The organism is Streptomyces sp. CNT372, from assembly GCF_000377145.1.
On the sequence record NZ_KB897786.1, the window covers coordinates 57672 to 250776 of the forward strand.

Here is a 193105-nt window from a genome sequence, read left to right on the forward strand (position 1 = left end):
GCACCATGAAGCCCTGCAAGTCGGCCGCGATCGCGGCGGTCAGCGTACTTGCGGTCACCCTCACCGCCACGTCGTGCAGCGGGGACTCCCAAACGGCCGGGAGCGAGCCGTCGAGCAGCACCGCCACCTTCGGCGACAAGCCCCGGCTGCCGACCTACAAGGTCGCCACGGACGTCTCGATCGACTCCCCCACGCTCACCCGCGCCAAGAAGGCGGGCAAGCTCGTGATCGGTGTCAAGAGCGACCAGCCCTTCCTCGGCTACCAGGACGAGACGGGCACGCGGTCCGGTTTCGACATCGAGGTGGCCAAGATGGTCGCGGCGGACCTCGGGTTCGCGGCGCGGTCCATCGAGTTCAAGACCTTCCCGACCAGCCGCCGCGAGTCCGCGATCGCGAGCGGTGACGTCGACCTGTACGTGGGCACGTACACGATCAACGAGGAGCGGAAGAAGAAGGTCGGCTTCGCCGGGCCGTACTACATGGCCGGCGCGGACCTCCTCGTCCGCAAGAACGACCGCACGATCAGCGGACCGTACTCGCTCCAGAACAAGACGGTCTGCTCGGTGACGGGCTCGACGGCGCTGCTGGAGATGCAGAAGAAGGAGTACCGGACGACCACGGTCGCCACCGAGAAGTACTCCGAGTGCGTCGCGAAGCTGCTCGCGGGCGAGGTCGACGCGGTCACCACCGACGACGCGATCCTCAAGGGCTACGCGGCCCAGACCCCGGACAAGCTGAAGGTCGTCGGGGCGCCGTTCACCGAGGAGCCCTACGGCATCGGTATGGACAAGGACGACAAGGCCCTGCGGGACGCGGTCAACGACGCGATCGAGGAGCACGACGCCAACGGCGACCAGGAGAAGGCGTACGACGCCACCCTGGGCCTGTCGGGCTCCCTCTACGAGGGCGCGCCGATCGTCGAGCGCTACTGAGGCGTCCGCCGGACCCCCGCGGTCCGGCCGAAGGGGCGGTCACCCGGACCACGGGTGACCGCCCCTCGCGCATGCGCCGGGGCCCGGACCGAGCGGTCCGGGCCCCGGCGGACGGGTCAGCGCAGGCTGTCGAGGGCCTGGTTCAGCGTCTTCGAGGGACGCATCACGGCCGACGCCTTCGCCGGGTCGGGCTGGTAGTAGCCACCGATCTCGGCCGGGGAGCCCTGCACGGCGACCAGCTCGGAGACGATGGTCTCCTCCTGCTCGGCGAGGGTCTTGGCGAGCGGCGCGAACGCCTCCGCGAGCTGCGCGTCGTCGGTCTGCCTGGCCAGCTCCTGCGCCCAGTACAGGGCCAGGTAGAAGTGGCTGCCGCGGTTGTCGATGCCGCCCAGCTTCCGGCTCGGCGACTTGTCCTCGTTGAGGAAGGTGCCGGTGGCGCGGTCGAGGGTGTCGGCGAGGACCTGGGCGCGCGCGTTGCCCGTGGTGGTGGCCAGGTGCTCGAAGCTGACGGCCAGGGCGAGGAACTCGCCGAGGCTGTCCCAGCGGAGGTAGTTCTCCTTGACGAGCTGCTGGACGTGCTTCGGGGCGGAGCCGCCGGCGCCGGTCTCGAAGAGGCCGCCGCCGTTCATCAGCGGGACGACCGACAGCATCTTGGCGCTGGTGCCCAGCTCCAGGATGGGGAAGAGGTCGGTCAGGTAGTCGCGCAGCACGTTGCCGGTGACGGAGATGGTGTTCTCGCCGCGGCGGATGCGCTCCACGGAGAGCCTGGTCGCCTCGACCGGGGCGAGGATGCGGATGTCCAGGCCCTCGGTGTCGTGCTCGGGCAGGTACGCCTTGACCTTCTCGATCAGCCGGGCGTCGTGGGCGCGGCCCTCGTCCAGCCAGAAGACGGCCGGGTCGCCGGTGGCGCGGGCGCGGGTGACGGCGAGCTTGACCCAGTCGCGGATCGGGGCGTCCTTGGTCTGGCACATGCGGAAGATGTCGCCCGCGCCGACCGTCTGCTCCAGCAGGGCGTTGCCGTCGGCGTCGACGACGCGCACGGTGCCGGTGGCCGGGATCTCGAAGGTCTTGTCGTGGCTGCCGTACTCCTCGGCCTTCTGCGCCATCAGGCCGACGTTGGGTACGGAGCCCATGGTGGCCGGGTCGTAGGCGCCGTTGGCGCGGCAGTCCTCGATGACGGCCTGGTAGACGCCCGCGTAGCTGCTGTCCGGGAGGACGGCGAGGGTGTCGGCCTCCTGGCCGTCGGGGCCCCACATGTGGCCGGAGGTGCGGATCATGGCCGGCATGGAGGCGTCCACGATGACGTCCGAGGGGACGTGCAGGTTGGTGATGCCGCGGTCGGAGTCGACCATGGCGAGGGCCGGGCCCTCGGCCAGCTCGGCGTCGAAGGCGGCCTTGATCTCGGCGCCCTCGGACAGGGACTCGATGCCCTTGAAGATGCCGCCGAGGCCGTCGTTCGGGGTGAGGCCGGCCTTGGCGAGGACGTCGCCGTACCGGGCGAAGGTCTTCGGGAAGGAGGCGCGGACGACGTGGCCGAAGACGATCGGGTCGGAGACCTTCATCATGGTGGCCTTGAGGTGCACGGAGAACAGCACGCCCTCCGCCTTCGCCCGGGCGACCTGCGCGGTCAGGAACTCGCGCAGGGCGGCGACGCGCATCACGGAGGCGTCGATCACCTCGCCGGCGAGGACGGGGACCGACTCGCGCAGCACGGTCGTGCTGCCGTCGTCGCCCTTGAGCTCGATGCGCAGGGCGCCGTCGGCGGCGACCACGGTGGACTTCTCGGTGGAGCGGAAGTCGTCGACGCCCATCGTGGCGACGTTGGTCCTGGAGTCGGCGCTCCAGGCGCCCATGCGGTGCGGGTGGGCCTTGGCGTAGTTCTTCACCGAGGCCGGGGCGCGGCGGTCGGAGTTGCCCTCGCGCAGGACCGGGTTGACGGCGCTGCCCTTGACCTTGTCGTAGCGGGCGCGGATCTCGCGCTCCTCGTCGGTCTTCGGGTCGTCCGGGTAGTCGGGGAGGGCGTAGCCCTGCTCCTTGAGCTCGGCGACCGCGGCCTTGAGCTGCGGGATGGAGGCCGAGATGTTCGGAAGTTTGATGATGTTCGCCGCGGGCGTCTTCGCCAGCTCGCCCAGCTCGGCGAGGGCGTCGTCGATGCGCCGGCTCTCGTCGAGGTACTCGGGGAACTGGGAGATGATCCGTCCCGCGAGCGAGATGTCACGGGTCTCCACGGTGACACCGGCCGTCGATGCGTACGCCTGGATCACAGGCAGGAACGAGTGCGTCGCCAGGGCGGGCGCCTCGTCGGTGTGCGTATAGATGATGGTCGAGTCAGTCACCTGGTGCTCCGCTCTCCACGTCTGCAACATTGCTCGACATCAAGATATCTCGTGACGGGCGCCCGTCCGAACGCGGCCCGCTCCCCCGTGGGCGGGCCGCGTCCGGCGCGGGCCGCAAGGCGCCCGGCTATTTGACCGAGCCCGCCATGACCCCCTGGACGAAGTGCCGCTGGAAGGCGAAGAACACCACCAGGGGCACGATCAGGGAGAGGAAGGCGCCCGGGGCGAGGACCCCGATGTTGCTGCCGAACTGCCGCATCTGGGACTGGAGGGCGACGGTGAGCGGCTGGGAGCCGCTGTCCGCGAAGAGCAGCGCCACCAGCATGTCGTTCCACACCCAGAGGAACTGGAAGATCGCCAGGCTGGCCAGCGCGGGCCGGCCCAGCGGCAGCACCAGCCGGGAGAAGATCCGCCATTCCCCGCCGCCGTCCATGCGCGCGGCCTCCAGCATCTCCCGGGGGATCTCGGCGAAGTAGTTCCGCAGCAGGAAGACGGCGAACGGCAGCCCGTAGGCGACGTGGAAGAGGACCACACCGGGCACGGTCCCGAACAGTCCGAGGGCGCCGAAGAGCTTGGCGACGGGCAGCAGCCCGATCTGGACGGGGACGACCAGCAGCCCGACGACCACCAGGAAGATCCAGTCCCGGCCGGGGAACTCCAGCCAGGCGAAGGCGTACCCGGCGAGGGCGGCGATGCCGACGACCAGGGCCGTGGTGGGCACGGAGATGAGCACGGTGTTCCAGAACGCGTCGGTGATACCGGAGTCCGCGAGGAGGGCCGTGTAGTTGTCCAGGGAGAGCTGGGCCGGGTCCGTCAGGGCGGTCCACCAGCCCCCGGCGGCGTTGTCCCGCTCCGAGCGGAGGGAGGACAGCAGCAGGCCGGCGAGCGGGGTGATCCACACCAGGGCGACGACGGCCAGCAGGGCCTGGACGGCGGCGCTGTTCAGCCACCGGGTGAGGCCGCGCCGGCGCCGGGAGGGGCCGGCGGGGCTCTGTGCCGGGGGCCGCGGGGGCGGGGCGGCGGTGGCGCGGGGGCGTTCGACGGTGCCGGGTCCGCTCATGATCCGTTCCTCCGGAAGCGTCGCACATTGAAGATCATCGCGGGGACGACCAGCAGCAGGAGCAGCACGCTCAGGGCACTGCCGAGGCCCTGGTCGTTGCCGCCGCCGAAGGAGACCAGCCACATCCGGGTGGCGATCACCCCGGCGTCCTCCTGGACCGGCCCGGGGGCGATGATCCAGACCAGGTCGAAGACCTTCATCACATTGATGACGAGGGTGACGAAGACGACGGTGAGGACGGGAGCCAGCAGCGGGACGGTGATCCTCCGGAAGATCTGGCCCTCGCTCGCGCCGTCCATCCGGGCGGCCTCCAGGGCGTCGCGCGGGATGGCGGCGAGCCCGGCGCCGATCAGCACCATGGCGAAGCCGGTCCACACCCAGAGGTAGGCGCCGATGACGGCGGGGGTGACCAGGGCCGGGCCCAGCCAGTTGACGCCCTGGTAGGGGGCGGCGAAGTCCGATGCGGGGAGCCGGAAGGCGTACGCGCCGTCCGCGAGGCCCTCGAAGCGGAACGTGCCGTCGGCGGCGGTCGTGGTGGTGGCGACCGTCTTCCCGTCCCGCACCGCCTCCACGGTGAGGCCGGGCAGGCCCTTCTCGGCGGGGTCGATCTCGCCCCGGGTGCCGCCGCCGGGCGCGAAGTCGAGCCAGGCCACTCCCCCGATACCGGACGCCTCGGGGCGGGCGGCGGGCAGCGCGTCGGCGGGCACGTCCTCGGGGGCCACGCCGACGAAGCCGAGGGCGGCCGGGTCCCCGGGCCCGTGGGCGCGGTCGGTGAGGTAGGGGCCGCCGGGCTTCCCGGTCAGGCCCTCGCCCTCGCGGGCCCGGGCGGTGGGGTAGGCGGCCGGGTCCGCGAAGGTGTCGTGGACCCCGGTGACGACGGCGTTGAGCACACCGCGTTCCGGGTCCTGCTCGTAGGCGAGCCGGAAGACGATGCCCGCGGCGAGGAAGGAGACCGCCATCGGCAGGAAGAGGACCAGCTTGAACGCCGTGGCCCAGCGGACCTTCTCGGTGAGCACGGCGAGGACCAGCCCGAGGCCGGTCAGCAGCAGCGGGGCGATCACCACCCAGATGGTGCTGTTGCGGACGGCCTTGAGGGTGGCCGGGTCCCGGAAGATCTCGGCGTAGTTGGCGCCGCCCACGAAGCGGTCGCCGCTCGCGTCGAAGAGGCTGCGGCCGACGGAGAAGACGACCGGGTAGACGACGAGGGCGCCGAGGAGCAGCAGGGCGGGGAGGACGAAGAGGACGGCGACGAGGCGCTTGCGGCGCTGGGCGCGCCGCCTGCGGTCGGCGGCGGCGCGCGGGCCGGGCGCGGGAGCGGGGCTCCCGCGCCCGGCCGCCGGGGCGGTGGGGGCCATGGGGTGCCTCAGTTCCCGTACGCCTTGGCGGCCGCGGCCTCGAGCTTCGCGGCGGTGCCCTTCGGGTCGGACGGGTCGCGCAGGAAGTCCTGGAGGAGCTTCCACTGCCCGGCTCCCCTGGTCCCGCCGAAGGCGGCCGGGGCCTGGTCGGACATGTCGAAGCGGACCGAGTCGCCCGCGTCCACCAGGGACTCGGCGGTCTGCCGGGTGACGTCGTCGGCGTACGCGTCGGCGGAGACGTTCTTGTTGGGCGAGAGGAAGCCGCCCGCGCCCGCCCAGACCTCGGCGGCCTCGGGGGTGGCGAGGTATTCCAGGAGCTTCATCCCGGCGTCGGGGTTCTTCCCCTTCTTCAGGACCACGGCCGCGTCGCCGCCGCTGACGACGGGGGCCTGGCCGCCGCCGACCGCGGGGAACGGGAAGAACTTGGCGTCCTCGCCGGGGGTGCGGCCGAACTCGTCGCGGGCGACACCGCCGACGAAGTCGCCCTCGTAGACCATCCCGGCCTTGGGTGCGGGGCCGAAGACCTGCTCGACGGAGCCGGGGAAGTCGGTGCGCAGGGCGCCCTGGGGGCCGCCGGCGACGAGCTGCCGGTCCTTGAAGACCTCGCCGAGGGTGGTCAGCGCCGTGACCACGCTGGCGTCGGTCCAGGAGAGCTCGTGCCGGGCGAGTCTGTCGTACTTCTCCGGTCCGGCCTGGGAGAGGTAGATGTTCTCGAACCAGTCGGTGAGGGTCCAGCCGTCCTCGCCGGCTATCGCGAACGCCGGGCGGCCGGAGTCGGCGAGGGTGCGGCCGGTCTCCAGCAGCTCCTCGTAGGTGGCGGGCTCCTCGACGCCGGCCTGCGTGAACGCCTCGGGGTCGTACCAGACGGTCGACTTGTGGGCGGCCTTGAAGTACAGGCCGTAGTAGGTGCCGTCGACCGAGCCGTACTCCTTCCAGACCGGGGCGAGGCCGTCCGTGGCGCTCTTCTCGGCCGTCTTGGACAGGGGCTGGAGCCAGCCCTCGGCGGCGAACTGCTTGAGCACGCCGACCTGCGGGACCATCACCACGTCGGGGGCGTTGCCGCCCTCGATCTTGCTGCCGACGAAGGTGGAGACGTTGTCGCCGGAGGGGACGAAGACGGTCCTGGCGCCGGTCTTCTCGGTGAAGGCGTCCAGCACCTTCTTGAAGTTCTTCTGCTCGCTGCCGGTCCACACACCGGCGACGGTGACGGTCTCGCCGCTGAGTTCACCGCCGCCGGCGGGGGTCGCGTTCCCGCCGCAGGCGGTCGCGGTGAGGGCGACGGCGGCGAGGGCGGCCGCGGCGGTGAGGGTGCGGTTGCGGCGGGCGTGGCCGGCGCGCTGGTCGGGTCGTGGCATGGTCCGGGTCCTTCCGGTAGGGGTGGGAGGGGGTCGGGGGCGGGGCTCAGGCGTGGTCGGCGGTCCACCAGGCGGCGGTGGCGCCGGGGAGCAGCCCGTCGGGGCAGGGGCCGCTGGCGAGCAGCGGGGTGGCGGCGAGGGGCGCGGGGACGGTCTCGGTGCCGAAGTTGACCGCGCAGATCAGGCCGTCGCCCCGGGCCATCGCGAGCACCTGGGGCGGGGCGTCGAGCCACCGGAGTGTGCCCTCGCCCAACTGGGGCAGGGAGCGGCGCAGTTGGAGGCCCTCGCGGTAGAGGTGCCAGAAGGAGCGGGTGTCGGCGAGGGCCCGGTCGGTGGCGTGGGCGGCGAACCAGTCGGGCTGCGGCAGCCACGGCCGGGCGCCGGCCTCGCCCTGGCTGAAGCCGAACGGGGAGGCGTGTCCGGACCAGGGCAGCGGGACGCGGCAGCCGTCCCGGATGCGCCGGCGGCTGCCGGTGCGGCGGAAGATGGGGTCGGTCAGCACCTCGTCGGGCAGGTCGAGGACCTCGGGGAGGCCGAGTTCCTCGCCCTGGTAGACGTAGGCGGCGCCGGGGAGTGCGAGCATCAGCATGGCGGCGGCCCGGGCGCGGGCGGCCCCCAGTCCGCTGCCCTCGACACCGGGTTCACCGGCGTAGCGGGTGACGGTGCGGACCTGGTCGTGGTTGTTGAGGACCCAGGTGACGGTGGAGCCGGTGCCGGCGATGTCCCGCATGGCCTCGTCGATGACGGCGCGGAAGGCGGTGGCGTCCCAGGGGGCGCTGAGCAGGTCGAAGAAGAACGCCTGGTGCAGCTCGTCGGGGCGCACGTACTGGGCGTGCTCGCGGGCGGTGGGGACGGAGACCTCGCCGACGAGGAGCCGGTCGCGGCCGTCCCGGGCCGCGTACTCGTCGGCGACGGCCCGCCAGCGGCGCCACACCCCGTGGACCTCGGGCTGGTTCCAGGCGAGCGGGTTGACGGAGTCGCGGCTGCGTTCGTCGGCCTCGGGGTCGTCGGAGTCGGGCAGGTCGGGGTGCTTGTAGAGGCCGGCCGCGACATCGATCCGGAAGCCGTCGACGCCCCGGTCGAGCCAGAAGCGGAGCACCTCCTCGAAGTCGTCCCCGACGCGCGGGTCACGCCAGTTGAGGTCGGGCTGCTCGGGCGTGAAGAGGTGGAGGTACCACTCGCCGGGCTCGCCGCCGGGGCCGGTGGTACGGCTCCAGGCGGGGCCGCCGAACATGGCCCGCCAGTTGTTGGGCGGCAGGTCGCCGCCGGGGCCGCGGCCGGGGGCGAAGTGGAAGCGGGCCCGTTCGGGGGAGCCGGGAGGGGCGCCGAGGGCGGCGCGGAACCAGGGGTGCTCGCTGGAGCAGTGGTTGGGGACGATGTCGAGGAGGAGCCGCAGGCCGAGGCGGTGGGCGTCGGCCACCAGGCGGTCGAACCCGGCGAGGTCGCCGTAGACCGGGTCGACGTCGCGGTAGTCGGCGACGTCGTAGCCGTGGTCGTGCTGCGGGGACGGGTAGAACGGGCTGAGCCAGATGCCGTCGACGCCGAGTTTGCGCAGGTAGGGCAGTCCGGCACGGACGCCGGCGAGATCGCCGATGCCGTCGCCGGTGCTGTCCAGGAAGCTGCGGACGTAGACCTGGTAGATCACCGCGTCCCGCCACCAGGCGTCGGCGCCGGGGGCGTTGCGGGAGGGATGGCCGGTACCGGCCGCAAGGGTGCTGGGCATCTCGCGTCGACCTGTTTCTGCTGGATGCGAGGGGCGCACTCGATCGGAGCGCCGCGTTATGCATGCATGTTAAGTAGCAGCGACGGAAGGGTGTCAACGATGTGTCGTGAAAACGCCGTAAACTGGAGCTGTTTACCCCGATTTGTTCATGATCCAAAGGCTGCAACACACCTCGACCCCTACCTAACACGTAAGTAGAGGGTCGAGGGCGGACGGAAAGAGGGCTCAGCCCCGGCGGGAGATGGCGGCCAGTTCGCGGGCCAGGCGGGCGACCGCCTCGCCGGGGGTCTGCCGCAGGGTCATCACGTCCTGCGCGACCGCCTGCACGGCCAGGCTCACCTGGTCGTAGCGGGGGCTCTTGGGGCGGGGCACGGCACTCAGCACGCTCTGCCGCAGCGTGGGCAGATACGGATACGCGCGCACCAGGGCCGGGTCCTCGTACAGATCCGCCCGCACCGGCGGCAGCGAGCCCTCGGTGAGCACCCGGCGCTGCACGGTCTCGCCGGTCAGGTGCGCGATCAGGTCGGCGGCCGAGGCGGGATGGCGGGCATGGCTGCTGACCGCGAGGTTCGACCCGCCGAGAACGCTGGTGCCCGGCCCGCCGGGCCCGGGCAGCGGCACCGCGCCGAACCGGCCGGCGACCGGGGAGCCCTCGGCCGCCGCGTCGGCGTACACATAGGGCCAGTTGCGCAGGAAGAGGAGCCGGCCCTGCTGGAACGCCCGGCGGGACTCCTCCTCCTTCCAGTGCAGCGCCTCGCGGGGAATCCAGCCCTGGCGGACCCCGTCGGCCAGGAAGCCGAAGGCGGCGCGAGCCGCCCGGGAGTCGACGCTGACCCGGTCCCCGTCGTCCCGGAGGATCGATCCGCCCGCTGAGTGCACCGCCTCGGTCGCGTTCACCGTGAGGCCCTCGTAGGGCAGGAACTGGCCGCCGTAGCCGTCGAGTCCGTGCCGGGGAGCGACCTCGCGCGCCTGGCGGGCCAGTTCCTCCCAGGTGCGCGGCGGATCCAGGCCCTCGCGCTCCAGGACGTCCTCGCGGTAGTAGAGCAGCCCCGCGTTGGTCACATACGGCACGGCGTAGAGGCGCCCGCCGAAGGTGGCGGTGTCCACCACCGGGCTCAGGAAGGCGTCGAGCTCGAAGCGGTCCCGCTCCAGCGGCGCTATCCACTTCGCGGCGGCGAACTCCGAGGTCCAGGCCACATCGATGTTCAGCACGTCGAACCGGTCACTGCCGGAGCGCAGTTCGCTGATCATCTGCGCCCGGGTCTCGTCCGCCGACTCGGGCAGCTCGACGAGGGTGACCCGCTCGTCGGGGTGCTCCTCGTTCCACTCCTCGATCAGCGGCGGGAGATAGCCGGTGAGGTCACCGGCCGTCACCAGCGTCATCGGGCCACGCGCCCCCGCATCCGCCGCGGCGCCTCCGGGCACCCCGGCGCCCGCGTGCGCTGCGAGCAGAACCGCCGCGACCAGGAGACCCCTACCCGCGGCACGCATCCACCGCATAGGTTTCCTCCCGGTACGCGATCCGGCTGCGCCGCCGAACGTCGTGGCCTATATATACCGGTTAGGCATGGGCGATACTAGGGGGTGTCCGTACCTCGCCCGAAGGCGCAGGCGGGCGGAGCGTGGCGTCGAACCGTACGGCCACCGGACGCCAACAGGAAACGCCAACAGGAAACTACGCAGCGGGAGAGAGGGGGAGCGCGTGCGGCTGCCGCTCCTGGCACTGCTCACCCGCGGTCCCGCGCACGGGTACGAGTTGAAACAGGACCTTGAGAAGCTCCTGGGCGCCGCGTACCCTCAGCCGAACGTCGGCCAGGTGTACGTCACCCTCGGCCGGCTGGAGAAGAGCGGTCTGATCGACGGCGAGGACGTCGAGCAGTCGGGCCGGCCCAACAAGCGCACCTACCGGCTGACCGAGGCCGGGCGCGAGGCGGTGCTGGCCTGGTTCGAGGAGACCACCGACGAGCCGCGGGTGCGCGACGAGTTCTTCATGAAGCTCGCCCTCGCCCCCGAGTCGGGTCTCGCCGATCCGGTCGCCCTGATCAACCGGCAGCGGCGGCAGTATCTCAACACCATGCGGAGCCTGTCGAAGCTCGCCGCCGCCGAGGACCGGGACAACACGGTCTCCCAGCTGCTGATCGAGGGCGCCATGCTGCATCTGCAGGCCGATCTGGACTGGCTGGAGCGCTGTCAGGAGGAGCTGGAGTGAGCAAGGCCCCGGCCGGGGGCGAGGCACCGCCCATCGTGCGGGCCGAGCAGCTGGTCAAGACCCACCACGGGGAGGGCACGCCGGTGCACGCGGTGCGCGGCGTGGACCTGACCGTGCGGCCGGGCGAGTTCGTCGCCGTCACCGGTCCCTCCGGAGCCGGCAAGTCCACCCTGCTGCACCTCGTCGGCGGCCTCCAGCGCCCCGACAGCGGAAAGCTCTGGCTCGACGGGGAGCGCGTCGACACCTACCGCGAGGCCCGCTGGGCCCAGCTGCGCCGCCGGCGGATCGGCATCGTCTTCCAGTTCTTCAACCTGGTCTCCAACCTCACCGTCGCGGACAACGTCGAACTCCCCGCCCTGCTGGCCGGGGCCTCCCCCGCCGCCGCCCGCGCCTCGCGCGCGGAACTGCTGGCCGAACTCGGTCTGGAAGGCCGCGAGCGGGCCGTGCCCGGAGAACTGTCCGGCGGCGAACAGCAGCGCGTCGCCCTGGCCCGGGCCCTGGTCAACCACCCGGCCCTGCTGCTGGCCGACGAACCGGCGGGCAGCCTGGACAGCAAGGGCACCCGCGAGGTCCTGCGGCTGCTCTCCCGCTTCCACGCCCGCGGCCAGACGGTCCTGATGGTGACCCACGACGCCCGGATGGCCAGCGCCGCCGACCGTGTGATCAGCTTCTTCGACGGGCGGACAGCCGACGACGCCGAGCTGGGCGGCGCCGGCGGCGCCACCCGGGGTGGCGTGTCCGGCGTGCTCGAACTGCGGGACTGAGCGTGCGGGCGACGCTGCGCTGGGCGCACGCCGACCTCCGCGCGCACCGCGGCGAGGCCCTGTTCGTGGTCCTCGCGAGCGCCGGGATCATCGCCTCCCTGCTGCTGGCGGGCGCCCTGTTCGGGTACGCGGCCAACCCCTGGCAGCGGGTCTTCAACCAGTCGCAGGGCGCCCACATCTGGCTGCACACCCGCGCCGGCGCGGACACCGCGGCCCTCTCCCGCCTCGACGGCGTCGAGGCGGTGTCCGGCCCCTTCCGCACCGCGACGGTGACCGCCACCGCCCGGGGCGCGCGCGCCGGGGTGGAGCTGCGCGCCACCGGGACCGAGCCGCCTCAGACCGCCCGGCCGCTGCTCACCGGCGGCTCCTGGCTCAGCGGGCGGACCGGCGCGGCGGAGGTCGTGCTGGAGCGGTCGGTCGCCGCCGCGCTGTGGGCCGCGCCCGGCGACACCGTACGGATACCCGGCCGCGACGGCTCCCCGCTCGCGCTGCGGGTCGCGGGGGTCGCCGAGGCGGCGGAGCCCCGGTACCGGCCGGGCGGTGACCCGGGGACCGGATGGGTGCTCCCGGGCGTTCTCGACCGGATCACCGCGGGCCCCGGGGCGGGCGGGGCGGCCGGGGAGCAGACGACCGGGCTGCGGCTCGCCGACCCCGCCGACACCGACTTCACCGTCCAGCGGGCCGTGACCCTGCTGGGCGCGGACCGGGTCGCCCAGGTCACCAAATGGCAGCAGGCCCGGGCGGAGGCGGGTGGTGACGACCGGCTCCTCGGGCAGCTCTTCGCCGTCTTCGGCCTGGGCGCGCTGCTCAGCGCCGCGCTCGCCGCCTCGGGCGCGGTCGCCGCGCGGGTGCGCGGGCAGCTGCGGGACATCGCCGTCCTCAAGGCCGTGGGCTTCACCCCGGGCCAGGTCGTGCGGGCGTTCCTGGTGCAGCATCTGGCCTTCGCGCTGCTCGGGGTGGCCCTGGGCACGGCGGCGACGGCCGTCCTCGGGCCCCGGATACCGGGCCGCATCGGGGACGCCGTGGCCGTCTGGCAGGACCTGCCGGGCCATACGGCGCTGATGACCGGGGTGCCGGCCGGGGCGGTGCTGCTGATCGCGGCCGCCACCTCGCTGGCCGCCTGGCGGGCGGGCAGGGTGCCGCCCGTCCCGGTGGCGCGCGCCGCGTTCCCGGCCGCCGCGCCGATGACCGCCCTCGGCCGGCGGGCCCTGGGGCTGCGGGTGCCGCCCGCCCTGGTGCTGGGCTGGCGGGCGGCCTTCCCGCTGCGGGTACGGACCCTGCTGCCGGTGCTGCGCCTCGCCCTGCCGCTGGTGCTGATCACGGCCGCGCTGGTCGCCTGGTCCACCCTGGACCAGTTCCGCGACCGTCCGGAGCGGATGGGCCTGCCCGCCGCCCTGACGGTCCGCGCCGAAGCGCCCGGTACGGCCTCGGACGCGGAGCTGGCCCGGCTGCTGACCCGGACGCCCGGCGTCGCGGCCGCCCACCCGGGTGCGGAGACGGCGGCGCTGGTGCCGGGCCAGACGGGCACCGTCACCCTGCGCGGCCTGGGCACCGCCGCGGCCCCGTACCCCTCCGCCGTCGCCGAGGGCCGCGCCCCGAGCGGCCCGGACGAGGCGGTGGCCGGTCAGGGACTGCTGGACCTGCTCGGGGCCGAGGTCGGGGACTGGGTGCGGATGACGGTCGGCGGGCGGCCCCAGCTGCTGCACATCGTCGGGCGCAGCATCGAGCCGGACGCGGCCGGGCGGGTCGCCGTCACCTCCATCGACACCCTGCGGGAGCGCGATCCGGAGCTGCGGACCGGCTTCCACGCGCTGGTCCTGCGGCCGGGCGCGGACCCCCGCGCGGTGGCCGGGGAGCTGTCCGGGGCGACCGGGGGCGCGCTGGAGATCCGGGAGACCTCCAACCCCGCGGACCGGCTGGAACCGGCGCGGGCGGTGATCACGGCCGTGGTCGGGGTGCTGGCCCTCATCGGCCTGATCGAACTGCTCACCCTGATCGGCACCGGGGTGCGGGACCGGGGGCGGGACCTGCTGGCGCTGAAGGCGATCGGGCTCACCCCGCGCCAGATCGGCGCGGTGATCGTGACGGCCGCGGCGCTCACCGCGCTGGCCGCGGCGGTCCTCGCGGTGGGCGCCGGCGTCGTGTCGGGCAGCTGGCTGGTGGACGCGCAGGCCCGCGCGAGCGGTATGGGCGCGGGTGTCGCCCGGGCGCCCTCGGGGGTGGTCCTGGCGGGGGTCGCGGCGGCGGCCGTCCTGGGCGCGGCCGCGGCGGCGGCGCTCCCGGCGACCCGCGCGGCGCGGCGTCGGCTGGCGGACTCGCTGAGCGAGACCCTCTGAGGCGGTCCGTCCCGGCCGCCGCCGGCGCCTGCCCGGCGCGCGCCCTCGCGTGATTCCGCACGGTGGCGGCCCGCCCCGGTCCCGTCCGGCCGTCACGCGCGTCCGGGGACCGGCCCGAGCCCGCGGCGGCGGCCGGGGCGGCACCTTTCGCTTCACCCGTTCGGGCGTATCCCGGTCGCCGCGCTCACCCGATCGGCCCACACTGGGACTCGGCAACGAGGAGGTGGCCCGGACGGGCCCCTCCCACGGGGCGACCGGCGTCCCGTGCGCCCGGAGGTTCCCATGTCCCAGCAGACGACTTCACGTGGCTCGGGTTCCGCCGGGCCCAACTCGTGGGCGGCCGGCGGCAGTGTCTTCGCCGGTGTGCTCCTCCTCGTCGACGGTCTGATCAACATCTTCAAGGGCATCGCCGGCATCGCCCAGGACGATGTCTACGCGCGGCTCGGGCAGTACGTCTTCAAGTTCGACGTCACGTCGTGGGGGTGGATCCTGCTGATCCTCGGCGTGGTCCTGCTCGCCACCGGCTGGGGCATCCTCAGCGAGGCGCCGTGGGCCCGGGGGCTCGGCGTGGGCCTCGCGTCCCTGAGCCTTGTGCTCAACTTCATGTGGCTGCCGTACGTGCCGGTGTGGGCGATCGTCTCCATCGCCATCGACGTCTTCATCATCTGGGCGCTGTGCACGGACCGGCCCTCGCGGTCGCACTGAGCGGTACAGCGGCACTCAGCGGTACCGAGCGGCAGCGGGCCCCGACGGGCGGCGGGCAGGCGGCGGGAACGCGCGTCAGCCGCCGCCCGTCAGGTGCTCCCGGGTGCCGGTGAGGTCCAGGAGCCGGTCCAGGTGCTCCGGGCGTCCGTCGAGCCACAGGGCCGCGCCCGCGTCCCCGGTCAGCCGGCGGATCATCAGCAGGGCCGACAGGCCCATCGAGTCGATCACGCCCAGGCCGGAGAGGTCCAGGCGCAGGGCGGCCGGGCCGGGGTGGCCGGCCAGCGCGCTGCGGACCAGGGCGAGGACGTCGGGACTCGTCTCGTGGTCCAGATCCCCGTCCACGGAGAGGACGAGGGTGCCGGGCGGGTCCTCCCGGAGTGCGAGCGCGAGCGGGAGGGGCTGGGGGTCATGCGGGTTCATTCCGGCTTCCGGGTACGCGGGCCGCCAGCGCGGTGCGGCCGTGGTCGAGCAGGGAGAGGGCCCGGGGGAAGTCCTTGAGCTGCCCGGTGAGCGAGTCCAGGGTGAGGACCAGCGAGCGGGCGGGGACGCCGCGGTGGGTGAGGATGTCGGCGGTCCACAGCAGGAAGCGGGTGAAGGCGCCCGGGTCGTCGACGTACAGGCCGATGGCGAGGAAGCCCACGATGTGGCCGATGTCGTCGGCGGTCTGTTCGCGCTGGAACTCCGTGTAGCCGCGCATCGCCGGAAAGCGGTGCTCCAGGTCGGCGAGGGTGTCCCCGACAAGCCGGTAGCGGCTGCGCGTGACCAGGGTGTACTCCTGGTCGGCGAGGTGCGGAAGGTCCTCGACGGGCTGGTGCACGTTCACCGGCGCGGGCCGGTCCACGCCCCGGGCGACGAGCGCGGCGGCGGCGCGGGCGTCGGGAGCCCAGGCGTCCGCGGCGAGCTGGTGCGCGTACCGTCCGTCCGGGCCGAACGCGGCCCCGCCGACGACCACCGGCACGCCCACGGCCTGGCAGGCGCTGATCGCCGTGTGCGCGGTGGGCAGGTGCAGGGGGATGGACGCGGACAGCAGGACGGCTGCCGGGTTGGTCCGGTGCAGATGGGCGATGAGGTGCGGGGTGGGCACCTGCGCGCCCAGGAAGTCGACGTGCCAGCCGCGCAGCCGCAGCACCTCGGCGAGCAGCCGCGCCGGGAGGGCGTGCCACTCGCCGTCGACGCAGGCCACGGTCAGCCGTCCGGCGGGCGCCCCGTCCCGGGTGCGCCCGAGTTCGCGGGAGAGGGCGCCGACGACGCGTTCGTTGATGGCGGTGGCGGCGTGCTCCTGGGCCACGGTCAGCCGGTTCGCCGCCCATTCCGCCCCGACCCGGGCCTGCACGGCGCCGACCACGTCCAGCAGGAGGTCCTCCGGGTCGGCGCCGTCCGCGAGGGCGCCGAGGAGGGTGTCGGCCGCGCCCGCCTCGTCGCCGTCGACGACGTGGGTCCACAGCCGGTCGGTGAGGGCGGCGGGGGTGCGGGGGTCGGAGGTCGTGACGGTCATGCGCCCCGCCTGCCCACTCCTGTGCCACCCACCGCGTCCCGTGGGCGGCCGCGCTGCGGCACGGCGGGGGCGGTGACGGCGAGGACGGCCATGTCGTCGTGCCGGCCGCCGCCGTTCCACTGGGTGGCGAGCATCTGGACGCGTTCGACGACGGCCTCGGCCGGCAGTCCCGCGCACTCGGCCAGCGCCCGGCGCAGCCGGGACTCGCCGAACAGGGCGTCACCGGTCGGCCCGCCGCGGGCCTCCGTGATGCCGTCGCTGTAGAGGAGGCACGTCTCCCCCGGCGCGAGGACGAACTCGGCCGTCTCGGCGGTGACTTCGGGCAGGGCGCCGACGAGGGTGCCCCGGGTCGGCACCGCCTCCACGGTGCCGTCCACGCGGACGACGAGGGGCGCGGGGTGCCCAGCGCTGGTGGCCCGGACCCGGACGCCGTCGTCGCGGCGGGTCACCGAGGCCAGCACCAGGGTGGCGAAGCGGGTGTGATGCGCCGTCAGCAGGGCGCTGTTGAGCAGTTCGAGGATGCGCCCGTGGTCGTCGGTGAGCGGCAGCAGGGCCTGGAGGACATGGCGGATCTTGCCGGTGAGGACCGCCGCGTCCAGGCCCTTGCCGCAGACGTCGCCGAGCACGGCGAGGGTCTCGTCGTCCGGGCCGGGGCCGGGGTGCACGTCGTAGAAGTCGCCGCCGACGCGCTCGCTGTCGAGACCGGCCCGGTAGCCGCCGGCGAACTCCACGCCGTGGACGTGGGTGAGGGTGGGCGGCAGCAGGTCGCGCATCAGGGTGCGGGTGATCCGCGACTGCTCGGCGTACATCCGGGCCGCGGACAGGGCGACCCCGGCGCGGGCGGCGAAGAGCCGGGCGAACGCCTCCTCCTCGTCGGTGAACGCGCCCCGGTCGCCCCGGCGCAGCAGCACGATCACGCCCGCCGGGACGCCGTGTCCGGGCAGCGGGGTGATCACCACCGAGCCGATCGGTCCGGCGAAGCCGTCCGGGACGGCCCAGGAGGGCACCAGGGAGGGGTCGATCCAGCGGGACGGCACCGGCGGGAACCCCTGGAGGGCCTCGCTGAGCCCCGGCAGGACCCGGGGGTCGACGGAGAGGACGGTGTGGGTGACCGGACCGCCCTGGTGGCAGTGGGCCACGGGGTAGCGGCGGCCGCGCGCGGGGGCGATCAGGAGCGCCGCGTCGGCGAGATGCGTGGCGGCCATCCGCACGGTGACGTCCATGCAGCGTTCCACGTTGAGCGAGGAGAGCAGCGCGTCGGAGATCTCCGCGAGCAGGGCGGTGCGGGCCCGTTCCTCGCGCAGGGCCTCCTCGGCGCTCTCCCGTTCGGTCTCGTCGGCCAGCCACCACACCGTCCGGCCGTCCCCGGTGCTCCCGCGGCGGGCCGCGTAGGCGCGGTCGCCGAGGCGGCCGCGCAGGACCTGGTCGACGGCGGCGGGCGAGGCCGGTCCGGCCTGCTCGGCGGGGCCGGGGACACGGGGCGGCACAGGCGCCTGGCGGGCCTCGCCCAGCCAGGCTGGGACGGCGTCGCGCAGCGGCCGGCCCGGCTCGGCGCCGGGCAGCACCTCACGGGCCGCCGGGTTGACGGCGACGAGGACTCCGTCGGGGTCGGTGATCAGTACGGGACAGGGTGCGGCTCCCCAGACCTCGTGCGCGTCCCAGGGACGCACCGCCGGAGGGGAGCCCTTGCTACCGGTCATCAGAAGGGGCCACGCACCGTGCGCACCCCACCACCTTCCGCCTGGAGGACATTGGTCATGACACCGTCCCGCAGGCGGGCGGCCGGTTGCAACCCGCCGCGTCTCCCGGGCCGCCGGGTCCACGCCCGCCGGGCACCCGGGCGCCGCGGGCCGGTTTGCTCACGCGACCACGGGCAACACGCATCAACGTACACGAGCCCGGCGGGGCGGAGTTGCCGCACCGTCCGCCCGCCGGGCCGCCCGACAGGCGGCTCCGCGCCGCTGTGTCCCGGGCCCGGGAGGGGCCCGGCCGCACCGCCGGCCGCACCGCGGACGCCCAGGAGCGTGTGAATCCCGTTCGCCTCAGCGACCGCTCGCCCGTGCGCCGCCGTGCGCGACGGGACCAGGGGCGAGGAGGAGGACGGGCCAGGACGGAGGAGGGCAGGATGACCACGGAACACTTCGCCACGGGCCACAGGCAGCAGCCCGCCACCGCAGCGGAGGCACGCGGGCAGGTGAGCGAGTTGCTCGTCTCGGCACTCGGGGCGGTGGGCACCGGCAGCGAGGCGGACGTGGCGGTCGCCGACGCCCTGCTCGTGACCTCCGAACTGGTCACCAACGCCCTGCGCCACGGCGGCGGCGTGGCGGCCTTCGCGACCAGGCTCACGGGGGACGCCGTGCACATCTGTGTGACCGACCGCTCCCCGGAGCTGCCGCAGGCCCCGGCCGCGCCCGGACTGCGGCCCGGCGGCTTCGGCTGGGCCCTGGTGCGCCGCCTGAGCCGGGACGTGACGGTCACACCCGTCGACGGCGGCAAGACGATCTGCGCGGAGATCGCACTCCTCTGAGCCCCCTCGGGAACCGCATCGGGAACCGCATCGCGCGTCCCGGAAGCCGGCCGTCCCACCCGCTGTCGGTGGTGGCGGCCGGCTTCCGGGACGCGCGGGACTCTCCTGTGGTCAGCGGACCTCACCCCCCGCCGCCTGCCCCGTCCCGCCCGCGCTCCGGGCGCCGGGGGCGAGGGGCAGCGGCGCAACCGGCGGCACTCCGCGCGGCGGGCGAGGGGCGCTGGTGGCCCGCATGTACTCCTCGTAGCGGTCCAGGAGCACGACCAGGCCGAGCAGGAGCGGGGGTATGAGAAGGGCGACGACTGTCACGGAGGACCTCCCGAGGACGCGATTGCTTGTCCGGTGTTCTCCGTGTTGCCGCCCCGGACGTCCGCAAGACCCGCCGGATGTGAATACCGTGTGACCGTTCTGGCGCACCGCGTCGCCCGGGGCTCACGTCAGGGGCAGCCGCACCCGGACCGTCTTGCCGCCCGGGGTCTCTGCGATCTCGACGGAGACCGCCAGGCTCAGCACCAGCGGCCAGCCGTAGCCGCCTATGCGCGGACGGATGTCCGGGTCCGCCACCACGGGCCTGGCCGGGCTGCGGTCGGTGACGGCGAGGACGAGCACGCCGCCGGCCACCTCGGCCGTGAAGCCGGTGGCCCCGCCGCCGTGGCGCACCGCGTTGGTGACGATCTCCGAGGTGACCAGCAGGGCGTCGCCGACCGCCCGGGGCACCGCCCCGGGCGCTCGGGCCGCCAGCAGCTCGCGGACCCGGCGGCGGGCCCCGGCGGCGGTCACCGTGGTGGTACGGAGTCCCGGGTCCGGTTCGCCCGGGGCCGGGAGGGTGTCAGTCACCGCGCGCCCCGGGGAGCTCGCCGAGCACGGCGTCGAGCCCCGCGACGATCTCGAAGAAGCCTGCCGTGCCCGTCACGTCCAGCAGCCGGGTCACGGTCTCGCCGAACGGCCCGGCGAGGACCATCCGGCGTCCGGCGGCCCGGTGGCCCCGCTGCGCGGTGAGCAGGACGTGCAGCATCGTGGAGTCGGCGAAGCCGGTCCCGGACAGGTCGACCACCGTGACCCGCCCGGGGACGCGCGCCGCCTCCACGAGCACGCGCTCCAGTTCCGGCGCGCTGTCCATGTCCACGTCGCCGCGGACGGCCACGACCCGGACCGTTTCGTCCGGTCCCGCTTCGGTGGCCACCACCGTCAGTGTGTTCTCCGCCATCCTTGTCACTGTTTCCCGTCGTCCCGGCCGCCGCTGTGCGCGCTGGTGCGCTTCCGGCATCCTGCGTGTGGTTCCGGCATCTTCTGCCCCGAGGACAGTCCGTGATCCCGGTCGAATGTAGCGGCACTGGCGTGCGTGGCGTCATCCGGGCGGGGATGCGGGCCCGGCGGCTCAGCCGTAGACGACGGTGACGGAGGTGAACCCCAGCGACCCCAGCAGCCCCTCCAGCATGGCGGTGGTGTTCTTCTCCGCGCGGCCGGTCAGATCGCTCTCCCGGGCCGCCTTGCCGATGTGGTCGGCGGCGAGCCGGTGCACCGCGCGTTCGTCGGCCGGGTTGCCGGAGAACAGGTCGCCGAGGCGGTCCAGCAGGCCGCGTTCCTTGGCAACCGTGTACGAGCGGTCCGGGTCCAGGGACGCCGAGCCGAGGCGGGCGTGCGGCAGCCGGATGGTGGCCTCGGTGCGGTCCTCGTTCACCTGGACGTTCTTCTCGCCCAGGGAGCCGAAGTCGACGTAGGCCGACACGCTTCCGGCGCCCACGAACAGGGTGCGGGTGCCGCGGATGGCGTCGGGCAGGAACCTGGTGTCCTTCTCCAGGTCCACGACGACCTGGAAGTCCCCCGCCGCGCCTTCGTAGCGGTCCAGGTCCCGTACGGATTTCAGCAGGGCGGGACCGGTCCGGTCCTCGGTGCGCTCGCCGAAGAGGTCACCGATCCCGCCGAACGGATTGAACGCGGCGACGAGCGCCACCAGCAGGACGAGGCACACGCCCGCCGCCACCACGGCCGCGACCGTACGCCTCGCACCACGCGTCACGGCGTTCCCCGTGCCGGGTTCGCCGTCCTTCCGCAGAAGTTTCGTCATACTGTCCGGTTGCCCACGGGGCGGCCGGATCAGACCGGCCGAACTCGCCCTGTGCCGCGCCGGGTTCGGCAGGCACCGGTGCGGGAGTACGGCGGTCAGCGGTCGCCGCGCTCCGCGAGCAGGCGCTCCACGCGGTCGAACCGCTCGTGCAGGGACCGGAGTTCGTCGCGGGCGGCCCGCTCCCCCTCGTCCGCCATCCGGTGCGCGGCCGCGCCCAGCGCCCGCGCGTCCCGGTGCGCCCGGCCGACGAACCAGGTGGCGATGGCCGCCGTGACCATCCCGAACGTGGTGATCCCGGCGAGCATCACCACCCCGGCGACCACCCGGCCCCAGAGTGTGACGGGGTAGAGGTCCCCGTATCCGACGGTGGTCGCCGTCTCCACGGACCACCACAGGGCCCGGGGGAAGGAGGTGATGCTGGCGCCGGGCGCGCCGCGTTCGGCGGTCACCACGAGGGCGGACCCGGCGACCAGCACCACGACCGTGAACAGCGACACCGACAGCGCCGCCCTGACATGGAAGGCACGCCACCACCGGCTCCCGAGGACCCGGCTGACGACGAGGGCGACGAACGGCTGCTGCACGGGCTGACCTTCGGGCCGTGTGCGGGCGTGAACGGCACGGACACTACCGCCCGCGCACGCCCCAAACGGGCCGACACACACGCCGGCCGCCCGTTCCCGGCCCCTCCCCCGCCTCCCCGGCGGGCCCTTCGCCGTGGGCTCTCAGCGGATGAAGCGCGGCAGCCACCTCGCCTGGTAGCCGGGGTGCCCGGCCCACTCCGCGGCGAGCTGGCGGACGGCGAAGCCGAGCCCCACGGCCCGGCCCGAGTCGAAGTCGGCCGACGGACGGTCCGTGTCCAGATGCGCGACCTCGACGTACTCGCCGATCAGCACCCGGCTGGTCTCGATGCGCGCCAGGGTGCGGGCGGGGTCCTGGAAGGCGATGTGCCGGTCGTAGCCCGCCCCGCGCACGGTGAAGGCGATACCGGAGGTGCGGTCGTGGACCTCGCCCGGCACATCGGCCGGGCAGCGCCAGCTCTCGCCCCCGGCGTCCCGCGCGATCTGCTCCTCCTCGGCCAGCCGCGCCTGGATGAAGGCCACCATGTCTGCGTTGCCGGCCATGTGGGGGTGCTCCCTGTCGCGTCGTGCGGTGTGCGCGGCCGTGCCGCGTGTGTGGTGGTGCGGGGTGTGTGGTGGTGCTGGTCTGTGCAGTGGTGCGGTGTGCGGGTGTGCGTTGTGTGTGCTCGCCCGCCGTGGCGGCGGGGCGGCCCGGGACCGCGGGAGACATTGTGGGGGACCCGGCGCCACGGGATCCAGCGCCCGCGTCCGCCGTCACCCCGGCGGGGTGGCGTGGGGATCTCGCACGGTGTGGTCTGATGGGCGGATGATCGACGAGGGGTTCCCTGCGGAGTGTTCGGAGCGGGTGGCCGCGGTCATCCGCGAGGTGGCCGCCGCCGAGATCCTGCCGCGCCTGCGCACGCTGACCGCCGACGAGGTGGCCCAGAAGAGCGGCCCGCACGACCTGGTGACCGTGGCCGACCGGCTCGCCGAGGAGCGGCTGACCGCCGCCCTCACCGGGCTGCTCCCCGGCAGCACGGTGGTCGGCGAGGAGGCGGTGGCGGACGACCCCTCCGTCTACGGCGCGCTGCGCGGTGACCGGCCGGTGTGGATCGTCGACCCGATCGACGGCACCCGGCCGTTCGTCCGCGGCGAGGCGGGGTTCTGCACCCTGGTAGCGCTGGCCCACCGGGGCGAGGTCCTCGCCTCCTGGACGTACGCCCCGGTGCCGGACACGATGGCCACCGCCGTGCGCGGCGGGGGCGCCCGGCTCGACGGGGCCGCGCTGCGGGCGGACGCGTCCCCGCGCGCAGGTGCGCTGACCGTGGCGATCTCCGATCCGGAGCGCTCGGATCCGGATCAGCGGCGGGCCCTGCTGCGGTTGCGCACCGAAGGGGTCGCGCCCCGGCCGTGCGCCGGTTCCGCCGGGCTGGAGTACCTGGCGGTGGCCCGCGGGACACTCGACGCCACGGCCTTCTGCTGGGAGCACGCCTGGGACCACGCGGCGGGCCTGCTCCTGGTGACGGAGGCGGGCGGCGCTCAGACCACCGCGGCGGGCGTACCGTTCCGCCTCGCGGGCGGCAACGCGCTCCCGTTCACGGTGGCGCGGGACGCGGAGACGGCGGCGGCTGTGCGGGAGCTGCTGACCGGGGCGTGACGTTCCGCCCCGAGGCACGGGCATCGGGCGTGACGTTCCGCCCGGGGGCGGGTGCGGGCCAGGGCTCGGGGGTGGCTCGGGTTGCCGGGCAGGCCCGGGCCACCCCCGAGGGTCCGGGGTGGTGCCCGGGCCAGGGGTCCGGCTGGGCTCAGGCCCTCAGAGGGCGGTCGGTGGGCGTGACGGGGGCGGGCAGCTCCGTCGCGCCGGTGAGATAGCGGTCGGCCGCCGATGCCGCGGACCGCCCCTCCGCGACGGCCCAGACGACGAGGGACTGGCCGCGACCGGCGTCCCCCGCTACGAAGACCCCGTCGGGCACCGGCGCCCCCTCCCCCGTCCCCGTTTCCCCCGTCCCCGGCGCACCGGGCGGGGCCGGGCGGGCGCTGAAGTCCGCGTTCCGGGCGTAGGCGCCCCGGTCGTCCCGGGTGAGGCCGAGTGCCCGGGTCAGGCCCGTCCCGTGCTCGGGCCCGTCGAAGCCCAGCGCGAGCAGGACCAGATCGGCGGGTAGCACGCGCTCGGTCCCGGCGAGCGGCCGGCGCGTCGACGGCTCGACCTCGGTCAGGCGCAGGCCGCGTACCCGTCCCGTGCCGTCGTCCTCGAAACGGAGGGTGGCCGTGGCGAAGGCGCGCGGGTCGGCGCCGTGGCGTCCTCGCGCCTCCTCGTGGGCGTGCGAGATCCGGTAGACGCGGGGGTGCACCGGCCATGGCTCGTCCCCCGGGCGCCGCCCGTCCGGTTCGGGGTTGATGTCCAGTTGGATCACGGTGGCCGCGCCCTGGCGCAGGGCGGTGCCGAGGCAGTCGGAGCCCGTGTCGCCGCCGCCGACGATCACGGTCCGCCGGCCCCGGGCGTCGAGCGGCGCGGGCACGGGGCCGTCGCCGGAGGGCGGTGTGTCCGGCGACCCGTCGCCGTCGCCCCCGGCGGCCCGGTTCGCCGCCGTCAGGTAGTCCATGGCCTGGTGGACGCCGCTCAACTCACGTCCCGGAACCGGAAGTTCACGCCGCACGGTCGCGCCGACGGCCACGATCACGGCGTCATGGACGCCGCACAGCTCCGCCGCGTCGAGATCCCGGCCCACCTCGGTGCCCGGGCGGAACTCCGTCCCCTCGTCCCGCATCTGGGCGAGCCGCCGGTCCAGGTGCCGCTTCTCCATCTTGAACGCGGGGATGCCGTACCGCAGCAGTCCCCCGACGCGGTCGGTGCGTTCGTAGACGGTCACCCGGTGGCCGGCCCGGGTGAGCTGCTGCGCGGCGGCCAGCCCGGCCGGGCCGGAGCCGACGACCGCGACGGTGCGGCCGCTGAGCCGCCCGGGACGCAGCGGGGCGACGAGCCCCCGCTCCCACGCCTGGTCGGCGACGGCCTGCTCCACGTTCTTGATGGTGACCGGATCCGCGTTGATCGCGAGGACGCACGCGTCCTCGCAGGGCGCGGGGCAGAGCCGGCCGGTGAACTCGGGGAAGTTGTTGGTGGCGTGCAGCCGCTCGGAGGCGGCCGCCCAGTCCCCGTGCGCGGCATAGGCGTTCCACTCGGGGATGAGGTTCCCGAGCGGGCACTGGCTGTGGCAGAACGGGATCCCGTAGTCCATGCAGCGCGCCGCCTGCCGGGAGACGAGGGGCAGCAGGGGCCGGTCCCCGTGCACCTCCCGCCAGTCCCCGATCCGCTCGGCGCAAGGGCGCGCGGGCACGGGGCTGCGGGGTGTCGTGAGAAAACCGAAGGGGTCGGTCATCGCGGCCTCTGCATGGCGTTTCAGAGGTTCGACAGGGCCGCTTCCAGCGTACGACGGAGCCCCCGGGCGCCGGGAACGGCGGCCGGGGGCCTGTCCGGGACATCCCGCCCGTGCTGCGTCGCGGGTGCCGCTCGCCGGCCGGCGGGGGGGTCAGTGACGCGGACCGTGCGCGCCGTAGTGGCCGCCGACCCGGTCGTGGTAGTCCCGGTCGCCGAGGTGCTTCTCCTTGTCGAATTCGGGCGCGCTCTTGATCTCGTCCTTGGTCCGCGCGACGTGGATGGTCTCGGCCTCGGTGTCGATGGAGGTGACCGTGCCGGCCGGCAGCAGGACCTCCTTGCCGAAGATCCACACCCCGGTGTCCACCACCAGGTACTGGGAGCCGACGTCGTTGGAGTGCTTGTCGACCTTGCCGATGTGGCCGTCGGTCGCCTCCACCCGGTAGCCGGTCAGGTCCACGTCCGCGGTGTGGCCGGCGGCGGGGCCGTAGTTCCAGATGGCGTCGTTCGTCATGATCGTCCTCCGAGTCGAACCGCTGGGTGGATGGGAGGCCGTCCGCGTCGCCGGGGCGTGCGGTGCGGCCTGGCACCCGGATGTCCGCGCCCGGCGGGGAGAAACATCCTCTTGGGGGTTTGCCGGACCGGATCGGGGGCTCCCCCGCACACCTGCGCGGGAATTCCGCGCCCGGGCGGATGGTGTGCGGTCAGGTGACCCGGTGGGCGGCCCGCCAGTCCGCCTCGCCACCGGGGCCGAGGACGCCCGCGGTCCGGTCGAGTTCGACGGGGTCGAGGCGGGCCAGGCGGGTGCGGGCGACACGCGCCACCAGGGGCGGGAAGAGGGGCCGCAGGGGCTGGACGAGCCGCAGCCAGGCCGGGCAGTGCACACTCGCCGCCCGCCGCTCGATGCCGTGCCGCAGCCGCCGCGCCACCTCTCCCGCCGCCTGCACCCGCCCGGCGAACCGCGGCTGGGCGGCGCGCAGGGCGAGCAGCACCGGATGCTCCCCGATGTCCCGGGTCATGTCGGTGCCGGTCCAGTGGAGGTACGCGATGCCCACGGCGACCCCCTCCGGGGCGATCTCCGCGCGGAGGGACTGCGCGAAGGACTCGGCGCCCGCCTTGGAGGCGCAGTAGGCGCTCATCATCGGCGCGGCCCCGAACGCGGCCGTGCTCGCGATCTGGAGGAAGTAGCCCCGAGTCCGCCGCAGGTGCGGGAGGAAGACGCGCGCGGTGGTGGCGCTGCCCAGCAGATTGACCTCCACGACCCGCTCCCACAGCCCGGGGTCACCGCTTCCGAACGGGCCGGTCGCCGCGATGCCCGCGTTCGCGACGACGACGGAGGCGGGCCCGAGCTCGTCGGCCACCCGGGACGCGACCCGGGCCATGGCCGCGCGGTCGGTGACGTCCACCTCGAAACAGCGGGCCTCTCCCGGGAGCCCGGCGGCCACCCGGGAGAGGGTGTCCATCTCCCGTCCGAGCAGGACCAGCCGCATGCCGTACGAGGACAGCTCCCGGGCGAGGGCGGCCCCGACGCCCCGGCCGGCGCCGGTGACCACCGCCACCCGCCCGTCCAGCACGCCGCCCCGGCCCCGGCTCTGGTCCGCGGCGCGGAGCCCGTGCGCGGCGCCGTCCTCGTGCGCGGCGGTTCCCTTCGGCGTCCGGTTCGTCACCTGTTCCTCACCCGTCCCCGTTCCCGTTCCGGCGGTCTGCACCTGTTTCTCCCGTTCTCTCCAGTCGGCCACGGGCCCGGGTCGAGCGCGACCCCGCCGCGAGCCCCGGCCTCGTCCTCCCTTCCGCGGGGGCGGGGCGGGCGGATGCGGGAACGAGGTCTGCCGGGCGGTCGGGCTCCACGCGTCGGCACCACGTGTGCGGACGTCCGGCGGCCCCCGGTCCGGCGTCCGCCGAGGCCGGGCCCGGGGACGCCGCCTCCGGCAGCAGGGGGCGGCACGCCAAGTGCCGATGGAGTCCGCCCGGCTCAGAGACGTCCTGCCGATCCCCTGGGCGGGCGCGAGACGCCGGAGGCGACGATGGGGGCATGACGCCCCAACGGACCGCTCCTGCCGACGAGATGCCTCCCGCGACCGAACCGAAGGTCCCCGCCCCGCCTCCTCGCCCCGCCACCGGCCACCGCACCCTGCCGGGGGCCGTCGTCGGGATCGTGGCGTCCGTGCTATCGGCGGACGGGCTGACGGCGCAGGACAGCTTCCTCGACCTCGGGGGCACCTCCCTGCACGCCCTGCGGATATGCGCGCGCATACGTGACGAGCTGGGCGTCCGGGTCGACCCGGCGGTCGTCTTCGACCAGGACACGCTGGGCGGGCTGTGCGCGGTCGTCACCGCCGCGCGGGACGGCGGCGGCGCGGCACCAGCTGTCCCGGCGGGGGACGCCGTCCTTGCGGGGGAGGCCGGTGGCCCCGGCCGCCGCGACAACGCCGGGCCCGGGCTGTCCGGGCGTCCGTCCGACGCCGGGGCGGCCGCCGCCCAGCCGCCCGGGCACGACGCGCGGGACGGGCAGGACGGGCGGGACGCGCGGGACGGGCGGGACGCTGCGCCCGCCCACCACCCCCGCGGCGAGGCCCCCGAACCGGGCGGCCGACCGGTCGGGGGGCCGGTCGGCGAAACGGTCGGCGCTCCCGCGGGCGGGCCGCTCGATGTGCGGCTCATCCATGAGGCCGTGACCCACCAGGCGCTGGTGCGGCCGGATGCCGTCGCCCTGGTCTGCGGCAGCGAGCGGATCGGCTACGGGCGGCTGGACGCCCTCGCCGACGCCTGCGCCGCCGGGCTGGCCGCCCGGGGCGTGGGGCCCGGCCACGTGGTGCCCGTCGTCCTGCCGCGCTCGTGGGAGCTGGTCGTGGTGCTGCTGGCGATCCTCAAGTGCGGTGCGGCGTACGCCGCTCTCGACCACCGCTGGCCCGCGGCCCGGATCGCCGGGATCACCGGCGCCCTGGACACCCCGGTCGTCGTCACCCGCACCCCCGGACCGCGCCACTGGGCCCCGGACCTCCGCCGCCCCGGCCCGGCGGCCGACGCACCCACGGAAGTCCGCCCCGGCCCTGCGGGCGACGCACGCACGGGAGACCGCCCCGGCCCGCCGGCCGAAGCGCGCACGGGAGACCGGCCCGTCCGTGCCCGACGGACCGCCGCCGTCCCGCCCACCGCCCCGGCGGCGGTGTTCTTCACCTCGGGCACCACGGGCGCGCCCAAGGGCGTGGTCTCGCCCCACCGGGCCACCACCCGGCTCTTCGCACCGGGGGACGGCGGCCTCCCCGGCTTCGGCCCGGGACGGGTGATGCCCCAGGCGGCGCCGCCGTCCTGGGACGCGTTCGGCCTGGAACTGTGGGGGATGCTCACCACCGGCGGGACCTCCGTGATCGTGCCGGGCGACTACCTCCTCCCGGGCGACCTGGTGGACCTCGTCAAGAACGAGGGCGTGGACACCCTGTGGCTCACCGCCGGGCTGTTCCACCTCTTCGTCGACGAGAACGTGGACTGCTTCAGCGGTGTGGCCCGGGTCCTCACCGGCGGTGAACGCCTCTCGGCCGCGCACGCCCGCGCCTTCCTCGCCGCCCACCCCGGGGTGACCCTCGTCAACGGCTACGGCCCGGTCGAGAGCTGTGTGTTCGTCACCGCGCACACCGTGACCGCCGCGGACTGCGAGCGGCCGGGCGGCATTCCCGTCGGGCGGCCCGTGCCGGGTACGAGCGTGCACCTCCTGGACGGGACCGTGCCCGTGGCGCCCGGCGCGGAGGGCGAGATCTGCGCGGCGGGAGCCGGTCTCGCGGACGGCTATCTGGACGACGAACGGGCCACGGCCGCCGCCTTCGTCACCGTCCCGCTCGACGGAAGACCCACCCGGCTCTACCGGACCGGCGACCGGGGTGTGCTGGACGCGGACGGCGTGCTGCACTTCCGGGGCCGCGCGGACCGGCAGGTGAAGATCGCCGGACACCGGGTCGAGCCCGCCGAGGTGGAAGCGGCGGCACGGCGGCTGCCGGCGGTACGGGACTGCGTCGTCGTCCCCGTGCCCGGGCCCGGCGACACCGATGGATACGACGGCCTCGCTCTCTTCTACACCACCGGCGGCCTGCCGGGGGGCCCGGCGGGTGAGGAGCACGGCGACGGCGGCCCCGACGCCGTGCGCGCGGGCCTGGCGGCCGTACTCCCCCGCTACCTCGTCCCGACCCGCGTCCACCGGCGGGCGTCGCTCCCCCGCACCTCGAACGGCAAGATCGACCGGGCCGCCCTGCCGGCCGGTCCCACCGCGACCGCCCGGCCCGCGGACGGGGTGCTCGCCGAGTACCCCATGTCGTACGAGCAGGAGTCCATCTGGCTCAACGACCAGGCACAGCAAGGCACTTCCCGCTATCTGGAGTCCTGGGTGAACCGGCTGCGCGGGCCGGTGGACGCCGATGCCGTGCGGAGCGCGCTGACCGGGATCGTGGAGCGCCACGAGACGCTGCGCAGCCGCCTGGTCCTGGTGGAGGGCAGACCGGTCCAGCAGGTCCTGCCCGCCGTGCCCGTCGGACTGACCGTCCGGGAGGTCACGGCGGGCGGCCTGGACGCGGCCCTGCGCGAGGCGGTGTCCGGGCCCGTGGCGCTCTCCCGGCCGCCGCTGCTGACCGCCACCCTGCTGCGCCTCGACGAGGACGACCACGTGCTCGCCGTCCGCGTGCACCACGCGGTGATCGACGGCTGGTGCTTCAGCATCCTCGACCAGGAGTTCGGCGCCCTCTACCGCGGGGCCCTGGACGGGAGCCGCCCGCCGCTGCCCGCCCTTCCCCCGCGGTTCGGCCCGTACGCGGCCGCCCGGCGGGCGGACGGCGAAGCGGCCCGCGCGGCGGCCCTCGCCCACTGGCGGCGGAGCCTCGCGGACGCCCCCGAGGAGTCGTCCTTCCCCGCCGACCGGCCCCGGCCGCAGGTGCTCGGCCCCGGCGGCGACCGGACCGAGTTCAGCATCGACGCCGAACTCGGCCGAGGTGTACGCCGGTTGGCCCGCCGTCTGCGGACCACCCCGTTCGCCGTCCTGGCCGCCGCGCTGGCCGTGCTGATCGGCCGGCACACCGGCCGGGAGGACGTGGTCATCGGCACCCCGGTCTCCCACCGGGACACCCCAGGGACCGCGGGCATGATCGCCTCGCTGACCGATGTGCTGCCGCTGCGGCAGCGCCCCGCCGCCGGGTCGTCCTTCGAGGAACTGGTGGGCGCGGCACGGGAGTCGGTCTGGTCGGCCGTGCGCCACCGCGCCCTGCCGTTCAGCCATCTGGTACGCGGGCTGGGGGTGGAGCGCACGCTGAGCCGGTTCCCGCTCTTCCAGGTGGTCTTCGCGCTCGACGACGCGCCCGCTCCGGCCCTCGATCTGCCGGGCGTGGCGGCGGAACGGCTGTACGTCCACTCCGGGACGGCCAAGTACGACACGTTCCTGCACCTGATCCCCGCCGGGGAGGGCTTCCGGGGCCTCTGGGAGTTCTCCACCGACCTGTACGACCCGGCCACCGTGCGCCGTCTCGCCGGGCGCCTGCTCACCCTGCTGGCGAGCGCGGTCGCGGAACCCGGCCGCCCCGTCGGGGATCTGGAGCTCCTGCCCCGGGAGGAACGGGAGTTGCTCGGCCGCTGGGCGGGGACCGCCCCGGCGGCCGAAACGTTCGTTCCCGCGCACGAAGCGTTCCGGCGGCGGGCGCACGAGCGGCCGGAGGCGGTGGCGGTGCGCCTGAGCGGGCAGGACCTGACCTACGGCGAACTGGACCGGCGGTCCGATGCCGTCGCCGCGTGCCTGGTCGCGCGGGGGCTGGCGCGCACCCCGGTCGGCGTCTGTGTGGAGCGCTCCTGGGACCTGCCGGTGGCCGTCCTGGGCGTCCTCAAGGCCGGCGGCGCGTATGTGCCCCTGGACCCGGCCCATCCGGCCGGCCGGCTCGCCCTCGTGGCCGAGGACGCCGGTGTGGGTGCGGTCCTCACCCGGCGGGCCCTGGCCGGGCGGGCCGGACTTCCGGCGGGCGTCGGGCGCTGCTTCCTCGACGAGGTCCCCGAGGCCCCGGACAGGGGCCACGCGGACCGGGTGCCCGTCACCGGGGACGACCTCGCCTACCTGATCCACACCTCCGGCTCGACCGGCCGCCCCAAGGCCGTCGCGATGCCGCACGGCCCGCTGTCCAACCTGCTGGACTGGCAGTCCCGCCGATCCGCCGCCGGCTGGGGCACCCGCACCCTCCAGTTCGCCTCCCTCGGCTTCGACGTCGCCTTCCAGGAGCTTTTCGCCACCTGGTCCACCGGCGGCACGCTGGTCCTGGTCGACGACGAGACCCGCAAGGACCCGGAGCGGCTGCTCGGCCTCATCGGGGCCGAGCACGTCCAGCGGCTGTTCCTGCCCTTCGTGGCACTGCAGCAACTGGCGGAGCACGCCTGCGCCACGGGCCGCCGGTTCCCCTCCCTCACCGAGGTGGTGACGGCGGGCGAGCAGTTGCAGACGACTCCGGCCGTGCGGCGGTTCTTCGCCGCGCTGTGCGAGGCGACCCTGGACAACCAGTACGGGCCGTCGGAGACCCATGTGGTCACCGCCGCGCTGCTGACCGGCGACCCGTATACCTGGCCCGAACTGCCGTCCATAGGGCGGCCGGTGGGCGGTGCGCGCGTCCGGCTGCTCGACCGGCGGCTGCGCCCGGTGCCGGTCGGCGCGGTGGGCGAACTCTGCGTGGGCGGGCCTGTGCTGGCCCGGGGCTACGCGGGCCGGCCGGAGCTGACCGCGGAGAAGTTCGTCCGCACCGACGAGGGCAGGCTCTACCGCACGGGGGACCTGGCCCGGTTCCTGCCGGACGGGCGTATCCAGTGCCTGGGGCGCGACGACGACCAAGTCAAGATCCGTGGCCACCGGGTGGAGACGGGCGAGGTGGAGGCGGTGCTGCGGGCCGTGCCCGGGGTCGCCGACGCCGTGGTGGTGGCGCACGACCCGGGGTCCGGGGCGGGAAAGCGCCTGATCGCCTACTACCTGGCAGGTTCCGGGGGCCCGGCGGCAGACGCGCTCGTGGCGGGGCTGCGCCGGGAGCTGCCCGGTCACCTGGTCCCGGCGCGGTGTATCGCGCTGGACGCCTTCCCGCTGACCGTCAGCGGGAAGGTCGACCGCAGGGCCCTGGCGGCACGGCGGCCCGCCCCCGGCGTGAGGTCCACGCGCACGCCCGGCGGCCCGCGCGGCGGCGGGGGCGGGGCGGCCGGCGGCGCTGCCTGGGCGGGCCCCTCGGACGCGCCCGGCACGCCCACCGAGGCGGCGATCGCCCGGATCTGGTCCGGGCTGCTCGGCCTCGAAGGCGCGGGAGGCAGCGGTCCCGGCGGTCCCGGTGGTATCGGCGGTGCCGGTGGTACCGGTGGTACCGGCGGTCCCGGTGGTATCGGCGTCCGGGACGACTTCTTCGCCCTCGGCGGCGACTCCCTGCTCGCGACCCGTCTGGTCCTGGCGCTCCGCACGGAACTGGGCGCCGCCGTCCCCCTCCAGGCGGTGTTCACCACCCCGACGATCGCCGGTCTCGCGCGCCTGGTCGACGGCACGGACGCCGTGGACGCAGCCGCCGCGACGCGGCCCGCCGCCCCCGCCGAGCCGGACCTGTCGGCGGAGGTGCGGCTCGCCGCCGACATCGTCCCGGCGCCCGAGGTCACCGCCGTGGCCGAGGACCCCCGCGACGTCCTGCTCACCGGAGCGACGGGATTCCTCGGCGCGTTCCTGCTGCGCGAACTGCTGCGCCGGACCCGGGCCACCGTCCACTGCCTGGTGCGCGGACGCGACCGGGCCCACGCCACCGGCAGGCTGCGCGCCGCGCTGGAGCGGTACGGCCTGGGGGACGAGGTGCCCCGGGAACGGATCAGCGTTCTGCGCGGCGATCTCGCCGCACCCCGACTGGGCCTCGCCGAGGCGGAGTTCGACCGCCTCGCCCGTACGGTGGACGTCGTCCACCACGCCGGGGCCTCGGTCAACCTGGTCTACTCCTACGTCCAGTTGCGCGATGCCAACGTCCGGGGCACGGAGGAGATCCTGCGGCTGGCGGCCCGGCACCGGACGGTTCCGGTCCACCATGTCTCCACCGTCGGCGTGTTCGCCCCCGGCGCGCCGGGGGCGGTGATCGGCCCCGGGCACCCGACCGGCCCGCCCGGTGCCCTGGAACACGGGTACACCCGGAGCAAGTGGGTGGCCGAGGGCCTGATCGCGCAGGCCCGTTCGCGGGGACTGCCGGTGTCCGTGTACCGGCCCACCCGGATCTTCGGGGACTCGGTGACGGGCGTGTGCCAGACCGGCGACTTCCTGTGGCTGATGCTCAAGGCGTGCGTCCAGGCGCAGGGTGCGCCGCGTGGTGTGGAGACCGCCTTCGACCTGGTGCCGGTGGACTACGTCAGCGGGGCCGTGGTCGCCCTCGCACGGGAGCCGGGTGCCGCCTCGGGCACCTTCCACCTGGCCGCCGGGCGGCTGACCCGTCTGGACACGCTGGTGGGCCGGCTGCGCCGGGCCGGTTACCGGCTCGACGGCCTCGCCCCCCGGGAGTGGCTGGACCGCGTCCGGGCGGACCCCGGCAACGCGGCCTTCCCGCTGCTGAGCACCCTGGCGGCGGAGACCGAGGGCGCGGGTTCCGAGGGCGGCCTCGTCTTCGACACGACGGCGACGCGGAGTGCCCTGGCGGGCACGGGTGTCGACTGCCCCGTGGTGGACGAGGAGGTGTTCGGCGTGTGCCTGGACTTCTTCGTCCGCTCCGGATTCCTGCCCGGTGCGGCGGACCGGGACGACCGCCGGCCATGATCATGTCGGCGCACGGATGTTTGTTCGGCGCGAAAGCGTGCAGTCGTTGTCCTGACACAGCCTTTACATGTTGAGGACGGAGAACACCATGGGCATCATCGCGTGGATCGTCATCGGACTGCTCGCCGGTGCCATCGCCAAGGCCATCATGCCGGGCAAGGACCCGGGCGGCATCATCATCACCATGCTGATCGGTATCGCGGGCGGTCTGCTCGGCGGCTGGCTCGGCAAGGTGATCTTCGGCGTCGACTCCGTCGACGGCTTCTTCGAGCTCTCCACCTGGATCGCGGCGATCGCGGGCTCGCTGATCCTGCTCGTCCTCTACCGTCTGATCACCGGTGGGCGCTCGCGCCGCGCCTGAACCGGCCCCGGACACGGCGGGCTCGCCCCGCGAACGGCTCCCACCCGTCACGGCATTTGCACGGGTGGGAGCCGTTCGTGCCGCCCCGGGAATCCGGACCCGGGGCGAGAAGGCGACACAGGGAGTGGCCGCCACCGAGCGTGGCGGATCGCGGGACCGGCACGGCACCTGTGCCATCCCCCCATGGTGGCCACGCGCACTCCGGCCCCCTGAACTATGGTGTCCCACCACATACGCCGGTGACCTGTGCGTTCCTACGGTGTGGCGACACACGAAACGTCCCCGCCAACCGCCAGGAAGTGGTGCCGATGTCCTCCCCCGCGACCGCTCCGCCAACGCCCGCCAGCCTCAAGCGCATCGTCGCCGCGAGCCTCATCGGCACCACCATCGAGTGGTACGACTTCTTCCTCTACGGCTCGGCCGCCGCCCTGGTCTTCAACAAACTGTTCTTCCCGGACTCGGACCCGCTCGTGGGCACCCTGCTGTCCTTCCTGACCTACGCGGTCGGCTTCGCGGCCCGCCCCCTGGGCGCGCTGGTCTTCGGTCACTACGGCGACCGGCTCGGGCGGAAGAAGCTCCTGGTGCTGAGCCTGCTGTTGATGGGCGGCGCCACCTTCGCGATCGGTCTGCTGCCGACGCACGCGACGATCGGCTCGGCCGCTCCCGTCCTGCTCACGGTGCTGCGGCTGATCCAGGGCTTCGCGCTCGGCGGCGAGTGGGGCGGCGCCGTCCTGCTGGTGTCCGAGCACGGCGACGCCAAGCGCCGCGGGTTCTGGGCCTCCTGGCCGCAGACGGGCGCGCCGGCCGGCCAGTTGCTGGCCACGGGTGTGCTGGCGCTGCTCACCGCCGTGCTCTCGGACGCGGCGTTCACGGCCTGGGGCTGGCGTATCCCCTTCCTGCTCTCCGGTGTGCTGGTGATCGTCGGCCTGTGGATTCGTCTCTCCGTCGACGAATCGCCGGTCTTCAAGGCCGCGCTGGCCCAGGCGGAGCAGCGCAAGGCGGCCGGCGGGACCGTGGAGAAGATGCCTCTCGTCGCCGTGCTGCGCCACCACTGGCGCGATGTGCTCATCGCGATGGGCGCGCGTATGGCGGAGAACATCAGCTACTACGTGATCACCGCGTTCATCCTCGTCTACGCCACGACCGCGGTGGAGTTGAGCAAGCAGACCGCGCTCAACGCGGTGCTGATCGGGTCGGCGGTGCACTTCGCGGTCATCCCGCTGTGGGGCGCCCTCTCCGACCGGATCGGCCGCCGGCCGGTGTACCTGATCGGTGCGGTGGGCGTGGGCGCGTGGATGTTCCCCTTCTTCGCGCTGATCGACCGGGCGTCCTTCCCGTCCCTGCTGCTGGCCGTCACCGTCGGCCTGGTCCTGCACGGTGCGATGTACGCGCCGCAGGCGGCGTTCTTCTCGGAGATGTTCGCGACGCGGATGCGGTACTCGGGGGCGTCGATCGGGGCGCAGTTCTCCTCCGTCGCCGCCGGCGCGCCCGCGCCGCTCATCGCGACGGCGCTCCTCGCGGACTTCGGGTCCTCGACACCGATCTCGCTGTACGTGATCGCCGCCGCGCTGCTGACGGTCGTCGCGATCGCCTGCGCGCAGGAGACCCGCGAGCGCGACCTGAACGACGTGGAACCGGCGGACCCGGACCCGGCGACCGGATCGCCGCTCTCCGGCCGGACCCCGGCCTCGACCGCCCCGGCGGACACCACGGGCACCCGCTGACGCGCCGCCACCGGCGCCGGACCCCGCGTCGCGCGGAGCCGCTTCGGCTCCGCGCGACGCGGTGTTGTGGGGCGGGGTCAGGGGCTCGGGCCCGGCCGGGAGCCCGGGCTTGGCCCGGGCCGGGCCCGTACGAGCGCGCTCCTGCGGTCACCGGGCCGGAGGCCGGGTGACGCGCGAAGCCTCCCCGGCGAACGCGGGCCCGGCGGCCTCCGGCGCCCGGGCGCGTCGGGCCGCTCGGGGGTCACGCGCGCCCGGGCCCCAGTGATCAGGGGCCGGCGGTCGACGTCGAGGACATGCCATGGAGGCGGAGCGCGAGCTGGATCTCCAGGGAGCGGGCCGGGGACTGCCAGTCGGGGCCGAGGAGGCGGGCGATGCGTTCCAGGCGCTGGGCCACGGTGTTGACGTGGACGTGCAGATCGTCCTTGGTGCGGGCCGGGCTCATGCCGCTCTCGAAGTAGGCCGCCATGGTGCCCACCAGGTCCGTCCCCCGGCGCCGGTCGTAGTCGACCACCTCGCCGATGGTGCGCCGCACGAACCCGTCGATGTCACCCGGGTCGGCCAGCAGCAGCCCGAGGAAGCCCAGGTCCTGCGCTGCCGCGCCCTGGCCCGTGCGGCCCAGCAGGCGCAGCGCGTCCAGACAGCGCCGGGCCTGGGCGTACGCGGTGGACACGGGCGCGGGATCGGCGGCCGGGGAGGCGACCGGGTTGGAGGCCCCGACGGTGACCGGCTCGCGCAGGGTGCCGCCGAGCTGGCGGGCGGTTCTGCGGGCGAGTTCGGCCGGGGTGTCGCCGGGAGCAAGGGGCAGCAGCAGCACCGTCCCGCCGTCCCGGGACGCCGCGAGCCCCGAGCCCGTCGCGGCGAGATGGGAGGCCGCCGACCACAGGCGCTGCCGGTCCGCGCTCTCCCGCGCGGCGGCCCGCGCCCCCGGGCGCGGCCCCGGCGCGGGGGCGGGTTCGTCCGTGCGGGCCGCGAGGACCACATGCGGCACGTCGAGGTCGGCCCGGAGCCGGGCCGCGCGCTCGCGCAGCAGCCTCGGGTCGCGGTCCGGCGAGTCCAGGAGGTCGTCGAGGAGTTCGCCGCGCACCCGCTGTTCGGCGTCGTGCGCCGAGCGCCTGGCGAGCAGCAGCAGCGACGTGACCATGGCCGCCCGCTCCAGGGTGCGCTGGTCGACGGGGTCCAGCGTGCGGTGCCCGCGCAGCACGAGCGCGCCGAACACCTCCCCGCCGGCGGACACCTCGGCGATCCAGCCGTGGCGGACCCGCACCACATGCCCGTCGGCCGTGGCGGTGCGGGGCACGTCCTCGGTGAACTCGACTGTCCCGCCGAGGACTTCGGAGAGCGCGGCGGCCACGTCGTCGACCCCGCCGCCACGCAGGACCAGTTCCGTGAGCCGGTCGTGGACCTCGGAGGCGCGTTCGATGACTCCGCTGCGGTCCTGGATGATCGCGTTCGCGCGTTCCAGTTCCGCGAGGGCGGACCGGGTCTCGGCCAGCAGGTTCGCCGTCTCGATGGCCACGGCCGCGTGCGCGGCGAAGGACCCGAGGAGGGCGACCTGTTCGCGTTCGAAGACCCTGGCCCGGCGGTCGGCGGCGAAGAGCACGCCGATGACCTGGCTGCCCAGGCTGAGGGGGACGCCCAGGATCGCGACGAGGCCCTCGTCCCTGACCGCCGCGTCGATGGGTCCGGTGTGCTCGAAGCGTTCGTCCTCGAAGTAGCTGGCGGTGACGTAGGGGCGCGCGGTCTGGGCCACCAGCCCGCCGAGACCCTCGCCCATGCCGAGGCGCACCTGCTGGAAGCGGGCGGAGACCGAGCCCTCGGTGACCCGCATGTAGGTGTCTCCGGCGACGGGGTCGTTGAGGCTGAGGTAGGCCACCTCGGTGCCCAGGAGGGAGCGGGCCCGCTGGACGATGGCCCGCAGCACGGCGTCGAGGTCGCGCAGGCCGGCGAGGTCGTGGGCGGTCTCGAAGAGCGCCGACAGCTCGGCCTCCCGGCGTCTGCGCCCCTCCAGCTCGGCTCGCACCCGCAGGGCGAGCTCCTTCGCGTGGCCGAGGGCGGCGAGCTCCTCGGCGCCGGCACCCCGCGCACGGGCCAGCAGCGCGGGGTGGTCGTAGGACTCGGCCGGCGCGCCGCGGGCGAGGAGTTCCAGGTAGGAGGCTTGCTCAAGGGACATGGGGACAGGATTACCGGTCGCCCCGGGCACCGCGCCAGCCCTGTGGAAAACCCCCGGCCCGGACGCCTCGCGGCTCCCGCCGTCCCGGCCGTCCGCGTCGTGCCCGCCCTGCCCGTCCGCGTCGTGCCCGCCCTGCCCGTCCGCGTCGTGCCCGCCCTGCCCGTCCGCGTCGTGCCCGCCCTGCCCGCCCTGCCCGCCCGGCACCCCGGACGTCCCGCCGCCCCTCAGTGGGCCGTCCATCCGCCGTCGAGGGACACGGAGGTGCCGGTGATGAAGGACGCCGCCGGGGTGCAGAGGAAGAGCACCGTCTCGGCGACCTCCTCCGGTTCCACCAGGCGCTTGATCGCGGTGTCCTTGAGCAGGACCTCGGCGAGCACACGCTCCTCGGGCAGCGCGTGGGCGGCGGACTGGTCGGCGAGCTGCTTCTCCACCAGGGGGGTGCGCACATAGCCGGGGTTCACACAGACCGAGGTGACCCCGTGGGGTGCGCCTTCGAGGGCGGCGGTCTTGGAGAGTCCTTCGAGCCCGTGTTTGGCGGCCACATAGGCGGACTTGTAGGGGGAGGCGCGGAGCCCGTGGACGGAGGAGATATTGACGATCCGGCCCCACCCCTGGGCGTACATATGCGGCAGCGCACCCCGGATCAGCCGGAACGGCGCCTCCAGCATCACGGTGAGGACGGTGTGGAAGACCTCGGGCGGGAAGTCCTCGATGGGGCGGACCAGTTGCAGGCCCGCGTTGTTGACGAGGATGTCCGCCCCCCGGGCCGCCTCCTCGGCGGCCGCCAGGTCGGTCAGGTCGAGCTCGACCGGCTCGATGCCGCCGGCGGCTCCGTTCCCCTGCCCGGCCCGACCGGCCTGCCCGAACTGCTTGACCAGGGCGGACAGTCCTTCGGCGTCCCGGTCGACGGCCCGTACGACGGCCCCGGCGGCGGCGAGCCGCAGGGCGCAGGCCCGGCCGATGCCGCCTGCGGCGCCGGTGACCAGGGCGGTGCGGCCGGTGAGGTCGGCATGGACGGAGTGATCCGGGGATCCTGATGCGGTGGGCGCGGTCATGTCCCGCACCTTAGGCAGGGGTCAACAGCCGACACATATGGTCAGCGCCCATACTTCAGTGCCGATCAGTGGGTTGGAACCATGCCGGTCCCTCGGTCATGGCCTGCTTGATCCGGAAGTGGGCGAACTCCGCCAGCTCGGGCAGCGCGTCCACGGCGAACCAGCCCACTTCCAGGGACTCGTCGTCGTTGACGCGCGCCTCCCCGCCGACGGCCCGGCAGCGGAAGGTGATGTCCATGTACTGGCAGCGGTCGCCGTTGGGATAGGTCACGGGGTGCGGCAGCGCCCGCACCAGGACGACGCGGTCGGCGACGCAGCGCACCGCGGTCTCCTCGTACACCTCGCGCTCGGCCGTGAACGCCGGCTCCTCCCCCGGTTCGCAGATGCCGCCGACGACCGACCAGAGACCGGTGTCCGCCCGGCGCCCGAGCAGCACCCGCCCCTCGTCGTCGACGACGACGGCGCTCACACCGGGCAGGTAGAGCAGTTGGTGCCCGGCGGTCGCGCGGATCTGCCGGATGAACTCGGGAGTGCCCATGAGGGGACCATGAACCGCCCCTCTCCGCCCGTGCGTCCGGGCCGGGGCGCGCTCCCGCCGCCGGCCCCGACGGCGCTGCGCCGTCCGGCGGCGGGCGCCGCCTACGCGGAGCCGGAGCCCGCGGCCGACTCCGCGGACCCGGCCGACCCGGCCGACCCGGCCGACCCGGCGGATTGCGCCGCACGGCGGCGCCGCACCGCGCCCGCCGCCACCGCGCCCAGCGCACCCGCCGCGAGCACCAGCAGCGCCACCTCGGGCAGCACCCCGAGCCGGGTCGCCGGCGTCAGCGAGGAACGCAGCGGCACCTCGGCGACCAGCGCGTCCGGAGTGAACATGGCAGTCTCCCGCACCACCCGCCCGTCCGGCATGATCACCGCGCTGACCCCGCTGGTGACGGGGACGACGACCGTGCGGCTGTGCTCCACGGCGCGCACCCGGGACATCGCGAGCTGCTGGTAGGTCATCTCGCTGCGCCCGAAGGTCGCGTTGTTGCTGGGCACGGAGATCATCTGCGCGCCGTGCGTCACGGTGTCCCGGGCCGCGTCGTCGAAGGCCGCCTCGAAGCAGGTCACCAGCCCGACACGGGTGCCGGCCAGATCGAAGACACCGACCTCGTCGCCCGGCCCGAAGTCCCGGCGGACCCGGTCCACGTCGGAGTTGAACAGGCGGACGAAGGACCGCATGGGGATGTACTCGCCGAAGGGCTGCACATGCCGTTTGTCGTAGGTGTCCACGGGCCCCCGGCCCGGCTGCCACTCGATGAGCGTGTTCCGCAGCGGCCCCGTCTCGGGTGTCACGACCGCCCCGACGACGGTCGGCACGCCGATCGCGTCCACCGCCTCGTCGATCACCCGGCGGGCGTCGTCGTTGCGGTAGGGGTCGAGGTCGGAGGAGTTCTCGGGCCAGAGCACGAAGTCGGGCGCGGGCTCCCTGCCCGCGGCGACGTCCCGCGCGAGCTCCTCGGTGCGCGCCGCGTGGTTGTCGAGCACCGCGCGCCGCTGGGCGTTGAAGTCGAGGCCGAGCCGGGGCACGTTCCCCTGGATCGCGGCGACGGTGGCCGTGCCGGACTCGGCCGCGTCGTCCACGAGCGGACGCGCCACCAGCGCCCCGGCGAGCGACACCAGCACGGCCCCGAGGGCGACGGCGACGGCCGCGCGCGGGATCTGCCGGGTGCGCCGGTACGCGAGACCCTGGCGGACGCACTCGTACAGGCCGAACCCGCACAGCGCGACGGCGAAGCCGAGTACGGGGGTGCCGCCGACGGCGGCGAGCGGCAGGAAGAGGCCGTCCGCCTGCCCGAAGGCGATCTTGCCCCAGGGGAAGCCGCCGAACGGCACCCGCGCGCGGGCCGCCTCCCCCGCGATCCACACGGCGGCGGCCCACACGGGCCAGCCGGGGAGCCGCGACACGGCGGCGATGCCGGTGCAGGCCAGGGCGACGAACAACGACTCGGCGAACGCGAGCGCCAGCCACGGGCCCGGGCCGACCTCCTCGCCGGTCCACACCAGCAGCGGCAGCATGAAGCCGAGCCCGGCGAGCAGGCCGAGGCCCAGCCCGGCACGGAGCCTCCGCCCGCGCAGGGCCCAGCCGAGCAGTGCGAACGCGGGGAACGCGAGCCACCACAGCGGCCGGGGCGGGAAGCTCACGAACAGCAGCACCCCGGCAAGGCCGGCCGCGGCGGGCCGCAGCAGCCGACGGGCCGACGCCCACCCGCGCGAGGCGGGGGCGGAAGCGGGCTGCGGGGGGTCGACGGGGGTGATGGTGGCACTCACCTGCCGGAGTCTACGGCCGGGACCTGTGGCCCCGGCAGGGCGGCCGGGCCGTACCGGCCGGGGCGCGCCCGGCACGTTGGTCCGGTGTACGGCCCGGCGGCGAACTCGTCAGCCGTGTCCGCGTCCGAGCCGGTCCGGCGTCAGGTCGGGCTGACGGAACCGGGCCGCATGCCACGGATCCGCTCACGGATCACGCGGACCGCGAACTCCGCGTCGTCGACGGTGACGGTGAAGGTCTTTCCATCACGGAGGGTGATCACCAGGGCTTCACCCCGGCGGACCACCACGGCAGTGCCCATCTCCGGGCGCCAGCGGCAGCCCCAGCCGCCCCACTGGTGGGGGGTCACCTTCGGGTCGAAGTCGGCGCCCACCACCTGGTCGAGCGGAATCTTCCGGCGCGGCAGCCCCATGTGGCCGCACCGCACCTCGACCGCCTCACGGTCCACCCTCACCTCGACGTGGACGAACGCCAGCGTCCCGTAGAGCATCATCAGACCTGCGGCGACGCAGCCGATGACCGCCATGGCGAGGGCGGCGGCACCGGTGGCCCAGTTCCCGTCGACGGCCAGCTTCACGCCGAGCGCCAGGCAGGCGGCACCCGCCCCCGCGAGCACCCACTGCATGCGGTTCGTCGCACGGCCGGTCCACACCTCGGGGACGGGCTGCATATGGTTGGGCCCCATGTGCCGGAAGTGGTGCCTCATGTTGTGGAGGGTACCCAGGAACGCCCGGCGGAGCACCGCCCGGCCATGACGGAGCGTAGTTTCCCGAGGGCGCGGCGATCCCGCGTCCCGGCATCGGAGCGACCCGCCGGCCGGCGGCGGGCCTGCGCCAACCGGACCGCCCCGGCGAGGTTCCTCAGCCCGCCGGGGCCGTCACCGCGCCGAGCCCGCGCCCTTCCGCGTAGCGGAGGGCGGCGGGGGGAAGCGTGCCCGGCCGGCCGCCCAGCAGGACGGTGAGGCGGCCCGTCGGTTCCGCGTCCGGCGCCGCGGCGATGCCGCCGCGACGCAGTGCCTGCGCGGCGACGGCCTCGGCGGAGCCGTGGAAGAGCGGTCCGGGCCCGGCGGGGCTGACGGCCGCGCGGATCCGCTCGGCGACGAGTTCGTAGTGGGTGCAGCCGAGGACGAGTGCGGTCACATCCGGCGGGGTGAGGGCGGCGGCCGCGGCCACGGCGCGGTCGACGGCCTGCTCGTCGGCCTGCTCGACGGCGTCGGCGAGTCCGGGGCAGGGCACCTCGGCGACCTCGACACCCTGGGCGAAGTCGGTGATCAGGCCGCGCTGGTAGGGGCTGCCGGTGGTCGCGGGCGTCGCCCAGATCGCGACGGGGCCGCCGCCCGCCGCGGCGGGCTTGATCGCGGGGACGGTGCCGACCACGGGGATCCCGGGCTCCAGCTCCGATCGCAGCGCGGGCAGGGCATGGACGCTGGCGGTGTTGCAGGCGACGATCAGGGCGTCCGGCCGGTGAGCCGCGGCGGCGCGCGCCACGGTGAGCGCCCGCTGGGTCAGGTCCTGCGGAGTGCGGGGGCCCCAGGGCATGCCCTCGGGGTCCGAGGAGAGCACGAGATCCGCGTCCGGCCGCAGCCGGCGTACCGCGGCGGCCGCCGCGAGCAGCCCGATTCCGGAGTCCATGAGCGCGATCTTCACCCGGTCACCATAGTCGACAGGCCGCTCCGGGCCGCCGCCGTGGGGCAGACTGCCGCGCATGAGCGCCCTCGCGTGGACCGCCGCCGGATCGCTGGCCGCCTGGTGCTGGCTGCTGCTGGGCCAGGGCTTGTTCTGGCGCACGGACCAGCGGCTGCCGCCCCGCGTGCGCGATCCGGAGCACTGGCCGGACGTCGTCGTGGTGGTGCCCGCGCGGGACGAGGCCGGGGTGTTGCCGCTGAGCCTGCCGTCGCTGCTGGGCCAGGAGTACCCGGGGCGGGCGGAGGTCGTCCTCGTCGACGACAACAGCGCGGACGGCACCGCCGCCGAGGCCCGTGCGATCGCCGCGCGGTGCGGCGGGCTGCCGCTGACGGTCACCACGCCGGGCGAACCGGAGCCCGGCTGGACGGGCAAGCTGTGGGCACTGCGGCACGGGATGGCCCTGGCGGAGGAGCGGGGTCCGGAGTTCGTGCTGCTGACGGACGCGGACATCGCCCACGACCCGGACAGCCTGCGCGAACTGGTGGCCTCCGCGGTGTGCGGGGCGCCGGTGGGCGCGGCGCATATGTGGCGTGCAGACATGTGGCCTGCGCACATGTGGCGTGCGCCTATGTCCGATGCGCACACGTCGCGCGCACCCCTGTCCGACGCGCCCGCCGACTCGTCCGGCCCCGGCGCCACTCCCGCCGCCGCCCCCGGATTCGACGCCGTGTCCCTGATGGCGCGCCTGCGTGTGGCCGGCGGCTGGGAGCGCCTGGTGATCCCGGCGTTCGTCTACTTCTTCGCCCAGCTCTACCCGTTCCGCCGGGTGAACAGCCCGGCCTCGCGCACCGCGGCGGCCGCGGGCGGCTGCGTCCTCCTGCGGACCGACGCGGCCCGCAGGGCCGGCGTCCCCGCGTCGATCCGGCAGGCGGTGATCGACGACGTGAGCCTGGCCCGGGCGGTGAGCGACACGGGCGGCAGGATCTGGCTCGGCCTCGCGGACCGGGTGCACAGTGTGCGTCCGTACCCCCGGCTGCGGGACCTGTGGCGGATGGTGTCGCGGAGCGCGTACACGCAGCTGCGCCACAGTCCGGCGCTGCTCGCCGGGACCGTGGCGGGGCTGCTGCTCGTCTATGGGGTGCCGCCCGTCGCGCTGGCCGCCGGGCTGGTGTCGGGTGACGCGGCGGCCGCCTGGGCGGGCGGGCTCGCCTGGGCGGTGATGGCCGGGACGTTTCTGCCCGTGCTGCGCTACTACGGGCTGTCCCCGCTCACCGCGCCCGCGCTTCCGTTCACGGCCATGCTCTATCTGCTGATGGCCGTCGACTCGGCGATCGGCCATCACCGGGGCCGGGGCGCGGCATGGAAGGGGCGGACGTACGCACGCCCCGAGGCGGCGCCCGGGCGCCGGTAGCGCACCCGCCCGGCACGGGGCGCCCGGGATCGCGCGGACCCCGGGTGCCCCGGTCGGGTCACTTCCGTCCGGGGGTCCAGTTCATGCCCCACCCGTAGGCGTGGTCGATGGTGCGCTGGGGGCTGACGCCGCGCTCGGGGACCAGGAACCGGGCCTCGCGCTGGACGACGAGGTCGGAGCCGGTGTTGGTGATGAGCGCGAGGGCGCAGACCGTGGACGGGACCGTGCACTCGCCGAGCGAGAAGTCGACCGGCGCGCCGTGCTGCGGCTGGAGCGTCACCGTCGCGTCGAGGTCGGCGAAGCTGCGCGCGCCCTCGTAGATGGTCACGAAGATCAGCACGCGGCGCAGGGCGGCGGTGTGGTCGAGGTTGACGGTGAGGTTCTCGCCGGAGGTGCCGCCGGTGCGGTCGTCGCCGTCGAGGTGGATGAACGGCGGCTGGTGCAGGGCGCCGAAGGCGTTGCCGAGCGCCTGGACGACGCCCTTGCGTCCGTCGGTCAGTTCGTACAGGGCGCACAGGTCGAGGTCCAGGTCGCCGTGGACGGCGATGGCCCGGCCGAGCTTGGCCCCCCAGCCCTTGAACTGCTTGCGCACCTGCCAGCTCAGGTTGACGCGCAACGCGCCCGAGGTGCCGCCCTGCTTCACCAGGGAGACGGACGGGGCCTCCTTCGTCAGGGTGACCTTGGAGAGCCGGACCGGCGCGGCGGGCGCGGGCGGGGCGGCCGGAGCCGGGGGCGGGGTGTACGCGACGGGGGCGGGCGGGGGCGGCGGCGCGACGGCCGGGGCGGGCGGGGCCGGGGCGGGCGGGGCGGCCTGCTGGGGCTCGTCGACGGTGATGCCGAAGTCGGTGGCGAGGCCCTCCAGTCCGGTGCCGTACCCCTGGCCGACCGCGCGGAACTTCCACGCGCCCTGCCGGCGGTAGAGCTCACCGAGGACGAACGCGGTCTCCACGCCGGCGTCCTGGCTGTCGTAGCGGGCGAGTTCCGCACCGGTGGTCGCGTCGAGCAGGCGCACATAGAGGCCGGGTACCTGGCCGAAGGTGCCGCCGTCGGCGGAGGCGGCGAGCACGATGCGTTCGATGGGGCCCTCCACCCGGTCGAGGTCCACGGCCACGGTGTCGGTGGCGGGCCCCTTGCCCTCGTGGCGCACGGCGCCGGAGGCGTGCGAGGGCTGGTTGTAGAAGACGAAGTCCGCGTCGGAGCGCACCTTGCCGTCGACCAGGAGGAGCGCCGAGGCGTCGATGTCCGGAACGCCCGGCCCCTGGGTCCATCCCGTCTCGACGCGGACCCGCTGGGTCCCCACCGGGATGTTGCCGCCCTTAGACATCTGCATGATCGCCCCCGTTCCGGCGCCGGGCGCCCGGAAGTTCGCGTGTTGTCAGCCTGTTTCGCATACGTCCCCCTCGGCGGGCCCGACCCATCGGTAACCCTCTCTCAGCTTGCCCTTTACACGATCACCGACCGCCGGGGCGGCCGTTTTCACCGGATTCGCTCGTATTGGGTATCCGTGGTTACTCAGCGCTGCCGAAACAACCCTCTTATCGGGCTCCCCAACCAGCACATCGTGGGCTTAACTTATGTGCCATGACCTCCCCCCGCGCCACCTATGGCGGCGGTTACTCCTCCGCGCCGTCGTTTCCCGACACCCCGATCTACGACTCCCTGGTCGCGGAGCGGGGCACGCCTCAGATCGCCCCGATCCGAGTGCCCGCCGCCTACGACACCGGCAACAGCTACCTGCCGGCGCTCCCCGCGGCCCTGCCCGCCCTCCCGGCGGCATCCTCCCCGTCCACCCCCTCCTACGGCTACGGCTATCCGCAGCAGATGCCGCAGCCCGTCCCGCTGCAGCAGGCGCCCGCGCCGTACATCCCGCAGCAGGCGAGCGCGCCCCGCGGCTACCAGAGCGCGCCCTACCAGAGCCCGCAGCCGCCCCGTCCGGCGCCCGCCGGTTACGAGGCCATGCGGCCGGCGGCCCGGCCCGCGCCGGCCCCGTACGAGGATCCGTACAACCGCCCCTACCAGGGCCGGGGGTACTGAGCCCACCGTGTCCGGCACACGGCGCCCGGCCGCGGCCGCGCGTACGCGCCGGGTGATTTAGGACAGGTGCTCCGGGTTCTGACCACCCGGAACACCACATGTGCCGAGAGCCCATGTGCCCAGAGCCCATGTGCCCAGAGCCCATGTGCCCAGAGCCCATGTGCCGAGGCCACACAGCGTCAGCACACAGGAACCAGGCACCACTCACGGGCCCGGCCCATGGCACCGGCGGATGCGCGCGCAGCGGCGCGGGGGAACGCATCGCCGGCACCGCGGGGCGGGCCGCGTGCCGTACCCGGGGAGGGAACCGGCGCGCACCGGGAACCAGGCGCCGGTGCCGGTGCGTTGACACAGGCGTCGACCACCGCGGCGGCGGGTACGACCACGGTGGTGACGGGCCCCGCGCCGAGCGGGCGGGCGCCCGGCCCGGGGGGCACGTCACAGCGAGGCGTCCGCTCCCCGTGTCCCTCCCCTGCCGGTCCGCCTGCGGCCGCGCCGGGGCCGTCGCGGACGCAGAAGGGGGGTGACCGCCGCCGTGCGTACCGTCGTTGGCGTCTGGCGCTGGCGCCGCAGCCCGCTGTGCCGTGCCACGGATCTCGGCGAGGCCTGGCTCGCGCTGGCCGCCGTGGTGCTCCTGCTCGTCGCCGTGCCCGTCGTGGGCTGGATCGGTGCCTCCTCCACGGACGAGGCCCTGCGCCGTGCGGTCCGCCTCCAGCACCAGCGTTCCCATCCGGCGACGGCGACGGTGCTCGGACCGCTGGACGCCGGCCTGCTGCCCGCCGCCCACCGGGACCACGACCCGGACACGGCCGCGGCCGAGGAGCGCCGCCGGCCGGTCGCCGCGTCCTGGACCGGTCCGGACGGACGCCTCCACTCCGGCACCCTGTTCGTCGCCGGGCGCACCCCGCGCGCGGGCGACACCTTCCCGGTGTGGACGGACCGGGAGGGGCGGATAGTGCCCCGCCCCATGGAGTTCACCAGCATCCGCGCCCACGCCGTGCTCGCGGGGATCGGCGCCGCCGTGGCCACCGCCCTCCTGGTGGAATGCGTCCGCCGGCTGGTGCTCCGGCACTTGGTACGGCGCCGGTTCGCGGACCTGGACCGGGCCTGGGCGGCTGTCGGGCCCGACTGGGGGCGCGCGGGCGCCGGGAGCTGACCTGCCACATCCCGTCAACTCCGGCCCGTCCCGCGCGCTACGGTGGTGCCACCAGCCGCCGGCGGACGCGCGGCCGGCGCGCTCGGCGTCCGGTGCCGTCCGGGCGGCGCGGCGCGGGCTGACGCACGGATCACGAGGTGGGGGCAGAGCAGCACGATGGCACAGGGCACGGTCCAGGTGACGCACACCGGCACGTCGAGGTGGCGCCGCCGCACGGGCGAGTACCCCTCCCTCGCCGCCGCCCTGGAGGCCGCCGGCGACGGCGACGTCCTCACCGTGGCGCCAGGCACCTACCGGGAGAACCTGGTGCTGCGGCGCGCGGTCACCCTGCGCGGGGCGGACGGCGCGGCCGGCTCGGTGCGCATCGCCCCGGCGGACGGGGTGCCGCTCACCGTCCGGGCGTCGGCGACCGTGCGGGACCTGCTCGTCGAGGGACAGGACGCGGCGGCCCCCGCCCTGCTGGTCGAGGACGGCACACCGGAGCTGGTCGACGTGCGGATCGTGACGCGTTCGGCCGCCGGTCTGGAGGTCCGCGGCGCCGCTCGCCCCACGGTGCGTCGCTGCACCGTCGACAACCCGGCGGGCGTCGGCATCGCCGTACTGGACGGCGCGGGCGGGGTATTCGAGGAATGCGAGGTGGTGTCGGCGGGCCAGTCCGGTGTGTCGGTGCGCGGGGGGGCGCACCCGCGGCTGGAGCGCTGCCGGGTGCACCACGCCTCCGGCGCGGGGCTGGCGGTGACCGGCGAAGGCAGCGGGCTGGAGGCCATCGGCTGCGAGGTGTACGAGATCAAGGGCGTCGGCGTCCAGGTCACCTCCCGTGCGGCCGCCCATGTGACGGACTCCCAGGTTCACCGCACCTCCTCCGACGGCGTCACCCTGGACACCGACGCCGTGCTCACCCTCTCCGACTGCGACATCCACGACATCCCGGAGAACGCGGTCGATCTGCGCTCCCGTTCCGTCCTGACGCTCACCCGGTCCACCGTGCGCCGCTTCGGCCGCAACGGCCTGTCCGTGTGGGACCCGGGCACCCGGGTGGACGCCAACCAGTGCGAGATCCACGACAGCACCGGCGACTACCCGGCTGTCTGGGTCAGCGACGGCGCCACCGCGGTGCTCGACTCCTGCCGCGTCCACGATGTGCCGGACGCCCTGTTCGTCCTGGACCGCGGCTCGCGGGCGGACGTCGTCGACAGCGACATCTCCCAGGTGCGCAACACGGCCGTGTCGGTGAGCGACGGCGCGACGGCTCAGCTCGACGACTGCCGGGTGCGTGAGGTGTCCACCGGCGCCTGGTTCCGCGACCACGGCAGCGGCGGCACCCTCAACGGCTGCACGATCGACGGCGCGCAGACCGGGGTGATCGTCACCAAGGGCGCCGATCCGCTGATCGAGCGCTGCACGGTCACCTCCCCCGCCGAGGCCGGGTTCTATGTCTCGGCCGGGGGCCGGGGCACCTTCCGCGGCTGCCGGGTGACGGGCAGCGGCGGCTACGGCTTCCATGTGATGGACGGCTGCCGCACCATGCTGAGCCGCTGCCGCACCGAGCGGTGCGCGCGCGGGGGCTACGAGTTCGGGGAGGACGACGGCCCGGTCGTCGAGGAGTGCACCAGCGACGAGAGCGGCACGGTGCGTTCCGGCGCCGAGCGGGCGGCGGCCGCGGCGCCCGGCGCCCCCGCGCCCGCGCCCGGCGCGACCACCGGACTGCTCTCGGCCGTCCCGGCACAGGTCCCGGCCCCCGCCCCGGCCGCACCCGCCGCACCCCCGGCGGCGCCGGTGCCCGTGCCGGGCGAGGCCCGCAGCTCGGACGACGTCCTCGGCGAACTCGACGCCCTGGTGGGCCTGGACAGCGTCAAACGCGAGGTGCGGACGCTGACGAACATGATCGAGGTGGGCCGGCGGCGGCAGGAGGCCGGGCTCAAGGCGGCCTCGGTCCGCCGCCATCTGGTCTTCACCGGCTCCCCCGGCACGGGCAAGACCACGGTCGCCCGCCTCTACGGCGAGATCCTGGCCTCCCTCGGCGTGCTGGAGCGCGGGCATCTGGTGGAGGTGTCCCGGGTGGACCTGGTCGGCGAGCACATCGGCTCGACCGCGATCCGCACCCAGGAGGCGTTCGAACGGGCCCGTGGCGGCGTCCTGTTCATCGACGAGGCGTACGCCCTCTCCCCGGAGGACTCCGGCCGGGACTTCGGCAAGGAGGCCATCGACACCCTGGTGAAGCTGATGGAGGACCACCGGGACGCGGTCGTCGTGATCGTCGCCGGGTACACGGCCGAGATGCGCCGCTTCCTGAACGTCAACCCCGGTGTGGCGTCCCGGTTCTCCCGCACCATCACCTTCCAGGACTACGAGCCCGAGGAGCTGCTCCGGATCGTGGTGCAGCAGGCGGAGGAGCACGAGTACCGGCTCGCGCCCGGCGCGGAGGAGGCGCTGCTGAAGTACTTCGGCGCACTGCCCAAGGGCCCCGCGTTCGGCAACGGCCGTACGGCGCGGGGGACTTTCGAGTCCATGGTGGAACGGCACGCGGTCCGGGTCGCCGGGCTGACCGACGCCAGCACCGACGATCTGACGCTGCTCTACACAGAGGATCTGCCCGAACTGCCCTGACCCCACGGGCCATCCGCCGCTCCCGGCGGCGGGCACGCCGGTGACGCATTCACCGGCGGTGCCTCGCCCGGCGCACCGGCCTGGCGGGGTACGGCGGGCGCGAGCCGGGCCAGCAGATGGGCGCGTTCCTCGGCGAAGGCCGGGTCCGCCTGGTAGTCGGAGTGCCCGAGGATCGGCTCGGGCAGCGGACGGCGGGCGTCGCGCCCGTGGGCGAGCGGGTCCCGCAGCGCCTCCCGGTCGACCTCGGGGCCGTCGTGTCGTGGGCCATCGTGTCCGGGACCGTCGTGTCCGGGACCGTCGTGTCCGGAGCCGTCGTGTCCGGAGCCGTCGTGTCCGGAGCCGTCGTGTCCGGAGCCGTCGTGGGGCGGTGCCGGCAGTACCGGTCCGCCGATCGGGTCGGTGGGCCGCCACAGGTTCCGCCAGCAGTCGATGTCGTCGCGCAGCCCGTGCAGCGCGGCCGGGCCGAAGTAGGCGGGGAACCAGCGCCCGTAGAGCCGTTCCAGGGGTGAGCCGTACGTGAGCAGGGCCACCCGGCGGCGGGTCGCGGCGGGCAGCTGCCAGACCGCGGCGGCCGCGAGGACGCTGCCCTGCGAGTGCCCGGAGATGACCAGCCGCCCGCCGGTGCGCGCCGTCCAGGTGCACATCCTCCAGGTCAGATCCGGTACGGCACGCTCCGCGTAGCAGGGCGGCGCGAACGGGTGGGCGGCGCGCGGCCAGAAGGTCCCCACGTCCCAGAGGATGCCGACGGTGCGGCGGGCGGAGGCGTCCCGGTAGGCGCGGCGGCCCAGTGCGACGAACAGTATGAAACCGAAGCCCACCATCCAGGAGCCGAGCGCCTGCGCGGTGTCCGCCGCCGACTCCGGCAGCGGCCCGGAACCCGCGAAGGCGCGCCCCGGCACCTCGCCGGTCAGCCAGGCGCCGGCAACCGCCCCGACGCCCAGCACGAGGGTCGCCGCCGAGACGACGCCGACGACGGGCGGGGCGAGTTCGGTGAGCCGGGCCCGGGCACGGGCGTGGGCGATACGGCGGGTGCGCGCCTCGTCGGGCCTGACGGGGCCGTACTCGCGCTCCACGACCGCTTCGAGCCGCCGTCCGGTGCGCCAGGTCCGCACGGCGAGGCAGAGCGCGGGCACCAGCAGGACCACGAGGAGTACGGGGATGACCGAGGCCTGCCAGCTCAGCAGGACGGGCGGGCCGGGAATCGTGCCGCCCTCGCCCATGCCGGGCGTGCCGGGGCCGTCGAGCCAGTCGGCGACGCGCTGGGCGACGCCGCCGGTCATCACGCCCCCGAGGGCGCAGGCCAGCATGGCGACGGCCGGGCCGCCGAGTCCGTTCAGGACCGCGCGCGGGTGCCGGGCCCGCCGGTTCAGACGCAGGGCCGCGGCGGCGAGAGCAACCACCAGCACGCCCTGGACCAGGACGATCACCCGGAAGACGGCGTCGCCCGGGAGGGTCCCCGCCGACTCCCAGCCGGGTCGCGACCAGGCGGCGTGGACGAGGGCCAGGGCGAGCAGGACGAGGGCGGCGCCGGGGAGGTGGCGGACGGCGGCGCGGTCGAGGCGGGCGTCGATACGCCGCTCGCTGCGCCCCCGCCGCAGGACCACCCGGAGCACGGCGCAGCCGGCGACCACGATCGCGACCCCGATCAGGGTGCCGAACACCACGAGCGCGGTGTCTTCGGCCGGGCGGTCGTCACGGGCGGCGGCGCCGGTGACGGCCGCGGCGACGGTCAGGAACCCGGCGGCGGTGTGCGCGGCGCGCAGCCGCGCGACATGGCGGCGGCCGTACCAGAAGCCGGGCCGCCCGAGGGCGTGCCGGCCGGCGGGGGGCCGGCCGGGCCCGTCGCCGTCCGCGTCCGGGGCCGGGACGGTGCCCGTCCGCCCGCACACGGGGCAGCGTGCCCCGCCACCGCCGGGCACGGCGACGGCCGCCGGCCCGGCGGGGGTCGCGAGGGGCCCGGGAGCACCCTCGGCACGCCCGGCGGTGTCCCCGACGGGGCCACCGGGAAGACCGGCGCGCGGGGCCCGGCCGGTCCCTGGCCCGGCGGGCTCCGCAACCGGCACGGCGTCCTCCGGGCGTCCCGCGGCGCCTGCTGTCCGTACGGCGGGGCCCTCCCGGTGCCCCACCCCGAACGCCCCCGGCCCGGCCAGGCCCCCGAGGGGCCCGGGAGCGCCCTCGGCACACCCGGCGGTGTCCCCGACGGGGCCGCCGGGAAGACCGGCGCGCGGGGCCCGGCCGGTCGCGGGCCCGGGCGGGCCGCCCGTGCACACCGGGCGGTCGGCCGCCGACCCGGCCGCATGTCCAGCGGGAAGGTCCCCCCGCCCGGCGGCCGCTTCCACACCTCCCGCGTCCTCCCGCGCACGCCCGGGGGCGTCCCCGGCAGGCCCGGCGGCGCCCTTCGCGCGCCCGGTCCGCGCGGGCGCGGGCCCGGCCTGCGCGTCCGTCCGGCCCGTATCGTCCCCCGCCCGCCCGGCGGGAAGGTCCGCGTGCCGCGTCCGGCCGTCCGGGCGGCTGCCCTCGCGCCCGGCGGGCGCATCCGCGCGGTCGGCCCGACCCGTGCCGTGCCCGGTCGGCGCGGGCGCCCGCGGGCCCGGTGGCGGCTCGCAGCACGGCGTCCCCGTGCCCGTGGACGGCGGGCGCTGGGACTCGTACGCGCTCCAGGTGCGGTGGGACAGGTACCACAGCAGCCCGACGAGGGCGGCCGGGACGAGTGCCGCGAGGGCGAGCCGGCGGCCGGGCTGGGACCACCAGCCGCCGCGCTCCGGTGAGACGAAGCCCAGCCAGGCCCGTTCCCCGGCGCACGCGGCGGACCCCGCGCACTGCCAGGCCAGCAGATCGAGGGCTACCTCGCAGGCCGCGGCCGTGAGCAGCACCGTGAGGCTGAGGGCGACCAGGCGCACCAGGGCGCCGTACAGCCGGGTGGTGCGCCTGCTGCCCCGCGCCCTCGGGCGCATCCAGTGCGCCAGGTTGGCGACCATGAACGGCAGCAGGAGCAGCCACACCGCACGGGCCCCGTTGCCCGAGGTGAGGTTGGACCAGCAGTACGCCTCCGGAATCGGGCGGTCCGCGTACCGCTCGGGGCTCTCCTCGGCGTCGGCGTCGTCGGTGCGGCGGAAGACGGCTGCCTTGCCGTCACCCGTGACGCGGACCGTGCGCGGGTCGCCGAGCATCTCCTGCGGGGTGGCGCCGCCGACACCGTGGACGAGCAGTTCCAGCGCGGGCCCCTGCCCGTGCCCCGCCGGGCGCGCGGCGCGGGCCGGCCCCGGAGCAGCCGGGTCCGGGGGTGCCGGATTCGCGGAGGACACGGGCGACTCGCTCTCTCTCGGACCGCGGGGCGGACACACGGCAACTCGCCCCGCCCCACGGAATCTCCCCCTCTGGGCCTCGCCCCGAACCCTCCGCGGGGGACGCGTGCGAGGATGAGACACCCTGTCAGGGGACGCGGTGCGGCACGGCACGGCGTGGACACGGAAAGGACCGGCCGGGCGGTGACCGACCAGCAGAACCTGCTCGCGGAACAGCGGCGCGCCCTCATCCTCGACGAGGTCCGCCGGCGCGGCGGGGTCCGAGTCAACGAACTCACCCGCAGGCTCAACGTCTCCGACATGACGGTCCGCCGCGATCTGGACGCCCTGGCGCGGGCCGGGCTGGTGGAGAAGGTGCACGGCGGCGCGGTGCCGGTCGTCGAGGCGAGCACGCACGAGCCCGGGTTCGAGGCCAAGTCGGCGCTGGAGCCCACCGCCAAGGAGGACATCGCGCGGGCCGCCGCCCGGTTCGCCGTTCCGGGCAGCGCGATCGCCCTGTCCGGCGGCACCACCACCTACGCCCTGGCGCACCAGTTGCTCGACGTCCCGGATCTGACCGTGGTGACCAACTCGGTCCGGGTGGCGGACGTGTTCCACACCGCGCAGCAGACAGGCGGCGCGGACGGGCGCCGGCCCGGCGCGGCGACGGTCGTGCTGACGGGCGGGATGCGCACCCCGTCGGACGCCCTGGTCGGCCCGGTCGCGGACCAGGCGATCCGCACGCTCCACTTCGACATGCTCTTCATCGGCGTGCACGGCATCTCGGAGGAGGCGGGGCTCTCCACACCGAACCTGGCCGAGGCGGAGACCAACCGGCGCTTCGTCGGGGCCGCGCGCCGGGTGGTCGTGGTGGCGGACCACACCAAGTGGGGCACGGTGGGCCTGAGTTCGTTCGCCCAGCTGGCGGACGTGGACGCGCTGGTCACGGATTCCGGTCTGTCGCCCGAGGCGCGTGCGGAGATCGGTGAGCATCTGCCGTCGCTGGTGGTCGCCGGGGAAGACGGCGCGGAAGTCCGGGAGTTGGGCAGTGACGGGCGCGGGAAGGAGTGAACGGTGGCGTTGTTCCGCATCGGCCGCAGGACGGGCCTGGAGCCCGGTGAGTGCTGGCGCCGGGTGACCGACTGGGAGGCGCACGCGGCCGGGGTGCCGTTCACCCGTGTGACGGTGGTGACGGAGGGGCCGTCGGACGTCGGCACGGTGTTCGTGGCGCGCAGCGGGCCGGAGGCGTTCGGGTTCGACGACCCGATGGAGGTCGTGCGCTGGGACCCGCCGGCTGGCGGCGGCCCGGGGGTGTGCCGGCTGGAGAAGCGGGGGCGTGCGGTCACGGGGTGGGCCGAGATCGAGGTGCGTCCGGTGCCGGGCGGCGGCTCGGTGGTTTTGTGGGTGGAGGAGCTGGGCGTCCGGGGTGTGCCCGCGCTGCTCGATCCGCTGGTCACGCGGGTGGGCAGGGTGGTGTTCGGCCGCGCTCTGGACGGTCTGCTGTCCGGGCGCCCCTGAGCCCCGGTGGGCGTCGGGGCCGGCGGTCCGGTGTGACCGTGCGACGAATCGCTCGTTTGACGTAGGGATCAGCGCGCGTGTGCCCGCGTGCGATGTCCGACCGTCCGGAGGGCCCTCCCGATGCCGAGCCAGCACGTCCCGTCCCGCACAGCCGAGGGCGGCACCACCCGGATCGGCGCGGCGGATGCCGAAGCCGTCGTCGTCGAGCACTACGTCCGGCTCGTCCGGCTCGCCTATCTCACTCTCCCTCCGACGCTCGGGCGGCACCGACGGGTCCTGGCGGCCCACTCCCTCGTGCAGCGGGCCCTGCCCGCCCGCAGGACCGCGACCGGTACCGAGCCTGAATCCGGGACCTCCCCCGCATCCGGGACCACGCCCGAATCCGGCACCGCGCCCCAATCCGGCACCGCGTCCGCCCGGCGCGTCACGGACGGGCCCGCGTACCGGTGGGTGCGGGAGCGGGTGCTGCGGGCCGCGCTCCGCCGTGAGCGGCGGCCCGGCCGGTGGCCCGCGCGTGTCCCCTCCCCCGCGGCTCTGCGGCCGTCGCTGCCCGTGGTACTGGGGCTGCGGCTCTTCCCCAGCGCCGGGGGCGCCGATGAACTCGCCCTGGACCAGGCCCTGTCCGCGCTGACGGGCCCGGCCCGGGCAGCGGTCGCCCTGCGGGTGCTCGAAGGGCTGGAGCCGGCCGAGGTGCTGGCGGTGCTGTCGGCCGCCCGGGTCGCGGACCCGCAGGACGCCGTACGAACGGCCGGGCGGCTGCGGACCGTCGGCGCGGCGAGCGTCGAATCCCTGCTGACCTCGGCCGAGTTCGACCCCAGCCGGGTGCAGACGCGGCCGACCGATCTGCTGCGGCGGCGGCACGCGGGGCGGCTCGCCGCCGCGGTCACGGCGACGGCCGCCGTGACGGCGGTCCTGTTCACCCTCGCCTCCGGGACCGGTGGCACCGGGTCCGCCCCGGCCTCGGGTCCCCCGGGCTCGGGGCTCGCGGCGCGGGCGACGGAGCCGGCGGCCCTGCGCGTCGCGGAGTCCGAGCGGTGGGCCGACTCCTCGCGCGTCGACTTCTCGGTCTGGCCGGCCCGTGGCGACCGCGCCGAGGACTCCGCGCTGCTGGGCCGGGCGCTGATCGCGCTCGCGGGAGGGACCGACGCCAAGGTGTCCGCCACCCCGGGCACCTCCACGGCGCCCGCCGCCGAACCTCCCCAACTCCTGTACGCGGGCGAGGTGGACGCTGCCGCCGTAGTGCTGCTGCACGACGGGCGGCGCCTGGTGCGCTACGCCGAACCGGCCGCGCAGGGCGGCCGCCCGGTGCTCGATCTGGCGCGCACCGACGACGCGGACGTGACGACGTCCGCGGCCGTGGTCGTCAGCCGTTCGAAGACGGGCGCCCGGTATCTGCTCGCGCCGTGGGTCGCCCGGTCCGCCGCCCGGGACCTGCTGCGTCCGGACACCCCCGCCCGGGCCGTGGCGGTCCGCGACGGGATCACCGCCGAGGTGCCCCGGCCGCGCGGTGAGCAGGGCTGTACGAGCTGGCCGGCGCTCCAACTGCGTTCCTCCGAACGGATCGTGGAGAAGCACGCCCTCCTGGTCACCGACCTGGGGGACCCGGCGCCGGTGCATCTGACGTGGACTCCGCCACCGAGCGCCGGGCACCCGCCGAGGCAGCCGCGCGAGGCGACGGGAGCGCCGGGGCTGGCGAGCTGGGCGCGCAGCGCCTGTCTGCTGCCGTCGCTGCGGGGCACGGGAGTGCGGTCGGTGAACAACTGGGTGTTCGCGGAGCAGTCACTGCCGGACGGCGGCGGCCGGGCCGCCTGGGTGTGCACCCGGGCCGAGACCTGGCGGGGGCCGGGCCGGGTGCTGGTGCAGCTCCAGGAGCCGGGCGGGCGGCGGCCGGGCACGGACCCGGTGGTGGCCGAGGCCGGGGACACGGCAGCGTGCAGCCGCTTCGGCCAGCACGTCCTGGCAGGCGCCACCTGGCGCTCCCCGCGCGGCAACTGGTTCGTGCTGGCCGCCGGGAGCCGTGCGGTGACGGGCATCCGCAGCACGGGCGACGTCACGGCGGACGCCGACGGCCGCACCCTCGCGGCCCGGGCCGAAGCCGGCGACCGGCCGCGTCTGGTGGGGCGCCTCCGGGACGGCGGCGAACTCGCGCCGCTGGGCTGACGGGGACGGGGACGGGGACGGGGCTCGGCGTCCCCGGTCCGAGGCCGGGTCCGGGGCGGAGCGGCCCGGTCCGGTCCGGGGCCGGGGCGGGCCTGGCCAGGGGGCGGCGCGGGCCCGGTCCGGGCACGGGAGCGGGCCTGGCCCTGGGCCGGAGCGGCCCGGTCCGGGCACGGGAGCGGGCCGCAGGTCGCGTGCGGCCTCCGGCCCCGCTCCCCCGGCCGGGACAGGCCGGGCCCGCGCCGCTAGGGTGTCGGTCCGCCGCCCTTCGCCGCCCCCTGGAGGTACGGACCATGGCCCGTCAACTGCGCCCGGTCGAGCTGGAATTCGTGGACGAGGCACCGATCCGGCTGGTGTTCGCCGCGACGCTGTCGGCCCGGCCGAGTGCCGTGTACACCGCACTCGCCGAGGACACCGCGGACTGGCCGCAGTGGTTCACGGCCGTGACCGCCGCACGGTCCACGGACGGGGGCGCGGGCCGCGAGGTCCGGCTCAAGGGCGGGACCGTCTTCACCGAGAGCGTCCTCGTCCGCGAGCCCGACCGGCGCTACACGTACCGCGTGGAGCAGACCAACGCCCCCGGTCTGCGTGCCCTGGTGGAGGAGTGGACCATCACGGCCACACCGGCCGGGTCGCGGGTGCGGTGGACCTTCGCCGCGGACGGGCCCGCTCCGCTGCGCGCCGCCCTGCGCCTCGGCCGCGTCGGCCTGGGGCGGGCGTTCCGGGACGCGATGCGCAACCTCGACCGGCGGCTGGCCTCCCCGGGCACGTGAGCCCGCGCGACGGTGGACTCCGGCGGGGCGTCAGCAGCCCGGTGAGGCGTCAGCAGGGCCAGCGGGCCGTGCTGAGGAAGGTGTCGATCGCCTCGGCGTAGGGGCGGATGTCCAGGCCCTGGCCGGCGAGCCACTCGTCGGAGTAGTACTTGTCGAGGTAGCGGTCACCGGGGTCGCAGATGAGCGTGACCACACTGCCCCGCTCTCCGCGCTCCACCATCTCCGCGACGATCTTCAGCGCGCTCCACAGGCCGGTGCCGGTGGAACCGCCGGCCTTGCGCCCGATGGCCTGTTCCAGGGCGCGCACGGCGGCGACGCTCGCCGCGTCGGGGACCTTCATCATCCGGTCGATGGCGCCGGGCACGAAGCTCGGCTCCATCCGGGGTCGGCCGATGCCCTCGATACGGGAGCCGCAGTCGCTGCTCGCGTACGGGTCGTGGTGCGTCCAGCCGTCGAAGAAGCAGGAGTTCTCCGGGTCGGGGACGCAGACGCGGGTGTCGTGCTGCATGTAGTGCACGTAGCGGGCGATGGTGGCCGAGGTGCCGCCGGTGCCCGCCGTGGCGACGATCCACGCGGGCTCGGGGTACCGCTCCAGACGGAGCTGCTGGTAGATCGACTCCGCGATGTTGTTGTTGCCGCGCCAGTCGGTGGCCCGCTCCGCGTAGGTGAACTGGTCCATGTAGTGGCCGCCGGTGCGTACGGCCAGCGTCGCGGACTCCTCGTACATCTTGCGCGAGTCGTCGACGAAGTGGCAGCGCCCGCCGTGGAACTCGATCAGCCGGATCTTCTCCGGGCTCGTGGTGCGCGGCATCACGGCGACGAAGGGGACGCCGATGAGCTTGGCGAAGTACGCCTCCGACACCGCTGTGGAGCCGCTGGACGCCTCGATGACCGGCTTTCCGGGCCGGATCCAGCCGTTGCAGAGGCCGTAGAGGAAGAGGGAGCGGGCGAGCCGGTGCTTGAGGCTGCCGGTGGGGTGGGTCGACTCGTCCTTGAGGTAGAGGTCGATGCCCCAGGCGTCGGGGAGGGGGAAGCGGAGGAGATGGGTGTCGGCGGACCGGTTGGCGTCCGCCTGGACCTTGCGAACGGCTTCTTTCAGCCACGCTCGGTAGGCGTCGTCGCTCCGGTCGACGTCGACGGTCGCCGCCGGGGCGGGGGCATCGGGGGCGGGGCCGTCCGCCACCCGCCCGGCGGCTGTCTCCGCCGTCCCGGACGGCACGGGCGTCCCGGTCGCCGGCTCGTGCTGCGTCCCGGCGTCCACGGGCTTCCCACTCGTGTTCATCTGTGCCGTTCCCCGTCCTGTCCACCACTGGCCCCAGTGCGGGCACCTGTGTCCACAGTAAGTCCCTCACCTGGGCAAATGTTCACTTTGGGGTTCCATAGGGAAGACTTGTGGCCGACCGCCGCCCCGCGTACTGGTGCGCGGGGCGGCACATGTGCAGACTTGCCGGAGACATCGCGCGAAGGGGGCGGGACATGGCGACCGCGGAGCCGGACTTCAGTGCCACGGGTGTGCGCATCGAGCGCTGGCCGAGGTCCCTGACCAGGGCCGGACAGGTGCTCATCAAGGACGGCCGGCTGAAGCTCATGACCAGTTACGGGCGGGTCATCGACAGCGCGCCGGTGCGCGGGGTGTCGGCGGGCCGGCCCTGGTTCGCCGGTGAGGACAGCACGGTGGCGACGGTGAACGGCAAGCGGTACCGGCTCACCATGGGGCAGCGCGGGCGGCGCCCGGACGCCAAGGTGCTGGCGGGCCGGTTCCTCGACGCCGTGCGCGGTGCGGGCGGCAAGGACGGCGCCGAGCGGAAGTGAGAACGGGCTCGGTCCGGCCGCGAGTTGCGGCCCCCCGGGCGAGGGTCCACGCTGGTTCCACATCACCCAGGGTTCACCGGCGGTCACGCTGAGATCCAGCCCCGCCGGTTCGTTCAGCAGGCGGCCGACTGCTGGATCTTGTGTCTCGTCTTCTTCCGGACTATTTCGGGGAGTCGCAGCCGTGATCAGCCAGCCCAGCAGGCACTGCACGGTGGAGCTCCAGGCCCTGCCGTCGCGGATCGGTCAGGTCCGCAGAATCATTTCGGCGCAACTGCGCTACTGGCATCTCGATCCTCTGATCGATCCGGCAGCGCTCGGCGTCACCGAGTTGCTGACCAATGTGCACCGGCACGCTCAGCCGGACAAACGGTGCACCGTGGACGTCGAGTTGCTGCTCGACCGTCTCACGGTCTCCGTCCACGACCACGATCCGCGTCTGCCGACCGTGTACGACGCGGACTCCACCTCGACCCATGGACGCGGTCTCGCGCTGATCGCCGCCTTCAGCGAGAGCTGGGGGGTTCGGCCGCGCGGGGACGCCGGGAAGGTCGTCTGGTTCACGCTGCCCGCGTCGACCACGGCGTCCGCGCTGCCGGAGTATCCGGCCGTCTACGGTGCGACGACGACGGGCCCGTTCGCGGAGCTGCCGAAGGTCGTCATCGACAGCACGGCGGGAGCCCGGTCGCCCGTCGCGGGCTGAGGCCCGCCGCAGCCACCTTCAGTCAGCACATAAGGCCCGGGACCACACGGTCCCGGGCCTTATGTGCGGACCGGAGAGTGTCCCGGCGGGCGTCCCGCCACGCCACCCGGAAGCGGCCCCGCCTCGCCATGCAACGGTCCGGCGCCACACGCTGACACGCGGTCGTCGCACCGGTGGCGACAGCCCCCCTCCGGCCCGGTAGCACACACGACGGGAGGCCCGGGACCCCGGCCGCGCCCGGCCCGGTCGCGGTCCGGCCTGCCGTCAGAGCTCGTCCTGCGCCAGCTCGCGTTCCAGCCGCCGCCGGGTCCGCCCCTCGTGGTGGATCCGGCCGACGAGCGCGCCGCCGTAGACGACGAAACCGACCCCGACCAGCCAGGACTGGACGACGAGGACGGTTCCGAACGGCCCGTAGGTCACGGCGTTCGAGGCGATCAGCGGGGAGAACACCAGTTGGGAGAAGACGCGCAGGCCGAGCATGCCGATGCTGGTCACCACCGAGCCGGGCAGCAGGGCCCGCCAGCGGACCCGGCCGCCGAGCAGCAGGCGCTGGGACGCCCAGAAGAACAGGAAGGTGGCGATCAGATCCGCCAGCGCGCCCGCGGCGGCGACCAGGGGCGAGGGGTGCGGCACCGGACTGTTGGTGAACACCAGCAGAAAGAGGATGAGCATGGCGAGCCACACCACGTGGCGCCACATGGTGTGCCAGCGCGCTGTAGGCAGGTCCCACACCTTCTCGTAGCCCGTCTGCACCGCGGAGCCGAAGGTGAGGCCGAAGACGGCGAGGGCCGCGAGACCGAAGGCGGTGGTGCGCTGAAGGGCCTCGCCCGGCCTGCCGAAGAGTTCCTCCACCTCCTCCTGGGAGCCGGGGGAGACCCCGAGGGCCTGGCCGAGCCAGCGGGCGAAGCCCTCGGCGCTGACCGGGTCGGCGGCGGCGACCACGACGAGCAGCGGGACCAGGGTGAGGAAGCCGAGGGCCGCGAAGCCCATGGCGCGGTGCATCAGCTCCATCTCGCGCCCGCGGTTCCAGGCGAGCCCGGCCGCGGACTCGGCCACCCTCCGGTGCAGATCCTCGAACCGGTGCGCGCGGTGCGGGCCGGAGGGTGCGTCGCTCATACGGCGTGGCCTACCCGGTGACGGTCCACCGCCTGCCGCGGCTCCTCCGGACGGGTGGCGCCACCGCTCCGACGCCCGACCGCCGCGCCCACCCCACCCGGGCGCGCCCACCCCACCCGGGCGCGCCCACCCCACCGGGGCGCGGCCTCTTCGCGCCCGGTCCGTCAGGCGAGCGCCGCCAGCGGGTCGTCCAGCACCGGCTGCCAGGCCAGTTCCGCCGCACCGACCAGGCTGTTGTGGTCCAGGGTGCACGGCAGGATGGGCACCCCCCCGCTGCGCCCCCACAGGCTGCGGTCGGCGACCACCGCGCGCAGCCGCTCGGGGTCGGCCCGGAGCAGTTCGCGGTGGAGTCCGCCGAGGATGATCCGGTCCGGGTTGAGGATGTTCACCAGTCCGGCGAGGCCGAGGCCGAGCCGGTCGATGAGCTGTTCGGCGGCGGACCGGACCGCGGGGTCCGTGTAGTCGGTGGCGAGCATGTCGCGGGACTGCTGGAGCAGGGAGACCTCCGGACCGGGGTCGCGTCCGGCGGTGACGAGGAAGGCGAGGGGGTCGGCCTCGACGTCGAGGCAGCCGCGGCTGCCGCAGTGGCATGGCCGGCCCTCGGGGTTGACGGTCAGATGGCCGACCTCCAGCGCGAGTCCCGAACTGCCGCTGTGCAGGCGTCCGTCGAGTACCAGCGCGCCGCCGACGCCCCGGTGCCCGGTGGCGACGCAGAGCAGGTGCTGGGCACCCCGCCCGGCGCCGTGGCGGTGCTCGGCGAGGGCGGCGAGGTTGACGTCGTTGCCGGTGAACGCGGGGCCCTCGATGCCGGCGGCGGCGATCTGCTCGGCGAAGATCTCCCGGACCGGGGCACCGGCCGGCCAGGCGAGGTGCAGCGGGTTGAGGGCGGTGCCCTCGGGTTCGGCGACGGCGGACGGCACGGCCAGCCCCGCGCCCACACAGCGCCGGCCGCTGTCGCGCAGCAGCCCGGCACCCGCGGCGACGACCTCGCCGAGGACCTGGGCGGGGTCGGCCTGGACGGTGGTGCAGCCGGGGGCGGTGGCGACGGTGCGCCCGCCCAGTCCGACGAGGGAGGCGCGGAAGCCGTCGGCGTGGACCTGGGCGGCGAGGACCACGGGCCCCGTCTCGTCGACGGACAGACGGTGCGACGGGCGGCCCTGGGAACCGGCGGCGGCGCCGGGGCGGGAGTCGACGCGGATGAGACCGAGGGCCTCCAGTTCGGCTGCGACGGCGCCGGCGGTGGCGCGGGTGACGCCGAGTTCGGCCGTCAGGACGGCCCGGGTGGGGGCCCGCCCCGTGTGCACCAGTTCCAGGGCGGGGCCGAGGGCGCTGCGGCCTCTCTCCAGTCGTGTCCGGGTGGACGTCGCCTTGCCGTTCATGAGGGCGAGTCTCCCATGATCCGGGACACCGTCCGGCGCGGTGACGGAGGGGCCGTCCGCTTACGCGGCCGGGGGTGGGCGGCACACGTCGGACGAGGCGGGCGCCGGGTCACGGGAGCGGGGCGGGAACGCGCGCGGCGACGCCCGGGCGCTGTGCGGCCGTGTTGTACAGGAGGGCACCGGGCCCCTATCCTGACTTTGTGCCGCTTCTGAACAAACTCCGTCCGGCCGTTCCGGGAGGCCCCGGTGGAGACCCCGCCGCCGCCTCCCTGCCTCGTGTCCGCACCGCTCTCACCCTCTTCTTCGCCCTCGACGGCTTCCTGTTCGCCGGCTGGGTCGTACGCATCCCCGCGATCAAGCAGCAGACGGGGGCGTCCGCGAGCGATCTCGGCCTCGCGCTGCTCGGCGTCTCCGCCGGCGCGGTCGTCACCATGATGCTCACCGGCCGCCTGTGCCGCCGGTACGGCAGCCGCGCGGTCACCGTGGGGAGCGCGGTCCTGCTGTCGCTGAGCATGGCCCTGCCGCCGCTGACGGGCTCGGCCCTCGCCCTCGGCCTGGTGCTGCTGGCTTTCGGCGCCGCGTACGGCGGCATCAACGTCAGCATGAACAGCGTGGCGGTCGACCTGGTCGCGGCGATGCGACGGCCCGTCATGCCCGGCTTCCACGCGGCGTTCAGCCTGGGCGGGATGCTCGGCGCGGGCCTCGGCGGCCTGGTCGCGGCCGGCCTCTCCCCCACGGCGCACCTGGTGGGCCTGACCGTCGTCGGGCTGCTGGTCACCGCCGTCGCCGCGCCGGCACTGCTGTCCGGGCCCGCACCGGCCGCTGCGAGCGCCTCCGATTCCACGGGGACCGCCGCGCGGTCCGCCCCGGCGCGGCTCACCGGGCGGACGCGGCGACTGGTGGTCCTGTTCGGCCTGATCGCCCTGTGCACCGCCTACGGCGAGGGCGCGATGGCCGACTGGAGCGCCCTGCACCTGGAGCAGGACCTGCACGCGCACCCCGGCGTCGCCGCCGCGGGCTACTCGCTCTTCGCCCTGGCCATGACCGCCGGGCGGTTGAGCGGCACTCTGCTGCTGGAACGCCTCGGCCAGACCCGCACGCTGGTGGCGGGCGGGGCCACGGCCGCGGCCGGGATGCTGCTCGGCGCCCTCGCGCCCACGGTGGGGCTGGCGCTGACCGGCTTCGCGGTGGCCGGTCTCGGACTCGCCAACATCTTCCCGGTCGCGGTCGGGCGGGCCGGCGAACTGGCCGGCCCGAGCGGGGTCGCCGCCGCGTCCACCCTCGGCTACGGCGGCATGCTCCTCGGTCCGCCCGCGATCGGCTTCCTGGCGGACTGGTTCTCCCTGCCGACCGCGCTGACCACGGTGGCAGTGCTCGCGGGAGCGGCGGCGGTGATCGCGTACGGGGCGCGCCACGCATCCGCCCCGGACCGCGCGGCGGACACGCCGGCCCCGGCCGCGGCCTCCTCGGGCGAGCGCACCCGCGCGACGACCGCTCCCTGACGAGAGCGAGGGGCGCGGCCGGGCCGCACGAACGGCCCTGACCGGCGCGGGCACCGGCCCGCGCCACTCCGATCGCCGGGCGCGGGGCGGGCGTGGGCGACCGGCCTGCCGCGTGCATCGCCGGGCAGCGCGGCCCCGGCCGGACGGACGGACGACGACAGGGCATCCCGGCCGACGCCCCGACCCCCGGGCGCACGGGCGGGTGGACGGGCGTGCCCCTCCTCCCTGCCGCCACGCCGGACGGAGCGGCGGACGGGGCGCGTCGGCCCGGCGTGGCGGTCGCGCCCGCTCCTCGCGGAGCAGGGCGGGGCGCAGTGGCACCCGGTCGGCGGCCGGGTCACGACCGGGCGGCGGGCTCCCCGCGCAGGCCGACCTCGGCGGCGATCCGGCGGGCGTTGTGCCGGAAGAAGACCTCGCCGTCCTCGACGAGCCGGTTGAACTGGCCGAAGACCTCGAAGGAGATGAGCCCGAAGAGCTGCGCCCAGGCCGCGACGAGCGCGGCCGCGACCGCAGGCGGCAGTTCCGGGGCGATGTCCTCGGCGATGCGGCGCGCCTCGCCCTGCAGGGGCTCGGGGAGCGGCGGGAGGGCGAGGCCCTCGGTCCGGTGGGCGTCCCGCGCGATGCCGATCAGCACCATGCCGACGCGGGCGGCCGGGCCGACGGTGTCCGTCGGCGCGGTGTAGCCGGGCACCGGGGAACCGTAGATGAGCGCGTACTCATGGGGGTGGGCCACGGCCCAGGCGCGGACGGCCGCGGCGACAGCGACCCAGCGGGCCACCTGACGGCCGTGCGGCGCGGTGGGTCCGGGGCGGCGGGGGCCGCCCTCGCGTCCGGGGCCGGCCGGGTACGCCTCGTCCGGCGCGGCCGCGGCCTCGGCCGCCGCTCCCACCGCGTCGAAGGCGTCGATGATCAGCGCGGTGAGCAGGTCGTCGCGGCTGGGGAAGTAGCGGTAGAGCGCGGAGGAGACCATGCCGAGTTCGCGGGCGACGGCACGGAGAGAGAGCTTGGCGGCTCCCTCGGCGGCGAGCTGCCGGCGCGCCTCGTCCTTGATGGCCGTGGTGATCTCGGTTCGGGCCCGCTGCCTGGCCCCGTGAGCGGTCGTCATGGCGAGACAGTCTGTCACGATTCGGAGCACCGATCCAAAACGAGAGCACTGCTCTTGCTTTGGTGCACCGCTCTCGTGCACACTGTTCTCAAGCGAGAGCAGTGCTCTCGGTTTTCTCCGCCAGCTCTTTCGCCCTCGGATCGGGGTCAGCTATGTCCACGCCACAGCCGCAGCCCACCCCTCAGCAGAAGCCGTACTACCTCAAAGGCAGCCCCCTCGACGTCCGGCTGAACAGACTCGTCGGGCGGCTCGCCCGCCACGGCATCAGCCTGATGGGCACGGCCGAGATGTCGGTGCGCGGCCGCAAGAGCGGCACCATGCAGCGCATCCCCGTGAACCAGCACAGCTATGAGGGCGTCCCCTACCTGGTCTCCGCCCGGGGCCACTCGCAGTGGGTCCGCAATATGCGCGTCGCGGGCGGCGGGGAGCTGCGGGTCGGCCGCAAGGCGCGCACCTTCACCGCGGTCGAGATCGGTGACGACGAGAAGGTCCCCGTGCTCCGCGCCTACCTGGAGAAGTGGGGCTGGGAGGTCAACCCGTACTTCAAGGGCGTGACGGCCGCCTCGACCGACGCCGAGTTGCGGGCCGCGGCCCCCGACCACCCGGTGTTCCGCATCACGGTCACCGGGTGACCCACCGACCCCGGGACCGGGCCCGGGTCCTGTCCCGGCAGCGGAGGCGGGCCCCGCGCCCGACCGACGCGGCCCTGTTCCGGCGGGCCCGGGCCCCGCACCCGGCGGAATCCCGGCCCGGCCGACCGACCCGGGCCCGTTCCGGCGGACCCCGACTACGCCCCGCACCCGCGCTGCTTCCCGGGCCCGGGCACCACGCGGGCCGGCCCCGGCCCGACCCGTCCCTGCGGGCCGGCCGCAGGGACGGGTCGGGCCCCGCTACTTCCGCCGCTCCAGGGCGTCCAGCGCCCGCCGCGCCAGCGGGTGGCTCCGGAAAAGACCGGCCAGCGTCGTCGTACCGCGCGTGATGTCGGTGAACGCGGTCCACGCGGGCCGGAATCCGGTGAGAACCGCGTGCAGCAGCCCCGGCCGGCGCTCGAAGACCGCGAGCATCCGCCGGCCGACCGCCATCTCGACGCCCAGGCCCGCCTTGATCGCGAAGGCGTAGTTGAGCGCCTGCCGGCGGGCGTCGACCGCGTCGTGCGACTCCGCGATACGGACCGCCCACTCCCCCGCCAGCCGCCCGGAACGCAGGGCGAAGGAGATGCCCTCCCGCGTCCACGGCTCCAGCAGCCCCGCCGCGTCGCCGCAGACCAGGACCCGGCCGCGGGAGAGCGGCGAGTCGTCGCTGCGGCACCGGGTGAGGTGGCCGGAGGAGATGTCCGGTTCGAACCCGGCGAGGCCGAGCCGCGCGATGAAGTCCTCCAGATACCGCTTGGTGGCCGCGCCCTCGCCGCGCGCCGAGATCACGCCCACCGTGAGGGTGCGCCCCTTGGGGAAGACCCAGCCGTAACTGCCCGGCATCGGGCCCCAGTCGATGAGCACCCGGCCCGCCCAGTCCTCGGCGACCGTCTCCGGGACCGGGATCTCCGCCTCCAGGCCCAGGTCGACCTGGTCCATCCGGACGCCGACGTGTGCGCCTATGCGGCCGGCACTGCCGTCCGCCCCCACGACGGCCCGCGCCAGGACCGTCTCCTCGGCGCGCTCGGCGGCCCCGGCCCCCGTCAGGGAGAGCACCACGGCGACCGTGCGGCGGTCCGGTACCGCGGGGCCGTGCTGCTCCACCCGGGAGACGGTGACCCCGGTGCGCACCACGGCGCCTGCCTTCTCCGCGTGCTCGACGAGCCGGGCGTCGAACTCGGGGCGGTTGATGAGCCCGAAGAGCATCCGGCGGGAACGCCGGGTGCGGGCGAGGCGGCCGCCCAGGGAGAAGGTGACAGCGTGGACCCGGTCCTGGAGCGGCAGTTCGAAGCCGGGCGGCAGGCTGTCCCGGGAGGGGCCGATGATGCCGCCGCCGCAGGTCTTGTAGCGGGGCAGTTCGGCCTTCTCCAGGAGGAGGACCCGGCGGCCGCTCACAGCCGCCGCGTACGCGGCGGAGGCGCCGGCCGGGCCCGCGCCGACCACGACGACGTCCCACACCGTGCTGTCGTCACGCTCGCCGCGCTCCTCGCGGCCGTCACGCTCGTCTGCCGCCGCCGCGTCGGCGGCGTCCTCTCCGGCCGTGTCCGCGCCCGTGGCCCCTGCGCCGGTTGCCTCCGCGCCGGTGGCCCCTGCGCCGGGGGCGCCCTCTTCCGTGGCGCCCTCTCCGGTTGCGTCCGCTCCGGTGGCGTCGTTCTCGCTGCTCACGATGTACTTCTGCTCCCGATCCGACCCATGGCCCATGCATCTCGTCCGCGTCTGGTCCGCATCCTACGGCGCGGGTTCCCGCTGACCGCTGTGGGAGGATCGACCACACGTTCACCCCCCGTACCCCGCACAACGTCGCACCCACAAGGAGCGTGCCCATGACCGCGAATCCGATCGCCGAGACCGTCGCCTCGCTGATGCCCCGCGCCCGCGCGGAGCTCGCCGAGCTGGTGGCCTTCGAGTCGGTGGCGGACGAGGCGGTGGCCCCCCGCAGCGAGTGCGAGGCGGCCGCGAACTGGGTGGCGGACGCCCTGCGCGCGGAGGGCTTCGAGGACGTGGCGCTGCTCGACACCCCGGACGGTTCGCAGTCGGTGTACGGCGTGCTGCCCGGCCCGGCGGGGGCGCCGGTGGTGCTGCTGTACGCGCACTACGACGTGCAGCCGAAGCTGGACGAGTCGGCCTGGCTGAGCCCGCCCTTCGAGCTGACCGAGCGGGACGGCCGCTGGTACGGGCGCGGCGCGGCCGACTGCAAGGGCGGCTTCGTCATGCATCTGCTGGCGCTGCGCGCGCTGAAGGCGAACGGCGGTGTCCCGGTCACGGTCAAGGTGATCGTGGAGGGTTCCGAGGAGCAGGGCACCGGCGGCCTGGAGCGGTACGCGCAGGCCCACCCGGAGCTGCTGGCCGCCGACGCGATCGTGATCGGCGACACCGGGAACTTCCGGGTCGGGCTGCCGACGGTGACGGCGACCCTGCGCGGGATGACGATGATCCGTGTGCGCATCGACACCCTGGAGGGCAACCTGCACTCCGGCCAGTTCGGCGGCGCGGCGCCCGACGCTCTGGCGGCCCTGATCCGGGTGCTGGACTCGCTGCGCGCCGAGGACGGCTCCACCGTGATCGACGGCCTCCCCGCGCAGGCCGAGTGGGACGGACTGCAGTACGACGAGGCCGAGTTCCGCGGGGACGCGCGGGTGCTGGACGGGGTCGGCCTGCCCGGGAACGGCACCGTCGCGGACCGGATCTGGGCGCGGCCGGCGGTGACCGTGGTCGGCATCGACTGCCACCCGGTGGCCGGCGCGACCCCGTCGATCCCGGCGAGCGCGCGGGCCCAGATCAGCCTGCGGGTGCCGCCGGGCCAGGACGCGGCCGAGGCCACCGGGCTGCTGTTCGCGCACATCGAGAAGCACACGCCGTGGAACGCGCGGGTGACGCTGGAACAGGTGGGCCAGGGCCAGCCGTTCCGGGCGGACGTGACGAGCCCGGCGTACACCTCGATGGCGGAGGCGATGCGGGTGGCGTACCCGGGCGAGGAGATGCAGACCTCCGGCATGGGCGGCTCGATCCCGCTGTGCAGCACCCTGGCCGCGCTGTACCCGGAGGCGGAGGTCCTGCTCATCGGCCTGAGCGAGCCGGAGGCGCAGATCCATGCGGTGAACGAGAGCGTGTCGCCCGAGGAGCTGGAGCGCATGTCGGTCGCCGAGGCGCTCTTCCTGGCCAACTACGCGCGCTCCAAGTCCGCCTGACCCCCCGTCGCGCCCGGAAGCAGAACAGGGCCGGGGAACGGGGCCGGGGCGCTTCCGCCTCCCGGGCCGCCGGACTGCTGTCCCCCGGCCCCGGGACCCGGCCCCGGGCCGCCGTCAGCCGCCGACCGGGACGCCCGCCTCCAGGTTGAGCACCGTGCCCCGTTCCCGTGCCCGCAGCGCCCACCGCAGGCGCGCGAAGCGGCCGGGGGACAGCAGTCCGGCGGCCTCCTCCTCGCCGACGAACCGCCAGGCGCGCAGCTCCTGCCCGGGCAGCCGGATCCGGTCCGCCTCGGCGGCCGGCAGGCGGCCCCCGTCGAAGATGAGGCGCAGCCCGCCGAAGCGGGGGGTGCGGGGCGGCTCCCAGTCGACGACGAGCAGCCGCGGTGCGGCCGGCAGCCGGAGGCCGAGTTCCTCGGCGACCTCGCGCGTCCCGGCGCGGGCCGGGGGCTCGCCCGGTTCCACGACACCGCCGGGGAACTCCCAGCCGGGCTTGTAGGTGGGGTCGACCAGAAGGACGCGGTCCCGCTCGTCGAAGAGGAGGACGCCCGCGGCGACGGTCTCGGCGGTGGGGGCGGGGGTCTGGACGATCTGGCAGGCGGCGGCGTCCCCGCTGCCGACGGCGTCCGCGACCCGGCGGGCGGCCTCCCGGGCGTCGACGCGGCCGTTGTCGACCACGTAGGCGTCGGCGGTGAGCCAGGGCAGGGCGGCACGGTACGGCTCGATGTGGTCGTACGACCACTGGCGCACGCGCTGTTCCCCGTCGGGGGTGCCGGGGACCTCCCGGGCGGCGATCCGTGCACGCAGGATCGTTTCATCAGGTGCCAGGAGCACATGCCGGACCGGTATGCGGCAGGCGGCGAGCCCGCCGAAGATCTCGTCGCGGTACTCCTGGCGCAGCAGGGTCATCGGGACGACGAGCACCCCGCCCACCTCGGCGAGCAGGGCGGTGGCGGTGCTCACGACCAGGCGCCGCCAGATCGGCAGGTCCTGGAAGTCGGAGACCTCGCCGAGGCTCTTCGCGGGCAGCAGGTGCCTCAGGCCCGCGCCGACGACCTCGGGGTCGAACAACGTGCTGTTCGGGATCAGATCGATCAGTTCGCGCGCGGTGCTGGTCTTGCCCGCTCCGAATGAACCATTGATCCAGACGATCACGGGTCCCCCTCTTCCGTAGCCCGTAGTGGATTGCCCGCAACACCCTGCCACGGAAACGTCCGCCCACAACCGGTTGGCCGGTCCGTCGCCGAACTGTGGCCGGGCGGGCGCCGGCCCGCCGGGACCCGGCCACGATCCACCGGACGGCGCGGGCCCGTGACACCTGGCCCGCGCCGTCGTTGGAGCGGAAGGAGACAAGGGGGTGCGCAATGCGCCGCACGGTGTTGGAGAAGTTCCCCGCAGGGGATCCGCGGGGCAGCTGGCATGCCGAGGAGTACGCCCGGCACCGCCGGGACGAGGGCCTGCCCGCGGAGGTGGTGATGGACCTGGAGTCCGACGCGTTCCTGGTGGTCGTCCCCCAGCAGCAGTCCCTGGACCGCCCCTGGTGACGGGCCGGGGCGGCCCGGGAAGGGCCGGGGAAGGCCGGAGCCGTCTCCCGTCCGGCTACGCCGTCGTCGGCTCCGGCCGGCGGCCCAGGAGCGCGGCCGCCGCCGCGCCCACCAGGCCCGCGTCGGTGCCCGTCCGGGCCGGGGCGACCCTGACGCGGCGGACGAAGGAGAGCGTGGCGTAGTCGCCGAGGGCGCGCCGCAGCGGGCCGAACAGCACCTCGCCCGCACCGGCGACACCTCCGCCGACCACCGCGATGTCGATCTCGACCAGTGTGGCCGTCGCCGCGATTCCCGCCGCGAGGGCCTGGGCGGCCCGTTCGAAGGAAGCGACGGCGACCGGGTCGCCCGCGCGGGCCGCGGCGGCCACCGCCGCGGCCGTGGTGTCGCCGTCCGGACCGGGCCGCCAGCCGCCCTCCAGCGCCCGGCGGGCGATGTTCGGGCCGCTGGCGATGCGCTCGACGCAGCCGCGCGACCCGCACGGGCACAGGTCGCCGTCCAGGTCGACGCTGATGTGGCCGATGTGGCCCGCGTTGCCCGTGGGTCCGGCGTGCAGCCGGCCGTCGAGCACCAGACCGCCGCCGACGCCCGTGGAGACCACCATGCACAGCGCGTTGTCGAAGCCGCGGGCGGCGCCGCGCCAGTGCTCGGCCGCCGTGATCGCCACGCCGTCCCCGACCAGTTCCACCGGCAGCCCGCCGGCGCTCTCCGCGACCCGGGCGACCAGCGGGAAGCCGCGCCAGCCGGGGACGTTGACCGGGCTGACCGTGCCCGCCGAGCGGTCCACCGGCCCGGCGCTGCCGATACCGACGGCCCGGACCCCGGGCCAGAGCGGGGAGGCGGCGAGCTCTCCGAGGACACCGTCGACGGCGGCCATCACGCGCTCGGCGCCCTCGGTCGCCGGGGTCGGCCGCTGGGCGCGGTGCAGCAGCGTCCCGTCACCGTCCACCAGCGCTCCGGCGATCTTGGTGCCGCCGATGTCGAGCGCGGCGACGAGGCTGGTGTGCATCGGTGTGCGATCCCCCGGGACGTGTGTCGGACCTGCGGCCGGATACCAGTCTTCCCTGCCTTGACAACGTTGTCCAGGCCCTATGCCCGACGCCACACCTTCCCATACGATCGGACGCGACCGCCCGTCCCCGGACAGAAGGCACAGCGTGGCCGACACGACCCGACCCCTGCCCGCCCCGGGGAGCCGCCGGGCCCCCGAACCGCGGTACGGCAACCGGCCGACGATGAAGGACGTGGCGGCACGCGCCGGGGTCGGCCTCAAGACCGTGTCCCGGGTGGTGAACGGGGAGCCGGGCGTCACTCCGGACACCGAGCGCCGGGTCCAGGAGGCGATCGAGTCCCTCGGGTTCCGCCGCAACGACAGCGCACGGGTGCTGCGGAAGGGGCGCACGGCCTCCATCGGCCTGGTCCTGGAGGATCTGGCCGACCCGTTCTACGGCCCGCTGAGCCGGGCCGTGGAGGAGGTGGCCCGGGCCCACGGGGCGCTCCTCATCAACGGGTCGAGCGCCGAGGACGCGGGCCGTGAGCAGGAGTTGGTCCTCGCACTGTGCGCGCGCCGGGTGGACGGTCTGATCGTCATTCCGGCCGGCCACGACCACCGCTATCTGGAGCCGGAGATCCGGGCGGGGGTGGCCACCGTGTTCGTGGACCGGCCCGCGGGGCGGATCGACGCGGACGCGGTGCTGTCGGACAGCTCGGGAGGCGCGCGGGCGGGCACGGCGCATCTGATCGCGCACGGGCACCGGCGCATCGCGTTCATCGGCGACCAGCCGCGGATCCACACGGCGGCGGAGCGGCTGAGCGGCTACCGCGCGGCGATGGCGGACGCGGGACTGCCCATCGACGACGCGTGGGTCTCGCTGGGCTCGACCGCGCCGGAGCGGGTGCGGGAGGCGCTGTCGGCGATGCTGTCCGCGCCGGAGCCGGTGACGGCGATCCTGGCGGGCAACAACCGGGTGACGGTCACGGTGGTGCGCCACCTGGCCGCACACCCGGAGCCGGTGGCGCTGGTCGGCTTCGACGACATCGAGCTGGCGGATCTGCTCGGCATCACGGTCATCGCCCAGGACGCGGCGGCCCTGGGCCGCACGGCGGCGGAACGCCTCTTCCGCCGCCTGGACGGGGCAGGCGGGGCGCCGGCCCGGGTGACGCTGGAGACGGTGCTGATCCCTCGCGGGTCGGGCGAGATACCCCCGCCGGCCTGACGCGGCCGCGCACGGGCGCGGCGGGGACGGGGCCCAGGGCGGGCCGCGCCGGCCTCGCCCGGGGTGTGGGCCCGGGCCCACGTCCCCCCGGAGCACCGGCCGGTGCGCGTCGGAGCCCGGTCACCGCGGACCGGGCCGGGCACTCACCCCGGGCGGCAGCCGAGCACTCGTGCCGGGGAGCGCGTGCGCTCTGCGGCCGCGCCCGGCGCTCACCCCGAGCCCAGGCGGCGGGCGCCCGAGCCTGCGAGCCTCTTCCGCCCGAACCGGGCCCGGCGCTCGCGCGGGGCCGCCCGAGGCCGGGCGGCCGGGCACGGGAGTCCGTGCAACCCGGCCAGGGCCCGGCGTTCGCCCCGTTCCGGGTCGGCGAGCGGGCCGAAGGGCGCGCGGGTGCCGAAAGGGAGGCCGCGCGCAGGCGCCGAGGGACGAGGTGCCGAGCACGGCCGGCCGCCGGCATCCGCTGAAAGCGCCCGGAGGCGAACCGAGCCCCTAGATACCAGCAGTCAGGTCGCCCCGGCGTGGTGCGGCGAACCCGTGGAGGTCGGCGCGGGTGAGGCCCGTGAGGCGGGCGACCTCGGCGGTGTCGAGGGCGCCGCAGTCGATGCCGCGCAGCAGGTAGGAGCTGAGGGCCTTGGCGGTGGCGGGCTCGTCCATCACGTCGCCGCCCGCGCGGTTGGCGTACGCGGCGAGGCGGGCGGCCGCCTGGGCGAAGCCCTCGCGGTAGAAGGCGAAGACGGCGGCGTACCGGGTGGGCAGGTGGCCGGGGTGCATGTCCCAGCCCTGGTAGTAGGCGCGGGCGAGGGCGCGGCGGGTGAGTCCGTAGTGGAGGCGCCAGGCGTCGTGGACCTGCTCGGTGGGGCCGACGGGCAGGACGTTGGTGGAGCCGTCGGAGACACGGACGCCGGTCCCGGCGGCGGCGACCTGCATGACCGCCTTGGCATGGTCGGCGGCGGGGTGGTCGCTTGCCTGGTGGGCGGCGCTGACGCCGAGGCAGGCGCTGTAGTCGAAGGTGCCGTAGTGGAGGCCGGTGGCCCGGCCCTCGGCGGCGTCGATCATGCGGGCGACGGTGGCGGTGCCGTCGGGTCCCAGGATGGACTGGCTGGTCTCGATCTGGATCTCGAAGCCGATCCGGCCGGCCGGGAGCCCCCGCGCCTTCTCGAACTCTTCGAGGAGGCGCACCATCGCGGTGACCTGTTCGGCGTAGGTGACCTTGGGGAGGGTGAGGACGAGGCCGTCCGGGAGGCCGCCGGCGTCCATCAGGCCGGTGAGGAAGACGTCGAGGGTGCGGATGCCGCGGTCGCGGACGGCGGCCTCCATGCACTTCATGCGGATGCCCATGTACGGGGCGGAGGTGCCCTGTTCGAAGGCCGCGGAGATCAGGCGGGCGGCGCGGGCGGCGTCGGTGTCCTCGTCGCGGCCGGTGTAGCCGTCCTCGAAGTCGACGCGGAGGTCCTCGACGGGTTCGCGTTCGAGTTTGGCGCGGACCCGGGTGTAGACCGGCTCGGCGAGCTCCTCGGAGAGGCCGAGGACCCGGGCGAGGGCGGCGGGGTCGGGGGCGTGCTCGTCGAGGGCGGCGAGAGCGGCGTCACCCCAGGCGCGGATCGTTTCGGCGGCGTAGGCGTCGCCGGGCACGTAGACGGTGTGGACGGGCTGGCGGGTGCCCGGGTCCCCCGGGTACCGGCGGGCGAGTTCGGCGTCCACCGTCGCGAGGGAGGCGCCGATTCCCTCGCCGACCGCGCCGGCCAGGCTCGTCGCCACCTTCTCCTGCTGCCCCATTCCCACACCTTCCGCTACCCGTCCGGTCCGTGCCGCGTGCGCGTGCTCGCGCCGCGCCTTTCCGCATCACGGATTCAACATTCTGTTGAACGAAAGTATTACGCGGCCGTGAGCTGCGTCAATGGTGCGCCGGACGCGGCAGGGGCCGCACGGTGGAAGCACCGTGCGGCCCCTGGGCGGGAGGTGGAGCGGTCAGCCCTTGCGGGACTTGACCTCCTCGGTGAGCTGCGGGACGACCTGGAAGAGGTCGCCGACCACGCCGTAGTCGACCAGATCGAAGATCGGGGCCTCGGCGTCCTTGTTGACGGCCACGATGGTCTTCGAGGTCTGCATACCGGCGCGGTGCTGGATCGCGCCGGAGATGCCGGAGGCGATGTACAGCTGCGGCGACACCGACTTGCCGGTCTGGCCGACCTGGTTGGTGTGCGGGTACCAGCCGGCGTCCACGGCGGCGCGGGAGGCGCCGACGGCCGCGCCGAGGGAGTCGGCGAGGGCCTCGATGATCGCGAAGTTCTCCGCGCCGTTGACACCGCGGCCACCGGAGACCACGATCGCGGCCTCGGTCAGCTCGGGGCGGCCGGTCGACTCGCGCGGGGTGCGGGAGACGACCCTGGTGCCGGTGGCCTGGTCGGAGAAGGACACGTTCAGGGCCTCGACGGCGCCGGCCGCCGGCGCGGCCTCCACGGCGGCCGAGTTCGGCTTGACCGTGATGACCGGGGTGCCCTTGGTGATGCGGGACTTGGTGGTGAAGGAGGCCGCGAACGCGGACTGGGTCGCGACCGGGCCCTCGTCGCCGGCCTCCAGGTCGACGGCGTCGGTGATGATGCCGGAGCCGATGCGGACCGCGAGGCGGGCGGCGATCTCCTTGCCCTCGGCGGAGGACGGCACCAGGACGGCGGCCGGGGACACGGCGTCGTAGGCGGCCTGGAGGGCGTCGACCTTCGGGACGACCAGGTAGTCGGCGAACTCCGGGGCGTCGGCGGTCAGGACCTTGACGGCGCCGTGCTCGGCGAGCGCGGCGGTGGTGTCGGCGGCACCCGCGCCGAGCGCGACGGCGACCGGCTCGCCGATGCGGCGGGCCAGGGTCAGCAGCTCCAGGGTGGGCTTGCGGACGGCACCGTCCACGTGGTCGACGTAGACGAGAACTTCAGCCATGGGACTTCTTCTCTCCTGCTTGCGAAGTGCGAAGGGGGCGTTGGGGGTGGCCGAAGCCTCAGATGAACTTCTGGCCCGCGAGGAACTCCGCGAGCTGCTTGCCGCCCTCGCCCTCGTCCTTGACGATCGTGCCGGCGGTGCGCGCCGGGCGCTCCGCGGCGGAGTCGACCTTGGTCCAGGCGCCCTCGAGGCCGACCTCGTCCGCCTCGATCTCCAGGTCCTCCAGGTCCAGGGACTCCACCGGCTTCTTCTTGGCGGCCATGATGCCCTTGAAGGACGGGTAGCGGGCCTCGCCCGACTGGTCCGTCACGGAGACGACGGCCGGGAGGGCGGCCTCGAGCTGCTCGCTGGCGGTGTCGCCGTCGCGGCGGCCCTTGACGGTGCCGTCCTCGACGGAGACCTCGGACAGCAGGGTGACCTGCGGGACGCCCAGGCGCTCGGCCAGGATCGCCGGAAGGACGCCCATGACGCCGTCGGTGGAGGCCATACCGGCGATGACCAGGTCGTAGCCGGTCTTCTCGATCGCCTTGGCCAGCACCAGCGAGGTGCCGATGACGTCGGTGCCGTGGAGGTCGTCGTCCTCGACGTGGACGGCCTTGTCGGCGCCCATGGAGAGCGCCTTGCGGAGCGCGTCCTTGGCGTCCTCGGGGCCGACGGTGAGCACGGTGACCTCGGCGTCGTCGGCCTCCTCCGCGATCTGGAGCGCCTGCTCGACCGCGTACTCGTCCAGCTCCGACAGCAGGCCGTCGACGTCGTCGCGGTCGACGGTCAGGTCATCGGCGAAGTGCCGGTCGCCGGTGGCGTCGGGCACGTACTTCACACAGACAACGATCCTCAGGCTCACGCCGGCTCTCCTACTGCATCGTCTCTATTGGAAATGCCTTGTGAACGCAGCATAGGCGTCCGAAGGGGCGGATCCCGGTCGGGGCGGGCCTGCGCTCCGACCAAAATATTACTCGCCAGTACACCCACAGCGTTCCCGCTAAGCAAGCGCTTTGCACTGTGACCTTGACAACGGTCGTCAGGACGGTTCACGCAGACCCGTGAAGCGCCCCTCGTGGTAGACGAGCGGACGCCCGCCGCCCCCGTGCTCCCCCGCCGTGACCTCGGCTATCAGCACCCGGTGGCCGCCCGCGGGCACCCGGGCGACCACGCGGCAGACCAGCCGGGCGAGCACCCCGTCGAGCAGCGGCACGCCCTCGGGGCCGGGGCCCCAGCAGGTCGGCGGGGCGAAGCGGTCGGCCCCGGAGCGGGCGAAGGTGGCCGCGAGGGCGGCCTGGTGCTCGGCGAGCAGATGCACGCCCACGTACTCGGCCTCCGCGAGGACGGGCCAGCTGGAGGAACCGGTGCCGGCACCGAAGGAGACCAGGGGCGGGTCGGCGGAGACGGAGGTGAGGGAGGTGGCGGTGAACCCGACCGGTTTCGCGCCCGGTCCGGCACCCCGGGCCGTGATCACCGCCACACCGGCCGCATGGCCGCGGAAGACCGAGCGCAGCAGGTCGGGGGTGCCGGGCAGCAGGGCGCCGGGCGCCACTCGCTGCGGGACGACGGCGGCGGGGGCGCCATCGGCGCCGGGGAGGCGGGGCGGGGACGCGGAGACGGCACGCGCGGGGGCGCCCAGGCCGGTCGGTGCGGTCATGGCGGAGTCCTTCTGCTTCGGTGCGGACGCTGCGGCCACTGCTAGTCGGCGTGTGCGACAGCGGGACAGAGGGCGCTCGCGACCCGGGCGAGGTCGACATGGGCCCGCCCGTGGAGAAGGATTTCCTGGTGCACGTGATCAGCCTGGCGATCGTTGCGGTGTGCGGTCAAGCGCGCACGGGGATGTGGGACCAACCTCACGGACCGGCGCCCCCTGCGGGCCCCGCCCGCCTCACGGGCCGTCACACCGCCCTGCCCAGCGCGGCGATGACGTCGGCGGTACGCGGCGCGCCGGCGGCCCGGGTCACGATGTGCCCGGCGGCGTCGAGGACCAGGACGGTGGGGGTGCGGTCGATGCCGAGCCGGCGGACCAGCGGGAGGCTCGCCTCGGCGTCGATCTCGACGTGGGCGACGCCGCCGACCATGCCGGCGACCGTGGCGAGGGTGCGGCGGGTGGCCCGGCAGGGCTGGCAGAAGGCGGTGGAGAACTGCACCAGGGTGGCCCGCTTCCCGAGTGCCGTCCCGAGATCGGCGGCTTCCAGGCGTGTCCCGCGCGATGTCCCGCCCGCCCCGCCCGCCGCACTGCCGTTCCGCACCTCTGCGCCCCTTTCGTCTCCCCCGGAACCGTGCCCGGCTTCCGCACGTTGGCAACACACGAGAGGCGGTGCGCGATTCCCGGGCCGGGTGTGACCCGGTGACGGCGGAACGTGACGAGAATCTCGCCCACCGGGGGCCCAGGGGCTGGTCACCCGGCCGCTCATGGGGCACGATCGGCCCGATGCCGAAAACCTACGGCTGCGTAACTTACACCGGGAGACCCCTCCCCGGGCACGACGAAAGGGTCCTCCCCCCATGGCAGAGCTCGTCTATCGACCGGTCGTCGGCGCCGCCCTCGGTATGTTCAAGGCGCTGGACCTGAAGATCGACACTCAGGGGTCCGAGCACATCCCCAGGACCGGGGGCGCCGTCCTGGTGAGCAATCACATCGGCTATCTGGACTTCATCTTCACGGGTCTCGCGGCGCTGCCGCAGAAGCGGCTGGTCCGCTTCATGGCGAAGGAGTCGGTGTTCCGGCACAAGGTATCCGGGCCGCTGATGCGCGGGATGAAGCACATCCCCGTGGACCGCAAGCAGGGCGAGGCCGCCTACCGGCACGCGCTGGACGCGCTGCGCTCGGGCGAGATCGTCGGCGTCTTCCCGGAGGCGACGATCTCCCAGTCGTTCACCCTGAAGTCCTTCAAGTCGGGGGCCGCGCGGCTCGCCCAGGAGGCGGGCGTACCGCTGATCCCGATGGCGCTGTGGGGCACCCAGCGGCTGTGGACCAAGGGCCGCCCCCGCAACTTCAAGCGCTCCCACATCCCGGTGACGATCCGGGTGGGCGAGCCCGTCGAGGCCCCCTCGGACCAGTACGCGGGGGCGATCACCCGGCGGCTGCGCGAGCGGGTGCAGGAGCTGCTGGAGGCCGCGCAGCGGGCGTACCCCGTGCGGCCGAAGGACGCCGCCGACACCTGGTGGGTTCCGGCGCACCTCGGGGGCACGGCGCCGACGCCGGCCGAGGTCCGCGAGACCCACTGAACCGGGGCCACGGGGGCCGGGCACGACACGACGAGCCCGGCGACGCGCCCGCGAGGGCCTGGCACGACGCGAACAGGTCCGGCGACGGGCCCGCGCGGACCGGGCACGATGCGACGGGCCCGCGCGGCCTTGGGGCAGCCCCCCGCGGCCGTCTCAGGACTCCGGCGCGTGCAGGACGATCCGCACCCCGGGGCTCAGCTTCTCCAGGTGTCCGGCCAGCTCCTCGGCCGCGGTGACCAGTGCGCCGGGCCCGGTCGCCGGCGCCATGCCCTCCAGCAGGAAGAGCGCATTCACCGACTCCTCGGTGAGGCGGGTGCGGACGCCCTGGCGCCAGTTCCAGCGGCGGCAGGTCACACCCTCCCCGTCGCACCAGACGACCTCGCCCGGCTCCGGGTGCTCCACCGTCTCCTGACCGCCGGCGACGGTGACGAACGGTTCGTCCCCGGTGGCGCGCGCCAGGCGCATACCGCCCGTGATGCGGTCGGCGTCCTCGCCGCCGACCGGGATCAGATGGGCGACGCTGACCGCGTTGTAGGCGTCGACCAGCGTGTTGACGCGGGGCAGTCCGCCGTCCGCCAAAGCCCGGCGGGCCAGCGCCTCCGCGGAGTTGCGGGTGCGCGAGGGCTTGGCGCCGAAGGCGGTGTACGCCTCGCGCCAGGCGGCCATGTGCGGGTCCTCGTGCGGGGCGCGCCCGGCGAGGCGTGCGGCGAGCCGGCGGGCCGCGTCGTCCAGGAGGGCCGAGCTGTCGGCGTTGCTCGGCCCGGCGGCGAGGCCGTGGGCCTCGACGGCGACGTGGACGAATCCGGGCGCGAGGGCTCGCACCTCGTCGGAGACGGTCAGGGTGAGGGACATCGGGTGGGGTCCGCCGTTCGGATCTCGGAGGGCGCGGTGACACCGCGAAACGCGGTGTCCTGAACGGTACCGGACAGTGCACTCCATTGCACTCCCCCGGGTGCCCCCACAACGCGAACGCGCCCGCCCGGAGGGGCGGGCGCGTCGCACCGGAGCCGGCTCCGCTCAGCGGGCCGTCTCCTCCTTGAGGGCCTGAACGAAGGCGTCCACGTCGTCCTCGCGGGTGTCGAAGGAGCACATCCACCGGACGTCGCCGGCCGCCTCGTCCCAGAAGTAGAAGCGGAAGCGCTGCTGGAGCCGGCGGCTCACCTCCTGCGGGAGGCGGGCGAAGACGGCGTTGGCCTGGACGGGGTGGAGGATCTCCACGCCGTCCACGTCGCGGACCCCCGCCTCCAGCCGGCGGGCCATCTCGTTGGCGTGGCGGGCGTTGCGCAGCCAGAGGTCCTTGGCGAGCAGCGCCTCGAACTGCACGGAGACGAAGCGCATCTTGGAGGCGAGCTGCATCGACAGCTTCCGCAGGTGCTTCATATGGCTGACGGCGTCCGGGTTGAGGACGACGACGGCCTCGCCGAAGAGCATGCCGTTCTTGGTGCCGCCGAAGCTGAGGACGTCGACGCCGGCCGCGTTGGTGAAGGCCCGCATGGGGACGTCGAGGGAGGCGGCGGCGTTGGCTATCCGGGCGCCGTCGAGGTGCACCTTCATCCCGAGGGAGTGGGCGTGCTCGGTGATCGCGCGGATCTCGTCCACCGTGTAGACGGTGCCCAGCTCGGTGTTCTGGGTGATGGAGACGACCTGGGGCATGGCCCGGTGCTCGTCGTCCCAGCCCCACGCCTGCCGGTCGATCAGCTCGGGGGTGAGCTTGCCGTCCGGGGTGGGCACCGTGAGCAGCTTGAGGCCGCCCATCCGCTCCGGCGCACCGCCCTCGTCCACGTTGATGTGCGCGGACTCGGCGCAGACCACGGCTCCCCAGCGGTCGGTCATGGCCTGGAGGGCGGTCACGTTCGCGCCGGTGCCGTTGAAGACCGGGAACGCCTCGGCGGTGGGGCCGAAGTGGCTGTGCATGATCCGCTGGAGGTGGCCGGTGTACTCGTCCTCGCCGTAGGAGACCTGGTCGCCGCCGTTGGCGAGGGCGAGGGCGGCGAGGATCTCCGGGTGGGCGCCGGCGTAGTTGTCGCTGGCGAAGCCGCGCACCTCGGGGTCGTGGTGGCGTCGGGCGTCGGTCTTCACGGGGCGGGCGTCAGCCACAGGCGCTGTCCATTCAGTTCCTCGGCGGGCCGGTCCCACACTCCGGCGATGGCGTCGGCCAGTTCCGTCACGTCGGTGAAGCCCGCGAACTTCGCGTTCGGTCGCTCGGCGCGCATGGCGTCGTGCACCAGCGCCTTGACGACCAGGATGGCAGCCGCCGCGCCGGGGCCGTCCTCGCCCCCCGCCTTGCGGAAGGAGTCGGCGACGGCCAGGGTCCACGCCTCGGCGGCCGCCTTGGCCGCCGCGTAGGCCGCGTTGCCCGCGGTGGGCTTGCCGGCGCCGGCCGCGCTGATGAGCACCAGCCGGCCGCGGTCGCTGCGCAGCAGGCTGTCGTGGAAGGCGAGGCTGGTGTTCTGCAGGGTGCGGATCAGCAGCTTCTCCAGCAGCGCCCAGTCGGACGGGGCGGTCTCGGTGAAGCGGGAGCTGCCGCGCCAGCCGCCGACCAGGTGGACCAGGCCGTCGATCCGCCCGAACTCCTTCTCGGTTCGGTCGGCCCAGTCGCGTGTGGCGGCGAGGTCGAGCAGGTCGACGGTGTCGCCGGTGACGGTCGCACCGCCGTGCGCGTACCGGGCCGCGTCCACGGCCTCGGCGAGGCGCTGCGCGTCCGCGTCGGCCGCCACCACGGTCGCGCCGGCCTCGGCGAGCCGCAGCAGGGCGGCGCGCCCGGCGGGCCCGCCCGCTCCGGCCACCGCGACCACCGCGCCGTCGAGCGCCCCGCCAGCGTTCCTGTCCATGGTCGTCGCCTCCTGGGTCGTCGAGGTCACGCGGCAGCTCCGGAAGACTGCCCTGCGGAAGCCGCGGTGATGCCCCGGGTCGAGGCGATCACGTTCTTCAGCTTCTTGGACAGCGCCTCATAGAACATGCTCAGCGGAAACTCGTCCGGAAGCACGTCGTCCACGAGCTTGCGCGGCGGCTGGGAGAGGTCCAGGGCGTCCGGGCCCTTGGCCCAGCGGCTGCCGGGGTGGGGAGCGAGGTAGGTGGAGACCAGGTCGTAGGCGGCGAACCAGTGGACCAGCTTGGGGCGGTCGATCCCGTCGCGGTAGAGGGTCTCGATCTCGGCGCAGAGCTGGTTGGTGACCTGCGGCGCCCGCTCCCAGTCGATCTTCAGGGTGTTGTCGGTCCAGCGGACCACGTCGTGCTTGTGCAGGTAGGCGAAGAGGAGCTGGCCGCCGAGGCCGTCGTAGTTGCGCACGCGGTCACCGGAGACCGGGAAGCGGAACATCCGGTCGAAGAGCACGGCGTACTGGACGTCGCGGCCGTGCGCGTTGCCCTCGGCCTCCAGCTTCACGGCCTCCTTGAAGGCGGTGAGGTCGCAGCGCAGCTCCTCCAGGCCGTACATCCAGAACGGCTGGCGCTGCTTGATCATGAACGGGTCGAACGGCAGGTCGCCGTGGCTGTGGGTGCGGTCGTGGACCATGTCCCAGAGCACGAACGCCTTCTCGCAGCGCTCCTGGTCGCCGACCATCTCGCGGATGTCGTCGGGCAGTTCCAGGCCGAGGACGCGCACGGCCTCCTCGGTGACGGCGCGGAAGCGGGCAGCCTCGCGGTCGCAGAAGATGCCGCCCCAGGTGAAGCGCTCGGGGGCCTCGCGCACGGCGATGGTCTCGGGGAAGAGGACGGCCGAGTTGGTGTCGTAGCCGGCCGTGAAGTCCTCGAAGGCGATGCCGCAGAAGAGGGGGTTGTCGTAGCGGGTGCGCTCCAGCTCGGCCAGCCAGTCGGGCCAGACCATGCGCAGGACGACGGCCTCCAGATTGCGGTCCGGGTTGCCGTTCTGCGTGTACATCGGGAAGACGACGAGGTGCTGGAGGCCGTCGCGGCGGTCGGCCGCGGGCTGGAAGGCGAGCAGCGAGTCCAGGAAGTCGGGGACCTCGAAGCCGCCGGCGGCCCAGGCGCGCAGGTCCTTCACGAGGGCGGTGTGGTAGGCGGCGTCGTGCGGCAGCAGGGGGGACAGGGCCTCGACGGCCCCGACGACGCGGGCGACGGCGGCCTCGGCGGCGGCGCGTTGCGGAGCGCCCTCCGCCGTGAAGTCGATCGAGCCGTCCTTGGACTGCCAGGGCCGGATCTCCTCGACGGCCGTCTTGAGCGCCGGCCAGGCCGGGTGGGCGACCACGCGCTCACCCTGGATCACGGCCGCCTCTGTGGCGTCCTGCACAAGAATTTCCGTCATGTCACTTCCTTCACGGGAGAACCTCGCGTCAAGACACCGTATCCATCAGTAGTTCCGACAGACAAGAGGCCGACTCGCAAATTATCCTGCGCAACCCCCATGATCGCAGAAGTATTTTCGGTGAGCTGCGTCATAACGAGCCCGTTGAGGGTTCACCTGCCGGAATCGGGGCAAGCGAGCGGCCGCGGCCCGCGGAGCGCCTCTTCCGGACACCCCGCGCAGGACCGGTCACAGGGCGTCATGCGAGGGCTAGGCTGAGTGGTCGCGCGGGAGCCGCCGTCGACGGAAGCGGGAGAACCTTGACTTTCCTCACCATCGGTCATCGCGGGGTCATGGGCGTCGAGCCGGAGAACACACTGCGGTCCTTCGTCCGGGCCGAACGCAGCGGTATGGACGTCATCGAGCTGGACCTGCACCTGACCAAGGACGGCGCCCTCGCCGTCATGCACGACGCCGACGTCGACCGGACCACCGACGGTCACGGCCCCATCGCCGGGAAGACCCTCGACGAGCTGCGCAGGCTGGACGCGGGCGGGGGCGAGCGCGTCCCGGTCTTCGAGGAGGTCCTCGACGCCGTCGCCGCCCCTCTCCAGGCCGAGATCAAGGACGTGGCGGCGGCCCGTGCCCTGGCCGAGGTCATGAAGAGCCGCGATCTGGTGCCGCGGGTGGAGGTCTCCTCCTTCCACGACGAGGCCGTGGCGGAGATCGCGGCCCTGGTGCCCGGGGTGCGCACCGTGCTGATCGCGAGCCGCTGGGGCACGGACATCACGGACCGGGCGAAGGCCGTGGGCGCGGCCGGTCTGGCGCTCAACATCCGCCGGCTGACCCTGGAGACGGTGGAGCGGGCCCGCGAGGAGGGGCTGAGCGTCATCGGCTGGGTGGTCAACACCCAGGAGCACCTGCGCCTGGTCCGCGCCCTCGAACTGGACGGCGCGACCACGGACTTCCCCGACATCCGGCGCACGGGCCGGTTCACGGCCTGAGGCGGCGGCGCGCACCGGCCGGTTCACGGCCTGATACGGCGCCGCGCACCGGCCGGTGGGCGGCCTGAGGCGGCGGCGCGCACGGGCCGGTTCAGCGCTGACGCGGCGGCGGCCGGGCAGCCGCCCCGGGCGGGTCAGCTCCGCGGCGGAGCCAGGTCCTTGACCAGCAGCTCAAAGGCGAGGTCGTCCCGCTGCGGGATGCCGAAGCGCTCGTCGCCGTACGGGAAGGGGCTGAGCTTCCCGGTGCGGCGGTAGCCCCGGCGCTCGTACCAGGCGATCAGCTCCTCGCGGACCGTGATCACCGTCATGTGCATCTCGCGCACGCCCCAGTCCGCGACCACCCGGCGTTCGGCCTCCGCGATGATCTCGCGGCCCAGACCCGCACCCTGGAGCCCCGGCCGGACCGCGAACATGCCGAAGTAGGCGGCGTCGCCGCGGTGTTCGAGCTGGCAGCAGGCGACCGCCCCGCCGTCGCGCTCCACCAGGAGCATCCGGCTGCCGGGGGTGGTGACGACCGCGAGCACGCCCTCCGGGTCGGTGCGCTGCCCGCCCAGGATGTCCGCCTCGGTGGTCCAGCCCGCGCGGCTCGCGTCACCCCGGTACGCCGACTCGATCAGCGGGACGAGGACGGGGACGTCCTCGGCGACGGCGTCGCGGTAGACGAGTTGGCCGCGGACGGGGGTCGTGGCGGTGTCCGTGTCCATGGGCGGCTCCGTTCGTCTGCGGGCGAGGGTGCGGGTGCGGAGGTCGACGCGTGCGGGTGCGTGCGGCCCGGCCCGGGCTCCCAGGTGCCCGACGAGACTAACGCGCCCCGCACCGGCCGCCGGAAGGGGTGCGCGCGATGCGGCCGGGAGAGGGCGGCGGCCACCCGTGGGACGGGGGGCGGCGGGCGTGCGCCCGGTGGCGCTCCCCGCCGCGCCTCCCCGTACGCCCGCTGCACGCCCGTGCGCTCGTGTGGACGGGCGGCGGCGGGGCATCGCTGTCTCGACGCCGCCGGCGAGGGCCGCCGGGGGCCGGGAGCCGTCGAGAGGGGTGCGTGTGCACGGGCCGACGATCTCCGGCTGGCTGCTGATGACCCTGTGCCTGGGGACCGGCGCGTACTGCCTGGCCCGGATGCGGGACTGCCGCGGCGAGGCCCGGGAGTCCGCCGGGGGCGAGGCGCTGATGGCCTTCGGGATGGCCGCGATGGCCGTGCCGGCGGCGGTGCTCGCCCCGGCGCCCTGGCAGGGGCCCGCGTACGCGGCCGTGTTCGGCGCCGCCGGGCTGCGGGTGCTGTGGACGCTGCGGCGGGGCGGGCGCCCGGCGGGCCATCTGCACCATCTGGTGGGCTGCCTGGCGATGGTGCACATGGCGCTCGCCATGGCCGGACCGGGCGGGGGCGGCGGCCACCCGGCGCACGAGGGAGCCGCGGCGGCGCCCCTCGTCACGGCGGTGCTGCTCGTCTACTTCACGGTGTACGTGCTGCGGGCGGGCGCCCGGCTGGTCCCGGCCGCCGCGGGCACCCCGCCCGGCGGGGCAGCGGCCCGGCACGGGGGCGGGGAGCCGGCGGCGGCCTGCCGGCTGGCGATGGCGACGGGGATGCTGGCGATGCTCCTGACGCTCTGAGGAACCCGCCCCCGGGCCGGCCGGCCCGGGGGCCTTTCGCGCCCGGCCGTGCCCTTGCCGTGCCCGCGCCGCAAACGTGGCGTGCGTCACTTGCGGCGCCATCCCGTACCCGTGGGTACTCCGCGCTCATAGGCTGGGAGCATGATGGTCTCGCTCGCGCTGCTGCTGCTCGGCGCCGTGGCCGCCGTCGTCGCCCCCCGGCTGATGATGCGCGCCGACTGGGCGGAGCGCGAGCCCGTGGTGGCCCTCTGGTTCTGGCAGTGCGTGGTCGCCGCCGTCCTCATCTCCTTCACCCTCTCGATGACCTTCAGCGCCGCCGCGGCCTGGCAGCTGGTGCGCGGCCACGTCTTCGCCCCCGCCCCGCACGGCGTCGTCGAGGCGTACGCCCTGAGCGCCGACAACCCCTGGTCGGCCGTGCTCGCGGTGGTGCTCGCCTGCGGCGGTCTGTGGACGCTCGCGATGCTGACCCGGGAGATCGCCCGGGCCCGCCGGCGCAAGCGGCAGCGGCGCAAGGACCTGCTGGTGCGCGCGCCGCTGATGCCCGGCGAGGAGCCCGGTGACGCGCCGCTGGTGGTGCTGGAGGGCGAGCGCCCGGACGCCTGGTGGCTGCCCGGCACCGCGCCGCAGCTGGTGGTCACCACGGCCGCGCTGCGCCGGCTGAAGGGCCGCCAGCTCGACGCGGTCCTCGCTCATGAGCAGGGCCACGCCAACGCCCGGCACGACTGGCTGCTGAACTGCTCGGCCGCGCTCGCGGGCGGCTTTCCGCAGATCCCGGTGTTCGCCGCGTTCCGCGACGAGATGCACCGGCTGGTGGAGCTGGCCGCCGACGATGTCGCCTCGCGCCGCTTCGGACGGCTGACGATCGCCCTGGCGCTCGTCGAACTCAACGAGGAGCGCGGGGTGTTCGACCCCTGCGCCACACCGCACGACGCACAGGTGCCGCAGCGGGTGAACCGGCTGCTGAGCCCGGTGCCGCGGCTCACCGCCGGGCGGCGGCTGCGGCTGACCGCGGCGGCCGCGCTGGTACCCGTGGTTCCGCTGCTCGTGGCCTTCGTTCCGGGTCTGCGCGCGCTGGGTTAGCGTAGCCGCGCCGCGAGGGGCAAGGATCGTGACCATGCCCTCCCCTCACCACGGCCCGGCCCCCGTACTCCCCCCGCCGCCCGCTCCCCCGAGCCGCGCCGCCGCCGTCACCGCGGCGGGCTGTCTGGCCGCCGCCGCGGTGCTGACCGTGCTCGTCGCCGTCGCGTGGCAGCCGCTGCTGGGTTTCGACCGCGAGGTGGCCGGGGCGCTGCACCGCTCGGCGGTCGCCAAGCCGGGACTCGCCCGGGCCAGCCGGATCATGACCGACTGGTTCTGGGACCCCTGGGCGTTCCGGCTGCTGATCGCGGCCATGGCGGTGTGGCTGTGGGTCCGGGGCGAGCGGCGGCTCGCCGTCTGGGTGGCCGTGGCCACCGTGGTGGGGGCGGCGGTGTCCCAGGGGCTCAAGACCCTGGTGGGTCGAGAGCGGCCCCAGTGGCCCGATCCGGTCGACTCGGCGCACTACGCGGCCTATCCGTCCGGGCACGCCCTGACCGCGGTGCTGGGCTGCTGCCTGCTGCTGTGGGTGGCGGTGCGCAGGGGGGCGCGGGGGGCGGTGCTCGCCTGGGGGGCGGGGCTCGCGGTGGTCAGTGTGCTCGGGGTGGGGTTCACGCGCGTCTACCTGGGGGTGCACTGGGCGTCCGACGTCCTCGCCGGCTGGCTGCTGGGGGCCCTGGTGGCGGCTCTGACGGTCCTCGCGTACGAGCGGATGCCGGTGGGGCGCGGCCGCCCGCGGCGGCGCTGAGCCCGGACCGGGCGATCCCCCGCGTCGCCCGGTCCGGGGGCACACAGCGCGGTCGGCCCTGGGGGCCGGCCGCGGCACGCGCTGAGTATATTGGCTCGGAGCCAGTCAACGCAGGAGTCCAGCATGTCCCCGCGAAGCGCAGAGGTCAATGAGGAGCTTCGGCGGCGTTCCCGCGAGCGGCTGCTCCAGGCGACGGTCGAGCTGGTCGGCGAGCGGGGCTACGAGGCCACGAAGCTCGGCGACATCGCGGACCGGGCGGGGGCGGCGCGGGGCCTGGTCTCGTACTACTTCCCGGGCAAGCGGCAGCTTCTCCAGTCGGCGGTGCACCGGCTGATGCACCGCACGCTGCGTGCCGCGCTGGAGCGCGAGCCGCGGACCGAGGACGGGCGGGAGCTGCTGGCCCGGGCCGTCGACGCGATCCTCGGGCTGGCGGTGGACCGTCCGGTGCTGATGCGCGCGCACATGGCGGGCATCCTCCAGGCCGACGGTTTCGTGCAGTGCCCCGAGCAGCAGCAACTCGCCGCGCTGCTGCGGGACACGGTGACGCGCTACGGCGCCGAGGACCCGGACACGGAGTACCCGTTGCTGCGGGCCCTGTTGATGGGCGCGGTCTTCGCGGTGCTGCTGCCGGGCGCGCCGATGCCCCGCGCGCGGCTGCGGGCGGAGCTGTTCCAGCGGTACGGACTGGACTGGGAGATGGGCGTTCCGCCGGGCGGTGAGCCGCCCGGCGGAACGTCACGGATGCCGGCTCAGTCGTCGAAGTCGTCGAAGTAGTCGGGCTGGGTCTGGACGTTGAGCTCGTCCATCCGCACCCGCTTGCCGGCGTCGGTCCGCCGGTCGTCGATCCTCAGGACGTCGAAGCCCTTGGCCATGTCGTTCGAGTAGATGTAGCCGTTGTAGTAGTACGCGGACCACGAACCGCCGGTGACGCTGGTGGTGTCGCTGAGCGGACCGCGCTCGAACCAGCCGATCTCCTTGGGGCGGGAGGAGTCGGTGAAGTCCCACACCGAGACGCCGCCCTGGTACCAGGCCTGGACCATGATGTCGCGGCCCTTCACCGGGATCAGCGAGCCGTTGTGGGCGACGCAGTTCTCGGTGTCCGCCTGGTGGCGGTCGATCTTGAAGTAGCTGCGGAAGACCAGCTTGCGGTGGTCGCCGCGGCCCTTGATGTCGTAGATGCCGTCGGCGCCGCGGTGGGGGCCGATCTCCGCGTTGCAGGTCGCGCCGACACCGCCGCCGAGCTCGTCGGTGAAGACGACCTTGTTCGCCTTCTGGTTGAAGGTGGCGGAGTGCCAGAAGGCGAAGTTGACGTTGTCCTGGACGCGGTCGATGACCTTCGGCCGCTCCGGGTTCCTGATGTCGAAGAGGATGCCGTCGCCCATGCAGGCGCCCGCCGCGAGGTCCTTGGAGGGCAGCACGGTGATGTCGTGACAGCCGGTGGTCTTGGAGACGCCCGGGTTGGTCGGCGCGCCCGGATTGCCACCGCCGTCGGGTCCCTCACCGGGGAACAGCACGGGGAAGCCGACGACCTTGGCCTTGTGGGGCGCCTTGCGCGGGACCTTGATGACCGAGATGCCGTCGTGCGGCGGCTGGCAGTCGGGGAAGGCCGCGTTGGGAGAGTACGAGGAGACGTAGACGTAGACGTTCTTGCGCTCCGGCACCAGCGTGTGGGTGTGCGAGCCGCAGGCAGTCTCGACGGCGGCGACGTAGCGCGGGTTGCGCTTGTCGCTGATGTCGAAGATCTTCATGCCCTCCCAGGACGACTTCTCGGTCGCGGGCTGCGAGGTGCTGCTGCACGAGTCGTCGCTGCGCGAGGAGTCGGTGGACAGGAAGAGCAGGTCGCCGGAGACGCTGATGTCGTTCTGGGAGCCGGGACAGAGCACCTGGGACACGGTCCTGGGCTTCTTCGGGTTCCGGATGTCGTAGATCACGAAGCCGTCGTAGTTGCCGGCGAAGGCGTACTTGCCCTGGAAGGCCAGGTCCGAGTTGGTCCCCGTGATCGCGTCCTTGGGGATGTTGGTGACGTGCTCGATGTTGTCGCTGTGGACGACCTCGTCCACGCCGGGTATGTCACCGCGCTTGATGGCCGACCGGGTCTCGGCCGCCATACCCGACGAGACCTTGTCCCCGGCGGGCGGGTCCCCGGGGTCGGGGATGGCCGCGGCGGGTCCGGCGGTCAGGAGCGTGGCCAGCAACCCGGCGGCGGCCGCGGCCACTCCGAGCTGTCTGCGCCTCGTTCGGGTGGTGTGCAACAGGGTCACTGCATCCTCCCTCGTAGCCGTTCGTTGTCGAACGGTTCACGGACCCCGGCAGTATGTTCCCTTGCATGGACATCTCAACAGACCGCAGCGCGATTGTCATGCAAGATTTTGCTCGACACTCCTTACGCACGAGCAAGTACGCTCCCCCTCAACCACAAGTGGCACAGGAGGCCGACGTGTTGCAGCCCCCCAGGTCCCGCCGCACCCGCATACCCCTCGCGACGGCGGCCGTTGCCCTCGCCGCCCTCTGTCTGACGGCGTGCGACGCGGACTCCGGCTCCGAGACCTCCGCCCGGGACGGCAAGGACACCGGGCCCTCGGTGCTGGCGCCGGGGCGTCCGGGCGAGCCGGCCAGGACGCTCTCGCCCTCCGAGGCGGCGAAGGCGCTGCCCGACGACAGCCCCAACGCGGCCGACTACTCCTACGTCCACATGATGATCACGCACCATGAGCAGGCCCTGGAGATGACCCGGCTGGTGCCCGACCGGGCCGAGTCCGACAAGGTCAGGCGTCTGTCGGAGCGGATCAGCGCCGCGCAGAAGCCGGAGGTGGACGCGATGCGGGGCTGGCTGGCCGCCCACCCGCAGAAGGGCGGCGGCGGGCACGGGCACGACCACGCGCTGATGCCGGGGATGGCGACCGAGGCGCAGCTCAAGCAGTTGCGGGCGGCCAAGGGTGCGGCCTTCGACGAACTCTTCCTGAAGCTGATGATCACCCATCACCAGGGGGCGGTGACCATGGCGGGCGACGTCCTGGGGCAGGGCAACAACGTCCTGGTGGAGGAGATGGCGAACGATGTGATCGCGCAGCAGACGAGCGAGATCGGGCGGATGCGGGACATGTGAGGCGAGGCACGCGCGGTGCGCCGCGGGGCCGGGCCCGGCAGGCGCGACGCCCACGTGGGGCACGGCGGGTGGTGGCCCCGGGCCGGGTGGGATGCTGGAGGTCTCCTGCCGTACCGCGGGAAGGAGGCGGCCGTGCTCCGTGTCGCCGTCGTGGGATCCGGCCCCAGCGGGGTCTACACCGCCCGGGCCCTGGTGGAGCAGACGCGGATGCCCGGCGTCCGCGTCGACGTCCTGGACCGTCTGCCGTGCCCGTACGGGCTGGTGCGCTACGGCGTGGCGCCGGACCACGAGAAGATCAAGTCGCTCCAGGACAGCCTGCGCACGGTGCTGGAGGACGAGCGCGTCGAGTTCGTCGGCCATGTGGCGGTGGGCTCGCCCGGGCTCGGGCCGGACCGGCTGCTGGAGCTGTACCACGCCGTCGTCTACTGCGTCGGCGCGGCGGCGGACCGGGCCCTCGGCATCCCCGGGGAGGACCTGCCCGGCAGCCACTCGGCGACCGAGTTCGTCGCCTGGTACAGCGCGCATCCCGACGCGCCGCCGGCGGGTGTCCCGCTGGACCGGCCGTCCGCGGTGGTGATCGGGCTGGGCAACGTGGCCCTGGACGTGACCCGCATCCTGCTGCGCGGGGCCACCGCGCTGCGCGGGACCGACCTGCCGGAACCGGCGCTCGGCGCGCTGGCGGCGAGCGCGGTCCGCGAGGTGAGCGTGGTGGGGCGCCGGGGGCCCGCCGGGGCCCGGTTCACCACCAAGGAGCTGCGGGAGCTGGGGGCCCTGCCCGGGGTGGACGTGCGCGTCGACGAGGCGGATCTCGCGGCGGAGCCCGCCTTCGCGGACCCGGCGGCGGTCCCCGCGGTGGTCCGGCGGAACCTCGCCGTGGTGCGGGAGTGGGCGGCCCGGCCGCCCGCCGGGCACGACCGGCGCGTGCGGCTGCGGTTCTTCCTGCGTCCGGTGGAACTGCTGGAGGGCGGCGGGCGGGTCGCCGGGGTCCGCTTCGAGCACACGGTCCCGGACGGCCGGGGCGGGGTCCGGGGCACCGGCCGCCACGAGGACGTCCCGGCGGGCCTGGTCCTGCGGGCGGTGGGCTACCGCGGGGTTGCGATCCCGGGCCTCCCGTACGACGCGGAGCGCGGCATCGTCCCGAACGCGGCGGGGCGCGTGCTGCGCGACGGTGTGCCGTCCCCCGGCGAGTACGTGGCCGGGTGGATCAAGCGCGGCCCGACGGGGGTCATCGGCAGCAACCGGCCCTGCGCGAAGGAGACGGCGGCGTCCCTGCTGACGGACGCGGCGGCCCTGGACCTCGCGGCGCGGCCGCTTCCGCCCGACCCGGTGTCCGCCCTGCGGGCGTCGGGCCTGCACCCGGTCCGCTGGCCGGGCTGGCTCGCGATCGAGCGCGCGGAGACGGCCCTCGGCCGGGAACTGGGCCGGGGGCGGGTCAAGATCGCGGACTGGGCGGGGCTGCTGGCGGCCGCGGGTGCCGCCCACGGCGCGCGGGGAGACGCGGCGGACGGCGACGACGGGAGGTGAACCACCCGGCCCGGCCCGCCGGGCGTCCATGACGCCGGCGCCGCGAGCGGCTCGGCGGGGGTCGGCCCCGGCCGGTGCGGGCCGGCCGGCAGCGGCCGGTCAGCGCCCTACGGGGGCCGGGCGGTCGCGGCCGGACTCGGCGGCGGCCGCGGCGAGGACGCTGTCGAGCAGGCCCGGGAAGAGCGCCTCCAGGTCCTCGCGGCGCAGACCGTTCATCTTGGCCGTTCCCCGGTAGATCTGCTGGATCACCCCGCTCTCGCGCAGCACCCGGAAGTGGTGCGTGGACGTCGACTTGGTGACCGGCAGGTCGATGTCCGAGCAGGCCAGCTCCCCCTCCCCCGCGGCGAGTTCGCGCACCACCGTCAGGCGCATGGGGTCGGCCAGGGCGTGCAGCACGTCCTCCAGGCGGATCTCGTTCCGCGCCGGGTGTTCGAGCACTCGCTTGCTGGTCGTGCTGGTCACTGCGGCTCCGCTTGCTCGGGGGTTTCTCGGGGGCTTGCCATGGTACGAGAACCATCGTAGTTTGACACTTGCCGTACTACGATGCGTATCGTACGAAGGTGCCGCCGGCCGTACCGCCGTGCGGGCCCTCCCGCGGCGCACCGCCGTGATCCGACTCGCCCCGACCTGAATGGAGTCCGCTGTGAGCAGGCTGTTCGAGCCCTACACCCTCCGGTCGCTGACCGTCCCGAACCGCGTCTGGATGGCGCCCATGTGCCAGTACAGCGCCGAGACGTCCGGGCCGGAGGCGGGGGTGGCGAACGACTGGCACTTCGCGCACTACGCGGCCCGGGCGACCGGCGGCACCGGTCTCGTCCTGGTCGAGGCGACCGCCGTCAGCCCCGAGGGCCGGATCAGCCCGGCCGACCTCGGCCTCTGGAACGACACCCAGACCGAGGCCCTGCGCCGGATCACCGGCTTCCTGAAGAGCCAGGGCACCGTCGCCGGGATCCAGCTCGCCCACGCCGGGCGCAAGGCCTCGACCGACCGGCCCTGGAAGGGCGGCAGCCCGCTGGGCCCCGAGGCGGAGGGCTGGCAGCCCGTCGGCCCGAGCCCGGTCGCGTTCGCCGAGGGTCACCCCGTGCCCACGGAGCTGACCACCGAGGAGATCGCGGAGGTCGTCGGGCAGTTCGCCGACGCCGCCCGGCGCGCGCTCGCGGCCGGCTTCGAGGTCGCCGAGGTGCACGGCGCGCACGGCTATCTCATCGGCGAGTTCCTCTCCCCCCACAGCAACCGCCGCACCGACGCCTACGGCGGCTCCTTCGAGAACCGCGTCCGCTTCGCCCTGGAGGTCGTCGACGCGGTGCGCGCCGTCTGGCCCGGTGAACTGCCGCTCTTCTTCCGGATCTCCGCGACCGACTGGCTGGCGGAGAACGGCTGGACGGCGGACGACACCGTCCGCTTCGCCGCCCTGCTCCGGGAGCACGGGGTGGACCTCCTGGACGTCTCCTCGGGCGGCAACGCGGCCGGGGTGACCATCCCGGTGGAGCCGGGCTACCAGGTCCCGTTCGCCGCGCGGGTCAAGGCGGAGACCGGGCTTCCGGTGGCCGCGGTCGGTCTGATCACGGAGGCCGAGCAGGCCGAGAAGATCCTGGCCAACGGGGAGGCGGACGCCGTGCTCCTCGGGCGCGAGCTGCTGCGCAGCCCGTCCTGGGCGCGGCAGGCGGCCCGGGCCCTCGGCGGCGAGGTGCACGTGCCGCGGCAGTACCACCGCTCGGTCTGAGCCCCCGCAGTCGCACCGTCCCTGATCCCCTCGCCCGGCGTGTCCCGGCACCGGCGTGTCTCGTCGCCCGGTGCATCCCGTCGCCCGGCGGCCGATGAGTTCGGCCGCCGGGACCGGTCACCTCTTACGCCACGGGGCACGCCCGCACGGTCCGCCACGGCCGGGAGCCGCCGGCGCCGTCGCCGGAGGCGCCGTCGTCGGAGGCGCCGTCGTCGTCGGCGCCGTCGTCGGAGGCGCCGTCGTCGTCGGCGCGGTTGTCGTCGGCGCGGTTGTCGTCGGCGCGGTTGTCAGTGGCGGGGTGCAGACTGTCCCGTGTCCGGAACAACGGCGTTTTGGAGGGATACGGTCATGACCGACGCAACCGAGGTGCTGCTCGCCGTGGGCACGCGCAAGGGGCTGTTCCTGGGCCGCCGCAGAGGAGGCGACTGGGAGCTCGACGGCCCGCACTTCAACGCGCAGGCGGTGTACTCCGTCGGCATCGACACCCGGGGGGCCGCGCCCCGGCTGCTGGTGGGCGGGGACAGCGCGCACTGGGGCCCCTCCGTGTTCCACTCCGACGACCTGGGCCGCACCTGGGTGGAGCCGGAGCGGCCGGCGGTGAAGTTCCCCCTGGACACCGGGGCGTCCCTGGAGCGGGTCTGGCAGCTCCATCCCGCCTCCCCGGCCGCCCCCGGCGTGGTCTATGCGGGCACCGAGCCCGCCGCCCTGTTCCGCTCCGAGGACGGCGGGGAGAGCTTCGAGCTGGTCCGGCCCCTGTGGGAGCACCCCACCCGGGACCGCTGGGTGCCGGGCGGTGGCGGGGAGGCCGTCCACACGGTGGTGACCGACCGGCGCGACACCGACGCGGTGACGGTCGCCGTCTCCACCGCGGGCGTGTTCCGCTCCCGGGACGGCGGCGCGAGCTGGGCCCCGTCGAACCAGGGCGTCTCCGCGGTCTTCCTGCCCGACCCGGACCCGGAGTTCGGCCAGTGCGTGCACAAGATCGCGCAGGACGCGGGGGATCTCGACCGGCTCTATCTGCAGAACCACTGGGGCGTCTACCGCAGCGACGACGCGGGGGCGACCTGGACCGACATCGGGGCCGGGCTCCCCTCCGACTTCGGCTTCGCCGTCGCCGCCCACCCGCACCGGCCGGACACCGCCTACGTCTTCCCGATCGCGGCCGACTCCGACCGCGTCCCCGCCGACCGCCGCTGCCGCGTCTACCGCACCCGGGACGCGGGTTCCACCTGGGAGCCGCTGACCGAGGGCCTGCCCGACGGCGAGCACTTCGGCACGGTCCTCAGAGACGCCCTCTGCACCGACGACGCGGACCCGGCCGGCGTCTACTTCGGCAACCGCAACGGCGAGCTGTACGCGAGCGCGGACGACGGCGACACCTGGCGCCTGCTCGCCTCGCACCTGCCGGATGTGCTGTGCGTGCGGGCGGCGGTGCTGAGCTGAGCTGAGGCCCGGGAGCGGGCGGGCCCCGGCCCGCCCTGCTCTTCGGTGATCATGCCCCGGCCTGCTGCGACGGCGCCTGTTCCCGTCGACAACCCGCCTGCGCGCGGCGACAGTTCGGCGGGCGGCCCGTGCCGTCCGCCGAACGATCCAGGGGGCTCGGCCGAGGCGCTCCCCGCGGCCCGGTGGTCACCGCAGGGTGACGGACGGGTGAGAGACGGGTTGTTGCAACAGTAGAGTGACGCCCCGTGACAGCGCGACCCTTGAACGAGATCGTCGAAGCCGGCTGGGCCGAGGCCCTGGCCCCCGTCGCCGGGCGGATCGCCGCCATGGGGGACTTCCTCCGTGCGGAGATCGCCGCCGGCCGTACCTATCTGCCCGCCGGAAAGCACGTGCTGCGGGCCTTCCAGCAGCCGTTCGACGAGGTGCGGGTGCTGATAGTGGGTCAGGACCCCTATCCCACCCCGGGGCACGCGGTCGGACTGAGCTTCTCCGTCGCGCCCGAGGTGTCGCCGTGGCCGCCGAGCCTGGACAACATCTTCCGCGAGATGCACGCGGACCTCGGGCACCCGCGTCCGTCCAACGGCGATCTGACGCCCTGGACGGAGCAGGGTGTGCTGCTGCTCAACAGGGCGCTGACGACGGCGCCGCGCAAGCCCGGCGGGCATCGCGGCAAGGGCTGGGAAGAGGTGACCGAGCAGGCGATCCGGGCGCTGGCCGCGCGGGGGAAGCCACTCGTGTCGGTGCTGTGGGGGCGGGACGCCCGCAATCTGCGTCCGCTGCTGGGCGAGTTGCCCGCGATCGAGTCCTCGCACCCGTCGCCGATGTCCGCGGACCGGGGTTTCTTCGGTTCGCGGCCGTTCAGCAAGGTCAACGATCTGCTGCTGCGGCAGGGGGCGCAGCCGGTGGACTGGCGACTGCCGTGACCGGGCCGGGCGCGGTCGGAAGCACGCCGGACGAAGCCGGGCCCGGGGAGGCCGGACCGGACGGAGCCGCGCGGGCCGCGACCAGGCCCGGGGCGGCCGGGGAGCCGCCCCGGCTGGTGCTCGGGGTGGACTCCGGGGGGTCCGGGCTGCGCGTCGCCCTCGCGCCCGTCGGCGCGCGGGAGGCGGCCGTCACGGCGTCCGCGCGGCAGCCCGTGCGGACCGGCCCCGGGGGGATCGACGCCGCCCATCTGCGGGAGCTGCTGCTTCCCCTGGTGCGGGGCCTGCCCGGCCCCTGGGGCGGCGACGTGCGGCCCGCCGCCGTGGTGATCGGCGCGGCGGGGCTGGCGACGCTCGGCGACCGGCTGCGCGCCGAGCTGCCTGGCGCGCTGGAGGCCGATCTGGGGGTGCGCCGGCTCGGGCTGGCGGCCGACGCGGTGACGGCGTACGCGGGCGCGCTCGGACAGGCCCCCGGCGTGGTGGTGGCGGCGGGCACCGGGATGATCGCGCTCGGGACGGATCTGCGGACCTGGCGGCGGGCCGACGGCTGGGGGCATCTGCTGGGCGACTGCGGTGGCGGGGCGTGGATCGGCCGGGCGGGGCTGGAGGCGGCCCTGCGCGCCCACGACGACCGCAGCGGCGGCTCCCGGGCGCTGCTGGAGCGTATGGAGGCGGTGTTCGGCCCGGCGGCCTCCCTGCCCGGGCTGCTCTACCCGCGCTCCGACCGGCCCGCCGTGCTGGCGTCCTTCGCGCCCGAGGTGGCCCGCTGCGCGGCGGCCGGGGACACGGTCGCGGCCGGGATCATGGCGCGCGCCGCCGGGGAGATCGCCGACACGGCGGCAGCGGCGGCCCCGGTGGGGGCCGGGGGCCCGGACCGGGCCGCGTCGTCCCGGGCACGCACCCCCGGGGACGAGCGCCCGCCCGGCGCGCACGCCGGGCACAGCGGCGGGCCGGAGGCGGACGACGGGGTGCGGGGCGCGGACAACGGGGTGCGGGGCGCGGACAACGGGGTGCGGGGCGCGGACAACGGGGTGCGGGTGGCCGTGACCGGTGGGCTGACGCGGACGGGCGAGGCGCTGACGGCCCCGCTGCGGGCCGCGCTCGCGCAGCGGCTGCCGGGCGCCCGGCTCGTTCCCGCGGCCGGTGATCCGCTGACCGGGGCGCTGCTGCTCGCCGAGGCGCTCGCCACGGATTCCCTACGTCTGCCACCGCATCCGTCGATGCTCCACCTGTACGACGGAACGGGCCGCTGAATCCGCACATTCTCGAACGGATAAACACGGACAGACCACTCAGGACCGCCCCCTCCCCGAACAGGCGGACCGGTCAAACCAGTAGCATGCGGCGCCATGAGCTCCTCCACTGGGCCTGCACCCGGCCTGCCAGTACGAATGCCGCGACCCCGTCAGTCCGGGCGACACCGCCGCCCGGAGCCGGTGGCCGCCCCTGAGGGCGCGCCCGTCCTCGTGCTCGCCGTGCCCGGCGCACCCTCGCCCGCCACGCGCAGTCTGGCCGAAGAGGTCATCAGCATCGCCCGGTCCGAGCTGCCCGGTCTGGAGGCCGGTATCGGCTACCTGGACGGCGACGGTGCCGAGTACCCGACGCCGGCGGCGGTGATCGCGCACGCCGCGGCCCAGCGTGCCGAGCGCTACGAGCTGGCGCGCGCCGCCGGCCGCGAGGTCGCCGAACCGGAGGGCCCCGTCGCGGTCGTCGTCCCGCTGCTGGCCGGCCCGGACGCGGTCCTGATGGGCCGCCTGCGCGAGGCCGTCGCGGAGTCCGGCGCGGCCGTGGAGCTGACGGACGTCCTCGGCCCGCACCCGCTGCTCGCGGAGGCCGTCCACGTCCGCCTGTCGGAGGCCGGGCTGGCCCGTGCCGACCGCGCGCGCCTGTTCACCGTCGCGACCGCCGCGGACGGCATCGTGCTGGCCACCGTCGGCGGCGAGGAGGCCGTGCAGGCGGCCGGCATCACGGGCATGCTGCTCGCCGCGCGGCTCGCCGTGCCGGTGATCGCCGCCGCGCTGGACCAGAAGGGCTCCGTCGCCGCGACCGCCGAGCAGCTGCGCGGCTCCGGCTCCGTCCAGCTCGCACTGGCCCCGTACCTGGTCGGCCCCGAGCTGCCGGAGGGCCTGCTCGACGCGGCCGCGAAGGACGCGGGCTGCGCCGCCGCCGAGCCCCTGGGCGCGTACCCGGCGGTGGGCAAGCTGGTGCTGTCGCAGTACGCGACGGCGCTGGGGATCGCACAGCCCCAGGGCACCCAGCTGCGCTGACCGGCCCCCCTGCGCATACGGCCCCGGCCCGGGGACGACCCGCCGTCGTCCCGGGGCCGGGGCCGTTCCGCGCGCGTCGTCCCGGGGCCGTTTCGCACGCGTCCCTCCGCCACGGGTCTCGCACGGCGGACCCGGCCTCAGACGAAGACCACGCAGCTCGCGGCGGGCACGGGCAGGGACCCGGCCCGCCGGGGGACGCCCGTGCCGGGGTCGAGGTCGAACCAGGTGACGTCCCCGGAGCGCTCGTTCGCCGCGTACAGGCGCCGGGCGGAGGGGTCCAGGACGAGGTCCCGGGGCCAGTGGCCGCCACTGGGGACAGAGGCGGTGAGGGCGGCCTTCCCGGCGCTCTCGTCCAGGTCGAGGACGGCGACGGTGTCCGGGCCGCGCACCGCGGCCCACAGGCGCCGGCCGTCGGGTGAGAGCGCCAGGGCGGAGGGGTGGGCCGGGCCCTGGGTACCGTCGGGGACGACGGGGAACTCGCCGAGGGGGTCGAGCACGCCCATGTGCGCGTCCCAGCGGCAGACGGTCAGCACGGGGGCCAGTTCGCACAGGACCAGGACCAGCGCGCCCGAGGGGTGGAAGGCGAGGTGGCGGGGGCCGGAGCCGGGCCGCAGCCGGGCCTCGTGGTGGACGGTGAGGCGTCCGGTGCCCGGATCGAGGGCGCAGACGCGCACCGCGTCGGTGCCGAGATCGGTGCCGAGCACCCAGCGGCCGGAGGGGTCGGGCAGCACCTGGTGGGCGTGCGGCCCCCGCTGGCGGTCGGGGTCCGGGCCCTGGCCCTCGTACGTGAGGACGTGGACGGCCCCGCCCGGGACGCCGTCCGGGCCGAGGGGCAGCACACTGACCGCGCCGGAGCCGTAGTCGGCGGTCAGGACGTGCCCGCCGGCGAGGCAGAGATGGGTGGGGTGGTCGCCGCGGACGGGGGCCGGGGCACCGAGGGGCACGGGCGTGTCCCCGTCGAGCCGGAAGGCGGCGACGGCGCCCGCGGGGGTCTCGGAGACCGCGTAGAGGAGGCCGCCGCCGGGGCAGACGGCGAGGTAGGAGGGGTCGGGGACGGCGTCGCTCACCCCGGTCGCGGTGAGCGCCCCGGTCGCCTCGTCGAGGGTGGCGAGGGTGATCCCCTGCCCGCCCGCCGAGGTGAACGATCCGATGCAGACACGTCCCGCGTTGCTGCCGCCCACGGTGGCCTCCCCCTCTGCGCCTGGGTGCGCGTCGGTACGCACGGGTGCGCGTACAGGACGAACCTAACAGGTCTAGACCAAGACGGCCCCGTGGTGGGCCCGGAGCCGCCTCTCAGGCGGGGACCAGGGGTGCGCGCGGCGAGGTGCGGACCGGCGCGGCGAGGTCCGCGAGGGCGCGCTCCAGGCCGTGCAGATGAGCGAGGGCCGCCTCGGCGCCCGGGTGGTGCGGGGGCGCCGGGGCCACCTCGGCGGCGGCCGGGCGGGCGGACTCCACGGGCGGCACCAGGGCGTGCACCGCGTCCTCCACCCGGCGGCACGCGGCGGTGAGCCGGGCGTCGTGCGAGGCCAGCGGGTCGGCGGCGACCGCGGCGAGGCCCCGGATCTCCCGGGCGCACACATCGAGCAGCGCGATGACCTTCAGTGCCCGCGCCTTGCGGGCGCGCAGCGGGCTGAGCGGGTGGGTCAGCGGGGCGAGCGAGAGGCGCACCCGGCCGATCAGGACTTCCAGCTCGGCGGCCTCGCGCGCGGGGTCGGCCGTGGCGTCCCCCGCCAGCCGCCGGGCGGCCGTCGTGGTGCAGCGGTGGACGCACTCCACCGCGCGGCGGATCCAGGCGTCGGTCGCGGCATGGGTGGTGACGGGCAGCACCAGGGCGACGCCGGTCACCGCGCCCAGGGCCCCGACCAGGGTCTCCTCCAGCCGCAGCACCAGCAGCCCCGGGTGCAGCACGCCCAGCAGGCCGTAGAGCAGGCCCGCCATGACGGTGACGAAGAACATCATCCAGCTGTAGGACGGCGCGGCGGTGTAGAAGATCCCGAAGACGCAGACGGCGACGAGCAGCGCGGTGGGCACGGGGGCGCCGGCGATCGGGACGGCGATCAGCAGGCCCGCCGCGATACCGGTCACGGTGCCGACGACCCGGCGGAAGCCGCGCACCAGGGTCTCGCCCCGGGAGGCGGTGTTGACGAAGATCCACCAGGCGGTGCCGACCGCCCAGTACCAGCGCTCGCCCGAGACGAGCTGCCCGCCGGCGATCGCGACGGCGCAGGCGAGCGTGACCTGGAACGCCTGCCGGGTGGTGTGCCGGGCCAGGCCGCGTCCCGGCAGCGGCGCGGGGGCGGCGGGCGGGGACGTGTGGCGTTCGATGGGCCACAGGGCGAAGCGCACGGCCGAGCAGGCGACGAGGGCGGCCGCGACCGCCGCGAACAGCTCCGGCAGCTGCGCCGGGACGGCGTGCAGGAACTGGGTGACGAAGAACATCATGAACGCGAAGATCCCCAGCGCCTGGCCGCGCGGGCCGAACCGCCGCGCGTACACCCCGCCGAAGACGACCACGAGCCAGGCGGCGGCGCGCAGCAGCGGCAGCTCGTGCAGGAGGGTCGCCAGCGCGAGGACGGGGAAGCCCGCCGCGGGCAGCAGGGCGGTGGTGATCCCCTGGGCGCGCACGGTCGGGTCGGTGACGGTGAAGAGCGCGAGCAGGGCCGCCAGACCGGCCGTGATCGACGCGGTGAGCGAGAACCCGCAGAGCTCGGAGGCGGCGACGGCGGCAAAGACGCCGACGACGGCGCGGGCCGAGGTCCGCAGTCGCAGCCGCCCCGGGTCCGGGGCCACGAACATCCTCTTCACGGCGGTGCGCCGCTCCCTTGCGATCGTGCACGCCGTTCCGCTGCCGTCCGGGGGTGGGGGACGGCGGGCAGGCACGGCGAAGGCGCCGCGGTCCGGACCGGCCTCGTCGCCGCCCGGCGCTGCACGGCGCCGCAATACGTGGATGGGCCAAGGATAACGCCCCCGAACGGGTGGCCGTGCGCCCCGGGCGCCGTGGCATGGTGGTCGGGTGACGACGCTGGAGGACCTCGTCCGGCTCCGCCGGGCCCGTGACCGCATGGACCGCGAGTACGCGGAGCCGCTGGACGTCCCGGCGCTCGCGCGTACCGCCCTGATGTCGCCGGGCCACTTCTCGCGCAGTTTCCGGGCCGCCTACGGGGAGACGCCGTACACCTACCTGATGACCCGCCGGATCGAGCGGGCCAAGGCGCTGCTGCGCCGGGGCGATCTGTCGGTGACGGAGGTCTGCTTCGCGGTGGGCTGTACCTCGCTGGGGTCGTTCAGCTCGCGCTTCACCGAGCTGGTCGGGGAGAGCCCGAGCGCGTACCGGGCGCGGTCGCACGAGGAGGGGGCGTCGATCCCCGCCTGTGTCGCCAGGATGTACACCCGGCCGGTCAGAAACCCGCCCGCGGGCGGAACGGCGACCGGGGCGGCGGACCGGCCCGCGCACACGGCCGCGAACGGATCAGGATCGGAGAAGCCGGATCCGGCACCGCGCCCGTAGCGTGAGGCGCATGGACATCACACTCGCACAGTGCTTCATCGCCGTCGACGACCACGACAAGGCGCTCGCCTTCTACCGCGACGCCCTCGGTCTGGAGGTGCGCAACGACGTCGGCTTCGAGGGGATGCGCTGGGTGACGGTCGGCTCCCCGGCCCAGCCCGGTGTGGACATCGTCCTCGAACCGCCCCTCGCGGACCCCAACGCCTCGAAGGCCGACCGGGACGCGATGGCGGAACTCCTGGCGAAGGGTCTGCTGCGCGGTGTCATCTTCGGCACCGGGGACTGCGACGCGACCTTCGAGAAGGTCCGCGCGGCGGGCGGCGAAGTCCTCCAGGAGCCGATGGACCAGCCGTACGGCGTCCGCGACTGCGCCTTCCGGGACCCCTCGGGGAACATGCTGCGCTTCATCCAGCCGCGCGAGGGGTAGCGGGCGCGCCCTTCCCCCGGGTCGGGCCTTCGCACCAGCCGGGCCCCTCGCGCCCGACACCTCCTAGTCGCGCTGGAGGAAGGGCGCGTCCACCGTGAGGGAGCCGTCGGCGCTGCGGGCGTCGACGGCTTCCGGGGAGACGAACTCGTTGAGGGTGTCGACGGCGGCCCGCGCCGGTCCGCCGTCCGTGGCGTGGGCCGCCGGCACGGCACAGGCAGCGGCGGTCAGGGCACCGCCCAGGGCCGCGGCGCAGACGGCGAGGGCACGGCGGGCGGGCCGGGAGGGGAAGCGGGCCTCGGGGCGGGGTGCGGGGATCATGCCGTGCCCAACGACGGCGCGGTGCGACGGGCACGCGGGCGCCGCACACCGGCCCGGGGCGGCTTGGCATCCTGGGCGGCATGAGCAACGCATCCGCGCCCCTGACCGGCCTCTCCGTGGTCTTCGACCTCGACGGCACCCTCGTGGACAGCGAGCCCAACTACTTCGAGGCGGGGCGCAGGCTCCTCGCCGCGCACGGGGTCGACGGCTTCGACTGGGCCGAGCACACCGCGTTCATCGGCATCGGGACGCGCGAGACCCTGGAGACCCTGCGGGAGCGGTACGCGCTCGACGTGCCGCTGGAGGAGCTGCTCGCGGCGAAGAACAGCCTCTATCTGGAGCTGGCACGGGCCTCCACGCCCGTGTTCCCCGAGATGCGGGCCCTGGTGGAGCGGCTGGCGGCCGAGGGGGTGCCGATGACGGTGGCGTCCGGGTCGTCGCGGGCGGCGATCGAGGCGGTGCTCGCGGGCACCGGGCTGGACGCCCACCTCACCGCATCGGTCTCCGCCGAGGAGGTGCCGCGGGGCAAGCCGGCGCCGGACGTGTTCCTGGAGGCGGCCCGGCGGCTGGGGAGCGACCCCGCGCGGTGCGTGGTCGTGGAGGACGCCCCGGCGGGCGCGGCGGCGGCCCGGGCGGCGGGCATGCGGTGCATCGGCGTCCCGTATGTGCCCCAGGCCGCGGAGGATCCGGCCTTCCGCGCCGCCGACCTGCTCTTTCCGGGCGGGCAGGAGGAGTTCACGGCGGCAGCGGCGTACGCCTGGCTGACGGGCTCCTGAGCGCCCGGGGGGCGGGTCGTGTCCCGGAGGGCTCAGCCCGCCCCTTCCTTGAGTTCGCCGCGCAGGCGCCGGGCCCGCAGGACGAGGAGCATCTCGAAGCGGCGGTCCGCGTCGTCCAGCGCCGACCCCCACAGTTCGCGGATCTGGCGGAGCCGGGAGCGGGCGGTCTGGGGGTGGACACCGAGGCGGTGGGCGACCTCGGGCGCCCCGCCCGAGGTCTCGATCCAGGCGAGGAGGGTCGCGGCGAGGCGGCGGGCCTGGGTGGGGCTCATCCCGTCGAGGGGGGCGAGGCAGCGGACGGCGGCGGCGTCGATCAGCTCGTGGGAGGGGAGCAGGACCAGTTCCTCGGTGCGCTCGGTGCAGTGCAGCACCTCGCCGGCCGGCAGCAGGCCGCTCTCCACGAGGCGGACGGCGGTCTCGGCCCAGCGCAGCGAGGTCGCGGCGGCGGCCAGCGGCACCGAGGGCCCGATCGCGCCGGACCAGCCGGCGGTGGCGCGGCGCAGGAGTTCGGCGCGGCCGGCGGTGTCGGGCTCGGGGATGACCAGGCGGGGGCGTTCGCTCTCCATGTCAAGGAGGACCCCCTGCTCCACGGCCGGGGCGACGGCCTCGCGGGCCGGGCGGATCAGCAGGCCCACGGCCACGGTGCCGGGCAGCTCCCAGCCGATGCGGGCCGCGCGGTCGCCGAGGACGGTGGCCCGGTCGGCGCGGTGCTCGGCGAGCAGCACGTCGATCAGCTGGCTCTGCAGGCGCAGGCGCTCCCCGGCTCGCCGGGCGGCGGCCTCGGCGTAGCCGCGGACCGACTGCTCGACGAGGCCGTCCAGGTACTCGAAGCCGGACTCGGCCAGCTCGTACATCGCCGGTGCGGCGATCTCGACCTGCTGGCCGATCTCGGCGAACCGGCGCCAGGCGAGGCGCATGCCGAGCCGGTAGACGGCCTGGAGGGAGTCGAGGCTGCGTCCGCCGCGCACCTCGCCCCGGCCGAACTCCTGGAACATCACCGGCGGCACCCGGGGCGTCTGGGCCCCGGCCGCGAGGTTCTGGACGAAGCCCTCGATGGCGCGGCGGATGCCGACCAGGGCGAGGGGCGTCCCGGATTCGTCCTCGACGAGGCGCAGATGCGGGAAGGCCAGGCGGATCTCCCGCAGGATCGAGTCCGCGAGGGCCCCGGACTCGGCCAGGACCCGGGACGCGAACCGGTCGACCTGGGACTGGGGCACCTCGCTCCACGCGGTCCGGGTCATCGGGGCGCGGTGTCGTAGCTGATGAGAGGCGTGTTGGGCTGCTCGGGCGGGGCGTTCAGCAGCGCCACGGCACCGAAAGCCGCGGCGACGGCGAGTGCGGCGGCGGCCACCACGGTGATCGCGGCTGCGAGTGTTCTGGGCATAGTCGGGTCAGCTCCTTGCTGGAGAGATCCCACCGGCTGCCGGCCCCCACCGGCTGGACGCACAGTTTCAACATGACATTGACAATCCGTCAAGAGCGGGCCTAACGTCAGGGCGCCGAAGGGCTGACCGGCCCGGGGTCCGTGCGCTCCACCTCGACTCCTTCGATTCAGGAGAGCCCGGATGCGCCGCACCGCTTCACCCCTGTCCCTCGCCCTGCTGGGTGCCGGGACGTTTCTGCTCGTCCTCGCACCACTGCTGTTCGCCTATGTGCTGCCGCAGGCGAAGCGGACGCCCGTCGACATCGACACGACCACCGTCTTCACCGGCACCGGCAGCTACTTCGACACGTCGCGGCTCAAGACCGTGGACGACCAGCGGATCACCATCACCCGGCAGGTGCGCGGCGACGTCGCCGACAGCCTGCGCAGCGGCAACGCCGTCTGGGACGTGTCCACCTCCGTCGACACCGACGGCACCCTGCCCGCCGCCGATGTGCGCGACTCCCTCCAGTGGACGCTGGAGCGCTGGGTGACCGACCGCGAGACCAATGAGCCGGTGCACTGCTGCGAGGAGTCACCGGTCTTCGACGGCGAGGCGTACCTGAAGTTCCCCTTCGATGTGGAGGAGCGGGGTTACCGCTGGTGGGACGGCACTCTGGGCGGTGTCGTGCAGCTCCGCCACGAGGGCCGGAAGACGATCAAGGGCCACGAGGGGCTGCGTTTCACGGGCACCGTGGAGCCCACCCGGACCGGGGTGCGGCAGGTGCCCGGGCGCCTCGTCGGCAAGCCGCGCACCCCGCAGGTGCTGGCCGAGGAGTGGTACTCCAACAGCGGCATCGAGCTGGTGGTCGACCAGCGCACCGGACGGATCCTGTTCGCGGCGATCGGACCGCGGAAGACGCTGCGCGCGCCGGGGTCCGAGAAGGACGCGATCGTGCTGCTGGCGAGCGAGCGGATCGCGTTCACCGAACGTACCCAGCGGCAGCAGGTGGACCTCGCCTCGGCGGACGGCAGAAAGCTCGCGCTCCTGTCCGGACCGGTGCCGGTCGGGGCCGGGATCGCGGGGGTGCTGCTCGCCGCCGCGGGCGTCGTGCTCCTGGTGCGCGGACGCCGGAGCGAGCGGGAGCCCGCAGCACTCACCTGAGGACGAATTCGCTCACCCGAGTTCCCGCGAAGTTGTCATACCCGTGAGTAGCCGAGCGTCGAACGCGTACCGAACACTGACTCTCCCCACCACAGAGCACGCTCCCCACCGGTCGCCCCCTCCCCCGCACCCGTCCGTATCCCTTCGTTCCGTCGTCTCGTCGTCTCGTCGTTCCGTCGTCTCGTCGGTCTCTCGTGCCGCGCCCACAGCGCCACCGGGCGGCCGGCCGGCCTCCCTCAGCCGCCGGCGCCCGTCAACCCTCCGCACACCGCAACGAGTTGGAGCACGCAATGCCCCAGCACGTACCTCCCCCACGCCTCGCTCCCCCGTCCCTCGCGAGCGCGTTCCCCTCCGTCGGTCCGTCCGCCGGCGGGGGCGCGCCCGTCCCGGGGGCGGCGGCAGGCGTCTCACTCGACTCCCTCGACGGCGCCCCGCCCCGGCGGGTCGTCTTCCTCGCCCACCGCGACCTGGGAAACCGGTCCGCGGGCGGCTCCGAACTTCTGATCGACCAGCTGGCCACGGGGCTCACCGCCGCCGGCCACGAGGTCACCCTGCTCTGCGGCGGCCCGGCCGCGCACCGCTCCTACCGGGTGGTGTCGGCGGGCTCCGAGTTCGGCCACTTCCTGGCCGCCCGGTCCGCCTTCGCCCGCCAGGTCGGCGAGTGCGACCTGCTGGTCGAGGTGTGCAACGGGATGCCGTACCTGGCCCCGCTCTGGCACCGGGGGCCGACCCTGTGCCTGGTCAACCATGTGCACACGGACCTGTGGAGCATGCGCTTCCCGTCGCCCGTGGCACGGTTCGGCCGCCGTCTGGAGCACTGGGCGCTGGCCCGGGCGCACCGCGGCAATCTGCTGGTCGCGGTGTCGCCGTCGACGGCCGGGGAACTGCGCGCGCTCGGCGTGCCGCAGGACCGGATCCGGGTGGTGCACAACGGCGTGGACGAGCCCGGGCTGCGCAGCCCGCGTTCGGCGACCCCGCTCTTCACCGCGCTCGGCCGGCTGGTCGACTACAAGCGCGTCGACATGCTGCTGCGCCTGTGGGAGCGGGTCCGCCCGGTCACCGGGGGCCGTCTGGTCATCGTCGGGGACGGGCCCGAGCGCGCCCGTCTGGAGCGCATGGCCGGTCCGGACGTGGTCTTCACCGGCCGGGTCTCCGAGGAGGAGAAGCACCGGCTGCTGTGCGAGTCCTGGCTGCTGCTGCACCCGGCGGCGGTGGAGGGCTGGGGACTTGTGGTCACCGAGGCCGCCGCCCGCGGCACGCCGGCGATCGGCTTCGACGTACCGGGGCTGCGGGACTCCGTCCAGGACGGGGTCACCGGCGTCCTGGCGCGCGGCGAGTCCTCGTTCGCCGCCGCGTGGTGCACGCTGGCGCTGGACGACGCGCGGCGCGCCGAGATGGGCAAGGCGGCGGCCGAACGGGCGGCCGCGTACCGGTGGAGCGCCACGGTCGCGGGCTTCCGCGCGGTCGCGGCGGAGGCGGCGGCCCGGGCCGGGGCGTCGGGGGGCGTTCCGTCCCCGGTGGCGGCCCGGCGCGCGAACGGCGCCCCCGCGACGGCACCCGCCCCCGCGACGCCCGCCCGCCCGCACGGTCCGCTGGCCGGGCCGGTCGCCGCGCTCCCCGCCCGCTCTCCCCGCACGGACGGTACACGCGCGTGAAAGATCCTTCGTTCCGCCGCTCGCTCACCCTCTTCCGTGCCTTCATGCGGGAGCAGGAGGACCCGGCGACCGCCTACGAGCTGCTGGCCCGGGACGCTGCCGACCAGGTCGAGCGGTACATGCGCCTCGACGGCCGGGTGGTCGCCGACGTGGGCGGCGGTGCGGGCCACTTCACCCGCGAGTTCCGCCGGCGCGGCGCCGAGAGCTACCTCTTCGAGCCGGACCCGGCGGAGCTGGCCGGGGCGCCGGGCGAGGGGACGGTGCTGGCCGACGGCTATCTGCTGCCGCTCGCCGACGGCGCCGCCGACCTCTGCTTCTCCTCCAACGTCCTGGAGCACGTCGCCGACCCGCACACCTTCCTCAGCGAGATGGCACGGGTCACCCGCCCCGGCGGGCTCGTCTACGTGTCGTTCACCAACTGGCTCTCCCCCTGGGGCGGCCACGAGTGGGCGCCCTGGCACTACCTCGGCGCCGAGCGGGCGCGTGAGCGCTACGAGCGGCGCACCGGCCGGCCGGCCAAGCACCGGCTCGGCGAGAACCTCTTCCCCATCGGCGTGGGGCAGACGCTGCGACACATCCGCGCACGGGACGACGTGCGGATCGTCTCGGCGCGCTCGCGTTACTGGCCGGTGGTCCCGGGGCTCGTGCCCCGGATCCCGTACCTGCGCGAAGTCGCCACCTGGAACCTTCTCCTCATTCTCCGGCGGTGTCCATGACCAGCACGATCCCCGCTCGTCCGCCAGCCGCGCCACCGGGCCCCGAGCCCGCGGGCGCGACCGCACCGGGGCCGCGGCCCCGGTCGCGGCGCTGGCTGCTCGGCTTCTGGGCCGCCGTGTTCGCGGCCTTCCTCGCCGCGGCGCCCGGGCGGATGACGTTCGAGACCAAACTCGGCGTGGTCACCGACCCGTGGCGCTTCATCGGCGACCTGGGGAGCCTGTGGCACGACCGGGCGGGTTTCGGCGGGATCGCCGACCAGTACGTCGGCTACGCGATCCCGATGCTGCCGTTCCACGCGCTGGCCGACCTGGTCGCGCTGCCGGTGTGGCTGGCCGAGCGGCTGTGGCTGTCGCTGGTGGTGTCCGTCGCGTTCTGGGGAGCGCTGCGGCTCGCGGAGCGGCTGGACATCGGCTCGGACCGGACCCGGCTGCTGGGCGCGGCGGTGTACGCGCTGTGGCCGACGTACACCATCGTCGTCGGCTCGACCTCGGCCGCCGCGCTGCCCGGCGCGGTGCTGCCGTGGGTGCTGCTGCCGCTGGCCGACCCGCGGTACTCGCCCCGGGTGGCCGCGGCGCGTTCGGCGCTGATCGTGCCCCTGATGGGCGGCGTGAACGCGGCCTCCACGCTGGCGTCCCTGCTCCCGGTGGGCCTGTACCTGCTCAGCCGCCCGGCCGGGCCGCGCAAGTGGCCGCTGATCGCCTGGTGGGCGCCGTTCGTCATCATGGCGACGGCCTGGTGGATCGTTCCGCTGCTGCTGCTCGGCACCTACGGCGAGAACTTCATGCCGTACGTGGAGACCTCGCAGACCACCACGGCGACCATGTCGGCGACGGAGGTGCTGCGCGGTGCGGGCAACTGGGTCGGCTATCTGAACTTCGGTGAGGCGTGGCTGCCGGCCGGCTGGGCCGTCGCCACCTCCGCCGTGGTGATCGTGTGCTCCGCGCTCGCCGCAGCGCTGGGTCTCGCCGGGCTCGCCCGCCGGGACGTGCCGGAACGCCGCTGGCTGGTCCTCACCGCGATCACGGTCGCGCTGGTCACCCTCGCCGGGTACGGCGGCGCGCTGGGCGGCCCGTTCCACGGGGTGGTGCAGGACCTGCTCAACGGGCCGCTGGTGCCGTTCCGCAACGTGTACAAGTTCCAGACCGGTCTGGCGCTGGTGCTGGCGCTGGGCCTGATGCACCTGCTGGCGCACGCGGCCCCGGTGCGGGTGCGGCGCGTGGCCCCGGTGCTGGCGGCGGTCGCCGTGCTGCCGGGCCTCGCCCTGCCGTACCTGACGGGCGCGATCCTCCAGCCGGGCTCGTTCCAGAAGCTGCCCGCGTACTGGGAGACCACGGCCGACTGGCTGGCCGACAACTCTTCGGACGACCGGGCCCTGGTGGTGCCCGCGACCGCGCACGGCATCTACACCTGGGGCTCGCCGATCGACCAGCCGCTGGACGTGCTGGCCGATTCGCCGTGGGCGCAGCGCGACTACGTGCCCTTCGGCACCCCGGGCAACCGTCGGGCGATGGACGCGGTCGAGCAGGCGCTCACCTCCGGCGGCGAGGTGCCGGGGCTGAGCACCTACCTCAACCGGGCCGGTCTGCACTACGTGGTGGTGCGCAACGACCTGGACCCGGACCAGCTCGGCCATGTGCCGACCGCGACCGTGGTGCGCACGCTGGAGGCGTCCGGCTACCAGCGGGTGACCGGCTTCGGCCCGGTGACCACCGCAGGCCGGATCGCCGACGACACGCCCGTGCAGGTCGAGGCGCTGTTCCCGCGCCGGCGGGCGGTGGAGATCTACGAGCCGCCGGCCGGGACGGACCGTCCCGGCCGGGCCCGGATCTCACCCGCCGCTCAGACCGCGGTGGTCAGCGGCGGCCCGGAGAGCCTGCTGCCGCTGGGCGCCGACGGCACCCTCGACGGCCGGCCCACCGTCCTCGCGGGCGACCGGCACCCCGGGGTCGAGCAGCCGCCGCTCTACGCGGCGGGCGACGGCATGCGCCGCGCCGACACCCGCTTCGGACTCGTCAACTCCGGTACGTCCCACACCTATACGGCGACCGAGCGAAACGCGGCCGAGTCGGTGCAGGACCCGGGCGCCGCACCACGGCAGATCCTGCCGGTGGAGGGCGAGGGGCACCAGACGACGGCCGTGCTGCGCGGCGCGGCGAAGGTGACCGCGTCCTCGGTGGGCAACTGGCTGTTCCATCTGCCGCAGTACGACCCGGTGAACGCCTTCGACGGCAACCCGGAGACGGGCTGGGCCGAGGGATCGCCGGGCACGCCCAAGGGCGAGTGGGTGCGGATCGACTTCTCCACCCCGACCTCGATCCCGCCGACGCTGCGGATCACCCCCCTGCCCAGCGGCAATGTGCGCGCCGCGCCGACCTCGGTACGGGTGGAGACCGACCAGGGCAGCCGGGTCAGTCCGCTGCGCCCGGACGGCAGCGCCCAGGACGTGGCCGCGCCGGACGGGCAGGCCGCCTGGCTGAAGGTGACCATCCTCGACTCCCAGCAGGGCCGGCCGGGGCTGACCGGCGCCGGGTTCACGGACATCGCGATCCCTGGCGTCCAGGTGACGCGGATGCTGGAGCTGCCCGCGGACGCGCCGAAGGACGCGGGCGAGTCGGTGACGTACTCGCTGCGGCGCGGCAGCGACCCGGGCGGACTGTCCGCGGTGGCCGCCGAGACCGGTCTGCACCGGCAGTTCGACGCGGCGCGGGCCGGCCAGTACACGCTGAGGGCGACGGCTCTGCCGGTGCCGGGGGCGGCCCTGGACGAGCTGCTGTTCGAACTGACCGGGCAGCGGGAGAAGATCCTCGTCTCGGCGGACTCCACGGCGCGGCTCGGCACCAACCTGAGCCCGCGCAACCTCACCGACGGCGACCTGACCACGGCGTGGATCTCCGGCGAGCGGCCGGTGCTGCATCTGCGCTGGCCGGAGAAGACCTCGGTCGGGGAGATGGTCTTCGCGGGCGCGGGCGGTCTGTCGACCCGTCCCGAGCAGGTGCAGATCAGCTCGCCGGACGGGACGGCGGTCGCGGCGGTGGACGAGAACGGCATGGCCCGTTTCGCGCCCATCACCACCGACCGGATGGACATCACCATCTCCAAGCAGGCGCCGCTGACGCTGCACAATCCGGTCGCGGACGACCAGTTGCAGCTTCCGGTGGGTCTGAGCGAGCTGCACATCCCGGCGCTGGAGAAGTTCCGGGCGCCGCAGCCGGACCCGGAGAAGACCTTCAGCCTGCCGTGCGGCAAGGGCCCGGTCGTGTCGGTGGACGGCACCTTCATGGAGACCCGGGCCGAGGGCCTGGTGCGGGACCTGACCGAGCGCCGGCCGGTGGAGGTGTCGCTGTGCACCGAGGGCGGCCGGGTCGACCTGGACCGGCGCACCCACACGGTGGAGGCGGGTGACGCGGGTCCGCTCGCGATCGACTCGGTGACCCTGTCCACCGGGGACCCGGCCGCCTCCGAGGCCGCGCCGCGCGGCGCGGGCACCATGTCCGGCGACGGGGACCGGCGCACGGTCCGGGTCGGCGCGGGCGAGGCCGCCTACCTCCAGATCCACGAGAACCACAACGCGGGCTGGAAGGCCGAACTCGGCGGCAAGGAGCTGGAGTCGCTGCGGATCGACGGCTGGCAGCAGGGCTGGCTCGTCCCCGAGGGCGAGGGCGGCACGGTGACTCTGACGTACGAGCCCTCGAAGGTCTACACGGCCGGGCTGGTCGGCGCGGGCGTGCTGCTGCTGGCCCTGGCCGCCCTCGCGGTGGGCCGGCGCCGGGCGGACGAGGACACCGCGCCCGCGGTGGAGCCGCCCGCGCCGGGGCTGCTGCTGGGCACGGTGGTCCTGACCCTGGTCGCCGTGGTGGTGGCCGGCCCGGTGGCCCTGGTGGTGCCGGTGCTCGCGGTGGTGGCCTGGCTGCGGCCGGGGCTGCTGGTGCCGGTGGCCCTCGCCGCGATGGCGGCGGCGGGTGCGGTGGCCCTGGTGGGCAGCGGCGACGGGCCCGCGGCGGGCCGGGGCGCGTACAGCGCCCTCGCCCAGCTCCTGGCGCTGACCGCCCTGTTCGCGGCCGTGGTGACGGTCTTCCGGGACGGCCGGACGCGGGCGTCCCACCGCGCGGGCGACCCCCGCACGGCGGCCGGTCCGGCGGACCCGGGGCCGGCGCCGTCCGTGCCGCCGCCGTCCCGTCCCGTCGATCCCCCGGCCGCTCCCGCGCCCGACGGCGGGGGCCGCACGATCGGCCTGCGCAAGCAGCCGGAGTCCGGTCCGGGGCCGGACGGGGACACCCGATGAGGCCCGTGCCCGTCGCCGTCCTCCGCCGGGCCGGGGCCCTCGCCCCGGCCCGGCGGGGCGGCGCGGCTTCCGCGCCCACGGCCGGGGCGGCGGCTCGCCACCGCGGCGGGCGGGCCGGGCAGGGCGGGGCCGGCCCGGACGTCCGGGCAACGGGCCCTGCGGGACCGACCGCCCTCCCGCACCGGCGAGCCGACACACACCCACGCCTCCGGCCCGGCGTGCCGCCCGCGGCCACCGCAGCAGTCCGGCGCCGGGACTTCACAGGCAAGACCGCCGGCTCCGGGGCCCACTGCACCGGACTGCCGTCCGGGCAGGGCGGGGCCGGCCCGGACGTCCGGGCAACGGGCCCTGCGGGCCCGGGCGTTGCCGCACCGCGCCCGGCCCGGCGGGGCGGCGCGGTGGTGGCCGCCGCCCGCGGCCGGGCGGGCGGAGGGCGGGCGGATCGGTACGACGCACGAGGGGGGCGGCGATGACCGCACTGCACGAACCCGCCGGGACCGCGCGCGCCCGGGGCGGGGACGGGGGCGGGATCGTGCCGTTCCCCGTGGTGGACGAGATCGCCCGGCACTGCGCGGATGCGGCCGAGCCGGACACCGTGCACATCGAGATCCACCTCCCGGGCCGGCCAAACCCCGCGCGGCTGCGCGAGGCGGTCGCCGGGGCGCTCGCCCGGCATCCGCGGGTGCTGGTGCGGGAGCGGGCGCGGGGGCCGTACGCGCTGCGCTACGCCTGGGAGTTGACCGGCGCCCCGGACACCGAGGTCGTGTCCTTCCCGCCCGCCGCGCCGGGCGCCCTGGACGCGGCCCGGGGCCGGGCCCTGGCCGAGCCGCCCCCGCTGACCGCCTCGCCGCCGCTGCGGCTGGAGGTCGTCGAGGAGCCCGGCCGGGCGGGCTGTGTGCTGCTGTTCACGCTGCACCACGCGGCGCTGGACGGCCCGGCGTGCCTGCGGATCGCGGCGACGGCGGCCGAACTGTACGCCGGGGAGGCGGCCCCCGTGCCGGCGCCCGCGGCCCGGGCCGCCTCCGGCCCGGCGGCGCCGCCCGCGGTGCCGGGCGCCGCATACGGCCGGCCCGCCCGGGTGGCCGCCGGGACGCCCGGTCCGAACGCCCCCGGGAACGGGATGACCGTGTGCGAACTGGCCGTACCCCGGCGGGAGCCGGGCGCGCCGTACACGGTGAACGACCAGCTGATGGTGGCCACCGCCCTGACCGTCGCCGAGTGGAACCGGCTGCACGGCGCTCCGGCGGGCCGGCCGCTGCGGATCACCATGCCCGTGGACGACCGTCCCCGGGGCCCCGAGATGCCGATCGGCAACGGCACCCGGCTGGTGGAGGTGCCGTTCTCGGCCGGGGAGACCGGACCGGACGCCGACCCCCGGGAGCTGCTGCGCCGCACCGCGGAGCGCACCCGGGCGCTCAAGGCCGTGCCCCGGCCGCCGCTGGGGTCGCTGGCGGCGCTGCTGACCGCGCCCGTGGTGCCGGTGGGCGTGCGGGCGAGGGCGACCCGGGTGCTGCGCCGGGCGGCCGGCCCGTGGACCTCCACAACCCTGCTCAGCAACATCGGCCGGATCCCCTACCCGCTGGACTTCGGGGACGCGGGCCGGGCGAGCGCCGTCTGGTTCTCCGCCCCGGCCCGGATGCCGCGCGGACTGACGTTCACCACCGCGTCCACCGGGGGGAGGCTCCATCTCGCGCTGCGCTGGTCCCGTTCCCTGCTCGGGGACGCGGACGGGGCCCGGCTGCGCGAGCTGTTCACGGAGCGGCTGGCCGCGACGGACGGGTCCGCCGATCACGGGTCCGCCGATCACGGGTCCGCCACGAACGGGCCGCCCGCCGATCACGGGTCCGCCGATGACGGGCCCGCGACCGGTGCGAACTCCGCGGACGAGGGGGCCCGGTGAACGCCGCGCCGCCCCCGGGGCTGCGGGACTTCTACGAGAACCCCGCCGTGCCCGTGGCCTCCGGCGACGCCCGCAGCAGCCGCCAGGCCCGGCTGCTCGCCGAGGCGCTGCGCACCACCACCGGCGGCTCCGGCGCCCTCGTCCTCGATGTGGGCTGCGGCGACGGCACCGCGGCGGCCACCGCCGCGCCCTATCTCCGGGGCCACCGGCTGGTCGGCGTGGACTGGTCGCAGGACGCGCTGCGCCGGGCCCGCACCCGGGTGGACCACGTGGTGCGCGGCGAGTTCGAGGCGGGCGGGCTGCCGTTCGCCGACGGCTGCGCGGACGCGGTGCTGTTCAGCGAGGTGATCGAGCACCTGGTGGACCCGGACGGGGCACTGGACGAGCTGCGGCGGGTGCTGCGCCCGGGCGGTCATCTGATGCTGTCCACACCGAACCTGGCGGCCTGGTACAACCGTGCCCTGCTGCTCGCCGGGGTGCAGCCGGTGTTCTCCGAGGTGAGCCTGCGGGGCATCCACGGCCGCCCGGGCCGGGAGGTCGTCGGCCATCTCCGGCTCTACACCGCCCGCGCGCTGCGCTCCTTCCTCACCGCCTCCGGCTTCACGGACGTGTCGATCACCGGTGCCCCGTTCCACGGCGTCCCGCGCGGGATGCGGCTGCTGGACCGGGCCGCGTGCGCCGTCCCCTCGGCCGCGTCGATCCTGCTGGCGCACGCCCGGCGGAGGTAGCGGATGTGGTGGGGTGTGGGCGCGGCCCTGGTCGCCAACCTGCTGTACAGCGTGGGGTTCGTGCTGGAGAAGCGGGCGCTGGGGCGGCTGCCTCGGCTGTCCGCCGGGCGTCCCCTGCGCGCGGTGCTGATCCTGGCGACGAGCCCCGCGTGGATCGCCGGTTCGCTGGCCCTGGCGGCCGGGTTCGTGGCCCAGCTGGTCGTCTACCGGGCCCTGCCCATCGCGGCGGCGCAGGGCATCTTCGTCTCCGGTCTGGTGCTGCTCCTGCTGCTGTCCTCGGCGGTCCTCGGGGAGCAGCCGTCCGGCCGGGAGCGCTGGGCCCTCGGGGCGGTCCTGGTGGCGCTGCTGATGGTGGTGGCCTCGGTGCGGGAGGGCGAGGACACGGTGAGCACCGGGGCGCCGTGGGCGCTGGTCCTCCTGGTGTGCGTACCGACCCTGGGCGCCGGGGTGTGGCTGTACCGGCAGGTCGAGAAGCGGTCCCGCAAGCGCCACCGGGTGCCGACGAACGGCATCGGCTACGGCGTGGCGGTCGGTCTGCTGTACGGCGTCAGCTCGCTGGCCATCAAGGGCGCCTCGGGGACCCTGACGGGCGAGGGCCCGGGGGCGGCGGCGCGCGCCCTGTTCGGCTCCCCGTACCCGTATCTGCTGCTGGTGACGGCGGCGGCCGGGCTCGTCATGTCGCAGGCGGCGCTCCAGCGGTGCCGCGCCTCGCTGATCGTGCCCGTGTGCACCACGGTGACCTGCCTGTTCACAGCGGTCCTCGGGACGCTGACCTTCGGGGAGACGCTGCCCGAGGACCCGCTGCTGCTGACCCTGCGGGTGGCGGGGACGGCTCTGGCGCTGTCGGTGCTGCTGGCCATGCCCCGCCACGATCCGGCTCCGGCCACCTGACCCGTGCCGTGCGGTGCGGCCCACCCCCGACCGGCCGGCGCCGCACGGCACGGCCCCGCACCACCCGCTGTCCCCGGCCACCCGCCTTCCCGGCACCGTCCCGTATCCCGCTCTCTCCCGACCGCCCGACCGCCCGACCTCCGACCAACCGCCCGACCGCCGTCGCCCCGGTGCACGTCCCGTTTGGAGTCCTCCGATGAAGCCCGACGACCCGCTGCTGAAGATCCTGGCCTGCCCGCTCGACAAGGGGCCGCTCACCCTCCTGCCCGGCCACGACGCCCTGTGGAACCCGCGGCTCCAGCTCAGATACCCGGTCGTGGACGGTATCCCCCAGTTGCTGCCCTCCTCCGGGGTGCGCGCCACCGCGGACGGCTCCGCGCCGGGTGACGGGACGGCGGCGCGATGACCACCCTGGCGGCCGCGGTCGCCTCCCGGCTGCCGGCCCGCTGGGTCGGTTCGGCGGCCTGCGCGCTCTATCCGCGTCTGGAGCCGGAGCTGGCCCGGCTCGCGGACTACTGCCCGGCCGGGGGCACGGCCGTCGACGTGGGCAGCTGGTACGGCCCCTGGGCGCGTCGGCTGGCTGCCCGCTGCGACCGGGTGGTCGCCGTGGAGCCGGTGGCCCATCTGGCGCACTACCTGAAGTCCTCCCTGCCGGGCAACGCCCGGGTGGTGCACGGCGCCGCCACCGACCGCGCGGGCACCGCCCGGCTGTGGCTGCCGGAGGGCGACCAGGGCGACCGGGGGCTCTCCTCGCTCACCCGCGGCAGCGTGCACGCGCACAGCGTGGAGGTGCCCGCGCTGACGGTCGACGGACTCGGCCTGGGGGACGTGGTGTTCCTGAAGATGGACGTGGACGGCGGTGAACTGCCCGCGCTGCGGGGCGCGGAGGGCGTGCTGTCCCGGCAGCGGCCGGCGCTGCTGATCGAACTGGAGGCGCGGATCCAGCCGGTGGCGCCGGTGGTGGACCTGCTGTCCGGGCTCGGCTTCCGGGGCTGGCTGCTGCCGGGCCGGCGGTGGGTGGCGCTGGCGGACTTCGACCTGGCGGCCCACCAGGCGCGCACCGAGCACCTGGTGCACCGGGGGATGCTGCGCCGCACCCTGACGCCGGGCGGCGGGCGGTCCGAAACCGCCGCGGGCGGGGACGCCCCGCAGCGGGAACGGTACGTCAACTCGGTGCTCTTCCTGCCGGAGGGCCGCGAGCCGGGGTACGCGCGGGAGGCGGCGGGCGGCTGACCCGCCGCGCCCGCACCGCACGTCGGCGGGCCCGGCCGGGAACCCCTTGGGGGACCGGGCCGGGCCTGTGCCATACTCGGCGCGCTCCCGCCCGTACCGACACGAGTTCCGAGGCCCTCCGTTGATGCCCGAGTCCGCAGCCTGCGCCACCGCCGCAGGTCCGCCGCGCCGGCGGCCCGCGAGCGTGCCGGACGGCGTCACGCAGGCGGAGCCGGGCCGTTCGGGCGAGGCCGCCGGAGGCGCCGGCGCATGAGCGGTATAGCACTCGCGATCCCGTACCTGGACACGGGCGCCGACCAGTTGTCCTTCACCCTCGGCCGGGCCGCGCATCCGGCCCTCGCCGTCCGCGAGACGCGGGTGGCGGGCCTGGACGTGCGCCTGCGGCTGCTGGGCGCCTCCCACCAGGTCTTCGCCGGGCCGGTGCGGGAGACCGTCGCCTGCCTGCCCGGGGTGGCGGGCGGGCTGCCCGAGTCGGCGGTGCACGAGTTCGACGACTGGACCTACCGGTTCGGCGCGCGCGTCCGCACCCTGTCCGGGGCCGCGTTCGGCACGGAGGTCGAGCGGCTGCTCGCCCGCGCGGAGTCGAGCCCGGACGCCCTGTACGGGGTGTTCCCCGGTTCCCCGCACGCGGTCACCGCCCTGACCGTCGGCCCGGACGCGCACGGACTGACCTGGCGCACCTGGCACACGTACCCGCAGAGCCGCCAGATCGTGGCGACGCACACCCGGCTGGAGGCCCGTTGAGGACCGCCCGACTCATCAGCGTGACGACCGTGGCCGCGATCGCCGCGCTGGCGCTCACCGCCTGCGGCGACGACGGCGAGGGGAGCGGAGGCAACGCCGTGCCGTCCTCGTGGATACGCAGCGAGTACCGCAGCGCCGCCCCCGGCGCCGGCTGGACGGACACCACCGACGGACTGTCCGTGGTGGCCAAGGAGATCCACGGACACACCTCGGCGCGCGACCGCATCAGCACGCCCGACGTCGAACTCCTCCGCTACCGCGACGACATCGTGGCGGTCACCCCGCTCGCCGCGGGCGGCAGCCGGATCGAGATCGACGACTACCGCACCGGCCACCAGCGCTGGCGTTCCCGGATCGGCTCGCTGTGGCCGAACCCCGACAGCGCGTTCCGGGGCGGCGGACCCGGGTCCGGCAAGTAGCCGGCAGCCCCGCGCCTGCGTACGCCGTTCCGCGAGGCCCCGAAGCCCCGCAGGCCCGCCCCAACCGCCCGCAAGCCCGTAAGCCAAGCCCGCAAGCCCGTAAGCCCGAAAGGCACTCCCGTGTCAGAGATCCTGGAATCGGCAGGCAACGCCCTGCTCTACGGCCTGGTCGGCTTCGTCGTGATGGCCGTCGGCTTCATCGCGCTCGACCTCGTCACGCCCGGCAAACTGGTGCACGTGGTGTGGACCGAGCGCAACCGCGGCGCCGCCGTGCTGCTGGCGGGCCAGACCGTCGCCATCGGCCTCGTCATCGACCAGTCGATACGCGCGAGCGAGTCCGAACTGGGTCTCGGACTGGGGCTGTTCAGCACCCTGGTGTACGGCCTGGCGGGCGTGGCCGTGATGACCGTGGTCTCGCTGGTGGTGGGGCTGCTGACGCCGGGCCGGCTCGGGCACGCGGTGCTGGACGACAACGGCGACCGGCCGCACCCCGCCGCCTGGGTGCAGGCGGCCCTGTACATCGGCACGGCCTTCATGGTCGGCGCGGCCGTCTCCTGACGGCGCGCACACCATGGGCACCACCACGCAGGACCGCGCCGCCGCCCCGCCCGCGGAGACCGGCCCGCCGGTCTCCGCCCCGGCGACGCACTCCCGGGGCGCGCGCTTCCTGCTGCTCTTCGCCGTGTTCCTCTGCGCGGCCTGCGGACTGGTCTACGAGCTGGCGCTGACGGCGCTCGGCAGCTATCTCATCGGCAACTCGGTGATGCAGACCTCCGTGGTCATCTCCGTGATGGTCTTCGCGATGGGCATCGGCTCGCTGGCCGCCAAGCCGCTCCAGCGGCGCGCGGTGGGCGCCTTCGCCGTCGTGGAGGGGCTGCTCGCGCTGACGGGCGGGCTGTCGGTGCTGGTGCTGTACGTGGCCTTCGCCTGGCTGCGCCTCTACATGCCGGCGATGGTCGTGGTGTCCTTCCTGGTCGGTCTGCTGATCGGGGCCGAGATCCCGCTGCTGATGACGCTGCTCCAGCGGATCCGGCGGCAGGAGGCGGGCAGCGCGGTCGCCGACATGTTCGCCGTGGACTACATCGGGGCGCTCATCGGCGGGCTCTGCTTCCCGCTGCTCCTGCTGCCGGCCTTCGGGCAGCTCAAGGGCGCCCTGGTGGTGGGGGCGGTCAACGCCCTGGCGGGCGTCCTGGTGGTGGTGTGGATCTTCCGGCGGACCATCCGCCGGGTCGTGCGGGTCGGCCTGCTGGCCGGGATGGCCGTGGTACTGGCCGTCCTCGGCACGGTGTACGTGCTGGCGGACGACATCGAGGTGACGGCCCGTCAGCAGCTGTACCGGGACCCGATCGTGCACGCGGAGACCACGCCCTACCAGGACATCGTCATCACCCGCTCGACGGCCTTCAACGGGGAACCGGACACCCGGCTGTTCCTCAACGGGGACCTGCAGTTCTCCTCGGTGGACGAGTACCGCTACCACGAAGCGCTGGTCCACCCGGCCCTGTCGGAGCGCCGCGCCTCGGTCCTGGTCCTCGGCGGCGGCGACGCCCTCGCACTGCGCGAGGTGCTGCGTTACGAGGACGTCGAGGAGGTGACCCTGGTCGACCTGGACCCGGCGATGACCCGCCTGGCCCGGGGCTACGGCCCGCTGCGGGAGCTCAACGGCGGCGCCCTGGCCGACCCCCGGGTCACGGTGGTGAACGCGGACGCCTTCAACTGGCTGCGGGACGGCGGCCGGCGCTACGACGCGGTCCTGATCGACTTCCCGGACCCGGACACGGCGGCGCTGGCGAAGCTGTACTCGGTCGAGTTCTACGACCTGCTGCGGCGGGCGCTGAAGCCGGACAGCCGGGTCGTGGTGCAGGGCGGATCGCCGTTCTTCGCCCCCAAGTCGTACTGGTCGATCACGGCGACGATCCGGGAGGCGGGCTACCGCACCACGGAGTACCAGGTGGACGTGCCGAGCTTCGGGAACTGGGGCTTCGTGCTCGCCCGTCCCGGCCGGGACGCGGCGGCGCCGCCCCTGCGCCTCGCGGACGGCGCGCCGCCGCTGCGCTTCCTCGACGACGACGTCCTGCGGGCCGCCACCGTCTTCCCGGTGGACCGGCGCCCGCAGGACGTACGGCCGAGCACCCTGATGGACCCGGTGGTGCTGGAGTACGCGCGCCACGAGTGGCAGAACTACTGATCCCGCAGCCCCCTGCCGATGCGCGGCCCCCTGCCGTTACGCGGCCCTCTGCCGATGCGCGGCCGCCCCTGCCGCTACACGGCGGCCGGTGCCTCCTTCCCGGCCGCGGTGCCCCACCGGATCCGGGCCGTGCACAGGGGCACCAGCAGGGCGGCGGCGGCCACCACGCCCATCCCCCACCGCAGATCGGCGGCCCCGGCGACGAAGCCGATGACGGCGGGCCCGGCGAGCAGGCCGGTGGTGCCCAGGGAGGCGACCAGCGCCAGCGCGGAGGGGCCCTCGGCCGCGGCGGCGACGTAGAGGCAGGGCGTCACGGCCGCGAGACCCAGGCCCATACAGGCGAAGCCGACCAGCGCGGGGACCACTCCCCCGGCGAGCAGGGCGAGGGCCAGACCCGCGCCCGCGACCGTGCTGCCCACCCGGACCACCCGGGCGTCGCCCCAGCGTTCGCGCCAGCCGTCCCCGAGGAGCCGGGCGAGGACCATCATCACGGAGACGACCGCGATGCCCATGGGAGCGAGCTGCTCCGGGGCGCCGGCGACGCTCTTCAGATAGAGCGCGGACCAGTCGTTCATCGAGCCCTCGGCCAACGTCCCGCAGACCATGGCGGCGCCCAGCCAGAGCGTGATCCGGGTCGGCGCCGTCAGCCGTCGGCGCCCGGCCGCCTCCTTCGCCCCGGCCGCCTCCTTCGCCCCGGCCGGCTGCTCCCCGGGTGCCGTGTCGGGCAGCAGCCGGGCCCGGGCGCAGCCCAGCAGGCCCAGCAGGAGGACGGCGGCGACGGCGAAGTGCTGGGCGATGGCCGGGGTCACCAGGTGCATACCGGCCGCGACCAGGGCGGCGAGGAAGGACCCCGCGCTGAAAGTGGCGTGCAGCTGGGCCATGGCGGCCCGCCCGTGGGCCTTCTCCAGGGCCGCCCCCTGGGCGTTCATGGCCACGTTGAGGCAGCCGACGGCCACCCCGTCGGCGCAGATCACGAGCAGGGCGACCGGGTAGTTCGGGGCGGCGGCCAGAGCGAGGAGGAGGGCCGCGAGGCAGAGCGCGGACAGCAGGGCGAGCCGCCGGGAGCCGAGGCGGCGCATCAGCAGGGAGACCAGGGGGAAGGAGGCCGCCGCCCCCGCCCCGCAGGCGGTGAGCAGGACGCCCATCTCGACTTCGCTCAGGCCGAGTTGCGTCTTGAGGGCGGGGAGGCGGGCGGCCCAGGTGGCGTACTGGAAGCCGAGGAAACAGAACAGGGCCGCGATCGCCAGCTGTGTCCGTCTGAAGTCGTTCGTGCGGAAGCCGTTCATGACACCGGGCACGGGAGACTGCCCCCTTCCTGGGTACGGGCTGCGGTGCGGGATTCGGGACGGGCTGCCGGGCGGGGCTCGGCGCGGGATTGGGGGCGGGCCGCGGGGCGGGGCTCGGCGCGGGATTCACGGGGGAGGTGTCCCTCGTCGCTGCTGCCGGGCAGGGCGAGGGACATATAGACGGCGCCGGCACCGTAGTCCGGCGGAACCGGCACCTCCGGGTGGGCGCGGAAGCCGCGGGACGCCCAGAAGCCGGCCATCCCGCCCACCGCGACGAGGGAGACCCGCTCCCAGCCGGGGTCCGCGCCGGACGTCAGCCGCGCCAGCAGCCGCCCGCCCCAGCCCCGGCCGCGCAGCTCCGGGACCACGGCCAGGTCGTGCAGATGCAGATTGGCCGCCCGGTGCGCGGCCGCCTCCGGGCGGGCCAGGTCCGGGAAGCGGAACGGCGGGTAGGGCAGGGCGAGGAGGTAGCCCGCGATCCGGCCGCCCCGGTCCAGGACGAAGCAGGTGTCCGGGGAGATCCGGCCCTTGGACTCCAGTGCCGCCCGCCCTTCGACGAGGGAGGTGCCCGCGTACGCGGCGGCCTCCACGGCGGCGACCCCCGGCCAGTCGGCGTCCCGGACGGGGCGGACGCGCGTGCCGGCGCTCACCGCTGCCGCCCTTCCGCCGGGGCGGCGGCCGGGGTCACGTCGCCCGCCAAGGCGTACGGCAGCGGCGGGAAGCCGTTGAAGCCGCGTGTCATATAGCTGGTGGCGTAGGCACCGGCGGACAGGATCCAGACCGGGTCGCCCGAGGCGAGGCCGCGCGGGACGCGCTGGGCCGGGTCGGCGTAGGCGTCGTCGCTGTCGCAGGTCGGGCCCGCGACGACGGCGGACACCAGGGCCTCGCCGGTGCGTCCGGGGAAGACCATCCGGTGGCACAACTGGTCCATCTCGTAGAGGCCGTTGAACTTGCCGACGCTGAGGTAGAGCCAGTGCGCGTCCTGCCCGCCGGGCCCCCGGCGGGTGGTCAGGCGGCTGACGTGCGCCCGGACGGCGCCGTGGTCGGCCACCAGATGGCGGCCCGGTTCGACGACGAAGGCCAGCGGCCCGCCGTTGACCTGACGGAGCCGGTCCATGCCGTCGCGCATGACGGCGAACATCTTGTCCAGCGGGGGTTCGAGCGGGCGGCCCCGCCGGTCGAGGTAGCCGACGGCGGGCAGGCCGCCGCCGAGGTTGACGTGGTCCGGGGCGATACCGTGCGCGCGCAGCGCGAGCAGGGTGCCGGCCAGGGTCTCGGCGGCCTCGGTCCATGCCTCGGTGGTCATCTGCTGGGAGCCGACGTGGACGGAGAGACCGGCCGGTGTCAGTCCGGCGGCCCGGGCGGCGGTCAGCACCCGCACGGCCCCCTCGGGCGAGCAGCCGAACTTGTGGCTGAGCCCCCACAGGGCGCCGTCGCCGCTGGTGGCGAGGCGGCAGAACACCCGGGCGCCGGGGGCGTACGCGGCGACCGCCGTCACGTCCTCGACGCTGTCGGTGGCGAAGGTCCGGATGCCGAGGCGGTGGGCCTCGGCGATCTCCGCGTCGGACTTCACCGTGTTGCCGTAGTGGATCAGCCGGGCGGGCACGCCCAGGCGCAGGACCTGGGCGATCTCGGCGGGGCTCGCCGCGTCGAAGCCCGCTCCCGCTCCGGCGAGGCAGGTCAGGACCTCGTCGACGGGGCAGGACTTGACCGCGAAGCGGACGGCGGCGCCCGGGAGTTCACGGGTCAGCCGCCGGTGGGCGTCCGCGATTCCGGCGAGGTCGAGGACGAGCCGGTCCGAGGGCGCGGCGGCGAGGGCGGTGGCCAGCCGGGCGGGTACCTGGGCGTTCACCCCTCCGCACCCCCAAAGCCGGCCTCGCGGGCGACCCGCATCAGCGGGCCCCAGACATCGGTCAGCAGGGCGAAGTCCTCGATGTCCCGCTGGGCTTCGTCGAGCAGGGCCTCCCGCCGGTCCGCGATCAGGTCCGCGAAGTGGGCGTAGCGGCCGCCGAGTTTGCGGTAGCAGGTGTCGACGCGGTCCAGCCGCCAGTGGTTCTCGGCGCGGTCCAGGCCGGTGCTCGCGCGCAGCAGCGCGGAGACGGCCTCGGGGCGCAGCCGGTCGTCCGCGTCGAGCAGGGCGGGGCCGGCCTCGGCGAGGGCGGCGTAGACGGCGTGGAAGTAGAGCATGGAGAGCAGGAACTTCACGAAACGCGTCTGGTACGCGAGGAAGCCGGCGTCGGTACGGCGCTGGGGGGTGTGGAAGTTCTCGATGTGGCGGTTGTGCAGCACACCGGGGAGGGTCGCGTCGTGCACCAGGTGGAGGAGGAAGTAGTCGCTGCCGATGGTGTCGGTCGCGGGCGGCAGCGGCACCCGTTCGTACACCGACCGGTCGAAGGCGATGTTGCACATGTCCACCCGCATGGGGTCGACCAGGGTCAGGGTGGTGTCGTCGCCGGTGAAGGGCTCGGTCCCGGCGCCCCGGAAGGACTCCGCCACCAGCGCGCGCTTGCGCTCCCCGGGCAGGCCGCCGGGCGCCCAGAGGCCGACGACCTCGTGGTACACCCCCTCGTCCAGCCGTTCCATCTCGGCGAGGTCCACGGAGGGCGCGCCGATGAAGGAGGCGCCGGCGAGGGAGACGGGCCGGTGGGCGTGCGCCGGGTCGAGCCGCACGCGGGTGACGGCGGCGGACGCCTCGGTTGCCCGTCTGCCCAGGGAGGCGACTTCGTGGTGCACGGGGAAGACCGGCTGCCCGTCCAGGGTCTGGTAACGGCTGTCCGAGTCCCTGCGGTGCACGGAGCGGCAGCCGAGGGCGGCGGCGAGGAGGAAGGCGCGGTCGGTGCAGGCGCCGTAGGAGACGGCGTCGGGGAGCAGCAGTCCGAGGAGGCGCTCGGGTCCGGCGAGTCCGGTCCGGCGGATCGTCTCCCGCAGCAGCGCGCGCTGCCGGGCCTCGTCCAGGTGGTGCACGGTGACGCCGGGGGCGGCGGGCAGGGCGGCCAGGACACGGGCGTGTTCGGCCCGGACGGCCTCGGGGGCGGAGTCCAGGACCAGCAGGCGGACCTCGGTGCCGAAGGCGCGGGCGGCGTGGGCCGCCTCGGCGGCGGTGGCGGCCAGGGTGGCGGAGCAGGCCCGGTTGGTGGGCAGGGTGAGGCAGATCGGGGCGTCGTCGGCGGCCGGCGCGGGGGCGGGGCGCCGGGCGGCAGAGCGTGCGGGGCCGGGGCGTTCGGTCACCGGGCTTGCGGGGGTGGGGCGTTCGGTCGCCGGGCTTGCGGGAGTGGGATCTGCGGCCACCGGGCGTGCGGGGTCGAGGCGTTCGGTCACCGGGCGGGCTCCTGTCCGCTCCAGGGGTCCAGCCCGAGCAGCCTGCGGCCCAGACCGTTCAGCTCGGCGGGGCCGTAGCGCTGGGACTCGTGCCGGTCGGCGTCCCCGAGAAGGGTGCCGTTCCAGCCGGGGGTGGCGAGGGTCCGCCAGGACTCGACGCGGGAGCGGCGCAGTTCGGTGTGCTCTTCCAGGGCGGGCATCATCGAGAGGTACTGCACGGCCCGGACCTGGTTCGCGGAGAGGTTGGGCGCGACGCCGTGGGCGAGCAGCCCGTTGAAGATGAGCAGGTCGCCGGCCTGGAGGTCGGGGCGCACCACGGGGAACTCGGCGCGGTCGGCGCCGGGCCGGACGGGGTCGCGGCCGGGTGGCTGCGCGATCCGCCACTCCTCGAAGCGGCGGAAGAGTTCGGGCGCGCACTGGAAGCCGCCGGCTTCGGGCTCGGTGTCGTTGAGGGCGAGGATGCCCTGGACGCGCTGCGGCAGCACGCCGAGGGTGGTGTCGACGTCCCAGTGCAGCTCGATGTCGAAGCCCTCGTCGGTGGGCTCGATCAGGGAGCGGGAGCGGTTTCCCCTGTTCGGCGGGTTCAGGTTGAGCCGGTCCAGGGTGACCCACAGCTCCTCGCAGTCCCACACGTCGGCGAAGGCGTCGTGGACGCGCTGCGACTGGCGGGTGTCCCAGAGGAGCTGGTGGTGGTACGCCTCGACGAAGCCGTAGACGTACAGATCGCGGTCGAGGTCCGAGCGGAAGGTCCGCTCCCGGTACCAGGTGTCGGGCCTGTCCGGGTCGAGTCCCTGGAACTCCCAGGCGAATGCGAGGAGGCTCTTGGCCTCGCCCGGGGTGACGGCGCCCCGGACGACGACATAGCCGTAGGTCTGCCAGAAGGCGAAGTCCTCCTCGGACAGCACCCGCAGGGGCAGGGTCTTGCGGAGGTCGCGCAGCGGCGTGGGCGTGAGGTAGGTCTCGCCGTCCGCGCTGAAGTAGGGACGCGCGGAGGCGGCCCGGTGGAGGTACGGGGAAGGGGAGGGGGCAGGAGTCGGCATGCCAGCACTCCAGGGCTCGGGAAGGGTCGGTGGCGCCGAGTGGCAGAACCCCAGACCGGCTCTGATGATCGAACTGAGGTTCCCTCAAGCTGGCCTGGACCAATTGCGGGAGTCAACCGCCACCGGCCCAAGTTGCCGTCAATTGCCTGCCAGTTGCCGGTCCCGCGACGGTCCCGCCCCGGCCGCGCCCGGCGGCGGGCTCCACCGCCCCCTCCGACGCCCCCGCCCCCGGTGTCAGCCCTCCACGATCCGCTCGGCCGCCGCCGTGCCGCAGACCCGGGCCGCGCCGTGGGTGGCGAGGTGCAGGGCGCCGCGCGGCGGGGACTGCGGTACGCCCATCTCCACCACCACGGTGTCCGGGCGGGCGGCGAGGAGTGCGTCCAGGGCGGAGCGCATCCAGGGGTGCCGGTGCTCGTCGCGGACGACCGCGACGATCCGGCGGTTCCCGGCCGCCGCCAGTGCCTCGGCGCCCGCACCGGGCCCGCGGTACGCCCCGCCGCGGGTGCCCGGCAGCAGGCGTGCCAGGTCCGCGTCCAGGCCCCAGGGGGTCTCGTCGCCCACCGCGATGTTCGGCTCCGGGGCGAAGGTCGCCACGTGCACCGGCCCGGTGACGGGCGCCGCGGACCCGGCACGTGTCACCGTGACCGCGCGGCGCGCGGCGCGCAGCCCGATCTCCGGGTCGGCCGCGGCCCCGGCATCCGCCCGCGCCCCCGCGGTCCAGCGGGCGAGCCGGCGGACCCGGTCGGCGGCGTCCGCCAGCCGCTCCTCGGGCAGTTCACCAGAGGCCACGGCGGCGACCAGCGCGTCCCGCAGGCTCAGCACCGTGCCCTCGTCGTTCAGTCCGCCGCCCACGCAGATGGCGTCGGCACCCGCCGCGACGGCCAGGACGACACCGCGCTCCAGGCCGTAGGTGCCCGAGATGGCGCGCATCTCCATGCCGTCGGTGACGATCAGCCCGTCGTAGCCCAGCTCCCCGCGCAGCAGCTCGGTGAGGATACGCCGCGAGACGGTGCCGGGGCGCTCCGGATCCAGGGCGGGGACCAGGATGTGCGCGCTCATGATCGCGCGGGTGCCCGCCTCGACGGCGGCGCGGAAGGGCACGAGTTCGCGGGTGCGCAGGGTCTCCTCGTCCACGTCGATACGCGGGAGGGCGTGGTGGGAGTCCACACTGGTGTCGCCGTGCCCGGGGAAGTGCTTGGTGCACGCGGCGACACCGGCCGCCTGCATGCCCTCGACGTACGCCGCGGTGTGCCGGGCGACGAGCGCGGTGTCCGCGCCGAAGGAGCGCACGCCGATGACCGGGTTGTCCGGGTCGGCGTTCACGTCGGCGGACGGCGCCCAGTTGAAGTTGACGCCGCACGCGGCCAGTTGGCGGCCCAGTTCACGGGCGACGCCCCGGGTGAGTTCCGGGTCGTCCACGGCGCCGAGGGCGAGGCTGCCGGGGAACGAGGAGCCCGTGCGCACGTCCAGGCGCGTGACGTCACCGCTCTCCTCGTCGATGGCGACCAGCAGGTCGTCCCGCTCGGCGCGCAACTCGGCGGTGAGCGCCGCGACCTGATCCCGGGACGTCACGTTGCGCCCGAACAGGGCGACGGAGGCGAGCCCTTCGCCGACCCGGCGGCGCACCCAGTCGGGCGCGGTGGTGCCGGCGAAGCCGGGCTGGAGCACCGCGAGGGCGTCCCGGGTGAGGGTGTCGTCGGCAGTGGCGAATGTCGTCATCGGGGGGTTCGTCCCTTCACGGAGCGGCCGTCCGGGCCGCGCGCAGCCTTGTCGCGGGATGGGGGTCATCGGGGTCGGGACACGTCGGACGAGCGGCGGGTCCGCGACGCCCTCGACGACGCACTCGGAGATGGACTGTGCCCGTCGCAGCGGCGGCCCGGGGTCCGCGCACCGGGTCATGGTGCGTCCCGGAACCGCCACGGGGAGCTTGGCCTAGACTTTTCGCAGCGTCAAGGCGGCCCCGGGGAGCGGGCGTTGAGGACGCCCGGCACCCTGACGGCTCGCGGCGGCCACCCGCCCGCGACACGCCCAGTTGGACTAGACCACAGGGCTGCCGCGGGTTATAACGGGAGCCCTGCGGGCCTCCGGACACCTCCTGGCCCACCACATCGATCCAGGGATGTCGTGACAGAACAGCGCGTTGCCACCGGGCGGCTCCGGACCACCGGGGGCGCACCCGCGGGCCGCCACCCCAAGGCCGCCGCCGGTCCCTGGCGGGGCCCCCAGGACCGGGAGGCGGGCGCACCGGGCGACCCGCCCTCGCTGGACACCCTGGTGACCGCCCTGGTCACCGCACGCGAGGCCGCCTGCCTCACCCAGGAGGCCCTGGCGGAGCGGTCCGGGGTGAGTGTGCGGGCCATCCGCAATCTGGAGACCGGTCACACCGCCCGCCCCCGCAAGCAGTCCCTGCTCCTGCTCGCCGAGGCCCTGGGCGTACGGCCCGCGGACGTCGGGCTGTTACCCGGGCACCCCTCCCCCGTGAGCCTCCCCCGCCCCGCCCGGCCCACGGGCCCGCTCCCGGCGGAGCTGCCCCCGCCCCCGCGCCACCGGCTCGTCGGCAGACGGACGCACGTCGACGCGCTCCGGGCGCATCTGACGGCCCCGGACCACGGCGACCGCGGCCGGCCTGCCGTCGTCGTCGGTCCGCCCGGCGGCGGACGGACCGCGCTGCTCCTGGCGGCGGCGCACGGCGCGCGCGACCGCTTCCCGGACGGCCAGGTCTTCGTGGACCTTCATCCGGCCACGTCCGCCGCCCCGTTCCCCCCGGACGCGCTGGTGCGCAGGGTGCTGCGCTCCCTGGGCGCCGTGCCGCCCGCCGGCGGGCCGGAGGAGGCGGCCGCGCGGCTGCGGGACGCGCTCAGCCGCCGACGGGTCCTGGTCGTCCTCGACAACGCGGACAGCGAGGCGCAGATCCGGCCGCTCCTCGTGGACGGCGGCCACAGCGCCGTCCTGGCGGGCGCGCGGCGCGAACTGCCCGCGCTGGAGTCCCCGTTCCGGCGGCGGATCGGCGTCCTGACCGAGCCGGACGCCCTGGCGCTGCTGGAGGAACTGGTCGGCGCCACGCGCACCCGGGCGGAACCGGCGGCCGCGGCCGAGCTGGTGCGCTGCTGCGCCCGGCTGCCGCTGGCCCTGCACATCGCCGGACTGTGGCTCTCGGCCCGTCCGCACCGCTCCCTCGGCGACCTGGCGGCCCGGCTGGCCGACGGCCGGGACCGCATCCGCTTCCTGCGCATCGGGGACCTGTCCCTGCAGGCGAGCGTGGCGGCCTGCCACGGGGTGCTGCCGGTCGCGGTCCGGGCCTCCCTGCGACGGCTGCGCACGGCAACGGAGGGCTTCACCGCGGACGGACTGGTGCCGCACGCGGCCCCGGGACCGGCCGCGGCGGCGGATCTCCTCGACGAGCTGATGTCCCTGCAACTGGTCCACGCGGACGGCGCCGACGCATACGGGCGGGTGCGATACCGGGTGCACGACGCGGTGCTTCAGTACGTCACCCACTGCCTGCCTGCAGACGGCTGAAGGGGCGCAGCTCAGCGCCGGGCGGTCTCCACCTCGTCCTCGTCTTCCTCGTCCTCCGGTTCCCCGCTCTCGTCTTCCTCCTCCTCGCCCTCCTCGTCCCAGACGTCCTCCGCCTCGTCCTCGGCGCCTTCCGCGTCCTCGTCGTACTCGTCCTCGTATTCGCCCTCGCCCTCGTCCCGGCTGTCGTCCCCGGCCTGTTCCTCCTCCTCGACGGCCTCCTCGTGGGTGCGGACGACCTCGCCGTCCCGGATTTCGCCGCGCCAGCCCTCGGCCTCCTCCTCGGCGAAGGTGACGTACCGCTGGAAGTGCTTGAAGTCCAGGCGAAGCCGCCGCCCCTGGGCACGCCAGAGGTTGCCGGTCTTCTCGAAGAAGCCGGAGGGGTAGTACTCGACGACCAGGACGATCCGGGTGAGCGTCGGACCGAGTTCATGGAAGGACACACAGCCGCGCGTGGAGCCCTTGGCCCCTTCCGACGTCCACACGATCCGGTCGTCGGGTATCTGCTCCTCGACGGTGGCCTTCCACCCCCGGGTCGAGGGTCCGACCTTGACCTTCCAGTCGCTGCTGGTCTCGTCGCTCTGGGACACGCTCCGCACGCCCTTGGTGAACGAGCTGAACTCCTCGTACTGCGTCCAGTGGTCGTAGGCGCTGCGCAACGGCACGCCCACGTCCAGGACTTCCACGATGTTCATCACTTTGGTGCTCCCGGCCTTGCGGCCTCCTCCCCCGCCCTTGCCGAACACGTCCTTCACCTTGCCGACCACGTTCTCCTTGAGGCCCTTGGCCTTCTCACCCATGAAGGCCTTGAGCGGGGACTCGCCCTGGAGAACGCGCAGCCCGGCCTCGGGCAGCACGCCTCCGTTGTCGGCGACATCGAGGAGGTCGTCGGCGAGATCGGCGAGCCGGTCGCCCGCCCGCTCGGCGAGTGCAGTCACCCGGGCCGACACATGGTCGGCCAGTTCGCCCTTCAGCAGATCCAGTCCGGAGGTCTGGTCGGACGCCTTCCCGCGTTGTCCGGTGGCCATGGCACTACCTCCGCCGACCCGTGGTCTTCTTGGCGGCCGTCTTCTTCGTGGCGGTCTTCTTCGCGGCGGTCTTCTTGGCGGCGGTCTTCTTGGCGGCGGCCTTCTTCGCGGCGGCCTTCTTGGCCGGTGGCTTCTTGGCCGATGGCTTCTTCGGCGCGGAGCGGGATCCGGAACCGCCGCCACCCTCCTGGGAACTCCGCCGACGCCTGCTGCGCCTCGGCTCCTCCTCCCCCTCCTCGTCCTCATAGGCGTCCTCGGGGGGCTCCTCCTCGTCCTCTTCACTCTCCTCGTCCTCATCGCCACGGGACGTGTCCCCCAGCCGCAGCGTGCGCTCGTGCAGGGAGTCCGCGAGGCCCGCGAGACGGCGGTCGGCCGTCGCGGAGAGCGCCGAGCGCCCCGCCTCGAAGACCTCGCCCTTGAGCTGGTCCCCCAGTTGGGAGACCTGGGGATGGGAGGCCAGACGGCGGGCGCCCTGCTCCAGAAGCTGTTTGGGATCGAGCGCGAGTTTTCGGCCCGCGACCAGCCCGATCACGGTGAGCGCGAGCCGCCCCTTCCTGGTCCTACCGAGCACATAGCCGCCCGCGACGGCGGCGGCCAGCCCGATCTTGGTCGTGTCATCCATCGGGATTCCCTTCGGCAGGGCGGAGGGCTCCCGCAGCGCCCGCCCGGGGCGGCGGCCCGCGGCCGCGGCCCGCACGGCGGATCTGTCACCCGTCCGCCACTTAGCACCCTGCCCTACCGCGAAGGATTCATCCACATATGATTCTATTGTCTGTTTCACTCGCGGGCGGGTACCCGGGACCGCGTGCCCGGACCACGGGACCACCAGGAACGACCACCGAGGACGACCACCGAGGACGACCATGGCCACCGATCGCCGTTCCGGCAGCGAACGCAAGCCGGCCGGGAAAGCCGGAAGAACCGGGCGGGCCGGGGCCGCCGGACAGGCCGGCAGGACCGACAAGGCCCGGGCCGCCGGGAAGAACACGGACGCGGCGCAGGCGATGCGCTCCGCCGCAGGCAGCCTCCAGGAGCTGCTGGGCCGGGCCCCCGAGTCGGTGTCCGCCCTCCGGCGCACGGACGACGGCTGGGAGGCGGACGTGGAGGTCCTGGAACTGGAACGCGTCCCCGAGACGACGAGCGTCCTCGGCAGTTACCACGTCACGCTCGACCGGGACGGCGAACTCGTCGGCTACGAAAGGACCCGGCGGTACACACGGGGACAGATCGACCGGCGCGACTGACCGTTCGCCCGGACTTGAAGGGAGGCACCCATGACCGTGGTGCCGCAGAGCGGCAGCGCACCCCAGGAGCGCGGCAGCCTGTACGACGTCATCGAACTCATCCTGGACCGCGGGCTCGTGATCGACGTGTTCGTCCGGGTCTCCCTGGTGGGCATCGAGATCCTCAAGATCGACGCCCGGATCGTCGTGGCCAGCGTCGACACCTACCTCCGCTTCGCCGAGGCGTGCAACCGCCTCGACCTGGAGTCCGGGAACAAGGCCCCCGCCCAGCTCACCGACATCGTCGGCGACACCGTGGAGGGCGGCGCCAAGGGCAAGTCCAAGGGGGCGCTCTCCGGCGCCGTGGAAGCGGTCACCGACGCCCTCCCCGGCGGGTCCCGCTCCTCGTCCGACGACGAGGACGAGTACGAAGCCGAGTACGCAGCCGAGGACGAGTACGAAGCCGAGGACGAGGGCGCCGAGGACGACGCGCAGGACCGGGCCGCCGAGGAGGAGCCGGAGCCCGAGCCCGCCGAACGCCCGCGCCGCGCGGCCCGCAAGCCCGCCCGCCGGGCACGCACCACGTCCCGGCAGAGGGAGTGAGAGGGAGCAGCAGATGACCGTGTACGTGTACTCCGTCGTCGACGGACAGCACCCGGCGCAGATCGACGGGCTCACCGGTGTCGGGGACCCGCCCGGGGCCCTGCGGCTGGTCCGCGGCAGCGGGCTCGCCGCCGTGGTCAGCGACGCGCCGGACGGCCTGCGCCCCAAGCGGCGCGACCTCCAGGCCCATCAGGGGGTGCAGAACGGGCTGATGGCCGACGGGCCGGTGCTGCCCCTCCGTTTCGGGCTCGTCGCCCCCGACGACGAGGCGGTCCGCGAGGCACTCGCCGAGCGGGCCGCGCAGTACACCGAGCGTCTGTCCTCCGTGACCGGCTGTGCCGAGTACAACCTGAAGGTGCGGCAGGAGGAGGAGCCGATGCTCCGCCAGGTGCTGGAGTCGTCCTCGGAGGCACGTGAGTTGAACCGGGAGATCCGTGCGGGCAGCGCGGGGCCCGACGCGCCGCTGCGCCTCGGCGAGATGGTCGCGGTGGAGGTGCGGGCCCGGCAGGAGGCGCTGGCCTCCGGGGTCGTGGAGGCGCTGCGCCCGTACTCGCGGGAGCTGCACATGGCGAAGACCTCGGGCGACGACTTCCTCAACGTGTCCCTGCTGGTGCCGGACGATCAGGAGGAGATGTTCCTGACCACGGAGTTGAGCGTGGCCAACCAGATGGGCGAGGACTTCGAGTTCCGGCTCAACGGCCCGCTGCCGCCCTACAGCTTCGTCTGAGATCCGAGGAGGTTCGTCCGCGGTCCGAGGACCCGGCCAAGCAGTCCGAGGAGGCTCGTCCGCAGTCCGAGGACCCGATCGAAGGGTCCGAGGACCCGACCGAACTGAGGAGGACCCCGCGATGGGACTGCTCACCCAGCTCGTCACCCTGCCGCTCGCCCCGGTCCGGGGGGTGGTGTGGGTGGCCGAACAGGTCCAGGAGGCCGCCGAGTCCGAGTACTACGACCCGGCGCCCGTGCACGCCGCCCTCGCCGAGCTGGAACGCAGGCTGCTCGCCGGGGAGATCGACGAGGAGACCTTCGACCGCGAGGAGGACGAACTCCTCGACCGGCTGGAGGCCCTGCAGGCGCACCGGACGGGACCCGAGGGACCCCCGCCGGGCGCCGGACAGGGCTCCTGAGCCCGGAAGGCTGATGCCGCCGTGACCGAACCGACTCCCGCAGCACCCGGCCCCGCCTCCGGGGGCCTCGGCACCTATCCCGGCCGGGCGGCGCCCCCGTACGCGCAGGGCTCCTCCGCCAACCTCGCCGACATCCTGGAACGGGTGCTCGACAAGGGCATCGTGATCGCCGGGGACATCCGGATCGACCTGCTGGACATCGAACTGCTCACCATCAGACTGCGGCTGCTGGTCGCCTCGGTCGACAAGGCCAAGGAGATGGGCATCGACTGGTGGGAGCACGACCCCTCCCTCTCCTCCCGGGCCCGTCCGCCCCGTGACCTGCCCCGCGACGAGCGCGCCCGGCGCTCCCTCGCGGAGGAGAACGAACGGCTGCGCGCCGAGATCGACGCGCTGCGCAGCGGCGAGGAGTCCCCGCGGGCGGTCACGGAGCGGCGGAGCCGGCGGGAGCGCCGCGATGACGGCTGAGCAGACCGGGGCGACCGAGCGGACCGGGGCGACCGAGCGGACCGCGCCGGGGGAACCGGCCGGGCGGCGGGTCGCCTACGCCTACGCCGTGGCGCGGTCGGCGGGCGGCCTGGCCGAGGCGGTGTCACCGCTCGCCGGGGTGGCCGGGGCGCCCGTCTCGCTGATCGGCGACGACTCCGCACCCGGCCTGGTGCTCGCCGTGAGCGCCGTGCCGGCCGCGGACTTCGACGAGGAGGCGCTGAAGCGGCAGCTGGAGGATCTGGACCGGCTGACGGCCATCGCCCGCGCCCACCACGCCGTCGTCGACGCGCTCGCGGCCCGGACCACCGTGCTGCCCCTGCGGCTGGCCACCGTGTACCTGGACGCGGCGGGGGCACGCCGGGTCCTGCGCGAGCACGGCACGGAACTCGCGGCGGCTCTGGACCGGCTGACGGGCCGCGCCGAATGGGGCGTGAAGGTCTACGCCGTGGCGCCCGCCCCCGGGGCGGTGCCGGACCCGGCGGCGGAGACGCCCGGCGCGCCCGGCCGCTCCTATCTGCGGCAGCGGCGCGCCCAGGAGGGCGCCCGCACGGCCGTGCGGCGGAACGCGGCGACCACCGCGTCCCAGGTGCAGACGGAGGCGTCCCGGTACGCCGTGGCCCGGGCCCGGCACCGGCCGCAGAGCGGGTCGCTGGCCGGGACCACCGACGAGAACGTGCTCAACGACGCGTATCTGGTGCCCGGGGCGTACGGCGGGGCTTTCCGGGAGGCGGTAGGCCGGGCGGCCGAGGGCCTGGACGGCGTCCGGGTGGAGGTCACCGGCCCGTGGGCGCCGTACTCGTTCACGGGCGGGGTGCCCGTGGGGGACGACGAGGGCCGTGAGGACGGCTCCGGCGGGGGCGCGCAGGAGGGGCGGCCGTGACCGACGAGCTGCCCGTCACCGCCTCCCCCGCTCCCGCCCCCACGGCGGCGGACCCGCTGCCCGAGCGGCAGGTGGCGCTGATCGACCTCCTGGACCGGCTGCTCACGGGCGGGGCCGTCATCACCGGGGACGTGGTGCTCTCCGTCGCCGACATCGACCTCGTCCGCGTGTCCCTGCGCGCCCTGGTCGTGTCCGTCACCCCGTCGACCCCGTCGCCGTGGGCCCCGGCCGACCCCGACGACTACGGCGGGACCCCGTGACCCCGGCCCCGCGCCCCGGCGCCCGAACGCCGGCGGGCGACCCGGCCGCCCGGCGCGAGGAGGTCGCCCGGGCCACGGCGCGCGCCCTGCGGCTGCTCCCGGCCACTCCCCGTGACCTCACCGCACCGCCGGGCGACCGCGCGCCGGCCCGCCGGATCACCGCGGACCCCGACACCGTCGAGCGGGACCTGATGCGCCTGGTCCTCACCCTCGTCGAACTCCTCCGCCAGCTGATGGAACGCCAGGCCCTGCACCGCGTCGACCAGGGCGACCTCACGGAGGAGCAGGAGGAACGCCTCGGGCTGTCGCTGATGCTGCTGCACGACCGGATGCGCGGCCTGTGCGAGGAGCACGGCCTCACCCTGGAGGACCTCAACCTCGATCTGGGCCCTCTCGGCCCTCTGTTGCCGCCTCCCGAGTGAGCCGCACGGTCCGCAGCCGCGGGACCCGGGCGTCCGACGGGTGCGTCCCCGCCGCGCCCCAAGGCGCGGACGGACCGGAACGGGCCCGGTCGGCCGCTCGCCCGGCAGGGCCGCGGGGACGCCTGGCGGGGCCGGGGATCGGCTCCGCCGCGACGCGGCCCCGCCGCCCACTCCACCGGACGTCTCCGTGCGGGGCGCAGGAGGCGTCCCGGGGCGGGCGGACCTGCCCCGGGCGCAGCCGGCCGGGTTCCGGTGCCCCCGGGGGACCGGCGAGGGGGTCCGGAGCGGTGGAATCCGCCGGTGCGGGCACCCGCCTGCCATGAGCATTCACCCCTTCCCCGCACGCCCCCGATCCTCCCGGGGTCTCCCATGACCCGGCACCTCCGGATGTGGCCGCGCAGCGCAGCCTGGGAGGCCGAGGCGGTCGCCACCTCGGTGCGGCGCGCGGTCGCCGTGCCGGGCCGGGAACGCGACACCGCCGTGCAGGCCCTCAAGGCTGCGGGCGCGGCCGTCCTCGCCTGGGCCGTGGCGGGCTGGTGGTGGCAGGCGCCGATGGCGCTGATGGCCCCGTGGACGGCCGTCGCCCTGGTCCAGGGCACGGTCTACCGGTCGGTCCGCACCGGCGCGCAGCAGCTCGTCCTCATCACCGCGGGCACCCTGCTCGCCGCCGGAGCGGCCGTGCTCACGGGCAACCAGATGGCGGCGATGGCCCTCGCCCTCCCGCCCGCGGCTCTGCTGGGCACCTACACACGCTTCGGCGACCAGGCGGTCTACGCGCCCGCGACGGTCGTGTTCGTGCTGACCTACGGCTCGTACTCCGGCGCCGACATCCTGCACCGGCTCGCCGAGGCCGGTGTGGGCGCGGTCATCGGCATCGCCGTCAACGCCCTCCTGCTCCCGCCCGTGCATCTGCGGGACGTGCAGCAGTCACTGGCCGGGCTGGGACGGGACTGCGCGCAGCTGCTCCGGGAGATGGCCGACGACATCGAGAAGGGGTACGACAGCGAGGACGCGGCGCGCTGGCAGAACCGGGCCGACCGGCTCACCGCCTCCCTCCAGTCCCTGCACAACGCCCGCCTGTGGAACCGGGAGAGCTACCGCTTCAACCCCGGCCGGCGCATGCGCAGAAACGTGGGGCCGCCGCCCCCGCTGGAGCACGACACCTACTGGGAACGCTTCACCAGCCGGCTGACCGGCCTGGTCGGGCTGCTGGCCGACCAGGCGGGCGAGGACCGCCGGCTGGCCGCCGCGCCGGACGCGGCCCTGTCCTGTCTGGCGGAGCTGCTGCGCGCCGTCGCCACGGTCTGCGAGACGGACCGCGACCGGCGTCTGCACCCGCCAGGCCCCGGGGAGGACTCGGACGACGAGGAAAGGGCCGCGGCGGGCGCCCGGGCCCGGTCGGCGCTGGACGGCCTCAAGCGCGTCATGACGGCCGAGGGCTCCGAGCAGTGGCTCGCCGTCGGTGCGCTGGTCGCGGAGGCGCAGCGTCTGATCCGCCTCGCGGCTCCGGACGGGGCGGTGGCCGCGCGGGAGTCGTCGTGACGGCCCCCGCGCCGGGCACCCGGCGGCCGAGGCGGTGGCGGGGCCGGGAGCCCGGCGGTCGGGCCGGGCGCGGCACCGGGCGCCCGGCAGCCGAGGCGGTGGCGGGGCGGGTGCCCGTCGGCCGGGGCAGGCGCCGGGCCGGGAGCCCGGTTCACCCGGGCCCGGTGGGGTACCCGGGGCGGCGTCCGGCCGCGGTGGCCGGTACGGCCCACTCAGCGGGAGGACCCATGACCCCGACCGGCTCCCCGGCCGAATCCCTCTGGAACGAGTACGACCCCGGCCCCGGGCACCCGCCGCTGCGAGGTCCCCTCTCGGCGGACCTCGTTGTCGTCGGCGGCGGCATGGCGGGCATCTGCACCGCCTTCGAAGCCTGCCGCGCGGGCCGTGAGGTCGTGCTCGTCGAGGCGGACCGGCTGGCGCGCGGGGTGACGGGCCGGACGACGGCCAAGGTCTCCGCCCTCCAGGGCACGGCCTACCGGCGCATCGGCCGCGTCCACGGCGAGGAGACGGCCCGCCGGTACGCGGCCTCGCAGGCCGCGGCCGTGGAGCGGGTGGCGCGGCTGGCCGGGGAGCTTCACATCGACTGCGACCTGGAACGCGCCCCCGCCTACACCTATGCCACCGACCCCGCGCACGCGGAGGGCATCCGCCGGGAGGCGGACGCGGCGGCCGCCGCCGGGCTGCCCGTCGACCTGCTGACGGAGCCGGGGGACGTACCGCTGCCGTTTCCCGTCGCGGCGGCCGTGCGCCTGGACGCCCAGGTCCAGTTCCACCCGCGGAAGTTCCTGCTGGGCCTGGTGCGCGAACTGCTCCGGAGCGGCGGGACCGTGCTGGAGGGCACCCGCGTCACCGGCCTCACCGAGGGGCGGCCCTGCCGGCTGGAGACGAGCACGGGCCACGCGATCGAGGCGGCGGACGTGGTCGTCGCCACCCACTACCCGGTCTTCGACCGGGCCCTGCTCTTCCCCCGCCTCGACCAGCTCCGGGAGGTCGTCCTCGCCGCCCCCCTGCCGCCGGACGCCCGCCTCGGGGAGGGCATGTTCCTCACCGAGGAGGAGGGGACCCGATCCCTGCGGACCGTCCCGCACGGGACGCTCGGGCGCGTGGTCGTGGCCACCGGCGAGAAGTTCCGGCCCGGCGACCCCGGTGACCCGGGCGCGGGACCCCGGCTGGACCGGCTCACCGCCTGGGCGCGCCGGCACCTGGGCGACCTCGTGGTCAGCCACCGGTGGGCGACCCAGGACGTGTTCTCCTCGGACCACCTCCCGCACATCGGCCGGCTGCACCCCGGGGCGCGGCACACCTGGGTGGCGACCGGGTTCGGCGGCTGGGGGCTGAGCGGGGGCGTCGCCGCGGGGGCGCTGCTCGCAGACCGCCTCACGGGGCGCTCCTCCCCCTACACCGGGGTGTTCGACCCGCTGCGGCTGCGTCCGCTCGCCGAGGCCCCGGCGGTGCTGCGCTCGGGGCTGCGGACGGCCCGCAACCTGACCGGGGCCGGACACCGGCCGCGTACGGCGGAGGACCTGGCGCCGGGCCAGGGCGCCGTGCTCCACGACGGCAGCGGCCCGGTGGCGGCACATCGCGACGCCGAGGGCCGACTGCACCGCCTGTCGGCGCGGTGCACCCATCTGGGCTGCCTGGTCGCCTTCGACGAGGCCGAACAGGCGTGGTCCTGCCCGTGCCACGGGTCCCGGTTCGCCACGGACGGCGCGGTGCTGGAGGGCCCGGCGGTCCGGCCCCTGCCGTCCCGGGACGAGGGCCCGGCACCCGGGGAGCCCCCGGGCAGCGCGGACGGGCGTACCGGGGCGGCCGACGCCAACGGCCCGTCCGCACCGGACTGCGCGCGCTGAACCGCCGAGCCGTGCGGGGCTCGCGTCAGCGTGTGCCGTGTGCACCGGCCGGCCGCCCCGGCCCGCCGCTCCCATCGGATGCGGACCCGGACCCGGTGTCGGCGGGGGCGTCGGGGCGGACGCGGAGGGTCGCCGACGGCGGCACGCCGTAGGCGCTGCGGTACGCCGCGGCGAAGCGGCCCTGGTGGGCGAAGCCCCACTTCAGTGCGATCGCGGTGACGCCCGGGCCGCCCGGGGCGGCTGCCTTGAGGTCGGCGTGCGCATGGGCGAGCCGGACCCGGCGGACGTACCCCAGGGGCGTGGTGCCGGCGTGGCGCTGGAAGGCGTACTGGACGGCGCGCGGGGTGACCGACGCGGCGGCGGCGATGTCCGCGAGGCCGATGTCGCGGTGTGCGTGGTCCTCGATGAACGCCATGGCGCGGCGCAGGGTCTCCGTCGAGGCGTCCCGGCTGTCCACCCGGTGGTCGTCGGCGGCCGTCGCGGTGTTGGGCAGAGCGCTCAGGGTGACGGCCGCGAGATGGCGCACGGCGGACGCGACGACCAGTCCGCCCGCGTCCGGCTCGCTCAGCACGTGGTCGCGCAGGAAGGCAACGGTGGTGCCCAGTCGCCGGTTGGCCGCCGCGTCGACCGCCCGGCTGCCGGTGATCCGCACCGGGTCCTGCTGACGCGCGCCGGTGGACGCGACCTCCGTGAGCAGGGCGGGGTCGAACATGGTGACGGTGTAACGGGCGCCGCGGACCTCTCCGGAGTAGGGCTCGTCGGGCTGGGTGATCAGGAAGGTCTCCCCGGGCCCGTAGACCTCTTCGCCGTCCGCGGTGGCGCTGGCCAGGGAGCCCGAGTGGACGGTGACGAGGGTGAGCCTGTTCAGCACACCCGCGTCGTATCTCATCGTGTAGCCCAGGGCCAGCTTGTCGATGCTCACCGCCTCCGCGGCGGTGCGCAGCACCCGGGCACGGGTGTCGTGCGGACGGCCGCCGATCTTCATGGGGGTGTAGGCACGCGACAGGAACGCCTCGGTGGCTTCCAGACTCTCGCTGTCGAAATGGAGCGTCTCCATGGCCCTGCCCTCCTGCCGTTCGTCGTCGCTGGTCCGTAAAGCCGCCTCTGCCCCGGCGGGACGACACTACGCAGCGTGGCCCCGACACCTGGACTCTCGACAACCACTTAAACGGACATATGACGACAAAGCGCCGCCCGGCGAGCCGTGAGTTCCGTCTCAGCCGGTCGGACCGCCGGTGGGGGTTCCGCCGGTCGGACCGCCGGTACGGGTGCCGGTGCCGGGTGCGCCGCGGCGCGGCCGGTCCAGGCGGGCGACGACAGGAGTGGCGCTCATCCCGTGGAGGACGACGGAGGCGAGGACCGTCCACGCCGTCACCGCCCACGGCTCGTCCACCCGGGGACGCAGCGGCTCGTGCTCCGGGGCGTACGCCAGGGAGAACGGCGGTCCGGTGCCGCGGACGCCGGAGAAGGCGACGGCACCCCGTCCGCGGGGACCGCTCGCGCTCCCGAGTGGTGCCACCCCTGCGGTGACGGGCCGCACGACCAGCAGCACGGCGAGACCCGGCAGGGCGGCCCGCCAGGTCGGACCGCCCAGGCCGGCGACGGCGGGACAGCCGCCGGGGAGGAAGTGCAGGGCTCCCTGAGCACACGTTCGATCTGCTCGGTGAACCCGTGCGGCACCTCGTGGCAGCCGTGGCCGCGCTCGGCGGAGCGGAGGGCGCAGGCGGCGACGAAGACCGCGAGGAAGCGAGGACGCCAGCGACCAGCAGGGCGACGGCGGGCAGGCGGCCCGGCGACGGACCGGCCCGCGCTCAGTCGGTGTGGAGCAGGCTGTCGCGCAACCCCGCCAGCGTCCGCGCGAGCAGCCGGGAGATGTGCATCTGCGAGACGCCGAGCCGCTCGCCGATCTGCGCCTGGGTCAGTTCCTCGACGAATCGCAGATGGAGGATGCGGCGGTCCCGCTCCTCCAGCCCGGCGATCAGGGGCGCCAGGGCGTGCAGGTCCTCCACCCGTTCCAGGGCCGCGTCGTCGGCGCCGATGTAGTCCGCGAGAACCGCCTCCCCGTCGCGGCTGCCGCCGATCGTGGCGTCCAGGGAGGCCGAGTTGTAGCCGTTGGAGGCGACCCGCGCCTCGACGACCTCCGCCTCCGGCAGGCACATCAGGGCCGCCAGTTCCGGGACGGTCGGCTGCCGGCCCAGCCGGCCGCGCAGCTCCTCCGTCGCGCGGGCGAGCTGGATCCGGGCCTCCTGGAGCCGCCGGGGGACGTGCACGGCCCAGGACGTGTCGCGGAAGAAGCGCTTGATCTCACCGACGATGTACGGGATCGCGAAGGAGGTGAACTCGACCTCGCGGGAGCCGTCGAAGCGGTCGATGGCCTTGATCAGTCCGATCATGCCGACCTGGACCATGTCCTCCATCTCCTCCGGTCCGCGGCTGCGGAAGCGGCCGGCGGCGAAGCGGACGAGCGACATGTTCATCTCGACCAGGGTGTTGCGCACGTACTGGTGGTCGGCCGTGCCCTCCTCCAGTGCCTCCATGCGCGCGAAGAACGCCTTGGACAACTGCCGGGCGTCCTTGGGCGCGACCTCGGAGGGGACGGCGACCTCCGGGAGCTCCGCCATGGCAGGGCCTGCCTCCATGGATGTGCCTGCCGCCCGGGTGGTCGGGTGCGCCATGAGCTTTCCTTTCGCCGTCCGGAGACCGATAAGCGGCCGCCTGTGCGGCCGACAGGAGCGCACCTGCCCGAACGGGTGCCCCGCATGTACGCCGGTCGGCCTACGGCCCCAAAGCGAACCCCGGGCGCGCCGGGGTGTTTCGTGCGGCGGCCTTCGCGGAGCCGCCCGGCGGTCCCCGGTGCCCGGGAGTGCACCGGAGTCTGCCCTCGGGCACCTTCCCCCGCGCCACCGGTGCGCGCGACACTCCGCGCGAGGCCCTCCCTCACCGCCTCGCCGATGGAACGCCAGCCGAAGGACGAGCATGCGCAAGCAGGAACAGGCAGACCCCGCCGCGGACCGGCCCGACCGCGCCCGCCCCCGCCGGTCGCCCGCCGGCCCCGCCTCCCCGGTGTCCGCCTCCGCCGCAGCGTCCGGACAGCTGCCCCCGGCCTCCGTGGGGGCGCTGCAACGCAGCGTCGGCAACGCTGCGGTGGCCCGGCTGCTGTCCGGCACCCGCCGCGCCCCGGCCGGCGGCGGCGAGGCCCCCGTCGTCCAGCGCTATGTGGATCGACCCCGGCGCGGAGAACTACCCGAGCAAGCACCGGCGCGCGTCGGTCGTGTCGACCAGGAGCGCCGAGAGCGACGACCAGTTCTTCCCCAGCCAGCAGGAGGCGAACGGCAGCTACTTCGCGGACGCGGACACGCGCACCCCGAACCTCGTCTACAACGGCAGCGTCCGGCTGCGCCTCTCGGACGCCCTCGATCTGGCGGTCGAGCAGGGAACGGGCGAGTTCAAGGTCTTCTTCGCCACCGACCGGCACATCCAGGCGGCCAACAGGGCACTCGCCGGGCGGGTCCGGCTGCACAAAGGCTCACGCTTCCTGCACGTCCGGGGCGAGTCGGGGAAACGGCGGCTTCATCGGCGCGATCCTCTCCCTCACCCTGGAGGGCTGAGCACACGGCCGCGCCCCGCCGCACGGGCACGGGCACGGGCACGGGTACGGGAGAACCGTCTGGCCCGCCCCGCGCGTCCTGCTCTACGGTTTCTCCGGTGCCGGCGGCGCCTTTCCGCCACGCACGTACGACGGGACGGACGACGGGGAGGGAACGTGGAACCACCCAGGACCGCGCTGGCCGAACGCATCGCCCGGCAGCGGGCCGGGACCGGTGACCCGCGGGCGCTGGTCGGCGAGATGCGGCGCTCGGTCCTCCTGGTCCCCACGGCGGACGGCGGCCTGTGGAGCGCCCGCTCGGGGGGTGTGCGGTGGATCTGCGGGTTCACCGACGAGACCGCCCTCGCCCGGTTCGCCCTCCACCACGGCCCCGGCGACCGGCCGATGGACTACGCGGCGCTGCTCGGGGCGCGGATCGTCGACGAGATCGTGCCGTCGCTGAACGAGCCCGCCGGGCTGGCGGTCGACATCGCCACCGAGGACGGGTCGATGTTCTTCCCGCCGGTCGCGGGCATCGTCCCGGACGCCGTCGCCCTGGACGTGGACCACGCAGGCGGCCCGGGCCCGGACGGGGGCGGCGGCCGTGGGCGGTGACGGGGCGGACCTCAACTTCGACAAGGCCTCCGTCGCAAGGTTCACCAAGGGCGTCGGCGCGACCATCGACCAGCTCGGTGACCTCGGCGGGGCCACCGGGGCGAAGATGGGCAAGGGGTTCTCGTCACTGTCGATGACCGGGATGGAGGCCGGGCACCACGGCCTCTCCGTCGACTTCGAGGACTTCTGCGAACGCTGGGAGTGGGGCGTGCGCGCCCTGGTGAACGACGCCAGCGCGATCGCCGACCGCCTCGGCCTGGCGGCGGGCACCCAGTGGGAGCACGACCAGTACGTCCAGGGCGCGCTGAAGGTGGGGGTCAACTCGGTGGCGGGCGGCAACCCGCACGCCTCGGAGGAGGACATCACCCGGCAGAACTGGGGCGACATCCTCACCCCCGACTACCTCGACCCGGACTGGAGCGCCGAGTCCTTCGAGCGGGCCGGCCAGGAGATGGAGCAGACCTGGAAGGACACCGGCCGCACGGTCCTCACCGAGGGCCGGGGCGGTGCGCAGTCGGAGCTGCTCAACGACGCGCTCGGCATCACCGACGACCAGTGGAACCGCGCCCTGGACGACACCTTCGGCCCCTCCCCGGAGGAACGCGCCCGGCAGGCCCCGCAGCAGAGCGACCCCGGGGGCGGCTGACCGCCGGGGCGACGCCGGGCCGCCGTCAACTACCCTGCATGCGGCGGGGATCCAGATCCAGACGATTCGGCCTGGTTCAGCCCGCCACCGCGCCGCCCGGGGGCGGGACCCGCTCGGGGGCGGGCGGCGGACCGGGCGGGGTGCCGTCGCCGAAGGGCCGTCCGCCGAGGGCCTCTCGGCCGTGCGGGGTGAGCCAGCCGGCCGTGTCGGGGCCGGCGGGGACGATGCCGGTCGGGTTGATGGTGCGGTGGACGCCGTAGTAGTGCGCCTTGATCTGCTCGAAGTCGATGGTGTCGCCGAAGCCGGGCGTCTGGAACAGGTCGCGCGCGTACGCCCAGAGCGCGGGCAGCTCGGTCAGCTTCTGGCGGTTGCACTTGAAGTGGCCGTGGTAGACCGCGTCGAAGCGGACCAGGGTGGGGAAGAGCCGCACATCTGCCTCGGTGATGGTGTCCCCGACCAGGTAGCGCTGCCGCCCGAGCCGTTCCTCCAGCAGGTCCAGCCGCGCCCAGAGCCGCCGGTACGCCCTGTCGTACGCCTCCTGCGAAGTGACGAACCCGCATTTGTAGACGCCGTTGTTGACGTCCCGGAACACCTGCTCGGCGACCTCGTCGATCTCCGCGCGCCGCTTCTCCGGGTAGAGGTCGGGTGCCCCCGCCCGGTGGTGGGCCGCCCACTCGCTCTCCAGGTCGAGGGTGATCCGCGCGAAGTCGTTGGTCACCACCTGCCCGCTGGGGATGTCGACGAGCGCGGGCACGGTGATGCCCCGCTCATAGCCGGGATCGCGCGCGAAGAACGCCTCCTGGAGGCGGGTGATGCCGAGGACCGGGTCCTTGCCGCCGGGGTCGAGGTGGAAGGACCAGCTGCGTTCGTCGTGCAGCGGCCCGGCGATGCCCATCGACAGCACGTCCTCCAGCCCCATCAGCCGCCGGACGATCACGGCCCGGTTCGCCCATGGGCAGGCCCGCGCGACCACCAGCCGGTAACGGCCCGGCTCCACCGGCCAGCCGTCCCGGCCGTCCTCGGTGATCCGGGTCGTGAGGTAGTTCTGGTCGCGTGTGAACTCCCCGTCTCCTGCCATTCCGCCATGCTACTGCGAAGGGCCCGGGCGGTCCTGGGAGTGCGTCGCGTCCCGCCGTATCCCGCCCCTCTCCGGGAGCGGGACCCCGGCCCGGGCGGACGGCGGGACGGGACCCTGCCCGGGCGGATGCCGGCCGGAACCGGGCCCGGGGGCGATGGGAACCGGCCCGGGGCGGCCGGAACCGGGCCCGGGCGGCCGCTTCAGGCCGCGTGGCTCGTGGGCTCGTGCTTCCAGAAGCCGGAGAAGGTGATGCGGTCCTTCGGCAGACCCAGCCGGTGCAGGTGCCTGCGCCCCTCGGTCGCGAGGGCCGACTCACCGACGACGAAGGCGTAGCCCGCCGGGTCGACGCAGGTGTGGCGCAGGAGTTCGGCGAGCGCGGCGGTACCGGGGACGGACCGGCTGTCGCGGCGGACGACCCAGGTGACCGCCACCCCGTCCGGCGCCTCGGTCTCCCGGCGGTCGCCCGCGGTGGGCACCTCCTGGATGACGCGTCCGACGGTGTCGCGCGGCAGGGAGCGCAGGATGCCCGCGGTGGCCGGCAGCCCGGTCTCGTCGGCCACGACCAGGACCTCGGTGGCGTCCTCCGGGCGGTCGAAGAGGAGGCCCTGGTCCAGCACGGCGAGCGCGGCGCCCGGGCGGGCGGAGCACGCCCAGAGCGCGGCCCGCCCCTCCCACTCGCCCGTCGGGCCGCGGTGCAGGACGAAGTCGATGTCCATCTCCGCCGCGCGGGCCCGGAAGCCGGCCACGGTGTAGTTGGCGCAGTGGGGCCGCTCGTGCTCGGGGATGGCCAGATAGGGCCCCCACCACCGGGTCCCGGTGAACACCGGCAGCCGCAGACCGCCGCGCTGGTGGGGGAGTTGCAGGAACAGCCGGAACCAGTGGTCGTAGCCCAGCCACGGGAACTCGCCGAGCTCCGGGCCGGTGACCGTGACGCGCTGGATGGACGGGGACACCCGCGCGGAACGCACGACCTCGGCCCGGAACATCCTGGGGTGCTCCGGTGTGAGCCGGTGGATCTTCGCCATGAGGCAAGGTTAGCCTTACCGAACCCAGCCAACGCGGCCGGGGCGGACGACACGGCCCGGAACCGGCGCCCGGGGGGCGGGCCGGGCGGACGGCGGCCGTAGTCTCGGACCTCTCTCCGAGGAGGTTTCCGATGCGCAGCGTGACCTATTCGATGGGTGTCTCCCTGGACGGCTACATCGTCGGGCCGGACGGCGGCTTCGACTGGACGGAACCCGATGAGGAGGTCTTCCGCTTCTGGATCGAGGACATCCGGCAGGTCGGCGTCCATCTGCTGGGACGGCGGCTGTACGAGACGATGCTCTACTGGGAGACCGCCGACCGGGAGCCCTCGCCCGACGAGGACACACGCGAGTGGACCGCCCTGTGGAAGGCGCTCCCCAAGGTGGTGTTCTCCACCACCCTGTCGTCGGTGGAGGGCAACGCCCGCCTCGCCTCCGGCAGTCCGGCCGAGGAGATCGAGCGGCTGCGCGCCGAGCCGGGCGACGGCGAGATCGCGATCGGCGGCGCGAGGCTCGCCGCCGAGATCGCCGCGGCGGGCCTGATCGACGAGTACCGGGCCATGGTCCATCCGGTACTGGTCGGCGGCGGTGTTCCGTTCTTTCCCCGGGACGAGCGCCGGGTGGATCTCGAACTCGCGCAGACCCGGACCTTCGGCTCGGGCGTGGCTCTTCTCCGCTACCGCGTGCGGCGCTGAACGGCAGCCTGACGGCCGCTGAACGGCCCAGGAGCGAAGCCCCTGAACGCCGCTCCGCCGCCGCCCTCGCGCCCGCGGCCCCCAACGGCCGCGCCCAGGCACGGTCTCAGCACGCCCCGCGCACGCAGGGGCTACGCTCACTCCAGCTTCCGTACCGACGCCGACGAACGGAGACCGTCCGTGCCTCCCGCCACCCCGGAACCGGCCGGTGACGCCCGGTCACGCGTGCAGAGCGTGGTCGGCGTGCGCCGGGTGCCCGAACTGCTGCGGGCCTCAAGCGCGTTGCCTTCCGTCCACTACGCCGATGTCTTCACCCTGACGACCGGCGCGGACCCCGGCACCACGCCCGAGGGGTGGGCGCGGGCCATGTTCGGTGACGTGCCCGGGCGGGGTGAGCGGTTCATCTGGCGCGGTCTGCTGGGGCTGCGGCTCGCCCCCGGCCGGTCCTCCGAGACGGTGGCCGGCTGGCGGGTCGCCCAGCGTGAGCCGGACCGTGTCCGGCTGGAGGCCGCGTCCTGGTTCCTGGCCTGCGAACTCCTCGTCCACCGCGGCGAGGGGCAGGTGTCGCTGGGCACGTTCCTGCACTACCGGAGACGCCTGGGCCGTACGGTGTGGACGCCGCTGTCCGCCGTCCACCGGCGGCTGGCGCCGGGCCTGTTGGGGGACGCGGAGGCGCGCGTCCTCGCGACCCCCTGAGAGCGCCCGGCACGGACTCGTACCGGGCACCGCCCGCAACCCCACCGGCCGAGCACCCCGCCCGCGCCGGGCGGACGCCCGGCGTGGGCAGGAGCCCGGCAACCCGACGCCGCCCGATTCATGAGCCGAAGCGCGGAGTTGTCGCCGGCGAGACGGTCGACGTGTCACCCGCACGCCTCCGGCAGCCCTTCGGTCACCGGGAGACGGTGGCCGTCCATCCGGTGGCAGCCACCACCTCCCGGGCGATGTCGGCGACGAGCCGCCCGTCCGTCGCTACGCGCACGGTGTCCTCGGGAGCCCGCTGGTCCAGGAGCCGCGCCTTGCGGATGCTTCCTTCCAGCTCATGTTCCAGCTCCGAGCCGAGTTCCCGGCCCACCAGCCGCTCGCGGGCGGTGGCGTCGGAGGCGGTGAGCAGGACTCGGGTGATCCCAACTCCCCTCCCCATGGCTCGCTCGAACATGCCTGCCGCCTCCGGCAGCACACTCACGGTGTTCGTGTAGACGAGGCGCCGGTATCCGCGCCGGGCGTAGTTCGCCCACACGGCGGTCAGGTTGCTCTCGGTGATCTCCGTGCGGCGCGGGTCTCCCTCCGGTGCGGGATGTACCTGCCCCATGAAGTCACCGTCGATGATCGCGTGAGCGACGGCCGCGGAGCGCAGCAGCACCGAGACCTCCCAGCCCACCGTCGTCTTGCCGACACCGGCTCGTCCTCCGACGAGCAGTACTTCCGCGTGATCCATGCGGGCAGCCTGCCAGCGGACGGCTTTCCCCGTCGACTCAGGGCCCGGACACCTCCTGGTCGCGCTCCGCCGCAGGCCCGGCGGCACCGGCCGGGGACGCCGCATCGGCCTTGCTGGAGAGGATGTCGCGGGCCTGGTGGACGGCGCGGGTCAGGCTCTCGCCGACGAAGTCGAGGAAACGGGCGACGTTCTCCAGGCGGACGGCGGCGGGAGTGCCGGGGCCGAGGACGCCGACCCCCTGGCGGGCGATCTCGACCTGCTGGACGAGGGCCCGGATGCTGGACTCCATCGACTGGTACCAGAGGTCGTCGTCGATGACGTAGCGCTCGCGGCGGCCGTCCTCGCGCTTCCGGCTGACGAGGGACTGGCTCTCCAGGAAGGTGATCGACTTGGAGATCGTCGCCGGGCTGACCTGGAGATGCCGGGCGAGTTCGGCGGCGGTCATGCTCCCGGCGTCGGTCAGCAGGAGGGCGACCATCACCCGCGCCATCATCCTGGGCAGACCGGACTGCATCATGACCGTGACGAACTGCTCCTCGTACTCCCGGACGGCGCCGGCGTCACGGCCATGGGGCTGGGCAGTCCGTTCCGGTGTCCGGGAGGCCGCCTGCCCGCGCCGCCGGGAGCGCTGTTCCGTGGCCCGGTGGGCCAGGTCCGCGCGGTACCCGGCGGGGCCGCCGTTGCGCATCACCTCGCGTGTGATGGTCGAGGTGGGACGTTCGAGCCCCCTGGCGATCTCGGCGTACGCGAGACCGTCGGCCAGTCCCAGCGCGATCTGCCTGCGGTCCCGTTGCGTGAGCCTGCCTCCTGGCACCGTCGCCTCCTCCGTGTGCGTCCGCGACGGGCAGCAGAATAGCGTTCGCCATCACCCCATTGCAACGGAGACCCTTTCGGTCGTTGCATTATGGGCAGCATTATCGCAACGATTAACCACACTTGAGCTGCGCATACATGTTTCTGACGCAACAAGCTCATTGCCAGACCAGTGAACGCAACATAGCTTTTCCTACATCGGAAACAACAACCACCGGGAGGACCCGATGCAGACCTTCGCCACCCCCGCCCCGATCTCCGCCGTCCTGTCCATCCCCGCCGGGCGTGTTCAGCTCATCGCCGCCGACCGGGCCGACACCGTCGTCGAGGTCCACCCCGCCGACGCCTCGAAGAGCCGCGACGTCACCGCCGCCGAGCGGACCTCGGTCGCCTGCGCCGACGGGTCCCTGCGGATCGAGGTCCCGGTCAGGAACAAGTACCTCGGCGCCTCCGGGGCCGTCGAGGTGACGGTCCGGCTGCCCGCCGGCTCCCACGTGGAGGCGACGGCCGAGGCCACCGAGGTCCGGGGCGTCGGCCGACTCGGTGACGTCGCCTTCGACGGCGCCTGCGGGCGGATCAAGTTCGACGAGGCCGCGAGCGTCCGGCTCACCGCGATCGACGGTGACGTGGAGGTCGGCCGGCTGGGCGGCCCCGCCGAGATCAGCACCCTGCGAGGCGCCATCCGGATCACCGAGGCCCTGCGCGGCGACGTCTTCCTCCGCACCCAGGCCGGCGACATCACGGTCGGCGCCGCCGCCGGGGTCTCCGCCTCCCTGGACGCCGGGACGACCCTCGGCCGCGTCAGCAACAGCCTCCGGAACGACGGCACCACCGGGCTCAGCATCCACGCGACCGCCGTCCAGGGCGACATCACCGCCCGCAGCCTCTGACCCGCGGTCACCACGGCCCGCAAAGGCGGCGATGCACCCCGCGGCCACCACAGGCCACGCCCCCGCGCCACATCCCACCACAAGGAGCTTCCGTCATGACCAGCTTGGCCATCGCCGCGAACGGACTGCGCAAGTCCTTCGGCGACAAGACCGTCCTGGACGGCATCGACCTGGCGGTGCCGACCGGAACGATCTTCTCCCTCCTCGGCCCGAACGGAGCCGGCAAGACCACCGTCGTCAAGATCCTCTCCACCCTGATCGGCGCCGACTCCGGTGAGCTGCGCGTCGGCGGCCACGACCTGGCCGCCGACCCGCAGGCGGTACGCGCCGCGATCGGCGTCACGGGCCAGTTCTCCGCCGTCGACGGGCTGATCACCGGCGAGGAGAACATGCTCCTCATGGCGGATCTCCACCATCTGCCGAGGCGCGAGGGCCGCCGGGTCGCCGCCGGACTGCTGGAGCGCTTCGACCTGACCGAGGCCGCCGGGAAGCCCGCGTCCACCTACTCCGGGGGCATGAAACGCCGTCTCGACATCGCGATGACCCTCGTCGGCACGCCGAGGATCATCTTCCTCGACGAGCCCACCACCGGGCTCGACCCGCGCTCCCGGCACACCATGTGGCAGATCATCCGCGAACTGGTCGCGGGCGGCGTGACCGTCTTCCTCACCACCCAGTACCTGGAGGAGGCCGACCAACTCGCCGACCGTATCGCGGTACTGGCCGGCGGCCGTATCGCCGCCGAGGGAAGCGCCGACGAACTGAAGCGGCTCGTCCCTGGCGGGCATGTACGCCTGCGCTTCACCGACCCGGCCGGCTACCGGGCCGCCGCCGGGGCCCTGCGCGGGGCCGCCCGCGACGACGCGGGCCTGTCGCTCCGCGTCCCCGGGGACGGCAGCCAGCGCGAACTGCGCTCCCTGCTCGACCGGTTGGAGACGGCGGGCGTCGAGGCCGACGAACTGACCGTGCACACACCCGATCTGGACGATGTCTTCTTCGCCCTCACCGGCGACGCCGCCGTCCCCGGCCGGACCGGGACGACCGGTCCCGCAGGCCGTCCCGCCCCGACCACCGCGCCCGACCACGGCAACCAGCCCGCCCCCTCCAAGGAGAACGCCCGATGAACTCCCTCGCCCTCGCCGTCCGTGACTCCGGCACGATGCTGCGCCGCAACCTCCTGCACGCCCGCCGCTATCCGTCGATGACGCTGAACCTGCTGCTCACCCCGGTCATGCTGCTCCTGCTCTTCGTCTACGTCTTCGGCGACGTGATGAGCGCGGGCATCGACGGCGGCGGCGCCGACCGCTCCGCGTACATCGCCTACGTCGTCCCCGGCATCCTGCTGATGACCATCGGCAGTACCGTCATCGGCGCGGCGGTCTCCGTCGCCACCGACATGTCCGAGGGCATCATCGCCCGTTTCCGCACCATGGCCATCCACCGCGGGTCCGTCCTCGTCGGGCACGTCGTCGGCAGCGTCCTTCAGTCGGTGGCCGGGGTGGTCCTCGTCGGGCTGGTCGCCGTGGCCATCGGCTTCCGCGCCACGGGCGCCTCCGCCCTGGAGTGGCTGGCGGCCTTCGGCCTGCTGGTCTCCTTCGCCCTCGCGCTCACCTGGATCGCGGTCGGGATGGGTATGGCCAGTCCGAACGCCGAGGCGGCGAGCAACAGCGCGATGCCGCTGATCCTGCTGCCCCTGATCTCCAGCGCCTTCACCCCGGTCGACGCCATGCCGGGCTGGTTCCAGCCGATCGCCGAGTACCAGCCCTTCACGCCCGCCATCGAGACCCTGCGCGGTCTGCTCCTCGGCACCGGGGTCGGGCACCACGGCTGGCTGGCCGTCGCCTGGTGCCTGGTCCTCGCGGCCCTCGGCTACCGCTGGTCGACCGCCTCGTTCCGGCGCGACCCCGCGTAGGGAGCCGGGTGCCCCGTCCCGTCCACCCGGCCTCGGCTCCGGCCCGCTGACAGGCAGTCCTGACGACGTCCGTACGAGCACCGGCGCTTCCCTCCCGAGCCGGCGAAGGAGATGGTGCGCCGGGGCCGGCGTCCCGGCCACGGCCTCAAGGCACCAGCGGCCCCGCCAGCACGGCCGACCCGGCCGCGCGGTCCCCGGCCCAGGTCAGGGACGGAGTGTCCCGGGGCCTGCGCCCCCAGAGCATCAGCAGCAGGTCCTCGGCCGTGCCGGAGACCTCGGCCACGGGCTCGCCGGGCCCATGGGTCCAGGAGCGGCCGGAGCCGGTGTCGGTGATCCGCACGGCCCGTTCGGGAGGGGTCGCGGCCCCCTTGGCGACCATGCGCGGCGCCATGGTGTCGAAGACCTCGGCGACGCCGTCGGCGGCGAGAGCCGGGTCCATCGGCGCGGTCGGGCCGAGCGCGTGCTCGGCGTCCCACCGGTGCATCAGCGTCTCCTGGGCCCGGCGGCGGCGCCAGAACCCGACCGTGCGCGGCGGGAAGAACGTCCACGCCTCGGCCGAGGGTTCGGCCGAGAGCGCCTGCGCGAGCGCGGCCGCCGTCTGCGCGTACCAGGCCCGGAGACCGGCCGGGTCGCGGGGCGCGGCGTCCTCGTCGTAGCCGCGGCCGTGCCCCTCCCGCACCGCGGTGACGACCCAGACATTCCCCGCTCCCATGTGCACGGCCAGATCCACGAGCTTCCAGTCGCCGCAGTGCTCGACCGGAGCGGAGAGGTCCCCGTCCAACACGGCGCCGAAAGCGTCCAGTTCACGCCGGAGTGCAAGCAGGTAGTCCATGGCGCGACGATACCGGCGCCGCGTGGGTCACACGCCGTGGGTCACACGGATTTTCGACTGGCCGTGCGGCAGCCGCTCCCAGTCGTCCATGAAACGGGCGGTCAGGCCGTGCCGCGCGGCCAGCCGGACGAGGGTGTCCGTGCGGTAGTAGAAGTCCTCGCCGAGGACCTGGTGCTCGCCCGCCTCCGTCCGGTCGTAGGTGAAGTCGAAGAAGCCGCCGGGTGCGAGGATCCTGCCGACATGGGCGAGGCATTCGTCGATGACCTCCAGCGGCGAGTGCGAGAAGACGCTGTGCGCGTGGACGACGTTGAACGCGGCGTCGGGGAGGAAGTCCAGCGTCAGGTCGTCGACCGGTGTCAGGTACGGCAGCTTGTCCTGGAGGCCGTAGCGGACGAGGGTCTTCTTGGCCTCGATGAGGATGTCCGGCGAGATGTCGATCCCGTGGTAGTGCCCCGGCTCCAGATGGTCGATGAACCGCCAGCCCGCGCGCAGGTTGCCGCAGCCGATGTCCAGCAGCCGGTCCTGCGGCCGCAGTCCGTGCTCGCGCAGGTAGTCGAACTGCATCTGCCCGATGGCGAGCCAGCGTTCGCGCGACGGCCCGCCGCCGACCGCCGCCTCCGGGCTCCGCGCGGTGTCGGACGCCATCACGGCCCGGTAGTACGCGATGTGACCGCCGCCCCGGTGCCGCAGTCGCAGCCACGCGTCCCGGCCCGCGCGGCGCAGATGGGGCACCACACGGCGGGGGTGACGCAGGGCGTACCGCACCTTGTGGCCGAGCCGTGAGCGGTTCACCGACAGTCGGCGCGATGCGGGTGCTTGCTGCATGACGGCCTCCGTAGCCATCGGCGGGCTGCCCCCTCCCGGATGCTAACCAGATCGGACGGCCTTCGCAGGCGGCTCACCCGTTCGGCCCCGGCCGGACTCGCCCGTTCTCTTTCGGAACCGCCGGAACGCGTCTTGCGCCGGGTGGTGCGGCCGCGGACCGGCAGGCTGGCCGCCGTGCGGGACGAAGGCGTGGCCCACGAGGTACCACCCGGTACGCACGGCACGACGGGCGGGGCGGCGCGCGCCGCCACCGTCGTGGCCGCCCCGGAGAATCCTCTGCCGCTGCTCGCTGCCGTGGCCGCCGCCTTCACGCTGGTCCCTCTCACGCTGATCGCTCCGGGGACAGGGCTCGGCCGGGACGAGACGGTGTACGTCAGCCAGGTGAGCCCGCAGGCACCGGTGGCGTTCTTCAGCGCGCCGCGCGCCCGGCCCGCGTTCGCCTCACAGTTCCTGGATCCGCCGGAACGGGCGGTCGGCCTCCAGCTCGAACGCCACTTCCAGCAGCGTCCGTTCACCGCCGGGACGACCCGACAGCATGACCCCGACCGGCAGCCCGCCCTCGGCGGTCACGCCGGCCGCGGGGAAGGAGATCGACGGTGTGCCCACGACGTTGTTGAGAGGCGTGAACGCCACATAGGCGAGAATCCGCTCGATCAGCGTCGGGTAGGGCACAGTCGGGCTGAGATGGCCGAGCGCCGGGGTGGTGTGCGCGAGGACGGGCGAGAGGATCGCGTCCATCCCGCGGAACGCGGCCGCATACGGCTCCCGTGTGCGCTTGAGCCGCCGTACCACGTGGGGAGTGCCCCGCCAGCGCTCGAGGTATGTCTCCCGCAGCCCCCGGCTGAGCGGGTCCATCCGGTGCCGGTCGAAGCCGGCTCCGAGAGTCCGGCCGGTGACGCCGATCAAGAAGGACAGCAGCCCCCAGTAGGTGAGGAAGTCGTCCGTGAAGCGGGGGTCGACCGCCAACTCCACGGGCTCGACGGTGTGACCGAACCGTTCCAGCGTCCGGGCCGTCTCCGTGACGGCCGCGCGGGTGGCCGCGTCGGTGGGGACCCCGTTCGGCGAGTCGAGCAGGAATCCGATGCGCAGCCGCCGCTGCGCCGGGCCCTGGACCAGGCCGACCGGTGGCAGCTTCGGATTCCGCCAGTGCGTCTCGGCAGCGGCGAGGAACACGGCGGTGTCCCGTACCGACCGGCTGACGATGCCGTCGGTGACCAGGTCGATGGGCAGCCGGCGGCTCTGCTCGTTCGGCAGGACGCGTCCGCGGGTCGGCTTGAGGCCGACGAGCCCGCAGCAGGCGGCGGGGATGCGGATCGAGCCACCGCCGTCGTTGGCGTGGGCGATCGGCACGGCGCCGGCGGCGACGAGGGCCGCGCTGCCGCCGGAGGAACCGCCCGCGGAGCGGCCGGTGTTCCACGGGTTGCGGACGGGCTCGGCGCCTGCGTACTCGGTCGTCGGACTGAACCCGAACTCCGGCAGCCGGGTCTTGCCGAGCACGGAGACGCCGGTGCTCACCAGCTGCCGCGAGAACGGCGCGTGCCGTCGCGCGGCCCGGGGTGTGAACGCCGCGCTGCCATGCCCGGTGGGAAGGCCCAGGTAGTCGGTGTTGTCCTTGACGAACGTCGGCACCCCGGCGAACGGGCCGTCCACGGCGGCGACGGGCACCGGCGCCTGCGCATGGACCTGGACGGCATGGAGCCGGCCCTCCACGTCCCTGACGCGCGCCATCGCGTCCCGGGCGGCTTCCTCCGCACCGACCTCGCCGCGCCGGATCGCCTGCGCCAGGCCGACGGCGTCGTGTTCTCCGAGGGCGTCGTCCCGGAAGGCGTGCACCGTGGCCTGTTCCTCGAAAGTCGTCACCGCTGACTCCACCCGTGAACGCGTCTGTGGTCGGGCGCCATCATTCCCTACCAACAAGTAACTCGCGAGGGTCCGGCCGCAGGCGTTTCCGGGTCCAACCGCTCCCGGGCCTCGCCGATCCGATTCCCTCCCGGCACGGTCCGCGCTCGGGGAGAGGACGCCCAGGCCGTGGTCGAGCGCGCTGACATGGGTGCGCGTGCCCTCGACGCCGTGGCGTCGAGCCGTGGCGTCGAGGGCACAGGCGCGGTCGGGATGGTCAGTGTCCGGCCACGACGCCCGACACCTCGTTGGTGCTCTTCGGCAGGGTGACCGAGGTGATCTTCTTCCCGGTCTCCACGTCGATGGCGTGCAGAGCCTTCTTGCCGGGCTCGGAGACATACGCGACGTGCCCGCGCACGAACAAGGTGGGCCGGGCCTGCTGCCAGTCCAGCGGCTCCTGCCAGTCGCCCACTACGGGGATCCTCTTCTCGATCCTGCCGGTGTCCGGGTCGACGACGTGGATGGCGCCGTCGGTTCCGAGGACCAGGGCCTCACCGTGCGGGCCGCGGGCCAGCGAACGGAAGGAGTAGCTGGTGCCCAGGTCCACCAGACGCAGCTTCTTCTTCTCGGTGTCGATGAGGGAGACCCGGGTGGGGCGTTCCAGTTCGGCGTCGGGGTCGGTCTTGTAGTCGCCCAGCAGAACGGGTGAGGCGTCGCTGCCGGCCTGATTGCCGATGCGGCCGTAGTCGTCGGGGGAATCGATCTTGGTGAACTCGCCGTCCTTGTAGATCAGGATGCCGTCCTCGCAACCGACGCCGACCGCCTCGTTCTTCGCGGCGGCCTCACCGTGGACGCCGGGGCAGTCCTCGCTACGCGCGATCTCCTTGTTGTCGCGGTCCAGCACGAGCGCGCCGGTGCGCTTCTCCTCGGTGCCCAGGGTGCTCACGAGTGTGCCGTCGGCCAGTTCGATGGCGACACCGTGGTGAGGCTCGGCGGAGGTGTAGGTGCGCCCTTCCGGCTTCTTGCCTTCGCTCAGTGCGGTGGGGTCGAAGACGTTGACCTCTCCGGTGCCGTCGGTGAAGAGCACGGTCTTCGCGGCGTGGCGGACTACGTGGCCCGGCTTGGCGCCCTTGTACTCGATGTCGGTGAAGGCCTGGTCGGTGGCGTTCAGGACGCGGAATCCGCTGTCGGTGGAGACCATGACGTGGTCCTTGTCACCTGCGGGGTTCACCCGGTTGAAGCCAGGCAGGTCAATGGTCCTGGCGAGCTTCAGGCTCTCGCCGTCCAGGATGTAGAGCCCGCCGTCGAAGGTGGCGACCAGCGGCTCCTTGACCGCCACCGCGGGCGAGGTGCTCGCGGCTCCGCCGGACTTGGCGTCGGCGGAGGAGGTCTCTCCGCCGCAAGCGGTCAGGACCGTGGCGGTGGCCAGTGCCAGTGCGGTGCCCGTGAGGGCCCTGCCGCGTATCGGCTTGTGCATGGGTCTGTTCCTTTCTGGACCGCGCGGTGGCGGCACGGGGTACGACGAGCCGGCGCCCGACGGGCGGGAGCGCACCGGCACGATCGGGGGGTCAGGCGCCGGTCAGGCCGTCGACCATGGCGGTGGTGTTGGCACGCATCATCCGCAGGTAGGTGTCGGCGCCCGCACCCTTGGCGGTGAGGGACTCCGAGTGGAGCTCGATGACGCGGACCCCTCCGCCCATCTCCGTTCGCAGTACCTCGGCGAGCTTTCCGGGCTGGGAGGAGTCGGCGAAGACCGTGCGTACCCCTGCTCCTTCCATCGCCTCGGTGAGGGAACGCAGGTCCGCGGAACTGGGGGACGCGAGGGTGGTGCCGCTGGGGACGACCGCACCGATCACTTCGAAGCCGAAGCGGTCGGCGAGGTAGCCGAAGACATGGTGGTTGGTGACCAGGGCCCGCTGGTTGGCGGGGACTCGTTCGAAGGACTTGCGCATCCAGCGGGTGAGGTCGGTGAGTTGCTTCGCGTAGCGGTCGGCGTTGGCCCGTATCGTGCCGGGATCCACGCCGTCGACGTGCTCGATGACCTGGTCGGCTATCAGCCCGGTCACCTTGTGCATCCGGTCGGGGTCGGTCCAGAAGTGCGGGTCCGGCTGCCCTTCCTCGCCCTCGGGGCCGCCGTCGCCGGCGGTGCGGAAGGTGAGCGGGTCGGCCGCCTCGCCGGCGCCGAAGACGGCGACACCGGACTCGCGGGCGGCGTCCACGTGCCGCAGTACGTTCTCCTCCAGACCCAGGCCGTTGTAGACGACCAGGTCGGCCTGTTCCAGCTCGGCGGCCTGCACCGCGGACAGTCCGAAGGAATGCGGGTCGGCGTTGGGCTTCATCAGGACCGTGACGTCGGCCTCGTCGCCGACTATCTCGCGGGTGACGTCCCCGAGGATGTTCGTCGTGACGACGATGCCGGGCCGGTCGTCGTCGGTCGTGGTGCAGGCGGTGGCGGTCATCGCTGTCACGAGGGCGAGGAGGCCCGCGATCAGGTGACGCGGTCGAGCGGTGCCCACCCTCGCCCGACGCTTCGCCCCGGTTCGGCTCATCGACCGGCCTCCGCCATGAGGACCGGCTTGACGTCCAGGTCGAAGGAGCGCGCGATGCGGAGGCCGTCGTTGTAGTCGATCTCGAACACCTTCTTGCCCTCGGGGTCGTTGACGTAGGCGCGGCTGCGGTCGACCTCGATGACGGGGGCGGTGCCGTCCGAGCCGCCCCGCTCCCCCGCTGTCAGCAGCGGCTCGGTCCGTGCGGTCTGCCGTCCGGTCGCGATGTCGTAGCCGTGTACGGAGCCGTCGGTCCCCAGAACGAGCAGCGGGGAGCCCTCACCGGCCGTGTTGACCGCGATGACGGGCCCGGTATCCACCCGCTGCCAGGTCCGCTCGGCGACGTCCAGGACCCAGACGGCCTCGTCCCCGGCCAGGGCGGTGAGGGTGTCGCTGCCGGGGCGATGACGGAAGGTGGCGGCGCGTTCCCGTTCCGGGACGTGTTTTCCGTAGGGGATCTTCTCGACGGCGAAGGCACCGTCCTGCGCACGCACGAGCAGGGCGCCGTCGGCACAGCCGAGAATCACGCCGCGCCGGGTGACCGCGTCTCCTCCGGGGGCTTCGCACGTCACGTCCGGGGAAGCCACACGTACACCCTTGCGGTCGAGGACGACGAGCTCCGTGGTGCCGCCCTTGTCCGCGAAGGCGAGCAGGTGTTCCCCGTACGGCACGACCGCACCGGTGTAGGTGCCACGCAGCGTCCGGGAAGTCGCGATCCGCCCCTTCTCCAGCATGCCGCGGTCGTAGAGGACGGTCCGTCCGCCCTCTACGGCCACCGCGGTGACGGCGACGTCACTGCGTATCTGCGCTCGGCTGCCCTCAGCGATGTCACCCACGTCCCGCGTCGGCGCGCTGTAGTAGTGGACGTGGTCGCCGTGGTCCACCATCCACGCGCCGCTGTCGAGCACATGGGTGCCGCCGGGCGCAGGGAAGAAGCCGAACCTTCCGTCCGTGACCAGCCGCACGGCGTCCTTCACGGCGGCGGTCCGGTGCACTTCGCCCGTGACGAGGTCGAGGACTCCGGTGTCCCCGCTGCCGGGGTCGTTCAGGAGGAGCCGGGCCTGCTGCCCGGCGGTCTCCTTCGCTCCCTCGACGTACCCGTGCGGAGCGGCGGACGGGGGTTTCGCCCCGGATCTCCCGGCGGCGGGCTCGTCCCCCGCGCAACTCGTGGTGAGCAGCGCGGTGAGCACCAGCCCCACCGATACCCATGGAGTGACGATTCTGCGGACGGTCATGATGATCGCTTCCGGCTTCCTTCAGTTGACTTCGAGCAGGGATGCCGCGGAGTGGATCCGACGCGTGCGACGGTCACGCAGACCGGACAGCACATGGGAGGCGAAGAACAGGCTCACCGCGAGGGCCGCGATGGTGGCGCCGGCCGCGGTGCTCAGGTGCCAGGACAGCAGCAGGCCGCCGAACGTGGCCGAGGTGCCGAGCAGTGCGGCGAGCACCATGACTCCGGACACTGAACGGGCCCAGGGCAGAGCGGCCGCCGGCGGCGCGATGAGCAGCCCGAGGACGAGCAGCGTTCCCACGATGTGGAACGAGGCCACGATCGCCAGGCCGAGCAGGCCGAGGAGTACGGCGTGGGCAAGGCGCGGCCGCAGCCCCAGGGTCTGGGCCTTGCGCGAGTCGAACGCGAGGGCCACGAAGGCGCGGTGACCGAGGACCGACACCACCAGAGCCACGAGCGACGCCGCCGCGAGGACGAGGAGATCCTTCTGCGTGACCGCCAGGACGTCGCCGAAGAGGAATCCCGTCAGGTCGACCGCGAAGGACTGCGAGCGCGACACGATGATCACACCGAGCGAGAGCATGCCGACGAACAGCAGCCCGATGCCGGTGTCCTGCGACAGCCGGGGCGTACGGCCCAGCGCGGTGACACCGGCCGTCATGACGGCGGCACTGACCACCGCGCCCACCATCAGGTTGCCCCCGAGGAGCGCGGCGACCGCGACCCCCGGCAGCAGTCCGTGGGACATGGCGTCACCGAGGAAGGCCATCCCCCTCAGCACCACCCAGGTGCCCGCCAGCGCACAGACGGCGGACACCAGCACCCCGCCCCACAGGGCCCGCTGCACGAAAGTCACCTCGAACGGGACCGTCAACCATTCCACGCCCTGGACACTACAATGAAAACCATGTTCATAAAACCGCGCCCCTCGCACACCCCGAGCACCCCGCCCCCCGGCCGGAACATCGCACTCCGGTTCTCGAAGCTGTGCGCCGGCTATCCGGGGCGCCCCGTGCTCCATCAAGTCAGCGGTGCAATAGTGGACTTGACCACGACGGCGCTCATCGGCCCGAACGGCAGCGGCAAGTCGACCCTGCTCGGTGTGCTCGCCGGTGTGATCAAGCCGACATCCGGCGACCTCATCCGCACCGGTGGCCGGCCGCCCGCCTTCGTGCCGCAGCGCGGAGGACCGGGCGACGCCCTTCCGCTCACCGTTCGGCAGACCGTGGAGATGGGGCGCTGGGGTGAGCGCGGTCCGTGGCGGCGGCTGACCGCGCGGGACCACGCGACGGTGGACGCGACGCTCGACCGCCTCGGCATCGGCGACCTCGCCTCACGCCGCCTGGGCGAACTCTCGGGCGGGCAGCGGCAACGCGCTCTCATCGCCCAGGGTCTGGCCCAGGAGTCGGACCTGCTGCTCCTCGATGAGCCGACCACCGGACTGGACCCCGAGGCGAGGGACCGGATCGGGTCGCTGCTGACGTCGCTCGTCGCGGACGGGGTGACGATCGTCCAGGCCACCCACGACCTTGACGTGGCGCGCGCCGCGGACTCCTGCCTCCTGCTCCAGGACGGCCGTCTGGCGGGGCAGGGGCGTCCGGACGAAATCCTCACCACGTCGGCGCTGACGCGGATCTGGCAATCGATCTGAGGAACCCGGCGCGCGCAGGCCGCGAACACCACCGGGCCGGCACACCCGTCCCCTCCGCACGCGACTGACGGTCGGTTCGAGGTGCCGGTGGCCCTGCGGGAAGAGGCAGCCGCGCCCAGCGGGGCCGGACGTCCACGGTGGAGGACCATTCCGCACAGAAGCAACGGCTGCGCACCGCCGCCAGTGCCTGATCCGGTCGTCGCTTCGGCCCCGGTCGGCCTGGGCCCGGGGACCCAGCCGCGCAGGCCTTCCTTGTGGACGGCGAGGTCCTTCGCGACGCACCGTTCGGGGATGCTCCGCTGCTTCGTCACGAGCGCGCCTCCCGGCCATGAGTTCTCCGGCCCTTCTCACCGGCGGCCCGCCGGCCGCACACTCCGCAAGGAGGGGACGAGACGAGGCGGATGCACATGATCGAAGAGACCGGTGACCGCGAGGCCGCGCAGGAGTACCTGCACGAGGCGACCGTCGCCCGTATGTGGGGCGTCCAGGAGTGGGCTGTGAAGGTGCTCGCGCACCGCGAGAGCGTGCCGATGCGCGAGAGTGGCGGGGGTACGTGGGGCACAGGGTCCCGCAGCTACCGACGGGCGGAGGCCGAGGCCGTGGCCGCGCGGATACGGGACGGCTCCGGCGAGCCGCGCCAACACGAACGCGAGGGCGCCGGGCCGGGTCCGTACGGGTTCGTCGCAGGCGGCTGCCTGATCATGGTCCTGGCCTTGCTGCTCCTCTTGGTACCGGGCGCGTTCGGGATCATCGACCTGCCGTGCGACGGCTGCACACCGGGCACGGGATACCGAGGCGCTTGAGTGGAGCGGGTCCGCCCATAAGCACAGCGAATCGGCAATTCCCTGTTCGCGACGGGCCTTTCGGGCGTCAGCTCGCCGCGGGGTGGTTCATCGGCTGGTGTGGTGGCTCACCAGGGTGAGGAACAAGGGCAGGTTGGGGAAGAGAATCACGTCCTTGCGCAGCCACCGGCCCCCGGTCGCGTCCCGGACGGTCACCTTGCCCTGGCGCACGTCGACAGCCCCGACCTGCGACCACACCAGTCGGCGGCCTGAGGTTTCCAGGCCTTCGCCGTCCATCCGCACATCGCCGAACGCCACCTGCTCGCCGCGTTCGATCCGGTCCAGGGCAAGAGGTACCTGGGCCTCGGTGACCGCGGTGACGATGTGCGGCACGAGCCGCTCCACTCCGGTCAGGTGGTGCGACGTCAGGATCACCTTGTGTCCGTCGGGCCGTTGCAGGTAGCAGCCGCTGACGCCGCCCACCGCCGCCCCGTTGAGCACGATCGTCTGCCCGAACACCGTGAGTTCCGCGACGCCGGACCAACGCACCTGCTCGGCCCGGTCACCGATGTGATGGATCAGGCCCCCCTCGTACAGCCGCACCCGCTGGGAGCCTTCGCTTCGCAGCCTGAGCAGGGAGCGCACCGTGAACAGGGCGGTGAGGGCGAGGCCGATCCCTCCGAGCAGGACCAAGGGCGGCACATCGTTCACAAGACCGGGGACCAGCGCCGGTACCGACACGAGGGCCCCGGCGCACGCGCCGAGCATCGTGTTACGGGCAGCGCCCTTCTTCGAACCCCCGAACTCGGCCACCGGTGGGCCCAGAGGGTCCGGGCCCTGCGCCCCTTGCCCCTGCCCCGGCGCCCGAGCCCCCGACACGCCTTCTGATGTCACTCGTAGCCCTCCCCGTGGAGCGTCAACGGCCGCTGATTATCCCGGTTCCGGCACTCCGGCGCCATACGGCTGCCCTGCCCGCAGTGCACGGGCGGCGTCTCTGCCGAGGGAGAGGTCGGATGGCGGCACTGTCGATCCGGGAGACCGCCCGGCGTCCTAACCGAGGAAGCTCAACCGGACCTGACGGTTGGGATTATCGACATTCGTGTCGACAAGGACGACCGACTGCCAGGTCCCCAGTTCCAGGCGGCCGCCGATCACCGGCAGGGTCGCATGTGGGGGGACGAGGGCCGGGAGGACGTGGTCGCGGCCGTGGCCGGGGGAGCCGTGGCGGTGTTGCCAGCGGTCGTCCGCCGGGAGGAGGGCGTGCAGGGCGGTGAGGAGGTCGTCGTCGCTGCCCGCGCCCGTCTCGATGATCGCGACGCCAGCCGTGGCGTGCGGCACGAAGAGGTTGAGCAGGCCGTCGGCGCCGCCCGCGTGGCGGGCGAGGAAGTCCTCACAGAGCGCGGTCAGGTCGGTCACGGTCTCCGTGGACCCCGTGGTGATCGTCTCGGTCGTGGTGGTGAAGTGTCCGGGCATGACTCCATCCTGCCCCGGCAGGCATCGGTAAGCCCCGGATCCCGCCCGGTCGGCTACGGAAGAGCCGGAGGAACGGGAGGAACCAGGGAAACCGGGGAAACCGGGGAAACCGGAGGAGCCGGAGCCGACCGGGCGGGAAGCCCGCCGGGGAAGATCCCGGGCCGCCGCGCAGTTGGTAGAAGCGTGAACAATCCTGAGGCAGGCGGCACGCGCGAGGTGGAGGTCGCCGTCGTCGGCGCCGGCCAGGCCGGGCTGTCGGTGGCCTACCATCTGCGCCGGTCGGGGCTGAGCCCCGACCGGGACTTCGTCGTCCTGGACCACGCCCCGCGCCCCGGCGGCGCCTGGCAGTTCCGCTGGCCGTCGCTGACCTACGGCAAGGTCCACGGCATGCACGCCCTGCCCGGTATGGAACTCACCGGCGCCGACGACGGGCGCCCCTCCGCCGCGGTGATCGGCGAGTACTTCGCCGCCTACGAGGACCGCTTCGGTCTGCGCGTCCACCGGCCGGTCGATGTGCGGGCGGTACGGGAGGGCGAGGGCGGGCGGCTCGCGGTGGAGAGCTCGGAGGGCGTCTGGTCGGCGCGGGCCCTGGTCAACGCGACCGGGACCTGGGACCGGCCCTTCTGGCCGCGCTACCCCGGCCAGGAGACCTTCCGCGGGCGACAGCTGCACACCGCCCACTACCCGGGGCCGGAGGCGTTCGCCGGGCTGCGGGTGGTCGTGGTCGGCGGCGGGGCGTCCGGAACGCAGCATCTGATGGAGATCGCCGAGGTGGCGGCGGAGACCACCTGGGTGACCCGCCGGCCGCCCGTGTTCCGTGCGGGCCCCTTCGACGAGGACGCGGGCCGGGCCGCGGTCGCCCTGGTGGAGGACCGGGTGCGCAGCGGTCTGCCACCGCGCAGTGTGGTGTCGGTGACCGGGCTGCCGCTGAACGACGCGGTCCGCGCGGCCCGCGCCTCGGGCGTGCTGGACCGCCACCCGATGTTCGAGCGGATCACCCCGGCGGGCGTGGTCTGGGCGGACGGGCGGACCGTGGACGCGGACGTCATCCTGTGGGCCACCGGCTTCCGTCCGGTGATCGACCACCTCGCCCCGCTGCGGTTGCGCGAGCCGGGCGGCGGCATCCGGATGGACGGTACGAGGGCGGTGCGCGACGAGCGCGTGCACCTCGTGGGATACGGCCCGTCCGCGTCCACGATCGGCGCCAACCGGGCGGGCCGGGCGGCCGGGCGGGAGATCCGCGCGCTGCTCGCCCGCCGGCCCGCCCCGGCGTGAACCCGCCGGCCGGCCGCGGCGTGAACCCGCGGGTCCGCACCGGTGCGCACCGGCCGTCCCGCCCCCGTGTGCCCCGGTACGGCACGGAGGCGCCCGGCGGGAAGGATCAGCCCGTACGGAGGAGCCCGGCAAAAGGGCTCAGCCCGCGCCGCGTTCGGCCGCGCGCCGGGCGTTGAACTCCTCGACGTTGCGCCGGTGTTCCTCGTAGTCGGCGGTGAACCGGGTGTCCCCCGGGCCGACGGTGACGAAGTACAGCCAGTCGCCCTTCGGCGGGTCGAGGACGGCACGCATGGCCTCCTCCCCCGGGTTTCCGATGGGCGTCGGCGGGACGCCCTTGCGCTCGTAGGTGTTGTACGGGCTGTCGAGGCGGGTGTCCTCGGTCGTGGTGTCCAGAGTGCTGCGCCCGAGCGCGTAGTTGAGGGTGGAGTCCATCTGGAGCGGCATCCCGGCGTCCAGGCGGTTGCGGATGACGCGGGCGACCCGGCCCATGTCCTCGGCCGTGTCGGCCTCCGCCTGGACGATGCTCGCGACGCCGACCGTCTGATACGGGCTCAGGCCGCCGTCGCGCGTGCCGGCGGTGACCGCCTTCGCGCCGAAGCGCTGGTTGGCGGTGTTCACCATGAAGCTGAGGAGGCTCGCCGGGGTGGTGTCCGCCTCGACCGGATAGGTGGCGGGGAAGAGGTACCCCTCGGGGTTGCGGCGGGCGTCCGGCGGCAGGGCGAGCCGGGCGGTGGACGCGGCGCTCCGCGTCGTGCCGGGCGGCTGCTCGAGGACCTTGTCGACGGCGGCGTAGACCTGGTGGGCGCGCCAGCCCTCAGGGATCACCAGGGTGACGGAGCGGGTGGGCGGCGGCGGTTCCTCGTCCGCTCCCCGGAGGAGGAAGGGCAGAAGGACGGCGGTCGCGGCGACGGTGGCGGCGGTCAGGACCACAACGATCCGGCCCCGGCGGGTGAGGCGCGGCCGACGCCGTGCTCGCGATCGGGGCGGCCGGCCCCGCGAGGGCTTCACGGTCATACCCGGAACGCTAACCCCGGCGCACGTTTTATCCGGGTAGGTGAGCATTCGCGCAAGATTCGGTCCGGTTCGGCGCGACCGGGACGCGAACAAGCGAACGCTCGCTCGGTTGTTCGCCGAAACGTGTGGTCGTGTCGGAAATCGTTGCCCGAGGCCCCTGTGGCGGCTGATGCTTACTCTGCGCAAGCGACGGGCTGCAGACCGCGACTGCGCTGTCCCGCATCAAGCAGTCACAAGGAGAACCACAGCGATGAACCTCATCACCGATCTGCTCGCCGGCGTCGTCCACTTCCTCGGCTGGCTGGTCTGACGTTCGCTTCCGAGCGACCGGTTACGAGTAGGCGCGCCGCCGTTCCCCGTCCCACGGGAGCGGCGGCGCCGCCGTGTCGGGGACCCTCGGTGCGACGGGGGTCAGGCGACCGGGGCGGCGGGGTGGGTCTCCGCGTCGCGGCGCACGAGGGCCGCGTACCGGCCGTCGAGGCGGAGGAGTTGCGGGTGGGTACCGCGTTCGACGACGCGGCCGTCCTCCAGGACCACGATCTGGTCGGCGTCGCGGACGGTGGAGAGGCGGTGGGCGATGGTGATGGTGGTGCGGCCGGCGGAGAGGGCGTCGACGGCCTCCTGCACCGCGTGTTCGGTGCGGGTGTCCAGGGCGCTGGTGGCCTCGTCCAGGATGAGGACGGGCGGGTCCCGCAGGATGGTGCGGGCGAGGGCCAGGCGCTGCTTCTCGCCACCGGAGAAGCGGTGGCCGCGTTCGCCTACGAGGGTGTCGTAGGCGTCGGGCAGGGCGGCGATGTGGTCGTGGATCTGGGCGGCACGCGCGGCGGCCTCGATCTCCTCGGCGGTGGCGTCCGGCTTGGCGAAGCGCAGGTTGTCGGCGACGGAGGCGTGGAAGAGGTACGTCTCCTGGGAGACCACGCCGACCGCGCGGGCGAGGGTGTCGAAGTCGAGGTCCCGGACGTCGACCCCGTCGAGGGTGACCCGCCCGCCGGTGACGTCGTAGAGCCGGGGGACGAGGGCGCCGAGGGTGGACTTGCCGGAGCCGGTGGAGCCGACGACGGCGAGGGAGGTGCCGGCAGGGACGGCCAGGTCGATGCCGTCGAGAGTGGGGCGCGACTGGTCCAACTCGTAGGCGAAGTCGACGTTCTCGAAGCGCACTTCGCCGGCGATCTTGTCGAGCCGGACCGGGTCGGCGGGCTCGGTGATGTCCACCGTGAGGTCGAGGTACTCGAAGATGCGCTGGAAGAGGGCGAGGGAGGTCTGCATCTGCACGCCGGTGGACAACAGGCTGACGGCCGGCCGGAAGAGGCCCTGCTGGAGGGAGACGAAGGCGACCAGGGTGCCGATGGAGATGGCCGGACCGCCCGTGCGCAGGGCGAGGCCCGCCGCCCAGTAGATGAACGCCGGCATGGCGGCCATCACGATGCCGATGACGGCCATCCGCCAGCGCCCGGCCATGCTGGAGCGGACCTCCAGGTCGACCAGCCGCTCGGACTCGTCGGCGAAGGCCCGGGTGAGGGAGTCGGCGCGGCCCATGGTGCGGCCGAGCAGGATGCCGCTGACGGACAGGGACTCGGTGACGGTCGCCGCCATGACGGCCATCTGCTTCTGGCGCTGTGTGGTGATCCGTTTGCGTTCGCGGCCGACGCGGCGGCTGATCCAGACGAACAGGGGCAGCAGGGCGAGGGAGACGGCGGTGAGCCGCCACTCCAGGGCGAGCATGGCGACGACGGTGGCCACCACGGCGGTGAGGTTGGAGACCAGCGAGGTGGCGGTGGAGGTGACGGTGGCCTGCATCCCGCCGATATCGTTGGCGATCCGCGACTGGACCTCGCCGGTGCGGGTCCGGGTGAAGAAGGCCAGGGACATCCGCTGGAGCTGTGCGTACACCCCCGTCCGCAGGTCGTGCATGACGCGCTGGCCGACGGTGGTGGAGATCAGGGTCTGGAGGACGCCGAAGACGCTGGTCATGACAGCGGCGACGATCATGCCGAGGGCGAGCAGGCTGAGCAGCCCCAAACGCCCCTCGGGGATCGCGGTGTCCAGGATCTCGCGCAGGAGGAACGGGGAGGCGACGGTGACCAGGGACGAGGCGCCGACGAGCAGGCCGACCACCGCCAGGCGGGCACGGTAGGGGCGGAACAGGCGCAGGATGCGACGGACGTCCGCCGGGGGCTGGTCGGGGCTCCGGGGCGGCGGGGTCCATTCGATGCGGTCGGGGGGCAATGGGCTCCTCGGGGGTTGTCGGGGGATTCTCGCGGACGGGGGCGCGGACGGAGGCGTGGTCAGGCCCGGCGGAACCGGACCGATCAAGAGCATAGCTCATTGTTACCCCTGTTCACAATGAACCAGGTCCTGATAGTGTTCCCGTATGACCTCATCCGATGCCGACGGGATGCTGGCCGAGCAACTGCTGCGGCTCACCCGCCGGCTGCACCGCAGCCAGAAGCGCCAGATGGAGTCCGCGGAGTTGGCGATCACCCCGGCGCAGTCCCGGCTGCTGCGCGCCGTCGCCCACTTCGAGCGCCCGCCCCGGATGGCCGATCTCGCGGAACGCCTGGAGGTGGTCCCCCGAGCGGTGACCACCCTGGTCGACGGGCTGGAGGCGGGCGGCTGCGTGCGCCGGGCCGCCGACCCGGCCAACCGCCGGGTGACGCGCGTCGAGCTCACCGACACCGGCCGCGCGGCCCTGCGCACCCTGCGCAGGGCCCGCCGGGCCGCCGCCGAGGACGTCCTCGCGCCCCTCACCGCGGACCAGCGCGCGGTCCTCGGCGGTCTGCTGTCCGCCCTGGTCGACGGGCCCGCGCACGAGGGCCGGGAGGGGCCGGGCCGCAAGGGCTGAGCGCGCGGAAAATCGATTGCCGGTCGCGGCCCGGAGCGGAGAACCTTGCACGGTTTCCTCCTTCCTTGAGTTCTTCGACGAGCCGTGGGACGTCATGCAGATTCGCGACCTTCCGTACACCGATCCGGGCGAACCGGACACCCGGTCGGGCACCAGGTTCCTGCTCTGGCTCGGTCTCAACCAGCGCGCCGGACAGCTCAGGTCCCTGGCCTGGGGACTGCTGCACTTCCCCGCCGTGATGGCCTTCGCCTACGGCGTCGGGTACGCGGTGCAGGCGGTGGCGGACGGGTCCGGTTCCCGGCTCGCCCTCGCGGGCGGGTTGCTGGCCCTGACCGGGGTGGCGGTGGCCGTCGGCGACACCATGCTGCACCGCACGGCCGTCACCAACTGGATCACCGCCGCCGCCCGCACCCAGCAGTTGCTGGCCCGCCGGACGGCCGCGCTCGGCTCGACCCTCACCCGCCGGGTCGCGGCGGGCGAGGTCGTCGCCGTTTCGACGGGTGACGTCGAGAAGATCGGCTGGTTCGTCGAGGCGGTGTCCCGGTTCCTCGCGGCCGCACTGACCGTCGTGATCGTCTGTGTGGCGCTGGTCGTGTACGAGCCCGCCCTGGGAGTGCTGGTCGCCCTCGGGGTGCCGGTCCTCGCCCTGAGTGTCCTGCCGTTGCTGCCGCGGGCCACCCGGCTGGCGGACGTCCAGCGTGAGAAGGCCGGCCGGGCGACCGAGCTGGCCTCGGACACGGTCGCCGGACTGCGGGTGCTGCGCGGCATCGGCGGCGAGGAGCTGTTCCTCGGCCGCTACCGCGACGCCTCGCAGGAGGTCCGCACGGCGGCCGTCCGCAGCGCCCGCATGTGGTCCCTCATCTCGGGCATCCAGGTGCTGCTGCCCGGCGCGCTGATGATCGCCGTCGTCTGGCACGGGATCACCCTGGTGGGCGACGGGCGGCTCCAGGTGGGGGCGCTGGTCACGGTGTACAGCGCGGTGATGCTCCTCGCCTATCCGCTGCGGCACTTCGAGGAGATCGCGATGGCGTACTCCTTCTCCCGGCCATCGGCCCGCCGCGCGGCGCGGGTGCTCGCGCTGGAGCGGGCGGCGGACGGCGACAGGGCCGAGGGCGGGTCCGGGTCCGGGTCCGGGTCCGGGGAAAGCCCGGGCGCGGCCTCGCCCGGGCGGGGGCTTCCCCCGGGTGACCTGTACGACCCGGAGACCGGTCTGCTCGCCCCGGCCGGGCGGCTGACCGCCGTCGTCTGCGGCGACCCGGACGCGGCGGGCCGCCTCGCCGAACGCCTGGGCGGCCACGCGGCGGATCCGGGCCGCACCGGGAGCGGCCACGCGGCAGGTCCCGGACCCGCCGCGGTGACCGGCCCGGAGGCCGCGAACGGGCCCATGACCGGGACGGGGAACGCTCTCGGGACGGGGAACGCTCCCGGGACGACACCTCCGTCCGGGCCCGAAACCGGGTCCGGGCCGGAGGCGGAGCCCGCAACCCGGCCCGGTGCGGGGCCCGCCGAGGTGACCTGCCCGGAGAGCGGGGCGCGTCCCGCTGGGCAGCCGGTGTCCGTGACCCTCGGTGGCGTGCCGCTCGACGCGATCCCGCTGGACGACGCCCGCGCCGCCGTGCTCGTGCAGGACAAGGACCCGGTGCTGCTGTCCGGCACCCTCGCCGAGCTGTTCGACGTCCCGGCCTCCGGCGCCGTCGCGCCCGAGGCCGCGCTCGACGCCGCCGCCTGCGCCGACGTCCTCGTGGCCCTCGCGCAGGCGTCCCTCGACGGGGACCCGATGCGCGCGCCCGTGACCGAGCGCGGCCGGTCGCTCTCCGGCGGGCAGCGCCAGCGCCTGGCCCTCGCCCGCTCGCTGGTCGCGGACCCGGAAGTGCTGGTACTCGACGAGCCGACCTCGGCGGTGGACTCGCACACCGAGGCGCGTGTCGCCGAGGGCGTCCGCTCGCTGCGCAAGGGGCGCACCACGGTGGTGTTCACCTCCTCGCCCCTGCTGCTGGACCGGGCCGACCGGGTCGTCCTCGTCCACGAGGGCGCCGTGTGTGCCACCGGGTCGCACCGGGACCTGCTGCGCACGGAGCCGCGCTACCGGTCCGTCGTCACCCGAGAGCCCGACACGGAGCGGGCCGACACGGAACGAGCCGACACGGCCCGGGCCCAGGCGGCCCGGCCGGACGCGGGCGACCCCCACGCGGAACGAGCCGACACGGCCCGGCTCCACGCGGCCCGGCCGGACGCGGGCAACCCCCACGCGGAACGAACCCACACGGAACGAGCCCCCGCCGAACGGACCGACACCGAACGGACCGACACGCGACCGACCGGCCGGGACTCCGCCCGCCTCTCCCCCGTCAGCGGCGCCCGCGATCCCAGCGGCCCCCACGGCGCCCGCGGCACCCCCGACACCGCCCGCCCACGCCCCGCCGGCATCGAGGAGACCGCATGATCGGCCAGGCGCCCCCGGCCCACGACCCGGCGGCACCCACCACCGCGGCCACCCTTCCGGTCGGTTCCGGCGCGACCGTGCGCGCGTACGCCGCCGGGCTGCTGCGGCGGCACCGCCGTGCCTTCGCCGCGCTGATCGCCGTCAACATGGTCGCCGTCGTCGCCTCGATGGTGGGCCCCTGGCTGCTCGGCGCCCTGGTGCAACGGGCCGCCGACGGGGATCCGGAGCTGCGCCTCGGACCGACCGCGGCCCTGTTCGCCGGGGCTCTCGTCGTCCAGGCCGTCTTCGTCCGGCAGATGCGCCTGCAGGGCGGAGTGCTCGGTGAGCGGATGCTCGCCGACCTGCGGGAGGACTTCCTCGTCCGTTCGGTGCGGCTCCCGCCCGGTGTGCTCGAACGCGCCGGGACGGGCGATCTGCTGTCGCGGATCACCACCGACGTCGACCGGCTGGCGAACGCCATGCGGGAGGCGGTGCCGCAGCTCACCATCGGCGTCTTCTGGATCGTGCTGCTGCTGGGCGGGCTCACCGTGACCGCGCCCGTGCTCGCCCCCGTCGTCCTGCTGGCCGTGCCACTGCTGGTGGCGGGCTGCCGCTGGTACTTCCGGCGGGCCCCCTCGGCGTACCGCTCGGAGGCCGCCGGGTACGCGGCGGTCGCCGCGGCGCTCGCGGAGACGGTCGACGCGGGCCGCACCGTGGAGGCGCACCGGCTCGGGGCTCGGCGGGTGGCCCTGTCGGACCGGCGGATCAAGGAGTGGACCGCGTGGGAGCGGTACACCCTCCATCTGCGGTCGGTGCTCTTCCCCGTGATCAACCTGACCCATACGACGGTGCTGGCCTCCGTGCTGCTGATCGGCGGGGTGTTCGTCCTCCAGGGGTGGATCGGGATCGGGCAGCTCACCACCTGCGCGCTGCTCGCGCAGATGATGGTCGATCCGGTGAACCTGATCCTGCGCTGGTACGACGAACTCCAGGTCGCCCAGGTGTCGCTGGGCCGACTGGTGGGCGTGCGCGAGATCGAGCCGGACGCGGGGGACGCGTCCGTCCGCCCCGACGGCCGGCACGTCCGGGCGGACGGGCTGCGGTTCGGCTACCGCGAGGGCGTCGACGTGCTGCACCGGGTGTCGATGGAGGTCCCGCCCGGGACCCGGCTGGCGCTCGTCGGCCCGTCGGGGGCGGGGAAGTCGACCCTGGGACGGCTGCTCGCCGGGATCTACGCGCCCCGCTCGGGCACGGTCACCCTGGGCGCGGCGGAGCTGTCCCGGATGCCGGCCGAGCAGGTCCGTGCGCATGTCGCACTGGTCAACCAGGAGCACCATGTGTTCGTGGGCTCGCTGCGGGACAATCTGCGCCTCGCGCGCCCGGGCGCCGGGGACGCCGAGCTGTGGGCGGCCCTCGGGGCGGTCGACGCGGACGGCTGGGCCCGTGCCCTGGGCGAGGGCCTGGACACCGAGGTGGGGTCCGGCGGCACCGCGCTCACCCCGGCGCAGGCGCAGCAGATCGCGCTGGCCCGGCTGGTGCTGGCCGACCCGCACACGCTGGTGCTGGACGAGGCGACCTCGCTGCTCGACCCGCGGGCGGCCCGGCACCTGGAGCGTTCGCTCTCCCGGGTGCTGGACGGCCGCACGGTGGTCGCCATCGCGCACCGGCTGCACACGGCGCACGACGCGGACGTGATCGCGGTCGTCGAGGACGGCCGCATCCGGGAGCTGGGCAGCCACGACGAACTGGTGGCGGCGGACGGCGCGTACGCGGCGCTGTGGCGCTCCTGGCACGGCTGACCGCGCACGGCTGACCGCGTCCAGGATCCGCGAGTAGATGCGCGGTGTCGGCTGAGGATGCGCAATGAATGCGCAGATCCAAGGCTCGCTGCGCATTCATTGCAGTCCGTAGCCATAGTTGTCGGTCTCTTCCGATCGGAGGGGGGCATGCCGCTACGATCTCCAGCTCGCGGGCAACGGAGGAGAGTCATGAGCGACAGTCCAGTCCACACGGTGGAAGTCCCCCTGGGGGACGGCAGCGACGAGTTCGTGCGTGTCCAGATCCGGGAGGTGGACGAGACGCTGGTCCGCGTGGGGCGCGGAGGCCGCTCCATAGCGCGCGCCGAACGGTCGTTCGGCCAGATGCTGGACACCGTGCGTCCGGTGGCGGAGAGCTTCGTGGGGCGGTTCCAAGGGCTGGCGAACGCGCCGGACGAGATCACGCTGGAGTTCGGGGTTTCGCTGTCGGCCGAGGCGGACGTGGTCATTGCCAGCACGGCGACAGCAGCCAATTTCTCCGTGAGTCTGACCTGGAACAGAAGTGACGCGACAGACCTCAACGGGAATACACCACAGGGAAGTTGAACCAGTCTGGCGCGACAACGGGGGCACGGGGGGCGCAGTGACGGATATTCAGGAGCGCGACACCGGGGAGGCGGAGCCGTCACTGGTCGCGGCGGTCGTCCGTGTCAAGGGACCGGACGGTGCGATCGGCGGCGCGGGCTTCCTCATCGCCGCGGACCTGGTGCTGACCTGCGCTCATGTGGTATCGGACGCGCTGCTCCGGCCCCGGGAAGACGCGGTGGAGGCCGGCACCGAGGTCACGGTCGACGTGCCGCTGGCCGGGAACGCCGACGGCGTCGACGGGAGCGACCACCGTGCCGAGGTCCAGCACTGGACGCCGATCAGGCCCGATCAGACCGGGGACATCGCCGTGCTGCGGTTGCGGAACCGGATTCCCGGAGCCCGTCCGCTCCCCATGGCCGACCCGCAGAGCGGCGTATGGGACCACGATGCGCGTACCGTGGGCTTCACCGACGAACACCCGGATGGGATCTGGCAGAGCGGCAGGTTCCGGGGGCCCACCCGCCCGGGCTGGATCCAGCTCTCGCGGGCCAACGACGAAGCCGTGCACGTCAAGGGGGGTTTCAGCGGGAGCCCGGTCTGGGACGACAAACTGGGCGCTGTCGTCGGGATGATGGTGGCGGCACAGTCGGTCCGCGAGGCCCAGCAGGCGTTCGTCCTGCGGACGAGAACCTTGGTGAAGGAAGTACCCGACCTCGCCCCGTACGTGAGCCCGGCTACCCCTTTTCGTGGTCTGTCCGCCTTTCAGGAGGACGACGCCGATGTCTTCTTCGGCCGGGACGACGACATCGAGCGAGTCGTCACCGCCCTGCGGGGCGATCAGCCCACTGTGACGCTGTACGGGCCGTCGGGCTGCGGCAAGTCGTCGCTCGCACTCGCCGGTGTGGTGCCGAGGATGCGGCAGGACGGCTACCGGATCCTGCAGGTCAACGCGACACGTTCCTCTTCCCTGCGGGCAGCGCTCGCCACCGAGCTGTTCGAGGTCGGAAGATCGGGGGAGTATGGGCGGCCCCCGCGCGCGCAGAACGCCGGCCAAGTGGATCAATGGTTGAGTGAGCTAGGGCTTGCGGACACCTTCCATCGGGTGACAGGACGGCCGGCGTCACGGTTGTTGGTCGTACTCGATCAGGCCGAGGCACTGTTGAACCGACCGCAGCCGGAGCTCACCGAGACTGTCGAGCTGCTGTTCCCGCAGTGGCAGCCGGCCGCCCTGCGGGTTCTCGTCACCCTGCGCGCCGACTTCGTGGACGCCGCACTGAGTCACTCGCACCTGGGTCCCGCTCTGAAACGCGGGGTGACACTTCCGCTCACTCCCATGGCCCGGGACCAGCTGCACGCGGTGATCACCGAACCGCTCAAGCGCATTCCGGCGGTCGAGTACGACCCCGGGCTTGACCGCCGCATCCTGGACGATGCGGGCGGCGAGCCGGGAATTCTGCCCCTTCTGGGTTTCGTTCTGGCGGAGTTGTGGCAGCGACGATCCGCCGGACGGTTACAGGCCGCGACGTACGAGCACATCGGCGGAGTATCCGGCGCACTGAGGCGCCATGCCGAGGAGGCGTGGCGGAGGTGCGTCCCACCTGAGGGTGAGGCCGAAGCGGCACGGCTGCTGACGGGGCTGGTGCGGGTGCTGCCGGGCGGCGAGGCTCCGCTGCGGCGCGCCCTGACACGCGAAGAGGCGGGAGAGGGACGCTGGCGCCTGGCGCAGGCGCTGGCCGAGCAGCGCCTGCTGGTCCTGTACGGAGGTGATGGCCGACCGGAGAGCGCGGAGCTGGCCCACGAGGCCTTGATCGCGGTATGGCCGGCCCTGGCAGAGCTGGTCCGGGCCGATGCTGATTTCCTGACGGGGCGGGCGGAGGTACAGCACGATCTGGAGCGGTGGCAAAAAGCGGACCGCTCGGCCGATCTGCTGCCCGGCCCCCTTCAGCTCTCGGTCGTGGAAGCGAGGCTGCACGGACGCGAGAGGGATTTGACCGAGGACCAGCGGGAGTTCCTTGCGCTGGCCCGTCAGCGCCGGCGCGCACGGCAGGTTCGGGCACGTGCGGGGTGGGTCGCGGTGGCCCTGGCCCTTCTGCTGATCGCCGGGCTGGGCACGTTCCTCGTGCAGGAATCACAGGTAAGCGCACACCGGGAGGCCGAGGGGCGGTCCCGGACGCTTGCGGTGCAGTCGGACGACTTGACGGACAGCAACCCCGGGCAGGCTGCCCTGGCGGCGCTCGCGGCGTACGAGGTCGCTCCGACACAGGAGGCCCGCAGTGCGCTGATGCGCCGGTACGAGGAACTCAAGGACGCGGAATGGGTGCTGACGGGAGCCGAGGGACCAGTCGGTGGGGCCGCCATGAGCGCGGACGGCAGAGTGACTCTGGTGACGACCCAGCTCGGCCGCGCGACCCTGTTCGTCCGCACGGCCGAGGGCAGGGTCAGACAGGAGCAACTCCGCCTCGCCGACAACGTCCTGTCCCCCGTGGTCAGCCGGGATGGGCGACGGATCGCCTACCTGCGCGATGTGGACGGGGTGGTGGTCTGGCACGACGTGACCCCTTCAGGGAATCGGCTGGTAGGGCCGCCGCACCAGCTCAGCGGTGCGCTCAAGAACATCTCCTTGGGCGTGCAATGGCTCAACGCCAGAATCATGGACTTCTCCCCGGACGGGCGTCGACTGGTCGGCGTGCCGGCGTCGTCGGCGAAGCGGCCGGTGCAGGTGTGGGACCTGGAGACGCAACAGCCTCGGGAGCTTCCGGCCCAGGTCTCCGGGCTTGTGAACGTGTGGTTCGGCCCGGACGGAAACACACTCGTGGCCCAGCGCAGCACCGGGTCGGTCCTGAAGCAGTCATTGGTTGCTGTCGATATCGGCGCCGGGACGATGCGTGAACTGGCAAAGGACCTCGAATTCCGTGGCACCGGGGTGTCGGGAAACGGCAGCGTGGTGATCGTCTGCCGGGAAGACAAGCCCGACCCCGACGTGGGCGGACAGGCCCACTACCAGGCCGTACGCGTGGCGGACGGAGAGATGCTGGGCCAATACCGTCGCGGGGACGACACTTCATGCAGTGATGTGGCCGTTGACGAGGAAGGCGACCGCTTCGCGGTGCTCTCCGCGACGGGCGCGTGGGACCTGGTCCGCACTCGAGACGGCGGCAGGACTCAGCAGTTCTTCCGGCCCGGCAGCCTGCAGGACGTCAAGAACCTTCCGCTTCTCGGGACTTCGCGCGAGCCTGTCGTGGCCACCTGGAACGAGGAAGCGGTGACTGGATGGGCGCTGGCAAAGTCGGAGGACGTCAGCACCAACAGCCCCCCGACGCTGCTCGGCGACGGAAGCAGGATGGTGGTCCGTGTCGAGGACAGCGACAGTCTGCGCGTCGTCGAGACAGAAGGGGAGGAGAGAACTCTCGCCGAAGTGGACAGCGATGCCAGAACACCTCCGGACCCGAACCAGTTACTCCGGGTCAACAACGCCGAGACGCTGGTTGCGGACATCTCGGACCTGAACCGGATCACGGTTCGCGCACTGCCCTCGTTGCGCCGGGTGACCGAGTTCACCGTGGCACGACCTCCTGTCGGCAAAGACGGCAAGCCGGAACTGGTTGCCTTCCGCTTCCTCGGTGACGATCGGCTCCTGACAGTCTCCGGCACCCTCGTCGAGCACTGGGATGCTCGCGAGGGCCGCAGCGTGACGCCGCCGATCGATCTGCGTGACCTTCAGCTCACCACGAAAGACCGACCGGACTACTTCGTGACCAACCACCGCGAGCCGGGGTACGCGGCGGTCACCGTGCGCGGCGAACCGGACGTGCACGCTGTCGATCTGCGAACAGGCAGGGTGAACACAGGGCTTCGTGTACGTCTCGGAGTCGACCTCGCCCTGGCCGTGTTCCTGAAGGACTCGCGCTACGCGGCCGTGCAGAGCATAGGCGGCCTGGTCGAGCTGTGGTCGGCGCAACCTGGGCAGCGGCCGAAGCGAGTGGTGGGTCCACTCGGGCCGCTGACCCCTGACCGGTGGGCGGCGGGTGGCACCGGGGGCTCCGAGTTCTTCTTGGCCAACGACAGTTCCGTAAGCTTTCTGAAGGCGGACGACCCCGCGTACCGGAAGACGTACGATTTTGGGGAGAAGCAGGGCTTCGTCGCGGCCACCAAGGACGGCAAGGCGCTTCTACGCTCACCCGTCTCCGGAGGCCGCCTCGAGTTGTTCCGCCTCGACCCCGCCCTCTGGAAACGGCACCTGTGCTCCGTCCTCGGTCGTGATCTCACCGACGGCGAACGCGGCGGACTCTCCAGCGGCCTGCCGACCGGGATCTGCCCTTCCTGATGCCAGGTGTCAAGGCTCGCACCGCCGCGGAGGACGTTCCGGTCACCGCGGAAGCGAGGAGCGCGGGCCCACCGCGACACGTGTCAGCGCGCGGCATATCTCACTCTGAGTGCCCTTCCGTGTCACCTGCCGGCCCAAGACTGCGCACCACTGCCCAGCAACGGCATTGCGCCTCAAGCCCGGATTTCAGCATCACGTCAGGAGTCAGTGCGGGAGTCAGTGCGCACGAAGCCGTGGAACCCATACCGCGCGCGGCGGCCCGGGCCCGGCGGCCCGGCCGGTGATCGCGGCTGGTGATCGCGGCGGGTGATCGCGGCCGGCGAGCCCAGTCCTCGAACCCGCCCGGGCCCCGGGCGGCCCCGGCGGCGGACTCAGATCAGATTGAGCGCCGCCGCCCCGCCGACCCCGCCGAGCAGCATGAACGCCGGCATCAGGACCTTCAGCTCCACCCAGCTCCCGGCCCGGAAGCGCATCACCTTCGGCGGCCCGAGCGGATACCAGCGTTTGCGGCCGACCGGGATGGGCCACAGGATCGGGCAGCCGGAGACGGTGAGGGCGTCGCCGATGTCGTGCACCAGGGCGCCGAGCACGATCGGCAGGCCCAGCCACAGGTACTCCTGGCCGGGGGCGGTGAACAGCCAGTCCGCGCCGTTGCCGGGCTTGTCGAGGACCCCGGCGAGGATCCACGCACTGGTCGCGCCGAGCAGCCAGACCAGGACGTCGCTGGAGACCCGGGCGGCCCGCCACAGCAGGCCCTCCACGGCGAGGACCATGTGCACGAAAAGGAGCGCGAGGACGGCCCAGCGGCCGCCGAGGACGGCGAGGGCGGAGGCTCCGCCGCCGATGAGGACCGCCCACAGCCAGGTGTGGGTGAGGGTGCGGTGGCCGCCGGTGCGCCGGGCGTCGCCGGGCTTCCTCGTCGCCTTGTAGACGGCGAAGGAGAGTTTGTCGACGATCTCGCAGAGGCCCCTGGAGAGCGGTCCGAAGGCGCGCGAGATGGTCGCCGCCTTGTGGTCCAGGTCGGGTGCGAGGGCGGCGCCGGCGCATATGAGCGCGCCGACGACCAGGACGGGCCAGGGCATCGGGTGGCCGGCCGCCGCGGTCGCGGCCCCCACCCCCAGCCAGGCGGCCGCCCCGGACAGTGAGTGCGCCGGTCCCATCATGTGCCTGTCCCCGCCCCATCTGCTGTTGTGCGAAACCCGGTTGACAGGGCAGCGTACCTCCGATGATCTTCCCGGGCGACGGCCGGTTCCCCCGGGGCCCGGAAAGGCAGGCAAGATGGGGGCGTGACCCTTATCGATCAGCTGCCGCCCGACGCCGACCCCGACGCCCTCTTCGAAGCCTTCTCCACGTGGGCCGAGGAGTCGGGCATCACGCTCTACCCGGCTCAGGAGGAGGCCCTGATCGAAGTGGTGTCGGGGGCGAACGTGATCCTCTCCACGCCCACCGGCTCGGGAAAGAGCCTGGTCGCGGCGGGGGCGCACTTCGCGGCGCTGGCCCGGGACGAGGTCACCTTCTACACGGCGCCGATCAAGGCGCTGGTGTCGGAGAAGTTCTTCGACCTGTGCAAGCTCTTCGGCACGGAGAACGTCGGCATGCTCACCGGGGACGCCTCGGTGAACGCGGACGCCCCGGTGATCTGCTGCACGGCCGAGGTGCTGGCCTCCATCGCGCTGCGGGACGGCAAGGACGCGGACGTCGGCCAGGTGGTGATGGACGAGTTCCACTTCTACGCTGAGCAGGACCGGGGCTGGGCCTGGCAGATCCCGCTGCTGGAGCTGCCGCAGGCGCAGTTCGTGCTGATGTCGGCGACCCTCGGCGACGTGTCGATGTTCGAGAAGGACCTGACCCGGCGCACGGGCCGGGAGACCGCCGTGGTCCGCTCGGCGACCCGCCCGGTGCCGCTGTCGTACGAGTACGTGACGACGCCGATCACCGAGACGCTGACCGAGCTGCTGGAGACCCGGCAGGCCCCGGTCTACATCGTGCACTTCACGCAGGCGCAGGCGGTGGAGCGGGCGCAGTCGCTGATGAGCATCAACATGTGCACCCGTGAGGAGAAGGACCGGATCGCCGAGCTGATCGGCAACTTCCGCTTCACCACGGCCTTCGGACGCAACCTCTCGCGCTATGTGCGGCACGGCATCGGGGTGCACCACGCGGGGATGCTGCCCAAGTACCGGCGGCTGGTGGAGAAGCTGGCGCAGGCGGGTCTGCTGAAGGTCATCTGCGGTACGGACACCCTGGGCGTCGGCGTCAACGTGCCCATCCGCACGGTGCTGTTCACCGCGCTGACCAAGTACGACGGCAACCGGGTGCGGGTGCTGCGCTCGCGCGAGTTCCACCAGATCGCGGGCCGCGCGGGGCGGGCCGGTTTCGACACGGCCGGGTTCGTGGTGGCGCAGGCGCCCGAGCATGTCATCGAGAACGAGAAGGCGCTCGCGAAGGCGGGCGACGACCCGAAGAAGAAGCGGAAGGTGGTCCGCAAGAAGGCGCCGGAAGGATTCGTCGCCTGGTCGCAGAACTCCTTCGAGAAGCTGATCGCCTCCGACCCCGAGCCGCTGACCTCGCGGTTCAAGGTCACCCACGCGATGCTGCTGTCGGTGATCGCCCGCCCGGGGAACGCCTTCGAGGCGATGCGGCATCTGCTGGAGGACAACCACGAGCCGCGCAGGCAGCAGCTCAAGCACATCCGCCGGGCCATCGCGATCTACCGTTCGCTGCTGGACGGCGGGATCGTTGAGCGCCTGGACACCCCGGACGCGCAGGGCCGGACCGTGCGGCTGACGGTGGACTTCCAGCAGGACTTCGCGCTGAACCAGGCACTGTCCACCTTCGCGCTGGCCGCGTTCGACCTGCTGGACCCGGAGTCGCCGTCGTACGCCCTGGACATGGTGTCCGTGGTGGAGTCGACGCTCGACGACCCGCGCCAGATCCTCGCCGCGCAGCAGAACAAGGCGCGCGGGGAGGCCGTCGGCGCGATGAAGGCCGACGGGGTGGAGTACGAGGAGCGCATGGAGCGGCTCCAGGAGATCTCGTACCCGAAGCCGCTCGAAGAGCTGCTGTGGCACGCGTACAACCTCTACCGGAAGTCGCACCCGTGGGTGGGCGACCACCCGGTGTCGCCGAAGTCGGTGATCCGGGACATGTACGAACGGGCCCTGACCTTCACCGAGTTCACCTCCTTCTACGAGCTGGCCCGGACCGAGGGCATTGTGCTGCGCTATCTGGCGAGCGCGTACAAGGCGCTGGAGCACACCGTCCCGGACGACCTGAAGAGCGAGGACCTCCAGGATCTGATCGCCTGGCTGGGCGAGATGGTGCGGCAGGTCGACTCCAGCCTATTGGACGAGTGGGAGCAGCTGGCCAACCCGGAGGTGGAGACCGCCGAGGAGGCGCAGGAGAAGGCCGACCAGGTCAAGCCGGTCACGGCGAACGCCCGCGCCTTCCGGGTCCTGGTGCGCAACGCGATGTTCCGCCGGGTGGAGCTGGCGGCCCTGGACCAGGCGGCCGAACTGGGCCGGATGGACGCGGAGTCGGGCTGGGACGAGGACGCCTGGGGCGAGGCCCTGGACGCGTACTGGGACGAGTACGACGACCTGGGCACCGGCCCGGACGCGCGCGGGCCGCGGCTGCTGTCGATCGAGGAGGACCCGGCGCACGGTCTGTGGCGCGTGCGCCAGACCTTCGCCGACCCGAACAGCGACCACGACTGGGGCATCAGCGCCGAGGTGGACCTGGCGGCCTCGGACGAGGAGGGCCGCGCGGTCGTGCGCGTCACCTCGGTGGGTCAGTTGTGACGGGCCCTGCGAGAACGGTGACGGGCCCCGCGCGAGGGGGCGGCAGAGACGGGAGAGGACGAGGGATGACGGCGAACCCCGCCGAGCGGCTGGTGGATCTGCTCGATCTGGAGCGGATCGAGGTGAACATCTTCCGCGGGCACAGCCCGGACGAGTCGCTCCAGCGGGTGTTCGGCGGCCAGGTGGCGGGCCAGGCGCTGGTCGCCGCGGGCCGCACCACCGACGGCGAGCGGCCGGTCCACTCGCTGCACGCCTACTTCCTGCGGCCGGGCATCCCCGGGGTGCCGATCGTCTACCAGGTCGAACGGGTCCGGGACGGGCGCTCGTTCACCACCCGCCGGGTCACGGCGGTGCAGCAGGGGAAGACCATCTTCAATCTGACGGCCTCCTTCCACCGGCCGGAGGAGGGCGCGTTCGAGCACCAGCTGCCGCCCCGGCTGGACTTCCCCTCCCCCGAGTTCCTGCCGCCGGTGGCCGAGGAGATCCGGGAGCACCTGGGCGCCCTGCCGGAGGCACTGGAGCGGATGGCGCGCCGTCAGCCGTTCGACATCCGCTATGTGGACCGGCTGCGCTGGACGCGCGAGGAGGTCCGGGACGCCGATCCGCGCAGCGCGGTGTGGATGCGCGCGGTCGGTCCGCTGGGTGACGACCCGCTGGTACACACCTGCGCGCTGACGTACGCGAGCGACATGACCCTGCTGGACGCGGTGCGCATCCCGGTCGAGCCGCTGTGGGGCCCCCGGGGGTTCGACATGGCGTCCCTGGACCACGCGATGTGGTTCCACCGGCCGTTCCGCGCGGACGAGTGGTTCCTGTACGACCAGGAGTCCCCGATCGCGACCGGCGGCCGGGGGCTCGCCCGCGGCCGGATCTACGACACCGAGGGCCGGCTGCTGGTGTCGGTGGTGCAGGAGGGACTGTTCCGGCCGATCCCGTGAGGCCCGTCGGGAATCAGGGCCCGTCCCCCGCGACGCGGGCGGTCCGGCGCCGGGGAAGTAGGCTGCGAGGACACACCCGCACGAAGGAGTCCGCGTTGTCCCTGTACGACATCCCCCTGCGCACGCTCCAGGGCGCCGAGACCTCGCTCGCCGACCACGCCGGCAAGGCGGTGCTCGTGGTGAACGTCGCCTCCCGCTGCGGCCTGACGCCCCAGTACGAGGGTCTTGAGCGCCTGCAGAAGACTTACGGCGACAAGGGGTTCACGGTGCTGGGCGTGCCGTGCAACCAGTTCGCCGGGCAGGAGCCGGGCAGCTCCGAGGAGATCGCGGAGTTCTGCTCGGCGACCTACGGGGTGACCTTCCCGCTGCTGGAGAAGGCGGACGTGAACGGCGAGGGCCGCCACCCGCTGTACGCGGAGCTGACCCGGGTCGCGGACGCGGACGGCGAGGCGGGCGATGTGCAGTGGAACTTCGAGAAGTTCCTGATCGCGCCCGGCGGCGAGGTGACCCGGTTCCGTCCGCGCACCGAGCCGGAGGCGCCGGAGGTCGTGGCGGCCGTGGAGGCGGCCCTGCCGGTCTGAGCCCTTCCGCACGACGCTGTACACGGCGGCGCCCCGGTCCTCGGCCGGGGCGCCGCCGTGTGCCGTGCGGGTCAGCGGATGGGCATGCCCGCCAGGGTGCGGGCGATCACCAGACGCTGGATCTCGCTGGTGCCCTCGAAGATGGTGTAGATCGCCGCGTCCCGGTGCATGCGCTCCACCGGGTACTCCCGGGTGTAGCCGTTGCCGCCGAGGATCTGGATGGCCTGCGCGGTGACGCTCTTGGCGGTCTCGCTGGCGAACAGCTTGGACATGGACCCCTCGGCGGAGGTGAAGGGCTTGCCGGTGGTGGCCATCCAGGAGGCGCGCCAGACCAGCAGGCGGGACGCGTCGATCCGGGTGCGCATGTCGGCGAGCTGGAAGGCGACGCCCTGGTTGTCGATGATCGGCCGGCCGAACTGCTCCCGGGTCCTGGCGTACTCCAGGGCCTCCTCGTAGGCGGCGCGGGCGGTGCCGACGGCCATGGCCCCGACGGCCGGGCGGGACGCCTCGAAGGTGGCCATCGCCGCGTTCTTCATCCGCTCGCCGCCCCCGGCCCTGGCCCGTTCGCGGGCCCGGGCCAGGCGCTCGTCCAGCTTCTCCTTGCCGCCGAGGAGGCAGCTGCCGGGGACGCGGCAGTCCTCCAGGACGACCTCGGCGGTGTGCGAGGCGCGGATGCCGTGCTTCCGGAACTTCTGGCCCTGGCTGAGCCCGGGGGTGCCGGGCGGGACGATGAAGGAGGCGTGCCCCTTGGAGCCCAGCTCCGGGTCGACGACGGCGACCACGACGTGGACGCCCGCGATGCCGCCGTTGGTCGCCCAGGTCTTGGTGCCGTTGAGGACCCACTCGTCCTTGGCCTCGTCGTAGACGGCGCGGGTGCGCATGGAGGCGACGTCGCTGCCCGCGTCGGGCTCGGACGAGCAGAAGGCGGCGACCTTGACATCGTTGGCATCGCCGTACATCTGCGGGATCCAGGTGCCGATCTGCTCCTCGGTGCCGTTGGCGATGACGCCGACGGCGGCGAGGCCGGTGCCGACGATCGACAGGGCGATGCCCGCGTCGCCCCAGAACAGCTCCTCCATGGTCATGGGGATGCCGAGGCCGGTCGGGTCGAAGAACTGCTGGGCGTAGAAGTCCAGGGAGTAGATGCCGATCTTGGCGGCCTCCTGGATGACGGGCCAGGGCGTCTCCTCGCGCTCGTCCCATTCCGCGGCGGCCGGGCGCATGACATCCTTCGCGAAGCCGTTCAGCCAGTCGCGGACCTGCTTCTGGTCCTCGTTGAGATCGAGCGTGAACTCGGTCATGACCCCTCCAGCACTACGGCGCCCAGCAGCGCGTTACTTGCGGTAACCCGAGTCTGTTACCGATCAGTAGCACATGTCAACCGACGCAGCCGGATCACTGGTCCGGGCGGGTGGGTGTTACCTTGCGCGTCACGCATTTCGCAAGGGCGGGGAGAGTCGGATCATGGAGACCACGCAGCAGCAGCGCTCGGCGGACCAGCGGCGGCGCGAGCTGCTGGAGGCGGCCGAGCGGGTGGTCCTCCGTGACGGGCCGCAGGCCTCGATGAACGCGATCGCCGCCGAGGCGGGGATCACCAAGCCCATCCTCTACCGCCACTTCGGGGACAAGGGCGGGCTCTACCGCGCCCTCGCCAAGCGCCACACCGACGCGCTGCTGCGGGCGCTGAAGGTGGCGGTGTACGCACCGGTGGACCGCCGGCAGCAGGTGGCGGGCACGCTGGACACCTACCTCGCGGCGATCGAGGCGCGGCCGCAGGTCTACCGCTTCCTGATGCACCCTTCCGAGGACGGCGACCGCAACCCCGCCGAGCAGGGCTTCGACGTCGGCCGCCACTCGGCGCCACTGCTGCGCCGCCTCGGCGAGGAACTGGGCCAGGTCATCGCCGACCGCGCGGACCTGGGCCCCGGCGGGGAGCTGGTGGCCCGGGTCTGGGGCCACGGCATCGTCGGCATGATGCACGCGGCGGGCGACTGGTGGCTGGCCGAACGCCCGTGCGCGCGCCAGGAGTTGGTCGAGAGCCTGACGGACCTCCTCTGCGGCCGCCTCTTCGACGCCCCCGACCGCGAGGTCACGCCCGAGGCGTGACGCTCGCGTACCGGTCCGGCTCCGCCCGGACCCGGTCCGGCTCCGCCCGGTGTCCTCGATCGCCGGACGGGCCGTATCCGCAGCCCCGCCCGGGACGGCCTCGCTGCCGGCTGGGCCGGCGATCGAGGCGCGGGCGTCCGGGGGCGGAGCCCCCGGTCACGGGAAGGGGCGGGGCGGGGTAGGGCCCACCGCGGGCGCACCCCGTGAGCACCCCGTACGCGCCCCCTACGCGCTGCCGACCCCCCGCAGCCTGCCCACCCGCTCCGCGGACCCCCACGCAGCCCGCCCCGCCCCCCGGGCCAGCCGCCCCCGGCGCCACCGCGTGAGCCGGTCCGCGTAGACCAGCCCGTCCAGGTGGTCGCACTCGTGCTGGAGGCAGCGCGCGAAGAACCCCGTGCCCTCCACCCGCACCGGCGCGCCGTCCACCGTCACGCCCTCCACCACCGCCCGGTCGTACCGCTCCACCGGCGCCTCCAGCCCCGGCAGGGACAGGCAGCCCTCCGGCCCGCGCACCACGACCCCGTCCGCCGCCACGAGCACCGGGTTGACCACATGGCCGACGTGCCGCACGTCCTCGTCGTCGGGGCAGTCGTACACGAAGACCCGCAGCGGCACCCCCGCCTGGTTCGCCGCGAGACCCACCCCCTGCGCCGCGTACATCGTGGCGAACAGGTCCTCCACCAGGCGCGCGAGGTCCACACCCGCGTCCGCGCCGGCGCTCCCGCAGGGGTCCGTGCCGAAGTCCGTGACGGGCTCGCAGGGGGCGTGCAGCACCGGATCGCCGAGCAGGCTCATGGGCCTGACCAGTCCGGAACTGCCGGGGATCGGCCGGTTTCGCATGGCGCCCAGCGTACGTTCCCGAGTGACCTCCACGTTTCCCGACGGTGCCGCGGTGCGGGACGCGGGGGATAGCTCGATAGGCTGGCTCCGGACCGACGCAAGGAGGATCAAGGACGATGTCAGGCAACTCGGAGCTGACGCCGCGTGCCAAGCTGGCCGTGACGGCGGGCAAGGCCGCGGCCGCGGTGTCGCGTGCCGCCGGACGCGGCAGCGGATCGGTGATCGGCGGCCGGGTGGCGCTCAAACTCGACCCCGACCTGCTGGGCCGGCTCGCACAGCACCTGGACGTGGTCCTCGTGTCGGCGACCAACGGCAAGACCACGACGACCCGGCTGATCGCGGAGGCCCTGGGCGCCGCGGGACCGGTGGTCTCCAACGCCCTCGGCGCGAACATGCCGGCGGGCATCACCTCGGCGCTCGCGGGCGGCTCGGAATCCCGCTTCGGCGTGATCGAGGTCGACGAGAAGTACCTCTCGGGCGTCGCCCGGGACGTCACGCCCAAGGCGATCGCACTGCTCAACCTCTCCCGCGACCAGCTCGACCGCGCCGCCGAGACGCGGATGCTGGCCGAGAAGTGGCGCGAGGGGCTGGCCGGTTCCAAGGCGACCGTCATCGCCAACGCCGACGACCCGCTCGTCGTCTGGGCGGCCTCCTCCTCCCCCAACGTGGTGTGGGTGGCGGCGGGCCAGGAGTGGAAGGACGACGCCTGGTCCTGCCCGTCCTGCGGCGGTGTGATGCAGCGCCCCGGCGACGACTGGTTCTGCGGCGAGTGCGGCTTCCGCCGCCCCTCCCCCAGCTGGGTGCTGAGCGGCGACCACGTGATCGACCCGCACGGCAGCGCCTGGCCGATCCACCTCCAGCTCCCGGGCCGGGCCAACAAGGCCAATGCCGCCACCTCGGCCGCCGTCGCCGCCGCCTTCGGGGTCCCGCCGCAGGTGGCCCTGGAGCGCATGTACCAGGTGCAGGCCGTGGCCGGCCGCTACGACGTGGTCTCCTTCCTCGGCCGCGATGTGCGCCTGCTCCTCGCGAAGAACCCGGCAGGCTGGCTGGAGACCTTCTCCCTGATCGACCCGCCGCCCACCCCGGTGATCCTCTCCGTCAACGCCCGGGGCGCCGACGGCACGGACACCTCCTGGCTCTGGGACGTGGACTACACCCGGCTCGCCGGGCACCCGATCTCCGTGATCGGCGACCGCCGCCTCGACCTGGCCGTGCGCCTGGAGGTCGCCGGCCTGGACTTCCGCGTCTGCGAGACCGTGGACGAGGCCGTCCAGTCGGCCCCGCCCGGCCGGATCGAGCTGATCGCCAACTACACCGCCTTCCAGGACGTGCGCCGCCGCGTCGGCAACTGAGCACCCGGACAACGAGCTGCGGACGGACGAAAAGGACCATGGGAATGAGTGACAGCAGCCTGCGTCTGGTGTGGGTCTACCCGGACCTGCTCAGCACCTACGGCGACCAGGGCAACGCCCTCGTCGTCGAGCGCCGCGCCCGCCAGCGCGGCCTGGACGTCCTGCGCATGGACGTGCGCAGCGACCAGCCGGTGCCCACCTCGGGCGACATCTACCTGATCGGCGGCGGCGAGGACCGGCCCCAGCGGCTGGCGGCCGAGCGGCTGCGCCGCGACGGCGGTCTGAGCCGGGCCGCCTCCAACGGCGCGATCATCTTCTCGGTCTGCGCCGGCTACCAGATCCTCGGCCACGAGTTCATCAACGACCTCGGGGAGCGGGAGCCGGGCCTCGGCCTGATCGACGTGGTCTCCACCCGCGGCGAGGGCGAGCGCTGCGTCGGCGACGTGCTCGCGGACATCGACCCGCGCCTGGGCCTGCCCCAGCTCACGGGCTTCGAGAACCACCAGGGCATCACCCATCTCGGGCCCACCGCCCGCCCGTTCGCGCGGACCGTCTTCGGCCGCGGCAACGGCACCGACGACGGCACCGAGGGCGCGTACAACGACACCGTGTTCGGCACCTACATGCACGGGCCGGTCATGGCGCGCAACCCGCAGATCGCGGACCTGCTGCTGAAGCTGGCCCTCGACGTGAACGCCCTGCCGCCCACCGACGACCGGTGGTACGAGGCCCTGCGCGCGGAGCGGATCGCGGCGGCCACCCAGCCGGCCTGACCTGCGTCCGGCCCGTCTCCGCCGGGCGCGAAAACCCCGCTCCACCAGCGCGTCTGACGGTCTACACGCTCACCCGAGCACCCATTCCCGCGGCCTCTCGCTCACCTGAGCGAGAGGCCGCCGACACGGTCCCACCAGGCGGACGGCCGGTTTCGGAACGGGGTCCGCGCGCCGGTAGGGTGGCCCCGATCCAGCCGGACGACGTGGTCCGGGAGTCGGCCCACGTTTGCAAAGGTTCTCGGGCTATGCGCATTGGTGTGCTCACCTCCGGCGGCGACTGCCCCGGTCTGAACGCCGTCATCCGTTCCGTCGTGCACCGCGCCGTCGTCGACCACGACGACGAGGTCATCGGGTTCCACGACGGCTGGAAGGGCCTCCTGGAGTGCGACTACCGCAAGCTCGACCTGGACGCGGTGTCCGGCATCCTGGCGCGCGGCGGCACGATCCTCGGCTCCTCCCGGGTCCAGCCGGCACATCTGGTGGACGGCGTGGAGCGGGCCAAGGGGCATGTGGCCGACCTGGGGCTCGACGCGATCATCCCGATCGGCGGTGAGGGCACCCTCAAGGCGGCCACCCTGCTGTCCGAGGCGGGTCTGCCGATCGTCGGCGTGCCGAAGACCATCGACAACGACATCGCCTCGACCGACGTGACCTTCGGCTTCGACACGGCCGTCGGTGTGGCGACCGAGGCGCTCGACCGCCTGAAGACGACCGCCGAGTCCCACCAGCGGGTGCTGATCGTCGAGGTCATGGGCCGCCACACCGGCTGGATCGCCCTCCACTCGGGTATGGCCGCCGGCGCCCACGCCATCGTCGTCCCGGAGCGCCCGTTCGACATAGAGGAACTGACCGCCCGGGTGGGCGAACGCTTCTCCAAGGGCAAGAAGTTCGCCATCGTGGTCGTCGCCGAGGGTGCCAAGCCCCGCGAGGGCACCATGCGCTGGGACGAGGGCGGCAAGGACATCTACGGCCACGAGCGTTTCGCCGGTGTGGCCCGGCAGTTGTCGGTGGAGCTGGAGCACCGCCTCGGCAAGGAGGCCCGGCCGGTCATCCTCGGCCACGTCCAGCGCGGCGGTACGCCGACCGCGTACGACCGGGTCCTCGCGACCCGCTTCGGCTGGCACGCGGTGGAGGCCGCGCACCGGGGCGAGTTCGGGATGCTGACCGCGCTGCGCGGCACGGACATCGTGATGGTCCCCCTCCAGGAGGCGACCCGCACCCTGAAGACGGTCCCGACCGACCGCTACGCCGAGGCGGAGTGCGTCCTCTGACGGGACTCCCCAGGACACCGTGCCCCCGGACGCGAGCGCGTCCGGGGGCACATCTAGTCTGGTCCGGACAACAGGCACGAATCGGGAAGCCCCGGGAGTACGCAGATGGATCACAGCGGGCACGGCATGACGATGGATCTGCCGCCGTTCACGCTGGGACGGGGGCTGGAGCTCTCGCCGGACCCCTTCTTCCTCGTCGCGTGCCTGGCCGCGCTCGGCCTGTACGGGTGGGGGGTCGCCCGGCTGCGGCGCCGGGGCGACGCCTGGCCGGTGGGCCGGACGATCGCGTTCACCACCGGTGTGCTCACCATCCTGCTGGTGATGTGCACCAAGCTGAACGACTACGGCATGGTCATGTTCAGCGTGCACATGGTGCAGCACATGATCATCAGCATGGTGACGCCCATCCTGGTGCTGCTCGGCGCGCCGATCACCCTCGCCCTGCGCGCCCTGCCGGTGGCCGGACGGGACCGCACCGGGCCGCGCGAGGTGCTGCTGAGCCTTCTGCACAGCCGCTACGTGCGGATCGTCACGCATCCCGCGTTCACCATCCCGCTCTTCATCGCCAGCCTCTACGGCCTGTACTTCACGCCGCTGTTCGACTTCCTGATGGGCTCGAAGACCGGGCACATCGCGATGATGGTGCACTTCCTCGCGGTGGGGCTGGTGTTCTTCTGGCCGATCATGGGCGTGGACCCCGGCCCGCACCGCCCCGGCTATGTGATGAGGATGCTGGAGCTGTTCGCCGGGATGCCGTTCCACGCCTTCTTCGGCATCGCGCTGATGATGGCGTCCACGCCCATGGTCGGCGCGTACGCGAGCCCGCCGGCCTCCCTCGGCATCGACGCGCTGGACGACCAGCACGCGGCGGGCGGGATCGCCTGGGCGTTCAGCGAGATCCCGTCCGTGCTGGTGCTGATCGCCCTGGTCTACCAGTGGTACCGCTCCGAGCAGCGGGTGGCCAGGCGCGCGGACCGGGCCGCCGACCGGGACGGCGACAAGGAGCTGGAGGCGTACAACGCGTACCTGGCCTCGCTCCAGGCGCGCAGCGGCGGACGCTGACCGCGCGGCGCGTCCGCCGTAGACGCCACGGGAGGGCCCCGCACCGGCGATCCGGTGCGGGGCCCTCCCGGCAGTAGCGCGCCGCGCCGGTCAGGGGCGACCATGGTTCCTGACGGTCCCCGCCGTCGAAGGAGGGCGCAGATGTCCAGTCCGACGAAGGTGATGGGAGTGCTGACCGTCGGGACCCTGGTGGTCGTGACGGCCTACACGGCGGCACTCGGCAGCAATGGGTGGCTCTGGTTCGGGTGGGTCGTGCTGGGCCTGGTGACCGTGGGAGTGGTCACCTCGCGCAGCAGCACCTGAGCCGGCGGCGCACACCCGGTCCGCTCAGAAGCGGAAGACGGCGCCGGTGGTGGCGGCCAGCTCGCAGGCGTTCGGATAGGTCTTGTGCCAGGCGGTCGGCCTGCCGCGCCACGCCCCGGTGGCGCTGACCGTGACCGGGTCGTACTGCTTGGTGCAGGGGGCCCCGTCACCGGGCAGCCGGTCCATGTCCCCCTGCGCCTCGTCGAGGGCGGCGCACGCGGCGGCCGCCTGCGGGTGCGGACCGGCGGGCTCGGGGGCGCAGTGCAGCAGGACTCCCCGGATCCAGGTGTTCTCCGAGCCGGACACGGTCAGGAACAGCCCGCGCGGCTTCTCGGGCTCCTCCGGGATGTCGGCCTCGTTGTCCTCCGCCGGCACGGCCGGGGCCTTTGGGGCTTGGGCGGAGTCCGCGTACGGGGTGGTGGGCGAGGCCACGGCGGGCGCGGCCGAGGGCAGGCCCGCCGCCGAGGCGAGAAGGGCGGCTGCGACGAGGGCGGCGGTGCGGTGCATCCGGTGCTCCTGGCGGGGAAGCCGGCGTGCGGGCCGGCGTGGGGGTCGGGCAGGCCATAGAGCACCGTCCCCCGCGCCGTGCCGCAAACAGCCGCGCCGCCCCGGTCGCGCGTACGGGTGCGGGATTGGCCCGGACGGCTGTCCGGGCGATCCCGCACGGCGCGGGGCTAAGGTCAGTGCCCGTGGCCGGCCGGATCGTGCGAGTCACCGGGATCGGGCCGCTCCCCGGGGCGGGTCGTCCCGTCGCCCGGTTCACCCGTCGGGGCCGAGTGCCCGGCGGGCCTCTCCCCCTCGGTGACGAGGGGATCGAGGCTCTGCCCCACCCCGTACGCCGCACCGAAGGCCGCCGCGAGTGCCGCGGCGAAGGCGGTGATCCTGGCACCGGTGTGCATGACGCGCTCCTCGCTCCGGGGCCGCCTGGCTGCGACCACAGAGCGCATGATACCCCCTAGGGGTATAGAGTCAACCGGTTCACCTCGGATGACTTGTACCCCCAGGAGGTATCTGAGCTGTGCATTCGAGCCGAGCGGCCCGCCGGGACCGCCCGGGCCGCTACGCGGAGGTCACCGAGTCCAGGTGCGCGAAGACGACGACGTTCTCCGTGTAGTCCTTGGCCTTGCGGTCGTACTCGCCCCCGCAGGTGATCAGCCGGAGCTGGGCGTCGGGGGTGTCCGCGTACACCCGGTCGTTGGGGAAGTCGTCCTTCTCGAAGTTCTCGACCACGTCCACGACGAAGGTCACCGTGGACCCGTCCGCACGGACGATGTCCACCTTGCTGCCCTTCTTCAGCATCCTGAGCTGGAGGAAGACGGCCGGGCCGGTCTTGGTGTCCACATGTCCCGCGACGATCGCGGTGCCCAGCTCACCCGGGGTGACGCCCTCCTGGAACCAGCCGACCAGGTTCCGGTCGTCCGGCGGCGGCGCGTCCAGACGGCCCTCCTCGCCGATCGACAGACCCATGAACGGGGCGTCGACGGCGATCTCCATGATCTTCAGCCGCTTGGGCACGGAGCGGGGTGCCGCGAGGTACTTCGGGGCGGCCTTGCTCGGCGAGGGCGCGGCCGTGGGCGAGGCGGACGCGGAGGGGGACGCGGAGGCGACGGCGGCCGACTGCGACGGCGGCTTGGCGTCGTCCGTCGTACCGAAGGAGTTGTAGATCAGCAGGACGCCGAGAACGGAGGCGATGACCGGCCAGAGCATGGCGCGGCCGAAGGAGCGGGGTGCGGAGGGGGACTGCTGGTGCTGGCCGGAGGACTGCTGGCTGTCCATACGGGACGTCGTGCCTTTCACTGACGGGCGGGAGGGGCGGGCGGGCCGGGAACCCGGGCCGGTGGGCAGGGCGGACCCGCCGGGGAGGGGCTGGTCCGGGGTCCGGGCTGGTCCGGGCGGGACCGGTGGTCCGGGCGGCAAACGCCGACGCCGTGGCCGCCGCCCGGGGAAGGGCGACGACCACGACGGGTACGGCGTACGGAACGTCAGGCCGCGGCGGACCCGGTCGCGCCACGGCGGCGCATCACCATCGCGCCGGCGCCGACACCACCGAGGAGGAGCAGCGCGCCCGCGGCGAGACCGCCGCCGGAGAGGGCCGTGCCGCCGCCGCCGGTGTGGACGCCACCGCGCGGCTTCTCGTGCTTCCAGGACTTCTCGGAGTCGTCCTTCTCCCACTTCTTGTCGCTGGAGGAGGAGTAGTCCTCCTTCGAGGACTCGTCCTTCTTCCAGTCGTCGGCCGTGACACCGGCGAGAGCGCCGCCACCGGCGTGGACACCGCCGTGCGGCTTGTACTTGCCGCCCTTCTCGTGGCCGTCCTTCTTCCAGTCGTCACCCGTCACACCGGCGAGCGC

At 74.2% G+C, this 193105-nt stretch carries 172 protein-coding genes and 1 pseudogene; 89 read left to right on the forward strand and 84 right to left on the reverse strand.

Translation table 11 applies throughout. From position 1 onward, the window contains the following. Nucleotides 1-5: 5 nt before the first annotated feature. Nucleotides 6-932: a glutamate ABC transporter substrate-binding protein gene (locus C593_RS0121695; protein WP_018849418.1), complete on the forward strand. Its 927-nt coding sequence runs from the start codon at nucleotides 6-8 to the stop codon at nucleotides 930-932. Between the two features lie 116 nt (nucleotides 933-1048). Here C593_RS0121695 and C593_RS0121700 read toward each other — a convergent pair whose 3' ends face one another. The 6 genes from C593_RS0121700 to C593_RS0121725 all read right to left on the reverse strand — a co-directional run bounded on the left by C593_RS0121700 (nucleotide 1049) and on the right by C593_RS0121725 (nucleotide 10261). Continuing rightward, entirely contained in the window at nucleotides 1049-3268 is a 2220-nt protein-coding gene (locus C593_RS0121700) for an NADP-dependent isocitrate dehydrogenase (RefSeq protein ID WP_018849419.1), read from the reverse strand. A 127-nt stretch (nucleotides 3269-3395) separates the two neighbouring features. Further along, on the reverse strand, nucleotides 3396-4328 hold the full coding sequence (locus C593_RS0121705) for a carbohydrate ABC transporter permease (protein WP_018849420.1): 933 nt from the start codon (nucleotides 4326-4328) through the stop codon (nucleotides 3396-3398). After that, nucleotides 4325-5683, reverse strand: a complete 1359-nt coding sequence (locus C593_RS0121710; protein WP_018849421.1) for a carbohydrate ABC transporter permease — start codon at nucleotides 5681-5683, stop codon at nucleotides 4325-4327. The genes C593_RS0121705 and C593_RS0121710 overlap by 4 nt, the downstream gene beginning before the upstream one ends. An 8-nt stretch (nucleotides 5684-5691) precedes the next feature. Then, on the reverse strand, nucleotides 5692-7038 hold the full coding sequence (locus C593_RS0121715) for an ABC transporter substrate-binding protein (RefSeq protein ID WP_018849422.1): 1347 nt from the start codon (nucleotides 7036-7038) through the stop codon (nucleotides 5692-5694). Between the two features lie 46 nt (nucleotides 7039-7084). After that, nucleotides 7085-8761 (reverse strand): glycoside hydrolase family 13 protein, encoded by a 1677-nt coding sequence (locus C593_RS0121720; RefSeq protein ID WP_018849423.1) that lies wholly within the window; start codon nucleotides 8759-8761, stop codon nucleotides 7085-7087. Nucleotides 8762-8986: 225 nt separating this feature from the next. After that, entirely contained in the window at nucleotides 8987-10261 is a 1275-nt protein-coding gene (locus C593_RS0121725; RefSeq protein WP_026277938.1) for an ABC transporter substrate-binding protein, read from the reverse strand. A gap of 202 nt (nucleotides 10262-10463) precedes the next feature. Between C593_RS0121725 and C593_RS0121730 the strand changes: the two genes are divergently transcribed. From C593_RS0121730 to C593_RS0121745, 4 genes are all read left to right on the forward strand, one after another. Continuing rightward, nucleotides 10464-10970, forward strand: a complete 507-nt coding sequence (locus C593_RS0121730; protein ID WP_018849425.1) for a PadR family transcriptional regulator — start codon at nucleotides 10464-10466, stop codon at nucleotides 10968-10970. Next, entirely contained in the window at nucleotides 10967-11734 is a 768-nt protein-coding gene (locus tag C593_RS0121735; protein WP_018849426.1) for an ABC transporter ATP-binding protein, read from the forward strand. The genes C593_RS0121730 and C593_RS0121735 overlap by 4 nt, the downstream gene beginning before the upstream one ends. A gap of 2 nt (nucleotides 11735-11736) precedes the next feature. After that, nucleotides 11737-14070 carry an FtsX-like permease family protein gene (locus C593_RS0121740; RefSeq protein WP_018849427.1) on the forward strand — a complete coding sequence of 778 codons (2334 nt, stop codon included), beginning with the start codon at nucleotides 11737-11739 and terminating at the stop codon, nucleotides 14068-14070. A 282-nt stretch (nucleotides 14071-14352) separates the two neighbouring features. Continuing rightward, a complete protein-coding gene (locus C593_RS0121745) occupies nucleotides 14353-14775 on the forward strand; it encodes a DUF7144 family membrane protein (RefSeq protein ID WP_018849428.1) in 423 nt (140 codons plus the stop codon). Nucleotides 14776-14850: 75 nt separating this feature from the next. Here the strand turns inward: C593_RS0121745 and C593_RS0121750 are convergent, their stop codons facing one another. From C593_RS0121750 to C593_RS0121760, 3 genes are read right to left on the reverse strand one after another with little or no spacing between them, the layout of a single operon-like run. Further along, nucleotides 14851-15195, reverse strand: a complete 345-nt coding sequence (locus C593_RS0121750; RefSeq protein ID WP_018849429.1) for an STAS domain-containing protein — start codon at nucleotides 15193-15195, stop codon at nucleotides 14851-14853. Continuing rightward, nucleotides 15182-16270: a cobalamin-dependent protein gene (locus tag C593_RS0121755; protein ID WP_018849430.1), complete on the reverse strand. Its 1089-nt coding sequence runs from the start codon at nucleotides 16268-16270 to the stop codon at nucleotides 15182-15184. The genes C593_RS0121750 and C593_RS0121755 overlap by 14 nt, the downstream gene beginning before the upstream one ends. Then, complete coding sequence (locus tag C593_RS0121760; protein WP_018849431.1) at nucleotides 16267-17970, reverse strand: PP2C family protein-serine/threonine phosphatase; 1704 nt, start codon at nucleotides 17968-17970, stop codon at nucleotides 16267-16269. The genes C593_RS0121755 and C593_RS0121760 overlap by 4 nt, the downstream gene beginning before the upstream one ends. Nucleotides 17971-18395: 425 nt before the next feature. Between C593_RS0121760 and C593_RS0121765 the strand changes: the two genes are divergently transcribed. Beyond that, nucleotides 18396-18797 (forward strand): ATP-binding protein, encoded by a 402-nt coding sequence (locus C593_RS0121765; protein ID WP_018849432.1) that lies wholly within the window; start codon nucleotides 18396-18398, stop codon nucleotides 18795-18797. 111 nt (nucleotides 18798-18908) lie between these two features. Here the strand turns inward: C593_RS0121765 and C593_RS0121770 are convergent, their stop codons facing one another. From C593_RS0121770 to C593_RS0121795, 6 genes are all read right to left on the reverse strand, one after another. Then, the gene (locus C593_RS0121770) at nucleotides 18909-19106 is read right to left on the reverse strand and encodes a hypothetical protein (protein WP_018849433.1); all 198 of its coding nucleotides are present in this window, start codon (nucleotides 19104-19106) and stop codon (nucleotides 18909-18911) included. A gap of 123 nt (nucleotides 19107-19229) precedes the next feature. Further along, nucleotides 19230-19634 carry an ATP-binding protein gene (locus C593_RS0121775; protein WP_018849434.1) on the reverse strand — a complete coding sequence of 135 codons (405 nt, stop codon included), beginning with the start codon at nucleotides 19632-19634 and terminating at the stop codon, nucleotides 19230-19232. Further along, nucleotides 19627-20004 carry an STAS domain-containing protein gene (locus C593_RS0121780; protein ID WP_018849435.1) on the reverse strand — a complete coding sequence of 126 codons (378 nt, stop codon included), beginning with the start codon at nucleotides 20002-20004 and terminating at the stop codon, nucleotides 19627-19629. The genes C593_RS0121775 and C593_RS0121780 overlap by 8 nt, the downstream gene beginning before the upstream one ends. A 171-nt stretch (nucleotides 20005-20175) precedes the next feature. Continuing rightward, entirely contained in the window at nucleotides 20176-20865 is a 690-nt protein-coding gene (locus C593_RS0121785) for a DUF4230 domain-containing protein (protein WP_018849436.1), read from the reverse strand. 95 nt (nucleotides 20866-20960) lie between these two features. After that, complete coding sequence (locus C593_RS0121790) at nucleotides 20961-21449, reverse strand: potassium channel family protein (protein WP_018849437.1); 489 nt, start codon at nucleotides 21447-21449, stop codon at nucleotides 20961-20963. Nucleotides 21450-21590: 141 nt separating this feature from the next. Further along, nucleotides 21591-21989, reverse strand: coding sequence for a DUF6221 family protein (locus C593_RS0121795; protein ID WP_018849438.1), 399 nt, complete (start codon nucleotides 21987-21989; stop codon nucleotides 21591-21593). Nucleotides 21990-22251: 262 nt separating this feature from the next. Here C593_RS0121795 and C593_RS0121800 point away from each other — a divergent pair, with 262 nt between their 5' ends. Next, nucleotides 22252-23082 (forward strand): inositol monophosphatase family protein, encoded by an 831-nt coding sequence (locus C593_RS0121800; RefSeq protein ID WP_018849439.1) that lies wholly within the window; start codon nucleotides 22252-22254, stop codon nucleotides 23080-23082. A gap of 148 nt (nucleotides 23083-23230) precedes the next feature. Here the strand turns inward: C593_RS0121800 and C593_RS0121805 are convergent, their stop codons facing one another. The 3 genes from C593_RS0121805 to C593_RS0121815 form a co-directional block, all read right to left on the reverse strand. Then, on the reverse strand, nucleotides 23231-24802 hold the full coding sequence (locus C593_RS0121805; protein WP_026277941.1) for a glutamate synthase subunit beta: 1572 nt from the start codon (nucleotides 24800-24802) through the stop codon (nucleotides 23231-23233). Nucleotides 24803-24952: 150 nt separating this feature from the next. Beyond that, a complete protein-coding gene (locus C593_RS0121810) occupies nucleotides 24953-25312 on the reverse strand; it encodes a PRC-barrel domain-containing protein (protein ID WP_018849441.1) in 360 nt (119 codons plus the stop codon). Nucleotides 25313-25502: 190 nt separating this feature from the next. Continuing rightward, nucleotides 25503-26372 carry an SDR family oxidoreductase gene (locus C593_RS0121815; protein WP_486591168.1) on the reverse strand — a complete coding sequence of 290 codons (870 nt, stop codon included), beginning with the start codon at nucleotides 26370-26372 and terminating at the stop codon, nucleotides 25503-25505. 458 nt (nucleotides 26373-26830) lie between these two features. Between C593_RS0121815 and C593_RS0121820 the strand changes: the two genes are divergently transcribed. The 3 genes from C593_RS0121820 (at nucleotide 26831) to C593_RS0121830 (ending at nucleotide 35650) form a co-directional block, all read left to right on the forward strand. Continuing rightward, a complete protein-coding gene (locus tag C593_RS0121820) occupies nucleotides 26831-33565 on the forward strand; it encodes a non-ribosomal peptide synthetase (RefSeq protein ID WP_078521762.1) in 6735 nt (2244 codons plus the stop codon). An 88-nt stretch (nucleotides 33566-33653) separates the two neighbouring features. Next, nucleotides 33654-33926, forward strand: a complete 273-nt coding sequence (locus tag C593_RS0121825; protein WP_018849444.1) for a GlsB/YeaQ/YmgE family stress response membrane protein — start codon at nucleotides 33654-33656, stop codon at nucleotides 33924-33926. A gap of 308 nt (nucleotides 33927-34234) precedes the next feature. Then, complete coding sequence (locus C593_RS0121830; RefSeq protein WP_018849445.1) at nucleotides 34235-35650, forward strand: MFS transporter; 1416 nt, start codon at nucleotides 34235-34237, stop codon at nucleotides 35648-35650. A gap of 265 nt (nucleotides 35651-35915) precedes the next feature. Here C593_RS0121830 and C593_RS0121835 read toward each other — a convergent pair whose 3' ends face one another. The 6 genes from C593_RS0121835 to C593_RS0121860 form a co-directional block, all read right to left on the reverse strand. Then, nucleotides 35916-37820: a GAF domain-containing protein gene (locus C593_RS0121835; protein ID WP_037746699.1), complete on the reverse strand. Its 1905-nt coding sequence runs from the start codon at nucleotides 37818-37820 to the stop codon at nucleotides 35916-35918. 224 nt (nucleotides 37821-38044) lie between these two features. Next, nucleotides 38045-38875 (reverse strand): 3-hydroxybutyrate dehydrogenase, encoded by an 831-nt coding sequence (locus C593_RS0121840; RefSeq protein ID WP_018849447.1) that lies wholly within the window; start codon nucleotides 38873-38875, stop codon nucleotides 38045-38047. A gap of 55 nt (nucleotides 38876-38930) precedes the next feature. Beyond that, complete coding sequence (locus tag C593_RS0121845; protein WP_018849448.1) at nucleotides 38931-39413, reverse strand: NUDIX hydrolase; 483 nt, start codon at nucleotides 39411-39413, stop codon at nucleotides 38931-38933. A 101-nt stretch (nucleotides 39414-39514) separates the two neighbouring features. Then, nucleotides 39515-41185 (reverse strand): apolipoprotein N-acyltransferase, encoded by a 1671-nt coding sequence (lnt, locus tag C593_RS0121850; protein ID WP_018849449.1) that lies wholly within the window; start codon nucleotides 41183-41185, stop codon nucleotides 39515-39517. A 140-nt stretch (nucleotides 41186-41325) separates the two neighbouring features. Next, entirely contained in the window at nucleotides 41326-41889 is a 564-nt protein-coding gene (locus tag C593_RS0121855) for a hypothetical protein (protein ID WP_026277943.1), read from the reverse strand. 154 nt (nucleotides 41890-42043) lie between these two features. Then, on the reverse strand, nucleotides 42044-42889 hold the full coding sequence (locus tag C593_RS0121860) for an aspartate/glutamate racemase family protein (protein ID WP_026277944.1): 846 nt from the start codon (nucleotides 42887-42889) through the stop codon (nucleotides 42044-42046). Here C593_RS0121860 and C593_RS0121865 point away from each other — a divergent pair. After that, nucleotides 42888-44219, forward strand: coding sequence for a glycosyltransferase (locus C593_RS0121865; protein ID WP_018849452.1), 1332 nt, complete (start codon nucleotides 42888-42890; stop codon nucleotides 44217-44219). The two genes, C593_RS0121860 and C593_RS0121865, sit on opposite strands and share 2 nt — an antisense overlap. A 58-nt stretch (nucleotides 44220-44277) precedes the next feature. Here the strand turns inward: C593_RS0121865 and C593_RS0121870 are convergent, their stop codons facing one another. Beyond that, complete coding sequence (locus C593_RS0121870) at nucleotides 44278-45549, reverse strand: TerD domain-containing protein (protein WP_018849453.1); 1272 nt, start codon at nucleotides 45547-45549, stop codon at nucleotides 44278-44280. 251 nt (nucleotides 45550-45800) lie between these two features. Between C593_RS0121870 and C593_RS0121875 the strand changes: the two genes are divergently transcribed. The 3 genes from C593_RS0121875 to C593_RS0121885 all read left to right on the forward strand — a co-directional run bounded on the left by C593_RS0121875 (nucleotide 45801) and on the right by C593_RS0121885 (nucleotide 50016). Further along, complete coding sequence (locus C593_RS0121875) at nucleotides 45801-46253, forward strand: DUF6643 family protein (protein WP_018849454.1); 453 nt, start codon at nucleotides 45801-45803, stop codon at nucleotides 46251-46253. Between the two features lie 535 nt (nucleotides 46254-46788). Then, a complete protein-coding gene (locus C593_RS0121880) occupies nucleotides 46789-47409 on the forward strand; it encodes an Rv1733c family protein (protein ID WP_026277945.1) in 621 nt (206 codons plus the stop codon). 156 nt (nucleotides 47410-47565) lie between these two features. After that, nucleotides 47566-50016, forward strand: a complete 2451-nt coding sequence (locus tag C593_RS0121885; RefSeq protein WP_018849456.1) for a right-handed parallel beta-helix repeat-containing protein — start codon at nucleotides 47566-47568, stop codon at nucleotides 50014-50016. Here C593_RS0121885 and C593_RS33895 read toward each other — a convergent pair. Continuing rightward, nucleotides 49986-53186: a hypothetical protein gene (locus C593_RS33895; RefSeq protein ID WP_486591169.1), complete on the reverse strand. Its 3201-nt coding sequence runs from the start codon at nucleotides 53184-53186 to the stop codon at nucleotides 49986-49988. The two genes, C593_RS0121885 and C593_RS33895, sit on opposite strands and share 31 nt — an antisense overlap. 318 nt (nucleotides 53187-53504) lie before the next feature. Between C593_RS33895 and C593_RS30180 the strand changes: the two genes are divergently transcribed. The 4 genes from C593_RS30180 (at nucleotide 53505) to C593_RS0121910 (ending at nucleotide 57748) form a co-directional block, all read left to right on the forward strand. After that, nucleotides 53505-54371, forward strand: a complete 867-nt coding sequence (locus C593_RS30180) for a DeoR/GlpR family DNA-binding transcription regulator (RefSeq protein ID WP_018849458.1) — start codon at nucleotides 53505-53507, stop codon at nucleotides 54369-54371. 3 nt (nucleotides 54372-54374) lie between these two features. After that, the gene (locus C593_RS0121900) at nucleotides 54375-54818 is read left to right on the forward strand and encodes a hypothetical protein (protein ID WP_026277946.1); all 444 of its coding nucleotides are present in this window, start codon (nucleotides 54375-54377) and stop codon (nucleotides 54816-54818) included. 120 nt (nucleotides 54819-54938) lie between these two features. After that, complete coding sequence (locus C593_RS0121905; RefSeq protein ID WP_018849460.1) at nucleotides 54939-56978, forward strand: hypothetical protein; 2040 nt, start codon at nucleotides 54939-54941, stop codon at nucleotides 56976-56978. A 290-nt stretch (nucleotides 56979-57268) separates the two neighbouring features. Then, on the forward strand, nucleotides 57269-57748 hold the full coding sequence (locus C593_RS0121910; protein WP_018849461.1) for an SRPBCC family protein: 480 nt from the start codon (nucleotides 57269-57271) through the stop codon (nucleotides 57746-57748). 49 nt (nucleotides 57749-57797) lie between these two features. On the opposite strand, the gene C593_RS0121915 is transcribed toward C593_RS0121910, so the two are convergent. Beyond that, a complete protein-coding gene (locus C593_RS0121915) occupies nucleotides 57798-59030 on the reverse strand; it encodes a PLP-dependent cysteine synthase family protein (RefSeq protein WP_020610373.1) in 1233 nt (410 codons plus the stop codon). Between the two features lie 194 nt (nucleotides 59031-59224). On the opposite strand from C593_RS0121915, the gene C593_RS0121920 reads away from it, so the two are divergent. Both C593_RS0121920 and C593_RS0121925 read left to right on the forward strand, forming a co-directional pair. Beyond that, a complete protein-coding gene (locus C593_RS0121920) occupies nucleotides 59225-59560 on the forward strand; it encodes a hypothetical protein (RefSeq protein WP_018849463.1) in 336 nt (111 codons plus the stop codon). Nucleotides 59561-59741: 181 nt separating this feature from the next. Continuing rightward, nucleotides 59742-60260 carry an ATP-binding protein gene (locus tag C593_RS0121925; RefSeq protein ID WP_018849464.1) on the forward strand — a complete coding sequence of 173 codons (519 nt, stop codon included), beginning with the start codon at nucleotides 59742-59744 and terminating at the stop codon, nucleotides 60258-60260. A 264-nt stretch (nucleotides 60261-60524) separates the two neighbouring features. On the opposite strand, the gene C593_RS0121930 is transcribed toward C593_RS0121925, so the two are convergent. Together C593_RS0121930 and C593_RS0121935 are read right to left on the reverse strand one after the other, a co-directional pair. Continuing rightward, complete coding sequence (locus tag C593_RS0121930) at nucleotides 60525-61376, reverse strand: YhjD/YihY/BrkB family envelope integrity protein (RefSeq protein ID WP_018849465.1); 852 nt, start codon at nucleotides 61374-61376, stop codon at nucleotides 60525-60527. Between the two features lie 164 nt (nucleotides 61377-61540). Then, a complete protein-coding gene (locus C593_RS0121935) occupies nucleotides 61541-62755 on the reverse strand; it encodes an ROK family protein (RefSeq protein WP_018849466.1) in 1215 nt (404 codons plus the stop codon). A 200-nt stretch (nucleotides 62756-62955) separates the two neighbouring features. On the opposite strand from C593_RS0121935, the gene C593_RS30185 reads away from it, so the two are divergent. Beyond that, nucleotides 62956-64257: an MFS transporter gene (locus tag C593_RS30185; RefSeq protein WP_018849467.1), complete on the forward strand. Its 1302-nt coding sequence runs from the start codon at nucleotides 62956-62958 to the stop codon at nucleotides 64255-64257. A 337-nt stretch (nucleotides 64258-64594) separates the two neighbouring features. Here the strand turns inward: C593_RS30185 and C593_RS0121945 are convergent, their stop codons facing one another. Further along, complete coding sequence (locus C593_RS0121945) at nucleotides 64595-65362, reverse strand: TetR/AcrR family transcriptional regulator (RefSeq protein WP_018849468.1); 768 nt, start codon at nucleotides 65360-65362, stop codon at nucleotides 64595-64597. Nucleotides 65363-65514: 152 nt separating this feature from the next. On the opposite strand from C593_RS0121945, the gene C593_RS0121950 reads away from it, so the two are divergent. Next, nucleotides 65515-65994: a nitroreductase/quinone reductase family protein gene (locus C593_RS0121950; RefSeq protein WP_018849469.1), complete on the forward strand. Its 480-nt coding sequence runs from the start codon at nucleotides 65515-65517 to the stop codon at nucleotides 65992-65994. A gap of 258 nt (nucleotides 65995-66252) precedes the next feature. On the opposite strand, the gene C593_RS0121955 is transcribed toward C593_RS0121950, so the two are convergent. Beyond that, nucleotides 66253-67695 (reverse strand): geranylgeranyl reductase family protein, encoded by a 1443-nt coding sequence (locus C593_RS0121955; protein WP_018849470.1) that lies wholly within the window; start codon nucleotides 67693-67695, stop codon nucleotides 66253-66255. 122 nt (nucleotides 67696-67817) lie between these two features. On the opposite strand from C593_RS0121955, the gene C593_RS0121960 reads away from it, so the two are divergent. Continuing rightward, nucleotides 67818-69182, forward strand: a complete 1365-nt coding sequence (locus tag C593_RS0121960) for a dipeptidase (RefSeq protein WP_018849471.1) — start codon at nucleotides 67818-67820, stop codon at nucleotides 69180-69182. Nucleotides 69183-69296: 114 nt separating this feature from the next. Here the strand turns inward: C593_RS0121960 and C593_RS0121965 are convergent, their stop codons facing one another. Beyond that, complete coding sequence (locus C593_RS0121965; RefSeq protein ID WP_018849472.1) at nucleotides 69297-70334, reverse strand: NUDIX domain-containing protein; 1038 nt, start codon at nucleotides 70332-70334, stop codon at nucleotides 69297-69299. Between the two features lie 209 nt (nucleotides 70335-70543). Between C593_RS0121965 and C593_RS0121970 the strand changes: the two genes are divergently transcribed. Then, entirely contained in the window at nucleotides 70544-70723 is a 180-nt protein-coding gene (locus tag C593_RS0121970) for a hypothetical protein (RefSeq protein WP_018849473.1), read from the forward strand. Between the two features lie 55 nt (nucleotides 70724-70778). Here C593_RS0121970 and C593_RS0121975 read toward each other — a convergent pair whose 3' ends face one another. Continuing rightward, complete coding sequence (locus C593_RS0121975) at nucleotides 70779-71729, reverse strand: ROK family protein (protein ID WP_018849474.1); 951 nt, start codon at nucleotides 71727-71729, stop codon at nucleotides 70779-70781. 148 nt (nucleotides 71730-71877) lie between these two features. Here C593_RS0121975 and C593_RS0121980 point away from each other — a divergent pair, with 148 nt between their 5' ends. Then, the gene (locus C593_RS0121980; protein ID WP_018849475.1) at nucleotides 71878-72936 is read left to right on the forward strand and encodes a LacI family DNA-binding transcriptional regulator; all 1059 of its coding nucleotides are present in this window, start codon (nucleotides 71878-71880) and stop codon (nucleotides 72934-72936) included. A gap of 486 nt (nucleotides 72937-73422) precedes the next feature. Here the strand turns inward: C593_RS0121980 and C593_RS0121985 are convergent, their stop codons facing one another. The 5 genes from C593_RS0121985 to C593_RS0122005 all read right to left on the reverse strand — a co-directional run bounded on the left by C593_RS0121985 (nucleotide 73423) and on the right by C593_RS0122005 (nucleotide 78098). Then, nucleotides 73423-74715, reverse strand: coding sequence for a DUF6986 family protein (locus C593_RS0121985; protein ID WP_026277949.1), 1293 nt, complete (start codon nucleotides 74713-74715; stop codon nucleotides 73423-73425). A gap of 186 nt (nucleotides 74716-74901) precedes the next feature. Beyond that, entirely contained in the window at nucleotides 74902-75864 is a 963-nt protein-coding gene (locus C593_RS0121990; protein WP_018849477.1) for an electron transfer flavoprotein subunit alpha/FixB family protein, read from the reverse strand. 58 nt (nucleotides 75865-75922) lie between these two features. Next, nucleotides 75923-76708, reverse strand: a complete 786-nt coding sequence (locus tag C593_RS0121995; protein WP_026277950.1) for an electron transfer flavoprotein subunit beta/FixA family protein — start codon at nucleotides 76706-76708, stop codon at nucleotides 75923-75925. Nucleotides 76709-76885: 177 nt separating this feature from the next. Further along, nucleotides 76886-77503, reverse strand: a complete 618-nt coding sequence (locus C593_RS0122000) for a flavin reductase family protein (RefSeq protein ID WP_018849479.1) — start codon at nucleotides 77501-77503, stop codon at nucleotides 76886-76888. 241 nt (nucleotides 77504-77744) lie between these two features. Beyond that, nucleotides 77745-78098 (reverse strand): thioredoxin family protein, encoded by a 354-nt coding sequence (locus C593_RS0122005; protein ID WP_018849480.1) that lies wholly within the window; start codon nucleotides 78096-78098, stop codon nucleotides 77745-77747. Nucleotides 78099-78354: 256 nt separating this feature from the next. Here C593_RS0122005 and C593_RS0122010 point away from each other — a divergent pair, with 256 nt between their 5' ends. Beyond that, the gene (locus C593_RS0122010) at nucleotides 78355-79077 is read left to right on the forward strand and encodes a lysophospholipid acyltransferase family protein (RefSeq protein WP_018849481.1); all 723 of its coding nucleotides are present in this window, start codon (nucleotides 78355-78357) and stop codon (nucleotides 79075-79077) included. Nucleotides 79078-79230: 153 nt separating this feature from the next. Here C593_RS0122010 and C593_RS0122015 read toward each other — a convergent pair whose 3' ends face one another. The 4 genes from C593_RS0122015 to C593_RS0122030 form a co-directional block, all read right to left on the reverse strand. Beyond that, nucleotides 79231-79929, reverse strand: coding sequence for a phenylalanine--tRNA ligase beta subunit-related protein (locus C593_RS0122015; protein ID WP_018849482.1), 699 nt, complete (start codon nucleotides 79927-79929; stop codon nucleotides 79231-79233). A gap of 165 nt (nucleotides 79930-80094) precedes the next feature. Beyond that, nucleotides 80095-81156, reverse strand: a complete 1062-nt coding sequence (locus C593_RS0122020; protein WP_026277953.1) for a threonine aldolase family protein — start codon at nucleotides 81154-81156, stop codon at nucleotides 80095-80097. Continuing rightward, nucleotides 81153-81908 carry an SDR family NAD(P)-dependent oxidoreductase gene (locus C593_RS0122025; protein ID WP_026277954.1) on the reverse strand — a complete coding sequence of 252 codons (756 nt, stop codon included), beginning with the start codon at nucleotides 81906-81908 and terminating at the stop codon, nucleotides 81153-81155. Before C593_RS0122025 ends, C593_RS0122020 begins: the two co-directional genes overlap by 4 nt. Nucleotides 81909-81934: 26 nt before the next feature. Continuing rightward, nucleotides 81935-83341: a DUF6421 family protein gene (locus tag C593_RS0122030; RefSeq protein ID WP_026277955.1), complete on the reverse strand. Its 1407-nt coding sequence runs from the start codon at nucleotides 83339-83341 to the stop codon at nucleotides 81935-81937. Between the two features lie 299 nt (nucleotides 83342-83640). Between C593_RS0122030 and C593_RS0122035 the strand changes: the two genes are divergently transcribed. Next, nucleotides 83641-84324 carry a glycerophosphodiester phosphodiesterase family protein gene (locus tag C593_RS0122035; RefSeq protein ID WP_078521767.1) on the forward strand — a complete coding sequence of 228 codons (684 nt, stop codon included), beginning with the start codon at nucleotides 83641-83643 and terminating at the stop codon, nucleotides 84322-84324. A gap of 134 nt (nucleotides 84325-84458) precedes the next feature. On the opposite strand, the gene C593_RS0122040 is transcribed toward C593_RS0122035, so the two are convergent. After that, nucleotides 84459-85028, reverse strand: a complete 570-nt coding sequence (locus C593_RS0122040) for a GNAT family N-acetyltransferase (RefSeq protein WP_018849487.1) — start codon at nucleotides 85026-85028, stop codon at nucleotides 84459-84461. Nucleotides 85029-85362: 334 nt separating this feature from the next. Between C593_RS0122040 and C593_RS0122045 the strand changes: the two genes are divergently transcribed. The 4 genes from C593_RS0122045 (at nucleotide 85363) to C593_RS0122060 (ending at nucleotide 88525) form a co-directional block, all read left to right on the forward strand. Continuing rightward, entirely contained in the window at nucleotides 85363-85929 is a 567-nt protein-coding gene (locus C593_RS0122045) for a DUF5134 domain-containing protein (protein ID WP_026277956.1), read from the forward strand. Nucleotides 85930-86070: 141 nt separating this feature from the next. Next, a complete protein-coding gene (locus tag C593_RS0122050; protein ID WP_026277957.1) occupies nucleotides 86071-87009 on the forward strand; it encodes a M56 family metallopeptidase in 939 nt (312 codons plus the stop codon). 34 nt (nucleotides 87010-87043) lie between these two features. Beyond that, a complete protein-coding gene (locus C593_RS0122055; RefSeq protein ID WP_018849490.1) occupies nucleotides 87044-87751 on the forward strand; it encodes a phosphatase PAP2 family protein in 708 nt (235 codons plus the stop codon). A 123-nt stretch (nucleotides 87752-87874) separates the two neighbouring features. Then, the gene (locus tag C593_RS0122060) at nucleotides 87875-88525 is read left to right on the forward strand and encodes a TetR/AcrR family transcriptional regulator (RefSeq protein ID WP_018849491.1); all 651 of its coding nucleotides are present in this window, start codon (nucleotides 87875-87877) and stop codon (nucleotides 88523-88525) included. Here the strand turns inward: C593_RS0122060 and C593_RS0122065 are convergent. Beyond that, a complete protein-coding gene (locus C593_RS0122065) occupies nucleotides 88501-90012 on the reverse strand; it encodes a hypothetical protein (RefSeq protein WP_026277958.1) in 1512 nt (503 codons plus the stop codon). The genes C593_RS0122060 and C593_RS0122065 overlap by 25 nt on opposite strands. A 176-nt stretch (nucleotides 90013-90188) precedes the next feature. Between C593_RS0122065 and C593_RS0122070 the strand changes: the two genes are divergently transcribed. Both C593_RS0122070 and C593_RS30190 read left to right on the forward strand, forming a co-directional pair. Then, nucleotides 90189-90857: a DUF305 domain-containing protein gene (locus tag C593_RS0122070; RefSeq protein WP_018849493.1), complete on the forward strand. Its 669-nt coding sequence runs from the start codon at nucleotides 90189-90191 to the stop codon at nucleotides 90855-90857. A 132-nt stretch (nucleotides 90858-90989) separates the two neighbouring features. Beyond that, entirely contained in the window at nucleotides 90990-92381 is a 1392-nt protein-coding gene (locus C593_RS30190) for a hypothetical protein (protein WP_018849494.1), read from the forward strand. Nucleotides 92382-92480: 99 nt separating this feature from the next. Here C593_RS30190 and C593_RS0122080 read toward each other — a convergent pair whose 3' ends face one another. Next, on the reverse strand, nucleotides 92481-92843 hold the full coding sequence (locus tag C593_RS0122080) for a helix-turn-helix domain-containing protein (protein ID WP_018849495.1): 363 nt from the start codon (nucleotides 92841-92843) through the stop codon (nucleotides 92481-92483). Nucleotides 92844-93024: 181 nt separating this feature from the next. Between C593_RS0122080 and C593_RS0122085 the strand changes: the two genes are divergently transcribed. Further along, the gene (locus C593_RS0122085) at nucleotides 93025-94104 is read left to right on the forward strand and encodes an NADH:flavin oxidoreductase/NADH oxidase (RefSeq protein ID WP_018849496.1); all 1080 of its coding nucleotides are present in this window, start codon (nucleotides 93025-93027) and stop codon (nucleotides 94102-94104) included. A gap of 124 nt (nucleotides 94105-94228) precedes the next feature. Here C593_RS0122085 and C593_RS0122090 read toward each other — a convergent pair whose 3' ends face one another. Further along, entirely contained in the window at nucleotides 94229-94429 is a 201-nt protein-coding gene (locus C593_RS0122090; protein WP_018849497.1) for a hypothetical protein, read from the reverse strand. A gap of 23 nt (nucleotides 94430-94452) precedes the next feature. Between C593_RS0122090 and C593_RS0122095 the strand changes: the two genes are divergently transcribed. The 4 genes from C593_RS0122095 (at nucleotide 94453) to C593_RS0122110 (ending at nucleotide 98734) form a co-directional block, all read left to right on the forward strand. Beyond that, a complete protein-coding gene (locus C593_RS0122095) occupies nucleotides 94453-95547 on the forward strand; it encodes a sialidase family protein (RefSeq protein ID WP_018849498.1) in 1095 nt (364 codons plus the stop codon). Nucleotides 95548-95792: 245 nt separating this feature from the next. Continuing rightward, nucleotides 95793-96470, forward strand: coding sequence for a uracil-DNA glycosylase (locus C593_RS0122100; RefSeq protein ID WP_026277960.1), 678 nt, complete (start codon nucleotides 95793-95795; stop codon nucleotides 96468-96470). Continuing rightward, nucleotides 96467-97720, forward strand: a complete 1254-nt coding sequence (locus C593_RS0122105; protein ID WP_018849500.1) for a BadF/BadG/BcrA/BcrD ATPase family protein — start codon at nucleotides 96467-96469, stop codon at nucleotides 97718-97720. The genes C593_RS0122100 and C593_RS0122105 overlap by 4 nt, the downstream gene beginning before the upstream one ends. A gap of 96 nt (nucleotides 97721-97816) precedes the next feature. Next, entirely contained in the window at nucleotides 97817-98734 is a 918-nt protein-coding gene (locus C593_RS0122110) for a hypothetical protein (protein WP_078521769.1), read from the forward strand. Nucleotides 98735-98871: 137 nt separating this feature from the next. Here the strand turns inward: C593_RS0122110 and C593_RS0122115 are convergent, their stop codons facing one another. Continuing rightward, nucleotides 98872-99915 carry a lactonase family protein gene (locus C593_RS0122115; RefSeq protein ID WP_018849502.1) on the reverse strand — a complete coding sequence of 348 codons (1044 nt, stop codon included), beginning with the start codon at nucleotides 99913-99915 and terminating at the stop codon, nucleotides 98872-98874. Nucleotides 99916-100027: 112 nt separating this feature from the next. Beyond that, on the reverse strand, nucleotides 100028-101530 hold the full coding sequence (locus C593_RS0122120) for an FUSC family protein (RefSeq protein WP_018849503.1): 1503 nt from the start codon (nucleotides 101528-101530) through the stop codon (nucleotides 100028-100030). A gap of 265 nt (nucleotides 101531-101795) precedes the next feature. Between C593_RS0122120 and C593_RS0122125 the strand changes: the two genes are divergently transcribed. Together C593_RS0122125 and C593_RS0122130 are read left to right on the forward strand one after the other, a co-directional pair. Continuing rightward, nucleotides 101796-102242 (forward strand): helix-turn-helix transcriptional regulator, encoded by a 447-nt coding sequence (locus C593_RS0122125; RefSeq protein WP_078521788.1) that lies wholly within the window; start codon nucleotides 101796-101798, stop codon nucleotides 102240-102242. Nucleotides 102243-102252: 10 nt separating this feature from the next. Continuing rightward, on the forward strand, nucleotides 102253-102669 hold the full coding sequence (locus C593_RS0122130; RefSeq protein WP_018849505.1) for a VOC family protein: 417 nt from the start codon (nucleotides 102253-102255) through the stop codon (nucleotides 102667-102669). A gap of 63 nt (nucleotides 102670-102732) precedes the next feature. On the opposite strand, the gene C593_RS0122135 is transcribed toward C593_RS0122130, so the two are convergent. Beyond that, the gene (locus C593_RS0122135; protein ID WP_018849506.1) at nucleotides 102733-102987 is read right to left on the reverse strand and encodes a hypothetical protein; all 255 of its coding nucleotides are present in this window, start codon (nucleotides 102985-102987) and stop codon (nucleotides 102733-102735) included. A gap of 80 nt (nucleotides 102988-103067) precedes the next feature. Between C593_RS0122135 and C593_RS0122140 the strand changes: the two genes are divergently transcribed. Next, entirely contained in the window at nucleotides 103068-103763 is a 696-nt protein-coding gene (locus tag C593_RS0122140; protein ID WP_018849507.1) for an HAD family hydrolase, read from the forward strand. Between the two features lie 32 nt (nucleotides 103764-103795). Here C593_RS0122140 and C593_RS0122145 read toward each other — a convergent pair whose 3' ends face one another. Together C593_RS0122145 and C593_RS33425 are read right to left on the reverse strand one after the other, a co-directional pair. Then, on the reverse strand, nucleotides 103796-105004 hold the full coding sequence (locus tag C593_RS0122145; protein ID WP_018849508.1) for a PucR family transcriptional regulator: 1209 nt from the start codon (nucleotides 105002-105004) through the stop codon (nucleotides 103796-103798). Then, nucleotides 105001-105147 (reverse strand): hypothetical protein, encoded by a 147-nt coding sequence (locus C593_RS33425; RefSeq protein ID WP_018849509.1) that lies wholly within the window; start codon nucleotides 105145-105147, stop codon nucleotides 105001-105003. The genes C593_RS0122145 and C593_RS33425 overlap by 4 nt, the downstream gene beginning before the upstream one ends. 181 nt (nucleotides 105148-105328) lie before the next feature. On the opposite strand from C593_RS33425, the gene pgfA reads away from it, so the two are divergent. From pgfA to C593_RS0122215, 13 genes are all read left to right on the forward strand, one after another. Next, nucleotides 105329-106291 carry a cell envelope lipid trafficking protein PgfA gene (gene pgfA, locus C593_RS0122155; RefSeq protein WP_018849510.1) on the forward strand — a complete coding sequence of 321 codons (963 nt, stop codon included), beginning with the start codon at nucleotides 105329-105331 and terminating at the stop codon, nucleotides 106289-106291. Between the two features lie 290 nt (nucleotides 106292-106581). Beyond that, a complete protein-coding gene (locus C593_RS0122160; protein WP_018849511.1) occupies nucleotides 106582-107946 on the forward strand; it encodes a glycosyltransferase family 4 protein in 1365 nt (454 codons plus the stop codon). Further along, complete coding sequence (locus C593_RS0122165) at nucleotides 107943-108662, forward strand: class I SAM-dependent methyltransferase (protein ID WP_018849512.1); 720 nt, start codon at nucleotides 107943-107945, stop codon at nucleotides 108660-108662. The genes C593_RS0122160 and C593_RS0122165 overlap by 4 nt, the downstream gene beginning before the upstream one ends. Beyond that, nucleotides 108659-112945: an alpha-(1->3)-arabinofuranosyltransferase domain-containing protein gene (locus C593_RS30195; RefSeq protein ID WP_018849513.1), complete on the forward strand. Its 4287-nt coding sequence runs from the start codon at nucleotides 108659-108661 to the stop codon at nucleotides 112943-112945. The genes C593_RS0122165 and C593_RS30195 overlap by 4 nt, the downstream gene beginning before the upstream one ends. Before the next feature lie 469 nt (nucleotides 112946-113414). Further along, complete coding sequence (locus tag C593_RS0122175; protein WP_018849514.1) at nucleotides 113415-114845, forward strand: hypothetical protein; 1431 nt, start codon at nucleotides 113415-113417, stop codon at nucleotides 114843-114845. Beyond that, nucleotides 114842-115573: a class I SAM-dependent methyltransferase gene (locus C593_RS0122180; protein ID WP_018849515.1), complete on the forward strand. Its 732-nt coding sequence runs from the start codon at nucleotides 114842-114844 to the stop codon at nucleotides 115571-115573. Before C593_RS0122175 ends, C593_RS0122180 begins: the two co-directional genes overlap by 4 nt. A gap of 3 nt (nucleotides 115574-115576) precedes the next feature. Beyond that, nucleotides 115577-116464, forward strand: coding sequence for a hypothetical protein (locus C593_RS0122185; RefSeq protein WP_018849516.1), 888 nt, complete (start codon nucleotides 115577-115579; stop codon nucleotides 116462-116464). A gap of 196 nt (nucleotides 116465-116660) precedes the next feature. Then, nucleotides 116661-116870, forward strand: a complete 210-nt coding sequence (locus C593_RS0122190) for a Trm112 family protein (protein ID WP_018849517.1) — start codon at nucleotides 116661-116663, stop codon at nucleotides 116868-116870. Then, a complete protein-coding gene (locus tag C593_RS0122195) occupies nucleotides 116867-117697 on the forward strand; it encodes an FkbM family methyltransferase (protein WP_018849518.1) in 831 nt (276 codons plus the stop codon). Before C593_RS0122190 ends, C593_RS0122195 begins: the two co-directional genes overlap by 4 nt. Nucleotides 117698-117946: 249 nt before the next feature. After that, nucleotides 117947-118441 (forward strand): DUF2617 family protein, encoded by a 495-nt coding sequence (locus C593_RS0122200; RefSeq protein ID WP_018849519.1) that lies wholly within the window; start codon nucleotides 117947-117949, stop codon nucleotides 118439-118441. A 20-nt stretch (nucleotides 118442-118461) separates the two neighbouring features. Beyond that, nucleotides 118462-118860, forward strand: coding sequence for a DUF4247 domain-containing protein (locus C593_RS0122205; protein ID WP_018849520.1), 399 nt, complete (start codon nucleotides 118462-118464; stop codon nucleotides 118858-118860). 120 nt (nucleotides 118861-118980) lie between these two features. Beyond that, complete coding sequence (locus tag C593_RS0122210; RefSeq protein WP_018849521.1) at nucleotides 118981-119418, forward strand: DUF350 domain-containing protein; 438 nt, start codon at nucleotides 118981-118983, stop codon at nucleotides 119416-119418. 13 nt (nucleotides 119419-119431) lie between these two features. Continuing rightward, a complete protein-coding gene (locus tag C593_RS0122215; protein WP_018849522.1) occupies nucleotides 119432-121048 on the forward strand; it encodes a polyamine aminopropyltransferase in 1617 nt (538 codons plus the stop codon). 74 nt (nucleotides 121049-121122) lie between these two features. Here the strand turns inward: C593_RS0122215 and C593_RS0122220 are convergent, their stop codons facing one another. From C593_RS0122220 to C593_RS0122245, 6 genes are all read right to left on the reverse strand, one after another. Next, the gene (locus C593_RS0122220) at nucleotides 121123-122334 is read right to left on the reverse strand and encodes an MFS transporter (RefSeq protein ID WP_037746719.1); all 1212 of its coding nucleotides are present in this window, start codon (nucleotides 122332-122334) and stop codon (nucleotides 121123-121125) included. Then, nucleotides 122331-122984: a GNAT family N-acetyltransferase gene (locus C593_RS0122225; protein WP_018849524.1), complete on the reverse strand. Its 654-nt coding sequence runs from the start codon at nucleotides 122982-122984 to the stop codon at nucleotides 122331-122333. The genes C593_RS0122220 and C593_RS0122225 overlap by 4 nt, the downstream gene beginning before the upstream one ends. Further along, a complete protein-coding gene (locus C593_RS0122230; protein WP_018849525.1) occupies nucleotides 122981-124186 on the reverse strand; it encodes an alanine racemase in 1206 nt (401 codons plus the stop codon). The genes C593_RS0122225 and C593_RS0122230 overlap by 4 nt, the downstream gene beginning before the upstream one ends. Further along, the gene (locus tag C593_RS0122235; RefSeq protein WP_026277962.1) at nucleotides 124183-125487 is read right to left on the reverse strand and encodes a DUF6271 family protein; all 1305 of its coding nucleotides are present in this window, start codon (nucleotides 125485-125487) and stop codon (nucleotides 124183-124185) included. The genes C593_RS0122230 and C593_RS0122235 overlap by 4 nt, the downstream gene beginning before the upstream one ends. Nucleotides 125488-125648: 161 nt before the next feature. Next, complete coding sequence (locus C593_RS0122240; RefSeq protein ID WP_018849527.1) at nucleotides 125649-126692, reverse strand: phytanoyl-CoA dioxygenase family protein; 1044 nt, start codon at nucleotides 126690-126692, stop codon at nucleotides 125649-125651. 234 nt (nucleotides 126693-126926) lie between these two features. After that, nucleotides 126927-128411, reverse strand: coding sequence for a glycoside hydrolase family 3 protein (locus tag C593_RS0122245; RefSeq protein ID WP_018849528.1), 1485 nt, complete (start codon nucleotides 128409-128411; stop codon nucleotides 126927-126929). A gap of 405 nt (nucleotides 128412-128816) precedes the next feature. Between C593_RS0122245 and C593_RS0122250 the strand changes: the two genes are divergently transcribed. Further along, nucleotides 128817-130211: a helix-turn-helix domain-containing protein gene (locus C593_RS0122250; protein ID WP_018849529.1), complete on the forward strand. Its 1395-nt coding sequence runs from the start codon at nucleotides 128817-128819 to the stop codon at nucleotides 130209-130211. Between the two features lie 11 nt (nucleotides 130212-130222). Here C593_RS0122250 and C593_RS0122255 read toward each other — a convergent pair whose 3' ends face one another. Together C593_RS0122255 and C593_RS33100 are read right to left on the reverse strand one after the other, a co-directional pair. Next, nucleotides 130223-131236, reverse strand: coding sequence for an SRPBCC family protein (locus C593_RS0122255; protein WP_018849530.1), 1014 nt, complete (start codon nucleotides 131234-131236; stop codon nucleotides 130223-130225). Nucleotides 131237-131240: 4 nt separating this feature from the next. Beyond that, on the reverse strand, nucleotides 131241-131858 hold the full coding sequence (locus C593_RS33100; RefSeq protein ID WP_026277963.1) for a hypothetical protein: 618 nt from the start codon (nucleotides 131856-131858) through the stop codon (nucleotides 131241-131243). Nucleotides 131859-132099: 241 nt separating this feature from the next. Here C593_RS33100 and C593_RS0122265 point away from each other — a divergent pair, with 241 nt between their 5' ends. The 10 genes from C593_RS0122265 to C593_RS0122310 all read left to right on the forward strand — a co-directional run bounded on the left by C593_RS0122265 (nucleotide 132100) and on the right by C593_RS0122310 (nucleotide 139632). Next, entirely contained in the window at nucleotides 132100-132480 is a 381-nt protein-coding gene (locus tag C593_RS0122265) for a gas vesicle protein GvpO (protein ID WP_018849532.1), read from the forward strand. Nucleotides 132481-132510: 30 nt separating this feature from the next. Beyond that, nucleotides 132511-133062 (forward strand): gas vesicle structural protein GvpA, encoded by a 552-nt coding sequence (locus C593_RS0122270; protein WP_018849533.1) that lies wholly within the window; start codon nucleotides 132511-132513, stop codon nucleotides 133060-133062. A 13-nt stretch (nucleotides 133063-133075) separates the two neighbouring features. Continuing rightward, nucleotides 133076-133789 carry a GvpL/GvpF family gas vesicle protein gene (locus C593_RS0122275; RefSeq protein ID WP_018849534.1) on the forward strand — a complete coding sequence of 238 codons (714 nt, stop codon included), beginning with the start codon at nucleotides 133076-133078 and terminating at the stop codon, nucleotides 133787-133789. Nucleotides 133790-133910: 121 nt separating this feature from the next. Then, entirely contained in the window at nucleotides 133911-134189 is a 279-nt protein-coding gene (locus C593_RS30200; RefSeq protein ID WP_018849535.1) for a gas vesicle protein GvpG, read from the forward strand. Between the two features lie 21 nt (nucleotides 134190-134210). Continuing rightward, nucleotides 134211-134657 (forward strand): gas vesicle protein, encoded by a 447-nt coding sequence (locus tag C593_RS0122285; protein WP_018849536.1) that lies wholly within the window; start codon nucleotides 134211-134213, stop codon nucleotides 134655-134657. After that, nucleotides 134647-135558 (forward strand): GvpL/GvpF family gas vesicle protein, encoded by a 912-nt coding sequence (locus tag C593_RS30205; protein WP_018849537.1) that lies wholly within the window; start codon nucleotides 134647-134649, stop codon nucleotides 135556-135558. Before C593_RS0122285 ends, C593_RS30205 begins: the two co-directional genes overlap by 11 nt. Further along, nucleotides 135555-135818: a gas vesicle protein gene (locus tag C593_RS0122295; protein ID WP_018849538.1), complete on the forward strand. Its 264-nt coding sequence runs from the start codon at nucleotides 135555-135557 to the stop codon at nucleotides 135816-135818. Before C593_RS30205 ends, C593_RS0122295 begins: the two co-directional genes overlap by 4 nt. Beyond that, nucleotides 135815-136240, forward strand: coding sequence for a gas vesicle protein K (locus tag C593_RS0122300; protein ID WP_018849539.1), 426 nt, complete (start codon nucleotides 135815-135817; stop codon nucleotides 136238-136240). Before C593_RS0122295 ends, C593_RS0122300 begins: the two co-directional genes overlap by 4 nt. Nucleotides 136241-136609: 369 nt before the next feature. Beyond that, entirely contained in the window at nucleotides 136610-137782 is a 1173-nt protein-coding gene (locus C593_RS0122305) for an aromatic acid exporter family protein (RefSeq protein ID WP_018849540.1), read from the forward strand. 227 nt (nucleotides 137783-138009) lie between these two features. Beyond that, nucleotides 138010-139632, forward strand: coding sequence for an FAD-dependent oxidoreductase (locus C593_RS0122310; protein ID WP_018849541.1), 1623 nt, complete (start codon nucleotides 138010-138012; stop codon nucleotides 139630-139632). Between the two features lie 25 nt (nucleotides 139633-139657). Here the strand turns inward: C593_RS0122310 and C593_RS0122315 are convergent, their stop codons facing one another. From C593_RS0122315 to C593_RS0122325, 3 genes are all read right to left on the reverse strand, one after another. Further along, a complete protein-coding gene (locus C593_RS0122315; RefSeq protein WP_018849542.1) occupies nucleotides 139658-140689 on the reverse strand; it encodes a helix-turn-helix domain-containing protein in 1032 nt (343 codons plus the stop codon). A 159-nt stretch (nucleotides 140690-140848) separates the two neighbouring features. Then, nucleotides 140849-141184: a hypothetical protein gene (locus tag C593_RS31065; protein ID WP_018849543.1), complete on the reverse strand. Its 336-nt coding sequence runs from the start codon at nucleotides 141182-141184 to the stop codon at nucleotides 140849-140851. A 259-nt stretch (nucleotides 141185-141443) separates the two neighbouring features. Further along, nucleotides 141444-142253, reverse strand: coding sequence for an RNA polymerase sigma factor SigF (locus tag C593_RS0122325; protein WP_018849544.1), 810 nt, complete (start codon nucleotides 142251-142253; stop codon nucleotides 141444-141446). A gap of 1142 nt (nucleotides 142254-143395) precedes the next feature. On the opposite strand from C593_RS0122325, the gene C593_RS30215 reads away from it, so the two are divergent. Together C593_RS30215 and C593_RS0122335 are read left to right on the forward strand one after the other, a co-directional pair. Next, nucleotides 143396-143833 (forward strand): hypothetical protein, encoded by a 438-nt coding sequence (locus tag C593_RS30215; RefSeq protein WP_037746732.1) that lies wholly within the window; start codon nucleotides 143396-143398, stop codon nucleotides 143831-143833. After that, on the forward strand, nucleotides 143823-144479 hold the full coding sequence (locus tag C593_RS0122335; protein ID WP_018849546.1) for a hypothetical protein: 657 nt from the start codon (nucleotides 143823-143825) through the stop codon (nucleotides 144477-144479). Before C593_RS30215 ends, C593_RS0122335 begins: the two co-directional genes overlap by 11 nt. A 76-nt stretch (nucleotides 144480-144555) precedes the next feature. Here the strand turns inward: C593_RS0122335 and C593_RS0122340 are convergent, their stop codons facing one another. Then, nucleotides 144556-145557 (reverse strand): glutathione S-transferase C-terminal domain-containing protein, encoded by a 1002-nt coding sequence (locus tag C593_RS0122340; protein WP_018849547.1) that lies wholly within the window; start codon nucleotides 145555-145557, stop codon nucleotides 144556-144558. A 200-nt stretch (nucleotides 145558-145757) separates the two neighbouring features. Continuing rightward, a complete protein-coding gene (locus C593_RS0122345; protein ID WP_026277967.1) occupies nucleotides 145758-146582 on the reverse strand; it encodes a siderophore-interacting protein in 825 nt (274 codons plus the stop codon). 131 nt (nucleotides 146583-146713) lie between these two features. On the opposite strand from C593_RS0122345, the gene C593_RS0122350 reads away from it, so the two are divergent. After that, complete coding sequence (locus C593_RS0122350) at nucleotides 146714-147277, forward strand: dihydrofolate reductase family protein (RefSeq protein ID WP_018849549.1); 564 nt, start codon at nucleotides 146714-146716, stop codon at nucleotides 147275-147277. 180 nt (nucleotides 147278-147457) lie between these two features. After that, nucleotides 147458-147973: a DUF2867 domain-containing protein gene (locus C593_RS0122355; protein WP_018849550.1), complete on the forward strand. Its 516-nt coding sequence runs from the start codon at nucleotides 147458-147460 to the stop codon at nucleotides 147971-147973. Nucleotides 147974-148166: 193 nt separating this feature from the next. On the opposite strand, the gene C593_RS0122360 is transcribed toward C593_RS0122355, so the two are convergent. Then, the gene (locus tag C593_RS0122360; RefSeq protein WP_018849551.1) at nucleotides 148167-148712 is read right to left on the reverse strand and encodes an AAA family ATPase; all 546 of its coding nucleotides are present in this window, start codon (nucleotides 148710-148712) and stop codon (nucleotides 148167-148169) included. A 37-nt stretch (nucleotides 148713-148749) separates the two neighbouring features. Continuing rightward, nucleotides 148750-149526, reverse strand: coding sequence for a helix-turn-helix domain-containing protein (locus C593_RS0122365; protein WP_018849552.1), 777 nt, complete (start codon nucleotides 149524-149526; stop codon nucleotides 148750-148752). Between the two features lie 226 nt (nucleotides 149527-149752). Between C593_RS0122365 and C593_RS0122370 the strand changes: the two genes are divergently transcribed. The 3 genes from C593_RS0122370 (at nucleotide 149753) to C593_RS0122380 (ending at nucleotide 152327) form a co-directional block, all read left to right on the forward strand. Continuing rightward, complete coding sequence (locus C593_RS0122370; RefSeq protein WP_018849553.1) at nucleotides 149753-150415, forward strand: DUF4097 family beta strand repeat-containing protein; 663 nt, start codon at nucleotides 149753-149755, stop codon at nucleotides 150413-150415. A 95-nt stretch (nucleotides 150416-150510) separates the two neighbouring features. Next, nucleotides 150511-151539: an ATP-binding cassette domain-containing protein gene (locus C593_RS30220; protein ID WP_018849554.1), complete on the forward strand. Its 1029-nt coding sequence runs from the start codon at nucleotides 150511-150513 to the stop codon at nucleotides 151537-151539. After that, a complete protein-coding gene (locus tag C593_RS0122380; RefSeq protein ID WP_018849555.1) occupies nucleotides 151536-152327 on the forward strand; it encodes an ABC transporter permease in 792 nt (263 codons plus the stop codon). The genes C593_RS30220 and C593_RS0122380 overlap by 4 nt, the downstream gene beginning before the upstream one ends. A 145-nt stretch (nucleotides 152328-152472) precedes the next feature. Here C593_RS0122380 and C593_RS0122385 read toward each other — a convergent pair whose 3' ends face one another. The 7 genes from C593_RS0122385 to aztB all read right to left on the reverse strand — a co-directional run bounded on the left by C593_RS0122385 (nucleotide 152473) and on the right by aztB (nucleotide 160486). Beyond that, on the reverse strand, nucleotides 152473-153159 hold the full coding sequence (locus C593_RS0122385; protein ID WP_018849556.1) for a maleylpyruvate isomerase family mycothiol-dependent enzyme: 687 nt from the start codon (nucleotides 153157-153159) through the stop codon (nucleotides 152473-152475). Nucleotides 153160-153186: 27 nt separating this feature from the next. Then, nucleotides 153187-153984, reverse strand: coding sequence for a class I SAM-dependent methyltransferase (locus tag C593_RS0122390; RefSeq protein ID WP_026277968.1), 798 nt, complete (start codon nucleotides 153982-153984; stop codon nucleotides 153187-153189). 441 nt (nucleotides 153985-154425) lie between these two features. Continuing rightward, nucleotides 154426-155844 carry an amidase gene (locus tag C593_RS0122395; RefSeq protein WP_018849558.1) on the reverse strand — a complete coding sequence of 473 codons (1419 nt, stop codon included), beginning with the start codon at nucleotides 155842-155844 and terminating at the stop codon, nucleotides 154426-154428. Between the two features lie 256 nt (nucleotides 155845-156100). Next, complete coding sequence (gene aztD / locus C593_RS0122400) at nucleotides 156101-157300, reverse strand: zinc metallochaperone AztD (RefSeq protein ID WP_018849559.1); 1200 nt, start codon at nucleotides 157298-157300, stop codon at nucleotides 156101-156103. 91 nt (nucleotides 157301-157391) lie between these two features. After that, nucleotides 157392-158372, reverse strand: coding sequence for a zinc ABC transporter substrate-binding protein AztC (aztC, locus tag C593_RS0122405; RefSeq protein WP_026277969.1), 981 nt, complete (start codon nucleotides 158370-158372; stop codon nucleotides 157392-157394). Beyond that, on the reverse strand, nucleotides 158369-159604 hold the full coding sequence (locus C593_RS0122410) for a hypothetical protein (RefSeq protein WP_026277970.1): 1236 nt from the start codon (nucleotides 159602-159604) through the stop codon (nucleotides 158369-158371). Before C593_RS0122410 ends, aztC begins: the two co-directional genes overlap by 4 nt. Nucleotides 159605-159625: 21 nt before the next feature. Continuing rightward, a complete protein-coding gene (gene aztB / locus C593_RS0122415; RefSeq protein WP_026277971.1) occupies nucleotides 159626-160486 on the reverse strand; it encodes a zinc ABC transporter permease AztB in 861 nt (286 codons plus the stop codon). A 15-nt stretch (nucleotides 160487-160501) separates the two neighbouring features. On the opposite strand from aztB, the gene aztA reads away from it, so the two are divergent. Further along, nucleotides 160502-161254, forward strand: a complete 753-nt coding sequence (gene aztA / locus C593_RS0122420; RefSeq protein ID WP_078521778.1) for a zinc ABC transporter ATP-binding protein AztA — start codon at nucleotides 160502-160504, stop codon at nucleotides 161252-161254. Nucleotides 161255-161661: 407 nt separating this feature from the next. After that, nucleotides 161662-162057 (forward strand): hypothetical protein, encoded by a 396-nt coding sequence (locus C593_RS0122425; protein WP_158686869.1) that lies wholly within the window; start codon nucleotides 161662-161664, stop codon nucleotides 162055-162057. Nucleotides 162058-162144: 87 nt separating this feature from the next. Here the strand turns inward: C593_RS0122425 and C593_RS0122430 are convergent, their stop codons facing one another. Further along, a complete protein-coding gene (locus C593_RS0122430) occupies nucleotides 162145-162930 on the reverse strand; it encodes a DUF6585 family protein (protein WP_486591167.1) in 786 nt (261 codons plus the stop codon). 156 nt (nucleotides 162931-163086) lie between these two features. Continuing rightward, nucleotides 163087-163509: a YjbQ family protein gene (locus C593_RS0122435; protein WP_018849566.1), complete on the reverse strand. Its 423-nt coding sequence runs from the start codon at nucleotides 163507-163509 to the stop codon at nucleotides 163087-163089. Nucleotides 163510-163692: 183 nt separating this feature from the next. On the opposite strand from C593_RS0122435, the gene C593_RS0122440 reads away from it, so the two are divergent. Next, nucleotides 163693-164784, forward strand: coding sequence for a flavin-containing monooxygenase (locus C593_RS0122440; RefSeq protein WP_026277972.1), 1092 nt, complete (start codon nucleotides 163693-163695; stop codon nucleotides 164782-164784). A gap of 138 nt (nucleotides 164785-164922) precedes the next feature. Here C593_RS0122440 and mltG read toward each other — a convergent pair whose 3' ends face one another. Beyond that, the gene (gene mltG, locus C593_RS0122445) at nucleotides 164923-165798 is read right to left on the reverse strand and encodes an endolytic transglycosylase MltG (RefSeq protein WP_037746674.1); all 876 of its coding nucleotides are present in this window, start codon (nucleotides 165796-165798) and stop codon (nucleotides 164923-164925) included. A gap of 411 nt (nucleotides 165799-166209) precedes the next feature. Continuing rightward, nucleotides 166210-168024: an ABC transporter ATP-binding protein gene (locus C593_RS0122450; protein ID WP_018849569.1), complete on the reverse strand. Its 1815-nt coding sequence runs from the start codon at nucleotides 168022-168024 to the stop codon at nucleotides 166210-166212. A gap of 145 nt (nucleotides 168025-168169) precedes the next feature. Here C593_RS0122450 and C593_RS0122455 point away from each other — a divergent pair, with 145 nt between their 5' ends. From C593_RS0122455 to C593_RS0122475, 5 genes are all read left to right on the forward strand, one after another. Then, nucleotides 168170-168640 carry a MarR family transcriptional regulator gene (locus C593_RS0122455; protein ID WP_018849570.1) on the forward strand — a complete coding sequence of 157 codons (471 nt, stop codon included), beginning with the start codon at nucleotides 168170-168172 and terminating at the stop codon, nucleotides 168638-168640. 94 nt (nucleotides 168641-168734) lie between these two features. Then, nucleotides 168735-171083 carry an ABC transporter transmembrane domain-containing protein gene (locus C593_RS30225; RefSeq protein WP_018849571.1) on the forward strand — a complete coding sequence of 783 codons (2349 nt, stop codon included), beginning with the start codon at nucleotides 168735-168737 and terminating at the stop codon, nucleotides 171081-171083. Further along, on the forward strand, nucleotides 171080-172861 hold the full coding sequence (locus C593_RS0122465) for an ABC transporter ATP-binding protein (RefSeq protein ID WP_018849572.1): 1782 nt from the start codon (nucleotides 171080-171082) through the stop codon (nucleotides 172859-172861). The genes C593_RS30225 and C593_RS0122465 overlap by 4 nt, the downstream gene beginning before the upstream one ends. Nucleotides 172862-173050: 189 nt before the next feature. Next, nucleotides 173051-173425, forward strand: a complete 375-nt coding sequence (locus tag C593_RS0122470) for a CU044_2847 family protein (RefSeq protein WP_018849573.1) — start codon at nucleotides 173051-173053, stop codon at nucleotides 173423-173425. 37 nt (nucleotides 173426-173462) lie between these two features. Then, nucleotides 173463-177731 (forward strand): nSTAND1 domain-containing NTPase, encoded by a 4269-nt coding sequence (locus tag C593_RS0122475; protein WP_018849574.1) that lies wholly within the window; start codon nucleotides 173463-173465, stop codon nucleotides 177729-177731. A gap of 371 nt (nucleotides 177732-178102) precedes the next feature. Here C593_RS0122475 and C593_RS0122480 read toward each other — a convergent pair whose 3' ends face one another. After that, nucleotides 178103-178894 carry a metal-dependent hydrolase gene (locus tag C593_RS0122480; RefSeq protein WP_018849575.1) on the reverse strand — a complete coding sequence of 264 codons (792 nt, stop codon included), beginning with the start codon at nucleotides 178892-178894 and terminating at the stop codon, nucleotides 178103-178105. Between the two features lie 123 nt (nucleotides 178895-179017). Here C593_RS0122480 and C593_RS0122485 point away from each other — a divergent pair, with 123 nt between their 5' ends. The 3 genes from C593_RS0122485 to C593_RS0122495 all read left to right on the forward strand — a co-directional run bounded on the left by C593_RS0122485 (nucleotide 179018) and on the right by C593_RS0122495 (nucleotide 183050). Then, a complete protein-coding gene (locus C593_RS0122485; protein WP_018849576.1) occupies nucleotides 179018-181531 on the forward strand; it encodes a DEAD/DEAH box helicase in 2514 nt (837 codons plus the stop codon). A 65-nt stretch (nucleotides 181532-181596) separates the two neighbouring features. Next, the gene (locus C593_RS0122490) at nucleotides 181597-182469 is read left to right on the forward strand and encodes an acyl-CoA thioesterase (protein WP_018849577.1); all 873 of its coding nucleotides are present in this window, start codon (nucleotides 181597-181599) and stop codon (nucleotides 182467-182469) included. 95 nt (nucleotides 182470-182564) lie between these two features. Continuing rightward, nucleotides 182565-183050, forward strand: a complete 486-nt coding sequence (locus C593_RS0122495) for a glutathione peroxidase (protein ID WP_018849578.1) — start codon at nucleotides 182565-182567, stop codon at nucleotides 183048-183050. A 71-nt stretch (nucleotides 183051-183121) separates the two neighbouring features. On the opposite strand, the gene C593_RS0122500 is transcribed toward C593_RS0122495, so the two are convergent. Next, a complete protein-coding gene (locus C593_RS0122500; protein WP_018849579.1) occupies nucleotides 183122-184351 on the reverse strand; it encodes an acyl-CoA dehydrogenase family protein in 1230 nt (409 codons plus the stop codon). 163 nt (nucleotides 184352-184514) lie between these two features. On the opposite strand from C593_RS0122500, the gene C593_RS0122505 reads away from it, so the two are divergent. Continuing rightward, nucleotides 184515-185156, forward strand: coding sequence for a TetR/AcrR family transcriptional regulator (locus C593_RS0122505; protein WP_018849580.1), 642 nt, complete (start codon nucleotides 184515-184517; stop codon nucleotides 185154-185156). Nucleotides 185157-185381: 225 nt separating this feature from the next. Here C593_RS0122505 and def read toward each other — a convergent pair whose 3' ends face one another. After that, nucleotides 185382-185996 carry a peptide deformylase gene (def, locus tag C593_RS0122510; RefSeq protein WP_026277974.1) on the reverse strand — a complete coding sequence of 205 codons (615 nt, stop codon included), beginning with the start codon at nucleotides 185994-185996 and terminating at the stop codon, nucleotides 185382-185384. 116 nt (nucleotides 185997-186112) lie between these two features. On the opposite strand from def, the gene C593_RS0122515 reads away from it, so the two are divergent. From C593_RS0122515 to C593_RS33430, 5 genes are all read left to right on the forward strand, one after another. Beyond that, nucleotides 186113-187348 (forward strand): MurT ligase domain-containing protein, encoded by a 1236-nt coding sequence (locus C593_RS0122515; protein ID WP_018849582.1) that lies wholly within the window; start codon nucleotides 186113-186115, stop codon nucleotides 187346-187348. A 44-nt stretch (nucleotides 187349-187392) separates the two neighbouring features. Then, a complete protein-coding gene (locus tag C593_RS0122520) occupies nucleotides 187393-188121 on the forward strand; it encodes a glutamine amidotransferase (protein WP_018849583.1) in 729 nt (242 codons plus the stop codon). A 245-nt stretch (nucleotides 188122-188366) separates the two neighbouring features. Then, nucleotides 188367-189392 (forward strand): 6-phosphofructokinase, encoded by a 1026-nt coding sequence (locus C593_RS0122525; protein WP_026277975.1) that lies wholly within the window; start codon nucleotides 188367-188369, stop codon nucleotides 189390-189392. A 105-nt stretch (nucleotides 189393-189497) separates the two neighbouring features. Then, the gene (locus C593_RS0122530) at nucleotides 189498-190454 is read left to right on the forward strand and encodes a cytochrome c oxidase assembly protein (RefSeq protein WP_018849585.1); all 957 of its coding nucleotides are present in this window, start codon (nucleotides 189498-189500) and stop codon (nucleotides 190452-190454) included. Nucleotides 190455-190595: 141 nt separating this feature from the next. Next, on the forward strand, nucleotides 190596-190757 hold the full coding sequence (locus tag C593_RS33430) for a hypothetical protein (RefSeq protein ID WP_018849586.1): 162 nt from the start codon (nucleotides 190596-190598) through the stop codon (nucleotides 190755-190757). A gap of 24 nt (nucleotides 190758-190781) precedes the next feature. Here the strand turns inward: C593_RS33430 and C593_RS33900 are convergent, their stop codons facing one another. From C593_RS33900 to C593_RS0122555, 4 genes and pseudogenes are all read right to left on the reverse strand, one after another. Continuing rightward, nucleotides 190782-191264, reverse strand: a complete 483-nt coding sequence (locus C593_RS33900) for an SSI family serine proteinase inhibitor (protein ID WP_018849587.1) — start codon at nucleotides 191262-191264, stop codon at nucleotides 190782-190784. A gap of 173 nt (nucleotides 191265-191437) precedes the next feature. Continuing rightward, the gene (locus tag C593_RS0122545; protein WP_018849588.1) at nucleotides 191438-191656 is read right to left on the reverse strand and encodes a hypothetical protein; all 219 of its coding nucleotides are present in this window, start codon (nucleotides 191654-191656) and stop codon (nucleotides 191438-191440) included. Between the two features lie 160 nt (nucleotides 191657-191816). Then, complete coding sequence (locus C593_RS0122550; RefSeq protein ID WP_018849589.1) at nucleotides 191817-192533, reverse strand: class F sortase; 717 nt, start codon at nucleotides 192531-192533, stop codon at nucleotides 191817-191819. A gap of 206 nt (nucleotides 192534-192739) precedes the next feature. Continuing rightward, a pseudogene (locus tag C593_RS0122555) lies at nucleotides 192740-193105 on the reverse strand (hypothetical protein); the annotation flags it as partial.

Bases quoted from the DNA above. Each gene is read 5' to 3' on its own strand.
- C593_RS0121695 (WP_018849418.1), top strand. From the start codon at position 6: ATGAAGCCCTGCAAGTCGGCCGCGATCGCGGCGGTCAGCGTACTTGCG.
- C593_RS0121705 (WP_018849420.1), bottom strand. From the start codon at position 4,328: ATGAGCGGACCCGGCACCGTCGAACGCCCCCGCGCCACCGCCGCCCCG.
- C593_RS0121710 (WP_018849421.1), bottom strand. From the start codon at position 5,683: ATGGCCCCCACCGCCCCGGCGGCCGGGCGCGGGAGCCCCGCTCCCGCG.
- C593_RS0121715 (WP_018849422.1), bottom strand. From the start codon at position 7,038: ATGCCACGACCCGACCAGCGCGCCGGCCACGCCCGCCGCAACCGCACC.
- C593_RS0121720 (WP_018849423.1), bottom strand. From the start codon at position 8,761: ATGCCCAGCACCCTTGCGGCCGGTACCGGCCATCCCTCCCGCAACGCC.
- C593_RS0121725 (WP_026277938.1), bottom strand. From the start codon at position 10,261: ATGCGGTGGATGCGTGCCGCGGGTAGGGGTCTCCTGGTCGCGGCGGTT.
- C593_RS0121745 (WP_018849428.1), top strand. From the start codon at position 14,353: ATGTCCCAGCAGACGACTTCACGTGGCTCGGGTTCCGCCGGGCCCAAC.
- C593_RS0121750 (WP_018849429.1), bottom strand. From the start codon at position 15,195: ATGAACCCGCATGACCCCCAGCCCCTCCCGCTCGCGCTCGCACTCCGG.
- C593_RS0121755 (WP_018849430.1), bottom strand. From the start codon at position 16,270: ATGACCGTCACGACCTCCGACCCCCGCACCCCCGCCGCCCTCACCGAC.
- C593_RS0121760 (WP_018849431.1), bottom strand. From the start codon at position 17,970: ATGACCGGTAGCAAGGGCTCCCCTCCGGCGGTGCGTCCCTGGGACGCG.
- C593_RS0121765 (WP_018849432.1), top strand. From the start codon at position 18,396: ATGACCACGGAACACTTCGCCACGGGCCACAGGCAGCAGCCCGCCACC.
- C593_RS0121780 (WP_018849435.1), bottom strand. From the start codon at position 20,004: ATGGCGGAGAACACACTGACGGTGGTGGCCACCGAAGCGGGACCGGAC.
- C593_RS0121785 (WP_018849436.1), bottom strand. From the start codon at position 20,865: ATGACGAAACTTCTGCGGAAGGACGGCGAACCCGGCACGGGGAACGCC.
- C593_RS0121795 (WP_018849438.1), bottom strand. From the start codon at position 21,989: ATGGCCGGCAACGCAGACATGGTGGCCTTCATCCAGGCGCGGCTGGCC.
- C593_RS0121800 (WP_018849439.1), top strand. From the start codon at position 22,252: ATGATCGACGAGGGGTTCCCTGCGGAGTGTTCGGAGCGGGTGGCCGCG.
- C593_RS0121805 (WP_026277941.1), bottom strand. From the start codon at position 24,802: ATGACCGACCCCTTCGGTTTTCTCACGACACCCCGCAGCCCCGTGCCC.
- C593_RS0121810 (WP_018849441.1), bottom strand. From the start codon at position 25,312: ATGACGAACGACGCCATCTGGAACTACGGCCCCGCCGCCGGCCACACC.
- C593_RS0121820 (WP_078521762.1), top strand. From the start codon at position 26,831: ATGACGCCCCAACGGACCGCTCCTGCCGACGAGATGCCTCCCGCGACC.
- C593_RS0121825 (WP_018849444.1), top strand. From the start codon at position 33,654: ATGGGCATCATCGCGTGGATCGTCATCGGACTGCTCGCCGGTGCCATC.
- C593_RS0121830 (WP_018849445.1), top strand. From the start codon at position 34,235: ATGTCCTCCCCCGCGACCGCTCCGCCAACGCCCGCCAGCCTCAAGCGC.
- C593_RS0121835 (WP_037746699.1), bottom strand. From the start codon at position 37,820: ATGTCCCTTGAGCAAGCCTCCTACCTGGAACTCCTCGCCCGCGGCGCG.
- C593_RS0121840 (WP_018849447.1), bottom strand. From the start codon at position 38,875: ATGACCGCGCCCACCGCATCAGGATCCCCGGATCACTCCGTCCATGCC.
- C593_RS0121845 (WP_018849448.1), bottom strand. From the start codon at position 39,413: ATGGGCACTCCCGAGTTCATCCGGCAGATCCGCGCGACCGCCGGGCAC.
- C593_RS0121855 (WP_026277943.1), bottom strand. From the start codon at position 41,889: ATGAGGCACCACTTCCGGCACATGGGGCCCAACCATATGCAGCCCGTC.
- C593_RS0121865 (WP_018849452.1), top strand. From the start codon at position 42,888: ATGAGCGCCCTCGCGTGGACCGCCGCCGGATCGCTGGCCGCCTGGTGC.
- C593_RS0121860 (WP_026277944.1), bottom strand. From the start codon at position 42,889: ATGCGCGGCAGTCTGCCCCACGGCGGCGGCCCGGAGCGGCCTGTCGAC.
- C593_RS0121870 (WP_018849453.1), bottom strand. From the start codon at position 45,549: ATGCAGATGTCTAAGGGCGGCAACATCCCGGTGGGGACCCAGCGGGTC.
- C593_RS0121875 (WP_018849454.1), top strand. From the start codon at position 45,801: ATGACCTCCCCCCGCGCCACCTATGGCGGCGGTTACTCCTCCGCGCCG.
- C593_RS0121885 (WP_018849456.1), top strand. From the start codon at position 47,566: ATGGCACAGGGCACGGTCCAGGTGACGCACACCGGCACGTCGAGGTGG.
- C593_RS33895 (WP_486591169.1), bottom strand. From the start codon at position 53,186: ATGCTCGGCGACCCGCGCACGGTCCGCGTCACGGGTGACGGCAAGGCA.
- C593_RS0121905 (WP_018849460.1), top strand. From the start codon at position 54,939: ATGCCGAGCCAGCACGTCCCGTCCCGCACAGCCGAGGGCGGCACCACC.
- C593_RS0121910 (WP_018849461.1), top strand. From the start codon at position 57,269: ATGGCCCGTCAACTGCGCCCGGTCGAGCTGGAATTCGTGGACGAGGCA.
- C593_RS0121915 (WP_020610373.1), bottom strand. From the start codon at position 59,030: ATGAACACGAGTGGGAAGCCCGTGGACGCCGGGACGCAGCACGAGCCG.
- C593_RS0121920 (WP_018849463.1), top strand. From the start codon at position 59,225: ATGGCGACCGCGGAGCCGGACTTCAGTGCCACGGGTGTGCGCATCGAG.
- C593_RS0121930 (WP_018849465.1), bottom strand. From the start codon at position 61,376: ATGAGCGACGCACCCTCCGGCCCGCACCGCGCGCACCGGTTCGAGGAT.
- C593_RS0121935 (WP_018849466.1), bottom strand. From the start codon at position 62,755: ATGAACGGCAAGGCGACGTCCACCCGGACACGACTGGAGAGAGGCCGC.
- C593_RS0121945 (WP_018849468.1), bottom strand. From the start codon at position 65,362: ATGACGACCGCTCACGGGGCCAGGCAGCGGGCCCGAACCGAGATCACC.
- C593_RS0121950 (WP_018849469.1), top strand. From the start codon at position 65,515: ATGTCCACGCCACAGCCGCAGCCCACCCCTCAGCAGAAGCCGTACTAC.
- C593_RS0121955 (WP_018849470.1), bottom strand. From the start codon at position 67,695: ATGGGCCATGGGTCGGATCGGGAGCAGAAGTACATCGTGAGCAGCGAG.
- C593_RS0121960 (WP_018849471.1), top strand. From the start codon at position 67,818: ATGACCGCGAATCCGATCGCCGAGACCGTCGCCTCGCTGATGCCCCGC.
- C593_RS0121970 (WP_018849473.1), top strand. From the start codon at position 70,544: ATGCGCCGCACGGTGTTGGAGAAGTTCCCCGCAGGGGATCCGCGGGGC.
- C593_RS0121975 (WP_018849474.1), bottom strand. From the start codon at position 71,729: ATGCACACCAGCCTCGTCGCCGCGCTCGACATCGGCGGCACCAAGATC.
- C593_RS0121990 (WP_018849477.1), bottom strand. From the start codon at position 75,864: ATGGCTGAAGTTCTCGTCTACGTCGACCACGTGGACGGTGCCGTCCGC.
- C593_RS0122000 (WP_018849479.1), bottom strand. From the start codon at position 77,503: ATGACCGCACCGACCGGCCTGGGCGCCCCCGCGCGTGCCGTCTCCGCG.
- C593_RS0122010 (WP_018849481.1), top strand. From the start codon at position 78,355: ATGGCAGAGCTCGTCTATCGACCGGTCGTCGGCGCCGCCCTCGGTATG.
- C593_RS0122015 (WP_018849482.1), bottom strand. From the start codon at position 79,929: ATGTCCCTCACCCTGACCGTCTCCGACGAGGTGCGAGCCCTCGCGCCC.
- C593_RS0122025 (WP_026277954.1), bottom strand. From the start codon at position 81,908: ATGGACAGGAACGCTGGCGGGGCGCTCGACGGCGCGGTGGTCGCGGTG.
- C593_RS0122030 (WP_026277955.1), bottom strand. From the start codon at position 83,341: ATGACGGAAATTCTTGTGCAGGACGCCACAGAGGCGGCCGTGATCCAG.
- C593_RS0122040 (WP_018849487.1), bottom strand. From the start codon at position 85,028: ATGGACACGGACACCGCCACGACCCCCGTCCGCGGCCAACTCGTCTAC.
- C593_RS0122050 (WP_026277957.1), top strand. From the start codon at position 86,071: ATGATGGTCTCGCTCGCGCTGCTGCTGCTCGGCGCCGTGGCCGCCGTC.
- C593_RS0122055 (WP_018849490.1), top strand. From the start codon at position 87,044: ATGCCCTCCCCTCACCACGGCCCGGCCCCCGTACTCCCCCCGCCGCCC.
- C593_RS0122060 (WP_018849491.1), top strand. From the start codon at position 87,875: ATGTCCCCGCGAAGCGCAGAGGTCAATGAGGAGCTTCGGCGGCGTTCC.
- C593_RS0122095 (WP_018849498.1), top strand. From the start codon at position 94,453: ATGACCGACGCAACCGAGGTGCTGCTCGCCGTGGGCACGCGCAAGGGG.
- C593_RS0122110 (WP_078521769.1), top strand. From the start codon at position 97,817: ATGAGCTCCTCCACTGGGCCTGCACCCGGCCTGCCAGTACGAATGCCG.
- C593_RS0122120 (WP_018849503.1), bottom strand. From the start codon at position 101,530: ATGTTCGTGGCCCCGGACCCGGGGCGGCTGCGACTGCGGACCTCGGCC.
- C593_RS0122125 (WP_078521788.1), top strand. From the start codon at position 101,796: ATGGACCGCGAGTACGCGGAGCCGCTGGACGTCCCGGCGCTCGCGCGT.
- C593_RS0122130 (WP_018849505.1), top strand. From the start codon at position 102,253: ATGGACATCACACTCGCACAGTGCTTCATCGCCGTCGACGACCACGAC.
- C593_RS0122135 (WP_018849506.1), bottom strand. From the start codon at position 102,987: ATGATCCCCGCACCCCGCCCCGAGGCCCGCTTCCCCTCCCGGCCCGCC.
- C593_RS0122140 (WP_018849507.1), top strand. From the start codon at position 103,068: ATGAGCAACGCATCCGCGCCCCTGACCGGCCTCTCCGTGGTCTTCGAC.
- C593_RS0122145 (WP_018849508.1), bottom strand. From the start codon at position 105,004: ATGACCCGGACCGCGTGGAGCGAGGTGCCCCAGTCCCAGGTCGACCGG.
- C593_RS33425 (WP_018849509.1), bottom strand. From the start codon at position 105,147: ATGCCCAGAACACTCGCAGCCGCGATCACCGTGGTGGCCGCCGCCGCA.
- pgfA (WP_018849510.1), top strand. From the start codon at position 105,329: ATGCGCCGCACCGCTTCACCCCTGTCCCTCGCCCTGCTGGGTGCCGGG.
- C593_RS0122160 (WP_018849511.1), top strand. From the start codon at position 106,582: ATGCCCCAGCACGTACCTCCCCCACGCCTCGCTCCCCCGTCCCTCGCG.
- C593_RS30195 (WP_018849513.1), top strand. From the start codon at position 108,659: ATGACCAGCACGATCCCCGCTCGTCCGCCAGCCGCGCCACCGGGCCCC.
- C593_RS0122175 (WP_018849514.1), top strand. From the start codon at position 113,415: ATGACCGCACTGCACGAACCCGCCGGGACCGCGCGCGCCCGGGGCGGG.
- C593_RS0122185 (WP_018849516.1), top strand. From the start codon at position 115,577: ATGTGGTGGGGTGTGGGCGCGGCCCTGGTCGCCAACCTGCTGTACAGC.
- C593_RS0122190 (WP_018849517.1), top strand. From the start codon at position 116,661: ATGAAGCCCGACGACCCGCTGCTGAAGATCCTGGCCTGCCCGCTCGAC.
- C593_RS0122195 (WP_018849518.1), top strand. From the start codon at position 116,867: ATGACCACCCTGGCGGCCGCGGTCGCCTCCCGGCTGCCGGCCCGCTGG.
- C593_RS0122200 (WP_018849519.1), top strand. From the start codon at position 117,947: ATGAGCGGTATAGCACTCGCGATCCCGTACCTGGACACGGGCGCCGAC.
- C593_RS0122215 (WP_018849522.1), top strand. From the start codon at position 119,432: ATGGGCACCACCACGCAGGACCGCGCCGCCGCCCCGCCCGCGGAGACC.
- C593_RS0122220 (WP_037746719.1), bottom strand. From the start codon at position 122,334: ATGAACGGCTTCCGCACGAACGACTTCAGACGGACACAGCTGGCGATC.
- C593_RS0122240 (WP_018849527.1), bottom strand. From the start codon at position 126,692: ATGCCGACTCCTGCCCCCTCCCCTTCCCCGTACCTCCACCGGGCCGCC.
- C593_RS0122245 (WP_018849528.1), bottom strand. From the start codon at position 128,411: ATGACGACATTCGCCACTGCCGACGACACCCTCACCCGGGACGCCCTC.
- C593_RS0122255 (WP_018849530.1), bottom strand. From the start codon at position 131,236: ATGGCCACCGGACAACGCGGGAAGGCGTCCGACCAGACCTCCGGACTG.
- C593_RS33100 (WP_026277963.1), bottom strand. From the start codon at position 131,858: ATGGATGACACGACCAAGATCGGGCTGGCCGCCGCCGTCGCGGGCGGC.
- C593_RS0122265 (WP_018849532.1), top strand. From the start codon at position 132,100: ATGGCCACCGATCGCCGTTCCGGCAGCGAACGCAAGCCGGCCGGGAAA.
- C593_RS0122270 (WP_018849533.1), top strand. From the start codon at position 132,511: ATGACCGTGGTGCCGCAGAGCGGCAGCGCACCCCAGGAGCGCGGCAGC.
- C593_RS0122275 (WP_018849534.1), top strand. From the start codon at position 133,076: ATGACCGTGTACGTGTACTCCGTCGTCGACGGACAGCACCCGGCGCAG.
- C593_RS30200 (WP_018849535.1), top strand. From the start codon at position 133,911: ATGGGACTGCTCACCCAGCTCGTCACCCTGCCGCTCGCCCCGGTCCGG.
- C593_RS30205 (WP_018849537.1), top strand. From the start codon at position 134,647: ATGACGGCTGAGCAGACCGGGGCGACCGAGCGGACCGGGGCGACCGAG.
- C593_RS0122305 (WP_018849540.1), top strand. From the start codon at position 136,610: ATGACCCGGCACCTCCGGATGTGGCCGCGCAGCGCAGCCTGGGAGGCC.
- C593_RS0122310 (WP_018849541.1), top strand. From the start codon at position 138,010: ATGACCCCGACCGGCTCCCCGGCCGAATCCCTCTGGAACGAGTACGAC.
- C593_RS0122315 (WP_018849542.1), bottom strand. From the start codon at position 140,689: ATGGAGACGCTCCATTTCGACAGCGAGAGTCTGGAAGCCACCGAGGCG.
- C593_RS0122325 (WP_018849544.1), bottom strand. From the start codon at position 142,253: ATGGCGGAGCTCCCGGAGGTCGCCGTCCCCTCCGAGGTCGCGCCCAAG.
- C593_RS0122340 (WP_018849547.1), bottom strand. From the start codon at position 145,557: ATGGCAGGAGACGGGGAGTTCACACGCGACCAGAACTACCTCACGACC.
- C593_RS0122345 (WP_026277967.1), bottom strand. From the start codon at position 146,582: ATGGCGAAGATCCACCGGCTCACACCGGAGCACCCCAGGATGTTCCGG.
- C593_RS0122350 (WP_018849549.1), top strand. From the start codon at position 146,714: ATGCGCAGCGTGACCTATTCGATGGGTGTCTCCCTGGACGGCTACATC.
- C593_RS0122360 (WP_018849551.1), bottom strand. From the start codon at position 148,712: ATGGATCACGCGGAAGTACTGCTCGTCGGAGGACGAGCCGGTGTCGGC.
- C593_RS0122370 (WP_018849553.1), top strand. From the start codon at position 149,753: ATGCAGACCTTCGCCACCCCCGCCCCGATCTCCGCCGTCCTGTCCATC.
- C593_RS30220 (WP_018849554.1), top strand. From the start codon at position 150,511: ATGACCAGCTTGGCCATCGCCGCGAACGGACTGCGCAAGTCCTTCGGC.
- C593_RS0122380 (WP_018849555.1), top strand. From the start codon at position 151,536: ATGAACTCCCTCGCCCTCGCCGTCCGTGACTCCGGCACGATGCTGCGC.
- C593_RS0122385 (WP_018849556.1), bottom strand. From the start codon at position 153,159: ATGGACTACCTGCTTGCACTCCGGCGTGAACTGGACGCTTTCGGCGCC.
- C593_RS0122390 (WP_026277968.1), bottom strand. From the start codon at position 153,984: ATGCAGCAAGCACCCGCATCGCGCCGACTGTCGGTGAACCGCTCACGG.
- aztD (WP_018849559.1), bottom strand. From the start codon at position 157,300: ATGCACAAGCCGATACGCGGCAGGGCCCTCACGGGCACCGCACTGGCA.
- aztC (WP_026277969.1), bottom strand. From the start codon at position 158,372: ATGAGCCGAACCGGGGCGAAGCGTCGGGCGAGGGTGGGCACCGCTCGA.
- C593_RS0122410 (WP_026277970.1), bottom strand. From the start codon at position 159,604: ATGACCGTCCGCAGAATCGTCACTCCATGGGTATCGGTGGGGCTGGTG.
- aztA (WP_078521778.1), top strand. From the start codon at position 160,502: ATGAAAACCATGTTCATAAAACCGCGCCCCTCGCACACCCCGAGCACC.
- C593_RS0122425 (WP_158686869.1), top strand. From the start codon at position 161,662: ATGATCGAAGAGACCGGTGACCGCGAGGCCGCGCAGGAGTACCTGCAC.
- C593_RS0122435 (WP_018849566.1), bottom strand. From the start codon at position 163,509: ATGCCCGGACACTTCACCACCACGACCGAGACGATCACCACGGGGTCC.
- mltG (WP_037746674.1), bottom strand. From the start codon at position 165,798: ATGACCGTGAAGCCCTCGCGGGGCCGGCCGCCCCGATCGCGAGCACGG.
- C593_RS0122455 (WP_018849570.1), top strand. From the start codon at position 168,170: ATGACCTCATCCGATGCCGACGGGATGCTGGCCGAGCAACTGCTGCGG.
- C593_RS30225 (WP_018849571.1), top strand. From the start codon at position 168,735: ATGCAGATTCGCGACCTTCCGTACACCGATCCGGGCGAACCGGACACC.
- C593_RS0122465 (WP_018849572.1), top strand. From the start codon at position 171,080: ATGATCGGCCAGGCGCCCCCGGCCCACGACCCGGCGGCACCCACCACC.
- C593_RS0122470 (WP_018849573.1), top strand. From the start codon at position 173,051: ATGAGCGACAGTCCAGTCCACACGGTGGAAGTCCCCCTGGGGGACGGC.
- C593_RS0122480 (WP_018849575.1), bottom strand. From the start codon at position 178,894: ATGATGGGACCGGCGCACTCACTGTCCGGGGCGGCCGCCTGGCTGGGG.
- C593_RS0122490 (WP_018849577.1), top strand. From the start codon at position 181,597: ATGACGGCGAACCCCGCCGAGCGGCTGGTGGATCTGCTCGATCTGGAG.
- C593_RS0122500 (WP_018849579.1), bottom strand. From the start codon at position 184,351: ATGACCGAGTTCACGCTCGATCTCAACGAGGACCAGAAGCAGGTCCGC.
- C593_RS0122505 (WP_018849580.1), top strand. From the start codon at position 184,515: ATGGAGACCACGCAGCAGCAGCGCTCGGCGGACCAGCGGCGGCGCGAG.
- def (WP_026277974.1), bottom strand. From the start codon at position 185,996: ATGCGAAACCGGCCGATCCCCGGCAGTTCCGGACTGGTCAGGCCCATG.
- C593_RS0122515 (WP_018849582.1), top strand. From the start codon at position 186,113: ATGTCAGGCAACTCGGAGCTGACGCCGCGTGCCAAGCTGGCCGTGACG.
- C593_RS0122520 (WP_018849583.1), top strand. From the start codon at position 187,393: ATGAGTGACAGCAGCCTGCGTCTGGTGTGGGTCTACCCGGACCTGCTC.
- C593_RS0122525 (WP_026277975.1), top strand. From the start codon at position 188,367: ATGCGCATTGGTGTGCTCACCTCCGGCGGCGACTGCCCCGGTCTGAAC.
- C593_RS0122530 (WP_018849585.1), top strand. From the start codon at position 189,498: ATGGATCACAGCGGGCACGGCATGACGATGGATCTGCCGCCGTTCACG.
- C593_RS33430 (WP_018849586.1), top strand. From the start codon at position 190,596: ATGTCCAGTCCGACGAAGGTGATGGGAGTGCTGACCGTCGGGACCCTG.
- C593_RS33900 (WP_018849587.1), bottom strand. From the start codon at position 191,264: ATGCACCGCACCGCCGCCCTCGTCGCAGCCGCCCTTCTCGCCTCGGCG.
- C593_RS0122545 (WP_018849588.1), bottom strand. From the start codon at position 191,656: ATGCACACCGGTGCCAGGATCACCGCCTTCGCCGCGGCACTCGCGGCG.
- C593_RS0122550 (WP_018849589.1), bottom strand. From the start codon at position 192,533: ATGGACAGCCAGCAGTCCTCCGGCCAGCACCAGCAGTCCCCCTCCGCA.